Raw genomic sequence first — 223,147 nt, 5'->3', positions numbered from 1 at the left:
CGGGTGGCTGTGGGCTCAGCCGTGGCGGCACCGGGCGACGGGGTACCGGGCGAGGAGGAACCCGCCTCGCAGCCGGACAGGCACAAAACCAGCCCGGCGGCGGCCACCAGCGGGGCGAGGGCCAGGGGCCGGGTCCAGGTCAGGTAGTGCCGCATGCCGCCCAGCCTACTTGCCGGTTCCGGCCAGCACCGCTGCCCCGGCGGATGCGCAGGCCTCATCCAGCGCACCGTCCGGAGCGCCGCCCACGCCGATGCCGGCAACAGAAACCCCGTTGACCTTCAGCGGCACGCCGCCGGCCAGGAAGAGCGTGCCGGGCAGGTCCGCAATGGACGGGCCGGGGCCGTTGATGCGCCGGGCCAGTTCACTGGTGGGGGCACCGAACGCGGCGGCGGTGTAGGCCTTCTGCTTGGCGGCCTCGATGGTGTGCGCCGCGGCGTTATCGCCCCGTAGCACCGCCTGGACGGTCCCGAACCGGTCCACCAGCGCCACCGTCACAAACGGGAGCTTGTCCGCCTGGCACTTGGCCAGGGCAGCGCCCACCGCCGCAGCTGAGACACCGGCCGTGATCCGGTCCTGCTGCACCGCGTTGGCGGGGACCGGCTGGACGTCAGCCGCCGGGAGGGCCGCGGGAACAGTTGCAGCGCCGGCAACGGCCCCGGCTGCAGCGGGCCCCGCGGTGGCACCGGCGTTGGCGGCGGCCGTGGCGCCGGCGGTGGCCAGCAGCAGTGCCGTGGCTGCGACCGCAAACGTTTTTGTGGACTTTTTCATGGTGTTTCCCTTGGTCGGAGGAGGAGGAGCGGGTGCTGGCTTCAATCCTTCCGGCGCATCGGACGCCTGCCATCGGGCGTTGGTCTGTGGTCGGCTGCCACTTATGGCGCCTGGAATCAGCCAAATGGCTGAGAGACCCGGGCGGACCCGGCGCCCTAGCATGGAGGGGACGTCCCGCAACAGCATCGGAAAACCTCATGGCTCCCTTCCCCAGCACCGGCTCCGCCGGCACTCCCGGCACCCGCTGGGGCAGCATCGGCGCGGCCGTGCATCTTGGTTTCGCTGTGCTGCTGGTGGCCTCCGCGGTGCGGTATCTTATGCGGCACAGCGCCACGGACAACGTCCTGGTCCTGGGACTGGCGGCCGCTGCGTGCCTGCTCTACGCGGCCGTCGCCGTCCGGGCCGAACGCGGCCGGCCCGGTATGGCGTGGATGTTCGCACTCGTGGCCGTCTGGTCCGGCCTGGTTATCGCGGCGCCCAGCTTCGCCTGGTGCTCCTTTGCGCTCTTTTTCCTGGCCCGCCGGGCTTTGACCGGCACCGCTGCGTACGTCGCGGCCGGCGCCACGGCGTTTGCCACGGCCGCGGGGCTCTTCCGGCTCAGCGACGGCACGGATCCGGCAATGGTTTTGGGCCCGCTGGCCGTGGGCCTGATGCTCACGCTTGTCCACGACAGGATCGCGCATGATGCCAACGAACAGGTTCGCCTGCACGCGGAAATTTCTCAGGCGCAGGCGGGCCTGGCGGCCAGCGAGCGCCGTGCCGGCACCATCGCCGAACGGGGGCGCGTCTCCCGGGAGATCCACGACACCGTGACGCAGGGCCTGGCCAGCAGCCTGCTGCTGCTTGAAGCCGCGGACCGGGCCTGGCCCGCCCCTGCGGCGAAAGCGGGCCTGCACCAGGCCACCGGCCTGCTGCGAAGCAACCTCTCCGAGACCCGCAGCCTGGTCCATGAACTGGCGTCCCCCGGCCTGGACACTTCGCCCCTGCCCGAGGCCCTGCTGATCGCGGCCCGCCAGTACATGCCCGCGGCCCGGCTACTGGTCACCGGAGACCCGCGGGAGGTCCCGGCAGAGGTCCGCCACGCCCTCCTGCGCGTGGTGCAGAGCGCAGCTGCCAACACCCGCCTGCACGCGGGCGCCACGGCAGCAACCGTGACCCTCGGCTACCTGCCCGGGGCCGTCACCCTGGACATTTACGACGACGGAGCGGGCTTCGATCCGCTGGCGGCAGCACCGCCGTCGGACGCGGGCGGGTACGGCCTGCGCGCCATGCGGCAACGGGTGGAGCAGCTGGGCGGCGTTTTCGCAGTGGAAAGCGGCCCCGGGGAAGGCACAATCGTCGCAGCCCAGCTGCCGGCCGCCCCGCTGACGGAGCAAAACCGGGGCGGTGCCTTGTGACGGCCATCCGGGTGCTGCTGGTGGATGACCACCTTGTGGTGCGCCGCGGACTGCGGGCGTTGCTGGGAACCCAGCCCGGCATCGAGGTGGTGGGTGAAGCGGCGTCCGGGGAGGAAGCCCTGGCCCTGGTGCCGGAACTCCAGCCTGCGGTGGTGGTGATGGACCTGGCAATGGGCGCGGGCATGGACGGCATCGAGGCCATCCGGCAGCTCCGTGCGTTCAACCCCCGGCAGGCCATCCTGGTTTTCACCACATATGACTCGGATGCGGATATTGTCCGGGCGGTGGACGCCGGCGCCATGGGCTACCTGCTCAAGGACGCGGCACCGGGTGAAATTTTTGCAGCCGTCCGCGGCGCCGTCGAGGGTAAAAGCGTGATGAGTCCCCCGGTGGCGTCGCGGCTGTTCCAGCAGCTGCGCAACCCCGGGGAGATCCTGACGCCGCGGGAGGCCGAGCTGCTCAGCCTGCTCACAGAAGGCCTGAGCAACCGGGAGCTGGGCAAGCGGCTTTTTATCTCGGAAGCCACCGTCAAAACGCACCTGGCGCACATCTACGGCAAGCTCGGAGTGGACACCCGGGCCGCTGCGATTGCCACCGCAATCCGCCGCGAAGGCATGCGTTGACGACGCCAAACACGTCAAACCCTTGCACGCAGGCCTTCCGCCCCGTACGTTGGGATGGCGGGGGACGTTCTCCGCACACTTCGGGTTGATACCCGGAGAGAGAATCAGAGTCACATGAAGGAATGCAGCCATGGCAACAGGCACAGTTAAATGGTTCAACGCCGAAAAGGGTTTTGGCTTCATTGCCCCCGATGACGGGTCCGCTGACGTTTTCGCACACTACTCGGCAATCGCCAGCAGCGGTTACCGCTCACTGGACGAAAACCAGAAGGTCGAATTCGATGTGACCCAGGGCCCCAAGGGCCCGCAGGCAGAGAACATCCGCCCGCTCTAAGACTTAGGTACTCCCGGTTCCGGCCGGGGCACGCCCGTCAGGCGGCTCCGTCAACATCATGTTGGCGGGGCCGCTTTTTTGTGCCGGCACGCGGCCCTCCCCGGTTTGCAATAATCGGAACATGACCGGACAGGACCCGGAACGGGACCCGTGGGAGGAATTCGACAGGCTGGGGCCTGCCGTTCCCGACCGTGTGCCCGGCCAGCCCGGCGGCGAACCCCACGGCTTCGGCTTCCGGACGGGCGTCCGCAGCGGCAGGGTGGCCCTGGGCTTCGCGATCTATACCCTGGCGCTGGGCACCGCGCTGGTACTCACGGGCTTCATCGTCTTTGTCGCCATGGGCCAGTGGCTGCCGGCCGGGCTGATGGTCCTGATTGAGGCGTTCTTCGTTTTCTCCTTCACCCGGCTGGCCCGCCAGGCACGGCGCCGGCACCGGCGCTGACCGCCTGGAAGAATTTCCGGGAAAAAGTCCTTGACCTTGACGCTGCGTCAACCCCTACGCTCGGAGCATGGAAGCACTTCGGCGGGACTGGCCCATCCAGGACATCGCAAAACTGGCCGGCACCACCAGCCGCACCCTTCGGCACTATGACGACGTGGGGCTGCTGAAGCCCAGCAGGGTGGGCAGCAACGGCTACCGCTATTACGACGGCGACGCCCTCCTTGCGCTGCAGCGGATCCTCCTGCTGCGCGAACTGGGGCTGGGGTTGCCTGCCATCGCGGAGGTCTTCCGGAACCGGACGGACACGGTGACGGCGTTGGGACGGCACCTGGAGTGGTTGGGCCGGGAGCAGGAACGGCTGGCACGGCAGATGGCGTCCGTCCGGAAAACAATCAGGACAGTATCAACAGGAGGCGACCCAGTGGCGGAAGAAATGTTCGACGGCTTTGACCATACGCAGTACAAGGACGAAGTGGAGGAGCGCTGGGGCAAGGACACCTATGCCCGCAGCGACGCCTGGTGGCGGGGCATGGGCCCGGCCGAACAACAGGCCTGGAAGGCCAGGGTTGCCGGCCTCGGCAGTGACTGGATGGCCGCGGCAACCGGCGGCAGGGACCCGGCCAGCGCCGGTGCGCAGGACCTGGCCCGGCGGCATGTGGCCTGGCTGGCGTCGATCCCGGGAACACCGGCGTCGGACGACGGCGGCGACACCCGCGGCTACGTGCTGGGACTGGCGGACATTTACGTGGCGGATCCGCGCTTTGCTGCGAACTACGGCGGCACTGCAGGCGCCGCCTTCGTCCGGGATGCGCTGCGGATCTACGCCCGGGCGCACCTGCCCGGGGCAGGGTCCGGTCAGGAAAAGGCCGAATAGCCGGTCACGGCCCGGCCCACCAGGAGAGAGTTGATCTCGCGGCGCCCGTCAGCTCTTCGCCCGGGCGCGCCTGACCCGCCGGATGATCAGCAGTGCCAGCGCCACGGCGATGGCGGCGTAGACAGCGTAGTTGAGGAACTTCGAGTATTGCTCAATGAGGTGGTACTGGGTTCCCAACAGGTAGCCCAGTCCGATCAGGGCCCCGTTCCACAGGCCGCTGCCGGCCAGGGTGAACAGGCTGAAGGTGCCCAGCGGCATCGCGGCGGCTCCTGCCGGCAGCGAGATGAGGCTCCGCACGCCGGGGAGGAGCCGGCCAAAAAAGATGGAGGACCGGCCGTGGCGGCGGAACCAGCCGGCGGCGTGTTCGAAGTCTTCGCGGTCCACCAGCGGCAGCCGGGACAGCCCCCGGATTGACCGTTCCAGCCCCAGCTTGGCGCCCAGCCAGTACAGCAGGAGCGCCCCGAGGTAGGCGCCCAGGGTGCTGGTGAGGAAAACCAGCAGCAGGTTCAGCGAACCCTGCTTGGCGAGGAAGCCGGCCAGGGGAAGGATCACTTCGCTGGGGATGGGTGGAACCACCGTCTCGGCGAGGGTGAACGCGCCAACACCCCATTCCCCGAGGCTCTCGATGGCCCGGGCAGCGACGCCCACAATCCCGGTGAGGCCGTCAGTGGCGCTGGATCCTACGGCTGCTGCTGCCCACATTCTAAAAGAGCTCCCCCTGGGTCTGCGGCTGGGGCGCGATGCGCGCCTGCTCCTTTCTACCTCACGTGGCTGGCTGTTTGCTGGCAGGCTTGGCCCGGATGTGGATGCGTTCCCCCTGGGTACCGAAGAGGCTCAGGAATTCCACCGCGCGGCCGTCCGCCCGGCCGAACCAGTGCGGCACCCGGGTGTCGAACTCCACGGCTTCGCCCGGCCCCAGCACCAGGTCGCGTGCACCCAGCACCATCCGGAGCCTGCCGTTGAGGACGTAAAGCCACTCGTAGCCCTCGTGGACCTGCGGGGTGGGCGCCAGCATCGGGCCTGCGGGAAGAATGTGCTTGTAGGCCTGGATGCCGCCGGGCTTCCGGGTCAGCGGAATGATGGTCATGCCGTACGCCTCGATGGGCCGCAGGTGCACGCGCGGGTCGCCCGTCGCCGGGGCGCCCACCAGTTCGTCCAGTGGAACCTGGTGCGCCTTGGCCAGCGGCAGCAACAGCTCAAGGTTGGGCCGGCGCTGGCCGGATTCCAGCCGGGAAAGGGTGCTGACGGAGATCCCCGTAATGTTGGCGAGCGCAGCCAGCGTGACGTCGCGGCTGAGCCGCAGGGCCTTGAGCCGGGGGCCCACCGCGGCCAGGACATCATCGAGGCTCTCTTCCGTGTTCTCTCCCATGGGCCCATTTTGCCATACCAGCAACGAAGCTTGCCATAACGGCCCGGGCGACGGGAGCCTTGGAACATGACGAATCAAGAGAACCCAATGTATGACGTTGTGATTGTGGGCGGGGGCGCCGCCGGCCTGAGCGCCGCGCAGATGCTGGGCCGCACCCGGCGGTCCGTGGCGGTAGTGGACAGCGGGGAGCCGCGCAACGCTCCGGCTGCGGGAGTGCACGGCTTCCTTGCCCGCGACGGCGTCAGCCCCGCGGAGCTGCTGGCCGCCGGACGGGCGGAAGCCGAAAACTATGGCGCCCGGATTGTCCGCGGCGCGGTGGTGTCCGCAGCCGGCGGGCTGGAGCAGGGCTTCGACGTGGAGCTCGACGGCGGCGAGCGGCTCCGCGGCCGCCGGCTCCTGATTGCCACAGGGCTGGTGGACGAACTGCCGGAGCTCCCCGGGCTCCGCGAACGCTGGGGCAAGGATGTGCTGCACTGCCCGTTCTGCCACGGCTGGGAAGTCCGGGACCGGGCCATCGGAGTGCTGGGCGCCGGGCCCTGGTCCGTGCACCAAAGCCTGCTGTTCCGGCAGTGGAGCAGCAACGTCACACTGTTCCTCAACAACACCGTCACCCCTACGGACACGGAGCTGGAGCAGCTGGCCGCCCGGGGCATCAAGCTCGTGGCCGGTCCGGTGGAGTCGCTCCGGGTGGCGGACGATGCGCTCAAGGGGGTTGCCCTGGCCGGCGGGCCGGAAGTAGCGGTGGACGCCCTGGTGGTGGGTGCCAGGGTCCACGCCCGCCTTGACGGGTTTACGGGGCTGGGCCTGGCGGCGGAGCCGCATCCGATGGGGATCGGCGATTACCTCCCGGCCGATGCCGAGGGGGCCACCGCCGTCCCCGGCGTCTGGGCGGCCGGGAACGTCACGAACATCAAGGCGCAGGTGATGGCGTCGGCCGCAGCGGCTGCGTGGACCGCCGTCGTGATCAACAACTCCCTGATGGCCGACGAAATGGACCGCGACCTCCGCGCGTACCGGGAGGCGTTAGCCCTTACCGGTGCCTGAACTCCGGCTGCCGCTTCTCCGTGAATGCCGCCATGCCCTCCTTCTGGTCCTCCGTGGCGAACAGGGAGTGGAAGAGCCGGCGCTCGAACAGGACACCCTGGGCGAGGCCTGTTTCGAAGGCGGCATTCACGGCCTCCTTGGCGGCCATGGCGACGGGTTTGGACTTGGCCGCTATCAGGTCGGCCGTCTTGAGGGCTTCAGCCAGCACGTCGCCGGCCGGGACCACGCGGGACACCAGGCCGCAGCGGTCAGCCTCCGCGGCGTCGATGAACCTTCCAGTCAGGATCAGGTCCATGGCTTTGGCCTTCCCCACGGCCCGGGTGAGCCGCTGGGACCCGCCCATGCCGGGCAGCACGCCCAGGTTGATTTCCGGCTGGCCGAACTTCGCGTTGTCGCCGGCAATGATCAGGTCGCACATCATGGCAAGCTCACAGCCGCCGCCCAGGGCGAAGCCTGACACCGCGGCGATGGTGGGGATCCGCAACCGGGTGAAGTCCTCCCAGCCCCGGAACCAGTCAGCCGCGTACATGTCCATGTAGCCCTGGGACGCCATTTCCTTGATATCGGCGCCGGCGGCGAAGGCCTTGCCGGAGCCGGTGATCACCACGGCACCGGTACCGGGGTCCGCATCCATGGCTGACACCGCCGCCACCAGTTCATCCATGGTGGCCTTGTCCAGGGCGTTCAACGCCTCCGGCCGGTTGAGGGTGACCAAGCCAACCCGGCCCCGCTGTTCCACCAGGATGTTGTTGTATTCGCTCATTCAGGGCTCCCGTCGTGGTGTGCCGGTGCGGCGCCACGCTCCTGCTCCGAGCGGGCACGGATGTCCGTGATGATCGCGGAGAAGTCCCGGGAGGCACCGCCTTCTGCGGCAAACGTATCGTAGATTTCCGCCGCCAGTGGTCCCAGCCGGCCGGCCACCCCGGTGCTGCGGAGCGCGTTGACGGCCAGGTTGAGGTCCTTGGCCATGAGGGATCCGGCGAACCCGGGCAGGTAGTCCCGGTTGGCTGGGCTGCCGGGGACAGGCCCCGGGACGGGACAGTTGGTGGTCAGGGCCCAGCACTGCCCGGAGGCTGCGGATGCCACATCAAACAAGGCCTGGTGGCTCAGGCCCAGCTCCTCCCCCAGCACAAACGCTTCACTGACGGCGATCATGGACACCCCCAGGATGAGGTTGTTGCAGATCTTGGCGGCCTGCCCGGCGCCGTGGTCCCCGCAGTGGACCACACGCTTGCCCATGACCTCCAGCAGCGGCAGGATGTCCGCGAAGCCGGCAGCCGGGGCCCCCACCATGAAGGTCAGGGTTCCGGCTCCGGCACCCACCACGCCCCCGGACACCGGCGCGTCCACAAAGGTGTGGCCCGCCGCGCCGGTCAGCGCTGCAGCTTCCCGGGCCTCCGCGACGTTGATGGTGGAGCAGTCCAGGAAGACCGTGCCCGGCGCTGCGGCGGCCAGCAGCCCCGGCTCCCCGTCAATACCCTGGTAGGCGGCCAGCACGTGCTCTCCGCTGGGGAACATGGTCAGCACCACGTCCGCACCGGCTACGGCTTCGCGGGGGCTGCCGCTGACGGGGATCCCGGCCGCGCGGGCCGCGTCGCGGGCGGCCTGCAGCACATCGAACCCGGCCACCCGGTGGCCGGCTTTAACCAGGTTGGCGGCCATGGGCGTGCCCATGTGGCCCAAGCCCAGGAAGGCGATGCTGCGGTATTCCGGCATGATCAGGTTCCCCTGCGGTCTGACGGGACCGGCTGCAGGTCCAGTTCCGCCCCCGGCAGGGGCGCGAAGAACCGGTCCACCCGGTCCGGGTGGACCTCTGCCAGGGTGGACGGCTTCCATTGCGGGTTCCGGTCCTTGTCCACCACCTGGGCCCGGATGCCCTCGCGGAAGTCAGGTGCCGTCAGGAAACGCAGGCCTACCCGGTATTCCTGGGCCAGGGTTTCCGCCAGGTCCAGGCCGCGGGCCCGCCGCAGGGCGGCCAGGGTGACGGCGACCGCGGTGGGCGACTTGGACTCGATGGCATCCGCCGCGGCAGCCGCGTCCCCGTCCCCGTCCTTGGCGTAAGTGCGCAGGCTGCGGACAATCTCCACCGCATCCGTTCCGGCATAGCAGGTATCGATCCAGCCGCGCTGCCCGGCCAGCACCGAGGGCGGCGCCTCCGCCGTGAAGCGTCCGACGGCGGCTGCCGCGGGTTCGTGTTCCAGCGCCGCCACGAGCCCGGGCAGGCTGGTTGAGGGGACAAAGTGGTCGGCCAGGCCCAGGAACAGGGCGTCGGCCGCGTCCAGGTGGGCGCCGGTCAGGCCTGCGTGGGTTCCTGTTTCGCCGGGGGTACGGGCCAGGAGCAGGGTACCGCCCACGTCCGGGACAAAACCGATGGTGGTTTCCGGCATGCCCATGCGCGTCCGCTCGGTGACCACGCGGACGGACCCGTGGGCGGAGATCCCCACGCCGCCGCCCAGGACCAGCCCGTCCATCAGCGCCACGTAGGGTTTGGGATACGCGGCGATCAGGGCGTTGAGCCGGTACTCCGTTTGCCAGAAGTCCGCTGTCCGGTTGCCGCCGTGCAGCATGTCCTCGTAGATCGCAACGATGTCCCCGCCGGCGCAGAGCCCGCGCTCGCCGGCGCCCTGGATCAGGACCGTGGCTACGGCGTCGTCCGTTGCCCAGTCGGTGAGGGTCGCCAGCAGGTCCGCCACCATGCCCGCGGTGAGGGCGTTTACGGACCGCGGCCGGTTGAGCGTCGCCACCGCGAGCTGGCCCCGGCGTTCAAAGAGTACTTCCGCAACCGCATCAGGCGCCGGCCAGGCTGCCACGACGCCTGGGGGAACTGTGCCGCCGTCCGGCCGGTGTGGGCTGTGCGTCATCTGTTTCCTTCCAACGTGGCGGCGCTGCACCGCCGGACTGGCCCGGCTCCGGTGCCTTCCGGGGCCGGGGAACCATGGCCGCCGCGGCGCAGCAGGTGATCCAGGTCATGCCTGGTTGCGAATATACCCGCCGCCGGCGCCGCGCAACCATCCGCCGCGGCAGGCCGGCGCGGACGGGACGGCGGGTCAATACCGCCCTCCGCACCGCCAAGGTAAGTTAGGGGTGTGAAGATTGCTACCTGGAATGTAAATTCGCTCCGTGCCCGTGCCGACCGTGTTGAAGCCTGGCTCCAGCGCAGCGACTGCGATGTCCTGGCCATCCAGGAGACCAAGTGCAAGGACGAAAACTTTCCCTGGGAGCTGTTTGAGCGGATGGGCTACGAGGTGGCCCACTTCGGGCTCAGCCAATGGAACGGCGTGGCCATTGCTTCCCGGGTGGGCCTGGCCGACGTGGAGCGGACCTTCCTGGACCAGCCCGCGTTCGGCAAAGCCGGCAAGGACCCCGTACAGGAGGCCCGCGCCATCGCCGCCACCTGCGGCGGCGTCAGGATCTGGAGCCTCTACGTCCCCAACGGCCGGTCCCTGGACGACGAGCACATGCCGTACAAACTCAAGTGGCTCGAAAGCCTCAAAACCCACGCCCAGGACCTCGTTGACCAGGATCCGCAGGCCCAGGTGGCGCTGATGGGCGACTGGAACATCGCCCCGTTCGACGACGATGTCTGGGACATCGACCTGTTCGTCAACAACAACTTCACGCATGTCAGCCCCCCGGAGCGGGAAGCCTTCCACGCCTTTGAAACCGCCGGCTTCACGGACGTGGTGCGGCCCTATACCCCGGGCCCTGGCGTGTACACGTACTGGGATTACACCCAGCTCCGCTTCCCCAAGAAGGAAGGCATGCGCATCGACTTTGTCCTCGCCTCCCCCGCCTTGGCCTCCCGCGTCACCGGAGCGGCGATCGACCGCGAGGAGCGCAAGGGCAAGGGCGCTTCGGACCACGCGCCCGTCCTGGTGGACCTGGCGGACTGATGAGCCAGCCCCGGAGCCGCCGCAGGAGGCCACTGTGACCGGAAATCTCTACCGGGGCCAGGCAGGGCTGCCCTTTTCCTCCACCCTGCGGGTCTACGAGCCCCTGTCCGCGTTCCCGCTGGAACAACGCCCGGCCATCCAGTCGGCCGGGGCGCGCACCGCCTCGCGAGCCGCCGTCGAAAACGCCGAACTGCTGGCTTCCCTGGGCCGCATCACGCGGACCGGCGGGGATCCTTTCCCTACGGGCAGGACTGACACCGTCCGGGTGACGACGGCGCCCGCCGCGCCCCGGACCGGTGAACCGTCGGGTGCGGCCGCCGCTCCGGAAGACGCCGCCGGCCCGGCGCTGCTGTACTGCCCCAGCCAGCTGGTCCTGCGGGCGGGCCTTGCGGCCAACGCATTGATGGAAGGCATCCATGGGCCGCTCGCCGAACTGCTGATTCCCGAGCAGCAGCGCGACCGGCACCAGGAGCGCATCGACCAGGTGAAGGCCAGGGACGGGTCCATCCGGGTCCATACCCGGGCGTCCACGTGGGGCATCCCGTTCAGCTGGTTTTCGCTGTTTTCGGAGTCTGACCACAAGGATGTGGTGGAATCTGCCGGGCGGATCCTGACGGTGCGGGTCTGGGCGCCCATTACGGAGGCGCTGGAACGCGCCCGGTACGCGGTGGCCAACCTGACGCTGGCGGCCCCGGACCTGGACATGCTGGATGACCTGGCGCAGCTGACCGAATGGCTGGAGCTGTTCCACGTGGGGTCCATGGTGGAACTGGACTACGGCGCCGTAGCGGACAAGGTGTACCCGGACGATTCGCCCATGGATATCCGGCTTGGCATCGAATGCCTGGCGGAAGGCGACATGACCGGCGCCGCAGCCGCCTACCGGCGGTTGGCATCCCGCTGGATCCCCATCCGCCAGTTGGCCCGGGCTTCCTGAGCTGCTCCCCGGCCGCCGGTACGGCTGGCCGCCTCGACCTTAGGCCCGCGGGGGAGCTGTGGTTGCCCTGAGGATCAGTTCATGGCGTGCGACGGCGGATTTCACGGCACCCACGTGGCCGTCAAGTTCATCGAGAAGCATTTTGGTGGCCAGCTCCGCCTGCTCGTCAGGCCGTTGGGCAACCGTCGTCAAGCCCATGGCTTCAGAGAAGTCGTGGTCATCTATCCCTATCACCGACAGCTCGCCGGGTACGTTCACGCCGGCGCGGGCGGCCTCGAATATCACCCCCATGGCCATCTCATCCGATGCACAAAAGATGGCGGTGGGCTTCCGGCCGGGCAGGTTCCAGATTCTTCGGAACGCGTCCTGGCCGCTCAGCAGGGTGAAGTCGCCCCACTGTTCCCACCCGGGCTGCGGGTCCAGGCCGGCCTTGCGCATCACATCGTGGTAGGCAAGGATCCTGACCCGCGGGACATCGAAGTTCAGGTCCGTCTGGTTGTCACCGTGGACCAGGGCGATATCCCTGTGGCCAAGGTCCACCAGGTGCTGCACGGCAACGGATGCCGCGGCGTAGTCATCGATTCCGATGTAGGAACATTCCTCGACGTGTCCGCCCACCACAATCAGGGGGATCTCGATTTTATGCAGATGTTCCAGTTCCTCGTGGCTCAGAGCCATGCAGAGAACCAAGAGCGCATCGATCTGTTTGTAGACCATCGTCTTGTCGAAGAGCCTTACCCTGTTCCCGCCGTGCCCACCCAGGTTGTAAAGGGACAGGTTGTAATTCCGCGCGTAAAGCTCGCGGTCGGCGCCTTCGATGGCTTTGGAGAAAAACCAGCGGCTCACAAACGGCGCCAGGATGCCAATGGTCCTGGTGCGGCCGGTGGCCAGGCCGGAAGCCGATGACGACGCCACGTAGCCCAGGCTGGCTGCGACCTCAAGGATCTTTTGCCTGGTAACCGGAGAGACTTTGGGAAGTCCACGGACGGCCCTGGACACCGTTGCGGTTGATACCCCGGCTGCGGCGGCCACATCCTCGATGCTGATGCCCGTATGGCCGCCTCGCTGCGACCTCTCAGAACTGCCTGCCACTGTATATCCTCTTCGGTCCCTAACGATTACCAGGCCCCCGCCACCCGCCACGTTATAGCAGGGCCGCCCGGCGGAGGCGCACTGTTACGTGCGCACCCGCCGGATGGCAGCACTACCTTCTTGTCAGCCCTTGAGCCCGCCGGCCATCAGACCGCGGACGAAGTAGCGCTGGAGGCCGAAGAACACGGCCAGCGGCACAATGATGGACACGAATGCGGCGGCCGGGTTCAGGTAGTCCCGGTTTCCGCGGGTACCCGAGATCTCAGCCAACCGCTGGGTGATCGGTGCAACGTCCGCTGTGCCGCCGGAGAACACCAACGCAACCAGCAGGTCGTTCCAGACCCAGAGGAACTGGAAGATGGCCAGTGACGCCAAAGCGGGGACGGACAGCGGCAGGATGATCCGCCAGAAAATGGTGGTGTGTCCGGCGCCATCGACCTTGGCTGCCTCGATGACTTCGCCCGGAATTTCCGAGATGAAGTTATGCAGCAGGAAGATACCGAGCGGCAGCCCAAAGATGGTGTGCGCGATCCACAGCTGGGTGTAGGAGCCCGGCGGAATCTGCAGCACCTGGGTGAACAACTGGAGCAGCGGGATCAACGCCATCTGGAGCGGGATGATCTGGAGCGCGAAGACGAAGATGAATCCTGCTTCCCGGCCCCGGAAGTTGCCCCACGCGAAGATGTAGGCCGCCATGGAGGCCAGCACCAGGACAAACACGGTGACGGGCACAACGATTGCCAGCGAGTTGACGAAGTACTGCGAGAGGTTGGCGGACTGCGAACCAGCTGCAGCAGTGACGTCCACGTAGTTCTTGAAGGTGAAGTCCCAGTCGGAGAAGAAGTTCCACCAGCCGTCTGAGCGTGGACCCACCTGCTTCGCCGCGGGCCGGACCGATGACACCAGCAAACCGAAGGTGGGAATGGTCCAGATAACGGCGATGATCACCGCCGCGGCGGTGGCCCAGCGGGACGTCAGCCTGTTCTTGACCCGCCGCATGATGGGGCCGGTATCTTCCGGATCCACGGGCCGGCCACCACTCTTGGCTTTGGTCGCGGTGCGGGTGTTTTTCGCCGCCTCATCCGGCGCTGGCATGACGGTCATCGGATTTCCTTCTGCTGGCGGAGGACGCGGGCGTTGTAGATCACGATAGGCAGAACCAGGATAAAGAGGATCAGCGCGAGGGCCGCACCCCTGCCAGGTTCACCGGCGCGGAACGCCTGCGTATACATTTCATTGGCAACAACCGAGGTGTCGTAGTTGCCGGCTGTCATGGTCCGCACAATATCGAAGACCTTGAGCGTGGCGATGGTGATGGTGGTTAGGACCACAACAAGGGAGCCACGGATGCCGGGGATGGTGACGTTCCGGAACTGCTGCCACGGGTTGGCACCGTCCAGGCGGGCGGCTTCGACGATTTCAGCGGGGACGCCCTTGATGGCGGCCGAAAGGATCACCATGGCGAACCCGGTTTGGATCCAGACCATAACGATGATGAGGAAGATCGTGTTTCCCGGCGCGTCGAGCAGGAACTGCTTGGGGTCCAGGCCCAACGCAACGCGGAGTGCGTTCAGCACACCGGTCTGTTCAATGCCAGGGCCGCGGTAGTCGTACACCAGTTTCCAGATGATGCCGGCACCGACAAACGAAATGGCCATAGGCATAAAGACCAGGGCCTTCAGGACCTTTTCGCCGCGGGCCTTGTCAATGAAGACGGCGTAGGCAAGGCCAAAAACGGTGGAAAGCAACGGGACCAGGATGGTCCAGATGACGGTATTGCGAAGCGTGGCGAGGGCCTCCGGTTGGGTAAACATCCAGACGAAGTTATCGACGCCGTTCAGCTTTCCCCCGGAATCCGTGAACGCCAGGAATGATGTCTGGGCTGCCGGGTAAACCAGGCCAACCAGCAGCAGGATCGCGGCCGGTGCGAGGAACCCGATCACCGTGACCTTGTCTTTGGCGGACTTGGGGGCCCTGTCCACCAACAACATGAGTAGTCCAATGATCGCGGCAAAAATGGCCAGCGCGATCACGACTTGAAGGAGCTTTCCTCCGATGAATTCCAAGGCTCAACCTCCGGGGTGTGCGTGGATCAGAATGAAGAGTGGGGAGCACTGCGCCCCAGCACCTACCGGTGGCTGGGGCGCAGCGTACAGCTGGGAGGTCAGCTCTTGGGCCAGCTGCCTTCGATGCTGTCGGCAACCTGCTTGGCGGGGGTGCCGTTGATCCACGAAACGATGCCCTTCCAGAAGGAGTTGGATCCTACTGCGCCCGGCATGAGGTCCGAACCGTCGAAGCGGAAGACGGTGTTCTCGTCCTGCAGGAGCTGGATGGAGAGCTTATCCAGCTCGGTCTGCGCGTTGGCCGGGTCCAGGCCCTTGTTCGCGCTGATGACGCCGCCGAGCTTCACGCGGTCGTTGGCGAATTCAGAGCTCGCCAGGTAGGCCTGGAAAGCCTGGACTTCGGGGGCGTCGCTGTAGGCGCCGACCATTTCGCCGCCGCCGGTGATGGCCTGGCCCTTGGACTCGTCGATCGGTGGCGTCATAAACGCCCAGACGTCGCCGTCGGGTGCAACGGAGGTGCCTTCGGGCCAGTTGGAGGCCTGGAAGTTGGCCTGGTGGTGCATTGCGCACTGGCCGTCAAGTACCGGCTGGCCGGCCTGGGCGAATCCGGTGGTCAGGATGGAACGGACGTCGCCGAAGCCGCCGTTGACCATCTTGTCATCGAGCAGGATGTCGCCTGCCTTATCAAAGGCGTCAACGATTTTGGGGTCGTTGAAGGGAATTCCGTGGCTGACCCACTGGTCGTAAACCTCCGGTCCCTGTGCGCGGAGGACAACGTCCTCGATCCAGTCCGTGCCGGGCCAGCCCGTGGCTTCACCTGACTCGAAACCGGCACACCAAGGCTTCATGGCGCCTTCATCGGCGATCTTCTTGGACAGGTCCATCATTTCGTCCCACGTTTTGGGGACGGTCCAGCCTTTATCCTCGAACGTTTTCGGTGCGTACCAGACGTAGCCCTTGACGTTGGCGAGCATGGGAGCGGTGTAGAAGACACCGTCCACGGTGCCGTATTTCTTCCAGTCCGCTGACCAGTTCTTGTCCACGGCGTCCGAGACGGCCTGCGGTGCTTTCTTGAGGTTGCCGGCGCGGGCCTGGTCCGCCATCAGGCCGGGCTGCGGGAAGATGGCAATGTTGGGGGCGTTTCCGGCTTTCGCGCGGACACCGATCTGGGTCTCGAATTCCTTGCTGCCCTCATACTTGATGGTTGCACCCGTGCACTGCTCGAAAGCGGCCCAGGTCTTTTCAAGGTTGGTGGCTTCAAGGTCAACGATCGTGGAATAGACGGAAACGGTCTTTCCGTCATGCTTGCCGTAGCTTTCATACTTTGCACAATCGACGGAAGCGTCTCCGGATCCACTGTCCGAGCTACTGCATCCTGTGAGTGCCAGGGCCACAATTCCGGTGGCTGCAATCGGCAGCAGGTATTTGCGGTTCTTCATTACTGGTGACTCCTCGCTGAGTTACGGACCTTACGCCTGGTGCGATTGACGTGGTGACCATCACAGTAGTGGACTCCCGGCAAGAAATGCAAGCGTTTACACCAGCTGTGTCCAATTGGTGATCAAACGCCGGACCGGCCCCCTCAGCGGACCCGTTCCGCCCGTCCAAACCGGGTTCGGGCGCCTGCGCCGATGTGGATCAGCACGGGTGTTTCGCGGCCCACCACGGCGTCCAGCGCGCCGAGGAGGTCAGAGATTTCGGCAGCCAGCAGGTGCGGGGCAACACCCTGGCGCGGCAGGAGCTTGACCTTCAGGGCGGGCATGCCCTTGACGTTGTAGGTCGCCACCGTGGCTCCCGCCAGGTCCGGCCGCCCTGCGAGGGCCTGCCTAAGGGCCTGCTCCGCCACTCCCCCGCCGATGCGGATATCTCCCGCGACCTCGCCTGGATCGTATTCGGAGGCGAGGAGGTTGGACCTGCCTTTGCCCTGCTGCGCGATCCACGCCACCATCAGGCCGATCAGGACCAGCAATGCCAGGGCCACCAGGAGCCACAGCCAGCTTTCCGCGCGGCCCGGGAAACGCGTGGCGTTGAAGGCGGTGTTGACGGAGCTCCAGGTTCCGTCCGCCCAGGGATGCCACCAGGACGCCACGGCAGGCACTGCGGCCAGGAGCACCAGCAGCAGGCCCAAAGCCAGCATCGCGAGGCCCAGGAGGGTGATGAGGATCCGGTTTAATGTTCCCGGGGTGCTGTTCATGCGCCGATCACTCCGGACGGGGTCAGGTTGATGCGGACCTCAGGGGCCGGTTGCAGGTCCATCTGCTCAAGCTCGTCCGCCACGGCCGCCAGGATGGCGTCCTGTTCCACCGGCACGCCGGAGGTGGGGCGGACGTTGACCAGGACCTGCCGGTGCGAGACCACCACCATCACCTGTCCCGGGGTGACATTGGCGGCCAGCCGGGCGCGCCGGGCCAACGATGAGGCGATGACCTCGTCATCCACCACCACGGCATGGTGGCCCGCATGGCGGCCTGGCAGGGCCAGCGGATGCCGGGCCCGGCGCCCGGGCAGGACACCGTTAAGGAAGAAGATCAGGCCGGCCATGGCGATCACCGCGCCGATGGCGCCCAGGAGCAGCGGAGTGATCCCCGCCGGCAGGTCGACCAGCCGTTCGGCTGCCACCTGGGGCTCGATCAGCCAGGCGGGCTGTCCGATGGCGTGCACGGCTGCTTCAAGCAGGCCGTACGCGGCCAGGCCGGCCACCAGCACGGCAGCAAAGATGGCAATGCCCGCCCGGTTTGAGTGGGTTTCGCGGTGCACAATCCTGCGCAGGACGGGGTCCGGTTCCGCGGCACCGTGCCGTTTGGCTTTGCGGGTCCCCTCAGGACCGGTGTCGACGGTGGTCACTTGACCCGTCCTCCTTCGCTGATCCTGGCTCCGCTGATCCTGATGTCAACCCGGCTCAGCTGGGCACCGCTGAGTTCGGTGACCGTGGCAAGGATCCGGGCTTTCGCCGTGACGGTTCGTTCCCAGATGGAGCCGCCGAAGGCCTGAAGCCTGGCCGGATCAGCCGCGGCCGCGCGCAGCGGCGGGATGCTGATGGGCGCCACGAGCGATAGCGCCAGCAGGCCGCCGTCGTCCGCCCAGTCGGCCCGCACGTCCTGGGCATCGCATCCCAGGGCCTGCGCCGCTGCGGCTTTCGCCAGGCTGGTCAGGGCCTGGGTGCTAATCCGGTTGTGGCCGCTGAGCACCTGCCCGGAAACGGCCGGCGCGCCCGGGTTCATGAGGATGAGCGCCGGCCGGTGATGGCGTCCAGCACACCGCGCAGATCAAGTTTGCCCTCCGCTGCCCGGCCCAGCACGGCGCCAATGGCCATAAACAGGAGCGAGATCAGGAAGCCCCACAGGCCGAACTGCAGGGACATAAACGCCACGAACGCGCCAAGTGCCGTTCCTGCGAGAGTGAGGTTCACAGCAGCGCCTCCCGTTCGGTGGTGCCGGATGCCGTTGGTTTGACGGGCGGCGGAACAAAGACGTCCGTGATTTCCACGTTCACCTCGATGACCTGCAGGCCCACGAGTTCCTCGATGGCCCCGTAAACAGCGGCACGCACCTGGTTGGCAAGCGAATGCAGGGGTGTGCCGTAGGAGGCGACGAGGTTGATGTCCACCGCCACCTGGGTTTCGCCCACCTCGGCATGGACGCCGGTGGCATGGTCCGTGCTGCCCACGGCATCACGGATCGCGCCGAGGGCCCTGGACGGGCCGGACCCCAGCGAATAGACGCCGGGGACGGCGCGGGCGGCAATACCGGCCACTTTCGCCACGGCGGTTTCGGAAATGACAGTCCTGCCCGACCCTGCCCCTGCGGCAGGAACCAACGGGGCAGGGCCCAGGCCGCCCTGGCCGGGCTGCGGGTTCTGGTACTCCATCGAAGAACTCCCCCTTCTGTTGTTCATTACCCTATCCCTAGCCCGCGCCGATGTGCTGGAACGGGCCTGCGTCGGGGACTTGAAGCGCCCCCGATGCAGGCGGCCGGGCTAGCGGGTTCCCTTCGCGCCAGAACCGGCCTTGTCGGCGTCGTGCGTGACATGTTCCGCGCCGGCCTCGTCACCGTGGGCCAGGTGTTCGGTGAATTGCGCCTGGACGGCCTCCGCCACCTGGTCCGATACCTGGTCCGCCAGGTGTTCCTGGTAGTGCTCCTGGACGGAATCGTTCACGGAGTCCTGCACCTTTTCCGTCACGTGGGCGGTCATCTGTTCGCGGGCCAGCTTCCGTTGGGCCCGCATCAGCGCCGCGTGTTCCTGGTGGAATGCCTTGGCCGTGGCCACGCACATCAACAGAATCACCACGCTGAAGGGCACCGCGGTGAGGATGGCGGCCGTTTGGATCGCCTGCAGCCCGTCGGCCAGCAGGAGCGCGATGGCTGCTGCCGCTGCGGCCAGCGCCCAGAAGATGCGGATCCAGTTCTTCGGCTCCACGTTCCCGCCGGTGGAAATCATGCCCATGACCAGCGCGCCGGAGTCTGCCGAGGTGACAAAGAAGATGGCGATCAGGACAATCGCCCCGATGGTGAGGACCATCCCGCCCGGAAGGCTGCCCAGCAGGGAGAACAGCGCCCCCTCGGTGTCCACTGTGCCGTCAGCGCTGACCAGCCCGCCGGCACCGAAGAGTTCGCGGTGGATGGCGGCGCCGCCCAGGACGGAGAACCACAGGAAGCCCATCATGGTGGGGACCAGCAGCACGCCGGCGACGAACTGGCGTACGGTGCGGCCCTTGGAGATGCGGGCGATGAAGATGCCCACAAACGGTGCCCACGAAATCCACCAGCCCCAGTAAAACGTGGTCCAGGCGGCCTGCCAGGCTTCGCCTTCGGCGCCGGAAAATGCCAGCGTGTTAAAGGTCAGCCCCACCACGTTCTGCAGGTAGTTGCCGATCGACTGGACGAACTCGCGGAGCAGGAACAGCGTGGGCCCGGTGAACAGCACCACGATCATCAGCGCCCCGGCGAGCAGCAGGTTCGTGTTGGAGAGCCATTTCATGCCCTTGCCCACGCCGGAGACCACCGAAAGGATCGTCAAGGTGATGATGCAGAGGATCAGGCCGATCTGGGTCATCGTGGTGGCCTGCGCTATGTTGGCGTGTTCCAGGCCCGCCGAAATCTGCAGGACGCCCAGGCCCAGGGAGGTGGCGACGCCGAAGAGGGTGCCCACCAGGGCGATCACGTCGATCAGGTTGCCCCAGCCGCCGGCAACGCGCTTGTGCCCCAGCAGCGGTTCAAGGGTCCAGCGGATGGAGATGGGCCGGTTTTTGCGGTGCACCGCGTAGGCGATGGAGACACCCACCACCACGTAGATGGCCCAGGCGTGCAGCCCCCAGTGCAGGTAGGTCTGGGTCAGCGCCTGTTGCGCCAGCGCCACCGGCGTTCCTTCAACACCGGGCCTCGGCGCGGCGAAGTGGTTCAGGGGTTCGGCCACGCCGAAGAAAACAAGCCCGATGCCCATGCCTGCGGCGAAGAGCAGGGAGAACCAGGACACGACCGAAAATTCGGGCTCATCGTCGTCCTTGCCGAGTTTGATGTCGCCGTAGCGGCTCAGCCCGATCCACAGGGCAAACGCCACAAAAACGGCGATGGCTGCAACGTAGTACCAGCCGAACCATTTGATGACGTTGGTCTGGATGGCCCCGAAGGCCTCGGTGGCTGTGCCGGGGAAGAGCGTCGCGAACAGGACAAAAAGGAAAATGACGGCCGCGGCGGGCCAAAAGACCCAGGTGGCAATTTTCTGGCCACCACCTCCGGGCGGCTGGGAAGCCGCTTTCTCCGCTCCCGGCGGATTGCCCTTTTGTGGTTGGCTGGTGGTCCTTGCGCCTGGTGTGGCGGACATTCAGGTTGCTCCTTATGCGCTGTGCAATGCTCAGACTGCTCTTCGAGGTTCAACGTGCAGCCTGCAAGTTTACTGACCGTGGGCGCAGCGCGGCCGGGAAGGCAGGATCCGTTGGCACACCGATGCGGTATTGATACGTTCTTCAGCCATCTGGCGGCGCGGAACGGCTTGTTAAAGAAGAAAAGCACCAGTTCCGAAGAACTGATGCTTCCCAGTGGTGGCTCCGACCGGCGTCGATCCGGTGACCTTTCGATTTTCAGTCGAACGCTCTACCAACTGAGCTACAGAGCCTAGGTGACTAGTCACCTTGAGAGCCGGAATTTCTTCCAACAATCAGAGCGACCCTGACGGGACTTGAACCCGCGACCTCCGCCGTGACAGGGCGGCGCGCTAACCAACTGCGCTACAGGGCCTTGCGTTTCTTGCTGTTACGGCATCGCTACCGTTTTTTTCAAGGCTTCAAGCTTACCAGACAATTTCTGCCTGCTTGACCAGTTCCTTGCGTACCCCCAACGGGATTCGAACCCGTGCCGCCGCCGTGAAAGGGCGGTGTCCTAGGCCGCTAGACGATGGGGGCCAGAACCCGTTCGGAACAAAAGAAAAGGCTTCGAGCCGAGGCTTTCAGTCTTTATCGTTTGCGTTGTCTCCGAACTGGACTCTAAAACTATAGGGCCTAGTTTCGATTTAACCAAAATCGGCACAAACCCCGCCTCCTGGCGCCTGGTTGGGCCAAGATGGAGTGATGGATGCCGTTGCAGCACTGTCCGAAATTGCCTTCTGGCTGGAACGGAGCCGGGCCGCCACGTTCAAGGTCCAGGCCTTCCGGAAGGCAGCCGCCGCCATCGGGCCGCTGGAGCCGGCCGAACTTGTGGCACGGGCCAGGACAGGCAGGCTCAAATCCATGAAGGGCATCGGCGACCGGACCCACCAGGTCATCCAGGAAGCACTGGCGGGCGAGGTGCCGGAGTATCTTGCGGACCTGCGGGACAAAGGGGCCCAGCCGCTGGTATCCGGCGGCCATGAGCTGCGGCAGGCGCTCCGCGGCGACCTGCACAGCCACAGTGACTGGTCCGACGGCGGATCCCCCATCGACCTGATGGTTGCCGCCGCCGGAATCCTGGGCCGCGAATATCTGGCGTTGACGGACCATTCGCCGAACCTGACCATTGCCAACGGGCTTTCCGCCGAACGCCTTACCGAGCAGCTCGACGTGGTGGCAGCCATCAACATCGCCGCGTCGGACGGTTCCACCGGTGGGAAAGCACCCACCAGGGTCCTTGCCGGCATCGAAGTGGACATCCTTGAAGACGGCAGCCTGGACCAGGCGCCGGAACTGCTGGACCGCCTGGACATCGTAGTGGCCAGCGTCCATTCAAAGCTCCGGGCCGACGGCAAAACCATGACCCGGCGCATGCTGGGCGGCATCCGGGACCCGCACACCAACGTGCTGGGCCACTGCACCGGCCGGCTGGTGGAAGGCTCCCGCGGAACCCGGCCGCCGTCGGACTTCGACGCCAAGGAAGTCTTTGCTGCCTGCGCCGAATACGGTGTCGCCGTGGAAATCAACTCCCGGCCGGAACGGCAGGACCCGCCGGACGCCCTGATCCAGCTCGCATTGGACGCCGGTTGCCTGTTTTCGATCGACAGCGATGCCCACGCCCCCGGCCAGCTCGATTTCCTCCAGTACGGGGCCGAACGGGCCGCCAGCAACGGCGTCCCGGCAGAACGCATCATCACCACCTGGCCGTTGGCGGAACTGCTGGCCTGGGCTGCCCCCGCCGGGTAGCCGCCGTGACGTGACCGTTTTCCGCGAGCCCCTGCCCCGCCGGCACGGCTAGATTTGCTGTATGCCAACCACAGGTCCCGCCAGCACACCCGCACCGCCCACCGCCCAGGCCCCACTCAAAGCGCTGGGCATCGCCGCCATGGTGGTGACGGTGGTGCTGTGGGCGTCGGCGTTTGTGGGGATCCGGGCCATCGGCCCGCACTTTTCACCCGGGCCGCTGACGCTGGGCCGGCTGGCGGTTGCCGCCGTCGTCCTGGGCCTGCTGGTGGTCCCGCAACTCATGAAGAGCAGGCTCCTCCCCCACGGCAGGGAATGGCTGCCCATCCTGGCGTACGGCGTGATGTGGTTCGGCGGCTACAACGTGGCGCTGAACGCGGCGGAACATGTCCTGGATGCCGGAACCAGCGCCCTCCTCATCAACGTCAACCCCATTTTGGTGGCCGTGATGGCCGGTATCTTCCTCAAGGAGGGCTTTCCGCGTTGGCTGCTGATCGGCAGCACTGTCGCGTTCGCCGGCGTGGCAGTGATTGCGCTCGGGTCCGGCCAAGGGTCCGGCGGCGGGAACCGGCCGACGGCGGACATGGCGGGCGTGGCGCTTTGCCTCCTTGCCGCCGTGCTCGCCGCCGTCAGCGTCATCATCCAGAAGCCGGTCCTGCGCAAGTTCCCGGCAGCCCAGGCCACCTGGTTCGGCATCCTGGTGGGGGCCCTGTGCTGCCTGCCGTTCAGCGGCCAGCTGCTCGCCGAACTGCAGGCAGCTCCGCCGGAGGCCACCTGGGGCCTTGCCTACCTCGGGGTTTTCCCTACGGCCATCGCGTTCACCACCTGGGCATACGCCCTGTCGCTCATCGACGCCGGCAAGCTTGCGGCCACCACGTACCTGGTACCCGGGACCACCGTGCTGATCTCGTGGTTCCTGCTCGCCGAAATTCCCACGGTGTGGGGCCTGGTGGGCGGGCTGATCTGCCTGGTGGGGGTGGCATTGACCCGGCGCCGGACCCGGAACATGCACGTTACGGCTGCCGCCGTTCAGCGCTAAGGTCGAAGGATGCACGCCAGCCTCCCGCCCGGCCTTCCCATCATTCCCGACGGCCCGCACGAGCCCTATGGCTTCAGCATGGCCGCCGACGAATTCGAGGCCGCTGTCCAGGACGCCCTGGACAGCATCCCGGCCAAGCTGGCAGAGGCCATGGACAACGTGGCCGTTTTCATCGAGGACGACTACGTGCCGGGTCCCGGGGAGGACCCGGATACGGTCCTGCTGGGACTCTACGAGGGTGTGCCGCTGACCGAACGGGATTCCTGGTGGGATGCCGGTTCGTTGCCGGACCGGATCACCATCTACCGCGGGCCCATCCTGGAGATCTGCTCCTCCCGGGAAGACGTCATCCACGAAGTCGCCGTGACAGTGGTCCACGAGGTGGCCCACCACTTCGGCATCTCCGATGACAGGCTGCACGAGCTCGGCTGGGGATAGCCTTAGGAGCATGGGACACGACCACAGCCACACACATGGCCTGACCGCAACGGGCCGGCACCGGAAACGCCTGGTGGCGGTCCTGGTGATCACCCTGTCCGTGGTGTTGATCCAACTGGTGGGCGCGTTCCTGTCCGGCTCGCTGTCGCTGCTGGCGGACGCCGGGCACATGCTTTCCGACGCCGCCGGGGTAACCATTGCGTTGCTGGCCGCGTGGATCGCCGGCCGCCCGGCCAGTGACCAGCGGACCTACGGCTACCAGCGCGCAGAGGTGCTGGCAGCACTGGCCAACGCCCTGATCCTGATCGTCATTTCCGTCATCATCTTCACCGAGGCCATCCGCCGGATCGGCACCGCCCCGGAAGTGCAGACGGACATCATGCTGTTCGCCGCCATCCTCGGCGCTGCGGCAAACCTGGTCTCGCTGCTGATCCTCCGCGGCGCGCAGGAGCACAGCCTCAACGTGCGCGGCGCCTACCTCGAAGTCCTGGGTGACCTCCTGGGCTCCTTCGCCGTGATCGTCGCGGCAGTGGTCATCATGGTCACCGGGTTCCAGGCCGCGGACACCATCGCCTCGGTGGTCATCGCCCTGATGATCCTGCCCAGGGCCTGGAGCCTGCTGCGGGACGTGGTGGATGTGTTGCTGGAAGCCACCCCCAAGGGCGTGGAGGTCCAGATGATCCGCGAGCACATCCTGTCCGTGCACGGCGTCACGGATGTCCACGACATCCACATCTGGACCATTACGTCCGGTGTTCCGGTCTTTTCAGCCCATGTGGTGGTGGAGGACGGTGTGCTTAATGCGCACGGCGCCGACCAGATCCTGGACCAGCTCACCACCTGCCTGGGCTCCCACTTCGACACCGAACACTGCACCTTCCAGCTCGAACCGGCCAGCCACTCCGAACACGAGGCTAACCAGCACGCCTAGCTGTACGCCCGGACGGCTCAGCTCAGGATGTCCTTGGTGGCGAACCGGCCGTAGGCCAGGGCTCCGAACACCGCCACGTACCCTGCCTGCAGCACCGCGTTCGAGGCGAAGGAATCCCACAGCACCGGCTGCCGCAGGATGTCACCGAACCCCAGCCAGTAGTGGCTGAACAGCCACGGATGCAGCCACTCGAGCTGGGGCAGCTGGCCCAGGATCTGGGACACCACCGAAACCACCACGGTGGCGGCCATGGCGCCCACGGGGACCACGGTCAAGGTGGACAGGAACAACCCGATCGCTGACAGCCCGGCCAGCGATACGGCCAGGTAGGCGGCGATCAGGAGGATCCGCAGGGCAGCCTCCGGCGGCTGGATCAGGTCGCCGGACAACAGCGTGACAGGCCCCACCGGGAACAGGGCGGCCCCGATGGCGGCACCGGCAAGGGCCACGGCCAGCGGGGCCGCAACGCAGAAAGCCAGCGCCCCCGCGTACTTGACCAGGAGCAGCCGGATCCGGCCCGCTGGCGCCACCAGGAGGTAGCGCAGCGTCCCGTGGCTTGCCTCGCCCGCGATCGTGTCGCCGGCCACCACCCCCACCGTGAGCGGCAGGAACAGCGGAACGGAAACCAGCATGGCCGTGAAGGCCACAAACAGGCCGTTCTGCGAGATCCGGTCAAGGAAGGCCGGTCCCCGCCCCGCGGGAACGGTGGAGGAAAGCCTGACGGCCACGGCAATGAGCACCGGAATGGCTGCCAGTGCCAGAAGCAGGGCCCACGTGCGCCGCCGGCCAAAGAGCACCTTGAGCTCGGAGCCCAGGAGGGACCACGCGGAGCCGCGCGGGGGCTTGGCAGTGGCGACTGCGGCCGGGCCGGCGGCATTCCGGCGGTCCGTGCCGGGGCTGCCGGCGCCTTGGTTTCCCGCGTCGGGGCTGCCGGCGCCTTGGTTTCCCGCGTCGGGGCTGCCGGCGCCTTGGTTTCCCGCGTCGGGGCTCTCTGCGGTCCGGTCAGCCGGCAACATTGAACCCCTCCCCGGTAAGCGCCACAAAGCGGTCTTCCAGGCTTTCGCGTTCCACGCCGAACCCCCGGACCCTGACGCCCGCCGCCACGAGGTGCGCCACGATGTCTTCCGGCAGCAGGGCGGGGACTGCGGGGCCAGCTGACGCCGGCAATGCGGCCAGCACCTGAACGCCATCGCCGCCCGGTTCAAGGGTGTCCGCCGCGGGGACCAGCCCCAGGCGGACAAGCTCCCGCCAGCCCAGCGCGGCGTCAGGAGTCTCCAGCCGGATCCGGACAGTGCCTTCACGGCGCAGGTCGGCGAGTGGCCCCTGGGCCACCAGCCTGCCGCTGCTCATCACCGCTGCGTGGGTGCACATCTGCTCCACCTCGGCCAGGAGGTGGCTGGAGACGAAAACGGTGGTGCCGTCGTGGGACAGGGCCCGGATCAGGTTCCGCACCTCACGGGTACCTTGCGGGTCCAGCCCATTGGTGGGCTCGTCCAGGACCAGCAGGTCTCGGGCGGACAGCAACGCGCCGGCGATACCCAGCCGCTGTTTCATCCCCAGGGAATAAGCGTGGACCTTTTTCCCGGCGGAGTGGGCCAGCCCCACCCGTTCCAGGGCCTGGCCCACCCTCAGCTTCCGGGTGGCCGGGACGGTGTGGGGCCCGGCCGCGTCCATCCGGTGCAGGTTGGCGGCGCCGGACAGGAACGGGTAGAACCCTGGGCCTTCCACCAGCGCTCCCACCCGCGGCAACACTTTGTGCAGCTCCCCGGGCATGCTGGCGCCCAACAGCTTCACGGTCCCCGCTGATGCGGCGGCCAGGCCCAGGAGCATGCGGATGGTGGTGGTTTTACCGGAGCCGTTGGGCCCCAGGAACCCGAAGACGGTCCCGGCGGGAACGGCAAGGTCCACGCCGTCCACGGCCGCCTGCCGGCCGAAGTGCTTGGTCAGGCCGGAAGTCTCGATGGCCAGGCCGGAAGCGCCGGCCCGGTATCCCCCAACGCCCGCGCTCACTGCGCGGCGGCCGCTGCAGCCTGGAGCCGCTCCCCCGGGACCAGGCCGGCCAGGAGCCGGCCGTCGGCCATGACCAGGACAGTGAAGAGGGGGGTGGACAGCAGCTTTCCGCCGGGCACGTCCACGGCGGCCTGGGACAGCAGCGGGTCCGCCAGCAGCGCGTTGGCGCCGGCACCGGTACCGCCGGCTGCGGGCGCCGGCACGGCCAGCACGCTGGTCCACCCGCTGCCTGCCACAGCCGGCCGCGGACCGGAAGGCGGCGTCTCCGAATCACCGACGTCGTGGGACAAACCGGGGGCAGGCGGCACAATTTCGCGGACGCTGCTGCCGGCCGGCGGCACAAACGTGAACAGCGAATCGTCCGGCGCGCCCAAGGTCAGGGCGGTGAACCCGGACCGGAAGGCCGGTGTTGCGGCTCCGCTGGCCGTGACCTGCACGGACAGGGCCAACCCTGTTTCGCCGTCCACGGCGATGGCGATCCTGCCCACCAGGGTGTCGGCGGTCCTGGGTTCGAGGAGGAGGTTGTAGGCCGCCCTGCCGGCCACCTCAACGTCGGCCCCGACAGAAATTTCGGTGTCCGGATCCGCTGCGGCCAGGAACCGGCCGGCGATGTCCGCCGGGGTGGCGGTTGACGGGTCGCCGGCGCCGCGGTCCGGAGCCTGCAGAACCAGGTGGGCGGCGGAATTGTCCTTGGAGGCGTAGAACCAGACATCCGTTCCGCGGCGCACCATATTGCGTTCGGCGAAGCTGCCGTCCGCCACCTGGACCCGGAGCTTGGCCGGGCCGTCGGCATACACCCGGGCTGTGTGGTCCGCGGCGAGCAGCCCGGCAATGGACGCCACACTTCCGGCGGGACCGTCCCCGGCCGCCGCAGGACCCGACGAAGGCCCTGCCGCGGGGAGGTCCGGCAGGCCAAACTCCGTCGCCTGTTCCAGGGTGCCGGTGAATGACACGGCCGTGCGGGTGTCCATCAGTTCGATGACCTGCGCGGGTGTCCTGGCCGGCAACGGGTCGGCGGCACCGGCGGGCAGCGTCCCCACCAGCACTCCGGCGGCAATCACGACCGGAACCGCCACCGCGGGCAGCCATCGGGTCCACACGCGGGAAACTCCCGGCGGTTTCCGCCGCGGGTGCAACTGACCGGATCCCGGAAGGGGGCTCATAACTTCAAGGGTACGCCTGTCCCTGACGGCGCGCAGGCGCGGTGGGTGCCACCCTGGTCAGGCGGCGCCGAGGATCGGCCCGAAGCGGGCGCGGTCAGCCAACCGGGGATCCTCGCGGTCCGGCACCACCATCACAGGGCCCTTGGCGTGGTGCAGGACGCCGTCGGACGTTGATCCCAGCAGCATTCCCGTGAAACCGCCGCGGCCGCGGGTGCCCACGACGACCAGTTCGACGTGCCGGCCCTCGGCCACGAGGACCTCCACCGGTGACCCGTCGCGCAGCTGGGACTCGGCGGACAGGCCAGGATAGTGGCTCCGCAGCCAGGCCATCCCCGCGTCCAGGGTCACCTGGATGTCCGCGAACAGCGCCTTCCGGTCCAGCGGAGCGGGAACCCAGGCGAGGGAGCCGCTGTATTGCGGAACGGCGCAAACGACACGAAGGGAAGCACCGAGGCGAAGGGCCTGGTCCGCCGCCTCCAGGACGGCGATCCGTGCCTGCTCCGAGCCGTCCACACCCACCACCACCACGTTTTCCACGGGCTGGTGTCCGGATTTTGCCTGTTCTGCCTTGACGCGCCGGTCCTCGGTGGTTTCCCCCAGCCGGTCGGAGCACACCAGGGGCACCGTGACGGTGGGGCACTTGGCGTGGGCGGGCAGGGCGCTGCTCACGGAGCCGAGCAGGCGGCCCACAAAGCCGCCACGCCCGCGGGTGCCGAACACCAGAAGTTCAGCCGACTCGGAGAGGTCCAGGAGCACCCCGGACGCGTCGCCGTTCTCCACGGAGGAACTGACCTCAATGTCGTAGCCGGCGATCTTGTCCAGGGCCTGGCGCACAATGGCCTCGGCGCCTTCCCGGATCACGGAATCGTCAACGGTGGCGTAGCCTCCGTCCAGGCCGGATGCCGCGAAAATAGGGACGGAATACGCGGTCACAATATGAAGCGGCCGACGGCGGCGCACGGCTTCCCGGGCAGCCCACACCAGCGCGCACTGGCCATGCTCTGAGCCGTCCACGCCCACAACGATCCCCTGCGGAGCGGCTGTTTCGCCGCCGTCCTCACGCTCCGGGTCCGGATGCCACTCTTGTGCGCCCATGGGGCCGCCTCCTCGCGATACCGCTGTGATGTTCCGGCCATTCTGCCAGACAGCGGGGCGTTCCCCCGCCACCGTGCACTGCGGCCGGAGCCGCCGGCGAAATTCCGCCTGCAGTTCCCACTATTCTCTGTCCGGTATTGCATGGCAAGCCTGTTCAGGAGCGGTTTGGCCGGGTTATCCACAGGCGTGGGGCACCCCCTTGGAAAGCGCGTTCAGCCGCTGGAGAATGTTTACGCCACGGTCTATCCAGCGGCCCGTTTGTTCTGTAGTCTTCAGGACATTGTTGGTCCGGGACTATGCCGTACGTAATCCATCAGGCTGCCCGGCCCCGCACGGCGGCCGGACTGAGGGGGAAACGGGGCGCACGTCGGCCAGGAGGCCGGCACCGGCGTTGAAATCCTTCGAAGGAGTGATCTGTAGTGTCTAGCCTGCCCCTGACTGCCAGGACCGAACAGACCACCACCGTTATCATCGGCACCGGACTTTCCGGCCTGGCCGTAGCTGCGGAGCTGCGCCGCCGGGGCGTGGACTCCATCGTGGTGGACGGGCTGGATATCCTCGGCGCCGCTTCGCCGCCCAACACCTCGTCCCTGCAGCGCTGTGACGCCGCTGATTCCGCCAGCCTGCAGGAGCGCAACGAAATCCTCCGGCACCTGCGCAACTATGCCGCAAGCCATCACGTGGATGTCCGCAACACCACCCGGGCCGTGCAGCTGACCATGGTGGATGGCGTGGCTCTGGATGGGATTGCGGCCACCCCTACCCATTGGGAAGTTCATACCCCCACGGGCATCCTGCTTGCCGACCACATCGTCCTCACCCGCTGCGCCCACAGCCAGCTGCGGCGCATGCTCAACGACTTCGGCATCGCGGTGGGCAGGAACCTTGCCGCTGCGATGCGGGCCATCGGGATCTACCTGGTGGGAGTGGGCGAGCTGATTACGCCCTCACCGAAGGAAGTCCTGCGGCAGGCCAAAACCGTGGGGCTGGCCATCTCCGCCAAGGTCAACCCCGATGCCGGAACGCTCCCGGCTACCGGAAGCCTCGCCGTCCTGCCCTGCTAGGAACGTGCGGGTCACCCGCCGAAGCGGGCCGCGGCGCGACCCCGGGAGCCGCCGGGAGCGGGCCTCGGCGCTGCCCGGCGCGGCCGTGAGCTACCGGCCGGGCAACCGCGTCAGCCCTCCGTGTCCTCCCGGTCGTTGCCGGAAAGCCGGCGGCGGGCCAGGACGGCCAGCGCCACCAGCAGGCCCACAGCCACCACGGCGAAAATCACGATGCTCCACTGGAACGGCTCCCCCGAACCGGCCGGCTCGGCGGGTTCTGCGGTGGTACCGGGCTGGGCGCTGCCCATCCCCGGAACGGTGGAGGCCGCCGTCGGGCTTGCCGACGCTGCACCCGACGGGGTGTCTGACGCAGCACCACCGGGCGAAGCGGCAGTTGCCGTGAAACTGAAGGTCCCCTCAATGGGATGCGAATCGGAGCTGACCACGCGCCAGGCCACGACGTATTCCCCGGCGGGGCCGCCTGCCCGCAGCTTCTGGGACACCACGTTGTCCACAATCTCCACGGCCCCGTCCGCCCACTCCGTCCCGGCCGCATCCTTGACCGAAATGGAGGGCCCGATGCCCAACGGGTTGTTGTTGAAGGTCACCGACACCTCAGCAGGCGGTGTGGCAACCGCCGCGCCCTGGGCCGGGCTGGTCGACTCGGCAGCGTCGTGGGCGGCTGCGGGCCCGGCCAGGCCCAGGACGGCGGCGGCGGAGACGAGGACACCGAGCACAAGGCTCAGGAACTGGCGGCGGATGGAACGCATGAGGGGACTGCTCCTTGTGTTGGCTTCCTTACAGACTAGGGGAATTTGAAGGCCGATCCCCCGGTACCACCATAAGATGCTGGTATCCCCACAGACTCCCCCGGAGGACAAATGCTCAAGCAAGGCTCTGCCCTGGACCGGTACTTCAAAGTCACCGAGCGCGGCTCCAACCTTTCCCGCGAAATCCGCGGCGGGTTCGCCACGTTCTTCGCCATGAGCTACATCGTGGTGCTGAACCCCCTGATCCTGTCCGGCCCGGACTCCAGCGGCAATACCCTGGGCTTCACCGCCGTCGCGGCCGTAACGGCCTTTGTGGCAGGCATCCTGACCATCTTGATGGGCGCCTGGGCCCGGCACCCCTTCGCGCTGGCCACCGGGCTGGGCGTCAACGCGTTTGTGGCGGTCACCGTGGCCACCAACCCGGGCCTGACGTGGCCGGACATGATGGGCCTGGTTGTCCTCTCCGGCGTCACCATGCTGATCCTGGTCCTCACCGGCTTCCGGACCGCTGTGTTCAAAGCCGTGCCGGACGGACTGAAAACGGCGATCGTGGTGGGCATCGGACTGTTCATCGCGCTGATCGGCCTGGTCAACGCCGGGTTTGTCCGGCGCATCCCGGACGTGGCAGGCACCACCGTGCCGGTGGGCCTGGGCTTTGACGGCAAGCTGCTGGGCTGGCCCACCGCCGTGTTTGTCTTCGGCTTGATCCTCACCATCGCCCTGGTGGTCCGCAAGGTCAAGGGCGCCATCCTGATCGGCATCATCACCTCCACCGTGATCTCCGTGATCCTGGAAATGACCCTGCACATCGGACCCAGCTTCGACGGCGAAAAGTCCAACCCGCAGGGCTGGTCCCTGGTGGCGCCGGAGTTCTCCGGCTGGGCCGCACCGGACCTGTCGCTGATCGGCAAGGCCAACCCGTTCGGCGCCTTCGAGCACCTGGGCTTTGTGGCCGCCACGCTGCTGGCCTTCGTGATCCTGCTCAGCATCTTCTTCGACGCCATGGGCACCATGGTGGGCCTGGCCAACGAGGCCGGCACCATCGATGAGCACGGCAACATCCCCGACGTGGACCGTGTCCTCCAGGTGGACGCCCTCGGAGCCATCGTGGGCGGCGGCGCGTCCGTCTCCTCGAACCAGATCTACGTGGAGGCCGGCGCCGGCATCGGCGAAGGTGCCCGCACCGGCGTCGCGTCAATCGTCACCGGCCTGCTGTTCCTGGTGGCCATGTTCTTCACCCCGCTGATCAACCTGGTGCCCTTCGAGGCCGTGGCGCCGGCGCTGGTGGTGGTGGGCTTCATGATGGTGTCCCAGGTGGGCAAGATCGACTGGCAGGACTGGGGCATCGCCATCCCGGCGTTCCTGACCTTCACGCTGATGCCGTTCACGTATTCCATTGCCAACGGCCTCGGCGCCGGCTTCATCGCCTTTGTGCTGATCCGCACCGTCCAGGGCCGGATCAAGGAGATCCACCCGCTGATGTGGGCCGTGGCTGCCGCGTTCCTGCTGTTCTTCGCCGTGGGTCCCATCGAGGCCGCCCTGGGCATGTAACTCCCCCTTGCCGGTGGGGTTACACGGGGGTGTTGGGCGCCAGCCCTTCATCCCCGGTCACCGCCCGCGCCTTCCGTTCCCGCAACCGGTCCAACCGGTTCATCAGGGGCGAGGTGGTGGCGCCGTGGATCACGATCGAGAGCGCCACCACCAGCCCCACGAAGGCCCACAGTTCCCGTGCCTGGCCGCCGAACTGGCCTTCGGCAAGGGCGTAGGCCAGGTAGTACAGCGAGCCGATGCCGCGGATCCCGAAGAAGGACAGCGCGATCCGTTCCCGCGGCCCGGTTTTGCCGCCCAGCAGTCCCAGCCAGCCCGCCACGGGACGCACCACCAGCAGGAACGCCAGGGCCACCAGCACCTCGGCAAGCCCGACGCCGGCAAGCAGGCCGCGGGCGATCGCACCGCCCAGCAGCACCAGGATCACCACGGTCAGCAGCCGTTCCAGCTGCTCCACGTAGGAGTGCAGCACCCGGTGGTAACCGTGGCTGTGTTCGGCGGCACGAATGGTGACCGCGCAGACAAAGACCGCGATGAAGCCGTAGCCCTCCGCCAGTTCTGTCAGGCCGTAGGCCAGGAACGTGGCTGCCAGGGCCACAAAACCTTCCGAGTGGTTGGACAGCCGCAGGCTGTCCGCCTTGGCCGAGAAAAAGAGCCGCGCCAGCAGCTTTCCGGTCAGGAACCCCGCCAGCAGGCCAACAGCCAGCCGCCACACCACGTCCACGCCGAACCATTCCGGAAACCACTCCGACGGCTGTGAGCCCACCACGCTGATGATGATCGCCAGATAGACAAAGGGAAATGCCAGCCCGTCGTTGAGGCCGGCCTCGGAGGTAAGCCCGAACCGGACCTCGTCCTCCTTGTCCGCCTCATCGTCGTGGTCCGCAGGCTCGCCCACCTGGACCTCCGAGGCCAGGACCGGGTCCGTGGGCGCCAGGCTGGCCGCCACCAACAGGGCAGCGCCAAGGCCCAAACCGAGGAACCACAACCCCAGCAGGGTCAGCCCCACGATGCACAGCGGCATGGCGATGCCCAGCAGCCGCCAGGTGGTGGCCCACCGCTTCCGCCCCACGGGCCGGTCCAGCGCCAGCCCGGCGCCCATCAGCGACACAATCACGCAGATCTCGGCAAGGTGCAGGACAAATTCGTTGTGGGCGATCGGGTCCGGGCTGGGCAGCGTGGGGATCAGCGCGAAAGCGGCCATCCCGGCGCCGAGGAACACCATGGGCATCGAAAAAGGCATGTTGCGCAGGGCTTTGGGCAGGATAGCGGCCACAAAGACCGCCAGCCCGGCGGCCGCGAAAAGGATGTTGGGACCTTCAAACATGGGGTACTGCTCCGGCCTGGATCGTGGCGCCCGTGGGCGCAGGCAAAGGGTAACGGTCCCCGGGGGAAGGGATTGCTCCACCATAGCCCCCGGGCGGCCCGAAAGTTCTTGGATTCCAGACAGTCCACCGGCGGTGTTGCTGGCATTCGCGGCCTGCATGCGGTGAGCTTGGACCATGGATCTGCTATCCGCCGCCGTCGACGTCCCGCCCCGGCCCTGGACGGGCAGGTTCGACGGCGACGCGGCCGAACACCGCCGCTGGTGGCAGGCGGTGGAAGCAGGCCGGGACGTTGATGAGGATGCCAACGACGGCGGGGACACCGTGGCGGATACCGCACCCTGGGTGCCGCACGGCGGTGCCGCTGCCGGATCCGCGCGGGCCCGTCCCGCAGGCCGGAACGGTAACCCCAGCCCGGCGGTGCTGCTGGGCTTTGCCAGCGACGAGGGGGTGCGCCGGAACAAGGGCCGCACCGGCGCCGCAACGGCACCGGCGGCCATCCGGCGCGCGCTGGGGCCGTTGGCATTCCACCTGGACCGTGAGGTGGCCGACGCCGGCGACGTGGTGGTCTCCGGCGGGGACCTGGAAGCCGGCCAGGCGCGTGCCGGCAAAGCGGTGACGGCCCTGATCGATGCCGGCAACCTGACGGTGCTGCTGGGCGGCGGCCATGAAACCGCCTACGCCAGCTACCTGGGCGTCAGCGCGTCAGCGGCCGTCACGGCAGGCCAGCGGCTGGGCGTGCTGAACCTCGATGCGCACTTCGACCTGCGGGACGAACCACTCCCCAGCTCCGGCACCCCGTTCCTCCAGATGGCCCGCGCCGAAGCGGCCGCGGGCCGCGAACTCCGTTACGCCGTCGTCGGGATTTCCGAAACAAACAACACCCGCGCGCTCTTTGATACTGCCCGGAAGCTGGATGTGGCGTACCTGCTGGACGAGGAATGCGACGCGGACCGGGTGCGGGGCTTTGTGGCCGGGTTCCTGGCCGGCATCGACGTGCTGTACCTGACCATCGATCTGGACGTCCTGCCGGCGGCTGTCGCTCCGGGCGTCAGCGCGCCCGCGGCCTTCGGCGTCCCGTTCCCCATCATCAGCGCCATCTGCCGGCAGGTGGCCTGGAGCGGGAAGCTCCTCCACCTGGACGTGGCGGAACTGAACCCGGCCTACGACCTTGACGGCCGGACCGCGAAGGTGGCGGCCCGGCTGGTGGACACCCTGCTGCGCTGAGCGGTGGCTACCGGCCCTTGAGGACGTAACGGCGTTCCGGCCGGCCCACGCCGTACTTGAGCCGGACGTCGAGGGTCCCTTCGTCGTGCAGGTATTCGAGGTAGCGGCGGGCACTGACGCGGGACGTGCCCAGCTGCTCGGCCAGCTCTGCTGCGGAGAGGTCTGACGAGGTTGCGTGCAGGGCGGTTTCCACCAGTTTCAGGGTCTCCACGCTGCAGCCCTTCGGTAGCGGCCGTTCTGTGCGGTCCAGGCCGAACACCCGGTTCACATCCGACTGGTCGGCGCCGTCCTTGGCCTGTTCGAGCCCCTGGTAAGCGTTGCGGTAGTGCTCCAGCCGCTCCTGCAGGTCCGTCTGCGAGAAGGGCTTGATCAGGTAGTGCACAATTCCGCCGCGGAGGGCCTTGCGGACGGTTTCCACTTCGCGGGCGGCGCTGATCACCAGCACATCCAGTTCCGGGGCGACCGCCCGCAGCCGGTGCATCAGGTCCAGCCCGTTGATGTCCGGCAGGTGGATGTCCAGCAGCACCAGGTCCGGTTGCAGCCGCTCGGTATCCGCTACCGCCTGCGCCCCGGTGTGGGCGGCACCCACCACCGTGAACCCTGCGGTGCGCTGGATAAAACCTGCGTGCACCTTGGCCACCATAAAGTCGTCGTCGACGATCAGGACCTTGATCATTTTCCTGCACCTCTTTGGAATCGTGCCGTGAAGACTGCACCGTTGTCGTTGGCCACCGTCAGGTCGCCGCCGGACCGGCGGCACACCACCCTGGAAAGCGCCAGGCCGAAACCGCGCCCGCCTTCCTGCCGGGGGTCCTTGGTGGTGAACCCCTGCTGGAAGATTTTCGCTGCAGTGCCCGGCGGCACACCCGGACCATTGTCCCGGACCGTGACGGTCACCTGGCCGGCCCGCTCCGCCACCAGCACCAGGACTTCGGCGGCCGGCACCCCTGCCAGCGCGTCGAAGGCGTTGTCCACCAGGTTCCCGGCCACGGTGGCAAGGTCCCGTGACAGCCCATCATCCACGGCCTCCAGCCGGGAATCAGGGGACAGTTTAAGCGCCACACCCCGTTCCGTCGCGAGGCTTGATTTGGCGATCAGCAGGGCGGCGAGCGCCGGATCGTGGATCCTGCCGGTCACTTCATCGTTGAGCCGGGTCCGGTCCACGGTGGCGCCGTTGACGAACTGCACCACCGAGTCGTACTCGCCGATCTGGATCAGGCCCGAGATCACGTGCAGCTGGTTGGCGAACTCGTGCGCCTGGGCGCGGAGCGTATCGGTGGCGGTCCGGGTGGCCCCAAGCTCCCGCTCCAACGACGAAAGCTCCGTCCTGTCACGCAGGGTGGTGACGGAGCCGATGGCCCGGCCCCGGGACCGGATGGGAACCCGGTTCAGCACCACCAGCCGCTCCCCCACCAGGACCAGCTGGTCCGTTTCGGTCTGGTCCCGGGTGAGGACCACTTTCAGGGCCGGATCCACGTGGAGGGAGCCAAGTTTCCGGCCCACGCAGTCCGCCGGCAGGCCCAACAGCTCCCGGGCACTGTCGTTGGCCACGGTGATGCGTTCGTTCGGGTCCAGCGCCACCACGCCTTCCTTGAGGCCGTGCAGCATCGCTTCCCGGTTTTCCACAAGGCCCGTGATCTCGCTGGGTTCCATGCCCAGGGTCTGCCGTTTGACGCGGCGGGACAGCAGCAGCGAACCGGCCACACCCAGGACGCTTGCCACGCCCAGGTAGGTCAGCAGGTTGGGTACGGCGTCGCCCAGGCGTTCCAGCACGGTGGGATAGTTCCTGCTGATGGAGGCGATCCCGATCATCTTGCCCGAGTCGTTGAGCACGGGGACGTGCGCTGACAGGACGGCGGGGCCGGTCCCGGCCACCACCCCGGTCCAGGCCCGGCCTTCCATGACCCGGCTTTCCCCCAGCTCCAACCGCCCGCCCAACAGCCCGGGGTCCGAGGTGGCCACCACCGTGAGGTCGATTTTCGCGAGCGCCACCTGGGCTGATCCGGAGACCGTGCGAACTGACTCGGCCACTGCCGTCAGTGCCGCACCGCCCCTTGGTTCCGCCTCGGGCAGGAGTTCCCGCACGGCCGGGCTGTTGCCCAGCGCCTCGGCCGCAGACAGAGCCCGGCGGCCCTCGATCCGTTCAAAGGTGGCGGCTGACTGTGCCAGGGAGATGGCCACCACGGCGACGAGCACGGCAAGGACAATCAGCAGCTGAAGCACCAGATACTGCCCCGCCAGGGACATTCCTCTTCGACGAGTCACTCTGGTTGGTCCTTATGGTGGGGTGCGGCAGCCGGCCGGTGCCGGGGTACCGGAACTATACCGCAGGGCCGCTGGCCGCCAGGGCCCGCCTTCGGCCGCACGCGCCGCCAACAGGTGGTGATGAGGGGCCGGAAACGTGAACGCAATGAACTTAACTTTCTCTGCGTACATAAGAGTGACCCCGGTCACGGACGCCCCTAGCATCGAAACACCAGTCAGTCCTGCTGAACATATTTCTTGAGAAGAGGAACACCATGCGCCAAATCCGCGCATTGCGTATTGCCGCCGTCGCCGCCGGCATCGCCCTGATGGCTACCGGCTGCGGTGCCACAGGTAAGAGCTCCACCGGTTCGGAAAGCTCCGGCGCCGCTGCCGGCCCCATCACCGGACTGCAGATCATGGTCCCCAACACCCCCGGTGGCGGCTATGACACCACCGCCCGTGCCGCCGCGAAGGTTCTCGATGACGAGAAGATCTCCACCAACACCGAGGTCTTCAACCTCGCCGGCGCCGGCGGCACCGTGGGCCTGGCCCGCGTGGTCAACGAAAAGGGCAACGGCGACCTCACCATGCTCATGGGCCTTGGCGTGGTGGGCGCCAGCTACACCAACAAGTCCGAATCGAAGCTGACGGGCACCACCCCGCTGGCCCGCCTGATCGAAGAGCCTGGCGCCATCATGGTGAGCAAGGATTCGCCGTACAAAACCATCGATGACCTGGTGACGGCATGGAAGGCCGATCCGGGCTCCATCGCCGTGGGCGGCGGCTCCTCACCGGGCGGACCGGACCACCTGCTGCCCATGCAGCTGGCCGGCGCGGTGGGCATCGACGCCACCAAGGTCAACTTCGTCTCCTACGACGGCGGCGGCGACCTGCTCCCCGCGATCCTGGGCAACAAGCTCGGCTTCGCCGCTTCGGGTGCCGGCGAATACCTGCAGCAGATCCAGTCCGGTGAAATCCGGGTTCTCGCCACCAGCGGTGCCGAGCGGCTCGAAGGCGTGGATGCACCCACGCTGAAGGAATCCAAGATCGACCTGGTCTTCACCAACTGGCGCGGCATCGTGGCCCCTCCGGGCATCAACGACGCCGACAAGGCCGCACTGATCGCCGCACTCGAAAAGATGCACGCGAGTGCCAGCTGGAAGGAAGCCCTCAAGACCCACAGCTGGACCGACGCGTTCATCACGGGCGACGAGTTTGCGTCCTTCCTCACCGAACAGGACAAGCGGGTGGCTGACGTCCTGACGAAGCTCGGGTTGGCGTGAGTTCCTTGGCTACCAGCCTCAAAGGCCGCTCCGAGCTGGGGGTAGCCCTCCTGCTCGGGGCGGCCGGCGTTGTGGTTTTCCTCGACGCCAACGGATTGGTCACCCCGTATTCGAAGTCGGATCCGGTGGGTCCCAAGACCGTCCCGTTCATCGTGGCGGCCCTGCTGATCGTCTGCGCCGTGATGCTGGCCATCAACGTCCTCCGTGGCGGCAAGGGCGAGTCCGAAGGCGGCGAGGACGTTGACCTCAGCCACCCCGCCGACTGGAAGACCGTCCTGCCGCTGGCAGGGGCATTTGTCCTGAACATCCTGCTCATCGACTGGGCCGGCTGGGTCATCTCCGGAACTGTCCTGTTCTGGGGCAGCGTGCTGGCCCTGGGCAGCCGCCACTACATCCGTGACGGGATCATCTCGGTGGCACTGTCGCTGCTGACCTTCTACGGCTTCTACCTCGGCCTCGGCATCGCCCTGCCCGCCGGACTCCTGGAAGGAATCCTCTAATGGACGTCTGGTCCTCATTGATGGACGGTTTTGCCACCGCCCTCACCCCGCTGAACTTCATGTACGCCGTGATCGGCGTCATCCTGGGTACCGCCGTCGGCGTCCTCCCGGGCCTGGGCCCGGCCATGACGGTGGCACTGCTGCTTCCCGTCACGTACGCCCTGGAACCCACCAGCGCCTTCATCATGTTCGCCGGCATCTACTACGGCGGCATGTACGGCGGGTCCACCACCTCCATCCTGCTGAACACACCCGGCGAATCGTCGTCGGTGGTGACAGCCATCGAAGGCAACAAGATGGCCAAGGCCGGACGGGCGGCGCAGGCGCTGGCGACGGCGGCCATCGGCTCGTTCGTCGCCGGCACCATCGGCACCGCCCTCCTGGCCGTCTGCGCACCGATTGTGGTCAAGTTCGCCGTCAGCCTGGGCGCGCCCAGCTACTTCGCGATCATGATCCTCGCCCTGCTTGCCGTCACCGCCGTCCTGGGTTCGTCCCGGCTCCGCGGCTTCGCCTCGCTGGGCCTGGGCCTGGCCATCGGCCTGGTGGGCATCGACTCCGTCACCGGCCAGCGCCGCCTGACCTTCGGCCAGCCCCTGCTGGCCGACGGACTGGACATCGTGGTGGTGGCCGTGGCCATCTTCGCGGTGGGCGAGGCGCTCTGGGTCGCTGCGCACCTGCGCCGCACTCCCCTGCACGCCATTCCCGTGGGACAGCCCTGGATGGGCAAATCGGACTGGAAGCGGTCCTGGAAACCGTGGCTGCGGGGCACGGCGTTCGGGTTCCCGTTCGGTGCACTGCCGGCCGGCGGCGCCGAAATTCCCACCTTCCTGTCCTACGTGACTGAGAAGCGCCTCTCGAAGCACCCGGAGGAGTTCGGGAAGGGCGCCATCGAGGGCGTGGCAGGCCCGGAGGCCGCAAACAACGCGGCCGCCGCCGGAACCCTGACCCCCATGCTGGCCCTTGGCCTGCCCACCAACGCCACGGCAGCGGTGATGCTCGCGGCGTTCACCAGCTACGGCATCCAGCCCGGACCCCAGCTGTTCTCCAGCCAGGGGCCCCTGGTGTGGGCACTGATCGCCAGCCTGTTCATTGGCAACTTCCTGCTCCTGATCATCAACCTGCCGCTGGCACCCCTGTGGGCCAAGCTGCTGCAGCTCCCCCGCCCCTACCTGTACGCCGGCATCCTCTTCTTCGCCACACTGGGCGCCTATTCGGTGAACCTGCAGGCCTTCGACCTGATGATCCTGCTGGTCCTGGGCGCCCTGGGCTTTATGATGCGGCGCTTCGGGCTTCCGGTCCTGCCCCTGATCCTTGGCGTCATCCTGGGCCCGCGCATCGAAGGCCAGCTGCGGAAGACCCTGCAGCTGAGCGCAGGCGACCCGGCAGGGCTGTGGAGCGAGCCGATCGCCGTCGTGGTGTACATCATTGTGGCGATCATCCTGGCCTGGCCGTTCGCGCTGAAACTGATCAAGCGCAACCGCCCCGGGAAGAAGCCACTGCTGCCCGCCAATTCCGGAGCAGCCGACTACAGCGACTGAAAAGCCGCAGGCTTCCCAGCCATCCATCAACCGTGTGCAGACCCAAGGAGCAAACATGACGATCGTTGTGGGATACGTCCCCACCCCGGAAGGTGAAGCGGCCCTGACCCAGGCCATCGCCGAAGCCCGGAAAACCGACACCACCCTGCTGGTCATCAACTCGTCAAAAGGTGACGCGCTGGTGGACAACCGGTACGCGCAGGATTCCGAAATCCAGAGCATCGAAGACCGGCTGGCGACCCAGGGCATCAAACACGTGATCAAGCAGCCGGTCCGTGGCCACGATGCTGCAGCTGAAGTCCTGGACGCCGCCGAGGAGCACAACGCGGAGCTGATTGTGATCGGCCTGCGCCGCCGCACCCCGGTGGGCAAGCTGATCATGGGCAGCGTCTCGCAGCGGATCCTGCTCGAGGCCGACTGCCCGGTGCTGGCCGTCAAAGCCGGCTAAAGAAACCCAGGACGCAACGAGCCCCGACCTGCCCTCCCTCGCGGACCGGCGGTCGGGGCTCTTTGTTATGACAGCGCCTGACGCGATTTCATCCAGACCCTTGATTAACCTGGGTGGGAGCGGCTGACAAAACTGTCACACCGTAGGCCGTTCGCACAGTGATCCGCCAAGGGAAGGACTTATGGAATGCGTAAATCCAAGCTGGGAATCGCCGCTGCCGCCGTCGCAGGGGCCGTGGGCATAACGTTGTTTGCGACGCCGTCGATGGCTTTCGCCAGCGGCGGGGCATCGGTGGGTGGATCGTCAGCCCACTGGAATTCGGCCACAAATACGGTCTCAAGCACCGATACCCGGAAGGACGGCATTTCGTCCGTGGCGCAGCTTCAATACACCCTTAACGGGCGCACCTACACGGCGACCCTGACCAACAGCAATGGAACCGGAACCACCTCTGCTGCCCAGAACAGCGGCATCGGCGGAACTGTCTACCTGCGTGCCTGCCTCAACAACCGCAGCGCAAATACGGGAATCTACGGATGCTCCGGCTGGGTGGCCCTGGCAGCCTGATATTTGTGGCAGGAGCCGCGCCGGGGGTGCACCAGCACGCTGCGCCCCCGGCGCGTTTTGTTATATGCCGGCGCGGAACAGTTCCTGGCGTTGGCGTCCCAGGCCTTCCACTTCGACTTCAACCACGTCGCCCGGCTGGAGGTAGGGAAAGCGGCCGCTGAGCGCCACGCCTTCCGGGGTTCCGGTGAGGATGACGTCCCCGGGTTCCAGCCGCATGTACTGGCTGCAGTGGTGCACCAGCGTTGCGGCGTCAAAGATCAGTTCCGCCGTTGACGAGTCCTGGCGGGGTTCCCCGTTCACCCAGCTGCGCAGCTGCAGGGTGCCGCCGTCCGTATCAGCCGCCGGGACCAGCCAGGGGCCCAGGGGTGTGCTGCCGGGAAGCGACTTGCCCTTGGTCCACTGGCCGGCCTCGCCGGGCAGTTGGTACTCACGCTCCGACAGGTCGTTGGCAGTGACGTAGCCGGCGATGCAGGCGGCAGCTTCCGCCGTGCCGGCCAGGTAGCTGGCCTCCCTGCCGATCACAATGCCCAGTTCCACCTCCCAATCGAATTTTCCGGAGCGGGGCGGGACTGGCGTTGGATCGAACGGGCCTGCGACAGTGTTGCTGGGCTTGAGGAAGACCACCGGGATCTCCGGTGGAGCGGACCCGGACTCTGCGGCATGGGCGGCATAGTTCATTCCGATTCCCACCACTGATCCGGGCCGGGCCACGGGGGCGCCGACGCGCAGCGTTTCCGCGCCGTCGAGGACGGGCAGGGTGCCGGCCGCCACGGCTGCCCGGACCTGCTCCATCCCGCCGCCGGCCAGGAAGGCACCGTCCACGTCTGCAGTCAGCGGCAACAGGCTGAAGTACTGTGGCGGGGCGTCCCCATCGGTCACCATCACGGCGGGCTGTTCGCTGCCGATCTTGCCCAGGCGCATGATTTTCATCGGGATTCTCCTTCGGTCCGGTGGCTCAGCGGGATGCTTCCATGGTTGCTTATGGCACCATCCGGCCGCCAACGAAGCAGATTGTGACCAGCCCCTCATCACCGGCTGACCTGCGGCGGCAAGGCTTCCCGGCGGGAAATTCACCTGTCTGGTAGGCAGTCATCTGACATATTTGCTGTCCGGACGGTAGAATGGGAGTTGCCCTGAGGCACGAAACACAGAAAGTTCACTCATGACTGCAGCCACCCTCGAACGACTTCCCGCCACCACCGGCCCCGCCGGAACGGGGCCGGTCACGTCCATCGACCTGGAATTCTCCCGCGCCCTCGACGTCCACGCCGGACTGGAAGAGGCCGTCGCCGGGCTGATCGAAGGGCCAGCCCAGGAGGCCGGCTGCGGCATCCTGGTGACCCGCCTGCACCCGGGCCGCTACACCGTGGCACTGGACGAGTCGGTGCCCTTCGGCGAAACCTACGAGGCCATCGCCGCGTAAGCTGCCAGCGGCCGCTTGACTGCCGTCGCTTCCGCGCCACAAAAAATCCCCGCCCTGCCGATGCAGTGCGGGGATTTCCGGTTCCCGGAAGAACAGGCTGGGGATGGTTGTCAGGTCCGCCGGACCTGGACACCGTCCGATTTCAGGAAGAGTGGCTTCTCAGCCGGGCCCGCCGCGACGAGCCAGAGGACGTTTCCGCTTTGGGAAACCTCTTCCACCTCCCCGGCAGCCACCAGTTGAGCATGTTTGATGATTTCTACGTGATCCCCAACCCGGAGGTTCTTCCAGTTGGAAATTTCGGCGGAATGGGCGCCGCGCCTTGATAGGACTGCCCCGCGTGCTTTCATGTGAACTTCTACCCCTTTGTATACGTTCTGCGCCACAGCTTCGTTGATGTGACTTTCACTACACCTTCAGTTCTACTACACTCAGCGCCGCCACCGCGCCACGACGGGCGGATATTCCGCCTGTCGGACGCTTCGGCCGGGAACACGAAAGATTCTTCGGCGCTACGCCAGCGCGCCGACGGCGGATTCGGCAGCCCGCAGCACTTCGCTACTGGCCACCAGACGGTCCGCCGCTTCCAGTTCCGGCGAGAGGAAACGGTCCGATCCCGGCCCCTCCACAACGGCACGCAGCACGGCCAGCACCGCTGTCCCGGCGGGCCCCGGGGTCAGGACACCGCCGGAGAGCTGGGTACGGATGTCCAGTGCCCGGGCGGAGGTCACCAGTTCGATGGCGAGGACCCGCCGCAGGTTCTCCACCGCTTTGCGGAGCTTGCGGGCCGCGTGCCAGCCCATGGACACGTGGTCTTCCTGCATCGCAGAGCTGGGGATGGAATCCACGGACGCCGGGACGGCCAGCCGCTTGTTCTCGGACACCAGCCCGGCCTGCGTGTACTGGGCAATCATCAGGCCGGAGTCCACGCCGGGATCGGCAGCCAGAAACGCGGGAAGCCCGTGGGACCGGGCCGGATCCAGCATCCTGTCCGTGCGCCGCTCAGCCATGGAGCCCAGGTCCGCGACGGCGATGGCCAGGTAATCCAGGACGTACGCCACCGGAGCGCCGTGGAAGTTTCCGTTGGAGCTGACCTCGCCGTCCGGCAGGACCACGGGGTTGTCGATCGCGGCGGCCAGCTCACGGGACGCCACCAGTTCGGCGTGCGTCACAGTGTCCCGGACGGCCCCTGCCACCTGCGGCGCGCAACGCAGCGAGTAGGCGTCCTGGACCCGGGTGTCCCCCACGCGGTGGGAGGCGACGATCGGCGAACCGGACAGGACCCGCAGCATGTTTCCCGCACTGTCGGCCTGCCCCGGATGCGGACGCAACGCGCCGTGCAGTTCGGGACGGAACACCTGGTCGGTTCCCAGCAGCGCCTCGACGCTGAGCGCGGCGGTGATGTCCGCCGTCGTCAGCAGGTGCCGGATGTCCGCGATGGCCATCAGCAGCATGCCCAGCATTCCCTCGGTGCCGTTGACCAGCGCCAGCCCCTCCTTTTCGGCGAGGACCACCGGCTCGATGCCGTGGGCTGCCAACAGCGCCGCAACCGGTTCCTCGCCGCGCCCGCCGTAACGGACGCCGTCGGGCCCTTCCGCTTCGCCTTCACCCATCAGCACCAGGGCGCAGTGCGACAGCGGGGCGAGGTCGCCCGAGCAGCCCAGCGAGCCGAATTCGCGGACCACCGGCGTGATACCGGCGTTCAGGACCGCCACCATTGCCTGCAGCACCAGGGGCCTGACGCCGGTGCGGCCTGAGGCGAGCGTCTTGGCGCGGAGGAACATGATGCCCCGGACCACTTCGCGCTCGACGGCGGGGCCCATCCCGGCGGCGTGCGAGCGGATGAGGCTTTTCTGCAGCTGCGTGCGCAGTTCGTTCGGGATATGCCGGTTGGCCAGGGCCCCGAAGCCGGTGGAAATGCCGTACGCGGGGACGTCGCTGGCTGCCAGGCTGTCGATGTGGGCGCGGACCCGGGCAACCTCGTCCAGGGCGTCCTGGGCGATGATCACTTTGGCGCCGTGGCGCGCGACGGCGACAACGTCCTCGGGCGTGACGCCGCTGGAGCCGAGGGTAACGGTGCGGGGTGTGTGGGTGGTGACGGTCATGGTTCCTACTTCGGTGGTTCCTCCCAACTGACTCGCAGTTGTTGTCGTTTTGGGGGCTCAAAACGACAACAAGTGCGAGTCAGTTGGGGTGGGGCGGGCGTGGGGAGGGTGGGCTAGCGGGTTTCGTTCATGGGGATGCGGACGCCGCGTTCGCCTGCGACTTCCAATGCCCGGTCGTAACCGGCGTCGGCGTGGCGGATCACTCCCATCCCGGGATCGTTGGTCAGGAGCCGCTCGAGTTTCTGCGCAGCAAGATCCGTGCCGTCCGCGACGGACACCTGGCCGGCATGGATGGACCTGCCGATGCCCACTCCCCCGCCGTGGTGCAGCGAAACCCAGGTGGCGCCGGAGGCGGTGTTGAGCAGGGCGTTGAGCATGGGCCAGTCGGCGATCGCGTCTGAGCCGTCTGCCATGGCTTCGGTCTCGCGGTAGGGGGAAGCCACCGAACCGGAGTCCAGGTGGTCGCGGCCGATCACGATGGGCGCCTTGACCTTTCCATCCCTGACCAACTGGTTGAACAGCAGCCCGGCCTTGGCGCGGTCGCCGTAACCCAGCCAGCAAATACGGGCGGGCAGGCCTTCGAATTCGACGCGCTCCTGCGCGGCATCGAGCCAGCGGTGCAAATGTTTGTTGTCCGGGAAGAGTTCCTTGATGGCCCGGTCCGTGACGGCAATATCCTCCGGATCGCCGGAAAGGGCCACCCAGCGGAACGGGCCGAGGCCCTCGCAGAACAGCGGCCGGATGTAGGCGGGCACAAATCCGGGGAACTCGAAGGCGCGGGCGCAGCCGCCCTTGCGGGCTTCGTCGCGGATGGAGTTTCCGTAGTCGAAGACTTCGGCGCCAGCATCCTGGAAGTCCACCATGGCCTGGACGTGGCGGGCCATGGACGCCTGGGACTTCTTGGTGAACCCGTCCGGATCCGCCTCGGCTTCGCGGTGCCACTCTTCGACGGAAACGCCTTCGGGCAGGTAGCTCAGCGGATCATGGGCGGAGGTCTGGTCGGTGACGATGTCCACTGTCAGTTCGCCGGCGTTGTGGCGGCGCAGGATCTCCGGGAAAACTTCGGCGGCGTTGCCCACGTAGCCCACAGACCAACCGCGGCGCTCCGCTTTCGCTTTCTGCACCTTGGCGATGGCGGCGTCGAGATCCGTTTCCACCTCGTCCAGGTAGCGCTTCCCGGCGCGTCGGCGGAGGCGGGATTCGTCGACGTCGACAATCAGGCAGGCGCCGTCGTTCAGGGTGACGGCGAGCGGCTGGGCGCCGCCCATGCCGCCGCAGCCGCCGGTCAGGGTCAGGGTGCCGGCGAGCGTGCCGTTCTCGTCACCGGTGAGCTTGCGGGCGATCGCCGCGAAGGTTTCGAAGGTGCCCTGCAGGATGCCCTGGGTGCCTATGTAGATCCAGGACCCGGCCGTCATCTGGCCGTACATCATCAGGCCCTCGGCCTCGAGCCGGCGGAACTCGGGCCAGTTGGCCCAGTCGCCCACCAGGTTGGAGTTGGCCAGCAGCACACGTGGTGCCCATTCGTTGGTGCGGAAGACACCTACGGGCTTGCCGGACTGGACCAGGAGGGTTTCATCCGCTTCCATGGTTTCCAGGGTGCGGGTGATCGCGTCGAACGCGGCCCAGGAGCGGACTGCCCGGCCGGTCCCGCCGTAGACCACCAAGTCATCGGGGCGCTCGGCAACCTCGGGGTCCAGGTTGTTCATCAGCATGCGCAGCGGCGCTTCGGTCTGCCAGGATTTGGCAGTGAGCGTGGTGCCCCGGGCGGCTTTGACCGGGCGGGCACCGGTGGTGAAATCGGCGGGTGCCATGGTGGCTCCTTTTTGTCTGCATAGCGGATTGTCCTGTATCCACTAAAGCCCCTGGCTCGGCCCGGCGACAGGACTTTTGCAGGGGTCCTGTCCGGCATTCCAGACAACCCCGCCCCGCCCCCAAACCAGGTAGCAGTTGTTGTCGTTTAGAGCCCCCAAAACGACAACAACTGCGAGTCAGTTGGGAAGGGGGGCACGCAGGCGGCCGCCCACCGCAGGCAGGGCGGGGTCAGGCCGTCGGCCGGCCGTGGATGCGGACCGAGAGGTCGTCCGCGGCCTTCTGCACCCGCGCAGCGAGAACGGGCCAGTCAGCCGACGGCAGCTTGTCCTCGAGGAAAGTGACCGCAACCGCGGCGGTGGGCCAGCCCAGGTGGTCCGTGACGGCGGCGGCGATGGACCCGAACCCAGGCGTTACTTCGCCGTGTTCGGTGGCGTAGCCGCGCTGCCTGACCTGGTCCAGGTGCGAGGACAACGCCGAGTACTTCATGATGGCGCCGGGCACCTCATGCCGGGCAGAGAAGGCAGCAGCATTCGGGTACAGGGCCCTGACCTGGGATTTCGGCAGCGCAGCCAGGATGGCCCGGCCGCTGGCGGTGAGGTGGCTGGGGAGCCTGACACCCACGTCGGTGACAAGCGACGGCCGGTTTTTGGCACGCTCCTCCACGATATACAGCACGTCCCGGCCGTGCAGCACGGCCAGGTGCGCACTCTCGCCCAGCACATCCACCAGCGCGGCTAGCAGGGGCCTGCCCAGCCGGGACAACGGCTCCTGCCGCGAGTACGCGGAGCTCAGTTCGAAGGCGCTGATGCCCAGCCCGTACCGCTGTTCCTCGTGCAGGTGGAGCACAAAGCCGTTCGCCTCCATCACGCCCAGCAGATGGTAGACACTGGAGCGCGGCAACCCCAGCGAGGACGCGATCTGCGATGCCGCCATGGGCCCGCGCCGGGACGCCAGCAGCTTCAGGATCCGCAACGTATTTTCGGCGGCGGGCACTTTGGACGGAACCCTGCCATCCGCCGCGGGGGCAGGGCTGGTGCTGGGTGCTGCAGTCATGGGCGAAATCGATCCTTTGGTTGCGCGTGTCCGGTATCCCGTACCCAAGCATGGCCCCGTACCGGCCGCTGCGGCAGGCCGCCGGGACAAGCCGGTGTCTGGAATACCGGATGAATCGGCGTACGACGGCGGCACGGAAGTACCGCCGTCGGGTCACCCTAACCGTGGACCGGTTCCTCCACCAGGGCGGTGGCGATGCTGGCGGCGTCATCGAGGGCAGCGAGGAACCGCTCGGCATCGAGCGCGGCGGCGCAGCCGGTGCCGGCGGCGGTGATCGCCTGCCGGTACCGGTGGTCCACGGCGTCGCCGCAGGCGAACACGCCGGAAAGGTTGGTGACGGTGGTAGGGGCGTCCACCCGGATGTAGCCGTCTTCATCGAGGTCCACCTGGCCGGCCACAAGCTCGGTGCGCGGCAGGTGACCGATGGCCACAAAAATGCCGGTGGCGGACTGTTCCCTGGTTTCGGCGGTCCGGGTGTCCTGCAGCGTCACGCCGGTGACCTTACCGTCGCCGTGGATGGCGGTGATGGCCGAGTGCCAGGCGAAGCTGATCTTGGGGTTGTCCTTGGCCCGCTGCGCCATGATGCGGGAGGCCCGCAGCTCACCCTTGCGGACCACCACCGTCACGGTCCTGGCGAAGCGGGTCAGGAACGTGGCTTCTTCCATGGCCGAGTCGCCGCCACCCACCACCACGATGTCCTGTTCCCGGAAGAAGAACCCGTCGCAGGTGGCACACCAGGAGACGCCGTGTCCGCTGAGCTTCTTCTCCTCGGGCAGGCCCAGCTCCTTGTATGCGGAGCCGGTGGCCAGGATAACGGCGGTCGCCTGGTGGGTTTCCCCGGCGCCGGTGACCACTGTCTTCAGCCGGCCGGCCAGGCTGACTTCCGTGACGTCGTCGAACACTACCGTGGCGCCGAACTTCTCCGCCTGTTCCTGCAGTCCATCCATCAGTTCCGGGCCCTGGATGCCACCCGGGAAGCCAGGGAAGTTTTCCACCTCAGTGGTGTTCATGAGGGCGCCGCCCGCGGTGACGGAACCGGCCAGCACCAGCGGCGCGAGGCCGGCGCGGGCCGCGTAAATCGCCGCCGTGTAGCCGGCCGGGCCGGAGCCGATGATGATGAGCTGCCGGGGCTGGCGGTCCTGGCTGCTGGGGGTATCCACGCTCATGTTCGGTTCCTTCGGATTGACGGTGGGCGGCGGAGCGCAGGATGCCGTAGGCGGGCTGCGCGCGGGGCAGGCTGCACCGCTTGATGCCTACCAGTGCACCAAGACCGGCCCCAGGGATCAAGTCCCGGACGCCCGGCAACGGAAAATGCCCGGCGCCCCAAGGGGAACCGGGCATCCTCCGCGCTGCGGCAGAAGCGGTCAGTTGCTGGCAGCGGCCGTCCGGAGTGCCTCCGAAAGGGAGGTGGTGGGGCGGCCGATGAGGCGGGCAAGATCGCCGGAGCTGACCAGGAGGTCTCCCCTGGCGATGCCCAGGTCCGAGTCCGCCAGGATGTCGGCGAAGGGGGCGGGGACGCCGACGCCCACCAGGATTCCTGCGTAGTCCTCGGCGGGAAGATCGGTGTAGGTGATCTCCTGGCCGGTGGCTGCGGTGATTTCCGCGGCCAGGTCAGCCATGGAGAAGGCGTGGTCGCCGCCCAGTTCGTAGACCTTGCCTGCCTGGTCGCCGGCCACCAGGACGGCCGCCGCGGCGTGGGCGTAATCCGCCCGCGCGGCTCCGCTGACCTTGCCGTCACCCGCACTGCCGGCCAGGGCGCCCTGGGCCAGGGTGCCGGGAAGCTGTTCGGTGTAGTTTTCCAGGTACCAGCCGTTGCGCAGCAGGACAAACGGGACGCCGGATTCGCGGAGCAGGGTTTCGGTGGCCTGGTGCTCGCCGGCCAGTTTCATGCCGGTGGTGTCCGCGTTGGCAATGCTGGTGTAGGCCAGCAGTTCCACGCCCGCTGCCTTGGCGGCCTCAATGACGGTTCGGTGCTGTTCCACACGCTGGCCCACTTCGCTGCCGGAGATGAGCAGGACACGGCTGGCTCCTTCGAGGGCAGCAGCCACCGAGGCCGCGTCCGCGTAATCCATGGCCCGGACCCGGACGCCCCGGGCGGCGAAATCGGCCAGCTTGCCGGTGTCCCGTCCGGTGGCTACGATCCCTGCAGCGGGGACCCCGCGCTCCAGCAATGCTGCGATGACGTTGCGGCCCAGCTGTCCGGTGGCTCCGGTAACAACAATGCTCATGATGAATCCTTTCGGGAATTATTACGGTGTCGCAGGGCATAACCTGCAGCGGACCGGATTACTTCCGGAAAGAGAGTACGCACTTTGAGGTAAGGTACTGACCTCAAAGTAAGCTGGGGTCATGGAAGCATCAACATTGCCGGCTCCGCTGCCCGCCAGCTTCACCTATGGCGTGTTCCCGGCCGCTTGTCCCAGCCGCACCCTGCTGGACCACGTGACCAGCAAATGGGGTGTCCTGATCCTGGTGTCGCTGTCCGAGGGAGAACAGCGGTGGAGTGAACTGCGCCGGCGGGCGGAGGGGATCAGCGAAAAAATGCTGGCCCAGACGCTCAAAACCCTGGAACGCGACGGACTGGTGCGGCGCACCGCCCAGCCCATCATTCCCCCGCGCGTGGACTACAGCCTCACGGACCGCGGCTATGAACTGAGCGGGCACCTGATCCCGCTGGTTGGCTGGGCGTTCACCAACGCCGAGGAAATCATCAACGGCGGCGCACCGGCGGGGGCGGATGCCGTTGCCAGCGCCGGGGCGCAGTCCAAGTAGTGCCGCCCCCAGCCCGGTCCGGTCCTCAGCGGGCGGACCAGCCGCCGTCCATGGTGTAGCTGGCCCCGGTGACCATGCCAGCGTGGTCGGAGGCCAGCCAGGCCGCCAGGGACGCCACTTCAGCAGGCTCCACCAGCCGCTTCACGGCGGACTCGGTGAGCATCACCTTGGCCAGCACCTCGGATTCGGGGATGCCGTGCAGGTGGGCCTGGTCCGCCAGTTGTTTCTCCACCAGGGGCGTACGCACGTAACCGGGGTTGATGCAGTTGGACGTGACGCCCCGTTCGCCGCCCTCCAGTGCCGTCACCTTGCTCAGGCCTTCCAGCCCGTGCTTCGCGGAGACATAGGCGCTCTTGAACGGCGAGGCCCGCAGTCCGTGCACCGAGGACAGGTTGATGATGCGGCCGAAACCGTTGGCGTACATGTGCGGGAGCGCGGCCCGGATCAGCAGGAACGGCGCCTCCAGCATCAGCGCGAGGATCCGCCGGAACTCCAGCGGGTCAAACTCCTCGATGGGGCTGACCCGCTGGATTCCTGCATTGTTGACCAGGATGTCGCAGTCCAGGCTGAGGGTGGCGAGGGCGTCGACGTCGAGCAGGTCCACGGCCCAGGAGGTGCCGCCCACCTCATCGGCGAGCGCGGCAGCCCCGGCGGCGTCGACGTCGGCCACCACCACCTTGGCGCCCCGGGCGGCGAGTTCCCGCACGCAGGCGGCGCCGATGCCGCTGGCACCGCCGGTGACCAGCGCCTTGCGTCCGTTCAAAGTGCTTTCCATACCCATCCCTGCTCCCAACCTGGCCTTGTCCTTCGGCTGTACCACCGGCTCCTGCACCTCAGCGGGTCCGGGCCGGAATGAGTCCTTCGCGGGCGGCGTCGGCCTTGTCCACGTCCTCCAGGGCGATGCCCTTGGTTTCCTTCAGGCTGAGCACTGCCACGGCGGTAATGGCGCAGGCCACCACCAGGTACAGGGCGGTGGGAAGCCAGGAACCGGTGTCCTTGAGCCACTGGGTTGCCAGCAGCGGGGCCAGCGAACCGGCGAAGATGGACGTGACCTGGGAGCCCAGCGAGACGCCGGAGTACCGCATCCGGGTGGGGAACAGCTCAGCCATGATGGCGGGCTGTCCGGCGTACATAAACGCGTGCAGGACCAGGCCGATGGTTACCGCGGCCACAATCACCACGGCGTTGCGGGTGTCGAACATGGGGAAGGCGAAGAACGGCCAGGTGGCGCCGGCGATGGCACCAAACAGGTAAACGGGCTTGCGGCCTACATTGTCCACCAGGCGGCCCACCTGGGGGATCACCAGGAAGTGGATCACGTGGGCGATCAGCAGGGCGAGCAGCAGCGAGGAGGTGTCGTACTTGTGCACAGTCTTGAGGTAGACGATCGCGAAGCTCACCACCAGGTAGTACATGATGTTTTCCGCGAACCGGAGGCCCATGGCCTGCAGGATGCCCTTCGGGTATTTGCGGACCACCTCGAAGACGCCGTAGCTGACGGCCTGCTCCTTCTCCACAAGCGCCTTGGCTTCGAGGAAGATCGGTGCCTCGGTCACGTGGGTGCGGATGTAATAGCCCACAAACACGATCACGGCGGAGAGCCAGAACGCCACCCGCCAGCCCCAGCCGAGGAAGGCCTCCGGACTGAGGGTGGAGGACATCACAAACAGCACCAGGGTGGCCAGCAGGTTGCCCACGGGGACGGCCGCCTGCGGCCAGCTGGACCAGAAACCGCGCGACTTGTTGGGGCTGTGTTCAGCCACCAGCAGGACGGCGCCGCCCCATTCGCCGCCGAGCGCGAAGCCCTGGATGAAGCGCAGGGCCACCAGCAGGGCGGGTGCCATGTAACCGATCTCGGCGAAGCCCGGCAGGCAGCCCATCAGGAACGTGGCCACGCCAACAATTACAATGGTCAGCTGCAGCGTGGGTTTGCGGCCCAGCTTGTCGCCGATCTGGCCAAACACAATGCCGCCCAGGGGCCGGGCAACGAAGCCCACCGCATAGGTGATGAACGCCTGGATGATCCCGTCCAGCTCGTTGCCGGTGGCGGGGAAGAAGTACTTCCCGAACACCAGGGTGGCGGCGGTGGCGTAGAGGAAAAACTCGTACCACTCCACCACCGTCCCCACCATCGAGGCGGCGACGATCTTCTTAAGTCCGGACCCCTTGCCTGCGGGTCCTGCGGCGTTGTCCGCCGGGCGTTGTCCTACGCTCATGGGTTTCTCCTTGGTGTCCACGGTGACACGTGCTGTGATGGCCAGCACAAATGGCTTCCTTGAGTATTGCTGCACAAACTTGCACGGACAATGCCCAATCCGGCACCTGCTGTGTGCACAATTGCAGATATGAAGGCGAACCCGGATGACCTGCTGGTGCTGCTTGCGGTGTCCCGCTCAGCGAAATTTACGACGGCGGCACAGGCGTTGGGGTTGAACCACACCACAGTCTCGCGCAGGATCGCCGCGCTGGAGAAGTCCCTGGGCGGCCGGGTCCTGGCCCGGGCATCGGGCGGCTGGGAGCTGACCGAGCTGGGCGCGAAGGCGGTCCGCGCGGCCGAGCAGGTGGAGGCTGTACTGGGCACGCTGGGAGCCGACGGCGCGGCACCGGACCCGGTTGCCGGCGTCGTCCGGATGACCGCGACGGATGGCTTCAGCGCCTACATCGCCGCGCCGGCAGTAGCCGGGCTGCGGCGGGATCATCCGGGGCTCAGCGTGGAGGTGGTGACCATGACCCGACGGGCGCTGCAGCAGCGTTCCGGGCTGGACATCGAGGTGGTGGTGGGCGAGCCGCAGGTGCACCGGGCCGAGGCCATCCGGCTGGGCGACTACATGCTGGGGATGTATGCGTCCAGGACGTACCTGGCCGAGCATGGCACCCCGGACAGCATGGCCGGGCTCAGCGGTCACCCGCTGGTGTACTTCGTGGATTCAATGCTGCAGGTGGACAGCCTGGACGCGCCCCGCCGGCTGGTGCCGGACATGCGCGACGGGCTGACGTCCACCAACGTGTTTGTCCACGTTGAAGCGACGCGCGCCGGGGCCGGGATCGGTTTCCTGCCGTGCTTTATGGGCGACCTGCACAATGACCTGGTCCGGCTGCTGCCCGATGAGATCGGCGAGCTGCTCCCCTACTGGATGGTGCTCCGGCCGGACTCCATGCGGCGCCCCGCCGTGACCGCCGTGGTGCAGGCGCTGCGGGGCCGGATGGCGGAGCACCGGGAGAAGCTGCTGGGCCGCTGAAACGGTAACTACGTGGGCCCACGCCCGCCGGGTTCCCTGGCCGAGCTTTCGAGGTCAGGGTGCGGGTGGTGTGGGCCCACGCCCGCCGGGTTCCCTGGCCGGGCTTGCGAGGTCAGGGTGCGGGTGGTGTGGGCCCACGCCCGCCGGGTTCCCTGGCCGAGCTTGCGAGGTCAGGGTGCGGGTGGGGAGGATCGGAGCGGACGGGGGCGCCGGCGGCAAAGGCCCGCACCTGCGCGTCGTCCCACAGGTGTGCCGGCACGGCACCGCCGAGCAGCCGGCGGACCAGCCGCGGATCGTCGGCGAAAGGGATATCGCTGCCGGCCATCACCATGTTGCCGTAGCGGCGGCCCTTGAGCATGGCGGGATCGGCGATGATCGCGGTATAGGCAAAGGTGGCCGCGATGGTGGCCGCGTCCTCCCGGGCGTTCTTCAGATCCGGGGCGTCGCCTGAATTCACTACGTACATACCGCCGGGCGCCAGCACGCGGGCAGCATGCCGGTTGAATTCGGCGGTGGTCAGCGGCCTCGGGGTCAGGGCCCCGGCGAAGACGTCCCTGATGATGAAGTCACGGGTGTCGGCGGTGAGCGTTTCGGTGACCTCGCGGGCCTCCCCAACCCGCAGCCGCAGCAGGGGCGCCTTGGGCAGGTCGAACCAGCCGCGCACGTATTCGGCCAGTTTCCCGTCCAGCTCCACCACCACCTGGCGGGCATCCGGGTAGGCCGCGGCGAAGTACCGCGCCATGGAGCAGGCGCCGCCGCCCAGGTGCAGGCCCCGGATCCGGCCCGGCTGGCCTGCCCCGGAAGAAGCGTCCGACGGCGGCCAGCGGGACTCGATGAGCGCGGCCATCCAGCGCATGTATTCGAAGTCCAGGAACAGCGGGTCGGCCAGGTCGATGTGCGAGCTCATGACCCCGTTGATCTTCAGGAGCCAGCCGGTGGAGTTGTCCTGGTCGGCGATGAGTTCGCAGTCCCCGGTGTCGACGTAGTACACGCCTTCCACCGGACCATCGGGCCGCGTGCCCTTGGGGATCTCCACCACACCTGCTGCCGGCCTGCTGCCCCGGCCGCCCGCCCGTCCGCGTTTCGCCATTACCCGCCCCGCACTTCATTCATGCTTCAACCCTAGTGTGCAGTTCCCGGCCGGAAAGTTGGCGGCCTGCGGGCCGCCGGCAGGTACGGCAAACGCGACGTGCCCGGGACCGCATTCGGCTGCATCTGTTGTCCGGCCCGCCGTCACCGGTTGGTTGCCGCGCCCTCCCCATCCCGGATCCGGTTGACAACGGCAGTGGTGGACCGCTCCGCGACGTAGTCCAGGATGGCCACCCGGCCGCCGTACTCCTCCACGGCGGGTGTTTCCGCCAGCATCTCAGGGGTGTAGTCGCCGCCCTTGGCGTACACCTCAGGCCGCAGGTGCCGGATCAGCGGCGCCGCCGTGGGGGTGTCGAAGACCGTCACGTAATCCACACAGCTCAGGGCGGCCACCACCGCGGCCCTGTCCGCAACGTTGTTGATGGGCCGGCCGGGGCCTTTGAGCCCACGCACGGAATCGTCGCTGTTGAGCGCCACCACCAGCACGTCACCGAGCTGCCTGGCCTGGGACAGGTAACGGGTGTGGCCGCTGTGCAGGACGTCGAAGCAGCCGTTGGTCAGCACAATCCGCTGCCCCTCAGCCCGGTGCAGCTCCATCTGGCGGAGCAGTTCGTCAGCGCCCAGCGCCGTGTCGGCAAACGCCCGCAGGTACCGGCTGAGCTGCCCCGTACTGCAGACGGAGGTGCCCGGCTGATGGACCACCACGTCCGCCGCCGCCTGGGCAAGGTCCAGGCCGGCTGCCAGCGGCAGGCCACCGGCGATCGCCAGCGTCAGCGCCGCCACAAACGTATCCCCCGCCCCTGAAGCCTGCTTTTCGGCGGCGGGCCGTGCCCAGGTCCGGTGAGCCATGCCGCCCGGACCCAGCAGGACAGTCCCGTCGCGGTCCAGCGTGACCACCACGGCCCGGGATCCGGTGGCAGCCAGCAGCGCCGGCGCCGCCGCCACCACCGCGTCCACCCGCTCCGGCCCTTCGGGCAGCCGGCAGCCCAGCAACCGGGCCGCTTCCTGGGCGTTGGGCGTCACCAGGTCCGGCCCAAGCTGCGCCCAGGGCCGGGGATCGTGGGAATCCACCACCACCAGCGGGCGCCCCGGGCCGCCAGCGGCTGGCCCCGGGCCGGTTCCGCCCAGGACAGCCAGCAGCGCAGCCCGCACGGGTTCCGCAAGCACTCCGGTCCCGTAATCACAGACCAGCACGGCGCTGCGGCGGCCGACGGCGTCCCGCACCGAAGCGGCCAGCGCGGCCAGTGCATCGGGCGGCACGGCCGTGGCTGAGTCATCCATCCGCAACAGCACCTGGCCGCCGCTGCTGATCCGGATTTTGGTGGTGGTGACCATGTCCGGGTGCGACTGCAGGTACCGGACGTCGATTCCTGCGGCCACCAGTTTGTCCCGTAGCTCCACCCCCGCGGCGTCCGTGCCGATGATGCCGGCAACGGCCACCCTGGCGCCGAGCGCCGCCAGGTTCATGGCGGTGTTGGCCGCGCCGCCCGGGGCAGCCCCGCGGGAGTTGATGTCCACCACGGGCGCAGGAGCCTCGCGGCACATCCGCTCGATGCTGCCGGTCCACCAGCCGTCCAGCATCACGTCGCCAATCACCAGCACGGCCGGCTGGTCCGCGGCCAGCCGGCCAGGCAGCCAGTCGGCAAGGGCCTGCTGGTTGGCGAGGTCCACCTGCCCCGGCTCCGCATCCTCCGCCGCGGGATTCATACCTTTTCCTCAGCGTTTCCGCTGGGTGCCGGCGGCGCAGCGATGTGGACCACTTTGACCTGGCTGAACTCGTCCAGCAGCTCCGGCCCGTAGCCAAACCCGTGCCCGCTCCCGCCCCGGGGCTGCGCCGCGCCACCGGGTGCCCCGCCAAACACCGCGTTGATCTTCACCGTTCCCACCGGCAGGTCCGCCACGGCCTGCTGGATGTGCGCCACCGAGTTGGTCAGGACTGTGGCTGCGAGGCCAAACCGGCCGCTGCACGCGAGGCGGAGGCCGTCGTCGAACGTGTCCACCACCTGCACCGGCGCTACGGGGCCAAACGTCTCCTCCGCCATCACGGCCATGGCCTCCGTGCAGCCGAGCAGCACCGTGGCCGGGTAAAACGACCCGGGACCGGCGGGCACGGCGCCGCCTTCCGCCGCCCGGGCACCGTGGTCCAGGGCGTCGGCGACCTGGGCATGGACAGCCTCCCGCAACCGCCGGTCCACCAGGGGCGCCACCGAACCGTTGGCGTTCCGCAGGGCAGCCTCCGCTTCGAGCGCGGCGCAGAACCTTTCAGCAATGTCAGCGTGGACGTAGATCCGTTCCACGGCCGTGCAGATCTGGCCGCTGTTGCTGAAAGCGCCGACGGCGGCCTGCCCGGCGGCCCAGGCCGGGTCCACGTCGCGATCCACCAGCAGCGGATCGTTGCCGCCGTTCTCCCGGATCACGTGGGCGCCGGCGCGGGCCCCGATCACGGCGATGCCGGCGCCCGCCGCGCTGGAACCGACGTGGGCCAGCACATCCACCCCGGACCCTGTGAGGAGCCGCCCCACCCCGGCGCCACCGGAAACGGTGGCGAGCACTCCGGCCGGGAAGGCCGGTGCCAGCACTTCACCGAGGGCCTCCCCCAGCCGGGGGCAGCGTTCGCTGGGCTTGTGGATGACGGTGTTGCCGGACATCAGTGCGGCCCCGATCAGTCCACAGGACACAGCCACCGGATCGTTCCACGGCGTGAGCAGGACGGCCACGCCGCGCGGTTCCGCCACTGTGTAGTCGCTGGCGAGCCTGTCACCGCGGAGGCTGTGGCCGCGGTGCACGGGACCCAGCTCGGCGTACTGCTCCAGCGTGGACACCCCGGCGGCGATCCCGGCGAGGGCCTCGTCAATGGGCCTGCCGGTTTCACTGGCATTGAGCCCTGCCAATTCGGCGGCGGCCTCAGCCAGGGCTGCTGCCGCGGCGCGGACAGCTGCCCCGCGTGCTGCCGGGGCTGTTGCTGCCCAGCCCGCGGCAGCACCCCGGGCCACGTGGACGGCGTGGTGCACCGCCTCCGGGGGCTTTTCCGGTACCGTCCACAGGGTTTCCCCGGTGCGCGGGTTGATGATGGTGATCCCGGCGCTGACGGCCGGTTCGTGATGGTCAAGGGTTTCGGTGGCAGCGGTAGGCATGTTTGGCTCCTGTGGGTTCGGTCCCGGCTGATCCCTATAAGGGTCAGGGCCAGGAGCCCTCTTCTTCGTGGCAGACCAGCATTTCGCGGATTTCGCATCCCGGCGGCTGGGTCAGCGCGAACAGGATTGCCTGGGCCACGTTGCCGGGATCGTTGAGGCGCGAATCGTCCTGGGGCTTGTACTGTTCGGTGCGGTCATCAAAAAAATGTGTTTTCATCCCGCCGGGAATCATGGTGGTGACCCCGATTTTCCCGCCGGTTTCCGCTGCCAGGGCGTGACTGAAGCCCACCACCCCGAATTTCGAGGCGCAGTAGGCTGTGGCATCGGCCACGGCCCGCTTGCCCAGGGTGGAGGCCACGGTCACCACCCGGCCGTGCGTTGCGGCCAGGTGCGGCAGTGCGGCCCGCACCACGGAGACGGTGCCCATCAGGTTCACCCCGATCACCTTCTCCCATTCAAGGGCGTCCACGTCCGCCAGCGCACCGCACCGGTCGATGCCTGCGGCCGTCACCACGGCGTCGAGTCCGCCGAGCATTCCGGCAGCCTCGCGCACGGCGGCTTCCACGGCCGGCCGGTCGGCAACATCCACTTCCACGGCTTTGACCCCCGCCACCTTGCTGATGTCGCGGTCCAGTACCACCGGGGTGCCGCCGGCCTCAAGCACGGCACTGACGACGGCGGCCCCCAGTCCCGAGGCACCGCCGGTGACGAGCACCCGGCCTGGTGAGCGGCGTGCAGTCAGGTTTTCTGCGGTCATGATGTTCCCTTCGGTAGGCGAAACAGGTCAGCCGACTTTGGCCAGGGCGTCGGCAAGGCCGGTGGTGGAACGGGCAGGGTGGAACGGGACGGTGAGGCAACGGCCGCCCCAGCTTTCGACCAGGTCCGCTTCCGGCAGGCGCGCGCCCCGGTAGTCGCCGCCCTTGACCCAGATGTCCGGACGGAGCCGTTGCAGGGCAGCTTCAGGGTTGTCCTCATCGAACACCAGCACCGCATCCACGCATTCCATGGCGAGCAGCAGTTCGGCCCGGTCCTGTTGGCTGATGATGGGCCGGCCGGGACCTTTGAGCCGTTGTGTTGAGGCATCGGAATTCAGGCAGACCACCAGGCAGTCCCCCAATTCGCGGGCGGCGGCAAGGGAGCGGACATGTCCGGCGTGCAGGAGGTCGAAGCACCCGCCGGTGGCCACCACCGTGCCGCCGCCGCCGCGGACGGTGCGGGCCAGAAGCAGGGGTTCGGTGCTGCGCCTTCGCGCCGGGGTCCGGGACGGCGGCGCCAGGGCGGGTCCCGCCGGGAAGCCCGCCTGTTGGGATACGGCTGCGGACACTGCGGCGGCGGCCGGTGCGGGACCAGCGGGCAACGCAGGAGTCGCGATGCCCTCACCGGCTCCGGCGAGGGCCGAAACACCGCCGGCTGCGAGGAAGTCAGCGGCGTCCCGGACCGCCAGCGTGGCGGCCTCCTCCAGGCCGAGGCCGGACAGCAGATGCACCGCCAGCCCGGCTGCCAGCCGGTCCCCCGCACCGCAGGGGTCCCCGGTTTCCACCCGTGGCGCCGGAACGCAGCGGGAAGCGGCGTTGCCTTCCTGCAGCAGGACGGCACCATCGGCCCCGGTGGTCACCAGCACGGCGCCGCTGCGCCACCGGGCCAGCAGGACATGGGCCAGGCGGGCGGCTTCCCCCGCAATTGCTGTTTCTCCGGCAACCTCGCCGGAAGCAGTTTCGGCTGAAGCCCGGGCACGGGTTCCGCCTGGATTGTCTCCGTGGCCAGTCCCCGCCGGCTGGCCTGTCGGCGCTGCGGCGGCGGCTTTTCTGGCTTCCGCGAGGTTGGGCGTTACCACTGCAACGCCGGGCACCGGATCCGCCCCGGCGGGGTGCGGGTCCCAGATGACGGGCACCTTCTTTGCCACCTGCTCCAGGACGATGCGCAGCTGCGGATTGGCGGCCAGGCCCCTGCCGTAATCGGCGACAATCACCACCTCCGCGGCTTCCACGGCCCTGAGCATGTCCGGCGTGGCGTGCGGAACCGGCGTGGCGGCGCAGCCCTGGTCGAACCGGACCACCGGGTGCGAGCCGGCCCGGACCCTTGTTTTCACCGGCGACGGGTGGCTCGTGGCGCCTGCCACCAGCTGCACACCGGCGAGTTCAGCTGCCAGCTGGCGGCCGGCGTCGTCAGCTGACAGCACCGTCACCAGGGTCACCGGCCGGCCGTCTGCCGCCAGCATCCGGGCGACGAGGCCGGCGCCGCCTGCCCTGCGCCGGACGCTGGTGACATCGACCACCGGGACAGGCGCGTCCGGGCTGAGCCGCGTGGCCTCCCCGGCAAGGTCCACATCCAGCATCACATCGCCCACCACCACAATGGTCATGGCCGCAGTCCTTCCGGCATGCGGCCGGCGTTGCCCGCCGCGCCGCGCCGTGCCACCTCGAGGTCAAAAGCCCGGCACACCGCGTGCAGCGCGATCAGGTGTGCCTCCTGGGCGTTGGCGTTAAGGGCATTCACAGTGACGGCCTCATCGCACGCAGAGGCCAGTGGATTGGGGGCGACGCCGGTCAGCGCCCAGGTCCGGACGTTCAGCCGGGCTGCCACCTCCGCCGCCCGGAGCAGGTTCGGGCTTTGGCCACTGGTGGACAGCAACATCAGGACGTCACCGGAGCGGCCGTGCGCCCGGACCTGCCGGGCAAACACCTCGTCGTAGCCGTAGTCGTTGGCGATTGCGGTCACGGCCGAGGTCTCCGCGTGCAGGGAGATGGCCGAAAACGGGACGCGCTCGCCGTCGAACCTGCCCACCAATTCGGCGGTGAGGTGCTGGGCTTCCGCCGCTGAGCCGCCGTTCCCGGCTGCCAGCAGGCGGTGGCCGCGCAGCAGGCGCTGGGCCAGCTCCACCCCCCATGCCGCCAGCCGGTCCGACTGGCTCCGCAGCGATTCCAGCGCCGGTAAAACATTGCCAAGATGGACGCGGACGGCGTCCGCGCTGGCCTGGTTCACATACGGTCCGCCCGGACGCGGCCCCTGCCGGGCAGCGGTGCGGGCGAGGGCATCAAAGGCCACATCGCGGACCGAAAATTCTGCCGTCACAGCGCGGCTCCTTCCATGGAAACGGCGCCGGCCGTTGTGCCGGCGATGGCAGCCAGGTACGCCTTTTCGGTTAGGGCGGCCACCCGGTCCCAGGAGTAGAGGGTGCGTGCGCGCTGCTCACCCGCGCTTCCCAGCCGGGTCCGCAGGGCCTTGTCCGCCAGCAGCATGGCGAGCGCAGCGGCGATGGCGGCAGGATCGCGCGGCGGAACGTGCAGGCCGGTGCCGCGATCCACCACCGTGTCCTGCAGTCCGCCCACGGCGGCGGCCACCACAGGGACTCCGCAGGCCATCGCTTCGAGCGGCACAATGCCGAACGGTTCGTACCAGGGAGCACACACCACGGCGTCGGCGCTGCGGAAGATGCCGGGCATAGCATCACGCGGCACCTGCCCGTGCAGGCTTACGTGGTTGGCGACGCCGAGGCGCGTGGCAAGGTCCAGCAGGCGCCGGACCTCAGGGTCCGGGTCAAGCGCAAGTGCGTTCCCGCCACCGCCCACAATGAGCAGTTCGACGTCGTCGAAGCCTGCTGCCTGCAGGTGGGGCAGGGCGCGGATCACCAGGTCCACACCCTTGCGCGGCACCAGCCGGCCCACTGAGAGGACCCGGTGCCGCCGCCGTCGGGCGTCTGCCGGCCCGTCCGGAGCGAAGAAGTCCAGGTCCACCCCGCAGGGTGCGGTGGAGATCTTCGCCGCGTCGATGCCCATGGCGGTGAGTTCCAGGACTTCATCCGGGCAGGTGGCGATGATGCCGTCAGCGGAGCGGCCCACCCCCGGTTCCAGCCAGGTGCGCTCGGGCGGGCTGGTGTCCTCCGCACCCTGGTGCCGGCGCTTGACCGTGCCCAGCGCGTGGAAGGTCTGGAGCACCGGGACGCGGTGACCGGCGTCGGCCCGTCGGGCAGCGTCCAGGGCGGCAAGGCCGGACATCCAGAAATGTCCGTGGACCACGTCCGGCGGCCGCCTGGCCCAATCCGCAGCCACCCCGGCGGCCAACTGGCCCATGTAGGGCAGCAGCTGGTCCTTTGGAACGTGCCGGGCAGGGCCCGCATCCACGTGGACCACCTCAAGGCGCTGCCCCACCCTGACCCGGGCGGGAAGCTCCGTTGCGTCCCTGCGGGTGTAGACGGTGACATGGTGGCCGCGGCGGGCCAGGGCCTCGGAAAGGGCTGCGACGTGGACGTTCTGGCCGCCAGCGTCAACTCCGCCCAAGGCCGCCAGCGGGCTGGCATGCTCGGAGATCATGGCAATTCTCATGGTGCCTTCCTCTCTTGTGCCGGGACGAGGATCTGCTCGCCGGGGCCAGGGGTACTGTCTGCGCTGCTGCCGGTGAGCTCGGCCAGGAGTCCGTCCCAGCGGCCCAGGAACCGGCCCAGCCCGTAGCGTTCCAAGGCCGCTGCACGCCCGGCGGCCCCCCGCCGTCGTGCTTCCTCCGGGTCCGCCAGCAGGATGCGGGCGCAACGGACCAGCTCGTCAAGGTCTGCGGACACGGCGCCGGCCTCGGGCGGGACGGCCCGGGGAGCCTCGGTGCTGGCCAGCGCCACCACGGGCATGCCAAGGTGCATGGCTTCCAGGAGCGAGAGCCCCAGCGACGTCCAGCGCATGGGGTGGATGTAGACGCGGCAACGGGCAAGTTCGCGGTGCAGCTGGGCGGTTTTCAGGTCTCCCCGGGCCCGCAACCGGGATCCGTCAACACCAATGGCCGCGGCCAGGCCGTGCGTTTCCATCCCGAACACCTGGAGCGGGGCCACCGCAGCAAACGCGGGGAGCAGGTCCGTTCCCGTAACCCGACCGCGGCGGACGGGTTCATTGACCACCACCGCCAGTTCGGGCAGCTCGCCCGTGTACAGCAGCCCGGGGTCCGGAATGCCGTGTTCGATCACGGTTGCCCGGGCCCGGCCGTTGTCCCAGGCCAGCTTGTTGAAATGGGTAACGTGCACCAGCGGGATGCGGTCCTGGTCGGCGAGCGGATGCGCAGCGAAGGGGAACCCGGTTTTGGGCGTGTTGTGTTCCAGGTACACGGCGGGGACGTCCACGCCCGGAACCCTGCCCAGGAGCAGGGCTACTGCCGATGCCTCGTCCGGCCGTTGCAGGACCACTGCGTCCACGGCCTCGGCCGGCAGCGTGGCCAGGTCCACCTCGTGGACGGAGGCGGGCCAGTCCCGGCCGGCGCGGCCCAGCCCCCAGGGGCCGCCGCCGGGGAGCACGGGGAGGAGGTACTCGTGCCTGCCGCGGACAAAGGCGTCGGTCCACGAACCGTGGACATGCCAAAGCAGAATCCTCATCGGTTCCACGCCTTTCGACGCGTGCTGGCGTGGGTGCTGAAGGAGCGGACGCCACCGATCAGGCGCTCTACGGCGGCCACCACGTCCTCCGGTGACACGGAGTCCAAACAGGGGTGGCCGGGCACCGGACATACCCGGGCGCGGGTCAGCCGGCACTCGGCGTCCTGGTCCCCCATCAACTCCAGCGGCACGCCGTACGGTGCCCAGCGAATGGCCGGCACCACGGGCGAAAAGAGGCACGCGATGGGTGTTCCCACCGCCGCTGCCAGGTGGGCGGGGCCGGTGTTGCCGGTGATGAGGGCGTCGGCTCCCGCCATCACGCCAGCCAGGGTCCGCAGGTCGGTGCGGCCGCCCAAGTCCAGTGCGGACGGTCCCGCCACCGTCGCAGTCAAGGACGTTTCGGCGGGCCCGCCGGTGACCACCACCCGGCGTCCGGCGCCTTGGAGGAGCTCCACCGTGGCGGCGTGGTGCAGCGGCGGCCAGGCCCGGGCGGGGACGGCCGCACCCGGGTGGACCACCACGTACGGCTCCCCGCCGACCAGCGGGCCGGTGTTGGGAACGGACGAAAGGCGCAGCCGGCCGTCGTCGCCCGCAGGAAGCCGGAAGCCGGCCGACGTTGCGATCCCCAGGGCGCGCTCCGCTTCGGGCTGGTCCTCCGGAAAGTCCTCGCCGGGCTTGAGCCGGATGTCCAGCAGGGACCCGGCATAGTCGGTAGAGGCGCCGGTGATGCGTTCCACGCCGGCAAGCCGCAGCAGCAGCGCCAAGGGCAGCGGTGACTGGTGGAAGGAGGTGAGGATGACAGCCTCGGTGACCCGTGAATTGCGCACATAATCGATCAGCCGGTCTGCGTGCGGCCCGGTCAGGGCAGGCGCCGGGTTCATGATCCAGGGACTGTCCCAGCTGCAGACCTCCGTGACGCCCGGCAGCATTCCGGCGGCAGCCTCGCCGTCCCGGCCGCACAACAGCACCACGTTGTTCGGCCGCCGGCCGTCAGCAAGGCGGCCGTTGGCCACCGCCCGGACGGCCGGGCCGGCCAGCAGCACGTCGCCCATGCTGTCCAGCCGGGCCACCAGGACGCTTCCCACTATGGAGCCGCCGGAAGATAACCGGCTTCATCGAGGAGTACGACGGCGGACGCAAGGCTGGGTGCCACCATCCTGGCCGTTGCTACTTCTTCAGCCCGGGTTACCGGGGTGGGCACCAGGACGCCGGCCGCACCGGCCGCCTCGGCAGCGCCAACATCAGCACCGATATCGCCGATCACTGCCGCCTCAAAGGGCTCGATGCCCAGCTTCCTGCAGGCGCTCAGGATCATGCCCGGAGCCGGCTTCCGGCAGCTGCAGCCATCCCCATCCCCATGCGGGCAGATTTCCCAGACATCGAACGGACCGAGGATTTCCTCCACCCGCCGGTTTACCGCCGCCACCTGGGCCGGGGTGATGAGGCCGCGGGCAATCCCGGACTGGTTGCTCACCACTCCCGTGGCCAGTCCCGAAGCGCGGATGGCGTCAAGGACCGGTTTGGCGCCGGCCACCGGTTCCACCAGGCAGGGGTCCCCGTTGTACGGGACATCGAGGACCAAGGTGCCATCGCGGTCGAACAGGACCGCCCGCAGCTTTGGCCTTTCGGAACTTTCCATACCCACCTTGTTCCCTCCTGATGCCTGCCTAAACAGGCTCCGTCACTTTTCCTGCCGGCCCTCCGCGTGCTGCGGAAAGGCCGGCAGGCAGGGGGCAGCACCCCGCCGGCGGCGGGCTTCCTGCCGTCGCTGCAGTTACCCCACCGGGCCGGGATCTCCCGGCCCGGGAAAGCATTCCCGGCCGGCCCGGTCCGCTGCCGGCAAGGTCCCGCGCCCGGATGCCGCCTCTTCGAGCCGGCCCTGAAGCTCCACCAGGACCCGTGCCAGCCGCCGCGACACCTGCATCTGGGACATCCCCAGCCTCTTCCCCAGTTCCGCCTGCGTTTCCTCGCAGAAGTAGCGGCGGTACAGGAGGTCCCGGTCCGCGTCCGCCAGGCCCTGGATGGCACCGCGCAGGCAGGCCAGCTCCTCAAGCCTTTCGAGCGGTGAATCCTGACACGGCAACACGTCCCCGATGCAGGGCGTGTCTGTGCCCGGATTGACCGCGTCCAGCGAATCAGGATGCAGGCTGCTGCCCGCCGAGATCGCTTCCCGCACCTCAGCCGGATCCACCTCCAGTTCAGCAGCCAGTTCCGCCACACTGGGGGTGCGCCCAAGGTCTTGGGTCAGTTCGGGTTCGACCCGGAACATCCGCGTCCGTAGATCCTGGATGCTCCGGGGTGGCCGCACCACCCAGGTCCTGTCCCGCAGGTACCTTTTCAGTTCCCCGGTGATAGTGGGTGCGGCGTAGGCGGGGAAGCTCCCGCCTTTGGCCGGGTCAAAGCCCCTGGCTGCCTTGACCAGGCCAAGGTAGGCCACCTGGTTGAGGTCTGCACGTTCGCGGCCCCTGGCCTCGAACCGTCTGGCCAGGGCCTCGGCGAGGTCCAGGTAGCTGAGGACCAGCTCATTGTCGAAGGTTTCCTGCAGCCGGCCGGCGGGCTTTGGACGGGATGGTGACGGGTATTCTGCGGGGCACTGGCGGTTAGTAATGGGCTCCAGTGCGGCGGCAGCAACGGATTCGGGCATTGGGATGATTCCCTCGGTCTGGTTTCCGAAAGCCTGGGGCAAGACTTGTAAGCAGGAAATCATAAGGCTGCTTATTAAACAAGCTTTCCGGGGCTAGGCTCGGATGGTAGGGCCCGAACCGTCAAACCGCCAAGGAGTCTTCGCCATGCACATCGCCATCACCGGAGCCAGCGGAAACGCCGGCACGGCATTGCTGCGGAACCTGCAGGGACAGCTGGCCAGGAAGCCCGGCAGCCTGCGGTTGACAGCGATCAGCCGGCGGCTGCCGGACACCGGCCGGCAGCCCTACGCCGGGGTCGACTGGCACTGCCTGGACGTTGGGCTGGCTGCGGACCGTTCCAAACTGGAGCAGGCTCTGGCCGGCGTGGACGCCGTGGTGCACCTGGCCTGGCAGATTCAACCCAACCGCGACCTGGAACAGCTCTACCGGACCAACGTCACCGGCACCCGGAACGTCCTGGCCGCCGCCAAGGCGGCCGGGGTCAAGCAGATTGTCTGCGCCTCCTCGGTGGGGGCATACAGCAAAGCGCCAAAGGACCAGCGCACAGACGAGTCCTGGCCGGCAGGCGGAATGGCCGGCTCGCATTACAGCCGCCACAAGGCCGAGCAGGAAGAAGCACTGGACCGCTTTGCGGCCACCGAGCCCGGGATTGCCGTGGCCCGCCTCCGGCCCGGCCTGATTTTCCAGGGTGATGCCGGCAGCGAAATCGGCCGCTATTTCCTGGGCCCGGTCTTTCCGCGGCTGCTGCCCAAACGGCTCCGAATTCCGCTGCTGACCGTTCCGGAAGGCTTGATTTTCCAGGCGGTGCACGCCGATGACGTGGCGGAGGCGTACTGGCGGGTAGTGGACCAGCGTGCCAGCGGTGCGTTCAACATCGCTGCAGAGCCTGTGGTCACACCCCAGGTGCTGGCCCGCATCCTGGGGGCAAAGCGCATCCTCCCCATCCCGATGGGACTTCTGCGCGGCCTCGCCGGACTGACCTGGCGGCTCAGGATCCAACCCACGGATTCGGGCTGGGTGGAGATGGCTGCCGGCGCGCCCATCATGGACACCGGGAAAGCCCGGCGGGTCCTTGGCTGGGAGCCACGCGTCTCTTCCGCCGACGCAGTCGCGGAAGTGCTGCGGGGCATGGGAACGGGCGACGGCGTTGCGCCCTCGCCCGTCCTCACACCCCGGTAGCGGGGGGCCGGCTAGATCTTCGGTTCCTCGGGATTTCCCGCGCGGCGCCGCCCTGTCCCTTCGGCGTCGGCGTCCCGCGCCACATCAGGACGCTGGCCGCCATCCCGGGCACCGGCGTCGGCGTCCCGCGCCACATCAGGACGCTGGCCGCCATCCCGGGCACCGGCGTCGGCGTCCCGCGCCACATCAGGACGCTGGCCGCCATCCCGGGTATCAGTATCGGGGTCCAATTCATCGGCCCGGCGCGTTTTCTGGCCAATATCCTCGCGCACCGACTGCGCCTCCGTGGAGTGCTTTTCGGCTTCCTGGCGCAGCCTGGCCGCATTCACCTGGGCCTGCTCGGCGTCCGCACGGGCGCGGGCAGCCTTGGCTTCGCGTTCGCGGGCATCAAGCTCCCGGTTCTCCGCCTCTTTGCGGATTTCCGCTGCTTCCTGCCGGTGATGCTGGTCCCGCTTCTCCTGGGCCGCCTTGCGCCGCCTCCCGGACAACAGGAGCAACACCACCAGGACCACCACAACAATAGCAACCACAATCCAAACCCACGGGGCTGATTCCACGCTTTCCACCACTTCCACCTCGATATGACCGGTCAGGCCCTCCGCCGTTCCGACTGACTTTGCCAAGACCGTTTAGAACCAGTTAGCAAGGGTACTTACCAATTGGTAGTAATCGTGCTTATTATTTTACGGCCAGAACAGCAGGTTACTTATCTACGGCCACTTCTCGCCGGTTTGGGCCAACCAAACCGGCCTGTTGGAAAGAGAGAGCAACGATGACAGAGAACCAATGGTCTGATACGCCAGCCCCCGCAGCACCCACCGCCGGCACCGGCGGATTCGGGGCTACCACGGAGTACGTTCCGGGCGCCACCCCCTTGGGCGATGTGACGGGCACCTCACGCAAGGACGCCGCGAAGGACGAGGCAACTGATGTGGCCCGGACCGCGGCGGACTCGGCGCAGAATGTCGCGCAGACGGCCAAGGAGGAAGTCGCCCATGTGGCGTCCGAGGCCAAGTCCAGTGCGAAGGACCTGATGAACCAGGCAAAATCCGGGCTCACCAGCCAGGCCGGGACCCAGCAGCAGAAGGCTGCCGAGGGAATCCGGAACATCTCCACCCAACTGCACAGCATGGCCGAGGCTCCCGGAGAGCAGGGCATTGCCACTGACCTCATCCGTGAAGCGGCGGAACGCACTTCCTCCATCGCCGGCTGGCTCGAGAACCGGGATCCGGGTTCGCTCCTTAGCGAGGTGCAGACCTTCGCCCGGAACAAGCCCGGCACCTTCCTGCTGCTGGCAGCCGGCGCCGGCATCCTTGCCGGCCGCCTCACCCGTGGACTCACCGCCGGGGCTCCGGAAACGTCCGCCAACGGTGGGCAGGCACTTGGCTCGACTCCGTACCCGCCGGTTGCCGATGGCACTACTCCCCCACCGCCGGTCCACCTTCCAGGCCCGGCCGTCGCCACCGCCGGTTTCGACGGCGGCGCACCGGGCAGCAACTACCCGTCCGCAGGGTCCGCGTCCTCGCTGGACAGCCCGCAATTGGTGGAGGAGCCGTGGACCGGGAACAGGTTGGATGACGAGTCCTTCGCCACCGATCCCCTTACCGGCGATCCCGTCACCCGGGACCCGTCGGACGGCCAGTCTGGCAGGTTCTGATGAGCAGCGAAGTTCCCGAAGCACCGGCCAGCGCGGCCCATCGGAAAGCGGATACTACCTCGTTGGGTGAGCTTCTTGGTGATGTCACCAAGGACCTGTCCACCCTGATGCGCCAGGAAGTGGAACTCGCCAAAGCCGAACTGAAGCAGTCAGCCACCCGGGCCGGAAAGGGCTCCGGAATGCTGGCCGGGGCAGGGGTTGCAGGGCATTTCGTCCTGATCTTCCTCTCCCTGGGCCTGATGTTCGCCCTCGGCGCGCTGATGCCGCTGGGCTGGGCCGCCGTGATCGTGGCAGTCCTCTGGGGCATCATCGCCGCCGTCCTGGCCAGCATGGGCCGCAAGGAACTCAAACAGATCAAGGGCCTGCCGCAAACCACCGAAACACTCTCCGAAATTCCCCCAACCCTAAAGCCAGGTGAGGTAAACCGATGAGCGAAAACCCCGACGCTATCCGCGCCGACATAGAAGCCACCCGGGCCCGGCTGGGCACCAACGTGGACGCCGTGGCCGATAAGGTCACCCCGGCCAACATCGTCCACCGCCAAACCGACAAGGTCAAAGACGCCGTCTTCGGAATGAAGGAGAAAGTCATGGGCGCAGCAGACACAGCCACCACCCAGGTCCACAACAAGGCCGGCACCGGCGCAGGACACACCAGCGATGCCCTGCACCAGGCCGGCGACAACGTCGCCCACACCCTCAGCGACGCCGGCGCCGCCATCTCCGACGCCCCGCACCAGGTCAAGTCCAAAACCCGGGGCAACCCGCTCGCCGCGGGCCTGATCGCTTTCGGCGCCGGACTCCTGGTCTCGTCCCTGATCCCGGCCAGCGAGAAGGAACGCGAAGCCGCGGACCAACTCAAAACAGCCGCCGAACCCCTCACCAGCCAACTCACCGACGCCGCCAAGGACATGGCCGAGGACCTCAGGCAGCCCGCCCAGGACGCCATGGAAAGCCTCAAATCCACGGCCACCGACGCCGCCGAACACGTCAAAGCCGAAGGCCAAGGCGCCGTCGCCGACGTCAAGGACCGCAGCACCGAAGCCAAAGACAACGTCCAGAACGCCTGACGCACACCAGCGGCACCACAGGTACCAGCCCTAATGTCAGGCCGGCCCCGCCACCCCGCGGAGCCGGCCTGTCGGCTTTATCCCCCAAAAGAAGAGGACGCCCCATGGCTACTTCCGATTCCCCCGAAACCAGCACCGCGAAAGCGGCCCAGGCGCCTGCTCCGGATGACAGCCGGAAGCCGGACAGTCCCAAGGACGTGGACAAACCGTCGTGGAAGTACATCGCCCGTAAGACGCTGCGTGAGTTCAGCAAGGACCAGTGCCCGGACCTTGCAGCGTCCCTGACCTACTACGCCGTGCTGTCCCTGTTCCCGGCCATGCTTGCGCTCGTCTCGCTGATTGGCCTGTTCGGCGATCCGCAGAAGACCACCGACGCCCTTCTGCAGGTGGTGCAGGGAGTTGCACCCGGCGATACGGTCAAGACGGTCAGCGGACCGGTTGCCGAACTGGCCAGTGCCCCGGCAGCCGGCTTCACCCTGGTGATCGGCCTGGCCACGGCCCTGTGGTCCGCGTCAGGGTACGTGGGCGCCTTTGGGCGGGCCATGAACCGCGTGTACGAGGTGGATGAAGGCCGCCCGTTTGTGAAACTGCGCGGCACCATGCTGGCCGTCACGCTCCTGGCGGTGGTGATCGTGGCCGTGCTGGCCGGAATGCTGGTGCTCAGCGGACCGGTGGCAGAGTCGGTGGGTGGCCTGATCGGGCTCAGCGGGGTCTTCCTGACCGTCTGGAACATCGCCAAATGGCCGGTGATGCTGGGTCTGATGGTGGCCATCATCGCCGTGCTCTACTACGCCACGCCCAACGTCAAGCAGCCCAAGTTCAAATGGATGAGCCTGGGTTCCGGCATCGCCCTGCTGATCTTTATCCTCGCCTCCTTGGGTTTTGCGTTTTATGTGGCCAACTTTGGCAACTACAACAAAACCTATGGCGCCCTGGGCGGCGTGATTGTGATGCTGCTGTGGCTCTGGATCCTGAACATGTCGCTGCTGTTCGGCGCCGAGTTCGACGCTGAAATGGAGCGCGGCCGCCAGCTCCAGGCAGGCATCAAGGCGGAGGAGACCATCCAGTTGCCGCCGCGCGACACCAAAAAGAGCGAGAAGCTCCAGGCCCAGGAGGATGAGGACATCCGGCACGGCCGTGAACTGCGGGAAAAGTTCAGCGCGGAAAACGCTGATGCTGAGCAGGAAGATTCGGGCGACGACGACGGAACCCAGGGTGCGGACGGCACCCGGGTGCCGCACCGCGAGCGCGTCCGGGACAAGGTCCGCAGGGCGGCAGGGCAGGAGGACCCGGACGGGAAGCGGCCCGACGCCGGCCGATAAGCCCGGCCCGGCACCCGGAGGGCGGGCCCCCGCGGCTTCCCGGCGCGGCGGCCCGCCTGAGAACGGGGCAGTACCGCCGCGCAGGGCTATGCAGGACCCGCCGGATGGGGGAAAATTGTCACAGGTCCTATCGGTTTCCCGGGACGGCAACAGTCCGGGGCCAGGCGGGGCCGGCGGTGAGATGGCCTCCTCTGAGACCGAGGCCAGTCCCCCCAGTCGCCGTCGGCCCCCTCAATTCCTGCCCGCCACCCCTGCTGCCGAGGACGGCAGCCCGCAGCCGACTGGACAAGCGCGCCCGGCTGCAATACTTTCGTGATTACTCCTCGCGCCATCACGGTACGCGGGAGCCGCTGAAGCAGACCCGGCGGGACTATTGACGAGCCTCCCGAATGAGCTGACATGCCTGCCACCCACTTTGACTCTTTCCTCGCCGAAGCCGTTGTCCCGGACAAGGAGCCCGGTCTGGGCCTTGGCCGCGATGAGCTTTACGGCCTCTACACCAGCTGGTGCCTTATCAACAAGGAGCAGCTCCAGCCGCCCGAGTCCCTGTGGCAAGCCCTGCAGGAGCATAACATCGACCCGGACAGCAACAATCTGTCCATGACCGGCCCGTCGGCCGCCGACTATATTCTGGCAAGCGCGCCGGACCTCGTCTAAGCGCCGCCTTGCCATAGAGGGACCCGGGCCTGGCAGGCCCGGGTCCCTCTGCCTTCGGCCGGCTTGTGCTGCACTTGGTCACTGGTGGATCTGGTTTCCTGCCGGCCCTGTGTTCACCGACCCGGCGGCGGTTCGAGGGCCAGGGCGAGCAGGTACGCCCCGAAGCCCCTGGGCGCCCGGCCAGCTGTCCGGCCGGATGTCCGCACCCGGATGCTGTCCGTAGCCACAACGTTCGCGCCGGACCGCCGGAGGCCTGAGGCAAGGGCCCTGTCCTCGCCCGAATCAGCGGCCGGGAAACCACCCGCGGCCAGATAGGCGGAGGCCCGGACGCCCAGGTTGGCGCCGTAGACGTGGGGGTGGTTTTCGCGGAACGGGTGGCGGGCCCGCCAGCGCTGGAGCAGTGCCGGGTCCATGCCGTCAGGATCCGGCTCCACGGATCCCAGGACCGCGTCCGCTCCTGCGGCGGCGAGCTCCACCTGGCGCAGCAGCCAGTTACGGGGGACCAGTGAATCGGCGTCGGTATTGGCCAGCCAGGTCCGCCCGGCGGGCGCGTCCCTGAAAGGCGCGGAGGTGGTCGCGGCCTGCGCTGCCATGCTGCCGGAGTTCCACAGCGCATGGATCCCGGCCCTGCGGCTGCGGCCCACGCTTTTGAAGCCCGAAGCCAGGACTGTCACGTCCGCCGCGGCCGCTGACCGTTCTGCGTAACGGCGGGCCACCGATGCCGAGCCGTCACTGCAACTGTCCAGGACCAGCACCAGCCGGGTGCGGACGCCGGGCTGCTTTTCGGCCAGATGGTCGACGGCGGCGCTGACGCCTTCCAGAGCCCTGGCGAGGTGCCGTTCCTCGTTGTGGACGGGAATGACCACCGCCAGATGGCTGATGCTTGATGCGCCCGCTGGCAGGGCAGACTCCGGCGGATGAGACACCAAGTCCGCTGCCGGAATCGGACCCAGGGAGCCGCCGACTGTCCTGCTTTCTGCCACGGATCCCGGTCGTGGACCGCCGCTGATGCCCGGCATCAGCCGGCCCCCCGCTGTCCCGCGCCGGATCCTGCGTCTGCATCCCCGTCTGCAACCGGGCCAGTAACAGCACCGGGCGCGGTCAGGACCTCAAGGACAAAATCCTGCTCGCGGTAGAGCCCCGACTGCTGCCAGCCAAGCCGTTCCCTCGCACGGGTGTGGACGGTCTCGCCGTCGAGCTCCCAGCCGTCAATCGGATGCCGCCAGTGGCAGAGGACCAGGGCGCCGCCCGGGCTGATGGACTCCCTGATGCGGTCCAGCAGGGCAGCCAGTTCGTCCGGCGCCAGGTAGTAGCCAACCTCGGACACCACCACCAGGTCGAAGCTGCCCGCCGGCCAGGACTCCGGCAACACCTGCCGCCGGACGCTGACCCAGGGAAAAGCCGCCAGCCGTTCGGAGGCCCGGTCAGCCGCGGTGCCGCTGGCGTCCACGGCAAGGAGGTTGTCGCACCGCGGGGCAAGGTCCGCCGTGAGCGTACCGATCGAACAGCCCACCTCCAGCGCGGACCGGTACCGCTCCTGCGGCAGCGCTGCCAGGGTCAGGGCCCGCTTGCGCCGCTCATACCAGCTTCCTGCATAGTTCCAGGGGTCCGCGGAGCCGGCGTGGACGGCGTCGAAAATCTGTTCCGCATCGGCACTCCGGTGCGGCCTACCGCCGACGGGTGTGGGCGGCGTCCACGCAAAAACCTCAAACGGGCGGTCGAAATGCGCCAGGAAATCCGCGTCGAGCAGTGTTTCGTCCCCCTCGGCCGGGGACAGCGGCCGGACCTGCGTGGCATGCGCCGCCATGGCCCTGGTCTTGGCTTCCGCCGCCGCCGGAGCCAGCTGAAGCTGGTGCCAGGCCCGCCACGTTGGTTGGGCCGGCGTTGCCCAGTGCCAGTACCAGATGGGGTACTCCAGGAGGCCAAAGCCCTCCGCTGCGGCCACGGCCGCGGCCGCCTCCCCCAGCGCGTCGTGGTCCGCGTGGCCGTCACTGCGGAAAGGCGCCACCAGCACCACGTCTTCCGGCCGCGTGCCGCCGCCGTGCGCAGCGTCCCGGATGGCAGCGGCGATGGTCCCGCTGTACGCGCCCAGCCCCCGGTCCGGCAGGCCAAGGAAACTCCAGCGGCCCGCCAGGCCCAGCTCCGTGAGGGCGGCACCGAACTCGGCAATGCGCAGGGCCGAAAGCTGTTCCGGGCTGTGGGTGGGCGATCCGGGATGGGACCCTTCCCCGGCGGTGCAGAGCAAGACCTCCACTTCCGCGCCCAAGGCGGGCAGGGTCGCCATCAGGCCGCCGGCGCCCAAGGTTTCGTCATCGGGGTGGGCTGCGAGGACCACAAACCGTGTCCCGGCGAGCCTGGCCGGATCGAGGGGCAGCCCGGGGAGCGCAGCCAGGCCCGCATCGGCCCAGGTGGATTCGGCAGTTCCGGTATCCGTGTGCGAAAAGGTCACCACTGGCTGTCCCCCTTGAGGGCCAGCGCACCGAGCTGTGCGTCGTCCCGTTGCCCGTGGTGCTGGCGGACGTAGAGGGCCAGGTCGGCCATCCGTTTGGCATAGGGTTCGTCGAATGCCAGCGGCGCCGGGCCCCTTGCGGATCCCACCAACTGGAGGACGCGTTCGACGGCGGCCGCAACAGTTCCGCGCAACCGTTGCGCTTCGCTCCAGGGACTGGGGTCACCGTCGGATGGCGTGTTTTGGTCGATCCGGTCGGCGGCGCGGGCCAGGCTGTGGAGGCAGGCGGTGACGGTGCGGTCCACCTCGCCGAGGTTTGCGAGGGCCACCTGGTCCGGTTCCTTTCCGGCGTCCCTGGCGGCCTGCAGTCCCTGCCGGAAGTCGCGGGCCACCCCGATGGCACCGCCCAGCCAGCAGGCGGCAACGCCCATGCCGCCCCAGGCGAAACCTGGCCTGCTGAGGTACCAGCCGGCGCCCCCCACCGGGGTTGCGGGGACCTGGCTGAAGTGGACGGTGCCGCTGGGAATCTCGCGGAGTCCCCGCGCGATCCAGGCCGGTTCCTCTGCGGTGACCCCGTGGTGGCGGAGGTCAACGGCGAATGCTGCCCGGCCGCCGTCGTCCGTGTGGGCGGTGATGACTGCCTGGTCCAGCACCCCGGCCAGGGAGCACCACGGTTTGGCACCGTCAAGGCGGAAGGCGTCGCCATCGGCACGCGCCTCAAGGCGCAGGCCCGGACCTTCAGCGGCGAAGACGCCCCAGGCACCGCCGTCAGCGACCGCCGGATGTCCCGCTTGGGACAGGATGGCCAGGGCATCAAGGTGCGGTTCCAGGACCCGGCCGGCCGCTACGTCGGCAGCGCTGACAGTGGCCAGGAGTTCCCAGAGGATGGCTGTGTGCCCTTCGCCGGGGCGGGGCAAGGTGCTGCCGTTTTTCCTGGCCAGGTCAAGGAGGGCAGGGACGTTGCCGGCGGCCCGGGCCATGGATTCCACAGCCGGGAGCCAGAGGGCCAGTTGCCCCGGTGACGACGTGAGGAGGACGGGCTTGATCAGGTTCCCGTCAGCTCCGCCTTCAGGTGGGCGCGCCGCGGGCCGGTCCACGCCGGCCGGACGCAGGGCTGCCATGCTACTTCCGTGCCGGTTCGGTGACCGGCGGGGTGAGGAACAGGCGGACGGCAGCCTGATGGTTGGCACGTACCGGTGAGGCTTTCAACTTGTCCTCCAATGCGTATGCGGCGGGAGTGGCTCCCGCAGTTATCTAAGCATACTTACTAAGGGGTTTCAGATGATCCGCGCCAGGGCGAAGCCGTCCCAGCCTTTGGAGCCCACAGTCTGGATGACGGTGGCGTCAAACCGGGGATGACCACCCAGCATGGTGAGGGCGTCGATGATCCCGGGGGCGTTGACGGGGTCCATTCCGGCGTCGGTGATGGCACCCTCCCAGACCGCATTGTCCAGCACCACTGTGGTCCCGGGCCGGCCCAACCGGAGCGCCCAGTCCAGGTAGTTGCTGTTGTTCTGCTTGTCCGCGTCAATAAAGATGAAGTCGAAGGGCTCCCGGCCTTCCGCTGCCAGCTCCGCAAGGGTCTCCAGGGCCGGGCCAACCCTGATCTCCACTTTTGGCCCCAGCCCGGCGCTGTCGACATTTTCCCGCGCGACCTGCGCATGCGCGGGCAGGAACTCGCAACTGACCAGCGAACCGTCCGCCGGCAGCCCACGGGCCATCCAAATGGTGCTGAAGCCCGCCAAGGTGCCGATTTCCAGGACGTTCCGGGCGCCGGCCATCTGTACCAGGAGCTGCAGGAGCTTTCCGGCATTGGGCGCCACCTCGATGGCCGGCATGCCGGCATCGGCCGCCGTCCGGAGGGCGCGATGCAGGGCGGGGTCCGGGTGCACCACGGAATCGGTCAGGAACACCTCGGCGGCAGTCCACTCGGGCCGGGGCTTGTGCTCGAACATGGGCACAGTCTGGCACGGGGCGCCGCGCGGGTCCATAGGATCTGGAGCGGGTTCCGTGGAGGTCAGGAACCCTCGGAGAGGGCGCCTTCCAGCCGGTCCAGCTTGGCCGTCATTTCGCCCTCGTAGCCTGGCCTGATGTCCGCCTTGATGACCAGGGACACCCGGCTGCCGTAGCGGCCCACGGCCTCGGTGGCGCGTTTGACGACGTCGAAAACCTCGTCCCAGTCACCTTCGATGGTGGTGAACATCGAGTCCGTCCGGTTGGGCAGGCCGGACTCCCTCACAATCCTGACGGCGGCGGCCACAGCGTCGTGGACCGATGCGTCATCGGAGCGGGAACCTTCGATGGGGGCGCCTGACGGGGCGACTGAGAAAGCAAGCAACATGGAGCCAGTCTTACACGCTGAACGGGCGCCTGCAGCCTGTTGCCGCCGTCACATAAGCCCCTACCCTCCAGTAACCGTGATCGGCGCAGGCTCCGTTGCTAACCTTTTCGCATGAGCCTCGCAGTCGCCCGCAAGCCGCTCCGCGCCGACGCAGCGCGGAATGTGGACAAGATCATCACTGCTGCGCGCCAGTGCTTCCGCGAATTCGGCCCGGATGTCCCGCTGCAGACCATCGCTGTTACCGCCGGCGTGGGCCCGGCCACCCTCTTCCGGAACTTCGCCGACAAGGAGGAGCTGGTCCTCGCGGCCCTGAACCGGCAGCTGCGGGTCAGCGTGGATCCGGTGATGGACGGCGCCCTGGCCGACATCGATGCTGCTGCCGGTTTGCTGCGCGTCCTCGAAGCCTTGATGGCTGCCGCCAGCGCCGACGCCAACCTGCTGGGCGCCGTCGCGGGCAGGCGTGAACTCCTGCCCGGAATCACCGGTTCCCTGATGGATTCCATGGGGGTGCTGCTGGTCCGCGGCCAGGGCCAGGGCAGCCTGCGCCGTGATATTTCCATGACGGACATGTTCCGGCTGCTTGCGATGCTTATTGGTGTGGTTGACACCATGGAGCCCGGGTCGGACGCCTGGCGGCGCCCGCTGGCCCTGATGGAGGACGCCATCCGCTCGGTCCGGCCCGACCGCCCGCTGCCGGCCCACATCCCCGTTCCGGGCCAGCCGCAGCGCTCCGCCTAGGACCCGGATACCTGGCGTAGCTGCTTCGGAGAAGCACCATTGAACGCGGCAAAAAGGTGCAATAGAATCCGGGAAAGGTTACGCAGTCAGCCTCCGTTTTGCCGACGATGGAGTTCCCATGCCGCAACCACTGCTGATGGCGCGCCGGGAGGCGCGGCGATGAAAAGCCTCGATCTGGGCCGTTACCTCAACGGCCGGAACGACCCCGAAGACGTCCTTCCCACGCTGGCAGCGGAGGACCTTGCCGCCCTGGCAGACGCCCTGTTCAGCCATCTGGACACCATGGATCCGGAGTTCGGCGCGCAGGCCTGGTACGACTCGGTAGTGGATGAGATCAGCCGCAGGGCCGCCTCGCCGAGCGACGCGACCGGCGTGGCCTGAGCCGCCGGGCAGCGGGCTGGTAAGGCGCAAGCCGGTCAGGAGTTGAGCTGCCGTATCAGGAGTCGACCCGCCAGGTCAGGAGCTGGCCCGCCAGGTCAGGGGTTGCCGGTCTCCCCCGCCCTGGAGGTGCCGGGGTTGTCCCCGTCCTGGTTATGGTCCTGGTCCTGACCGTGATCGGGGTGGTGCCCCTCATCATGGTGCTCGTGCTCGTGATGGTCGTTCGGGACATGGTCCTTCGCTTCGATCAGGTGCTGCTGCAGCTTTTCCTCGGAGTCCCGGCGGCGGCGGGCGGTGTCGCGGAGTTCCCTGGTGGATTCCGAGCCTTTGGGATCCCGGTAAACGGCCCTTGATTTGCCGGACTGGTCCGCGGACGCAGCGGGAGCGGTGCTTTGCCCGTCGTCGCTTGTTGTCCTGTCTGCCTCGTGGACCATTGCGGGTTCCACGGGCTGTGCCTGTTCGCTCATCTGCTTCCTCCTTCATTTTCCGCCATGGAGCATGGCGGCCACTGTTCGGTCCCATACCCGCTGGACCGGTGCGGCGCTGCCGGCACTTGGCCGGACATCACCTTTGGTGGTTCATTCCGCGCCGCCGTATTTCCCTGCTGACCAGCGCCTGCAGCGCGGGAACGGGCGACTCCGGATCCCCGTCGAGGGCCTTCCGCAGAATTCCGGAAAGGTCCTCCAACTCCTCGGCGGGAACGTGGGACAGGCCGGCAAACCGGGTAAAGAAGCGCTTGGCCGGGAGGCCTGCCCGCCGTCGGAAATTCCAGTCGGGGGGCTGTGCAGCCCTGCCCCCTGCCCGGTGCAGTTGATTTTTCATAGTCGCCAATCGTGCGGGATTTTGCGGCCAACTGCTTAGCCGCTCCCATCGTACAACCGGCACGCCCGATCCAGCGTGACCCACATCACGCCCCGGCGCGTGCCTCACCGGACCTTCTGTCCGCACCCGGATAAAGGCGTAGGCGGAACCGCTCAGTTCCAGCCGGCCAGCCGGAGTAGCGCCGCGGCTCCGGCGCCGGCCAGCACCACCACCAGGAAGGGAGCGCGCAGGGCCAAGGCGATGGCAGCGGCCGCGAGCGCCCCCAGCCGGGCATCGGCGGCCAGGGATTGGCCGGTCGCGGCAGCATTGACCACTGTCAGGGAGGCCAGCAGTCCGATGGTCATGGTTCCCGCGATCCGGGACATCCGCGGATTTTCCAGCAACCGTGCGGGCACAAAGTAGCCCATCAGTTTCCAGGCGTACGCGAGCGCACAGGCCAACAGCAGCCAGATCCAGAGGCTCATGAGTCGCCTTCCGCGGCTGCCGCGCGCTTGGCGCCGTGGTGGTCGTGTTCCGCGTAGGGGTCAACGTCCGGTTCAAGGCCTTCGTCGCTGCGGCCGTGGCTGAACCAGCCGATGACCGCAGCCACCACGGCTGCCACCAGGATGGGAACACCTGCGGGTACAAACGGCACGGCAATGACGGTGGCCACGGCGCAGGCCACGGCAATCGCTACCGGTTCGCGCCCCTTGAGCCGCGGCCACAGGAGTGCCAGGAAGGCCGCTACGGCGGCGCCGTCCAGCCCCCATTGCTTGGGATCACCCAGCCCGCTGCCGGCCAGCGCACCAACAGCCGTAAAGAGGTTCCATAGCACATAGATGCCGATTCCGGCAGCCCAGAACCCGCGCCTTTGCTCCGCGGGATCGGACTGGCCGGTGCTGGTCGCGGTGGACTCGTCAATGGTCAGCTGGGCGCTGACGTACCTGCGCCAGCCCGTGGGACGCAGGAGGGCGTTGAGTTGCATGCCGTAAATACCGTTGCGCATGCCCAGCAGGGTGGCCGCGCTCATGGCGGCTATCCCTGAGCCGCCGCCGGCCACAACGCCGATGAACGCAAACTGCGAGCCGCCGCTGAAGAGCAGCAGGCTCAGGGCCATGGTTTGCCAGAAGCTGAGCCCGGAGGTGACGGACAGCGCCCCGAAGGAGACGCCGTAAAGGCCCGTGGCAATGCTGATGGACAGGCCCACCCGCACTGCCGGCGAATCCAGCAGTTTCACTGCCTCGCTGCCCGGCCGGACCGCCGGAGGCTCCACGCCCACATAATCAGCGGCACCTGAAAGGGAAGCCGCACCGTGTGCGCCTTCCGCTGCGCAGCCGTTCCGTCCGGACCGTACGCCCGTTGGAGGGCATCAACGTGCCCGGCAAGGAAGGCCACGTACATGGCGGTCAGCCCGGTAGCCGTCAGCTTCCGGGTCGCCGGCACCAGGATTCCGACGGCGGCGCCCAGTTCCAGCAGGCCGCTCGCCGCGATCCATTCCTCACGGGAAAGCAGGGCAAGTGGACTGGACGGGGGCACGCTGTGGCCTGGACCGCCGTCGTTCGCTTCTGCCTGGTGGCCGGATGCAGCGGCGGGCGACGGGTCCTCGCGGCACAGGTACCCGGGCACAACTTGGCGGTAGAACCGGGGATTCCGGAAGTGGTTGACGGCGCTGGCCAGGAGCAAAGCGCTCATGGCGGCAGCAGACAGGCTCTGGGGGGCCCGGCCGGCCCGCGGAAATGGCATGGCACCACTCAATCACAGGCGCGCGTGGCTGATGAAACCCAACTCCCGGCGACCTGCCTCCAGAGTGGAACTGCCTCCATCGTGGCGGCGCTGCGTCAGGCCCAGGCCATCAACGCGGTGCCGTAAGGCGGCGGCGGGCCCGCGTAGTCCAGCGGCCGGCCGGCCACCTGCAGTGGTGGGCCAACGTAACGGAGCTCGCCGAAGGAACTGGGCATGGTCCGGTAGTCGGGCTCAGGCAGTCCGGCACGGGCGGGCTGGCCAGCGGCAGGCCTGGCGTCCGCGTGCCCGCCAGCGGCGTTGGCCGACACCGCGTCCGCTGTCAGCGCGAACAGTTCTTCGGCGGTCCGGGCCAGCGACAGCCTGGCAGTGCCGCCCAATCCGGTTTCCCGGCGGGTTGCCAGGAGCGTGATCGCTGCGGCCGCAACCCCGTACCCGGTGGCGTGGTCCAAGGCCTGGACTGGCAGCGCGCCCGGGCGCCAGTTGCCGTCCCGGTCGGGCCCGCCGTAAACGTGGGCGATGCCGCAGGCGGCCTGGACAATACTGTCGAATCCCCGCAACCCGCGCCACGGGCCGTCGTTCCCCCAGCTGTTCAGGGCCACCACGGCCAGCCAGGGCCGGGATGCCAGCAAAGCCCGGGGTTTCAGGCCGAACCTGTCCAGTGCTCCGCGCCGGTAGCCGGTGACCACAACGTCGGCTTCGTCCAGAAGCCTTTCGAGGCGTTCCCGGCTGGTTCCGTTGGCGAGGTCGGCTTCGGCGCTGCGTTTGCCGAAACAGGTGTCAACGTACTGGTCCAGGATTTCGGGCATCCCGGGCGGATCTAGCCGCAGGACATCAGCACCCAGGGCCGCCAGGAGCCGGGTGCCCACGGGCCCTGCAATCACCCTGGTCAGGTCGAGCACCCGAACCCCTGCGAGGGGTTTTGCCGGGTGGTTGGCTTCAGGGCCGCTTCCCGCCGGGCCGGCCACAGGTTGGTGCGCACGCTTACTGGTGAGGGGCGCACCGCTGGTTGTGCCGTCGTCGGCGGTCAACTCGAGCCAGTGACCTGCTCCGGCAGCGCGGCCCATGGCGGAGCCGAGCCACTCCGCCCGGGTCCTGACGGCCGCCGCTATTCCGCCGTGCGCCTGGATCACTGCCTCGGCTGCGAGGGACGGGATACCGAGGAGGGCCTGGTCCACGTCCCGGCCGGTGGAAGCGCCAAGTGCTTGCAGGAGCCGGCGCTCGTGGTGCGGGTAATTGGCGTGGATCCGGATCCAGCCGTCAAGGGTCCGCCGGAACCCGGAGAGCGGGACGAACCCCTGGGCCTTCCGGCCGGCAATCCGCAGTAAACCGGAGGAGTCAAAGGCTGCCGCGGTCAGTTCCGGTGTGGTGCTGAACCTGCCGGGCGCGCCGGCGTAATGGTTCGCGGACGCGGCAGCGGCGTTGACGGCACCCAGCGCCAGACCCTCAACATCCAAAGGTCCATCCCACCAGCGCCCGGAGCCCGGTTGGAACATCATGACTGACCTACCTTCCCGGCGAGGAAGCCTCGCTCAACTGGTTCAGGACCCGGGCCGGCATGTTGGTGGTGATCTCCTGGATCCCCAACTCCTGGCACAGGGCCACGTCGTCCTCTGAATCCACCGTCCATACGCGCAGCCGCCGGCCGGCCTGAAGCCAGCGCTGGATGGTGGCCCTGTTTTCGCGGACGTAGTCGATGCCGGGCCCAGCCAGCCCCACCGCGCCGTCCTCGACGATCTGCTCCCCTTCGAGCTGCGTGGCCTTCATCAGGTTGGCCACGGCGCCACCGGTGATCAGGCCCAGCCCCAGCCCGTCCCGGATTTCGTGGATGGTCAGATCGTCCACCAGTTGGCAGACGTATTCCGCCGGCACGGACTGGAGGAGGTGGCGGACGGAGTCGGGGCTGAAGCTCATGAAGGTCACGGCCACGTTGTCCACGGTGGAGCTGGCCGGGTCCCAGCCCTCGCTCCGCAGCACCTCCAGCACCCTGTCCTCGAGCTTCAACTGGTAGGGGCTGGGGTGCTTGAGTTCGATCGCCAGTTTCACCGGACGCCCGGCGCCCCGGAGAAGCTCCAGCAGCTCGGGCAGGGTCAGGAACTGTTCGGACCGCGCGCCGTAGGCCTCGGGGATGCGGGCGCCCTTCCAGGAGGAGAAGTCCAGCTGGCGCAGCTCCCGGAGCGTCCGCTCGGCCACCGGCCCGGTTCCATCCGAGGTGCGGTCCAGGTTGGCGTCGTGCAGGAGGACCAGGTGCTGGTCCCGCGTCAGGTGGAGGTCGCACTCCACGCCGTCGGCGCCGTCGGCCATGGCCTGCAGGTAGGCCGCGCGGGTGTGTTCGGCGAAGGCGGCACTGGCGCCGCGGTGGGCAAAGACCAGGGACCGGTGCGGCCCGGACTCGTCAACTGTCATGGTGACACGGTAGCCGAATGCCGCCTGCCTGCAGGGCTAGGCTTGGCACATGCAGGTGAACTCTGAGCCAACTACCCAGGACTCCCCCACCCGGCCCCCTCGCCCGGCGCCGGAAGGCACTATCCTGGGTTCCGACGTCGGACGCGGAACCTCAAGCCAAAACGCTGCCGGGCTCAGCGCCGGTGACGCCGAAAAGGCGGCTGCCCTGCGCAAGATGAAAATGGTGGCCCTGGGGCTGCTGATCGCCATGGCCGTGGTATTTGTGTTCGCCTTTGCGCTGCAGAAGGAATACCCGTGGCTGCAGTACGTGCGCGCAGCCGCGGAGGGCGGCATGGTGGGCGCGCTGGCGGACTGGTTCGCCGTGACTGCCCTGTTCAAATACCCGATGGGCATCAAGATCCCGCACACGGCGATCATCCCCCGGCGCAAGGACCAGATTGGTGCCTCGCTGGGCGAATTTGTGGAGACCAACTTCCTGTCCGAGCAGGTGGTGCAGGACAAACTGGCCAGCGTCAACATTGCGCGTCGGGCCGGGGAATGGCTGGCGTCGCCTGGCGGTGCCGACCGCGTTGCAAAGGAAGGCGCCGCAATGATCCGGGGCGCCTTCACGGTGTTGAACGACGACGACGTCCAGACAGTCATCGAGGGATTGGTCCGCAAGCACCTCCTCGCACCGCCGTGGGGGCCTCCGGTGGGCAGGCTGGCTGAACGGGTTTTCCAGGACGGGCACCACCACAAACTGGTGGACCTGCTGGTGGACCGGGCCGCCGACTGGGTGGACGACAACCATGAGACAGTATCCAGGATCGTTTCCGGGCGCTCCCCCACCTGGGTTCCGCAGTTTGTGGACGGACTGGTGGGCGACAAGGTCTACGTGGAGATCCTGAAGTTTGTCCGGACCGTCCAGTCCGACCAGGACCACCAGGTCCGGCAGTCCATCGACAAGTACCTCAACGACCTTGCCCAGGACCTGCAGCACGATCCCGCCATGATCGCCCGCGCCGAGGACATCAAGGCACAGGTGCTTGGCGACCCGGAAGTGCGCGAGCTCGCCTCCAGGACCTGGGGGACCGTCAAGAACGCCCTGCTTGGTGCCGTGGATGATCCGGACAGTGAGCTGACCGTCAAATTCAAGGCCGGGGTCCGGGACTTCGGCTCCCGGCTGGTGGGCGATCCCGAGCTTGCCGGGAAGGTCAACACCTGGATTGGCGACGCCGCCGCATACCTGGTCCGCACCTACCGCTCCGACATTGCGGGCGTTATCACCGACACCGTTGCCCGCTGGGATGCCGAGGAAACCTCGCAGAAGATCGAACTCCAGGTGGGCAAGGACCTGCAGTTCATCCGGATCAACGGCACCGTGGTGGGTTCCCTCGCGGGGCTCGCGATCTTCACGGTGGCGCACCTTATCTTCGGCTGACTCCGCGGTGGCTTGGTGGGCAGTCCGGGTCTCCTGGGCCTACTGAATTACGACGGCGCGCTCGGGGTTGGGTGCCGGCGGGCTGTTCCCGGGCCTGCGGCTTGTCTTGCTGCTGAGCCAGATTGTCGTACCCCCTGCATATGCTGGGGTTATGGACGGCGAAGAGGCTCCAGGGACGGACGGCAGGGACGCTGTTTCACCTGCGTGCGGGGCTGTTTCCGGGGCCGGCTTTAGAGGCGGCTTTGGGGGCGATCCATCGGCCGTTCCTGCCCCCGGCCAAATTGTCGTACCCCCTCCCTACGCTGGTTTTATGGACGGCGAAGAGGCTCCAGGGACGGACGGCAGGAACCCGGTTCCGCCTGCTCCCGGGGCTGCCGCGCCGTCCGGGGCCGCTGTTGAGGCCGGTGACAGGCTTGATTCGCTGGCCGTTCCTGCCCCCGGCCAAATTGTCGTACCCCCTCCCTACGCTGGTTTTATGGACGGCAACGAAGCTCCAGAGACTGACAGCAGGAACCCGGTTCCGCCTGCTGTTTCCGGTTCTGGTGGGGTGGGTGCTTCTGACGCGGTGGGCGTGGTGATCGATGCGGCGTTGAGCGCGTTGACGGACTTGAAGGCTTTGGCCGGGGTCGCGGATGTTGCGTTGGAGGATGATTGGTCCGGGGAGGACCTGCTGGAGCGGGCCAAGGAAAACCGGTTACAGCGCCTCGGGGTGGTGCGGCGCGTTGAGGCTGAACTCGCGGCGGTCAAGGCGTTGACTGTTGCTGAGTATGTGGGGATTGAAGAGGCACTGACTCCGCCGGGGATTTCGAACCAGCATCAACGGGCCCGGGAAATCTCCCTGATCGCTGAGGTCGGCGGGATCCTTGGTCTCGGGGCCGGGGCCGCGGCGGACCTGGTCAGCACCAGCTACCAGCTTGCCGCCACCCAGCCGCTGACGCTCGCGGCACTGGCCGCCGGGGAAATCACCTATCAGCACGCCCGGGTCCTCACCGACGAATGCACCGGCCTGCCCCACGCCGGGACCACCGCCCTCGAAACCCACTTCCTCACCCCCACACTCCCGGATCCCACCCTCCCTGATCCTGCACTCCCGGACCCGATCGATGTGGCTGATCCTGCAGGTGCTGACCCGGCAGACCCGCTCCTGACGCCTGCCCCCGATCCGGCCGTCGGCAGTGTCCTGGCCGGGCGGTGTGTGGCGGCAGTCCTGGTCCCGGGACGGTTACGGGCCAAGGTGCGTTCCTGGCGCGAACGCCACCACCCCGAATCCATTGAGGAACGCCACGTCCGGTCGGCCGTGGACCGCAGGGTCGAGTTCACCCCGGCCCGGGACGGAATGGCCTGGCTCAGCGCCTGCCTCCCCGCGCCAAGCGCCGAAGCGATCCATAACCGGCTCACCGCGATCTCCCGCGGCCAGCAAGGCCCCCACGAGACCCGCACCCTGCCCCAACGCCGGGCCGATAACCTCGTCGAAGCCCTCCTCACCGCCGGACTCACCCCCACACAACAGCACCCCACCACCAGCACCGCAGTCACCGGGGAAACCGCCTCTGGAACGGAGGCCGGATCCACGCCTGACGATGCCACCAGCCCTGGGGCGCCGTTTACCTCGGCAAGGGCCTGGGGTGATGTTCCGGTACCCAGGGCGCAGGTCCTGATCACCGTCCCGGTCATGGCCCTCCTCGGAGCCACCGAGGAACCCGCGATCCTTGACGGCTACGGCCCCATCCCACCCTCCATGGCCAGGGACCTCATCGCCAACGGCGCCGAATCCTTCCACCGCGTCCTGATCGACCCCCGCGACGGCGCACCCCTGGAAATCGGCCGCAAAAACTACCGCCTCACCCCCGCCATGCGCCACTGGCTCCGACTCCGCGACGCCAAATGCACCTTCCCCGCCTGCAACAACAACACGCTCGACAACGACGCCGACCACATCCACCCCTGGCACCACGGCGGCACCACAGGCATCAACAACCTCAACCAACTCTGCCCAAAACACCACCACCTCAAACACAACACCACCTGGACCCCCACCACCGCCACCCAAAACCACCCACCCGGCTGGCTCTCACCCACCGGCCGCTACTACCCCGCCGAACAACCCGACCACGAACCACCCACCTGGCCGTCCGAGTGGACCCAACAACACCCCACACCCAACACGCCCCAACACCAGGAACCAGAACACCAGGACCAAAACAAGGACCAGGACCAGGACCAGGACCAGGACCAGGACCAGGAAACCCAACACCAAGAACTCCAGCAACAAGAGCCCGAACACGAGGTCCAACCCCGGCGCCCGGAACACAACCACGAGCACCGGCAACCACAACACGGACAGCGCGATCGCCTCGAACCCGGTCCAGCGCCGGGCGCCAGTACACGACCATGCCGAGACCAGTCAGGCGCCAGTGCACGGAGAAGACTCAAACGGCACAAGCTCCGTAAAAACCAGCACCGCCGAAGTTTCTCCCTCGCGGATTCATTCCTGGAGAAGTACCTTCACGGCTTGACTACCTAGGAAATGCGGACCGGGGACGTCGGGAATGGAGTTCTGGACCCGCCGGGTGAATCCCCGCGCCGATGCCTGACACGGCGCCGGTCAAGATCTACTGCCGTCCGGTTCAGCTCGCAGGCCGCCCGGGCACAGCGGGGCGACGCCGGCCAAAACTTCAGCAGCACAGCTGATGGCATCCGAGCCGGGCTTCAGGGGGACACCCTGATGAGGCGCACGAGTTCATCCGCAAGTTCAGAGACCGGCCGACGGCCGTCGAGTTCTAAGGTAGCGCCACCCCGAAGCAAAGGCTCGACGTCAAGAATGAACTGAAGAATCTCAGCTTGGTCGGCTGTGGATCGTCCATAGGAGTTGTTGGCCCGCAAAGAGACCCGCTCGATGAGGATCTCCGCCGGTGCACTCAGCAGGACAACAGCGGAAAACCGATCGTAGAAGGCGCCTTGGTTCTCAACAGTCCCCGAAACAAACAGCGGCATATGCGTCTCGAGCAATGCGGACATCCGGGTCTCGTCCCACGTCCTGTCGGGAAGGACCCAGCCGTCGTAATCCGTGTCGATGGTTCTGTAGCCCCGCCGGGACAACTCGCGCAGCACAGTTGTCTTTCCCGCCCCGGACATTCCGGTAATCAGAATTCGAGTCATGGCAGCCGGAGCCGATTCGACCGGAACCTGACGGCCTAGGCGAACGCCTCCAGCTCCACGCCGGCAGCCTCAAGGCCGGCCCGCACGCCGGATGCCATTTCGACGGCTCCGGGGGTGTCGCCGTGGATGCACAGCGAGTCGGGCCGGACTTTGACGACCGTCCCGTCCACGGCAACAACTTCACCCTTGGTGGCCAGCCGGACGGCGCGCTCAACGATTGCGTCGACGTCGTGCAGCACCGCGCCTTCCTGCGCCCGCGGAACCAGCGTCCCGTCGCCCCGGTAGGCACGGTCCACAAAGGCCTCGACGTAAACCGGGTGGCCCGCTTCCTTGGCCTGTTTGAGCAGCTCCGAGCCGGGGAGGCCCAGGATGGGAAGGCCGGGATCGTAGGCATTGACTGCAGCCACAACGGCTGACGCCTGCTCCGCATCGTTGACGAGCCGGTTGTACAGGGCGCCGTGCGGCTTGACGTAGTCCACGGAGGCACCAACGGCGTGCGCAACACCGTCGAGCGCGCCAAGCTGGTACAGCACGTCGCCGAACAACTCATCGAAGCTGACGTCCAGTGCGCGCCGGCCAAAGCCTGCGAGGTCCCGGTACCCCACGTGTGCACCGACTGTCACATCCAGTTCATAGGCGGCGCGGCAGCTGTCCAGCATGGTGATGGGATCCCCGGCGTGGAACCCGCAGGCCACATTCGCGCTGGTAACCAGCTGGAACATCGAAGGGTCGTCTCCCATCTTCCAGGAGCCGAATGATTCGCCGAGGTCAGCGTTGAGATCCAAGTGTGTTGCCTTCCAGCGTTTGGTGGTCGGGAGCTGCAGCGTTCAGCGTGAGCTCACCGGGGATGGTGTCCGGCATTGGTCCGAACGCCTCCTTGGCGTTCGAAACCACCGCGCGTCCCATCATGAGGTTACCGGCTCCCCCCACCACCGCGCCGATTCCAAACGGCAGGGCCCGCCCCAACAGCGCCGTTCCCTGGCGCTTCAGGAGATTCTTGAGGAAGGCTTTCTGGATCTTGTTCCGCACGGCGCCAAAGCCGGAGATCGGCATGGCCTTGGAAAAAACGCTGCCCAGTGTCTTGGTGGTGTTGATGCCGGCACCGCCTGCTGCTTGGCTGCTGAGCGTGCTCAGCAGCGACGTGCCCTCCTCGCCCAGCATGATGGCCATCACCATGGTGCTGGCCTTCTCGGGGTTGGTCAGGCGGATGCCGTGCAGTTCGGCCAGCGACGTCGCGTACAGCGCCGTTGCCTCCAGGAAGCCAACGGTTGCCGCGGCGGACAGGCCCAGCGACGCAATGGTTCCCACCCCGGGGACGACGGCAGTTGCGCCCACCACTGCCCCTCCGCCGGTTACCGCCCGGATGTAGTCCCGTTCCAGGATGGCTGCGAGCTGGGCCGCGGTGGCTTTGGGATGCTTTTTCTGCAGCCGTCGGATGTAGGCGAGCACCAGCGGCCGCTGGATCTCCACTGCCTTCAGGAGCATGTTGTGGACGCCCGGCTTGGGCTTGCCGTCGGCATCGAACACGGCGTTGTGGGCCGTCTCCTGTGCGATTCGGACTGCGGGATTGCTGCGCTTGGCCATGGTCACCTCTGTTAGTCTCGCCGCGGCGGATGCGGCCTTCCCCAATACTAAGGCTGCTTGGGGTTGAACCACCCAGCCGCCGCCCCCGTTCAAGCCCACAACCGGGTACTTGGTGCCCACCCCGGAAACCGGATGCCGGACCTAGTATTGGGGATATGCCCACCCCCAAAGCCCTGCGACCGTTTGCCCATCGCGAGTACCGGGTCCTGATCGCAGCCCTGGCCATTTCGATTTTTGGCTCGGGAATGTGGGCCGTGGGCATGGTCTACCAGGTCATCCACCTGGGCGGCGGCCCCCTGGACCTGTCCCTCGTCGCAGCCGCCGGCAGCGTGGGCCTGGTGGCGTTTGTCCTGGCCGGCGGCATCGCCGCCGACCGGTTCCCGCATCGCCGGCTGATCATTGCCGTGGAGGGTGCCAACCTGGCCGTCATCGCCACTATCACCGCTCTGGCGATGACCGGATTGCTCCAGATCTGGCACCTGGCCATCGGTGCGTTTGTGCTCGGTATGGGCGCCGCCTTCTTCTTCCCCGCCTACTCGGCCATCCTCCCGCGCATCCTGCCGGCGGAAGACCTGCTGGCCGCCAACGGCATGGAGGGTTCAATGCGCCCTGTCCTCCAGCAGGCGGCCGGGCCAGCTGTGGCAGGCATCGTGGTGGCGGCGCTGTCGCCGTCGCACGCCGTCGCTGCGGTGGCCGCCTGCCATCTGCTGGCGTTTGCCGTCCTGAATTTCCTCAGCCGCACCGCGCTGGCAACACCGGATCCCGGCCAGGACCACGGCGCCCTCCGGAAAAACACGCTGCTGCAGGACCTCCGCGAAGGCGTGAACTACACGGTCCGGACTCCGTGGCTCCTCTGGACGCTCCTGTGGGCCTGCATCTCGGTGCTGTTCCTGATCGGGCCCATCGAGGTCCTACTGCCCTTCGTGGTCCGCGACCAGCTCGCCGGGGATTCCAGCATGTTCGGCTTCCTCCTCGCCGTGATGGGCGTGGGGGCCGCGCTGGGCTCCCTCCTGACCGCCTCGTTCAGGCTGCCGCGCCGCTACCTGACGGTGATGATGGCCTCGTGGGGCGCGGGCAGCCTGCCGCTGGCCGCCGTCGGATTCATGGACAGCTTCTGGGCGATCGCCGCGGCCCTGTTTGTGTTCGGCGCCACCGGCAGCGTGGGCATGGTCATTTGGGGAACGCTGCTGCAACGGCGCGTCCCCCGTCACCTGCTGGGCCGCATTTCCAGCCTGGACTTCTTTGTGTCATTGGCCCTGATGCCGGTGTCCATGGCCCTGGCCGGTCCCGCCGCCGAGGTCCTGCCCATCTGGCTGATCTTCGCGGTGGCCGGCGGCGTCTGCCCCATCATGGCCGTGGTGGCCATGGTTGTTGCCCGGATGCCGGACGACGAGTTGACGCACCCCCTGGACACCGAACCTGCAATGGAAAGCACGACGCCGGCAGGAGACTGACGCGGCGGCGCGCCCGCCGCGCCAGTCCCCTTCGTCCTGCTGCCGCGGCACTTAGTTGCGGCCGCGCACCAACGGAATGCCCGCCGTCGGAAGTCCCGTGGGGAAGACTGTGGGCTCCGGCTCCGGAATGTCTGCCAGCTCCACCCGGACCGGGTCGCTGCCCACGGTGACCTTACTGCCCCGGACGTCCACGTCCAGCGGGTCGCCGTCACTGACCGTCAGGGTGATGGCGCCCTGGGTCAGTTCAACCCGGAGCAGCCTGCCGCTGATGCGCAGGTGGAAGGACAGCCCTTCCCATTCGGCCGGCAGCCGGGGATCGAAGAACGGCAGCGGCCCCTGATCCCGCAGGCCGGCGAAACCGCAGACCAGTGAGCTCCACACGCCGCCCGTCGAGGCAATATGGACGCCGTCGATCGTGTTGCCGTGCGTGTCGTCCAGGTCGATGAAGGCGGCATCCGTGAAGTGCTTGAGTGATTCCCCGGCATAGCCCACCTCAGCGGCCATGATGCCCTGCACACAGGCGGACAGGGTGGAGTCGCCGGTGGTGATCGGGTCGTAGAAGTCGAAGGCGCGCTGCTTTTCTTCCGCACTGAAGTCCTGCCACTGGAGGAACATCGCCAGGACGGTGTCCGCCTGCTTGAGGACCTGGTGGCGGTAGATGACCAACGGGTGGAAGTGCAGCAGCAGCGGGTACTTGGAGCGTGGCGTGGTCCAGTCCCACGGCTCGAGGGTCATGAAGTCGTTGTCCTGGGAGTGGACCTGCATCCGTTCGTCAAAGGGCAGGTGCATCAGGTTTGCGGCCGCTTGCCACAGCTGCCGTTCCTCCTGGGTGATGCCCGAGTGCTCCAGGGCAGCGGCGGCCCGGAGGTTAAAGCGGGCCATGACGTTGGTGTACAGGTTGTCGTTGACCACTGCCGTGTACTCGTCCGGGCCGGTGACGCCATGGATGTGGAAGAGCCCGTCCTTGGCGAAGAAGCCCAGAGAGATCCACATCCGCGCGGTTTCGATGAGCAGCTCTGCGCCCATGCCTTCACGGAAACTGGTGTCCCCGGTAGCCCAGAGGTACCGGTTGGTTGCGAACGCGATGGCCGCTGCGATATGGAACTGCGCGGTACCGGCGGCGTAATAGGCACTGGCCTCAAGCCCGTTGATGGTGCGCCACGGGAACAGTGCGCCGTCAACGCTCAGTTCCTTGGCGCGGATCTTGGCATCCGGCAGGATCCCGTGCCGGTATTCCAGCACCTGGCGGGCACCGTCCGGGCTGGTGTACGTCAGGTAGGGCAGGATGTAGACCTCCTGGTCCCAGAAGTAATGCCCCTCGTAACCGGACCCGGTCACGCCCTTTGCAGGCACGCCTGCAACATCCGCGCGGGCCGTTGCCTGCGCCAGTTGGAACAGGTTCCAACGGATGGCCTGCTGGAGTTCAGGCTGGCCCGTCACCACGATGTCGGAGGTGGCCCAGTAGTCCTTGTAGTGGGCTTCGCTTTCCTCGAAGATGTCCTGGACGGGCCGCAGTCCGGCTTCGGCCACCTCGGCGGCGTCCACGGCGTCGTCCTGCACCGCGGGGCCGGCGGCGTAGCTGACGCTCTTTTCCAGCCGGAAAGGCTCGTCGGCGCTGGCTGCCAGCACGTACCGGACGCTGCTCTCATCCTGGTCCACCAGGGTGTCGAACGGCTGGTGGCCCGGCGAGGTCCAGTGGTCCACGGCCAGGCCCACACGCTGCTTCGATTCGGCAGCTTCCCAGGACAGCCGGAGCGAACCGTCGCCGCCGTCCAGGCGCAGCGGCAGCAGCACGCGCCCGGCGTGCCGGCCTGCGCGTCGGGGGTCGTGGTTGGAGTGGTCCTCCACCGGTTGGTCCTGCCGGTTGCTCACGGTGGAGGTCACGTCCAGGGAGACTTGCCGGTCCGCGGCAACCTCCAGCGAAATGCCCAGGCTGCCGCGGCTGCGGAAGCCAACGGCCCGGCGCTCGGTGGTGGTGACGGTCGCTCCGGAGCGGCACTGCCACCGGATCCGGCACTCGTAGGCACCCGTGGCGAAGTCGACGGACCGCCGGTACTCCAGCACCTCGGATTCGGCCAGGCTCAGGGCCTCGCCGTCGATCACCACGGTGAAGTTGTTGGCGTCCGGGATGTAGACGATGCGCTGGCCCGTCCGGGCGAAGCCGAAGGCGTTCTCCGCGTGCTTGATGTCCCAGATCTCGTGCAGGCCGTTGATGAAGCTGCCGGGAAGGTCGGCATCGGCTGGAGCCCAGTGCGCGCCGCGGATCCCCAGGTGCCCGTTGCCCAGCGCAAACAGGGTTTCCAGGGTGCCCGCGCTGCCTTGCTCATGGCGCGTTTCCACGAGCTGCCAGGGGGTGTTGGGGAACCGTTCGCGGTCCGCGGTGATGAAAGCCATGCTGTTGGGGTCCTTTGGCGTTTTGCTGGGCAGCCGGTGGGGAGCCGGCCAAGGCGTGCTGATGTTAAGGCGTGGTGCTGGCGTTCGAAGCGCCGGTACTGCAGGCGGATGTGCTGCTGCTGGGGGTTGCAGCGGTACACCGGGCGGGCCGAACAGGCCTAGGGCAAGAGTTCCTTGAGGTCATTGACCACCAGGGTGGCGCCGGCAGCGAGAAGGGTTTGCCGCCCGGCTCCCCTATCCACGCCGATGACGGAGTGGAAGGACCCGGCATGGCCGGCCTGGACGCCGGAAACAGCATCCTCCACCACTACGCAGTCCTCGCTGGGCAACTCCAGCAGCCTGGCGGCGTACTCGTACGTGGCCGGGCTGGGTTTACCGGGCAGGCCCTCCCGGGCTGCCACCACACCATCAACAACAATGGAGAAGTTGCCGCTGAGGCCCGCAGCTGCCAGGACCGAGGGGGCATTCCGGGAGGAGGAGACGACGGCGACCTTGAGTCCGCGCGCCAGCACGGCTTCGAGGAAACGGACAGAGCCCTCGAAGGGTTCAACCCCTGCGCTCACGATGTCGTTAAAGATGCGGTTTTTCTTGTTGCCCAGCCCCTGGACCGTGCTATTGGCGGGGTCATCGTCCAGCGGGCCCTCGGGCAGGGTGATGCCGCGCGAGGACAGGAAGTCGCGGACGCCGTCGAACCTCGGTTTACCGTCAATATGGTCGAAGTAGTCGCTTTCCGTGTACTCCGGCGCCTGCGGGTGCGCGCTGAGGAATGCTTCGAACAACTCCTGCCAGGCTCTTTCGTGGACCTCAGCCGTCGGCGTCAGGACACCGTCCAGGTCGAAGAGGATTGCGGCAGCGCCGGTCCAGTCAGTGGTTCCCGTAGCGGCAGCCCCGGCAGTCGAAACAGGTACGTCAGGTGCAGAGTTGTCAGTCATCAGCAGTGCATTTTCCTTTCAGGCGGCGGGGAGCCGGGAAGACGGTCGCGTGAAACGGGTCACCGCCTGCCCATGCCTGATGTGCAGGGGCGACGGGAAGTTCCGGCGGGCGGCACTGCGGTGGGCCACGGCCTTGCAGATTATTGCGTTTCTTCAATCATGGGCGCGTTGGTGCTGTGGGACAAACCGGAACCCGCGGATGTCGGTTGCATCGATTTGGGTCAGCCACCCGGGTTGGGGTCGCCGTGCGCTTCGGATGGCTTTGGAGCCGCCATCCGTCCTCTTCAGGCCGCGATGACGGCCGGAATTGAGTGTAAGCGCTTACAAATTAGGCTGGCAACTGTTTTTCCGCGCCGGTGGTGCTGTGACGGATTTCTCAGGGTGCGGGTGCGCAGTGATTTCCCTCAGCGCAGCACGTAGTGACGCAGGAACGCGCCGACGTCGGCCATTTCCGTCTTGGACATGGCGTGCCCCATCCCGGGGTAAGTCCTCGCGGTCAACAAGGTGTGCTCGTCCAGCCATTCCCCGGTATAGGCTGTGGCATCCTCGTTGATCACCAGGTCCGCCTTGTCCCGTCCCCAAAAGAACGGCGGCTTGGTCGCGAAGGAGTCCGTCAGCGTCAGGAGTTCGTTGTTCAGGACAAAACCGGAGAGGCCCACCACCGCCGAGTAGGACGCCGGATGCAGGCGCAGCAGTGTGCTGGCCATGGCCATGCCCTGCGAATAGCCCAGCAGGCTCACGCTTGAATGCTGACTCCTGACTGAGTTGATCCAGTCATGGACGGAGTTGGTCACCCGCACCACGTCGGCGAAGTCGTTGGCCAGGAAGTAGTCCAGCAGGAACCAGCCATAGTGGTCACCAATGTCCATGGGAGCCCGGACCGCAGCGAAGGTGAACTCCGGGGGCAGGAATTCGAAGAGCCGCACCATGCGGGACTCATCGGTGCCATAGCCATGCATCATCACCAGCAAGGGGGTGCCGGCGCGCTGATCCTCCGGTTTGGACCACACCACAGTTTCCATCGCACCAGCCTAGCGAGGCCAGGGCAGGGCAGGTGCCACGGCAGGACAGGTCAGGACAGGTGCCGGGCAAGAGACGCCGCCGGCGCCGGGTCGCTACCCGCTCAGCGCCAGGGCGCTACCTTCTCGGGGCTGGACCCGCAGCGCGACGGGCTGCAAACACCATCAGCACCAGGGGTAACTCCTGCACCAGTCAGGCGCCATAGGAAGACGGCTCCCGAATTCATTGAATACCGCCCGATTGCGCGGTAGCGTGGCGCTGGACGGACAGCATGCTTAGTAGTAGCGCATCCGCACCAATCGGCTTCTAAGGAGCAATTATGAGAATTGGCTCGTCAATCTTCCTCATCGCACTCGGCGCCATTCTTGCCTGGGCGATTGCCCCCGGCCTGATCCCCTTTGTGGACCAGGCCATGATTGGGTACATCCTGATCGCCGCAGGTGTTGTGGGCCTGATCGCATCCCTCATCCTCGCCTCGCCGGGGCGCACGCGGCGGGTCAGCGAAACGCGCTCCGTGGTGGACCCCAACACCGGCGAGCGCATCACCCGGAACGAAAGCCGCGACGGCGGCATCTGACAGGCAGCGCGCAAGCAGGCGGGCAGCACCCCCGCAATGAATCCGGAAAAGCCGGGCCCGACCACGTTGGTCAGGCCCGGCTTTTTTATGCTTGACCACGTTGGTCAGGCCCGGCTTTTTTATGCCCGACCACGTTGGTCAGGCCCGGCTTTTATGCCCGCCACCCCCGGCGCGTGGGCGCCGCCTCATCAGCCCGGAGACCCAAATCCGGCCACACACTGCTTCAGCCTTTGTTTCATGTTGGTTTCCATTGACAAACCAACATGATCAAAGATAAAGTCAAGTAACTCAACATCATGTGATGCCAGTCACGCCGGATGCACTGCCCCGGCCGGCACACAGCCAGCAGTGATTTCAGGACTTTACGCAACGGAGGGTACGTGTTCGCCGAGGAGCGCCAGCAGAAGATTGCCGAGCTTGTGACCGGCAACGGTCGGGTCAGCGTGACCCTCCTGGCTGAGCGCTTCCGTATCACCACCGAAACCGTCCGCCGCGATCTCGCCACCTTGGAAACAGCGGGCACACTCCGCCGGGTCCACGGCGGGGCGGTAGCGGCCGACCGTTTCAGCACCACCGAAGAAAGCATCAACGAGCGCGCCATCCAACGCCCGGACCAGAAGCACCGGATCGCCGAAGCCGCGCTCGCACTGATCCCCCGTAACGCGCAGGGCAGCGTCCTGATCGACGGCGGCACCACCACCGAAGTCCTCGCCGAAATGTTGTCGCGCCGCACCGCCGTCGACCGTTTGGATTCCCCTGGCCCCCACGCCGAACTGGTGGCCATCACGCACGCCGTTCCCATCGCCGGGAAGCTGTCCAACACCGCCGGAATTGCGCTGCAGATCCTGGGCGGACGCGTCCGTGGGCTCACCCAGGTTGCCGTGGGGCAGGCAACGGTGGAGGCAGCTTCGCGGATGCGCCCCGACATCGCGTTCCTCGGGACCAACGGCATCCATGCAACCTTCGGCCTCAGCACCCCCGATCCTGAGGAAGCCGCCGTCAAGGCTGCTTTCGTCCACTCGGCACGCCGCATCGTGGTGTTGGCCGACTCCTCCAAACTGGACACAGAGACCCTGGTCCAGTTCGCCGACCTGAAAGATCTGGACACCTTGATTACAGACAGCGAACCCGGCCCCGAACTCGCGGCCGCTTTGGAAGAATCCGGCGTGGACGTGGTGGTCGTATGATCGTCACTTTCACGGCCAACCCCAGCCTGGACCGCACCGTTGCCCTTCCCGGCCCCCTGGAGCGCGGTGAAGTCCAGCGCGCCGTTTCCGTCAGCCAGGAATCGGGTGGCAAGGGCGTCAACGTTTCGCGGGCCCTGGTGGCGTCCGGCCTGGAATCCCTGGCCGTCCTCCCCGGCGCGGACAGCGATCCGGTCCTGGCGGGCCTGCGCGAGCAGTCGGTCCCGTTCGCTTCCCTGCCCATCGGCGAACCGCTGCGGACCAACGTGGCCCTCACGGAACCGGGCGGAGTGACCACCAAAATCAACGAACCCGGCCCGCAGCTGGACGCGGACCAGCAGGAAGCGCTGATCAAGCTCCTGCTGGAAAGCGCCCACAACGCCAGCTGGGTGGTCCTGGCAGGCTCACTGCCCCCTGGCTTTCCCGCCGGCTTCTACGCCACCGTGGCACGGCGCCTTCGTGCGGCCGCCAACGGCACCGCACCCCGGATTGCCGTGGACTCTTCCGGCGCTCCCCTCGCGGCCGTCCTCACCGACGACGGCGATGGCACCACCCCTGGCTCCGGGAAACCGGACCTCCTCAAACCCAATGCCGAGGAACTCGCGGAACTGGCTGCTGCAGCTGGCTTCGCCTCGGCCACCGCTGACCAACTCGAAGCGGATCCGGTGGCTGCCGCGACAGCAGCAGCCGCCGTCGTCCGTGCCGGTGTGGGAGCTGTGCTGGCAACTCTCGGTTCCAAGGGAGCTGTCCTGGTAACGGCCAACGGCGCGTGGCTGGCCACGCATCCACCGGTCACTGCAGTGAGCACGGTGGGTGCGGGCGACTCCGCACTGGCCGGCTACCTGCTTGCCCACGGCCAGGGCGCCGCCCCGGCCGACTGCCTTCGCCAGGCGGTGGCCCACGGTGCCGCCGCCGCCTCCCTGCCGGGGTCCACCGTCCCGGCAGTCTCGCAAACAACCCCGGATGCCGTAACCATCACGGCCCTTCGAAAGGATTGACAGTGACCCAGCTCATCACAACTGAACTGGTCGACCTCGACCAAAACCTGGGCTCGACGCCCGAGGCGGTGATCCGGCACCTGGCAAGCAAAGTTGCTGCTACCGGACGCGCAACGGAGGTTGAGGGTCTTTTCGCAGACGCTTATGCCCGGGAACAGAAGACGGCCACCGGCATTCCGGGCGGCATTGCCATCCCGCACTGCCGGTCCGCTGCCGTAACCGAACCCACCCTGGCCATGGCCCGGCTGGACCCCAAGGTGGACTTCGGCGCCAAGGACGGCCCCGCAGACCTGGTGTTCTTCATCGCCGCCCCGGACGGAGCAGACCAGGCGCACCTGAAGCTGCTGTCCAAGCTGGCCCGGTCCCTGATCAAAAAGGACTTCACGGCGGCCCTCCGCAACGCTTCCTCCAACGAGGAAATCGTTGCCCTCGTGGACGGCGCCCTGGCAGACAAGCCCGCCGCTTCCGCCGCCGACGCGGCACCTGCCGCCGCAGCGGGTGCAGCCACGGCCGGTGCCCCGGGTACTGCGCCCAAGCGCATCGTGGCCGTGACCGCCTGCCCCACCGGCATTGCCCACACCTACATGGCCGCCGACTCCCTGGTGGCCGCCGCCAAGGAGATGGGTGTTGACCTCCAGGTGGAAACGCAGGGATCCTCCGGCGCCAAGCCGCTGGATCCGGCCGTCATCGCCGCCGCCGACGCCGTGATCTTCGCCGTGGACGTGGATGTCCGCGGAAAGGAGCGTTTTGCCGGCAAGCCCGTCATCACAGCCCCGGTGAAGCGTGGCATTGACGAACCCGGAAAGATGGTCCAAGAAGCACTCGCTGCAGCAGCAGACCCCAATTCCCGCCGCGTCGCCGCAGGTTCGGGCGGCTCCACCGAGGACACGTCCACGGCAGGCGGCGAGCACATCGGCCAGAAGCTGAAGAAGGCACTGCTCACCGGCGTCAGCTACATGATTCCGTTCGTTGCCGGTGGCGGGCTGCTGATCGCCTTGGGCTTCCTCCTGGGCGGTTACCTGATCACGGACTTCGCGGACACCATCGTGACCACGAACAACCTCTTCAACCTGCCCACCGAATACCCGGACAACGCCGTCGGCCCGCTGGGTGCTTACCTTGGTGCGGTGCTCTTCAAGATCGGCGCACTCTCGATGGGCTTCCTCGTCCCGGCGCTTGCAGGCTACATTGCCTACGGCATCGCCGACAGGCCAGGTATCGCACCGGGCTTCGTGGCCGGCGCCGTGGCCGGTTTCACGGGCGCAGGGTTCCTGGGCGGCATTGTGGGTGGCCTCCTGGCCGGCTACATTGCCTACGTCATCGGCACCTGGGAAGTTCCCCGCTGGCTGCGCGGCCTGATGCCCGTCGTCATCATTCCGCTGTTGGCCTCGATCGTTGCCTCCGGCCTGCTGTTCCTGGTCCTCGGCGCACCCATCGCTGCAATCACCACCGGCCTGAACAGCTGGCTGTCCGGCATGACCGGCGCCTCAGCCGTTGTCCTGGGCGTCATCCTGGGCCTCATGATGTGCTTCGACCTGGGCGGCCCGGTCAACAAGGTCGCTTACTCATTCGCGGTAGCCGGCCTGGGAACGGCCACCCTCGCCAACCAGGCTCCGTGGCAGATCATGGCAGCCGTTATGGCGGCCGGCATGGTGCCGCCGCTGGCCATGGCACTGGCCACCACGCTGGACAAAAAACGCTTCACCGCCACCGAGCACGAAAACGGTAAAGCAGCCTGGCTGCTGGGCGCCTCTTTCATCTCCGAAGGCGCCATCCCGTTTGCCGCCGCCGATCCGCTCCGCGTCATCCCCGCCAGCATGCTTGGTGGCGCCATCACTGGCGGCATCACCATGGCGGCAGGCGTTGGCTCCAAGGCACCGCACGGCGGCGTGTTCGTCTTTTTCGCGATCGACAACTTCTTCATGTTCCTCCTCGCCATCGCCGTGGGCACCGTTGTCACCGCGTTCTCGGTCCTGGCCCTGAAGCGCTGGGCTACCAAGAAGTCCGTTGATACGGTGGAACAGGTTCCCGTAACCGTCTGAGCAGGCCCCTGATTTCCAGGTCCGCCTTCCCGGCCGACAATGCCTTTTATGATCTCCAAGGAGCAGAAATGACCGAACGTACCGCCACCATAGCCAGCCGCGTTGGCCTGCACGCCCGTCCCGCGGCCATCTTCGCCGAAGCCGCCGGTGAGTTCGACCTGGACATCACCATCGCCCGTGAAGGCGAGCCGGCCGACGAGGCAATGGACGCTGCCAGCATCCTGTCCCTCATGAGCCTTGGCGCTTCCCACGGTGACGTGGTGGTCCTCCGGGCCGAGGGCGACGGCGCAGACGACGCGTTGGCCCGCCTGGTGCAGATCCTCGAAACGGATCACGACGCCGAGTAGAAACTCCGGTGACGGCGGCCGCCGTCGGACTTCCCCTGCGTGGGACACGTCCGGCGGTGGCCGTCCCGTTTAAGCCCCCGCGGCGTGGGGTCAGCCGCGCTCGGCGATTCTCTTTACGTCCGCCACCAGGGAGTCCCACATCCCCTGCGCATGTTCCACGGCAGTGGGATCGGGGTTGTTGTCCTGGGCGAGGGCCAGCCGGGTGGATCCGGCCTCCTCCGCCACCGTCCACGTCAGGGTGTGGTAATTTTCCGGCGTATCAGGGGCGCCGGAGAGGGGGCTGAAATGGGTGTGGACCAGTCTCCGGGGCGGCTCGAAGGCCAGGACCGTGCCCTTGTCCTCATAGGGCTTCCCTTCCCATTCGCCACGCCAGGCAATCGGCCCGCCCACGGTCCAGTCCGTCACCAGGTTGGTGCCGAACATAAACTCCCTGACCGCTCCCGGGTCCGTGATGACCTGCCACACCCTGTCCTGCGGCGCGTGGATCGTGATGCTGGATGTTGCCACTAATCCGTCAGACATGCCCGGCCTTCTTCGCAGTGAGTAGTAGGTACTCCCATTCCATCTGGAACGGGGCATCGCCGTGGGCGTCCCCGAACGATTCCGCCAGGCCAACCAGGGCCTGGTCCAGCGCCGCTGTCTTCTCCGCATCGCCGCCCAGGAATTTGTAGACGGCGATGGTGGGCCCATAGTGCGACTTGAAATAGCGCATGAAGTCGGCGGGCTCCGAGAAGTTCCGGACGGCGAGGAACTGCTTGCGGGCGGTGAGCTCCGAAATTCCACTGGCCAACAACCCGCGGACGTGGTCCTCCTTGCCCCACAGCGGCGCCGGCTGGGCGCCGGGCGGCGGTGGCGGGGCGAACGGTTTCATGGTGGCAAAGAGCTGCCCCACGAAGCCTTCCGGGGTCCAGCTCAGGAGGCCAAGGGTCCCGCCGGGACGGCAGACCCGGAGCAGCTCACTGGCGGCCACCTGGTGGTGCGGAGCGAACATCACGCCGAGGCAGGACATCACCGTGTCAAAGCCGCCGTCCGGGAACGGCAGGGCCTCGGCGTCAGCCTCCACCCACTCAAGGCTGACACCCCGTTCGGCGGCCTGCCGTTTGCCGGCGTCGAACAGTTCAGGCGTGAGGTCGCTCGCCACCACCTTTGCGCCCATCATCGCCGCCGGGATGGCGGCGTTGCCGGCACCGGTTGCCACATCGAGCACCTTTTGGCGTGCCCTGATCCCGCAGGCCTCCACCAGGATGGCGCCCAGCTCCGGCAGCATCTCGCTGGCCAGCGCCGGATAATCGCCGGATGCCCACATGGCCCGGTGCTTCTGCTTCAGCGCCCGGTCTGCCTCAGCAGAGTCCGGCGCGCCGCCCCCACCCGCCGGGTCCGTGTCCGCAGTTTTCATGGCCGCGCCTCCCTGCCGGGTAGGTCCAAGTGTCAGCACGCTGTTGCCACAGCGGAGGCTGCGATGCTGCTCATTGTGGCCCCGCGGCCTCCGGGTGTAAAGGGCGCCAACCTAAGGGAAGTTACTGCGGTTTGCTGGCGGGCCGGCCGCTAGGCGGGCTTGCGGGCCCTGGTGGCAGTGGACTTCGCCGGGGGCTTGGCCGACGTCCGGGCAGCCGCAGGCTTGCTGGCCGCCGTGGCCTTACTGGCCGCAGCTTTGGTGCCGGAAGACGCCGAACCAGCCGATTTCGACGCCGGCGAAGGCTTTGCGGCAGCAGTTTTGGAGCCGCCGGACGCGGCACTGCCGGCCGCCTTGGTAGCAGCCTTCGTGGCCGTTGCGCCCTCCGGCTTCGACGCCGCGGTTTTTGCCGCCGTCGACTTTGCCCGCCCGGCGTTCCTTCCGGCGGCCCGCTTGGCCGGCTTCCCGTCGTCGTCCTCTTCTTCCTCGTCTTCGTCGGTGGCCTGCGCTGTTGCCCCGCGTTTTCGGTCCAGGCTGCGTTTGAGGGCTTCCATCAGGTCGATCACCTCACCCTTGCCACCCTCGCCAGCGTCCACACCGAAGGTCTGCTCGGTGTCCAGGGAATCGCCCTGCTCCAGTTTGGCGTCGATGAGCTGGCGCAGCTGGGTCTGGTAGTCATCGGTGAAATGCGCCGGATCAAAGTCGGCCGCCATGGACTCCACCAGGGCGGCAGACATGTCCCGCTCCTGCGAGGAAATCCTGATGCTGGCGTCCAGGGCAGGGAAGCTGGCCTCACGGACTTCGTCGGGCCACAGGAGGGACTGCAGGACCAGCACGTCGTCCTTGATCCGGAGCGCCCCCAACCGGGTCTTCTCCCGAAGCGCAAACTGGACGATCGCCACCCGGTCGGTGTCCTCCAGCGCCCGGCGGAGCAGGACGTACGCCTTGGGCGATTTGGAATCCGGCTCCAGGTAGTAGCTCTTCTCGAACATCATGGGTTCAAGCTGTTCCGACGGGACGAACTGCACCACCTCGATCTCGTGGCTGTTCTCCGCGGGGATTGACTTGAGTTCCTCCTTGGACAGGACCACGGTCCGGCCGTCGTCCTCGTAGGCCTTTTCGATGTCGGAATAGTCCACTACCTCGCTGCAGATCTCGCACCGGCGCTGGTAGCGGATCCTGCCGCCGTCGGCGTTGTGGACCTGGTGCAGACTGATGTCATGATCTTCTGTGGCGCTGTAGACCTTCACGGGCACGTTGACCAGGCCAAACGCGATGGCACCTTTCCAGATGGCTCTCATCCCTCAAGTGAACAACAGACCGGGCCGGAGGTGAAGCCCCATGGCCGGGTCTAGGGAGCGCGTGCGGGTGGCCGGACGCGAGCTGACGCTGACCAACCTGGATAAAATCATCTATCCGGAGACCGGAACCACCAAGGCAGACGTGCTGGCCTACTACGCGGCCCTGGCGCACGTCCTCATCCCCGCCGCAGCCAACCGGCCCGCCACCCGGAAGCGCTGGGTCCACGGGGTGGGCACCGCTGCCGAACCCGGCGAGGTCTTTTTCCAGAAGAACCTGGACGATTCAGCTCCCGGCTGGTTGCCCCGGGCCGCCATCACCCACAAGGACAGGACCATTTTTTATCCCTTGGTCAACGATCCGGCCACCTTGACCTGGTTCGGCCAGATCAACTCCCTGGAAGTCCACGTGCCGCAGTGGCAGGTTGATTCGCACGGCAACCAGCTTCCGCCTGACCGGCTGGTCCTGGACCTCGATCCCGGCGACGGTGCCGGGCTGGAAGAGTGCCGCGAGGTGGCGCTGCTGGCCCGCGCCATCCTGCAGGATGTGGGCCTGGATCCCGTGCCGGTGACCAGCGGCAGCAAGGGCATCCACCTCTACGCGGCACTGGACGGTACCCAAAGCTCGGACAGCATTTCGGCGTTCGCCAAGGAACTGGCCCGGGCCCTGGAAGCCGACCACCCGGACCTGGCGGTCAGCGACATGAAAAAGACCCTGCGCCGCGGCAAGGTGCTGGTGGACTGGAGCCAGAACAGCGCCGCGAAGACCACCATCGTGCCCTACTCGCTGCGCGGCCGCAGCACCCCCACCGTCGCCGCGCCCCGCACCTGGCGGGAGATCAGCTCACCCAAGCTGACGCATCTGGACTACCAGACGGTGATGCGGCAGGTGAGTGACGGGAAGGACCCGTTTGCCGCCGTCGTTAATGCCTCAGCCGGCCATCACGAAGGCCACAACGACGGCGATCCGCGGCTTGCTGCGTACCGCGGCATGCGCGATCCCCAAGCCACGCCCGAACCGTTCAGCGGCAGCGCGGGCAGCGGCAACAGCTTCGTGATCCAGGAGCACCACGCGAGCAGGCTGCACTACGACTTCCGGCTGGAGCATGAGGGTGTGCTGGTGTCGTGGGCGTTGCCCAAGGGTGTGCCGGAGAGCAGTGGCCGGAACAACCTCGCGGTGCAGACCGAGGACCATCCGCTGGACTATGGCACGTTCGAGGGCACCATTCCGAAAGGGCAATATGGCGCTGGCGAGGTGACCATCTGGGACCACGGAACGTACCAGCTGGAGAAGTGGATCAACGGCAAGGAGGTGATCGCCACGTTGACCGGGGCCGACGGCGGCGGCCTGGGCGGCACCCGCAGGTTCGCGTTGATCCACACCGGCCGCGGACACGGCAAGGAGGCGGAGGGGCAGTGGCTCATCCACCTCATGGACGAGCATTACAGCGGCCGACGGCGGCACGGGGCGCCGGCGGATGGCGACGACGGGGAAGATTCCGGGGCAGCCGTGGCGGGCGCCGGGTCCCGGGGCGGTGATGCTGCACCCGCCCCAACACGCGACGTGGAGGCCGGGGGCGGGGATGCACCCATTCCGAGGGGCGCTTCGGAGACCGGCGCATTGGGGGGCAGCGACTGGGATCCCGGCGATGTCCGCCCCATGATGGCCACTGCCGGAAAGCCGTCCGATCTGGCGGGCAGCGATTGGCAGCTGGAACTCAAGTGGGACGGGGTCCGGGCAGTCATCGTGGCGGACGACGAAACAGTCCGCGTCCTTAGCCGCAACGGCAACGACGTCAGCCTCACCTACCCCGAGTTCACGGACCGAAGCACCTGGCCGGCACAGCCCTTTGTGGCCGATGGGGAAATTGTGGCCATGGGGCCAGCGGGACGCCCCGACTTCGGCCTGTTGCAGGGGCGGATGAAACTCACCCGCGCCGCCGATGTGGCCCACGCCAGGGCCAGCATCCCCGTCCGCCTGGTACTTTTTGACCTGCTCCAGGACGCCGGAACGGATCTGCGCGGACTCCCGCTGCGGCAGCGGCGGCAGCGGCTGGAGCATTTTTTTGTGCCGTCCGACGCGCCCGTTGACCTTTCCGACGTGCTGGCCAACCCGGTGGCCGACCTCCTGGCGAGCGCCCGTGAGCTGGGACTTGAGGGCATCATGGCCAAGCGGACCGACAGCCGCTATGTGAGCGGCCAGCGGACCCGCACCTGGATCAAGCTGAAGCTGGAGCAGACCCAGGAAGTGGTGGTGGGCGGCTGGCGGCCCGGCAAAGGCGGCCGGCAGGAAAGCGTCGGTTCCCTGCTGGTGGGCATCCCGGACGGCGACAAACTGGCGTATGTGGGCCGGGTGGGCAGCGGCTTCAGCACCCGCGAACTCACCGAACTGCGGCAAACAGTGGAACGACTGGGCAGGAAGACCTCGCCATTCCACGAGGTTCCCCGAATGGATGCGGCGGATGCCCACTGGGTGGCGCCGGAGCTGGTGGGCGAGGTGACGTTCAGCGAGTGGACCGGTCCGGGCCGGCTCCGGCATCCGGTGTGGCGCGGCTGGCGGCTGGACAAAGACCCGGCGGAGGTTGTCCGGGAGCACTAGTTTCGGGCGATACGGGTGCTCCGGCTGTGCGGGTGCTCCGGGCTGTGCGGGTGTTCCGGGGACCAGGTGTTTCCGGAACCAGGCGCAGGAACGGCCCGGAACTCCCAGATCCGGGGGCCGGGCCGTTCCTGCGCCGTAAAGTCCGCTTCTGCCAGGTCCAGTGCTGCGAAGCAGTTCGGGCTAGGAGGAGTGCGGCATCTGCGGCCGGCTGGTCCGGTGGACCGCGGTAACGGCCGCTTCGTGGCCCATCCGGCCGTGGCCTGAGCCGCGGTCCTTCGGGTGCCGCTTCTTGCCGTTGCCGTCCGGCCAGGCATTCTGGCCGGGCATCTCTGCCGTGCCCGTGGCGGCCGGACCCGGCGCCGCCGGGGCGTCCATGGCGGCCGTGAGGTGGTCGGCCACCTCCGGGGCAAGATGCTGGGTGCGATTTTCGTCAGCCATTGTTTCTTCCTTTCCGCAGTGAAATGAAGGATTCAGCCCGAAGGCCAAGGGGGCCGCCGGGAATGCCAGCGGAAATCGAGGTCGCAGCGGTTCGCCGCCTGCTGCGATGGCTTGTTCTGCGGTGGCGCAGGCCGGTCCCGGCCAATCTTTGCGCGTCCGCCGACTGTCTCTACAAAATTCCCATGGGTCCACCTTAGGCAAGCATCCAGTGCCTGTGAACCCCCGATTTCAGCAACCCCCGCACGCCGCCCCTATCGGACCACCTGGGCCCGCCCCACAGCGCCGGATACCCTGGTGACGGCTCTCACTTTTTGGGTCCGAAGGCACCCAAAAATCGGCCCGCAAGGACCGTTGTTCAAAAAGATTCGGCAATGGCGGCGGCAGCGGCGGCCGATCCCAGTGGATATATGGGAAAAACCGGGAAAAGAAGTTCCGTAATACGCCCCAAAACCAGGCGCAAAACCATAGACCCTACGGCACAAACGCCGCCAATGCCAGAGAATTCCAGTAAAATTTAAGGTCTGCCCGGAGTGGGGCAGCTACAAGTCGCAAGCAAATGACCTCCACGGGAGCTACCCAAATGCCCAAAGACCGAAGCATGACCGACTCTTCAGCAGGCGCCCAAAACGCCCGCGGAACCGACCCGACAGCCGCCAAGGCTCTCAAGAAGCCCAAGCTGCTGCCACGCCGCAGGCTGAAGGAATCCGACGTCAACGTCGTCAACCAGCCCATGCTGAAAAAAGCCATGGGCGGCACCATCGTGGGTAACACCATGGAGTGGTATGACGTAGGCGTGTTCGGCTACCTCATCACCACCATGGGACCCACGTTCCTGCCGGAATCCGACCCGGCCACCCAGAACCTTTTCCTCCTGGGCACCTTCGCCGCCACCTTCATCGCACGCCCCCTCGGCGGCGTGATCTTCGGCTGGCTGGGCGATAAGGTGGGCCGCCAGAAGACCCTGGCCACCACGCTGATGATCATGGCAGCCAGCACCTTCGCCGTGGGCCTGCTTCCCGGCTACGCACAGGTGGGCCTGTGGGCTGCCGTGCTGCTGGTCATCCTCAAGGTGGTGCAGGGCTTTTCCACCGGTGGCGAATACGCCGGCGCAACCACCTTCGTCAGCGAATACGCAGCAGACAAGCGCCGCGGCTTCTTTGCCAGCTTCCTGGATTTGGGCAGCTACCTGGGCTTCGCCATGGGTGCCGCCCTGGTCTCGGTCCTGCAGCTCACCCTGGGCCAGGACGCCATGGAGGACTGGGGATGGCGGATTCCGTTCCTGGCCGCCGGGCCGCTGGGCCTGATCGCCATCTACTTCCGCAGCAAGATCGAGGAATCCCCGCAATTCCAGGCCACGCTGGATGCCCGGGAAGAAGCCGCCAAGGATGCCACCAACAACGATCCCGTCGCCGCCAACGGCCCGCTGGCCACGGTCAAGGCCAACTGGCGCCCCATCCTGGTAGCCATGGTTGTGGTGGCCGCCGCCAATACCGCCGGCTACGCCCTCACGTCCTACATGCCCACCTACCTCTCCTCGGAGAAGGGCTACGACGAGATGCACGGCACCGCGCTGACCATCCCGGTCCTTGTGATCATGGCCCTGTGCATCCCGCTGACAGGCCGCCTGTCGGATAAAGTGGGCCGCCGCCCAATCCTCTGGGTGGGCGCTGTAAGCACCATCGTCCTGGCCGTCCCGGCGTTCATGATGATCGGAATCGGTGAGGTGTGGTCAACCCTGGTGGGCCTGGCCCTGATTGCCTTCCCGGTCACCTTCTATGTTGCCAACCTGGCGTCCTCGCTGCCCGCGCAGTTTCCCACCTCGAGCCGCTACAGCTCGATGGGAATCGCCTATAACTTTGCGGTGGCAATCTTCGGCGGCACCACCCCGTTCATCGTGGCTGCCCTCATCAAGGCCACGGGCAACGACATGATGCCGGCGTATTACCTGATGCTGACGTCCGCAGCCGGTGCGATCGGCATCTACTTCCTCAAGGAGTCGGCCAACAAGCCCCTCCCCGGATCCATGCCCAGCGTGGACACTCAGGAAGAGGCCGCCGAACTGGTGGCAACCCAGGACGAGAACCCCAACTTCGTGGTGGCTGACCTGCCGTTCGACGACGTTGCTCCCCTGGACAGCAGCTCTGCCGGTAAGGCGTCAACCTCGTAGGCACCACCGCGCGGCAGCCGTTTCCCGGCTGCCGCGCAGGGCACTTGCAGCAGCCCACGCTCACAGGGCCCGTCCCGCGCTCTTCCCAGGAAGCCGCGGGGCGGGCCCTTGCCGTGCCACCCGCCGGACTTCCTGCCACAAGGCCCGGCCGGGCGAGCCTTCCATGACGGTGCAGGGCCCGCCGGAAATGACTCCGGGCCGGGGCCGGTGATAGTTTCCGAAGGGCCAAGAGGCCAGCGGCTGACAGGAATGGTTGGGCATGAACCGAGTAGTGGAGCAGGTGCGCGCGCTGCACCGCCTGGAACCCGCTGACAACGACAGCGCCGCCGCTGTCCGCGTTGCCGTCAGCGTCGCACTGCCGTCCCTGCTCCTGCTGGCCGCGGGCCGGACGGACCTCATCATCTACGCGGTGTTCGGTGGCCTCACCGCTATGTACGGCAGGTCCGCACCCCATCTCCTGCGCCTCTGGCACCAGGGCCGGGCTGCCGGCATGCTCCTGGGCGGGGTGGCTGTGGGCATTGTCCTGTCCGCCAACCACCTGCAATCCTGGTGGCTCGTGGGGGTGGAAGCCACACTGGCTGGCGCGGGATCGGTCTACGCCGACCGGATGCGGCTCAAACCGGCGGGACCCTTCTTTGGAATCCTGGCCCTCGGGGCCTGCGCCTCGGTCCCCGCGGCGGTCCCCTGGTTCGTGGCGCTGCTGATCGCTTCGGGATCGGCGGCCCTTTCCCTTGCCGTGGGCCAGGCCGGCCGGCTGGCCCCGGCAGGCCGCCGTCGGACGTCTCCCGAACCTTCCGCGGCGGGCCGGACCGGACGCCGCGAACTCCTGATCCACGCCGCCCGCTACGTGCTGGCGGTGGGCGCCGCAGGTTCCGTGGGGGTCATCAGCGGCAGTGGCCATCCGCACTGGGCCATGGCGGCTGCCGCCGTGCCGCTGGCCGGCGCCGACCTGCCCAGCAGCGTCCGCCGCGGCATCCACCGGATCGTGGGAACCTTTGTGGGCCTTGCCGTCACCGCAGCCGTGATCCTTCCCGGCCCGTGGTCGGTTGCAGCGCTGGTTCCGGGCAACGAGGCGGTGCTGCTGGCCCTGCTGGTGATCGTGTTCCAGTTTGCGACCGAGCTGTTCATGACCCGCCACTACGGGCTGGCGATGGTCTGGTTCACCCCGGTGATCCTGTTGATGACGCAGCTCGCCGCCCCCGCGGATCCCACCGTGCTGATCGCGGAACGGGCGGTGGAAACCCTGGTGGGGGCTCTGGTGGGGATCGCGGTTGTGGTGGCGGTCCGGCGGCCGGGGACCCGCTCCCCCGCCGCGCTACTGGGCCTTGCGCGCCGGGCCCGCCATTAGCCTGGCCGGCGCCAATCTGGCCAGCACGGCCACCGCTTTGTACCGCTTTGACGGGACGCATACGGCCCGGCCCCGATGGTTGGCCGCCAGCCCTTCCCGGACCACCCTTTCCGCGTCCAGCCACGCCCAGGCCGGAGCCATCGGCTGGTCCATTCCCAGCCGCTGGTGGAATTCGGTGTGGGTCAGGCCGGGGCACACCGCCGTAACTTTGATGCCCCGGGCACGGTAAGCGAAGTTGGCCCACCGGCTGAAGCTGAGCAGCCACGCCTTGGCCGCCGAGTAGGTGCCGCGCGGCAGGAACGCGGCGATGCTGGCCACGTTGATGATCCGGCCGCCGCCACGGGCCAGCATGCCCTGCACAGCGGCGTGGGTCAGCACCATCGACGTTTCAGCGTGGAGTTTCAAATTCCGCTGCTCCTCGCCGATGGCGTTGTCCTCGAAGTCACGCAGCAGCCCGGTCCCGGCGTTGTTCACCAGGATGCCCACTGGCCGGTCCGGGAGCGACAGGCGTTCGACGACGGCGGCCACCCCGGCGTCGTCCGCCAGGTCTGCGGGGAGTACTTCAGTGGTGGTCCCGTACTGCTGGGCCAGGGCGCCCGCGACCTCTTCCAGCCGGGCACGGTTCCGCGCCACGAGCACCAGGTTGCAGCCCTGCGCTGCGAGCTGACGGGCGAACTCCGCGCCCAGGCCCGAACTGGCGCCGGTGATAAGGGCAGTGGTTCCGCGTGCTGGTTGGCTCATCCGGCCAGCCTAGTCCGGCGGATTCTGCACGATCATTCCCGCGGGCCCCGTGGCCGGCCCCGGAAAGACGGGCCAGCAGGCGGGCCGAGCCGGTTGATGGTGCAGAATCCGACGGCGGGCTGCGGCAGGGGCGGCTAGGCGAACCGGGCCAGCGGGTTGGCCAGGCGGCCCGCCATCTGCAGCCCGCCGGAGGGATCCGTCAGGTCCAGCATCTGCTGGTTGTTCCGCAGCTGGAGCCGGTTCAGGCAGGACAGCTCGAAGTCAACGGCGAACAGGTCATGCCGGGCAAACTGGTCCGCCAGTTCCGGGTGCTCCGCCTGGTAGCCGGCGATCGCCCGGGCCGCGATGGCCCAGAAGTCCTCCTGGCGCAGCATCCCGTCTTCGTCCAGGAGCGCCGAAAGGAACCGGAAGATGCAGTCGAAGATGTCCGTGAAGATGGCCAGCACCTTCTCACTGTCCGGGATGGCGACCTGGATCCGGGAAACCTCCGCAGGCAGCTCGAGCCGGGTCCCCATCACCACAATCTCCTCGGCGATGTCCTTCATCACGGCCCGCACCGGGACCCCGTCCTGCAGCACCAGGATCACGTTCTCCCCATGCGGCATAAACGCCAGCTCGTACCGGTAGAGGCAGTGGACCAGCGGCACCAGGTATGCCTCGAAGTAGCGGCTCACCCACTCGGCAGCGGCCAGCCCGGACCGTTCGATCAGGGCGGAAACCATGGGCCTGCCATCGGCGTCGACGTGCAGGAGCGAGGCCATGGTGGCCAACTGCTGCCCGTCCGCCAGCAGCGGCAGCGGACTTTCCCGCCACAGCGCGGAGAGCATCTTCCGGTATGCCGAGCCGGGGTTGGAGCCGGCCTCGTAGTAGCCGTTGTGGTAACCGATGGCTGCGACCTCGCCGATCATCGTGAAGCCGCGCTGCTGCAGGGCACCGTCCGCTTCAATCAGTCCACGCAGCCAGTCGTTGATGGCCGGGGTGGCCTTCATGTACTGGGGGGAGAGACCGCGCATAAAGCCCATGTTCAGGACGGACATGGCCGTCTTGACGTAGGACTTCGCGGGCTGGTCGGTGTTGAAGAACGTCCGGATGGACTGCTGCGCCTGGTACTTCTCGGTGCCGGTGCCCAGGTAGACGATCCGTTGCCTGGCGATTTCCGCCGCAAACGTGACGGTCAGCTTGTTCTCCCACTGCCAGGGGTGCACCGGCAGGAAGAAGTATAGGTCGGGGTCCAGGCCCTGGAGCCGGAGTTCCGCGTTGAAGTCCCCCACCAGGCCGCCCAGTTCAGCATCCAGGTGGGCTCGGTAGTCCAGGCCCTGGCTGGCCGTGAAGACAGCGTGGCTGCGCGCGGCCGCGACCCACACCAGCTGGACCGGGGCGCCGGTTTCCGGTGCGAACGCCAGGTAGTCCCCGATCCCGAAGCCCAGCCGGCCGTTGTTCGCCACAAAACAGGGGTGCCCCTCGGTCATGCTGCGTTCAATGGCCTGGAAGTCCGCGGCAGCATCCAGCCCGCCGGTCACACCTGCTGCGAGTTCGGCGGCGGCCGGTTGCCCGGCCCACTGCTTGTACGCGTGGCTGGCCAGCGTGCTGCTGACTTCCTCGAGGTACACGGGCAGCATGGCGGTGTTGATCCCCAGCGTGCCGTGGAACGCGGTGATGAAGTCCAGGACGTCCAGCGGCGCTTCCATGCCGTCCCGGAAGCCGCGGATGGAGCCCGGATCGATGGACCAGTGGTCCAGTTCCAGCAGCCGGGCGGTGAAGCGGTATTCGGAGCTGCCGTCGTCGCTCACCACCCGGTAGCCCCCGTCGAGGGGTTCCGGCGAGAGGATGCGTTCGTGGGAGAACTCGGCGAGCGCCTTCCGGAGCAGGTGCCGGTTGGCGATGTCCCAGCGGTCGCCGGCCAGGTGCGGGGCTTCGGCGGCCCGGTATCCGGCGGTGGGTGCAGGATCGAGGTGGATGGTCACAGTGCGGCTCCCTGGGGGATGGGGGTGGGAAGGTTCAGTGCGGCGCGGGCGGTGAGGTAGTCGGCGCGGATGCAGAAGCTGAGCAGCGCTTCCTTGTCCGGCAGGGTGACGAGGCCGGCGGGTTGGAACCCGAGCCGTTCGTTGAGGGCGTGGATCCGGGTGTTGCGCGCGTCAGGTTCAACCACCACGCGTTCCACGTCCGGGCGGGCGAAGATCCGGTCCAGGACGGCGTCCATCACGGCAGTGGTGTACCCGGCTTCCGGGCCGGACGACGGCGGCGCCACCAGCAGGTGCATCCCCACGTCGCCGGGCTCCTCGGCATAGACCGCGGCCAGGGGTGAGGAGCCGGGAAGATATTCCTCCATCAGGAAGGCGGGGACGCCGCCGTCGAGCCCCAGCAGCGCGTGGTGGTGGCCGCTGGCCTGGATGGTCCGGTATTCCTGCACCACGTCCTCGACGCTGGCGGAAAGCATGCCCCAGAAGGAGGCGTAAGGTTTGGTCACCCAGCTGTGGAGGAGCGGTGCGTCGGCGGTGGCGTCGAGGCAGCGGAAGGTGAACCTCATGCGGGCACCTCCGCCGCGACGCCTGCCGGGGCACCGAACTGCTGGAAAGCGATGCTGCGTTCCACCGGGTAGACCTCGCGGCCGGTGATCGCGCGCAGGATGCAGGAGTTGCGGTAGGCGCCCATGCCCAGATCCGGGGTAACGAATCCGTGGGTGTGGAGTTCGGCATTCTGGACAAATATCTCGCCGGGTTCGACGCCGGTGCTGTAGTTCCGGTCCACGGCGAACCTCCCGGCGCTGTCCCGGGCGATCCGGTCCTGCACACCGGCCAGGAATTCCGGTTCGTGGTATCCGTACCCGGTGGCCAGGACCACGGCTTCGCTGTCCAGCGTGTAGGAGCTGCCCTGCTCGCCATGCTCGAGGTGCAGCGTGTGGGTGCCCGCAGCCGGGTCCCACTCGGCGGCGGTGAGCGTGGAGTGGGTCAGCAGCTGCGTGTCCACCAGCCCGGAGATGCTGCGGGTGTAGAGGAGGTCATAGATGGCGTCGATCAGGTCCGAGTTGATGCCCTTGTAGAGGTTCTTCTGCGCCTTGTTCAGGTGGTCCCGCTGCTCCTGCGGAAGTGCGTGGAAGTAGTCCACGTATTCGGGGGAGGTCATTTCGAGGGTCAGCTTGGTGTATTCCAGCGGGAAGAACCGGCCGGACCGGGTGACCCAGTTCAGCTGGTAGCCGTGGGTTCCGGATTCCTGCAGGAGCTCGTAGTAGATCTCCGCGGCGCTTTGGCCGCTGCCCAGGATGGTGATGCTGCGCTGCTGCTGCAGTTCGTCCTTCCGGGCCAGGTAGTCGGCGTTGTGGATGGCCAGTCCCCCGGTTCCCGCTCCGGAGCGGGCCAGGATGTCGCGGCCGGACGCGGGGACGTACGGCGAGGTTCCGGTGCCCAGCACCAGCCGCCGGGCCAGCAGTACCTCCGGCCCGGCCGGGCCGGACACGGTGAGCCGGTACACCCCGCCGTCGTGCGTGATGTCCCGGACCGTGGTGCCAAAGCGGACGGACGGCAGCTGGCCGGCCACCCATTGGCAGTACTGGTTGTACTCTGCGCGCAGGGGGTAGAAGTTTTCCCGGATGTAGAAGCGGTACAGCCTGCCCGTCTGCTTCAGGAAGTTCAGGAAGGAGTACGGGGAGGTGGGGTCTGCCAGGGTGACGAGGTCGGCCATAAACGGGACCTGGAGGTGGGCCGGTTCCAGCATCATGCCGGGGTGCCAGTCGAAGGATTCGCGCTGCTCCAGGAAAACCCCGGCCAGCCCTTCGATCGGTTCGGCCAGGGCGGCGAGGCCCAGGTTGAAGGGCCCCACGCCGATGGCTGCGAAGTCGTGGATGCGGCTCATGCTGCCACCGCGTCCTGCAGCAGGTCCACGCCGGTCCGGCGCAGCAGGTCCACGATCCCGGCGATATCCTCCAGGGTTGCCTCAGCGTTGAGGAGGGTGAACTTCAGGTAGTGGCGCCCGGCAACCTTGGTGCCGGCCACCACGGCCTGGCCGGAGGCGAAGACGGCGGCGCGGATGGCTGGGTTCAGCGCGTCAGCGGCGTCCTCGGAAAGCCGGCTGCCGTCAGCGAGCAGGGGCCGGTACCGGAATACCAGGGTGCTCAACTGGGGCTGGGCGGCGAGCTCAAACCCGTCATCAGCATCAAGGAGCGCCCCCACCCGGGAGGTCAGGTCGATCGCCTCGTCAAACAGCGCGCCGATGGCGTCCGCGCCCATGATGCGCAGGGTGAGCCAGAGCTTGAGGGCATCGAAGCGCCGGGTGGTCTGGATGCTTTTGTCCACCTGGTTGGGGATGTCGGCCAGGGCGGCGCTTTCCGGGTTGAGGTAGTCGGCGTAGTAGGTGATGTGGCGCAGCATGGCGCGCTCGCGGACCAGCAGGGCGCTGGAGCTGACCGGCTGGAAGAAGGTTTTGTGGAAGTCCACGGTGACGGAATCCGCCAGCCGGGTGCCGTCAAGGAGGTGCCGGTAGCGGCCGGAGACCATCAGGCCGCCGCCGTAGGCAGCGTCAACGTGGAGCCAGGCGCCGTAGGCGCGGGCCAGTGCGGCGAGCTCGGCCAGCGGGTCCACGGAGCCGAAGTCGGTGGTGCCTGCGGTGGCGATCACAGCCATGGGGGTGAGCCCGGCGTCGGTGGCGTCAGCCATTGCGGCGGCCAGCGCGGCCGGGTCCATCCGATGGTCGGGGGTGCACGGCACGGTGATCACGGCGTCGAACCCCAGGCCCAGCATGGACGCTGACTTCTGGATGCTGAAATGGCTGTCCTCCGAAGTGAAGATGCGCAGGGTGTCCAGCAGCGCCGGCAGCCGGAGGCCGCTGCGGGCCGGGTCCTGCCGGAGGCCGGCTACGGCGTGGTTGCGGGCGATCAGGAGGGCCTGCAGGTTGGACTGGCTGCCGCCGGAGGTGAAGATGCCATCAGCGTCGGCGCCGAGGTGCAGCCGGTCCGCGGCCCAGTCGATGAGGCGCCGCTCGATCATGGTGGCACCGGCGCTCTGGTCCCACGTGTCCAGGGAGGAGTTCACGGCGGACAGGATGGCTTCGCCCACCAGCGCCGGGATGACCACGGGGCAGTTCAGGTGCGCGGCGTATTTGGTGTCGTGGAAGTAGACGGCGTCCCGGAGGTATACCCCTTCGAGTTCCGCCAGCGCCGCCGCGGTATCCGGCAGCGGCGTTTCCAGGTCCACGGCGGCCACCCGGGCCTGCAGCTCCGCAGGTCCGACGCCGGTGAACGGCTGGGTGCTCCGCTCCAGTTTGGTGGCAACTGCGGTCACGCCCTGCAGCACCTGCGCCACGTAGCGGGGGGAATTCCTGGCGTTCAGCAGATGGTTGGAGGCGCCAAGTGCCAGCTCCACGCGGGAGCCGAAATCCTGGCCCGGCAGCTCCTGAAGCGGTCGCGGTTGGTCCACGGGTAACTCGTCAAGGCGGGGCATCAGCGGCACTGGTATTCCTTCGGTCAGGGTTGTACGTCGAATTGCATAGGCAAGCCTTACTTAGGCAACCCTTTTAATCAAACTTCTGTGATGTATTTATCCCGGGCGCCCGGAATTGAACGATTCAACGGCCTGCGGGGCGTCATTGACTGGCAGTCCGTGGAACCGTCCGGCAGAATATGCGGCCCGCCAGGTGCCAACGATGGCGCCGGGATGATTCGGGGCAGTGCCGGGACGATTCCGGAATGGTGCCGCAACGACGCCCTTGACGCCAACGGCCCTGCGCGGCCTAGGGTGGATGGACCGGGCGCCCGAACGGAGCCTGGGAACCAGGGGGAACAATGGAACAGCCAATGGGCGCGGTGACCTTCCGCGAAGTGGACCAGCACGGAAACCGGATTCCGGATGGGGGCGCCGGTGAACCGCCGGAGCCGGCCGAAAAATCGCCCGGCTTCAGCGTGAACCCGTTCATTGTTGTGCTCTGGCTGCTGGCCGCAGCCCTGGTGGTGGGCGGCCTGGCTGTCCTGTTCGGCGGAGCCGGCGCAACCGTCATGTCCTTCGGATCCACCAACGGCCCGCCCCTGGCCTACCTGTTGATGTCTTTCAGTCCGCAGCTCATCGTCTCGGGGCTGGCGACGGCCATGGTGCTGTTGTTCTGGCATGCCTTCCAATGGCAGCGGCGCCGGGGCTGAACCCGGCGCAACGGCAACGACCCTCTTTCCCGCGCCCCGCATCGGGCGAAGAAGGACCTAGTGGCGGCCGCAATTTGGCCGCAGGTACTAAGCATGCTTGGCTTGTTGGAAGCGCAAAGCTCCGCAAGCAGTTCGCGGCGGGCCCTGCCAACGCCGGCAGGCCCGTGAAGAAGCCCAAGGAAAAATACCATGCCCAGCACCGCAGAGCCCCTTCTGGCGGCACCACTCCCCGACCCTCCGGGCAGTCCGGAGGTACCGGCCGGACCGGTGGACGTGGAGCTGATGGCCACACTCAGCACCCGGATGCATTGCAGGACACCCATGCAGCGGGTGGACCCGGGCTCCTCCCCCATCCGCGAACCAGTGCACGTTGATATTGCCGCTCCGATGCAGGTCGGGGACGGGCCGGCTCAACGTGGGATGCCGGCGGACCGTTTGGCATTGCAGGAGCAGGGCGGCCCCGCTGACAGCGCCGCCATGGCAGAAAGGGCGGTCACGTACCGTTGCGCCTGCGGGTTCACCATCGACGGTCCGGCCGACGAACTGCCCTGACCCGCCGTCGGGTCAGCTTTCCGGCCAGTCCACAAACTGGCCGTAGCCCTCGTGCTTGCGCAGGTAACCGGCAATAAACGGGCAATGCGGAATGATCCGCTTTCCGGTGGCCACAACATCGTCCAGCGCAAAATGCGCCAGGACCTTGCCCAGGCCCTGGCCTTCGAACCCTGCCGAGGTTTCGGTGCGGATGAAGTCAACGTGTCCGGGCTGGTCCTCGAAGAACGACTGGACGGCGAGGGTTCCGCCCACATGCAGTTCGTAGCGGTGGTCCGCGTCATTGCGGGCCAGCGCTACGTCCGGCGCAAAGGTGTCTTCCGTGGACATGGTGTTCTCGGTCATGGTTCGACAGTGGCACTACTTGGCCCCGCTGGCAATGCTCACCGGCGCGGCGGAACGGCGGGCAACGCTAGGACGTGACGGCAATCAGGCCAAGCACGACGGCGATCAGCGGGGTGATCCCCTGCGTCACCGCAGGCCGGAGGTTCTTTTTGCCGCTCAGTGCCAGGACCAGGGCGGCGAGCAGCATGGAGCCGCAGCAAGCGAAGACCAGGGTCCAGCCGGCCACGTCCTGCGCCGAGCCGTCGCCACCGAAGGCCACCAGGGCAAGCCCGATGAAGGCGCCGATCGCCAGGAACAGGTTGTAGAAACCCTGGTTGTAGGCGAGCGACTTGGTGGTTTCGGCGTCCTGCTGGGAGGCGATGTTGAAGCGCTTCCACGTGGCGGGTTTGGTCCAGTTCACCGACTCCAGCGTGAAGATAAAAACGTGCAGGGCTGCTGCCAGGAAAACGAAGACAAGGGAGGCCAGGATCATGGCTTGATCCTAGCCTCCCTGCACCAACGGTGGTGTCCCTACCTGCTCAGTGTCTCCAGCGTGCCGGCGGCGAAATCTGACGCCGTCCGGTCCCAGCGGCCCAGCAGGGCCTGCAGGTTTTCGCCGTCGGCCCGGTGAGCGGGCAGCTGCTCCTGCAGGGTGGCCAGCACTCCAGTGCGGAGCTCGGTGTTGAAGTTCACCTTCCCCACGTTCATGGCGGCGGCTTTCACCAGTTCCGAAGCGGGAATGCCGGAGGCCCCATGGAGCACCAGGGGAATGTGGGTCCGTACGGCGATGTCCTGCAGCACGTCCCACCGCAGCCGGGGTTCGCCCTTGTATTTGCCGTGCACGTTGCCCACGGCCACAGCCAGCAATCCGGCGCCGGTGCGGGACACAAATTCCTCAACCTGGGCCGAGTCGGTCAGGCCTGCGATATCCACTCCGGCAGCGTCATCGCCGAATGCGCGGTCCTCGTCTCCGGCCAGGCCACCCAACTCCGCCTCCAGGACCACATCCGGGCCCAGGAGGGCCCGGGCTGCCAGCACCAAAGCGATGTTTTCCTCAAAGGGCAGGGAGGAGCCGTCAGCGAGGACGGAATCCGCCCCCGCAGCCACGGCGCCGGCCATCACGGCAAGGTCCGTTGCGTGGTCAAGCTGCACGGCAACCGGGACGGTGGCGGCATCCGCCAGGCCACGGAGTGCTGCGATGAGGCGCAGCCCGTTGCGGGTGGCGGCGGTCCTGGGCGCCACCAGCAGGATGACGCCGCGGCCTGATTCCTCCGCGGCACCCACTACGGCAAGGGCTGTGGTGAAGTCGTAGCAGGTGAAGGCCGGCACTGCCGAGCCTTGCTGCAGGGCAGAGGTGACCAGGTGGTCGAGTTGGGTACGCATCAGACGCCCAGGCCTCCCACCAGGATCCAGGCAACAAAGGTCAGCGCGAAGCCGGCAAGGCCCAGGACGGTGGTGAGGACGGTCCAGGTGCGGAGCCCGTCGGAGACGGTGAGGCCGTAGTACCGGACCACTGTCCAGAAACCGGCGTCCGTGACGTGGGACAGGCCAAGTGAGCCGAAGCCAATGGCGATAACGATGACGGCGATCTGCGCAGGCGTGTAGCCGCCCTCCATCACCGCGGAGGTGAGCAGCCCGGTGGTGGTGACAATCGCGACGGTCGCGGAGCCTTGGGCTGCGCGCAGGGCAAGGGAGATGACAAAGCCGAGGGCGATGACGGGCAGGCCCAGGTGGTCCAGGGTCTGGGAGAGCGCCGCGCCGATGCCGGAGGTCCTGAGTACCTCCCCGAACACGCCACCGGCAGCAACCACCATGAGGATGGAAGCGATGGGCGGCAGGGCACCTTCGAAGATTTCACCGGTTTCCTTGAGCGACCAGTTGCGGCGCACGGCGAGCAGGAAGAACGACAGCGCCACGGCCACCAGCAGGGCGAAAAACGGGTTGCCGACGAACGCGGCCAGGCCATACCAGGAATTGTCTTTGGGGATGGTGAGGGTGCCAACGGTGCCGAGCAGGATCTGCACGATGGGGGCGGCAATAAGGAAGATGATCAGACCGGGCCGGGGCGGGGCCTGCGTGGCGGCGCCGGGGCCGTCATGGCCCACCTTCACCAGGGCATCCGAACCGAATTCCTCAACCTGCGCCTTGACCGAGGGCAGGAGTTCGTAGTCCTTGCGGTTCATGATGCTGGCCACCCAGTAGGACAGGAAGCCCAGCGGAATGCAGATAATCAAGGAGATGAGGGTGATAAGCCCAATGTCCGCGCCAAACACGCCGGCACCGGCAACAATGCCCGGATGCGGCGGGACCGCCACGTGGATGGACAGCATGATCCCGGCCATGGGCAGGCCGAACTTGACCGGGTGCACCTTGGCGATTTTGGCGAAGGCATACACGATGGGGACCAGGACGATGACGCCCACTTCGAAGAACACCGGGATGGCGACCAGGAAGCCAACAGCGGTGAGGGCCACAGCCACGCGCTTTGCGCCCAGCTTGTTGGTGAAGTGCGTCGCGAGCGATTGGACGCCGCCGGACACCTCGATCATGCGGCCCAGCACGGCGCCCAGGGCGATAAGCAGCGCCACCTTGCCCATGGTGCTGCCCACACCGTTGGCCACCACGGTGAAGACGTCCTTGAGCGGGATCTGGGCGGCGACGGCCACCATGATGCTGACAGTCAGCAGGGCCACAAACGCCTGGATCTTGAAGCGGATGATCATTACCAGCAGGACGGCGATGCCGAGCGCGGCGATGGTCAGCAGCAGCGGGGTGCCGAGCTCAACGGCGGGTTTGATGGCGGGCGCATCAGCCGCCCGCACCAGCAGCGGCAGTATCGGATGGTTCATGAGGGGTGTCTCCTTTGACGTGCCAGTCTTCCAGAAGACGGGCGATCAGGCGCTTGGGAATTTCTGGTGGGGGTACGACGACGGCGGAGGGGGACCGCCGTCGTCGTACGTTGTGGGGGTTGCGCTTTAGTTGTTGCGCTTGGTGGGCGCGACGACCTTGATGACGGCGGAATCGTCGGCGGCGGCGAGGCCCTGGGCCTGGCCCAGCAGGTAAAGCTGTTCCGCGGCGGCAGCCACCGGCGCTGCGAGGCCGGCGGCCCGGGTGGCTTTGCCCACGATGCCCATGTCCTTGACGAAGATGTCCAGGCGGGACAGGACCTCGGCGCCGTCCTCGGTGTAGGCCTCCAGGATGCGCGGGCCGCGGTTGGAGAGCATAAAGGAGCCGGCTGCACCCGCTTCGAGGGCGGCGAGGGTCTTGGCCTGGTCCAGGCCCAGGGCGTCCGCGAGGGCCATGGCCTCGGCCGCGGCGGCGATGTGGACGCCGCAGAGGAGCTGGTTGACGGTCTTCAGGGCCTGGCCGTCGCCGGGCTTGTCGCCCACCACGGTCAGGGTGGAGGCCAGCAGTTCCAGGGCCGGGGCTGCCTTGGTGCGGGCTTCGGGGGACGCGCCAACAACGATCAGCAGGTCGCCTTCGCCGGCGCGCTTGGGCCCGCCGGAAAGGGGTGCGTCCACCAGGTCCACGCCGTATTCGGCCAGTTTGGCCACGGTGGCCGGGATGGCTTCGGTGCCCACGGTGCTGCCGAGGATGACGACGGCGCCCGGTTCCAGGACCGAGGCCACGCCGTTTTCGCCGAAGAGGACGTCGTTGAGCTGTTCGCCGTTGCGGACGGCCAGGAGGACGGCGTCCGCCCCCTTGGCGGCTTCGCGGGCGGTGCTGAAGGTGGCGATGCCGGCTTCAGCGGCCAGCTCCAGGCGGGGTTCGGCGATGTCGAAGCCGTGGACCGTGAGCTTGGACGCGAGGCGGGTGGCCATGGGCAGGCCCATGGCGCCAAGGCCCAGGACGGTGACGGTGTAATTGCTGGTCATGGTGTTCTCCGGTGAATTTTGCGGGACGGGGTTAGGAGCCTGTGGGTATTAGAAGGTGGTGCTGAGTTTGCGGGTGACCTGGGCGAGGGACTCGTCGTCGCCCACGTTGCCGGCGAAGACGATGTACGGGATGCCCTTGGCAGGGCCGTCCACCGGTTCCCAGAGGGAGACGATGCCCGGCAGCATGGGGCCGCGGACGATCGCGTGGCGGATCTCTAGGCCGTGGGCTGCGACGTCCGAGGAGGTGATGCCGCCCTTGGCGATCACAAAGCGGGGCGGGAACGTCTTCAGGGTGCGGTTGACCACGGCAACGACGGCGGCGGAAACGGTGCGGGCGATCCGCAGGCTTTCGGCGGGGTCATCCGTCCTGATCAGCAGGCGGCTGGTGTGGACAATGACGTCGCCGGTGTGGAGGGCTTCGACGACAGTCTCCACCGTGCTGTCGAGGTGTGCGGCGGCGTCCCCGCCCAGGAGCTTCTCGACGTCGATTTCCACGATGCGGGCAGAACTGTGCTGCTCCGTGAGGGCTTTGAGCTGCCGGGTGGTGACGCCCACGTGCGAGCCCACCACGATCAGGCCGCCGGCCCCGGAAGGGTTTTGGCCGGCAAAGGCTTCCCCGCCGCTGAGTTCCGCGCGGATCTCCTGGCCGATCCGGGCCCTGCCGAACGGCGGGCCCACCCGGTACAGGAGTTTTTTGCCGCGGCGTTCGGCTGCGTCGAGGCCAAGGGCCAGGGCACGGAGGTCGTTCTCGGTGACGATGTCCGCCACGATGGGGGTGGAATCATTGGCGGCGTCGAGTGCGTCGGCGATGGCCGCTGCTGAGACTGCGGGGTCGTTGGCTGCTGCGCCGGCGCGGATGGTGTGCAGGTCCAGGACAATGACCGAGCCGGCGGGGAACCGGCCCTGCGACTTCTCCGCCACGTAGTCCTTCAGCACCGACGTGCTGAAGCCAAAGCTGGCATCCCTGGCGAACTCGGTATCGGAGACGGGAATGAGCGTACCTGCGGCCTCGCCCGTGCCGCGCATGTAGTGGACGCCGCCAATGGTGATGCGGCCGGCGTCGGGAAAGGCGGGAACCAGGACCACGCCGTCCGTCGATTCCCCGCTGACGTTGGCCACGGTGGCGGCGATGACGTCAGGCTCCAGCGGGTAATGCCCTCGGAGGGTGGAGTCGCTGCGGCTGACGAACCCAAGCTGCAGGGCCGGCCCGGACTGCGGATCGGAGGCACCCGCGGCGGTGAGGGCGTTGCGGACCACTTCCTCGTTGCGTGCAGCGGCCTCGGCCGGGTCAAGGCTGCGGGTGTTGGTGAGGACGTAGACGGCCGGTTTGGCCTGCCCGAAAGCCCAGGCGAAGTCCGACACTTCCCAGCGGGTGAGCACGGGCAAATCTGCCACGGACTGCGTTCCGGTGGGATCGTCGTCGAGCACTACAAGCATCCGGGGCGCCCCGGCATTCGACTCGGCCACGGTCTTGGCCACCAGCGCGGCGGGGATCTCGAGTTCCGGCGGGTAGGCAGCCAGAACGTCAACTTCAAGCGTCACAATGCACTCCGTTGTGTAGTGATCCGGCACGGCGGATCCCGTTTTATCGACCTGTAAGATGTCTGACATCTAACATTTGAATGTTAGTGTGGCACAGGACATAAAAACGCGCAAGTAGACTTGTCTGACATACCGCGGGGCGTACGCCCACGGCAGCGATCGGGGGCAGCATGGCCAGGAAGTCACTGGTTGGCGTAGTGGCGGACGAGTTGCTGGACCGTATCATCGGCGGCGAATTCCCACCGGGATCCACCGTCCCCGGCGAGCTGGAGCTCAGCGCCCGGCACGATGTCAGCCGGATGACCGTCCGCGAAGCCATGAAGACCCTTGAGGCGCAGCGCATCCTCAGCGTGGAGCGCGGCCGGGGGACGTTTGTTAATCCGCTGAACCGGTGGGCGTCGCTGGAAGCGGTGCTGCGGGCCGCCTCCGAGGGCAGGGACGAGGCCGAGTCCTCCATCCAGCTCATTGAACTGCGGCGGATGCTGGAAACGGGCGCCTGCGAATTGGCGGCGGGCCGGATCGCCGAGGCCGAGGTGGACTCGCTGTTCGCCTACATCACCGCCATGCGGGCCGCCCACCACGTCAACGATGTGGCCGCTTTTGTGGAGGCGGACCTGGCGTTCCACGACATCATCCTGCACGCCTCTGGCAACGTGTTTGTTTCGGTGCTGTTCGAGCCGCTGCACCGGGTACTGGAAAAGCGCCGGACGGAGACATCAGCAGTGCCGGCCATCCAGGAGCATGCCATCGGGCACCACCAGAACATCGCCGAGGCCCTGCAGGCCCGGGATGCGCAGCGGGCCCGGGAGGCCATGGACGCCCACATGCAGCAGACCCTGGATGACCTGCGGAACCTGGTCCTCGGGTCCGGCTAGGGGCGGATCGGCCACGCGGGAGTCAGGCGCCGATCCCGTCGCCGGCCTGGTCCTGACCCGGCTGCGGGAGCTGGAGGTGGTCCGCTGGGACCGGCCTTTGATAGCTGGCCGGGTCGGCAGGTTAACGGGACGGCGGGGCCGTGGTTCCGCGAACCACCAGTTCGGTGGCTACCTCCAGGGCAGTGGGGGCCGCCGATACCGTGCCTTCGCGCTGCTCAGTCAGGATGCCCACCGCCATGGCTGCCATCTGCGCCAGCGGCTGCCGGACGGTAGTGAGCGGCGGGGAGGTCAGGGCGGCCTGGGCGATGTCGTCGAAACCAACAATGCTGAGGTCCCGGGGAACCAGCAGCGAGCGCTGGCCAGCGGCGTTCATCACGCCCAGCGCCTGCAGGTCGCTGCCGGTAAAGATGGCGGTGGGCGGCTCCGGCAGATCCAGCAGCTCGGCGCCCAGCCGCATGCCGGACTCGGTGCTGAAGTCGCCGTCGCGGACCAGTTCCGGCGCCACGGGCAGGCCGGCCTCGTGCAGCGCGGCCGCGTAGGCCGCGTACCGGGCGCGGCCGTGCCCCGGGCTGTGGTTCCGGCCGGTGATAATGCCCACCCGTCGGTGTCCCAGGGCCAGGAGGTGCCCAACGGCGGCCAGCGCGCCGGAGAACGACGCCGGGCTGACGCTGGGGATTGCCAGGCCTTCGGATCCCTCGGGGTCGATGGCCACGGCCGGGATCCGCAGGCTTCGCAGTGCCGTCACCAGGGGTGAACCCCGCCGCGGCGCGAGCAGCATCACGCCGTCCAACCGGTTCACGGAGGGCTCGCGCAGCTTCCGCCACCGCTCGGCGGTGGCGTGTTCGGCACGCGAATACGCCACCGCATAGCCCAGCCGGTCCGCGGCGGACTCCACCCCGGCCATGGTTTCCAGGACCCAGGGGGAATCGAAGTTGTTGACCACCAGCTGCAGCATGCCCGGCTGGGCTGCAGGGGTGTTGCGTTTGGAGTAGTCAAGGTCCGCCAGGGCCTGCTGGACCTTGGCCCGGGTGGCATCGGAGACGTGGGAGCGGCCGTTAAGGACCTTGGAGACCGTAGGTACAGAAACTCCTGCGGCTGCCGCGACGTCTGCGATCTTGGGACGCGGGGTGGCGGTCAACGGGGCAGTCCTTGGGTTCATATGGTGGCGGCAACGGCAAGCTGCGGGGCGGAGGCCCGGCGCACGGGCGCAGTATCCACCCGCACGGGTCCCACGATAACACTGCCGCCTTCGGCCGAACCCAGGGGTGAGGTGGCGAAGATGCCCAGCTCGGCACCGATCCACTTGCCCTGCATCACGCTGAAGTTCCAGCCCTGGACTTCCCAGGGGTCTCCCGGGGCTGCCCGCCACGCGAAGGTGGACCGTGGCGAGCCGTCAGTCCTGATCTGCAGCTCAATCCGGGGACCTGCGAGCTGCACGGCCCGGCCCAGGGATTCTTCCTGCGGCCCCTCCCCGCCGGTTCCCGCCCCCAACACAAAACCGTCTGCTGTCCGCACGATTCCCAGCCAGGCGTACTTCTGGCCCAGGACCACCACACCCGCCCGGGTTCCAACAGGAACGTCCCGCAGTTCCAGCGATGTGGTGAACGTGGAAGGTGTGCCGGGAAGGATCTGGCCCAGGACGTTGGGCAGTTCACGCAGGTTGACCGGATCGTTGGCCTGCGGGCGGAGTACCAGCTGCCCGCCGCCGGGCGTCGCGGACCACGCCTCCCGCGGGTTGGCCTGCCAGTGCCACTGCTGGCCCAGCCACGGGGAAGCAAAGTCGTCGCTGCCCTCCGGCGCCACGTCCCGCGGTGAAGTACCCGCCGGGTACGGGTGGGTTGCTACCGGGGTTCCCGGTCCGCCGTCGGCCGCCTGCTCCCCCATCCACGGCCAGCCGTCCCCGTCCCAGCCCATGGGCTGGAGGTGGACCACCCGCCCATAGGGGCCGCGGTCCTGGAAATGCACAAACCAGTCCTCGCCCAGCGGCGTGGTGACCCAAGCGCCCTGGTGCGGGCCGTTGACCGCGGAAGCGCCCTGCTCCAGGACCCGGCGCTCCTCGTAGGGGCCAAACGGGGACCTGGACCGGAACACGGACTGCCAGCCGGTGGCCACTCCGCCGGCCGGGGCGAAGATCCAGTACCAGCCGTCCCGCTTGTAGAACTTGGGCCCTTCCAGCGTGGTGAATCCCGGCAGGTCAGCCCCGTTGATGACGTGGGTGCCGTGGTCCAGGAGGCGGCTGGCGTCCGGGCTCATACGGTGCACGGTGAGCCTGTTTTTGACGCCGATCCGGCTGTGGGCCCAGCCATGGACCAGGTAGGCCTGGCCGTCGTCGTCCCACAGCGGGCACGGGTCGATCAGGCCCCGGCCGGGGTACAGGAGGTGCGGGGCGGTCCAGGGACCCTCTGCCTTTTCGGCGCTGAGGACAAAGATGCCGTGATCGGGGTCCGGGTAGAAGATCCAGAACCGGCCCGCGTGGTGGCGGATGGCTGGGGCCCAGACGCCGCTGCCATGCCGGACCAGGGAATAGTGGCTGGCCTGCGGCAGCTGCGTCAGGGCGTGGCCGGCGGGTTCCCAGTCCACGAGGTTCCGCGAGCGGAGCACCGGCAGCCCCGGGACCCGGTTGAAGCTTGAGGCAATGAGGTAGTACACGCCCCTGACCTGCACCACATCGGGGTCGGGCCAGTCAGCGTTGAGGATGGGGTTGCTGTACACGGGGACGGCGTTCCGGGAAGTCATGATGTCCTGTCGGGCTGGCGTTCGGGATGGAGTCCGGGGTGGTGCCGGAGGAGTTCAAGGGCCTGGCTTGCCGTGTGGAGGGTGCCGTCGTGGATGACGGCGTGCAGGTCCTGGACCAGCGGGGTGTCGGCGTCCGCGGCGGCTTTGGCTGACCAGGCCACGGCCGGGCCGGCGCCGATGTAGCCCTCAGTCCTGATGAACCAGGGCCGGATCACGGCGGATTGCGCCAGCACCACGCTGACCGGTGCGCCGGCCACGGTGAGGCTGATTGCCAGCCACGGCGAGAGCGAACCATGCGCAGCTTCGGTTCCGGCCCCGTTGTCCGAGAGGACGGTGGGTGGTGTGCTGCTGGCGGAAAAGCGCCAGAAAATGCCGCCGTAGCCGGCACCGTTTCGTCCCTTGACGGCCGACGACGACACCTCCAGCCGCGGCACGGAACCTGCGGGGGTGAGGGCCGAGTCCACGGACAGGCACCACGTTCCGGGACTGGGGTGCGGGTACTGGTTGATCCTGCGGCGTTCCACGGCGAGTTCGTTCCCGTGCTCCGAAAGCCAAGTCAGCGCGCCCTCGAAGCCTGCAGCGTGGGGTGTATCCGGGTTGCCTGTCGCGCTGGTCCATCCTGGCGGGCTGGTTGCCGTCCAGCCGTCCGCACGCTGTGTCCCGTGGTTGGGCAGGATTTGGGGCCCGTTCGCGGCTGTGAAGGTTGAGCCGCCCCAAAAGTTGGTGCCGTTCAGGTCCGAGACGGCGATCGACAGTCCCAAGTGGTGGGCGTGGTCCGCCGGGGAAGCGTCGGTCAGTACGGTTCCGGCAAGCGACCGGATGGGGTGGAGGTAGGGCCGGGGCGAGCTGAGCGGCGGCAGCGCGCTGCCGCCGTTATGGGTTGCCAGGCCGGCAAGGCTTTCGCCGGGCAGGTCCATCGGGCCTCCTTTGGTTTGTGCATCCCGGATGTTTGAAACAGCCTAAAGACTCAGAAAGAAAACGGCAATAGCCCTAGAAACTTTCCGATATATGATTTCGGCTAGTTTGTTATGAAGTGTTGACAGTCACAGTCTTTCCTTGCTAGAAATCGTTTACCGAGAGTTTTGCACTCCGTACACGTGGGTCTGAATCTCACTATGCAGCTCAATGCATCAGAAACTTTCTGCTTTATATAAAATCCGCCTACAAGCAGGGGCAACCAACGAGAGGCGTCATTCAATGAAGAAGGCAACCACCGCGGGCATGCCCCGCCGGCTGTTCATCGGTGCGGCACTGACCGCTGCAGGGCTTGCACTCAGCGGCTGCGGGGGCGGCTCATCCCCCTCGGCAGGCGGCAACGTGGAACTGAACTTCGTTTACTGGGGTGATTCCAACCGCGCCAAGATGACAGATGCCGCGCTGCGGATCTTCGAAGAGAAGAACCCCGGCATCACCGTCAAGAGCGAATACCAGGACAGCGGACCCTACGCGGACAAGCTGGCCACCCGTTTTGCCGGCGGTAATCCCCCGGACGTGCTGAACATGGCCAACCGGAGCCTGCTGGAATACGCGCAGCGGGGCACCCTGGCGGATGTTAAGTCCCTGGACGGCGTGAACCTGGACAAGGTGCCGCAGACCATCCTGGGCCGCGGCGAGGTGGACGGCAAGCTCTATGGGGTTGCTACGGGCGTGACCACGATCGGCATGGTGGTGAACAAGGCGATCACGGATGAGGCCGGCGTCGCCATTCCGGATGACAAGACCTGGAGCTGGGAGGACTACGCAAAGTTCGCCACCGAGATAACGCAGAAAACCGGCGGCAAAGTCTACGGTGCCGGCTACGACGTTGCCACGGAAACCGGACCCATCCTCCTTGCCCGGCAGCGTGGCGAGGACTTTTACACCGAGGACAACAAACTCGGCGTAAGTGCTGAAACCATCGAGAAGTGGTTCCAGTACAGCGTGGACCTGCGGACCGCCGGCGGCTATCCGCCTGCCGGATTCTTTGAGCAGATCGGTGGATCCCCGGCGCAGTCCTATCTGGCCAAGGGCACCGTCGCCTCACAGATCATTCCCATCAACAACTTCAAGGCCTACAACGAAGCCGCCGGCGGCAAGGTGGTGCTATTACGTATGCCCGGTGAAACCACTGAGGAGCGCCGCGGATATTCTGCTGATCCAAGCATGCTGTGGTCCGTCGCAGCCAAGTCCAAGCACCCCGAGGAAGCAGCCAAGCTCCTGGACTTCCTCATCAACGATGCCGAAGGCGCTGCGCAGACCCTGACCCAGCGCGGCGTGCCCATCAACCCGGACGTCGCCGACTCCATCAAGTCACAGCTTGGTCCGGATGACACCGCGTTTGTGGACCTCGTCGCAGCCATCCAGGAAGACGAGCTGCCCGCAGCATATGTCTACCCGAAGGGCGCCAGTGTTGTGGCGGACACCCTCAAGCAGCTCGCCACGGAGGTTGAATTCGGCCGCGTCACTCCGGCCGACGCTGCCAAAACCTTCATCGAGAAGAGCAATGCAGCGATCAACAAGTAATTCCGGTCCCTCTTCCGCCACGCAGACAGGAGCCTGACGCATGTCCGTGCTGACAAAAGCCGCCCCGGGCGCCGCCGCTGAACTTGCCACGGGCCATCCCGGCAAGCGGCGGCGAAGCACCCCCCGCCGCCGGAACCAGCGGTCAGGTTACCTGTTCCTGCTGCCGTGGTTCCTCGGAATGCTGTTCACCATCATTCCGTTCTTCGCGTCGCTGTACCTGGCGTTCACCGACTACAACCTCTTTACGGAACCGAACTTTGTGGGCCTGGCCAACTTCCAGGCCATGTTCGAGGACCCCCGGCTGCTGCAGTCGCTGAAGGTCACCTTCATCTACACCTTTGTCTCAGTCCCGATCTCCCTGGCCGTGGCGCTGGGGGTGGCCCTGGTCCTGAACCGCGGCCTGCAGGGGCTGGCCATCTACCGCTCCGTCTACTACCTGCCGTCCCTGCTGGGCGGCAGCGTGGCCATAGTGATGCTGTGGCGCTACATCTTCGGCAACGACGGAATCGTCAACGGGTTCCTTGGCATCTTCGGCATCCAGGGTCCGGCCTGGGTCACGGACCCGGAATTCGCCCTCAGCACGCTGGTTGTCCTCAACGTCTGGACCTTCGGTTCACCCATGGTGATCTTCCTGGCCGGCCTGCGGCAGGTCCCCACTATGTACTACGAGGCGGCCTCGATCGACGGCGCGTCCCAGTGGCGGAAATTCCGCAGCATCACCATCCCGCTGATCAGCCCCATCATTTTCTTCAACCTGATCATGCAGCTGATCGGCTCGTTCCAGACCTTTACGCAGGGTTATGTGATGAGCGGCGGCACCGGCGGACCGGCGGACTCAACCCTGTTCTACAACCTGTACCTGTACCAGAAGGGCTTCACTGAATTCGAGATGGGCTATGCCTCCGCCATGGCCTGGCTCCTGCTGATGATCATCGCGATTTTCACCGCCATCAACTTCATCGCATCCAAGTTCTGGGTCTTCTACGACAATTAAGGCAACCCCATGGCACTCCTCGAACTACCCCCAAAGCGCAAACAAGAAAAGGCAGCAAAGCAGGCCGACCCGGAAGACGCACTGTCCGGCACCAAAGCAACCCGGTTCTCCCGCCACCTGATCCTTTGCCTGGTGGGCCTGGTCATGCTGTACCCGCTGATGTGGCTCATCTCCAGCTCGTTCAAGCCCAGCAACGACATCTTCAGGCAGCTGGGCCTCTGGCCCGAAAACTGGGACTTCAGCAACTATGAGCAGGGCTGGACCGCGCTGAACCAGCCGTTCCACGTGTACCTCATCAACTCCATGATCGTGGTGGTGCTCTCGATCGTGGGCAACATCTTCTCCTGCGCGCTGGCCGCGTACGCGTTCGCCAGAATGGAGTTCACCGGCCGGAAACTGTTCTTCACGCTGATGCTGGGAACGCTGATGCTGCCGGGCCACGTGCTCCTGGTCCCGCAGTACATCATTTTCTCCCAGCTGGGCTGGCTGGACACCTACCTGCCGCTGATCGTGCCGAACTTCATGGCCACCAACGCGTTTTTCATCTTCCTGATGGTCCAGTTCATGAAGGCCCTGCCCAAGGAACTCGACGACGCCGCCCAGATCGATGGCTGTGGTCCGTTCCGGACGTTCCTGCGGGTCATCATGCCGCTTTGCGTCCCGGCCATGGCCACCACGGCAATTTTCACCTTCATCTCCACCTGGAACGAGTTCTTCGGTCCCCTGCTCTACATCCAGAACCAGGACCTCTACACCGTTCCGCTGGCACTGCGGGCCTTTATGGACTCCGAAGGCCAAAGCATGTGGGGGCCCATGTTCGCCATGTCAGTGGTGTCCATCGCCCCGATCATCGGCTTCTTCATCGCCGGCCAGAAGTACCTCATCAACGGCATTGCCACCACGGGACTGAAATAACCCCACCGCTTCTCCGCACGCATCACTGACTGAACACCCCTTATTTGGACAGGTCCCGGCTGGAGGCTGCCGGGACCTCGACGAAGGAGTTTTGCATGATTTTGCGACGACTACTCGGCGCTGCAACCGCCGTCGTGATGCTGGGAAGCCTCCCGGCACTGCCTGCCACCGCGGCCCCCGCCGACCATACGGCGGGGGCACTGGCCCCCGCCGTGACCGCCCAACCACCGGAGGCATCCTGGAAGCAGACGCCGGATGGCTTTGCGTCCCTGCCCGGCTACGGGCTGTCGGGAACAACCGGTGGCCAGGCAGGAAGAATCGTCACCGCCGCTACCCTGGCGCAGCTCCAGGAGTATGCAGCCGCCGTCGAGCCATTGGTTATTTTCGTCAAAGGCTCCATCCGTGCTGAGCAATACGTCAAGATCCCCGTGGCTGCCAACAAAAGCTTCATCGGGGTGGGCGCCGGGGCCGAAGTGGTCAATGCCGGCTTTAAGCTCATCAACGTCAGCAATGTCATTTTCCGGAACTTCACTGTCCGTGATTCCTACATCCCCGGCGACTGGGACGGCAAACGCCCGGACAACGACAGGGACGGCATCCAACTCGACACCACCCACCACGTGTGGGTGGACCACATGAAGTTCGAACGGATGGGCGACGGCCTGATCGACACCCGCAAGGACTCCGATTTCCTGACGTACTCCTGGAACGTCTTCGCCGACAACAACAAGGCGCTGGGCGTGGGGTGGACGGACAACGCCGTGACCAGGATGACCATCCACCACAACTGGATCCGGAACACCACACAGCGCAACTTCAGCCTGGACAACACCGCCGCGGCCCACGTGTACAACAACTACCTGCAGGACGTCGGCCAGTACGGCATGATGGGCCGCAACAACGCCAAAGTGGTCCTGGAGGCCAACTACTTCACCGCCGTCCAGGACCCCATCGTGGCCAAGGACCCCGGCACCGAGGTGGTCAACCGGGACAACATCTTCGAATCAGTCCGCGGCCGCAAAGACAACGTGGGCGCCGCCTTTGACCCCGCCGCGTCCTACGCCTACCAGGCGGATGACGCAGCCCGCGTCCCGGACACCGTCAGCGCCGGGGCGGGACCGCGGGAGAACAACGCACCCAACACCGCAGACACCATCACGGTGGCCCTGGATGGAACCGGCGATTTCGGCAGCCTGCAGGCGGCGATCGGCTCCATCCCGCACGGCAGCACCAAGCCCCGCACCATTACCGTCAAGCCCGGCGTCTACCGCGAAGTGGTCAACGTCTGGGCCGACCGCCCCAACCTGACCATCCAGGGCGCAACAGCCAACCCGTCCGACGTCGTTATCACCTACGATCTCCCGGCCAGCGGCGCGAAATTCTTCGGCGGCACGTGGGGCGCCGTGGGCAGCGCCACCCTGACCGTCGCAGCCACCGGGACCACAGTGAAGAACCTGACGGTGGAAAACGCCTACGACGAAGCCGCCAACGGCGGGAGCCAGGCGCTGGCGGTGCGGAGCGTTGCCGACAAGGTCACGTTCGAGGGCACCCGCTTCCTGGGCAACCAGGACACGTACCTGGCGGACACCACCGGCCGCGATGCCACCGCCCGGACCTACCTGAAGGACTGCTACATCGAAGGCGACGTGGACTTCCTCTACGGCCGGGGCACCGCGGTGTTTGACGGCTGCACCATCCATTCCGTGGACCGTGGCAGCAACACCAACAACGGCTACATCGTGGCGCCCAGCACCAAAAACTCAAACCCCTATGGCTTCCTGATCATCAACAGCACCCTGACCTCAGACGCCGCTGCCGGCACCGTCAGCCTGGGCCGGCCGTGGTTCGCCAGCAGTGATCCGGACGCCCACCCCATGGCCGTCATCCGCGATTCCGTCCTCGGTGCGCACATCGCCGAACAGGGCTGGGCCGACATGGGCGGCCATGCCTGGAACGAGGGGCGGTTTGCCGAGTACAACAACACCGGTCCTGGCGCGTTCGTCAACGAATTCCACCCGCAGCTCAGCCCCGACGAGGCCACCAGGTTCACCACGGAAGCCTTCCTCGGTGACTGGACCCCGGCGGGGCGTGGTTGAGATGACTGACATGGCAACAGCGGGCGTTCCCCGCCGCACCGTCCTGACCGCAGCGGGCCTCGCAGCTGGTGCCCTCGCTTCCGGGCTGGCCGGGGGAACCGCAGCCCACGCGGCTCCCCCGGCCCCTTCCGCAGGCAGTTCCAGCGGGTTTTCCGACGCCGGGCTACCGGCCGGAAGCGCCGCCGGGCCGGCCTGGCCGGACGTGCCGGTGGGCTTTGCCGGCATCAATGGGAATGGCGTTGCCACCACCACCGGCGGCGCCGGCGGCAGGGTGGTCCATGCCGCCACTCCGGACCAGCTGCGGGAGTTCGCCGCCAGCCCGGAACCGCTGGTGGTGATCCTGCACGGGGTGCTGGCGTTTGCCGCGTATGAGAAGCTTCCCGTCGCTTCGAACAAATCATTCCTGGGGGCAGGCGCCGGGGCCACAGTGGTGAACGCCGGGTTCCGGCTGATTAACGTGGCCAACGTGATCTTCCGCAATTTCACCGTGCGGGATTCCTACATCCCGGGTGACTTCATCGGCAAACGCCCGGACAACGACCGGGACGGCATCCAGATGGACACCTCCCACCACATCTGGGTGGACCACATGTACTTCGCCCGGCTTGGTGATGGCCTGGTGGACGTCCGGAAGGACTGCGACAACGTCACGCTCTCCTGGAATGTTTTCGCGGACCATAACAAGGCCCTGGGTGAAGGCTGGACCCAGAACGTGGTCACCCGGATCACCCTGCACCACAACTGGTTCCGGAACACCCACCAGCGCAACGCCAGCCTGGACAACACCGCTGCGTCGCACGTTTTCAACAACTACCTCGAGGACATCTCCAGTTACGGCATGCTGGGCCGGAACGGTGCCTTGATCGTGGCGGAGAACAATTATTTCCGGGACGTCCTGAACCCGCTGCACCATCAGGGACCGGGTGGGGGCCTGGTGGCACGGGGCAACATCTTCAAGGACTGCACGGGGAATTCCGGTCAGGAGCGCGGAAACGCTTTTGTGCCGGAGTACTCCTACGGGCTTTGGCCTGCGGCCGCCGTTCCGGCGCTGGTGAAAAGCCAGGCGGGACCGCTGGGCGGAACGGTCAGCCGGCCGGCAGATGTGGTCACGGTTGCTTTGGACGGCACCGGCGATTACGCCAGCATCCGTGCAGCGGTGGGGGCCATCCCCTCCGCACAGCCCCGTCCCGTGACGGTGCTGGTCAGCCCCGGGACCTACCACGAGCCGTCGGTTCTGTGGGCGGACCGGCCGAACATCACGCTTGCCGGCGCCACGGGCCTTGCCGCGGACGTGGTCCTGACCACGAGCGAAGGCGCCACCCTGACGGTGGCAGCGGACGGCGCTACGGTCAGGGACCTCACCGTCACGTCGGACGTCCAGCAGTCCGGGCCGGTGCTGGTGACCGCAGGCCGCCGGGTCCGCTACAGCAACGTGGTGGTGCTCAACGGAACGTCGGGCTAAGGTCTGGCCAACCCTGCCGGCGCGGCACTAGTCTTCAGGAACGGCCCGCAACCGGGAACAACGATGATCACGAGGAGCGAAGTTGTCCAACCACACGTACAGCATTTCTGAAATTGTCGGCACGTCGGACCAGGGTGTGGATGACGCTGTCCGCAACGGGATCGCGCAGGCTTCCAAAACGCTGCGCAACCTCGACTGGTTCGAGGTGAAGGAGATCCGCGGCCATCTTGAAGAAGGAAAAATCGCGGACTGGCAGGTGACCATCAAGCTCGGTTTCCGGCTGGAAGAGCACTGACGCCCACGTCCGGCGGAAGCTGAAAGGCCGTGGAACCTTTGGTTCCACGGCCTTTTGCATGTTTGAGGGGGTATGTGCCCGGGTCAGCCCAGGCTGCCGGCAGTCCGCCGCCGCCACACCGTGGGGACGCCTTGGAACGCCGGGAAGACGTGTCCTTCAAAGAACGAAAGGACCGTGTGCGGGTCGCGGTCCGGGCTCCACAGGCCGGAGGCCGGGCAGTGGGAACCGGTGGTGGTGGACGAACCGGCCGGGGCTGCGGCGCGTTCCTTCAAAAGGGCGATGCGTTTCATCGTTGAGACCATCCTTGGCGGCGAAATTTTGTGCGTCCCTCCAGCTTATTAAGAGCCGCCCGGCGCCCCAATGGACTGCAGGCCAGAAAAGTGCCGCACCGCTGTCCAATCGCACAGCCGGCGCAACTGACGGTCCGCGGTTACCGATCGGGTGCAGGCGGCGGGGAATCCGCCGCGGGTCCCCCGCGAGATGGCACTTCGCGGCAGTCGCGCTGCCCGGGATTGCGGTCAACTGCCATCTCGCGCCCAGGTGCGGCAGGTTCCGCGCCGAGGCTCCCCAACAACAACAACGCATCCGACGACGGCGACTCCGGTCGTGCCGAGTACACCCTGAGCGTCTGGTCCGGATCGTCCGGCAGGACCAGGTTTTCGAAGTTCAGTTCCAGCTGTCCCACAGCAGGGTGGTGCAGCCTGACGCTGCCGGCCGAGGGAGTGGCCACATGGTGCCCGGCCCACCACTGCCGGAAGTGCTCGCTGTTCACGGCCAGCTCGCCCACCAGCTGGTTGGCCTGTGGATCGTTGGGGTGCCGGCCCACATCCAGCCGGAGCGCGCCGGCCGCCTCCGCGGCCACGGTCTCCCAGTCCCGGAACAGCGTCCGTGCCGCCGGATCGAGGATCAGCCAGCGCGTCAGGTTCCGTTGGGCTGCCGGCATGGCCGGAAAGTCAGCAAACAGGCTGTTCGCCAAGGGGTTTCCCGCCAGGACATCGCCGCGGCGGCCCAGCACCAAGGCCGGCACCTCCCCCACGGCCCCAAGCAGCTGGCGCAGTGCCGGCCGCACGCCCTGGACCCCTGTGCCGCCGGCAGCGGCACTGCCGGCACAGTTCTCCAGTAAATCCAGCATGTGGGCATGCTCGGTGGAATCCAGGCGAAGCGCGCGGGAGACGGCCGCCAGGACGGTACGGGACGGATGGATATTCCTGCCTTGTTCCAGGCGGACGTAGTAGTCGGTGCTGACCCCTGCCAGCCGTGCAACTTCCTCCCGGCGCAGGCCAGGGACACGGCGCGCGCCCGCAGTGGGAGCTGCCGCCGCGTCATCCGGGCTCAACCGGGACCGCATGGCTTTGAGGAACAATCCGAATTCGGCGCTTTGACCCATGCCATCCATTCTGCCCCGGCCCGCAAGGGTGTGGACCGCCCGTGGGTAGGACTGGCAGTCCTAGGAAAAACAGAATCACGCTGCTTTGCTGACTTGGCGGCCAAAAGTGCATAGGCTCAGGAGTGAGCCAGCGGAAACCGCTTTCTCGGCGTCAAGCCAACGGCAGCCATTCACCCGGCAGCACGCCCCAGCACCAGCACCAGCACCAGCCAAGGAGTACCCATGTCAGAGCTGACACTGAACAACGGCGTCACCATCCCCCAGCTTGGCCTCGGAGTTTTCCAGGTTCCGCCGGAAGACACGCAGCGGATCGTCGAAGACGCCTTTGAAGCCGGATACCGCCACATCGACACCGCCGCCGGCTACCGGAACGAGGCCGGGGTGGGCGCGGCGATCGCCGCCACCGGCATTGACCGCGGGGACATTTTCGTGACCACCAAGCTGCGCAACGGGGAACAGGGCCGGGCCCAGGAGGCCTTCCAGAACAGCCGTAAGGCGCTGGGCCTGGACTTCGTGGACCTTTACCTGATCCACTGGCCGGTCCCGTCACAGGGCCTGTACGTCCAGGCCTGGAAGGAACTGGAGCGGCTGTACGAAAACAAGCAGATCCGCGCCATCGGCGTCTCCAATTTCCTCGCAGAGCACCTGGACACCCTGCTGGAGACCGCAGAGATCGTCCCGGCAGTGAACCAGATCGAGCTGCACCCCAGCTACCAGCAGGCCGCCCTCGCCGCGAAGTGCCGGGACCTTGGCATCGCAGTTGAGGCCTACAGCCCGCTGGGCCAGGGCGGGGACCTGAACGGCAACGCGGTCACGGCAATCGCCGCAGCGCACAACGCCACCACCGCGCAGGTGGTCATCGCCTGGCACCTCGCCGCCGGCACCATCGCCATTCCCAAGTCGGTGGACCCGGGCCGGATCCGGGAAAACTTCGCCGCGACGTCCCTGCAGCTGTCCTCCGACGAGCTGGCAGCCCTCACGGCGCTGGAATCCGGTGCCCGCATCGGTTCCGATCCCGCCGTCGCATCCTTCACGCAGCTCTAACAGCTCCCAACCAAAGGATTCCCGCCATGCAGTACACCCATCTGGGCCGCTCCGGCCTGAAAGTCTCCCGCCTCTGCCTGGGGACAATGAACTTCGGCCCGCAGACCGAAGAAGCCGACGCACACGCCATCATGGACTCTGCGAAGTCGCAGGGCATCAACTTCTTCGACACCGCCAACGTCTACGGCGGCGAAGGCCACCGCGGCTGGACCGAGGAAATCATTGGCCGCTGGTTCGCCAAGGGAGAGGGCCGCCGCGAGCAGACAGTCCTGGCCACCAAGCTCTACGGCACCATGACGGACCGGCCCAACGAGTCCAAACTTTCCGCACTGAACATCCGCCGGGCCCTCGATGCCAGCCTCAAGCGCCTGCAGACGGACTACATCGACGTCTACCAGTTCCACCATATCGACCGGAACACCCCTTGGGACGAGATCTGGCAGGCCATCGAGGTGGCCGTCCAACAGGGCAAGATCCTCTATTCGGGCAGCAGCAACTTCGCCGGCTGGCACCTCGCGCAGGCGCAGGAAGCCGCCCGGCGCAGGAACTACACCGGACTGGTGAGCGAGCAGTCCATCTACAACCTGTTCCGCCGCGAGGTGGAGCTCGAGGTCATTCCAGCAGCCCAGCAGTACGGGCTGGGTCTGATCCCCTGGTCGCCCCTGCAGGGTGGCCTGCTGGGCGGGGTTCTGAAAAAGCAGGAGCAGGGCGTCCGCCGGGCAGAAGGCCGGGCCTTGGAAACCCTGAAGAAGCACCAGGACCAGATCCGGCAGTACGAGGATTTCGCCGATGAGCTGGGCCACGAACCCGGCGACGTTGCCCTGGCCTGGCTGCTCCACCAGCCCGCGGTCACGGCACCCATCGTGGGACCCCGGACCCAGGACCAGCTCGACGCCGGCATCCGGGCCTTGGACGTCACGCTCGACGCCGATGCCCTCAAGCGCCTCGACGACATTTTCCCGGGGCACAAGACGGCGCCGGAGGACTACGCATGGTGAGTCCACTCGCGCCGGAAGCAGCCACCGTTGCGCCCCGGAGCATCCTCCTTGTGGGCGGCACCGGGGTTATCAGCGCGGCGGCCACCGAGCGCGCGGCGGCGCTGGGTCACCGGGTCACCGTCCTCAACCGCGGACAGTCCGCAGCGCGGCCGGTGCCGGACGGCGTTGAGGTACTGCACGCGGACATCCGCAACCGGGCTTCGGTCCGGGAAGCGCTGGGCACCCGCAGGTTCGACGCCGTCGCGGACTTCATCTCGTACACCCCGGACCAGGCGGCCGCGGCCGTGGACCTGTTCGCCGGCAGGACCGGCCAGTATGTGTTCATCAGCTCGGCCTCGGCCTACCAGAAGCCGCCTACCCGGCTGCCCATCCTGGAGTCCACCCCGCTGAAGAACCCGTTCTGGCAGTACTCCCGGGACAAGATCGCCTGTGAGGAAGTACTTTTCGCTGCGTACCGCGAGCGCGACTTCCCGGTGACAGTGGTGCGGCCCTCGCACACCTACGACCGCACCAAGATCGCCATGGTGGGCGGCTGGACGGATATCCACCGGATGCGCGCCGGACTCCCCGTCATGGTCCACGGCGACGGCACCTCCCTGTGGACGCTCACGCACAGCAAGGATTTTGCCAAGGCCTTTGTGGGCCTGCTGGGCCGGCCACAGGCAGTGGGTGAGAGCTACACCATCACCTCGGACGAATACCTGCCGTGGAACCAGATCTACCGGTTGTTCGCGCGCGCTGCCGGGGTGGCCGAGCCGGAGCTGGTCCATGTGGCTTCGGAAACCATCGCCGCCGCCAGCCCGGAGCTGGGACCCAACCTGCTGGGCGACAGGTCCCATTCGGTGGTATTCGACAACACCAAGATCAAGGCACTGGTGCCGGACTACACGGCCACCATCCCGTTCGCCGACGGCGCCCGGGAAATCGTGGCGTGGTTCGACGCCAACCCGGCCTCGCAGGTCCTGAACCAGGACTATATGGACCTCACCGACCGGCTGACAACCTGGGCCCGCAGCGGGCAGCGACCAGCCGGGGGTTAATGCCCATGCCCGGTGTGCAACGGAAGCACTTCATGGGCGCCCGACGGCGGCAGGCAGCTGCCGCCGTCGGGCGTTCCGGAGGCCGGCGAAACCCCAGCCTGGTTGACCTACCGGAGCGGGCCGGTGCCACCGGCGTCGGGTCCGAATTCCGCCAGTGCCGGCAGCGCCTTGCCGGCGTAGTCGAAGACAGCCTGGTTTTCCCACGCGTTGCCGGAAGTGGGATCGGCGGGATCCCAGCCGCTGCCCGGGACGGATGTCCAGGCCGGTTCCCAGTACACGGCGCCCAGCCCACGGCCACCCGGCGCTGAGGCCACCACATCCTGCACGGCCCGGAAATTGGCGGCCTGGCCGGCAGGTGTGGCCGGGTATCCCTTGACCAGCTGCGACGCCTTGGCCACCACGTTTTCCCACGGAGCGTTCGGGTTGTCCTCAAGCGTGAACGGGTACGAGGTTTCCACCACCAGGACGTCCTTGTTGTACCGCCCGGACAGGGTGCTGACTGCTTCCTGCAGATCGGCAAGGGTGCCGTGCCAGAACCCGTAGTAGGACAGACCCACAATATCGAAGGCCACCCCGCGAGCGGTCACTTCGTCGAACCACCAGGTCAGGCCACCAATGCCGTTATTGATATTGGTCAGGTGCAGCACAGTTTTGGTACTGGGGCTGACCTCGGTGACGGCGCGGGTACCGGCCTTGAGGAACATCGCCAGGTTGTCCCACTGCGCGCCCGTCACGTTATCGCTGGCGTCCACATCCCAGGTTTGACCGTGCGGCCACAGCATCCCTGGGTTGATCTCGTTGCCGATCTGCGCGGCGTACGGTGTGACCCCGGCTGCCCTGATGGCTTCCATCACGTCTTTTGTATGCGCGTACAGCGGAGCCGCCATGTCCGTGGCGGGCAAGTCCGTCCACGCCGCGGGCGTGCCTTGCGCCCCCGGGTCGGTCCATCGGTCCGAGTAGTGGAAATCCACCAGGACCCGCATGCCCTGCGCCTGGGCCCGTTTGGCCATGGCCGCCACCTGCTGCTTGCGGTTGTATCCGTCGGCAGGGTCAACCCAGACCTTGAGCCGGACCAGGTTGGTGCCTGCATCGGCGAAGGCCCGCACCGGGTCCACTCGCTGGCCGGCGGCCGTGAAATAGGCCGCCCCGTGGTCCTCGTTCTTGGGCACCCCGGACAGATCGGCCCCGCGGATGGTCCGCTCCACCTTGCCCTCAGTGAAGCTCACATTGTCGATGCTGGCCCAGGCGCCCGCCCCTGTGGTGCTGACGGAAACAGTGCACTTGCCGGCCACGTTGGCGCTGACCGCAATGCTCAGCCACTGGTCATCCGTCTCCGTAGAAGGCAGCACGGTGGCGCCGCCGGTCCCGCAGCCCGTAAGGACCAGGCTGGACGAGTTCACGGGCCCACCGGACTTAATGGCTGCACGGAACGTCCACCAGCCCTTCTTGAGCCCGGTAATGGTCTGGGATGTAGTGACCGTTTCCGCCGACTCCAGCCACTGCGTCAGCCTGTTGGCTGAATCCGCGCCGCCCGCTTCCACCTTGGCGGCGCCCGCGGCTCCTGCCGTGGTCCAGCCCGACAGGCCGGATTCAAAACCAGGGTTGGCCACGGCGGCCGGGCCGCGGCCGGTGCTGCTGCCTGGGTTGTTGCCGTGGCCCGGGTTGTTGCCTTGGTTGGCGCCTGGGTTGTTGCCGTGGTTGGTGCCCGGATTGTTGCCTTGGTTGGTGCCTGGGTTGTTGCCGCGGCCCGGGTTGTTGCCTTGGTTGCTGCCTGGGCCCGGGCTCCCGCCGGGGCCGGCAATTGCCGGCGCTGCCCCCAGCAGCACGCCGGCCAGTGCCAGGGCCGTGATGGCGGCCAACGTCCGGCCGGGTGGCCGTTTACGGGTACTGCCGATGCTGCGGGGGTGTTTCACGGGGCGTCCTCCTTGACGTGGAAACCGGCCGGGACCTGCTGGTCCCGGCCGGTGGTCTGTGGTGCTAGCTGGTTCCTTCGGGGGTCCGGATCACGCGGACGGTGCCGGCAGGCACGTGGGCCGTACCGCTGACCTGCTCCCCGGAGAACATGTCCAGACCGGCTGCCGGATAGTCGGCGTCGTTCTCCGCATGGTTGATCAGGAACGTGAAGCGGTCCTCCCCGTTGCTGCGGGCCATCACCTCAAGCCCTGCCGGGTGCGTGGGCGCGGCAGGTACGCCGGCCCCGGTCACCGCGGCCATCACGACGGCGGCCAGGTCGCCGCCGTCGAGGTTGGTGGAGACGTACCAGGCGGCGCCGGCACCGAAGCTGTTGCGGGTGATGGCCGGGCCGGTGGCGGCAGGACCGTCCTGGTACCGTGCCACCACGCTGGCCGTGGTGGGGTGGATTTCCTCGGACCAGATGGTGCCCGCGCCCATGCCGTTGCTCAGCTCAACGGCCTGGTGTTCGCGCAGCGGCAGGAATTCGTGGATTTCCAGGCCCAGGAGGTCGCGGAGGGGCCCGGGGGAGGCGCCGGGCGGGACCGTGTCGGTGGCGTCCACGATGCCGGAGAAGTAGGACACCATGAGGTGCCCGCCGCCGGAAACGTAGCGGCCCAGGTTGGCCGCAGCGGCATCGCCCACCAGGTACAGGGCCGGCGCCAGGACCAGGTCGTAGCCGGAAAGGTCGGCTTCCGGGTGCGCGAAGTCCACGGCCACGCCCCGGTTCCAGAGCACCGAATAATAGGCCTCGATCCGTTCCCGGTGGTCCAGTTCGCTGCTGGGCCGCCATTCGAGGTCCTGGGCCCAGAAGGATTCCACATCCCACAGGATGGCCACCCGGGCGTTGACGGTGGAGCCCTTGACGGGGCTGAGCTTGCGCAGGTCATCCCCGAGGTCCAGGACTTCGCGCCAGATCCGGGAACCGGTGCCGGCGTGCGGCAGCATGGCGGAGTGGAACTTTTCGGCCCCGTAGCGGGAGGCCCGGAACTGGAAGAACATAACGGCGTCCGCGCCGCGGGCCACGTGGGAAAGGCTGTTGCGGGCCAGTTCTCCAGGGCGCTTGGCGATGTTGCGGCCCTGCCAGTTCACGGCGCTGGTGGAGTGTTCCATCAGCATCCACGGCTTATTGCCCGCCAGTGACCGGGTGAGGTCGGCGTCCATGGCCAGCAGGATGTGGTTGTCGGTGCGCTGTGCCACCAGGTAATGGTCGTTGGCAACAATGTCCACTTCCTTGCTCCAGGCCCAGTAGTCCGGGGAGAGGCAGTTGGTGGCCATGAAGTTGGTGGTGACAGGGGTGTTGGGGGCGTGACGGCGGATGATGTCGCGCTCGGCGGTGAAGCACTCCAGCATGGCGTTCGAGGTGAACCGGGCGAAGTCCAGCCGCTGGCCCTGGTTGCTGACGCTGGCGGAGAGCCTGGGGGCGTCGATTTCGTCCCAGGCACCGTACTTCTGGCCCCAGAACAGGGTGCCCCAGGCGCTGTTCAGCGCGTCGAGGGTGCCGTAACGGGCCTCCAGCCAGGTGCGGAAGGCGGCCACGGAGGCGTCGTCGTACGAATCGCTGACGGGGGCGCCGTATTCGTTGTGCACGTGCCACAGGACCACGCCCGGGTGGGACCCGTAGCGCCGGGCCAGCTGTTCGGTGATGTTGGCGGCGGCCCGGCGGTAGTCCGGGGAGCTGGGGCTGGCCATCCCGCGGGAGCCGTTGCCCAGGGTGATTCCGTCGCGGGTGACGGGATGGGCCTGCGGGTACTTTTTCCAGAACCAGGCCGGCGGAGCGGCCGTGGGGGTGCCCAGGTCGATGCTGATGCCGGCATCGGTCAGCAGGTCCACCAGGTGGTCCAGCCACTCAAAATCGTATTCGCCTTCACGCGGTTCCAGCAATACCCAGGAGAAGATCCCCACGCTGACCAGGTTGATCCCGGCTTCCTGCATCAGGGCGATGTCCTCGACCCACACCTCGCGGGGCCATTGCTCGGGGTTGTAGTCCCCGCCATAGCAAAGGCCTGCGGGGCGCTGGACCCACGGCGCCGGTGCGGGGGCGGGGGCCTGCAGGACGTCTGTCATCGAGTGATCTCCTTAGAACTGTGTGCGCTCCCAGTAGTATCACAAGATATTTGACTGTGCCTAGAGGACGGTTCTTATTGACATTGGTCACATTGATGTGGATTACTGGAACCGCTCACAGTCATACGGCTTCGGTTGGATGAGCGGTGAAAATCAGCCAGAGACACATTCAGCTTTTCGACAAGGAGGACGGAATGCGCAGGTCATTTCGTGCAGGCGCCGTGGCAATGATTGCCGCCGCAGCACTGCTCACTGCAGGTTGTTCCACAGGATCAGGCACCGGCTCGGCGGAGCAGAACACCGACCCCAACCAGAAGGTCGAACTGACCTACTGGGCCTGGGCCCCCAACCTGGACAAGGTGGTGGACCTCTGGAACGAGAAAAACCCCAACATCCACGTCACCGTCAACAAGCAGGACGGCGGTGACCCGGCCATCACCAAGCTGCTGACCGCCGTCAACGCCGGCTCCGGCGCGCCGGACCTGATCCAGGCCGAATACCAGAAGATCCCCACCCTGGTGGCCGCCGATGCGCTGGTTGACCTCGCTGACACCGAGGCCAAAGAGACCAAGGACAACTTCCCCGAAGGCGTGTGGAACTCAGTGACCCTGGGCGGCGAGGCCCTCTACGCCGTCCCCCAGGACACCGGCCCCATGGCGTTCTACTACCGCGCCGACATCTTTGAAGGCCTCGGCCTGGCCGTACCCACCACCTGGGATGAATACGCCGCGGCAGCCAAAACCATCCACGACGCAGATCCCGAAGCCTACCTGGGGACGTTCTCCTCCAACGACGCCGGCTGGTTCACCGGCATGGCCCAGCAGGCCGGCGCATCCTGGTGGGGCATCGACGGTGACGCCTGGAGCGTCAAGATCGCCGAAGAGCCCACCGAAAAAGTCGCCGGCTACTGGGGCGGCCTCGTGGAGCAGGGCACCATCGACAACAAGCCCATGTACACCCCCGAGTGGAACGCCGCACTGAACAGCGGCAAGCAGGTGGGCTGGCTGAGCGCGGCTTGGGCCCCGGGCGTACTCGCCGGCAACGCCGGCGCCACGGCCGGCAAGTGGAAAGTGGCCCCCATGCCGCAGTGGGATGCCGCGAAGCCGGCCACCGGCAATTGGGGCGGCTCTTCCACCGCCGTCACCACCCAATCCAAGAACGTGGCCGCAGCCGCGAAGTTCGCCACGTGGCTGAACACCTCCCCCGAAGCCGTTGACGCCCTGGTCAAGGTGTCCAACATCTACCCGGCGGACACCGAAGGGGCCAAGACGGCGCTGACCGCTGCTCCGGAGTTCTTCAGCAACCAGCCTGACTTCTACGACGTGATCGGCAAGGCCGCCCAGAACGTGGGCTCCTTCAACTACGGCCCCAATGTGAATGTCGCTTTCAACGCCTACAACGACCAGTTCGCCAAGGCCGCGCAGGCCAAATCCCGGAGCGCCTTCCTCGAGGCCGTGGACAGCATGCAGCAGGTCACCGTCGAGGACCTGAAGAAGACCGGCTTCACGGTCAAGTAACCCCACCGGCCGGGAGGACGCAGCAGCGTCCTCCCGGCTTACTGGCCCCAACAACCCAAGGAAGTGCACCATGGCGGCAACAGCGACCATGCCAGGCAGTGCGGAAAAAACCGCGGCCCCCGGGCGGCCCCGGAAGGCGAAGAACTTCAAACAGCGGGTCCTGACCCCCTACGCGATGCTGGCACCGGGCATTGTCCTGTTCCTGCTGTTCATGGCAGCACCCATCATCTACACGCTGGTCCTGAGCTTCCAGCAGAAAAAGGTCAGCGGCCTGGGCCTCGGCAAGGGCGCGCAGAGCACCGTGTTTGCCGGGTTCGACAACTACGTCCGGTCCCTGACGGACCCCGAGTTCGGGGCCAGCGTGCTGCGCGTGCTGACCTACGGGGCCATCCTGATCCCGCTGATGCTCGGCTTCGCCCTGCTTTTCGCGCTGCTCCTGGATTCCCGGCGGACCCGGGCCGGCAGCTTCTCGCGGACCGCCATCTTCCTGCCGTACGCCGTCCCGGCCGTGATCAGCTCGCTCCTGTGGGGCTTCCTGTACCTGCCCGGCGTCAGCCCCTTCCACTTCGTGGCAGACAAACTGGGCATCGCGCTGCCGTCACTGCTGAACCCGGACCTGATCATCTTCGCCATCGCCAACATTGCCCTGTGGGGCGGCGTGGGCTTCAACATGATCGTTATGTACACGTCCCTGAAGGCAGTGCCGCAGGAGATCTACGAGGCCGCCAAGCTGGACGGTGCGTCGGAGATCCAGACCGCGCTGCGCATCAAGATCCCCATCATTGCTCCGTCCGTGGTGATGACGGCGCTGTTCTCCATGATTGCCACGCTGCAGGTCTTCGCCGAACCCACCACGCTCCGGCCGCTGGCCAACAGCCTCTCCACCAGCTGGTCCCCGCTGATGCTGGTGTACCGCGACGCCTTCACCCGCAATGACGTGTACTCCGCCGCCGCCACCAGCATCGTCATAGCCCTTGCCACCTTTGCCATATCCTTCCTCTTCCTGCGTGTAGTGCAGAAGCGGGCCTTCGGACAGGAGAACTGACCGTGTCCACCCCCACGGAAATCCGCGAGAAGCCGAGTTACCTTTCCACCGGCATCCTGATCATCGGCGCGCTCTACTGCCTCTTCCCCGTGATCTGGGTGGTGGCCGCCGCCACCAAGGGCAGCGACGAACTGTTCTCCACCTTCACGTTCACCCCCAGCGTGCACCTCTGGAGCAACATCGTGGAGCTGACCGCCTACCGCGACGGCGTATTCTGGCGCTGGATGCTCAACACGGCCCTCTACGCCGGTGTGGGCGCCCTCCTCTCCACCTGGGTTTCGGCGCTGTCCGGCTACGTTCTGGCCAAATACGATTTCCCCGGAAAGAACGGTGTTTTCAAGGTCCTGCTGATGGGCGTCCTGGTGCCCGGCGTGATCCTCGCGATCCCGCAGTACCTCATGCTGGCCCAGCTGGGACTGACCAACACCTACTGGTCCGTCCTGCTGCCGCAGATCATCAGCCCCTACGGCATCTACCTGGCTCGGATCTACGCCGCCGCCTCGGTGCCCGGTGACGTGATCGAGGCAGCCAGGACCGAAGGCGCCAAGGAGATGTACATCTTCAACCGGATCGCCCTGCCCATGATGCTGCCCGGCCTGGTGACCATCTTCCTCTTCCAGTTCGTGGCCATCTGGAACAACTTCATGCTGCCGTACATCATGCTGGGCGACGACACCCTGTTCCCGCTGACGGTGGGCCTGAACGGGCTGCTGAACCAGGGCGCCACTGCCCCGGCGCTCTACACCCTGGTGCTGGCCGGTGCATTGCTGTCCATCATTCCGCTGGTGATCATGTTCCTGTTCCTGCAGCGCTACTGGCGCGTTGACCTCGCTGCTGGCGCCGTGAAGGCCTAGGGCTGGATAGGCTCTGACAATGAACCAACCGCAGGGCCGGCCCAGGCCCAAGATCGACGACGTCGCCAGGGAAGCCGGAGTGTCCCGCGGGACGGTCTCGCGGGTACTCAACGGCGGGCACTGGGTCAGCCCGCCGGCCCTGGCCGCCGTCAACGCCGCCATCAAAAAAACCGGGTACCGGGTTAACCCGCATGCCCGGAACCTGGCCACCAACAAGGCCAACTCGGTGGCGTTCCTGCTGACCGAAACGCATGACAGGCTGTTCGAGGATCCCAATTTTGCCGTCCTGATGCGCGGCGCCGCGGATGCCCTGGCCGAACATGACATCCCGCTGGTCCTGATCATGGCCGGCACGGACGACGAACAGCGCCGGGCCACCGACTTCCTTACCGCGGGCCATGTGGATGGGGTCCTGCTGGTGTCCTCACACGGCAGCAGGAAAGGCATCATCGCGGATATCATCGCCGCCGGCGTCCCCGCCATTGCCTGCGGCGTTCCCCTGGGGTTCGAAAAGAAGATGGGCTACGTGGCGGCCGACGACTACGAAGGAGCGCTTGACCTCCTCCGGTACCTGCGCGACGGCGGCCGGCAGCGGATTGCCACCATCACCGGGCCGCAGGACACCTCCGGCGGCATCCGGCGCCTGGAGGCCTACCGCGCCCACCAGGGGGAACACTTTGATGCCGCCCTGGTGGCGAACGGCGACTACAGCCGCGAAAGCGGCTCCAGGGCAATGCGGGAACTCCTGGCACGGGTGCCGGACGTGGACGCCGTTTTTGCCGCAAACGACCTGATGGCGCTGGGCGCCCTGGACGTACTGCACGACGCCGGCCGGCGCACGCCCGAGGACGTGGCAGTGGTGGGGTTTGACGACATCGCCGCCGCGGCGGGCGCCACTCCCCCACTCACCACGGTCCGTCAGCCCTTCGAACGGATCAGCGGGGAAATGGTCCGGCTGCTCCTGGACGTGATTGCCGGCAAAAACCACGCCGCCATCACCATTCCCACCGAAATGGTGGTCCGGGAGTCCGCCTAGGTTCGAGGTCTCCGCAACACCTGGTACCAACCGCCGGGAGATCCTCAGCTTTTTCCAGTGCGTCCTGACGCCTTCGCTGCGCACCAAAAAGGAGTTGCCACAATGACTGATATTGCCTGGACCGAGGGGACCTGGACAACCAAACCGGCCCGCGTGGAGTTTGCCGGGGACGGCATGCGGGTGACCGCCGCCGAGAAAAGTGATGCGTGGCGCATCACTTCCTATGGATTCATCCACAACACCGAACACGCCCTCCTTGCGCCTTTTGAGCAGGAGACGGCCGTGGAGGTCTCCTTTTATCTCGATTTTTCCGCCCAGTTTGACCAGGCCGGGATCTTTGTCCGTGTCAATGAGGCAACGTGGATCAAGGCCGGTATCGAGTGGAGCGATGGTGAGGAGAGCCTCGGCGCGGTTGTGACGCGGGGAGCATCGGACTGGTCGCTGTCTCCGGTGCCTGGCTGGGAAGGCCGGCATGTCACTGTCCGGGCCAGCAGGTCCGGCGATGCTCTGACTGTCAGGGCCCGGGTGGACGACGAGCCGTGGCGCCTGGTGCGGGTGGCACCGCTTGAGACGGATGCTGTCGTCACCGCGGGCCCGTTCTGCTGTGCCCCTTCGCGCGATGACCTCACCGTGCATTTCACGTCCTGGCGAACGGCTGCCGTGGACGTCAGCCTGCACCCCGAAGCGGGAGCGCAGTAGGAAACCCTCCGACGTTATGTGTCGCCTGGGACCCCGGGCTTCTACAACGTTTTACATACCTCATCGGAGGACCTGCGGCAAGGGTTGCATTGTGCCCGCAGGCCCCTTAGGTTACTGGGGAAGCGTTTTCCCATTTCCGGATTGAAAGGATTCACTGATGAATCCGATAAGGACACCCGCGCGCCTCCTCTCCGTCGGCGCACTCGGCGCCGCACTGACCCTTGGCTGCCTGGCAGCCCCGGCGTCCGCCGTCGGGCCCTCCACCGCAACGGGAAATCCCGGCATCCAACTGGATCAGCTGGACCGCGGCCTGGTGGCCGCGGGCACCTCCGAAGGTGTGTTCCTGAGCTGGCGGCTCCTGGGCCCCGAAGCCACGGGCTCGTCAGAAACCGGCCTGACCGGCGCCAACTTCAACGTCTACCGGGACGGCACCAGGCTCGGCACTGTCACTGACAGCACCAACTACCTCGACCCCAGCGGAACCTCCGGTGCGGCCTATACGGTGCGGGCCGTCGTCGGCGGCGTGGAAGTGGACGCCAGCGCCCCCGCCACCGCTTGGAACAGCAATTTCGTCGACATTCCCCTGAAAAAGCCGGCCGACGGCGTCACCCCCGCGGGGCAGGCCTACACCTACTCGGCAAATGACGCCTCGGTGGGCGACGTGGACGGCGACGGGCAGTACGAATTCATCGTCAAATGGGACCCGAACAACTCAAAGGACGTCTCCCAGATGGGCTACACCGGGAACACCTACGTGGACACCTACAAGGCGGACGGCACCCTCCTGCACCGGATCGACCTGGGCGTGAACATCCGCTCCGGCGCCCATTACACCCAGCTGCTGGTCAACGACTTCGACGGCGACGGCCGCGCCGAACTCATGATGAAAACAGCTCCCGGCACCAAAAGCACCAACTTCAACGCGGACGGCAGCGTGGCCGCGGAATCCTTCATCTCCCTGCTGGCCGGGGACCTGGCGGCCGGCCACACCAACGCTGACGACTACCGCATGAGCGCGGCCGACTACTACCGGCACATGGTGGCCACGTTCCAGGGCTGGACCGCTCATCCCGAGGTCAAGTCCGGCCGCTGGCCCGCCACCCTGGAGGAAGCCTTCGGGATCCCGGCGCGGTACCAGTACCCGCTCTCGGAAGCCGACGCCGCGTCGCTGACCAACTACTTCATGGACGTCTACGCGCCGGCCCGCAGCGCCCGGAACAACCTCCGCGCCTTCGAGGGCTTCATCGTTTCGGGCCCCGAGTACCTCACGGTGTTCGAAGGTGCCACGGGCAAGGAACTCAAAACGGTTGCCTACGAGCCGGGACGGCACGACGACGGCCTGATGTGGGGCGATTACGCCATGGCCCGCATTGAGCCGGGCAACCGCGTGGACAGGTTCCTGGCCGGCGTCGCCTACCTGGACGGCAAAAAGCCAGCTGCCGTGTTTGCCCGCGGCTACTACACGCGCACCACTGTTGCCGCGTATACGTGGGACGGCCGGAACCTGGCCCCCGTCTGGGACGTCGACTCGGGCTGGACACCCATGACCAACCCGTTCAACGATTCCCCGCACGGCCGCGACGGCACCGACCCTGTGTACGGCAAACTCACCACACAGGGGTTCCACTCACTCAGCGCCGCTGATGTGGACGGCGACGGCCGGCAGGAGATTGTCTACGGTTCCGCCACGCTCGACGACGACGGGTCGCTGCTGTACAGCTCGTCCGGCATCCTGCCGCCCGGCAGCGCCGCCCCCGGCCAGGAGGCCCGGCTGGGGCACGGCGACGCCATGCACGTGGCCGACATCGATCCTGCCCGGCCCGGCAAGGAGATCTTCACCGTCCACGAAGGCGCCACCTACGCCCCCTTCGGCTACGCCATGCGCGACGCCGCCACGGGGCAGGTCCTGTTCGGGGATTACTCGGGCAAGGACACCGGCCGCGGCATGATCGGCGACGTGGACCCGTCGGTTCCGGGCATCGAAAACTGGGCCATCGGAATGCAGTCGGCCGCCGGCGAAAAAATCTCCGCCACCACGCCGGGGACCAACATGAGCATCCGCTGGGCCGCGGACATGACCACCCAGCTGATCAACGGCTCGGGTGACCAGACCCCCACGATTGATGACTGGAAGCGGGGCCGGCTGCTCACCGCCACGGACACGCGCACCAACAACGGCACCAAGGGCACCCCCAGCCTGGTGGCGGACGTGGTGGGCGACTGGCGCGAGGAAATGCTGGTCCGGACCGCAGACAGCTCCGCCCTGCGGATGTACATGAGCACCGAGGTCACCAACCACAAGCTGTACACCCTGATGCACGACCCGCAGTACCGCGCAGAGGTAGCGCGGCAAAACACCACTTACAACCAGCCGTTCTACACGGACTTCTACCTGGCCTCGGACATGGACTTTGCCGGCGTTCCCCTGCGGGCCGCCTGGCTGCCCGGCAGCGTGAAGGCCCTGCAGCATGTCCTGGAAGACCTGGTGGAATCGGGCGACGTCGGCGGGCCGGTAGCCAGCCAGCTTACCGCCACCGTCCAGCAGGCCGGCCGCTCCGTTGCCGACGGCGACCCCGCCAAGGCCGCCAAGACGCTGCAGCGGTTCGTTAAGTTCCTGGCCCAGCAGAAGGGGCCGGACCAGGTGTCCCCTGCCGCCCGGGTGGCGCTGCAGTACAACGCCGACAACATCCTCCGGGCCTTCCGGGACTGACGGGATCCGGGAGAGACTGTTGCCATGACACTTGCACCGCTGATTCCCTTGAACGACGGACACGCCATCCCGCAACTGGGGCTGGGTACCTGGCCGCTGGATGACCAGCAGGCGGCCGTTGCCGTGGCCAAGGCCCTGGACGCCGGATACCGGCACATCGACACGGCAGTGAAATACGGCAACGAGCGGGGCGTGGGTCAAGGCATCCGCGCGGCGGGGCTGGACCGTGGCGACCTTTTCATCACCACCAAGCTGGACGGCGAATTCCAGGGGGACGGCAAGGCCGCCGCAGGACTGGCAGGCTCCCTGGAACGCCTTGGACTGGACTACGTCGATCTGCTCCTGATCCACTGGCCGCTCCCGGGCCGGAACGAGTTTGTGTCCACCTGGAAGACCTTCCAGGAACTCCAGGCAGCCGGGAAGGTCCGCTCCATCGGGGTATCCAACTTCAAGCCCGCCCACCTGGAACGGCTGCTGGCTGAGACGGATGTGGTGCCGGCCGTCAACCAGATCCAGCTGAGCCCTGCCATCACGCGTACCGCCGAGCAGGAATTCCACCACCGGCACGGCATCATCACAGAGTCCTACAGCCCGCTGGGCGGCTCCAGCGGAAGCCTGCGGGGCGCTCCCATCCTGGCGCAGCTGGGCGAAAAATACGGGAAGACGCCCAGCCAGCTGGTGCTTCGCTGGCATGTCCAGCGCGGGCTGGTTGCCGTGCCCAAAACCGGCGATCCGGACCGGATGCAGGAGAACCTGGACGTGTTCGATTTCGCGTTGGACCCGCAGGATCTGGCAGACTTGTCCACTCTTGATGAAGGCCCGGCTGCGGGCAACGATTCAGACACCACGGGGCACTGAGCGCACCCCGTCCCGGCCACCTGTTTTCTTTCCGGGGTTGGCAAAATGATAGTAAGCATGATTACTATTGAGGGAGAAGGACGAAGTGCTTCCGGAATCCGGAAGCCTCCTTTACTTAGGAAGAGGAACAAAAAATGGGTTTCATTGGCTTTTTGATTCTTGGACTTATCGCCGGCGCCATCGCCAAGGCGATCCTCCCGGGCAAGCAGGGCGGCGGCTGGCTGATCACACTTCTGCTGGGCGTTGTTGGCGCACTGCTGGGCGGCTGGATCGGCGGCATGATCTTCGGTACGGGCCTGCAGGAGTTCTTCTCGCTGCAGACCTGGCTGCTGGCTATCGCCGGTTCGCTGATCGTCCTGCTGGTTTACGGCATGGTCACCAAGCGCGGCGTGCGCAGCTAACACGGCGCACACGCCAGGAAACCGGTCTGGGGAAATCCTTCCCCAGGCCGGTTTCGGCTATCCGGCCCTCCCGGCCGATCAAAACGAAAACCTTCTCACGGAGCAGGAGTTCACCATGAAAAACAAACTTCTTTTGGGCGTAGGCATCGCCGCCGGGTACGTACTCGGCTCACGGTCAGGACGCGCAGCCTATGACAAGCTCAAGGCACGCGCTGCAGCCGTCTGGGACAGCAAACCCGTTCAGGACAAAGTCGCCGTGGCCGCGGAGGCAGTCAAGGACAAGGCACCCGGGATGGTGGACCAGCTCGGAGAAGCTGCCCGCCGGGCCGGCACCGTCATAGGCTCCGCCATGCATAAGGACGGTGCTGCGGGTTCCGGGACCCCGGCCGCCACAGCAGGTACTGCCAGCGGCAGCATCCCCGCCCACAGCACGCACCCGGAAACGGTCAACCTGGGCACCCCGGACGTCGACTCCGACCCCGCGCTGAACGACAGCACCGGGCAGGACTGGTCGGATGAAGGCGGCGCAACCCCGGCGGGAGCGGCCACCAACGTTGACCCGAGGCGCGACTGAGCGCACTGTCCTGCTGAACGTTTTACCAGCAGGGTTTTGGGTTACAAATGAACATTCTTGCTGGCCGGCGCGATCCTTGGGGGACGCGCCGGCCAGCTGCATTTAATGCAGCCGAACCTGGCCGTGGCGTTCCATGCAGAGCAACCTTCCGCGGCCATCCCAGGACTCCACAGCCCGGAAGCCGCGCGATGCGTAGAGTTTGATGGCCGCCTCACGCCAGTCCCAGACGGATAACCGGACCACACCGGGGCCCGCTGCCACGACGGAATCCAGCAGCGCCCCGCCCACGCCCCGGCCGCGGGCAGCGGGATCAGCCCAGAGCCGCTTGATCTCCAGGAACGGGCCAACGCGGTTGAGGATGGCGACGCCCACGGGTTCGCCGTCGATTTCCGCGAGGTACACCGCTGCGCCGGCGTAGGCTGCGGCGGGATCCCGGAGTTCCGGCCCATACGCCGCCGGCAGTCCGTGCGCGGGATGGGCAATTCCGCCCAGATGCCGGGCTTTCTCCCGTTCCGTCTGGCCCAGGTAATCCCCTACCAACCGCCTCACCGCAGCCGCGTCCGGGCCATCCAGGCGGGCCCTGCGAACAGTGGGGGGCTGGAGTCCTGCGGGCATCCAGTTATTTTCGCACGCGGGGCCGGGCGATGCTGGACAAGGCATTCCGTTAGGGACAGGGTTTCCATAACAGAGGAGGCATGCCATGAAGGCTGTGCTGCAGGATACCTATGGAACATCCGCCGTCCTTCGGGTGGACGACGTCTGCAAGCCCTCACCCGGTCCCGGGGACGTGCTGATCGAGGTCGAGGCGGCGTCCATCCACATCGGTGACTGGCACGTGATGACCGGCCTTCCGCTGCTGGCCCGGCTGGCCCTCGGATTCCGGGTCCCCCGGGACAGGGTGCGCGGAATGGACGTTGCCGGGCGGATCGTCGGGACGGGTTCCGCCGTCACCGGGCACGTGGTGGGGGATGCGGTGTTTGGCGTCGCCAAGGGGGCTTTCGCCGAGTTCGCGGTGGCACCTGCGGGATCGGTTGTCCGGACCCCGTCCAATGCCACAGCCAACCAGGCGGCGGCCATCCCCACGTCGGCGGCCACGGCACTGCACGCCGTCCGTGACGCCGGTGGCCTGCAGCCCGGCCAGCGGGTCCTGGTCCTGGGCGCGGCCGGCGGGGTGGGGATCTTCGCCGTGCAGATCGCCAAAGCGCTGGGCGGCCACGTCACCGGCGTGTGCAGCGGGCCAAAACTGGACCTGGTCCGGTCCCTCGGGGCGGACAGCGTCCTGGACTACCAGCGCGAGGACTTCACCACGATGGACCAGCGCTACGACCTGATCATCGACATGGGCGGCCGCCGGCCGATGAAACAGCTGCGACGCGCGCTGAGGCCAACAGGAACCATCGTGATTGTCGGCGGGGAAGGTGGCGGCAGAATCCTGGGCGGGTTTGAGCGTTCACTGCTGGCCCCGCTCGCAGGCCTGTTCTCGCGGCAGAAAATCCGGGGCCTGATCTCCGTGACCAAGGAGGCGGACCTGCTCCAGTTGCGGACCATGGTGGAGATGGGCACGCTCCGGCCGGTCATCGACTCGACGTACCCGCTGGCCCGCACCGCGGAGGGAATGCGCCGCGTGGAGGAACACCTGGCGATTGGCAAGGTGGTGATTACCGTCCCGGCCTGAACCAGGTTCGGGAACGGCCATCGCCAGCAGGATTACGACGGCGGCACTACCAGGAGTAGGGAACGATGCAGTTGTCCTGCGCCGCACTTTGTCCTTCGACGTTTTCGGGCGCGGACGGGAGGCCGGTTGAGCCGTCCGACGGTGACGCCGGGTCCTCCGGGACCACGGACGCACCCGCCGTGCCGCCGTCGTCGTTATCCCCTCCATCCGTTCCTGCCTGGACGCCCCGGCCCGCGTTGTCCCCGCCAAGGACCAGCTGTTCGCTGGAAGTCACCACCTCCATCAGCGCCTGCGCGGCCACGGTGTCAGGCAGGAGCCGGTTGCCGGCGGGGATGTACGGGTAGGTCACCAGGTTCAGGTCCTGGAGCGGGATGTCACGGAAGGCGCCAGCCAGGGAGACCAAAGCGGGCAGGTCCGCCAGGCTGCTGGAGAGCGTGGTGTTCCGCGTGGCCGCCTCGGCGATGGCATAGAGGCGCGGGATGTTGGTGAGGGTGGACTCGTCCTGCAGTTTGCGCATCAGCGAGGAAGCGAATGCCTGCTGCGATGAGATCCGGGCCAGGTCGCTGCCATCGCCCACGCCGTGCCGGGAACGGAGGACGGCAAGTGCCTGCCCGCCCTGCAGGTCGTAGGTTCCTGCCGCCGGGATGGCCAGCCCGGAATCGGGGTCGTCAATGGGTCCCGCAAAGCACATGGGCACACCGCCCACGGCGTTGGAAAGGTCAATCATGCCCTGGAAGGACAAACTTGCCGCGTACTGGATGTCCAGGTCCGTGAGCGACTCGGCCACCGCCACGGTGCAGGGCAGCCCGCCCCGGCCCAGCGCCTCGTTGAAGGGCACCCCGGCCCCGCCGGCCGTCACGGCGCCAGTGTGGGGGTTCCGGCAGTCCGGGAAGTCAACCAGCAGGTCCCGGGGAATCGACAGGACAGTGGCTTCGGTATGGGCCTCATTGACGTGCAGGACCATGGTGACGTCGTTACGGGCTCCCTCGATGTCTCCTTCGCCGAAGGACTCCCCTTGGCCGTCCCTGCCGTCCGATCCCACCACCAGCACGTTGAAGCTGCCTGCGTGTTCAGCGGCGGCACCTGGACCGGCGGCCAGGTCCACTGTGTCGATATTGGCCGCCAGCCGGACAGCACCGACCCCAACAACGGCAATGACCATCAGCGCGACCGCCAACGCCGAGAGGGCCACGAGCCTGCGCATCCGCCTGCCGGGCCGTCCGCCGCGCGGCAACCGGTCCGGGTAGGGGGGAACGTGGGGCGGGGAGCCGTCCATAACGGGCCTCCAATTCTGGGTGCAGGCGAAAGGTCGCTCCACATGGTTCCCCGGCTATGTCACAGGACCGTCACACCATCGCGGCGTCTACTGTCCAGGAAGCGGGTGCCGCGGGCAGCGCAAGGACAAAGGTGGCGCCCGTTTCCGTGCCTGCCAGGGCCAGCGTCCCGCCAAGGAGCCTGGCGTTTTCCCTGGCGATGGCGAGCCCCAGCCCGCTGCTGTCCGGCCTGCGGCGGGCCGGGTCAAGCACCGTGAAACGCTCAAAGATGTGCTCGCGCCGGTCTGCGGGGATACCTGGCCCGTGGTCCTGGACCGTGATGATGATGCCGCCGCCGCGTTCCGCTGCGCTGACCCGGATGGGGGCGGCACCATAGCGGAGGGCGTTGGTGAGCAGGTTGCTGACCACCGTCCGCACCCGGGCAAAGTCGGTGACCAGGACCAGGCTGCGGGGGCAGGAAAGTTCCACAGAGCCACTGCGCTCCGGATCAGCGTCGAGCACTGCTTCCTGCAGGGCAGCCAGGAGCCGGCCGCGGGAGACGCTGATCCGCGCGGCGCCGGCTTCCATCCGGGACAGCTCCAGGACCTCCGCCACCAGCACGGACAGTCGCCGGGTTCCGTCGGTGGTGATCCGGACGGCTGCGGCCTGCTCCTCCGGAGTGGCCTGCCGGAAGTCGGCCAGGATTTCGCTGACGGCGGCCATGGACGCCAGCGGTGTCCGGAGTTCATGCGCCACGTCCCCCACCAGCCGGCGGGCTTCCTGCTCACGGCGGGCAAGCTGGGCCATGCTCACGGACAGGCTGCGCGAAGACTCGGCCAGGGTCCCGGCCACCTTGTCGATGTCGGGAAACGCTGACCTTGCCGGCTCGGGGACGGCGCCGTCGCCCACCTGCTGGGCCATCCGGGCCAGCCGCCGCAGCGGCCGGGTCAGCGCGGTACCCAGGAACAGGCCCAGGACGATGGCCAGGGCAACCGCGATGCCGCCGATCGCAACGCCCGCGCCCACCAGCTGGAGGAGCTGCCTGCGTTCCGGTTCCAGGGAATAGGCGGTGACAACGGCAAGCCTGGGCTGCTGATCCTCGCCTCGGGCGGGCAGCACTCCGCCCACAAAAAACACCTCGTCACCGTTCAGGGTGCCGCGGCGGAACTGCAAGTCAGTGGTCTCCGGGCCCAACGCGCCCAGGAACGGAGCCGGGATGTCTGCCCGGCCCAGGTCCCCGGCGCTCCGGGTGCCCTGCAGGTCAAAGATGACGGTGCGGCCGGGCAGCACCTCACCGTACAGGTCCCACTCGGCATCGGGCGCGGCCAGGGTGACCGCCCGGCTGAAAGGCGCGGTACTTTCGCGGAAGTCGGCCAGCAGCGCCTCCTGCCGGGACGCATACGTGGCGTCCCGGGTGATGCCCACCAGGACCACTGTCACCAGGACACTGACCAGGACGGCGGTGGTGGTCAGGGCAAGCACCAGCGCCCACCGCAGGCTCAGCCGCCTCACCGGAGCCGGTATCCGATGCCCCGGAGAGTTTCGAGCGCGGGTTCCGTCACTTCCGCTTCGGTGAGTTTGGCACGCAGGCGTTGGATGGTGGTGTCCACCACCCGCGGCGATTCGGGCGGCGAATCGGCCCACACGGAGTCAATCAGCTGGCTCCGGCTCAGGGCATGGCCTGGCCTGCCGGCCAGTTCCAGGAGCAGCCGGAATTCCGTGGCGGACAGGGACAGGACCGAATCCCCCGCGAGCACTTCCTTGGCGGAATCGTCAATGCGCAGCTGGCCCAGTTGGACCGGACCTGCAGGGCCGGTGTCCTGCATCCGGCGCCCGCGCCGCAGCACGGCCCGCAACCGGGCTTCCAGAACGTCCGGCGCCACCGGCTTCACCACATAGTCGTCGGCTCCGGCTTCGAGGCCGCCCACCACGTCCGCATCATCATCGCGGGCCGTGAGAAGGACGGTGGGGAACCCCCACTCGGCCGCGATGCGCCGGCACAGGCCAAACCCGTCGCCGTCGGGCAGCATCACGTCGATGACCCCGATGTCCGGCTGGCCCGTCCGCGCGCAGTCGAGGGCCGCTGCGACCGTTCCTGCGGCCAGGACTTCATGGCCGCGCCGCCCGAGGGCAGTGCTGAAGCCGAGCAGGATCCCGGCGTCGTCATCCACCAGCAGGATTCGCACACGTGCCTTTCGCTCCGGAGGTGTCTGCGCGGCCAGACGGCGGCCGCCCTGTTTATGCTAGCGGTGCCGTGCCCGCAACAGCCGTCCCGTCCACGTCGGCGGACCGGACCGTGCGGACCGCCAGCCCTGCCGCGGCCAGGATCGATGCCGTCCCGGCCGCCTGGCGTCCACTGGTTTCCATGATCAGCCGGCCGCCCGGTTCCAGCCAGTCCAGCGCTCCCGCGGCAACCCGCCGGTGCACGTCCAGGCCGTCGGCGCCGCCATCCAGGCAGGCCAGGGTTTCGTGCAGGCGCGCCTCCGGGGGCATGGTCGCGATGGCCGCGCTGGGAACATAGGGGGCGTTGACCGCGAGGACCCGGACCCTGCCCCGCAGCTCCGGCGGCAACGCTTCAAAGAGGTCACCCTGGTGAACCTGCCCGCCCAGCGGTCCGATATTGCGGCGGGCGCAGTCCACCGCAACCTGGTCGATGTCCGCGGCGTGCAGCTCGATGCCCCGTACCTTCGCGGCGATGCCCGCACCTACCGCCCCGGAGCCGCAGCACAGGTCAACCACCACCGCCCCGGCGGCACCCCTGGCGGCCAGGAATTCCGCTGCCTCCTGCACCAGGAGCCCGGTCCGGCGGCGCGGCACAAAAACACCGGGGACGACGGCGATGCGCCGGCCCGCAAAGTCGGCCCACCCCACGATGTACTCCAGCGGGATCCCGGCAAGCCGTTGCCGGACGTAGTCCGCCAACTCGGCCGGCCCGGACGCCTCAGCGAGGAGCAGCCGGGCCTCGTCCTCGGCAAAAACGCAGCCGGCCCCGCGGAGCATGGACGCGATGCCCTCACCTGATAAAACTTCCGGGGTGGGAATGGCGCCCCCTTCCTCCATCGGCGCGGGCTGGGAATTCCATGCTATCGGACACCGCGCGGGTGACCCCGGAACCCGCATTGTCTTGGCAGGATGGGTTCATGGCGTACACCTCAAGCGATTCCAGCACCATTCTCTGGACCGGCACCTACACCCCTGACGGCGGCGGCCGGGCGGAGGGCATCGGTGCGCTCAAGGCAAACAGGGACGGAACACTCGAATGGCTGGGAACGGCGGTACCGGCAGAGTCGCCGTCGTTTGTGGCTGCCCATCCCACGCTCCCGGTGGTGTATGCCGTGGCCGAGCAGCGTCGTATGGTCCAGGCATATGCGCGCACCGGCAGCTTTGGCCTGGCCCCGGCCGGTGGACCAGTGGAGGCCGGCGATGCCACCTGCCACGTGGCGGTGGACCCGCAGGGCAGGTTCCTCACCGCCACCTGTTGGGGCGACGGCCAGGTCATCCTCTACGAACTCGATCCGGCGGGGGCTATCACCGGCCGGTTCCCCGCTGGTGCCGGCACCGACCCGTATGCCGGGCAGGCCGTGGACGCGCCGCGGCAGAGCCGCGCCCACGCCAGCCTGATGCTGGCGGACGGCCGGATCATGACCACTGACCTGGGCCACGACATCCTGCGGATCTGGAAGTATGTGCCCGGCACCGGGCTGGTTTTGGACGGGGAGGTGGTGCTGCCGTTCGGGAGCGGACCGCGCCACCTGGTCCAGCACATCAGCGGCAGCGTCTTTGTGGTGTCCGAATACTCCATTGAGGTTTTTGTGGTCCGGCCCGTTGCGGGCACCTTTTCCCTGGCGTTCCAGGGGCCGGCCACTGCCGGCGGCAGTGGGCCCGGCGATTCGGCCGCGGAGATCTGCCTTGGCCCCGGCGACCGCCATGCCTACGCCGGTGTCCGCGGGTCCAACCTCATCAGTGTCCTGGAGGTGGTGGATGGCGGCGCCGGCCTGGTTCCCGTCAAGGACGTGGACTGCGGCGGCGACTGGCCGCGCCACCACGTTGTCCTGGGCCCCTGGCTGCATGTGGCCCACGAACGTTCAGACACTGTGGCCACCTTCGCCCTGGATCCCGCCACGGGACTGCCGGGACCGTTGGTCCGGACAGTCCGCGTGGCGTCACCCACTGCGCTGGTCCCCGCTTCGGCCTAGGGGTTCCGCAACGCGCGCTCCACCGAGTCGAGCAGCGACGTAAAGCGGCTGTTGCTGGGCAGATCGTCCAGGAACACCGGTTTGCCGTCCGGACCGCCGAGCGGCACCTGCCAATTCGGGTAGAGCGCTTCGGTGGTTCCGGGCTGGTTCTGGACCCGCCGCTCCCCCACCGCATCCACCAGCGCCACCCCCAGCAGGACCGACGGCGCCTCCGTCAGCAGCAGGTGCAGCGCCTCGATGGTTTTGGCCTCGGAATCCCCACGGCCGGCGGTTCCGCCGGGACCGTCGCCGGAAAGGTATCCCCGTTCGCGGAGCAGCGCAAACATCTTCTCCAGCGAGGCGTTGTGCTCTTCCCGTTCCTCGGCCTCGGACCGTTCCAGCAGGCCCAGCCGGCTGCGGAGCGCCACGTGGTCCCCCGCGAGGTAGCCGGCGGTAGGTGGAAGGTCGTGGGTGTTGACGCTGGCGAGCGCCTGCACGCGGTACTTTTCCGGCGGAAGGGGCGAATCGCCGTCGTACTCGAACCACAGGATGGATGTTCCCAGGATGCCGCGCGCGGCCAGGTAGTCCCGGACCCACGGCTCGAAGGTGCCCAGGTCCTCACCAATCACCACGGCGCCGGCGCGGTGCGCCTCCAGCGCCAGGATGCCGATCAGCGCCTCATGGTCATAGCGGACGTAGGCGCCATCCCCCGGCGCGTTGCCGGCCGGAACCCACCAGAGCCGGAACAGGCCCAGCACGTGGTCCACCCGGATACCGCCCGCATGCCGGAGCACGGTGGCCAGCATGTTCCGGAACGGCGCGTAGCCGGCCTCGGCCAACCGGGAGGGGTGCCACGGCGGCTGGCCCCAGTCCTGGCCCTGCTGGTTATACATGTCCGGCGGCGCACCCACGCTGGTCTCCGGCGCCAGGACGCCGCGCAGCGTCCAGGCATCGGCGCTGTTCAGGTCCACGCCCACGGCCAGGTCGTGGACCACGCCCAGCCGCATGCCCGCACGGCGCGCCGACTGCTGCGCCGATTCAAGCTGTTCGTCGCAGATCCACTGCAGCCAGCGGTGGAACCCGATCCGGTCCGCGAGCTTCTCCTGCAGGGCCGCAGCGCCGGAGGTGCCCACCGCGAAGCCGGGGTCCGTCCACAACGGATCATCGGGTGCCGCGTCCTCACGGATCGCAGACCACAGCGCAAAATGGTCCAGGCCCGTACCGGAGATCCGGCAGAATTCGTCGAAGGCTGCCTGCCGGGCGGGCGCGCGGCGCGCGTGGTAGAGGAGCTCGAGCGCCTGCAGCTTGGCCGCGTAAACGGCGTCCCGGTCCAGGCGGTCAGCGTTGTGGTTCAGGCCCGCCACTTCTTCGCGGAGCCGCTCCACCGTGGCCCGCTTGCGGGGTTTCAGGTAGGCCAGCTCGGGGATGTCCTCCACCCGGATGTAGAGCGGGTTGAAGAAACGGCGGGTGGACGGTGAGTACGGCGAGGGCTGGACCGGCGGCACCGGCTCGGCCGCGTGCAGCGGGTTCACCAGCACGTAGTCGGCGCCGCGCTGCCCGCTGATGGCGGCGAGGTCTGCCAGGTCCGCAAAGTCGCCAATCCCCCAGGACCGTTTGGACCGCACGGAGTACAGCTGCGTGGCCAGCCCCCAGCCACGTCGCTCCTCCAGGTGCCGGGCTGTTTCCAGCCGTTCGGGGACCACCACCAGTGTTGCGGTGGCGGTGGCGTCCCCTGACGTGGCGTGCAGGGTGTGCCAGCCCAGCGGCAGGTCCGCCGGCAGGGCGAAGGTGGCGCGGCCCGTCAGGACGCCGTCCACCTCGCGCGGCTGGACCCAGGCATCCTGTTGGGTGGCTTCCCGGATGTCGGCACCGTCCTCCAGGGTGATGGCCAGGCTTACCGCAGCGCCGTCCGGCACGTGGACCGGAACGTCCGCCGGCTTGCCCTGCCTGACAACGACGGCGGGCGGCAGCATCCGCTGCCAGGGCGCCAGTTCCGCGGCGGCGAGCGCCGCCTGGATCTGCTGGTTGGTGTGCGCCTGGACGCCCAGGGAATGCAGCACCTTGATCAGCGTCGCGGCCGCCACAGTATGGGGCAGGCCGTCCCAGCCCTGGAAAGTGGTGCCAACGCCGTGCGCATCGGCCAACTGCTGGAGGAGGGCAGGATCCACGGCGTCGGCCAGGGGGGATCCGCTGCCGGCAGCCGCTCCGGGAGGGGCCGCCGGGCCGCCCGCTGGGTGGGACTGCTGCTGCTCTGTTGCCGTCATGGATGTCCGCCTCGCCTGGTGTGATGGGACCGAACTTACAAAAGCTGGCGTGTCGCACCGGGCGCCTGCACCCCCGCGCACAACCGTCGCTCCAGATTATGGCAGGAGGCGCCGGGGACGAAACCTGACCGCATGGGCACGGCCCTCCCTGCCCAACGGAACCGGGGTCAGCACGGCGAAGCCGGCCCCTGCTGCTGGTTCCGCCGGCACCTGCCCGGTGTCCCGCCGTCGGACGTTCCACCGCATACCCTGCCCGGGCCGCCACATTTCGTCATGCCCGGCCCGTCCCGTTACCTTGTGCGACGAAAAGAGAAGGACTAAGGCGGAATTCTGCGGCCCCCCGGCCAATCTGTGTAGCGTCGTGACGATCGAGGACATAAACGGCACGGATTGTGGAGGAAACCCGGGATGAGCCTGAGCGAACTGCGGGTGTTTGGGCGGTCGGGCACGCCCATCAGCCCACTCACCCTGGGCACCATGAACTTCGGCGAAGGCACCGGCGGGCAGCAGGGCGCCCCCACGGGCGCCGATGAAAGCATCCGCATCATCAACGCCGCACTCGATGCCGGAATCACCGCCGTGGACACCGCGGACGTCTACTCCCAGGGCGAGTCGGAGCAGGTGGTGGGCCGGGCGCTGCGCGGCCGCCGCGACGACGTTTTCCTGGCCACCAAGTTCCACGGCCAGATGAGCGCCAACCCGGCGCACTCCGGAAACTCCCGGCGCTGGATCACGCAGGCGGTGGAAGGCAGCCTCCGCCGGCTGCAAACCGACCGGATCGACCTGTACCAGGCGCACCGGCCGGACTACAACACCGACGTCCTGGAGACCATTACCACCCTCAACGACCTCATCCGGCAGGGCAAGATCCTCTACTACGGCACGTCCGTATTCACCCCGGCGCAGCTGGTGGAGGCGCAGTGGCTGGCCAACACCAACCACCTCATTCCGCCGCTGGGCAACCAGGTGCCGTACTCCATGCTGGTGCGCGGCAACGAACGCGACGTGCTGCCCATTGCGCAGCAGTACGGCCTGGGTGTCCTGGCGTACGGCCCACTGGCGGGCGGCTGGCTGTCCGGAAGTTTTGTGCTGAAGGAGGGCACAGCGTCCAAGGTGCACTCACTGCCCGGCCGGTACGACATCTCCGGCCCCACCAGTGAACGCAAGCTGCACGCCGCCGACGCCCTGGCGCGGCTCGCCGACAAGCTCGAGCTGTCCCTCGTGGACCTCGCCGTGGGGTTCACCCTGGCCCACCCGGCCATCAGCAGCGTCATCATCGGGCCGCGCAGCGGGGAACACCTCGCCGCGTACCTGGCCGCGGCGGACGTCCGGCTCAGCGAGGCCGTCCTGGACGCCATCGATGAGCTGGTGCCGCCGGGTACCAACTTTGTGGAGCGCGACGCCGGTGCGATCGTGCCGTCCATCGAATTCGCTGAGCTGCGCCGGCACTGAGCCCCTGCCGGACCTGGTTTGTTATGCCCGGGCTATGCGCTGCCGGCCCACGCGGAAGCCGGCCCAGAACGCCAGGGCCAGCAGTCCGGCGCCCACCAGGGCCACGCCGGACAGGGACGTGCCGTCCACCACCACCAGCTCAGGGCCTGACGAGGCGAAGGATGTATTGCTCAGGGGCGCGTAGGCAACCCAACCGATTTCCCGTGGTGCATTGAGGATAACCAGCCCCGCCACCGTGGCCGCCACTGCCAGCAAGGGCACCAGCCACCGTTGGAGCGTTTTGGCGGTGCGTCCTGGATTGCTGCTTTCCCCCGAAGTCATGCGCCCAGCCTACCGGCGCAGGCCCGTCGCCGGGATGGGGGCCTGTTTCTCCGCCGTCCTGCCCGGCCCCAGGATAAAGAGGCTCCCCAGGACCACTGCGGCCCCGAGCCAGCCCGCGGCCGGCAACCGTTCCCCCACCACCAGCACGGCAAGGACGGCCGCCACCACCGTCTCCAGCAGCGAGATTCCGGTAGCTGTGCTGGCCCCGACCCGCCCCAGGCCCCAGCCGAACAGCAGGTAGCCCGCAAACATCGGGATCAGGGCCATGTAGGCGCCAACCGCCGCAGCCGTCCACGACTCCAGCAGGGCACCTCCGGTGACGGCCAGCACCGGCATCAGCAGCAGGCCGCCCAACCCGAAAACTGCGCCCATTGCCGCCTTGGACGGGATGCCGGCGCCGATGATGCGGTGCGCGGCCCAGGAATACAGGGCATAGGTGGCGCCGGCGAGCAGGCCCAGCAGGATTCCCGCCGTCGACAGCCACGGCGACCCGTCTCCGCCTGCTGCGGCCCCTCCACCGTGGCCCGCAAACGACAGCACTGCGGCTCCGGAGATGCCCAGCAGCGCGCCGACGATCCACCGGCGGCGAAGCCGCTGTCCATCCACAAGCCGCTCGATCAGCGCGGCCGCAATGGGGGCGGAACCGATGGAAACCACCGTTCCAACGGCCACGCCGGACAGGTGCATGGCGGAATAGAACGCCAGCGGATAGACGGCCACCGCTGCGGCGCCCATCAGCAGCAGCGGCCAGCGGGCCAACAGCCCGGTGCGGTGGCGCCGGATCGATGACAGCGCAAAAAGGGCCTGCAGCAGCCCACCCACCCCCATGGCCACGGCGCCGATGGCCAGCGGACCGGCGCCGGGGGCGAAGGTGGCGGCTGTCCCGGTGGTGCCCCACAGGACGGAGGCAGCCACCACGGCAAGGGCTCCGCGGCTGTGTCCGCCGGTTGGCCGGGCTGTGGCCGCCGGAGCCTGAACCCGGGCGGCCGTCACAGGGCTTCCAGGAGTCCGGCGGCAAGCAGCCGGGCTTCAAGGAGCGGGCCGTCGTCGCCCTGCAGCCCGGCGCGGGCCATGGCGCCCTCCAGGAGGAACGCCAGGTGCCGCGCCAGTTGCGCTGCCCGGCCCGGCTCCCCCGGCAGCAACGTTTGCAGTGGCCCGCGGAGGAGGTCCTCCACGTCTTCCTTGTGTTGCCGGACGGCCTGGCGGCCGGGATCACCGGCCGGGAGTTCGGCTGCGGCGTTCAGGAGCCCGCAGCCGCGGAACCCGTCCTGGTAGGCGAAGTTGGCGTGGTCGCGGTACGCGTCAAACACCGCCAGCACCTGCTCCCCGGGGTCCGCTGCGGCGTCCAGGCGGGCACGGTACAGGTCCAGCCATTCCTCGTGGCGTGCCTCCAGGTAGGCAGCCACCAGGTCCGCCTTGGAACGGAAGTTGTTGTACAGGCTCTTTTTGGCCACGCCCGCACCGGCGGTGATGGCATCGATCCCTGTGGCCGTGATTCCGTGGGCGTAAAAGAGCGGGGCGGCGGCTTCAAGGAGCAGCGTGCGCGCGGGGCGCCGCGTGGAACCGGCGGGAATTGTTGCAGGCATGTGGGGCTCCGGAATCGTAGGTAGTTAGACCAGTCTACGTACCCTGCACCGCAATCGCGTAGAGTAGCGGGAATATCTGCAGACCGTGACCCGTTGTGGCTCTGTCCGGAACAATCCGCGCGTGAAAGCCGACAGGAGAAAGCACCAATGTCAGTTGACTACGACGCCCCCCGGGTGACCCCCGGCGACGAGCCGAACACCGCCCTGGACGAGCTGAAGAACGACAAGTCCAACCGCCGCGAAGCGGTGGTGGACGTGGACGAAACAGACCTTGCCGAAGGCTTCGAACTGCCCGGCGCTGACCTCTCCAACGAGGAGCTGCAGGTCCAGGTGGTCCCCGTACAGCTGGACGAGTTCACGTGCATGTCCTGCTTCCTGGTCCACCACCGCAGCCAACTGGCCCGGGAAAAGGACGGCAAGAAGTACTGCCGGGAGTGCGAGTCCTAAGGACCCCGCACGGCGTGACCCACTTCGGCTTCCAACCATTGGAATCCAGCCTCGTAGCAGGACCGGCGGCCAGCCATGCTGTAGGTCACGCTCCGGCACTGGCCGGCCGACTGGAAAGAAGGAACCCATGTCCCTCAGCGTTGAGGAAATGAACAGGCAGCTCCCGGTTGCCAACGCCCTGCCCGGCGAGGCCCTGCCGTATTACATGGCATCAGGCGAAGGCGCGCGCTACGAGCTCAACGGCCAGCTGGTCACCGTGATCGCGCGGGCAGCCGATACCGGCGGGATCTTCAGTGCGGCCTACATCTCCGGCGGCATGGGCGCGGAGTCGCCCTTCGTCACGCACCAGGTTGAGCACAAGACCCTCTACGTCTTCGACGGGATCCTGCACGTCTGGCTCCCAGGCGAAAGCCGCATCCTGACCCCGGGCGACTCCGTGGTCATCCCGCCGGGAACCCCGCACGCCTACCGCATGGCCAGCCACTACACCCGCTTCCTGAACTGGATGACGCCCGGTGGCGCCGAGGCCTACTACGAACGCGTGGGCACCCCCATCGACTCGCACGTGCCCCCGGTCCGCGCCGGCCGCACCGCGGGGCTGCAGGAGCAGGCGGAAATCGGTGCCGAATTCGGCATCACCTTCCCGGACGTGGAACGGGTGGCGCCCGCCTTCAAGCACGACGCCGGCCTGCCGCCGTCGGAAAGCCCGTACTTCCTCAGCGCCGGCGAAGGTGAGCGGCTGGTCAGCTACCAGACCATGTTCACCTACCTGTCCCGGCCCGCCAACACCGGGTCCAACTACTTCGCCGTGCACACCAAGGGTGCAAAATCACCGTACATTCCGCTGCACTTCCACTCCGAACACACCGAGAACTTCCTGTGCACCGAGGGCCGGATGTGGCTGTACGCCAACGGCCGCGAAATGCTGCTGACCAAGGGGGACTTTGTGCATGCCCCCGCCGGCACCATCCATTCCTTCGCGTTCGATGCGCACAACACCCAGATGGTGGGCTTCCTGACTCCCTCGGTGTTCAACGGGTTCTTCGAATACTTCAACAAGCCCACCGAGGACTACATGTACACCGAAGGCGGCCAGCCCTACATGGACATGGAAGGCTTCGGCCGGGCCCAGGCGGAGATGGACCTCACCGTGGTGGGACCCCCGCCGCAGCGCCGCGCCGCCCTGGAGCTCTAACCGCCCCGCGGTGCCCCCACCCAACTGACTCGCAGTTGTTGTCGTTTTGAGCCCCCAAAACGACAACAACTGCGAGTCAGTTGGGTTTAAGGGGTCAGGGCCTGCTTGACCAGCCCGCGGCCGTAGTCGTTTCCGTTGGGGGTCCGGACCACCGTGTGCATGTGGAATGGCGCCGGCTCGTCATTGTCCAGGAACACCCCGGTGTGATGGTCAAGCTCCAGGATTACCACCGGACTCTGCACGCGCAGGTAAAACGCCTCCGCACCCTCCCAGCCGCCGATCCAGCTGAAGAAGGTCTCACTGTAATGACTGCGGATCTCCCGGAGCCGGGCGGCACGCGGCCCGGCCGGCAGGTACACCAGGAAATCCGCCACCAAGGCATCCAGCACTTCGAGGGCTTCGGTGGGCATGGCGGAGACCTTGATCCCCTCGTACGGGATCACCCGGTTGTCCTGGAAGCAGCCGCCAAGGTGCCGCTCGTCGCCGGAGTGGAGCCGGCCCTCAGGCATGGCAGGGTCAACCATGGCCGCATAGACCGTGGCCGCGTCGCGTAGCTCAGCGGGCAAGGCTTCCATCAGCTGCCGGGCCAGCCCGATCCGCTCCTTGAACACCTGGACGCCGCGGTGCGGGCCGGCGTCGATCAGGTCCGGTTCGGCGCCGAGGAACACCGGCGAGATGACCAGCTGGGTGCCTGCCACCAAAGCGTTCACGGCCGCGTGGTGGCCAAAAAGCTGCCACCCCCACGGCTCCGTCCCGGACGGTTCGCCGAAGAGGGAGAAGTTGTAGCTGAACTCGTTCATCAGCAGGGGCAGCTCCACCAGGTCGCCCAGGAAGCCGTTGATCCGCATCAGCCCGCGCACCAACTCGAAGCCTTCCGGGCTGAGCGTGGCTTCCACCAGGGCCAGTGCGGCATCCCGGACGGGGGCGTCCAGTTCGTCCAGCCGGAGCCCGGTATCGTGCTGCATAAACTCGGGGTTGGCCCAGCTCTGCCACTCCACCGCGTCCACGGCGTAGCGGAGCTTCCCGGCCTGCTGATCACTCACCACGGCCAGGAGTTTCCCGGCCGCTGCCACCATCTGCGCGGTGGGCGCCTCTTCGCCGGGCCGGGCGGGGGCCAACGGAAACAGGCCTTCTTGCATCACGCCGTCACTGGTGATCCCGCGGAACGGCCGGGGGTAGAGCTTTTTCCAGCCCTCGATCATGGGCCCGGCGAAGGAATCCCGCGTGGCCGCCTCGGCGTACCCGCGGGCGTCCAGCCCCCTGATGGCCGCCACCCGTGGGTGGTCCGGGGCGTACAGGAAATCACGGAAGGACGGCGTCGACACGGGCACTCCTGGAGTCGTTGGGGGATGTTGCAGCGGCGTCGGCGGTCCAACCGGCCGCGACGGACAGGGCGGCCGCGGCGGCTTCTGCGGCGTTCCCGCGCCAGGCCACGTGCTGGTCGGGCCGGACCAGCACCGCGCCCGCGCCCCAAAGTTCGGCCATGGCGGTCCCGTCGTCGGACGGGCCGACGGCGGCAACGGTCACCGGAATGCCCTGCCGGGCGGCCGCTGCCAGGACCGGGGCGAAAACGTCGGTTTCCGGCACCCCGGCCAAGGTGCCGGCGTCGGCCAGCAAGGTGAAGCCGATGCCCAGGCTGCTGTACACCGAGGTGGCATCGGCCAGCCAGGTGTGCGGCAGCAGCGCGCCGGGACTGGCGGACGGGACATAGCTGATGGGGTCATCCGGCGGGATGGGCAGGCCATCCGGGACCACCACCGGCGAGCCCGCGTACGAGTAGCCCAGCACCAGGCCCAGGGAATCAAACTCGCTCTGCTTCACGGCGAGGGCCTGGTGGGCTGCGGCACGGGCGGCATCCCCGGCCGGGCCCGCCGCCGCCAGAGCCGGATCAGCGAAGTGGTACGCCAGGGCCTGGCCGTTGGCGGCGGCATCGCTGATGGTCCGGGCAGCAACCGGGCGGCGTTCAGCGCCGTAGCTGGGCAGGAGGCCGGGCCCGGCCCAGCCGTTGATCGAGGCGGCCAGTTTCCAGGCGAGGTTGGCGGCGTCGCCGATGCAGGTGTTGAAGCCGTGGCCGCCCCAGGGCGGGTTCAGGTGGGCGGCGTCGCCCACCAGGAAGATGTTGCCGAGGCTGTAGTCCGGTGCCAGGAGCATCCGGGCCGTCCAGGGGTCGGTGGCCAGGACTTCCACATCCACTTCGGCGCCGACCAGGGAATGGACCAGTTTTTCCGCGGCGGCGTCGTCCACCGAAACGTCGGGATCCACGCCCTGGACGATGGCCCACCACGTGTTGGCCAGGTCCATGGGACCCACCATGCCCGAGGCGTCCTGACCCACCACCCAGTAATGGACTGCCGGTTCCAGCGCCACGGCGCCGGCCAGCTGCCTGGAGCGGAACAGGACGCTGATGTTGGACAGCGCCGCGGACCCGCCCGCCAGGCGGATCCCCAGGCTGCGGCGTACTGCGGAGGTGCCGCCGTCGGCCCCGATGACGTAGTTGGCCACGACGGTTCGTTGCTCACCTGCAGGGGTCGCGACCAGCACGGAGTGCGGCGCGTGCGCCCCCTCGACATGCTGCACAGTGAGGCCGTAGGCCAAGGTGATCAGCGGATGCCGGCCGGCTGCGGCGCGCAGGACTTCCTCAAGTGCAGGCTGCGGGATCTGCTGGCCCGCCTCAGGCTGCGGGCCGTACCGCCCGGGGACCAGCTGGAAGGCGTTGCGGAACCGGCGCAGCTCATAGGCGGCGGGCCCGGTGAGGCCGGTGCAGAACGCGACATCCTGGGAGTACCCAACGGGAAGGGGCGCGGCGGCGCGGACGGCGTCCGCCAGGCCCAGGCGGCGTAAGTGCGTCATGGTGCGGGCATTGGTGGTTTTGGCCCGGGGCCGGGTGTGGTCCACGGCGTCCCGGGGCTCGATCACCAGGCTGGGGATGCCGCGGCCGGCAAGGTCCAGGGCCAGGAAGAGTCCGCTGGGGCCGCCGCCGGAAATGAGGACCTGCACCTCCCCCGGCAGCCCGGCCATGGCGGCCCGGCCGGCCGGGGTGGCAATGGGCGTGTCAGCCATCAGGCACGGCTCCGCAGGGACACGTCGCCCACGGGGGTGGTGAGGGTGCCGAGCTTGTCGATTTCCACTTCAACGGTGTCGCCGGGCTGGAGCAGCCACTGCGGTGTGCGGGCATAGCCCACACCCTCCGGCGTTCCGGTGGCTATGACATCGCCCGGATGCAGGGTGAACGTTTGGCTGATCAGGGCGATGATGGCCGGCACGGAGAAGATCATGTCCCGGGTGTTGCCGTTCTGGGCCTCCACACCGTTGACGCGGGTGCGGACCTGGAGGCCGTCCCGCAGGTCGCCCACCTCATCGCGGCTCACCAGCGGGCCCAGCGGGCCGCTGAAGTCGCCGTTTTTGCCAAGGGTCCACTGCGAGGTGAGCTTCTGGGCGGTTCGGGAGGTGATGTCGTTGAAGGTGGAGTAGCCGAAAACGGCGCCGGCAGCTGTTTCCTCGTCCACGGACTCCACCCGCTGGCCGATGTACGCCGCGACCTCACCCTCCCAGTCCAGGCCTGCTTCGCCGGTGGGGACCGGGACAGGGACGTTGCCCACGGACAGGGAAGCCGTCCAGCGCCCGAACAGAGTGGGATACGGCGGCAGGTCCTGGTCCTTGTAGCTGCCCTCGGCGACATGGGCTTTGTAATTCAGGCCCACGCAGATGACCCTGGCAGAGGCCGGGACCAGAGGCACTTCGGTGACGACTGCGCGCTCAAGGAAAGTGCCGCCGTCGGCCGCTTCCGTGTCCGTCACCAGGGAGGCGGCCTTGTCCTGCCAACCCGTAGGGTCGGCCCAGAAGTCGGCCACCGGGGCAAGGGGAAGGACGCGGGCGCCGGCCAGGGCCGCGGCCCAGGGCGTGCCGAGGTGGGTGATGCCGATGAAATGCATGGGGGGCCTTTCAGGTGTGGCCGGGCGGGTCGCCGGCCGTGCTGGTTCAGTGGTGGGTCGCCTGGCGGCGGAAAAAGTCAACGGTGGCGGCGGTGGCCTGGGCGGCTGCGGCGGTGGATCCGTCCGGGCCGCCCCACATGTGGTCGGCCCCGTCGATCAGGAGGAGTTCGACGGCGGCGCCCGCGGCTTCCAGCGCTTCGGCGAGGCTGGCGGACTGGGCGGCCGGAACGAACCTGTCGGCGGTTCCGTGGGCCAGGAAAAACGGCGGGGCGTCGCGATGGACGTAGCTGAGCGGGCTGGCTGCAGCGGCTTTCTCCGGCGCGTCGGCGGGTTGGGCGCCGAGCAGGAGCGCCTCGCGGGAGCCTGGATCGTCGGCACTGGCCACGGCGTCAGGCAGGGCCTGGCTGCCCATCTTCACCAAATCGGTGGGTGGGTACCACGCGGCGACGGCAGCGACCCGCGCTTCGTCCGCAGTGTTGCCGCCGGGAGTGAGCCCCACGAGGCTCGCCAGGTGCCCGCCGGCGGAGTCACCCCAGGCGTAGATCCGGTCCGGGTCCACACCATAGGCGGCGGCGTTGGTCCGCAGCCAGCGGACGGCGGCTTTGGCGTCCTGCAGCTGGGCGGGGAAGACGGCGGTCCCGCTGAGGCGGTAGTCCGCGGAGGCCACCACAAAACCGGCCGCCACCAGGGCGCCGATCGGGTTGATGCCGGTGCCGTCCACTGACGGGCCCAGGGAGGACCGTTCGCCGGTCCGCCAGCCGCCACCGTGGAAGTGGACGATGGCAGGGCTGCTGCCGCCGATCTGCGCCTCCGCCGGAAGGTGAAGGTCCAGCAGCAGCGGCGCCGCCCCCTCGGGACGGGCAAACTCGAGGCCCTTTATGACCCGGCCTGCCGTCGTCGTCGACTCCATGTGTGTACCGCGCCGTCCTGTCCTGCGGGCCCTGTGTTGCGGGCCACGTCCTGACTCAACTTTGCGGCATCAGCGCCTTGCCGGCGCCCGTTGGTTTCACTCAATGAAAGAGGTTGTCCGGACCGGGCCTTTACGGTTGGGTAAAGGCCCTGCCCCCGGCCCCGGCCATCGGGTGGCGGCCAAACATTTTCTCCTGTCACCTAAAAAGGGTGCGAGCCTCTAATCACTCTGGTTCCGCCCCCGATGTGGCTTTTAGCAGTAAATGGCGGCGTTTTCACCGCGCTGTTTGGCGCATCGGGCAGCCCGCGAGGGGATCCTTTACCGGGCGCTCAAGGATTCACGGTGATTCCAAGAAACGGGGGTGCCCCCAACCGGAGGTATGCGCAGTTCGGGGTCCTCTGTTTTGATGAGACACATCATTCGGTGTCCGAATAGGGCGGCGTAGGTCGCCTGTTTGGCGAAAATGTCTAGGAGGAGATGGGCGCTTACCGGATCTTGATCCGCGAAGGTTTCATACCCGTCAAGCACCAGAACCAGTCCGGTGTCGGCTGCGTCCCATCCGTACGATTGCACAGCAACATCACTGAGGCAGTCGTTGAGCGCATCGAGATTCGAGCCGTAGTATTCGGGGAAATCAAGAACCTGGCCGATGTCTCGGTGGAGATCTGCCTGTGACCGCCACGCAGCAGAGTCAACCCGAACCACTTTGTAGCTATGGTTGCGTAGCCACGAAATCGTCTCGCTGAGGACCTCCTGTCGATGAAACAGTGTGATGAATCCGTTCTGGATTAGGAGGAAGTCCAGCGGGTCGTTCAGCTCGTCGGCCGTGTCCCAGATTGCCATGAATGGAACTCTATTCGTTGTGGCATCCGGATTCCGGTGGCCGGGGGCCCGGCTTCTTGCCACGCGCCCGAAGACCATCCTTCACTGGGCGCGACAGCACTATGATGCAGTCATCCAGGAAGCAAGGCTAGGAGAAATCATGTTCCCCAAAAAAGGCCAGACATGGACTTACCGCGATCGCGGAAGAACGCACAGCTTGGTTAGCCTATTTGTCTTAATCGCCATCATTGCCACAGGAATCTTCCTTCTGATAAGTCAAGGTAACTGGACAGTGTTGATCATTGGATTGATCATGATCCCCGCACTTGGACTGTTCTATTTCAGCAACGAGAAGGAACACCGGGACAACCCCTAATAGCGGGCGGAGGGTGCCCAGCATGCGTGATTGGTTCAAATGCGGCACCAAGGTCCGGCTGTGCGGCGTAGGCTCGGGCCCATGCGTACTGTGCGAGCAGATCCGGATGATTCCGTCGGAGGCAGCGATTCATCTCCGGTCTTTAGAGTGCGTCTCTGGTTTCCACCGCCGGCCGTGAATTTCTCATGGCTCGTGGATGAATGGGACGTCGCGGACGCCGGAGAGGTCACTGACGTTATCGAGTGGGCAACAAGTAAGGCCGGAGGAAATCCCTTCGAGGTTTTCCTTCGCTGGGAGGATCACCATACGTCCAAAGAGGATCAACTAGAGCCATAGTCCCGGTATGCACTTGATCTACGGGAAGCCTGCAGTCGAAGACGCGACCACTGAGACCATCATCCTTGAGTCTAAGTAGCCCCGGTCTGGGACGCTGCCGCGTCCGGTGAAGGATCCTCAACCGGGCAGCTCACGGTGGCCCTGAAAAGGTTGGCTTACGAAGTAACGCTCATAATCAAGAATGGTTCTGCCGAGGCAGAGCATTCCTCTGCTACCTGTGACGACTGGGTGTGTCCGCCCCCGAAAGAGACGGAATCTCCGACTGCAATTTGTTCCCCTGTCGGAAGCTTCACGCCTTCCTTGGTCGGGGTGGACTCCGTCGGAAAGATCAGTACGGTCTGGGTGCCGTCATCCATTTTTCCAACTAGGCACCCCTTGGAATCACGATCTAGCTTTCCCTGAAGTAGGGCTTGCTGTTCCGACTCTTGTTCCGGCCCCTCGTAGATGGCTGCTTTACGTCCCGGATCAGCGGAATCGATGGTCACTGGCGTGTCCGGCGTCGTGCTTGGTAGCGCTACGCAGGCGCTCAAGCATGAGATGGAAACTAACGAAACGATAAGAACTTTGTCTCTTGCCTTCACGATCTGTCCCCCAAATTTCGACGTACTCCAATCTATCCGTTGAGGTGATGACAGCGTGGCTGCTCATTCCCGATTGAAGACAACCGCAAGTACATATGCTGCGTAGTTGGACGCCCGGCAAGGGATCCTTCACCGGACGCCGGCACCGTTGTAGGCGTGAGGCTAAAGATTTCGGACGAAGCGGGTTGCGGGAGATATCAACAGGTAGGCAAGTCATTGACTTAAGGAAGGTATCTTCCTATTCTTTCAGCATGCCGCGACGAAAAGCAGGGATGCTACTTCCTTTGGAACTTCGCGTCCTGGAAATCGCTAAGAAAGCCGAGTTAGACCGCAAACCCATGTACGGATTTGCGCTTGCGAGTGCTCTGTCTGGAGATGGTGGAAAGTCACTGACGGGCCATGGCACCCTCTACAAGGCACTGGCGCGCATGGCCGACGCCGGCCTACTGGAAACCGAGTGGGAAGATCCTGAGATTGCAGAGACTGAACGTCGGCCGCGCCGACGCCACTACCGCATTTCATCCAAGGGAGTCGCCGCTCTCCACGCTTCCCACCCCGCTCCGGCCACGGCACCGCGCCCGATAACTACCCTGCGCCCGGTTCAGCCATGACCGCTCTATACGACATCCCGACTTCGAGAACCATGTCGGCAGTCCTCCGGTGGGTCGACTTCTACACAAGCTTCGTTCCGGCGAACGTGGCGCATGAAAGACGTCAAGAACTTCTCTCTGATATCTACGAGCAGCTAGCGGACGGACAGCAGCGGGCACTCTCACCAGGAGCAATTAACCGGGCAATAGCTAGTCGTGCGCTCCGGGGCCTGCCCGCGGACCTCATCTGGAGCAGGAAGCACCAACGAAAGGGCAAGAAGATGAACGCATCACCGGCTACACCCCAACCCTCCAACGCGCCCGTGACTATTCGTCTCAGCAGCCTTGTCTGGGTAGCCTTGGCACTTCTGGCGCTGTTCGGCGTCGCTACCTCAATCACTGAGTTTGTTGAATATGGCGGTAACCGCTTTGGCTACGTCCCCTGGCCAGGGGCCGGGAACATCAACACCACCGTCGTCCAGCTGGTTTGCAGTGCAGGACTTCTAATCCCCGCCACAGTCATCACAGTCAAGAGGCTGGTCCACCACAACGCCTGCCAAGCCTGAAAAGCTGGTCCACCACAACGCCCGCCGAGCCTAAAAGGCTTCTATCCGCCCCCATAGCGCTGATGTCAGCTGGGATGTCGCTGCCGCGCGCCCTGTGAGGGATCCTTCAGCGGGCGCTCAAATCCCGTACGCAGTAAGCCGCGTCCCCGCAGCCATCATCATTGTCCTGCCAACGGCTGATCCGTCAGACGCGTTCTACGGGAGCAACAATGTCACAGACAAAACTCAACCTCTGAGTCCCCGCAGGTTGGCGGTCATGGCCCGTCGTATCGCAGCCCTGGTCTGGGGGTCTCTGAGCTGTTGCTGTCTCGTCAGCGCCGTTCCCGGGCTGACATCTCTTATCCACTCATGGAACTTTGCTTCAGCGTTGGACCCACGTTCGGCGCACCACTCTGCCGCTAGATCAGCCTCTTCGAACTCGCCGGTTGTTTGTATGTTGTACGTCATTGTTGGGACGACAACGCGGCTGTTGTGGTGCACCCACCGTTGAAGTAGCAGATTTACCCCCAGCTGGGAGAGCACGGCCGCCCGCCTGTTTATATCCAAGTCTGCCCGTTTAGCTAACAGTAGTTCAGTGAAACTCGCGGCAAACGGCCTGTTGTCCGCAAAAAGATTGGGTAGAGGCATTTGGCGCACCGGTGCCTTCGCCCAGTCGGTGCGGATGCCCTGAACCTGGGAGACGCGCGCACAGAGAATGGGATCGACCAGATCAACCCCGCCAACTCTGAGGGCACATGGATGCTGCAGCACGATGAAGGCATCTGTCTCCGCGGCCTCGTCACCTCCTGGGCTCCAATGCGGAGCAAACACGTCCCCAGTGAATACGGGGCGGTTAACATCAACGTCATCGCCTTGAGCGTAGTAGAGGGCGTCGACGCTACTGGGGGTTTCAAGCTGGGGAGAACTCACCGGCTGATTATCTCCTCAACTCATATGTCGTGGGCGGATGGACAGCTCTCCATCTTCCGCCACAAATGTCTCAAAATTGTCATCCACGTGCGTTTGTCGCCAATCGGCGTCGAACTTATCTAGGACAACAGTTGAATCAACCTCGTGGTGACTGGCCCAATCCAGAAGCAATTCAACGCTGCCAGCGACATATAGATCAATCGGAGTGACGGCTACACCGTCCACGATGGGCATCTCAAACCAGGAAGCAGGGTCCGATATAAGGTATTCGTCAGTAACCATCTGAAGGACAGCCAGCAGTTGAGTGAGCCGTGCCCGGTTATCCCCCGTAATACGCTCGCCGCGACGCCATTTCTGGATCGCGGGAACGCTGACCCCGACCATGCGAGCAATGTCTCGCCAGGCGAATCCCAGTTCCGACAGATGTGCTAGGAGATCCGCCGGCGATTTCCGGCCCCAGTCATTCCGTGAAAGTGAAAGTGCATAGTCCCGGGTTCTATGGTGGAGGCTCGTCGAGGTTGAATGGAGATCCCCCGCCTGGGCACGAATCACGGCGGCATCGCCATTCAGTTCGCGAACGCTCTTGCTCGTACTGGACGTTTCATCGATGGATGGGAGGAATGATTTTCCGCCTGTCGATGACAACGCCGGAACAACGCTAGCCGTCATTGCGAAGCACCTCATTTCTTAGTTTTTCTGAGATCAATGATTCAAAAACGTCCTTGATCGGGCTGTGTAGCCGGTCGCACACCCGCAGAATGTCTTCGACATCAAATTCGGGGATTACGCCGGTCGGTGGAGTCCACGCACCATCAATGTCTATGAGGAAGAATGCTCCCCCGAACACTCCGGGCCGTACAAGGTTCGGGGAACTACCTACAGCTTGGCCTACTAATGGACCATAGCGCAGCGTCAGAGAGTCGCCCGGCGTCCCGGACTCGAATACGGTGACTCCCTGCTGCTGCACTATTGAAAGTCCCGGCAGAGACGCAGGAACTCCTGGCCCGAGGAGCTTGGGTGATACCCAGTCTTCCCAGGAAATGCTGCCATCTTCGGGTGCGCGTATCTCGTCGACGTATCGAAGACCTACCCTCTCGATGGCATCCAGAGAATCCACGCCATGCCGAGCCGTTGCTGCAGTCTCTAGCAGGGAGCGAAAGCTCTCATAACTCTTGTACTTTGTCGTTTCGACAACCACCGCATCCGGACGAAAAGTGACAGCCGTCTGCTGATCCCGCGAGACAAATTTAGGGACAGATGCGACTTCCTGAGTTCCAGTTTGTATATTCAAGGTCACCGAGTCTTCCCGGCGCTGGATCGGCGTAACGGAAGATAGCGCCTTTTTGATGGCGCTCAGGGCTGGCACTGTCAGCGGTTCGGAGGCTGGATGCCTCAGCTCCACCAAGGCGAGAGCAAGCGGTGAACGTGGGTAGACCTCATTGGAAGACACTTTCCAACCATACTGGAATCGAAACTGAAAATACAACCAGTTTAGAAGTATGGAGTAGACCGGATTGAGACCGGCGACGGCTGGCTGTGTACGCCCGTTAGTCGGTCCTCCACCGGCCGCCGCGAAGCCCCAAATACCGCTCATCAAAATCCGCGCCATTCTTACGGAAACAGGATTCCCATAAGACCCGCCCGCAAAACTGCCCGGTGAGGGTACCTTAAACGCTACACACAACAACATGCTCATCGGCTGGGCCCGCGCCTCTACCAGCACCCAGTACCTGTCACCCCTACCCCGTCCGTCCCGCAGCGTCGGCACCGCCGGCGCAGGCCGCCGTCGTCCGTTGTTTGGTCAGGCCTGCGGGTCCGGCAGCGGACGCCGCGCCAGCCAGGCAGCCACAACAGCGCCGGAAACGTTGTGCCACAGCGAGAAGACGGCGGATGGCAGGGCGGCCAGGGCCCCGAAATGGGCGGTGGCAAGCGTGGCGGCGAGGCCGGAGTTCTGCATTCCCACCTCGAACGCCAGGGCGCGGCGGGCCCGCGCATCGAGCCTGCCCACCTTGCCGGCGAGGTAGCCCAGCCCCAGTCCGAAGCCGTTATGCAGCACCACAGCAAGGAACACGATCCCGCCCGCGGCCACGATCTTGTCCGCGCTGCCCGCCACCACAATGGCAACAATCAGTGAAATTACGACGGCGGACGCCCAGGGCAGTGCGGGGAGGACCTTCGCCACGGCTTTCCTGAGCAGCAACCGGGCCAGCAGCCCGGCGACCACCGGCAGCAGCACCGTCTTCAGGATATCCAGGACCATGCTGCCGGCATCGATCTGGAGGTAGGAGCCGGCCAGGAACAAGACCAGCAGCGGGGTGACGATCGGGGCGATGAGGGTGGACACCGACGCCACGGCCACCGAAAGCGCCACATCGCCCTTGGCGAGGAAAGCCATCACATTCGAGGCGGTGCCGGACGGTGCGCAGCCCACCAGGATCAGGCCCACCGCCAGTTCGGGGCTCAGGTTCAGGGCCGTGGCAATCAGCCAGCCGGCACCCGGCATGATCACGTAGTGGGCCACGATCCCCAGCGCCACGGCCCAGGGGCGGCGGATCACCGCAGCGAAGTCCGGCGGCGTCAGGGTGAGGCCCATGCAGAACATGATGATGCCCAGCAGGTACGGGACACTGGGCGCCATGGGCTTGAAGGCCCCCGGGGCAAAAAAACCGGCCAGGCCGGCGGCCACCACCAGGAGCGGGAACACGGTGACCGCGATCCTGGCGATTTTGGCTTCGGCCGCCAACGCGGGGTTCAGGGGTCCCTCTTCGGGTCGGGACGGGGATTTAGTTGCCTCAAGCATCAAATTATGGTGCCACTGCCGGGCACCGGCCGCCAGTTCGTGACAGCATCCGGTCACGAAGCACGCCACCGGCTGCCTGCAGGCAGGCAGCCGGCACCCCGCCGGCTGCAGGCCAGTGGATCAGGTTCCGGGCGCAGCAGCCGCGGACAGATACTCGAACCGGTCAAGAACCGCCGGCCCGCCCAGCGCGGACACACCAATGACCCTGCCCGTGAAGCCGCCGGCCACCTCGGTGGAAAGATAGCGGCCATCCAGCCTGGCCAGCTCGGTGAGGTGTCCTGCCTGCCGGAAGCCGAGGACCACTTCGTCGGGTCCGACGTTTTGGCCGGGCTGCCCGGCCCGGGCGGGCGGCGCGGAGCTTATCTCCAACTGCAGGGCTTCACCCGGGTGGGGGACCGCCGTCGCGAGTTCCTGCGTGAGGGGCCCGATCCGGGCGACGGCCTGCACCAGGCCCTGCCCCAGCCGGACCGCGTACCAGTGCCTGCTGTCGATCCGCAGCACCAGTTCGGCGCCGGCATCAACGGCACGGAACGCGGCGCGGCAGGTCCAGTCCGCATCCCGGAGGCGGGTTGCCAGCAGTCGCGGGCTGTCCGGCCCGCCGGCAGCCAACTCCAGGCCGCCGTCCGCCGCCGGGCGGGATGTGAACGCTGCCGGTTCGTCGCCCGGTGATACCCAGCGCGGGTGCAGTTCCGGTGCGGCGAAGTCCTCCACAAACGAATGGTCCGACGCCGGAACCTGGTAGCCGGCCTGGTCGAAACCGGGCCAACCGTCCTGCCAGGTGACGCCGGAAAGGAACGTTTCCCGGCCCAGGACGTGGTATCCCGGGCTGGCCCCGCCGGTCCGGACGCCCAGGTAGACCGCAGCCCAGGTCCCGTCCGGCTTTTGCACAAGGTCCGCATGCCCGGTGTTCTGCACCGGGGTGTCAAGGCTGCGGTGGCTCAGGATGGGGTTGCCGGGACAGGCTTCGAACGGCCCGGCAGGTGAGGTGCTGCGGCTGATGGACACCGCGTGGCCCCGCTCGGTGCCGCCTTCGGCCAGCATCAGGTACCACCAGTCCCCCACCTGGTAGAGGTGCGGACCTTCGGGGAACGCCAGTCCGGTGCCCTGCCAGACCTTCCGGGGAGCTTCGAGCAGGTGCCCGCCGGCAGTGTCGAGACGGGCCTGGACGATGCCCGACGCTTCGGGACCCGGGCCAAAACCCACCCAGGTGAGGTAGCAGTTTCCGGCCTGGTCCCAGGCGATGTCCGGGTCGATCCCCAGCGTCCCGGCGATCTGGACAGGCTCGCTCCAGGGCCCTGCCGGGTCTGTGGCACGGAACAGCAGGTGGCCGCCGCCGAAGTCACTCATGTTTGTGGTGATGAACCAGAACTGCCCGTTGTGGTGGCGGAGCGTTGAACCGAAGATCCCGCCGGACCCACTGCGGTCACCCGCGGCGAACTGGGTGCGGCGGGTCAGGATGTTGCCCACCTGCTCCCACGCCACGAGGTCGCGGCTGTGGAAGACAGGCGCCCCGGGAAAGTATTCGAAGCTTGAGGAGGCCAGGTAGTAGTCCCCGCCCACCCGGCAGACGGTGGGGTCGGGAAAGAACCCCGGGATCACAGGGGTTCTGGCGGCGGACGGGCTCACGCTGCGCCCGCCAGGGCCAGTTCCGCAGCCAGGAAATCCAGCGCCGGTCTGCCTTCGGGGAGACCTGCCGCATGGTTGAGGTGGCCATGGACGGCGCCGCGGGCCAGGAAATAGGACACCGGAACGCCTGCCTGTTCCAAGGCGGCGGCAAACACCTCGGCGGAACCGCGGGCATCGTCAAACTCGCAGGCCAGCAGCGCAGTGGGTGGAAGTCCCGTGGGGTCCGCGTAGCCGGGCATCGCGTAGGACGGTGCCATGCTCACCGGTCCGCCCACGTAGTTCTCGGCGGTCCGGATGCAGTCCTCCAGGGTGAACCGCAGTTGGCGCGGCAGCCCGGCCATCACGTCCGCGGCCAGCCCGCCGGCCGGGGCGGGCAGGTCCGGATGCAGGAACGGGTACGCGAGCAGGAGCTTGGCGGGCAGCGGTTTGCCTGCATCCACCAGGTACAGCGCAGCCCCAACCGCCAGGTTGCCACCGGCGCCGGCACCGCCCAGGCACAGAAGCTCCGGGGCCAGGCCCAGGCTTTCGGCGTTCCGGCGCGCCCAGAACCAGCCGGCCAGCGCGTCATCATGCGGGACGGGGAAGCACACACCATCGCGTGCCAGCCGGTAATCCACTGACAGCACCGGGGTGCCGGCCGCCGCTAAAACCCGGGCGAGGTAGTCGGATTCCGGCATGTCCACGGTGCCGCTGACGAACCCGCCGCCGTGCAGCCACACCAGCCCGGCGGCGCCGGAGCCGGCAGGATGGCCGTAGATCCGGATGTTGACGGGGCCGTGCCTGCCTTCGGCGGTGACTGTGCGGATGGGGACGTCCGGCCCGGCCGGCCGCAGCGCGCCGGAGTCCAGGACCAGGGGCCCGGCCGGCGAGGCCAGGTATTGGGCGAAGCCTGCATCGGGCGCCGGGCCGGTGTCAGTCTCCGGTTGGCGCGACGGCTCAGGCACCGTCACTGCCGGCCGAGCTTCCGGGAGAAGTAGGACACCGCGTTGGCCAGGATGGCGTCCAACTGGTCCTCGGCGCCGAAGAAGCAGTGGTCACCACCCTGGACCGTGACCACCTCGTGCTCCACCCCGGCGCCGGCGAGCGCAGCCGCCAGGAGGTCCGTCTGGGAATGCGGCACCAGGCCGTCACTGTCGCCGTGGACCAACAGGAACGGCGCTGCATCCGCGGTCACGTAGCTGACCGGGCTGGCAGCGGCCAGCAGTGCCGGGTCGGCGGAGCCGCCCACCAGCATCTGTTCGGGCTGCAGGGACATGCCCGGCGGCACGGCAGCGGTCAGGGCCGCCGGGAACATTCCGGCCGGCATGTTCATGGGCGGGATGTCCACCAGCGAGGAGACGCCGTAAAAATCGACGACGGCGTGCACGGCGCTTGAGTGCCCCTGCGCACCAAGGCCGCCGTGCAGGTCCTCCCGGTCGCCGGTGAGGCCCAGCAGCGCCACCAGGTGCCCACCGGCGGATTCGCCCCAGGCGCCGAACCGGCCGGGATCCACCCCCAGGTCCCCGGCGAAGGCGCGGAGGTACCGGACGGCGGCTTTGAGGTCGTGGAGCTGGGCAGGGAACGGTGCTTCGAGGCTGTGCCGGTAGTCCACCGTGGCGCAGGCAAGGCCTGCCTCGTTGAGCAGCCGGAACACCGAGTCCGGGGCGAACGTGGGCGGCAGTTCCCGCCGGTCCCCCAGTTGGAAGGCGCCGCCGTGCACCCACAGCACCAGCGGTACAGGGCCGGTGGCGTGCCGGGGCAGCCAGATGTCCATTTTCAGGGACCGGAAGCCGAGGATGCGGGCGTAGGTCACTTCGCTGTGCACCGCGGAAACGTCCGACACCTCCACCGGGATTCCGGGGGCGTCAAAGACGGGGAACGGCGGGACCGGGGCCCCGCCGGGGCGGGCCGGGTCATTCAGGGCCGGGTCATTCAAGGACGGGTCATTCAAGGACGGCTGGACAGCCGTGTCGCTGTGCGTCATGGGGTGCTCCTTGCGGGTGCTGTGGTCCGGTTGCCGCCGGCGGCGGCAACGAAAGGCTGGGTGCCGGGTCTAAAACCAGGGCGAGGCGCCGGGGCGGGCGCGGCACGGTGCTTCGTGCAACGCCACGCAGCGCGGGCGGGCGGGTCATGCGATGGTCCCCGTCCCAGTGGGCGGGTCATGCGATGGCCCCGTCCCAGTGGGCGGCCAGAGGTCCGGCCAGGGCGCCGGCGGCCTGACCGGCGTCGGAGGCCGGGGCCAGCTGGAACAGGGTCGGTTCCAGCACCCAGCCCGTTTCCTCGTCCCAGTACTCGAAACTCCGGACGGGCAGGAGCACCTCAAGGTCGGCCGATTCCCCGGCGGCGAGCTGAACGGTCCCGAAACCGGCCAGCCAGAACGCCGGCCGGTCAACCTCGGAGCCGGGCGCCGAGGCGTAAACCTGCGCCACGTATTTGCCGGCCCTGGTGCCGGTGTTCTTAACGGTGAGGACAGCGGAAACACCGGCGCCCGCGTGCCGCAGCGAAAAGGCGGACACGGCGAACGTGGTGTAGGACAGCCCATGGCCGAACCAGTACGCGGGGGCTGGCTCCTGCCGGGCCCAGCCGCGATGGCCCAGGTGCACTCCTTCCGTATAAGCCAGTTCGCCGTCCCGGGGGGCGGTAGTGGTGACGGGCGCGTCCGCCAGCAGCGCGGGCCAGGTGGTGGGCAGGTGCCCGCCGGGCTCCACTGCGCCCAGCAGAACATCCGCCAGGGCGTTGCCCATTTCCATGCCCGGGAACCAGACCAGCAGCACCGCCGCCGCGTCATGGCGCCAGGGCATTTCCACCGGGGCGCCCGCATTTACCACCACCACGGTGCGCGGATTGGCTGCGATCACCGCGGCCACCAATTCATCCTGGGCGCCGGGAAGCCGGAGGGAGGTCCTGTCGAAGCCCTCACTTTCCACGGCGCCGGAAGTCCCCACCATCACCACGGCCACCTCAGCCTCCCGGGCGGCCTGCACGGCGGCGGCAATTTCCGCGTCCTGCGAGAGGCGGGGCTCGGCCACACCCAGCCCCACGCGGAACAGCATAAAGTCGCCGGCCCAGGTGAAGCGGAGGGCCACGTGGATGGCCGTGCCCGCCGTCAGTTCAACGGGGCCGCTGACGTCAGGGGCGCCAATGAGCACCTCCTCGAGGTTGCCGGCACGGTCCCTGGAATCGGCGGTGGCTACGGGAACGCCGTCCACCGTCACCTCGCCCAGGCCGATCCCCTTGTAGCCGAGTTGCCAGCTCCCGGACAGGTGCGGGGTGAACAGGGTGGAAAGTTCGACGGCGGCCGCCCCGGCGGGGACGCCGGTCCGGCCCCGCGTCAGCGTGGTCAGCCGGCCTGCCTGCGTTTCCAGGACGGCACCGGCAGCGTCCAGCCAGCGCAGCTGCACGGGTGCGCCATCAAAGGTGCACTCACCGGGCCGGGGTTCGCGGAGGCCATCGGCGAGCCAGGCACCCTGCGTGGTGGTGACCCGGACGCCTTCGCCCAGCGCGTTCCGGAGCCCTGCCGCGGGTGGAACCGTGTAGTCGGGATACACCGAGGCGCTGCCGCCGCCCTGCGTGCGGGGGTCCAGTGCTGCCGGCCCGATCAGTGCGATCGAGGTGGGCCCTGCCGGCCGCAAGGGCAGCATGCCGTCCCGGTTCTCCAGCAGGACCGTCCCTGCAGCGGCGGTCGCCCGGGCCAGCGGACCGGCGTCGGACGGGTTAATCGCTTGGTTCCGGCCGGCGGTGACCCTGCGGCCCAGCGTCAGCAGGCGGCGGATTTTCCGGTCGATCTCCGCCTCCGCGACCTGCCCGCCCCGGACGGCCTCAACCAGCGCCGCACCCCACAGCTTCTCCGGTCCGGGCATGGCCAGGTCCGTGGCCGCAAGCGCCGATCCGGTGGTGGAATACACGGCGTGCCAGTCGGAGACCACGGCACCGTCGAAGCCCCACTCCCCCTTCAGCGGCTCCGCCACCAGCGCGTTCTCGGTCATGGGCGCACCGTTGACGCCGTTGTACGCGGCCATGACCATCCACGGCCGCGCGTTCCGGACCACATTTTCGAACGGCGCCAGGTAGGCCTCGCGAAGGGTTCGGGCCGCGAGCACGTTGTTCACTTTCGTCCGGTCAGTTTCGGCCTCGTTGGCTACAAAATGCTTCGGGCAGGCACCGATCCCCAGGGACTGGATGCCGGTCACGTACGCGGCGGCCAGGTCGCCGGTCAGCAGCGGATCCTCCGAATAGCACTCGAAGTTGCGGCCGGCCAGGGGTGAACGGTGCAGGTTGATGGTGGGGCCCAGGACCACATCCACCTCCGCGCGGCGGGCTTCGGCGGCGAGCTGGCGTCCGATGCGCTCCAGGAGGTTCCGGTCCCACGACGCCGCCAGCCCGGTTCCGGACGGGAAGTTGGCCGAGCCGTGCTGTTCGTTCTCCCTGTGCCCGCGCACGCCCACGGGACCGTCCGACACGATCACCCGCGGCAGTCCCAGCCGGGCGTCCGCGCGGGTGGACCAGAGCCCGTCGCCGCTGATCAGCGCAACCTTGTCTTCAAGCGGCAGCGTGGAAAGGGCGTGTTCGACGTCGGCGTCGAGACTGGTGGCGGTCATGCGGCAGGCTCCTGGGCGTGGGGTGCTGGGAGTTCCAGCTTCCGTTCCCGCAGCATCTTCACCACAGGGAGCTTTCATTGGTTGGAATAGTATTGTGGGACAGCTCACGTATCCCCCAGCATCGAAGGCGGCCATGGCAGTCCCTCCGGATTCAGACGCTCCTCCCGCCCGCGGCAAGCGGCCCAAGCAGGGCGAACCGGTGGTGGACCGCGCCCTGAGCCTGCTCGCTGTCTTTTCGGACCGGCGCCGGGCGCTGACACTGTCGGAGCTGGCGCGCCACGCGGACATGCCGGCCCCCACAGCGCTGCGGCTGATCGCCCGCCTGGTGGCGTGGGGCGCGCTGGAGAGGCTCGACGACGGCCGGTACGTTGTGGGGGTCAGGCTTTGGGAAGTGGCATCCCTGTCGCCGCGGGGGCACGGGGTACGCGAAATCGCTTTGCCTTACCTGGAGGACCTTTTTGAGGTCACCCGGCACCACGTGCTGCTGGCAGTGCGGGACAACGAACAGGCGGTGCTGATCGAGCGGCTGTCCGGAAAGGATGCTACCGAGGTGGCCTACCGGGTTGGCGGGCGGGCCCCGCTGCGGACCACGGCCATCGGGCTGGTGCTGCTGGCCGGCGCTGACCAGCAGTTCCAGGAAACCATGCTGCGCAAACCACCTGAACTCGAACCCGGCGTGGCGGTTATGCCGGAGGGGCAGGTTCGCCGGACATTGTCCGACGTGCGCCGGACGGGCATTGCCATGATCCGCCGGACCTTGCCGTCCACCACGGTGTCGGTGGCCTCGCCGGTCTTCGACGCCCAAGGCACCGTGGTGGCGGCGCTGTCCATTGTGGTGCCGGACGGTGCCACACCCCCGAACGTCCTGGCCCCGGCGGTGCGCGCGGCAGCCAGGGCCGTCTCCAGGAACCTGGGTTACAAGGCGGAAGCCAGCGCAGACGTGCGGACCCATTCGGAAGGCTGAAGCCCGGCACTAGGCTAGGGGCATGACGTGGGGGGACGTGCCGGGGCCGGCGAAAGAGCAGGTGGTCCTGCAGGCGCCTGCCTTCATCAAGGGCTGGCTGATCACCACCACTCTGTGGGTGGGCCTGTTGGCCACCATCATCGCCATATCCCACGTGGTCACAGCCTTCCGCTCCGGGACCGACGCGTGGACAGGCTGGGGAGTCGTGCCGCTGGCGCTCTTTTACGGTTATGGGACCGCCCTTTTGGCGGGCGCTCCGCTCGCGTGGGTATTGGCCTTCCTGCTCCGTCCCGTGCGGCGCCAGTGGATCCATGTCGGTGCATTTTTTGCCGCGCCCACCCTGGTCTTTTGGGGGCTGGGCGGGTTGCTGGGACTGGGCTGGCACCCGGGGTTGCTGGGTTTGTGGGCAACCGTGGGGGCTGCCGCTGCCGTGGGCCGGTGGGCGATCCGGGGGAATATATCCACGAGCAGCGCGTGGGCCGCGCGGGAGCAGTACCCGGAGATCCCCGCGCGCTGAGAGCACGCCCCGGAACCGTTGCGTTGCCTATAGGTGCGCCCGGGAAATATGGCGGGACTCGACCCTGCTCACCGTGCGCGGAGGGACAAAAGCGGAGGTTCGCCTTTTCTCCTCCGATCCGTCAGCGGAGGGCAGCTTCCGCGGCCAGGGCTGATAGTTGCCGACGGCTGCCCGGCTGCTACGGTTGCAAGTTGCAAAGTGCGGCTGGGTCTTGACGCCATACTTGCAAAATGCAAGTATGGCGTCATGAGCCTTTTCATCACCTGCCCGGTTGAGAACGTCGAGCGCTCCACAGCCTTTTATACCGCCCTTGGCTGGAACCTCAACACCGAGATGTCAGACCACAATGTGTCCTGCTTCGCGATCGCGCCCGAGCAGTACGTCATGCTCGGCAGCCGCGAGATGTACGCGAGCGTCGGTGGCGCTGAAGAGCTGGTCGGCGGGCCGGACACCCCCTCGAAGGTCACCGTCTCCTTCGACCTCGGCAGCCGGGAGGCAGTGGACGGGCTCATCGAACGCGCCCGCGCCGCCGGCGGGCGGATCGGCGACACCGACGACTACCCCTTCATGTACCAGCGCCAGTTCGACGACCCCGACGGCTACCACTATTCGCCGTTTTGGATGAAGCCGGACGTCGATCCGACCGCGTGAGCGACCTCGCCGCGGCCCTCGACGTCGTCGGAGCGCGGTGGGCCCTGCTTATCGTGGAGCGGCTGCTCGACGGGCCGCAGCGCTACGGCGATCTGCAGCGCGACCTGGGAGTGCCAACCAACATGCTTGCGACCCGCCTGCGTGAGCTCGAGGCCGCCGGCCTATTATCCCGCCTACCCCTTCGGCACAACACGCGGGCCTACGCGTTGACCGATAAGGGCCTCACCCTGCGCGAGGCGATCAACGCACTGGAACGCTGGGGCGGCGAGCAGCGGGCTCGGAGCGCCCCGAAAACCTGAGGCCTTCAGGCAACGGGTACATCGCTTTGTGACTGGGCGGCAAGTCGGATAAGCCCATCGGCCTACAGGTGCGCGCCTGATCGCCGCCACGTGAACAGTCACGGCTAACGGGGGCGGGTGGATTCGCCTCGGCCTTAAGGCGGGGCCAAGTCGTCCTGCACGCATGGGCATTTGCTGTTCCCGGCCCGAAGGCTTCGCGTGACGTGCCGGAGCGCCGCCCACTGCCAGGAGCCACCCCCTTGACGTAGTGGCCCACTTCACATTAGATTGTTCAACAACCTCAGATTGTTCAACAACCTGACCAGCACTGCCCGGCAGTCGTACTCCGCCGGGAACGCCCCACCGCTGCCCCTCGGCACTCCCCGGCCCGCGGCGCAGGCACCCTTCCCGCCCCGGCGGTCCGCAGCAACGCATCCACCCTGGAGGACACCCATGGCCACCAACCCAGCCCCGGCGCCTGAGACCACAGCCCCCGTGGTGCGCCGCAAGGATATGTACAAAGCCTTCGCCGCCAGCCTTACGGGCACCGCGCTTGAATTCTACGATTTCGCCGTCTACTCGGCAGCGGCCGCCATCGTTTTCCCGCTCATCTTCTTTCCCGCCGCAGATCCCCTTACGGGCACCCTCCTCGCTTTCTCCACCTACGCCGTGGGCTACATTTCCCGGCCCGTCGGCGGCATCATCTTCGGCCGCCTGGGTGACGAGATCGGCCGGAAAAAGGTCCTGGTCATCACACTGATGCTGATCGGCGTGGTCACGTTCCTGATCGGCCTGCTGCCCGCCTACGGCACCATCGGCATCGCCGCACCGATCGCACTGGTGCTGCTCCGCTTCGCCCAGGGAGTCGGCGTGGGCGGCGAATGGGGCAGCGCCGTGCTGCTGTCCAGCGAATTCGGTGATCCCCGTCGTCGTGGTTTCTGGGCCTCCGCCGCCCAGATCGGCCCGCCCGCCGGCAACCTGATGGCCAACGGCGCCCTGGCGGTACTGACGTTGATGCTGTCCGAGGAAGCTTTCGTGGATTACGGCTGGCGGATTGCGTTCCTGGTCTCCGCAGTTTTGGTGGCCTTCGGACTCTGGATCCGGCTGCGGCTGGAAGACACCCCCGTTTTCAAGGCCCTCGAAGCCCGCGGCGAAAAGCCCAACGCCCCCATAAAGGAAGTCCTCCGCACCCAGCGCCGGCCCCTCGCCGCAGCCATCCTCAGCCGCATCGGCCCGGACGTGCTCTACGCCCTGTGCACCGTTTTCACACTCACCTACGGCATCCAGAAGCTCGGCTTCGACCGCGGCCAGGTTTTGGTGGCCGTCCTGATCGGATCGGCCGTCCAGCTCTTCACCATGCCCCTGGCCGGCGCGGTCTCAGACCGGATCAACCGTCGCCTCGTCTACGGCATCGCCGCGGTGGGCGCCTCCGTCTGGGCCTTCGTCTTTTTCATAGCCCTTGAGGGAAAGTCCGCTACGGTCCTGATCATCGGCACCGTGCTGGGCCTGGTGTTCCACTCCTTTATGTACGGCCCGCAGGCCGCGTTCGTGGTGGAACAGTTCAGCCCGCGCCTCCGCTCCACCGGCAGCTCGCTGGCGTACACCTTTGCCGGAATCATCGGCGGCGCCGTGGCGCCATTTATGTTCACCCTCCTGATGGGCGCCTACAACAGCTGGCTGCCCGTGGCCATCTACCTGACGGTGGCCTGTGTCCTCACCATGGTGGGCCTGGCCCTGGGCCGGAACTCAAACGTCGCCGAAGATGAGGAATACCTTCAGGAATCAGCGCACGCCTAAGCCCAGGCGGCACGTCAACACGAAGTCCGGCGGCCGGAACATTGCGTTCCGGCCGCCGGCGCGTCCTCCTAGTTCATCGCACCGGGCGGCCGGGCGGAAGCGACCGGGCGCCCCAATCGCAGGACGTCACTGCGGGCCGCTTCGAGGGCTGCGTGCACGGCCCCGGTGGCCACGGACGTGGCGCCGAGCGCGGACAGCAGCAGCTCCGGGGCTGGCAGGTTGATTTCCCCGGGGAGCAAGTCCTGCGCCACGGCCAGCACCTCATCCAGACCCTCCACCACCGCCCCGGCCACAATCACCCGCTCCGGGTCGTACAGGCTGCCAAAAACGCCGGTTACCCGGGCGAGGAGCGCTCCCGCGCGCTCCACCAGGGCCCGCGTCCAGGCATCCCCGGATCGGGCAAGGTCCAGGACCATCCGGCCCGTAAGGTCCGCGGCCGCCACCGGCGCCAGGGGATGTCCGGGCGGAAGATCGCCGGCCGCCTTGGCTTCGCGGACCCAGTCGGCCAGCTGCAGGCCGATCCCCACCACCGACTCAACCCCAAAAACGTAGTCGAAGGCCATCATCTCGCCCACACCGCCGTGCTTGCCCTTCAGCAGGCGGCCATCCACCACTACTCCCGCGCCCAGCCGGTCCCCGGCGAGCAACACCACAAAATGCCGCAGCCCTACGGCCGCCCCCACGCTGCCCTCGGCGATGGCGGCCAGCGATGCGTCGTTCTCGATCCGGACAATGGGCACCCACTCCTCCAGCAGCTGCTGCAGGCCGGGATTCATCCGCTGCCAGAAGCCGCCCTCCTGGCGCGGCGATGCGCCAACGGCATCCACCGGCGCCGGGACGCCGACGCCGGCCGCAAGGACCTCGTTGCGTTCCCGGCCGGCCTCGAGCAGGGCCGCATCGATGGCGGACACCACGGCTACCCGCCGTTCCGCGGCGCCGCTGTCAACGTCAAGCCGGACGGTCTGCCGTGCCAGGGGGTTTCCCGAAAGGTCGGCGATGGTGGTGGTGAGGTGGGTCCGGCCCGCGTCCAGGCCCACCACCACGGCAGCCCCGGGGCGGAAGGCGAACCGCCGCGACGGCCTGCCCTTGCTGTATTCACCGGTGGCGCGGGCATTGGGAAGCTCCTCAAGGAGGCCAAGGCTGATTAGCCCGTCCAACGCCTCGATGGCTGTGGAACGCGTCAGTCCCGTGGCCGCCATCGCGTCCGTACTCACGAAGGCTTCCGCCGCCCACACAAAATTCAGCATTGCCTGCAGGCTGGCGCGCGGGGCGGCAATTCCTGTGTCCGTCATCACTGCCAATCCTTGACCGCGTCGGTTCTGTACTGCATCATTGTCGCAGGACAGTTGATTCGCAAGCTAAATCTAATAGCCGAAACAACACCTGAGCCGACACCGGCCCCCGAAAGGATCCTCCCCGTGCCCCGACGCCGTAGCGCAAAAATCCTCGCCCCACTCCTGGGCGTCCTGATGCTCGGAACAGGCCTCTCCGCCTGCAGCAGCGCGGACGCCCCGGAAACCGTGAGGTTCCACCTCTCCAAACCCGAGGCAATCCCGTACTTCCGCGAACTCATCAAGGAGTACAACGCCGCCAACGACGACGTCGAGATCGTCCTCGATTCGTCCTCCAACCTGCAGGCAGGCTTCCTCCGGGGAAACCCGCCGGATCTGGGCCTGCTGAACTACAACATGGAAATGGCCCGCTTTATGGAGCGGGGCGCCCTCAGCGACCTCAGCGACATGCCCGAAGCAGGCCGGATCCTCCCCGAAGTCCAGGACCTGGTGACCCAGTACGCCTCCTACCCCGGCCGGACCAGCGTGCTGCCGTACTCCGTGATGGCGGCATCGGTGATCTACAACAAGCAGATCTTCAAGGAACAGGGCATCGAAGTCCCCACCACGTACGCGGAGCTTACGGCTGCCTGCGAGAAGCTCAAGGCCGCCGGCATCACCCCCTTCTATGGAACGTTCAAGGACCCCTGGACCGCGGCGCAGGGCTGGTTCGACTACACCGTAGGCGGCGAAGTGGACGTGGCGGACTTCTACAAGGCCATGAACGAACTGGGCACGGAGGTTGGGCCGGACAGCCCTGCCTCCTTCCAGAAGGACTTCAAGGAGCCGGTCGGCCGCATGAAGCAACTGATCGACAACTACACAAACGCCGACGCCGCCAGCAAGGGGTACGGCGACGGCAACCTGGCGTTCGCCAAGGGTGAGTCGGCCATGTACCTGCAGGGCCCGTGGGCTTTCGGTGAGATCGCCAAGACCGCCCCGTCCCTGGAGCTGGGCACGTTCCCGCTGCCCATGACGGAAAACCCGGAGGACCTGGAGGTGCGGGTCAACATCGACCTCGCCGCCTGGATCCCCGAGGCATCCAGGCACAAGGATGCAGCCCGGAAATTCCTCAGCTACCTGTTCCGGCAGGACGTGATGGACAAATACAACGCTGCCCAACTGGGCTACGGCACCACCACCGACGCTGCACCGGCCACGGACCCCCGCATAACCGGAATGAGGGACTATTTCGAGGCCGGGGACTTCTACCAGGGACCCTCCAAGGCCATCCCGCTCACCATTCCCACCGAGAACTACATCCAGGGAATCGCCCTTGGCGGCGATGCCACCCAAGCCCTGAGCACCCTGGACGCGGACTGGGCGCGCCTGGCGCTCCGCCGCTGACGGACAGAAAGAACAGGCGATGACAGCAACAACACTTACCCCCCGCCCCAAACGCAAAGTGGAGAAGATCTACTACGCGTTCCTCGTCCCGAGCCTGGTGCTCTTCACCCTCTCCATCACATTGCCGGCCATCATCGGCATCTTCTTCAGCTTCACCAACTCCATCGGGTTCGGCGACTGGGACTTTGTAGGCCTGATCAACTACGTTGCCCTGTTCTCCGACCCCGCCGTCCTGGCCAGCTACCTGTTCACCTTCGGTTTCGCGGCCGTGACGGTGGTCCTGGTGAACGTCCTGGCCTTCCTCCTGGCGGTGGGGCTCACCGCCAAGATCAGGCTGAAGACCAGCCTGCGCGCGGTCTTCGTGATCCCCATGGTCATCTCCGGCATCATCATCGCCTACGTCTTCAACTTCCTGTTCTCCAACTCGCTGCCGGAAGTGGGGCAGGCGGCCGGCGTGGGCTGGCTGAGTGAAAGCATCCTGGCCAATCCTGAGCTGGCCTGGATCGGCGTCGTCCTGGTCACCACCTGGCAGGCCATTCCCGGAACGCTGCTGATCTACATCGCCGGCCTCCTGGCAATCCCCGGCGACGTTTATGAGGCCGCCGACCTGGACGGCGCCGGCAAGTTCGCGCAGCTGGTCCGGATCACGCTGCCCCTCGTGGCCGGCTACATCGTGATCAACGTCCTGCTGGGCTTCAAGAACTTCCTTAACGCCTATGACGTGATTGTGGGTCTCACCAACGGCGGCCCCGGCACCGCCACCCGGAGCATCCCCATGACCATCGTCACCGGGTTCACCGGCGGCGACTACGCCTACCAAATGGCCAACGCCGCCATGTTCTTCATCATCGTGGTGGCCATTTCCCTGCTCCAGCTCCGGATCACCCGCGGAAGGAACGCGCTCTGATGACCATCCTCAACACCCCCGCCATCGAGGGCGCCGAAACCGCGACGGCCGCCGGCACCAAGGCACCCCGCCGCGCCGCAGCGTCACCCCGGAGCCGGGGCGACAAGGCCAACTGGCCACTGACCACCATCCTGGTGCTATGCGCGCTGACCGTTGTGGTGCCGCTGTACGTGACCATCTCCATGGCGTTCAAAACCCAGGCGCAGGCAGTGGACGGCAACGCTTTCTCCCTGCCCGCACCGTTCAGCCTCGAAGGCTTCACCACCGCCTGGAACCTGACCAACTTCCCTGCAGCCTTCGCCGTCACCGTCCTCATCACGGCCGGCACCGTCGCCGGTACCGTCATCCTGGGCGCCCTCGCCTCGTTCGCCATTTCCCGGAACTGGGACCGCAAACTGTTCCGGTATTCGTTTTTCTACCTTCTGGCTGCGATGTTCATCCCGTTCCCCGTGGTGGCGCTCCCCCAGATCCAGCTGACCGGCCTGGTGGGCCTGGACAACCCCGCCGGCGTGGTCCTGCTGCACATCATGTTCCAGCTCAGCTTCAGCATCCTGCTGTTCACGGCGTTCCTCCGTTCCATCCCGGCGGAACTGGAGGAGAGCGCCAGGATCGACGGCGCCAGCACCTGGCAGACGTTCTGGCAGCTCATTTTCCCGCTGCTGGCGCCCATGAGCGCCACCGTGGGGATCTTCGCCTTCCTGGCCTCCTGGAACGACTTCATGATGCCGTCGCTGATCACCTCGGACCCCGCCCTGCAGACCCTCCCAGTGGTGCAGAGCATCTTCCAGACGCAGTTCAGCAACAACTACAACGTGTCCTTCGCGTCGTACCTGATGGCCATGGCGCCGGCCATCATCGTCTACCTGTTCTGTCAGCGCTGGGTCATGGAAGGTGTCACGCAGGGCGCCGTCAAGGGCTAAAACACGTGGCTGCCGCCCTGGACGGTGAACCGTTCCCGGTCCGGCAGGTCGACGTCGGCGCTCACGCCGGCCGGGACGGTGGCCTCCACGGCCAGCCGGCCGTCCACCATCCGCCAATCAACCCGGACCTGTCCCGCGGGCGTCGCGAGGCTGGTCCGGGCCCAGTCGATGCCGGCGCCGGGCTGCGGGGCAATGAGGATCCTGGCGTAGCCCGGCTCCAGCGGCCTGATGCCGCCCACCACCTTGTGCATCCAATCCGCCACGGCCCCCAGGGCGTAGTGGTTGAAGCTGGTCATCTCGCCGGGGTTGATGGATCCGTCCGGAAGCATCGAATCCCAGCGTTCCCACACCGTGGTGGCACCCATGGTCACGGGGTACAGCCAGGACGGGCACTGCTCCTCCAGGAGGAGCCGGTACGCGTCTTCCAGGTGGCCGGTGTCCGTGAGCGCGTGGGTGATGAACGGCGTCCCGGCGAATCCGGTGGACACGCGGTAGCCGTTCTTCCGGACCAGCTGGGCCAGGCGGTTGCCGGCGAAGTCGCGCAGTTCCGGGGTTTCCAGCACGTCGAACGCGATGGCCAGCGCGTACACGGTGCTGCAGTCGCTGTGGATGGTGCCGTCAGCGGCCACGTAGTACTTGGCGAACGACCTCTGCACGCGAGCCGCGAGCGCTTCGAAGTACTCCGATTCCTCCGGTTTGCCCAGCAGCCGGGCCGTTTCCGCAGTGATCCGGGCCGTCCGGTACAGGCAGGCGGTGGCCACCACACCGGTGTCGGCCTTGGCAGCCCACGGCTGGTCCGGCGCGGCGTCCGGGTCCAGCCAGTCGCCGAACTGGAAGCCCTGGTCCCACAGCCCTTCGGGGGACAGCAGCGTTTCCACCCGGCGGGTGTGTGAGGCCATCGAGGCGTACTGGTTCCGCAGCACGCCGAGGTCGCCGTAGGCTTCCCACAGCGCCCACGGCACCCAGACTGACGCTTCGCTCCACAGGGCGGAGGACTCGGGTTTGGGGAATTCGGGCGGCTGGGGGCAGTACTTCAGCGCGTCAGGTACGGTGATGGGGACCAGCCCGTCCGCGGCTTCCTGCTCCGCGGCGAGGTCCAGCAGCCAGTCCTGCAGGAAGCCCCGCACGTCGTAGAGGAACGCGGCGGTGGGGGCGAACACGCCGATGTCGCCGGTCCACCCAAGCCGTTCGTCCCGCTGCGGGCAGTCGGTGGGCAGGTCGAGGAAGTTCCCGCGCAGCCCCCACACGATGTTGCTGTGCAGCTGGTTCACCAACGGGTTGGAGCATTCGAACTCACCGATCCGCTCCAGCTCCGAGTGCACCACCACGGCTTCGAGCGAATCCGTGGTGAGGGTGCCGGGCCAGCCCGTGACCTCGGTGTAGCGGAACCCGTGGAATGTTTTGGTGGGCTCGAAGAAGTCGCTGCCACCGGAGAGGATCAACGTGTCCGCCGCCTTGGCTGAGCGGAGCGGCCGGACCCCCAGTTCACCGTCTTCAAGGACCTCTGCGTGCCGCAGGGTGATCGCGGCGCCGGCCTCGCCCTGGACGGTGAACCTCAGCCAGCCCACCAGGTTCTGGCCGAAGTCCACCAACGTTTTGCCGGTCGGTGAGGTAAGGATTTCCACGGGACGGACGACGCCGGTACGCACCACGGGCGGGCCAACCGGCGTTGCCAGCCGGCCGGCGTCGAACGCCAGGGTCCGCACGCCGGCCCACCCGCCGTCGGACGCTGCCGCGAAACCGGGAGCCGACCAGCCTGGCTGGACCCGGCGGGCGTCCACAACCTGCCCGTCATAAAGGTCGTTGAACGTGGTGGCGGACGGGCCTGCCTGCCAGGTGTCATCGGAGGCGACGGTCTGGACGTGGCCGTCCGCGAAGGTGATGTCCAGCTGGCCGAAAAACCCCAGCTCACTGCCGTACAGGTTGGACTCGCCATGCCAGGCCAGCCGGCCGCGGTACCAGCCGTTCCCCAGTTCCACGCCGAGGACGCTCTCCTGTCCCAGCAGGGCAGTGACGTCGTAGCTGCGGTAGCGGAGCCGCCATTCGTAGGAGCTCCAGCCCGGGCTCAGGACGTCATCCCCCACCGGGCTGCCGTTGATGAAAGCCTCGTAGACGCCGAAGGCGGTGGCCCGGAGGGTGGCTGAGGCCACGGCGCCGTGGCCCGTGTCCAGGGCGAACTCCTTCCGGAGCCGCGGGGCGCCGTCGAACTCCTGGGTGGGCGTGATCATGGCAGCCTGCCACGGGGTCGAAGTCATGGGGATCCGTTCTGAAAGATTTGTGGGAAAGAGGAGGTCACGCATAGTGGCATGCTACGTCCGCGCCGCCCACCCGGCGCAGGGCCGGGCGCTCGTCGCGGCAAAGATCCGTGGCGAGGGGGCAGCGCAGCCGGAACGGGCATCCGCCGGGCCCGGGAGTGGCTGCCGCGCCGGTGCGGATGCCCAGTGATTCGCGAGCCTCGCGGCGGGCGGCCTGTTCGGCGGGGCGGGGTACGGGCGAGGCCGCCACGAGCGCCTGCGTGAAGGGGTGCCGCGGGTTGCCGGTGACCTCATCGGCGGGGCCGTTTTCCATCACCTGGCCGCGGTAGAGGACCACCACCCGTTCGGCGAGGAACCGGACCACGGCGATGTCGTGGGCGATAAAGAGGTAGCTCAGGCCCCGCTCGTCCCGGAGGTCGGCGAGGAGGTTCAGCACCTGGGCCTGGGTGGAAAGGTCCAGCGCGCTGACGGCCTCATCGCAGACCACCAGCTTGGGATCGCAGATCAGGGCCCGGGCCACGGAGATCCGCTGGCGCTGGCCGCCGGAAAACTGGCTGGGGTACCGGTCCACGGCGTCCCGCGGCAGGCCAACGCGTTCCAGCATGTCTTCCGCCTTGCTCCGGGCTTCCGCCGCTGCGGTGCCGCGGAGCTTGAGTGGTTCCATCAGGGAAGCGCCCACGGTGTTGCGCGGGTTCAGGGAAGAGTTGGGGTCCTGGAAGACGGCCCGGAGTTCCCCGCCAAGCGCGCGGCGCTGGCCGGGCCCGGCGGCGGTGATGTCCGTGCCCTGGTAGGCGATGGATCCGCCGGAGACCTTCTGCAGGCCCAGGATGGCTTTGCCGATGGTGGATTTGCCGGAGCCGGATTCCCCCACCAGGCCCACGGTTTCGCCGGGCGCGATGTCGAAGCTGACGCCATCGACGGCTGCCGGCGAAGCCGCGGCTTTCCGGCCGCGGCCGTAGCGGACCACAAGGTCCTTGACCGCCAGCATGGGCGCCGTGGTGGTGCCGGTCCGGGCCGGTGTTTCGATGCTCATGCCAGGTCCTTTTCGGTGACGTTCAGCTGTTTCGGGGACAGGTCCAGCAGCCGGTGGGGTGCCACGTCGGTGGCCACCCAGTCCAGGCCTTCGACGGCAAGTTCGTCCGCCTTGACGCACCGGACCAGGCCGGAGCCGGTTCCGGAGGACAGCAGCGGAACCGGAGCCAGGCACGCCGAGCCGGCAAACTGGCAGCGGGCCGCGAAGCGGCAGCCGGAGGGCCAGTCCTTGGGCTGCGGGACCTGGCCTTGAATCGTGGCGAGGCGCTCGGGCATGTCCGTGTGGTTGGCGTGCGGGTCGGCGGCGAGCAGCGCGAGGGTGTACGGGTGCCGCGGATCATCGAGGATGTCGGCCGTCCGGCCGTTTTCCACCACCTGGCCGGCGTACATCACTGCCACCTGGTCGCAGATGTCCGCCACCACACCAAGGTCGTGCGTCACCATCACCACGGACATCCCCGTTTCCTTGACCAGGCCCCGGAGCAGGGAGAGAATCTCGGCCTGGACGGTGACGTCCAGGGCGGTGGTGGGCTCGTCTGCCACCAGCAGCCGGGGTTTCCCGGCCAGGGCCAGGGCGATTGCAACGCGCTGGGCCATGCCGCCGCTGATCTGGTGCGGGTAGGTTTTCAGGATCCCGGCGGCGTCCACGATGCCCACCTTCTCCAGCAGGCTGAGGGCTTCGGCGCGGGAAGCGTTCCGGCCCATGCCGCGGAGCCGCCGGATGGTGGCGGTGAGCTGGTAGCCCACGGTGAACATGGGGTCCAGCGCCCGCATGGGTTCCTGCGAGATCAGGGCGATGTCCCGGCCGCGGATGCCTTCCATTTCCTTGTCCGTGGCGGCGGCAAGGTTCATGCCGTTCCAAAGGATCTGGCCGCCGGCTGCAGATACGCCGGAGGGCAGCAGGCCCAGGAGCGCCAGCGCGGTCATGGTCTTGCCGCAACCGGATTCGCCCACCAGGCCCAGGACGGTGCCCTGCTCGACGTCGAAGGAGACGTCCGTGACCAGGCGGACACCGTTGTCCACACCTACGGAGAGGTTGCGGACGCTGAGGAGGCCCTTCGCCAGGCCGTCCGGCGCGTCGGCGGCGCCCGCGGCGGACACTGCCTTGGCCCGTTGGCGGCGCGCTGCGGCGGAGGGCAGGTGGGAGGCGGCCGCGTTGGGCGCCTTGCCCAGGGCGTTGCCGATCGCGTTGGCGGCCAGCACTGTCAGTGCCAGCACCACGCCGGTGGGGACCATCATCCATGGCGCGTCATAGACGTGCTGGGAAGCGCCCTGGATCATGCCGCCCCAGCTGGGCTCGGGGATGGGCGGGCCAAAGCCGATGAACGCCAGGCCTGCCTGGATGAGCATGCCGACGGCGAAGATCAGCGCGGCCTGGACCACAATGGTGTTGACCAGGCCCGGGAACACGTGGCGGAGGCTGATGCCCAGGGCACCCATGCCGTCCACCTTGGCGGCATCCACGTAGAGCTGGGACTGCAGGGACTTCGCCTGGCCCAGCATCACCCGGTAGATGCCGGCGGAGATCAGGACACCCAGGATGGCCATGATGAGGGGGATGTTGGTGCCCACGGCGCCGATCACTGCCAGGATGATGACGGTTCCCGGCAGGGACATCATGACTTCCGTGACGCGGCTGATGACCGCCTCGGCGCGGTCGCCCGCCCCGGCCGCAGCCATCGCAAGGATGGTCCCGAGGCCGACGCCCACCAGCACCGTGATCATTGAGGTCCCCAGGGTGCCGGCGGCGGCAGCGAAAATGCGGCTGAGGATGTCGCGGCCCAGTTCGTCGGTGCCCAGCCAGTGCGCGGCGGTGGGGCCGGACAGGACGGCGGTGAAATCCTGGTCCTCGGTCCGGAACGGCAGCCAGAGCGGCGCCGTCAGGGAGGCGGCCACTATGGCGGCCAGCCAGATGAGCCCGGCCACGGCGCCCGGCGAGGCGAAAAGCCGGTGCCGGGAGAACCTGGTGAGGGCTGCCTTTCCGGGGGTGCCCGCCGGGGCAAGGGCCGGCGTCGCGGTGGAATCTGCTGGGGCGGGGGCAACGTTGGGGATCATGAGGCACGCAACTTCGGGTCGAGGAACTTGGTGGCGAGTTCCAGCACCAGGTTGACGGCGACCACCACCACGGTGGCGATCACCACCACGCCCTGGACGGCGGGGGCGTCGTGGGTGCTGACGGAGGTCTGGACGGCCTGGCCAAGGCCCGGCATGGCGAACAGCTGCTCGGCGATGACCGAGCCGCCGAACAGGCCGATGAACTGCAGCGCGATCCCGGCCACGATGGGCAGGGAGGCGTAGCGCAGGGCGTGGACATAGAGGATTTTCCAGGTGGGTGTGGCCGTGGCGCGGAGCGTCCGGATGTGTTCCTGCTGCAGGGCCTCGAGCATGGAGGCCCGGGTCTGCCGGGCGATGAACGCCGCCCCGCCCACGGCCAGGGTGATGACCGGCAGGGCCAGGGACAGCGCCCAGTCCTGCGGGGAAACCTCGAACGGGACGTAGCCGGTGGCGGGGAAGACGGAGGACTGGACGGCGAAGAGGTACACAAAGATGATGCCGATCCAGAACGCCGGCAGGGCCACGAGGAGCCCTACAAACCCGCCGATCAGCTGGTCCAGCAGGCCGCCGCGGACGGCGGCTGTGACGCCCAAAGCGATGCCCAGGACGGCGCTGAGCAGTGTGGCGCCGGCGGCGAGGGAAGCGGTGACCGGCAGGCGGGACGCCAGGTCCGCACTGACGGACCGGCCGTCAATCAGCGAGGTGCCCAGGTTGCCCTGGGCCGCGTCGCCCAGCCAGCGGAAGAACTGGCTGAACAATGGATCGGACCAGCCGAGGCGCTGGTTCACCTCATCGATGGCTTCCTGTGAGGCGCCGGCGCCCAGCGAAACCGCTCCGGGACTGCCGGGCATCGCGTGCACCAGCAGGAATGCCAGTACCGCAACCACCAGCACGGTGGCCAGCGCCATCAACAGGCGCTTGGCGACGAACAATGCCATGGTGACCTCCGTTGGTCAGGCCGGGCGCGGCTTCAGCAGAAGCCGCGCCCGGCGGGGTTGTGTCAGTTGGTGGGCTTGAAGGACGAGAGCAGCGGGTAGGAGTTGGAGCCTGCGAACTCCACTTCCGAGACCTTCTTGGTGTTGTAGCCCCAGTTGGAGAGGGACTCGAACAGCGGGATCATCCAGCCGGACTCCACCAGGCGGGTGTTGAGCTTGGTCAGTGCCGTCTTCCGGGCAGCGTCGTCCTTGGCAGCGGCAACCTCTCCGGTGGCGGCGGACAGCTGGTCATCGGTGGCCTTCTGGACGTTGGTGAAGCCGTTCAGGATGGCCCCGTACATCAGGCCCAGCGGGTTGTCCCAGGTCAGCGGTGCGTAGCCCAGCGGGGTGGTGGCGACGGCGGCGAATGCCTCGTCCGTGGAGGCGGCCATCTTCACGTTCATGGTGATGCCCACGGCAGCGAGGTCCTTCTGGATGGCCTGCAGGTCGGTCTGGGTCTGGGCGCCGGCGATGATGGTGAACTCGAAGCCGTTGGCGTAGCCGGCTTCCGCGAGCAGGCTCTTGGCCTTTTCCGGGGAGTAGGCAAACCGGGTATCCAGCTCCGTGGTGAAGCCGGCGGAATCCTTGGGCAAAGCGTTCCAGGCCGGGACGTCACCCTTGTGGAGCGCGTCCACCAGGGCTTTGCGGTTGATGGCGTACTGAATGGCCTGCCGGACTTTCTCCTCCGCGAAGGCGGGAGCAGTCTTGCCGGTCTTGTCGAAGGAAATCATGGTCTGGACGGTGCCGCCGATCTGCGACACCCCCACGCCCTTGGACTTGGCGAAGTCCACCGTGGGAGAGGTCAGCTGGGCCACGTCGGCCTGGCCGGAGACCAGTGCGTTGGCGCGGGCCTGCGGGTCCAGGATGACGCTGAAGACGATCTTGTTGTAGGCGTAATCGGCGGCGTCGGCATTTTTGTCGTTTTTGACCAGCACGTACTTGTTGCCCTTAACTGTGCTGGCATCAAGGGTGTAGGGGCCGGAGCCGTCCGGCTTGGTGGCCAGGCTGGCGGAGTCGGCCACGCCCGTCTTGCCAACGATCATGCCCATGGTGGAGGTCAGGTTCTTCTCGAAGCCCGGCTGGGCCTTGGCGAAGGTGATGGCCACCTGGGTGGGGCTGACGACGTCGACACTGCTGATTTCCTGCGCCCCGCCCTTGGCGATGGCTGAGTAGGTGCTCAACGCGGCGTCCGTGCGGCGGTCCAGGTTTGCCTTGACCAGGGCGGCGTCCAGGGTGGAGCCGTCGGTGAAGGTGACACCTTCCTTGAGGGTCAGCGTCAGTACAGTGCTGTCCGCGTTGTATTCGAAGGCGGACGCCAGGCCGGGGCCGGCGGAGCCGTCCGGCTGCAGGTCCAGGAGAGTGTCGTAGAGTCCTTCCATAAACTGGCGCTGGGCGTCAGCCACCCGGATGGGGTCGTAGCCGAACGACGCGGAGTCGCTCTCCACGCCGATGGTCAGGGTGGTTTTGTCAACGGCCGTGTTGGCAGTCTGGGTGCCGCCGCCACAGGCAGCCAGGGAACCCATCAGCAGGGCGCCGGCCAGGACGGCGGCGCTCCCCCGGCTCTTGGTGGTCTGAAGTCTCATTGGTGCGCCTTCGCATTCGTGTTGGACAACGGAGAAAGTAAACGTGTGGTGTGCCGGCAGCTGCCTGGCTCCCCTCAAGGATCAGCCGCAGCGAATTCCCGCGGACATGACAATGTCATTGATTGAAAATGTATTGTGGCGCCGGTCACGCCGGGCCGGAGGATGGATAAAAGGGCAGCGACGCCCGGCGCCCGTCAGCGGGCGCCCCTTACGAAAGGATCAACATGGCCACCCAATCCCAGTTCCCGCAGGACTTCCTCTGGGGCGTAGCCACCGCCGGCCACCAGGTGGACGGCGGCAACGTCAACAGCGACGCCTGGTTCCTGGAACACCTGCCGGGAACGTCCTTCGCGGAGCCGTCCGGCGATGCGATCGACCACTACCACCGCTACCGTGAGGACATCGCCCTGATCGCCGGGCTGGGCTTCACCAGCTACCGCTTCTCACTGGAATGGGCCCGGATTGAACCCGCCGAAGGGCTCTTTTCCGTCGCGGAACTGGAGCACTACCGGCGGGTCCTGCTGGCCTGCCACGAGCACGGCCTCACACCGGTGGTCACGTTCCACCACTTCACCTCCCCCCGGTGGCTGCTGCAGGCCGGTGGCTGGGAGGACTCCCGCACCCCTGAACTCTTTGCCCGTTACTGCGACCGGGTCATGGCCCACCTGGGTGATTTGATCGGCGTGGCCTGCACCCTGAACGAACCCAACCTCGGCCCCCTCCTGGCGAACTTCGGCCTTCCGGTGGCAGCCCCCGGGCAGCGCGGCTCCCTGCCCATGTGGGTCTCTGCCGGCGAAAAGCTGGGCATCCCTGCGGAGCAGGTCTCCTACTTCCAGTTCGCAGCCTCTGAGGCGGCCTTCGAGGTGGGCGTCGCCGCGCACCGGGCCGGAACGGCCGCCATCAAGGCCCACCGGCCGGACCTGCTGGTGGGCTGGACCCTTGCCAACTCGGACATCCAGTCCGTGGACGGCGGCGCCGAACGGGCCGACCAGGTGCGCCGGGACGTCAACGAACGCTTCCTGCTGGCCTCGCGGGGCGACGACTTTGTGGGGATCCAGACCTACGGGCGGACGGTATTCAGCGCCGGGGGCCTGGCGCCGGCTCCGGCCGGCGCCCCGACCAACCAAAGCGGTGAGGAAATTTATCCGCAGGCTCTCGAAGCCACCATCCGGGAGGCTGCCCGGGTGGCAGGGGTTCCCGTGATCGTCACGGAGAACGGGCTCTCCACCGATGACGACGCCCAGAGGGTGGCATACCTTGAAACCGCGGTGGCCGGGGTAGCGTCCTGCCTCGCGGACGGGATCGATGTCCGAGGGTATATCGCCTGGTCAGCGTTTGATAACTACGAATGGATTTTCGGGTACGGGCCCAAGTTCGGCCTCATTGCCGTGGACCGGACCACCCAGCAACGCACCCCCAAGGAGAGCGCGCGCTGGCTGGGCCGGATGGCCCGGGACCAGGTGTCGCAGCCGGTCTGAAAAAAGTTTGGAAGTCCACCCATCCATCGGCCCGTCCGCTCCGAATGCCTTGCGATCTACACTTTCCAAGACTGAGGACGGGACCATGGATGAGGCGGACCAGCAGGTACTGACCGGCGGTGTCATCACCGAACACGGCCTGGATCCGACGCACCTTTGGCTGGAATACATCGCTTTGGGTGGCGATGCCCCGGAACAGGACCTCCGGTCCTACCTGGCGGGTAACCTGAAGCTGCCCGCCAAGGACAGGGACGCCCTGGCGCAGGCCATCAACGAGCACTGCGCAGCCAACAGCCTGCTGGGCAGGGTGCCGCTCAGCGATTTCCCATTGGCCGGCCGGCCCACGGATTTCCAGGATCCCTACTCGTCGAAGTAGGTAATGACCCGGCCTTCACCGGCCACTGAGGTGATGACCGCTCCCGCAACGTCCCGGAGTTTCAGGTTGCGGCTGTTGGAGGCGTTCAGCAGCACCCGGAACGCCGAATCCTGGTCGCACTTGTTTTGGGCCATGATGGCGCCGGTGGCAAGGTCAATCACGGTGCGGGACTGCATGGCGGCGCTCATGCCGTCACGGGTCTCGCGCAGTTTGGTCATCCGCAGCGCCAGGGTGAGACCCTTGGATGCCTGGGCCACAAAACCTTCGGCCCGCTCAAAGCCGCCGTCGGCGAACCCATCCCGGCGCCTGCTGTAGATGCTGACCAAGCCGGTGGCGTCGTCGTCGAGCTGCAGTGGCAGGCAGAGGACAGAAGCGATCCCCTGCCGGCGGGCCGCGCCGGCATAATCGGGCCACCGCTCTTCCAGGGACAGGTCCGGGCTCAGGACGCCGGCGCCTGAACGGTCCGCGTCCACCCCCGGCCCGTCGCCGTTCCTGCCTTCCAGGAGCATCAGGAGCCGGGCACGCGGATCGCTTCCCACCACCACCAGGGGCTTTTTGGGGCGGGCCAGGCTGATCCCGCACCAGAGGCCGCACTCCGGGGTCCCCAGCGCGGTGGCCGCATGACCGGCGATAGCTGCGAGGAGGCCCTCGGCATCGGTGTCGGCAAGGACCAGGTCCTGCACATGCGCCGCCACAGCAGCAAACAGCCCGCTGTCCGGGCATTCGGCGTCAGCCAAGAATTTTCCCCTCCGTCTTTAAGGAAAGCCACATCACTATGGCCGCTCACTGCCAAACGGTGACTCCACCCTACCCGCGGCCACCCCGTAACGTGGCACCCATGAAGCTTGCCCACACGCAGCAGGGAACTGTCCAAGGCACCACGGCCACTGTGGACGGCACCCTGGTCCACCGGTTCCTCGGGATTCCTTACGCCGGGCCCACCGGCGGGCAGCGTTTCCGTCCGCCGGTTCCCGCGCCTGCCTGGCCGGGCATCAGGGACGCCGCCGGCCCCGGCCCCGCCGCGCCACAGAACCCCGACCTGCAGGCACCGCCGGGCTCCACGCCCAGGCGTTGGAGCGAGGACTGCCTCAACGTCAACGTGTGGACGCCGGAATCCGGGGCCGGGTCTGACCGACCAGTGCTGGTGTGGGTCCACGGCGGCGCTTACCTCAGCGGCGCCAACAGCGATGCCATGTACGACGGCGGCGCCCTGGCTGCCGCCGCGGGTGCCGTTGTGGTGGCCGTCAACTACCGGCTGGGTGCGCTGGGTTTCCTGCATCTGCCGGAGCTGTTGGGCCCTGAGTACGCCGATTCGTCCCACGTTGGCCTGCTGGACATCCTGGCAGCGCTGCGCTGGGTGCGCCGGAACATTGCCGGTTTCGGCGGCGACCCGCAGAACGTGACCGTCTTTGGCGAGTCCGCAGGCGCCGCAGCCATCGGCACCGTGCTGGGCATGCCGGCGTCGGACGGTCTTTTCCGGCGGGCCGTGATGCAGAGCGGCACGGCCGAGCGGTACCGCACCCCGGCGGATTCCGCGCGGCTCACCACGGAATTCCTGGCCTTGTGCGGCCTGGACGGCGGGTCCGCTGCCGGACTGCTGGATTTGCCGGTGGCGGAGCTCCTTGCGGCGCAGGAAAAGCTGGTGCAGCGCACGGCAGCGTCGTCATATGCCGTGCCGCTGCCGTTCCAGCCCACGGTGGGCACGCCGGCCCTGCCACGGCCGCCGCTGGAGGCGGTCCGGGCCGGGCTGAACGGCGGGGTTGACCTGCTGATCGGGACCAACCTGAATGAAGGCTCCTTCAGTGTGCAACTGCGGCCCGACAACCCGTCCGGACCCGCGTTCACTGATCGGGTGGCATCCGTTCTGGCCGGCGCGGGAATCCCGCGTGCCCACGCCGCGGGCTACGCCGAAGCGCTGGGCCGGGTCCATGCTGCGGCCCCCGGCGCTGCACCCGCACCCGACGGGAAGGTGCTGCTGGAGGCCGCTATCGCGGACTCGGTGTACCGCCAGCCCAGCAACCGCCTGCTGGCCGCCCGGGAGGAGTGGGCCGGCAGTGCTGCGGCCGGCACTGTCCCTGGCCGGAACCATGCGTACCTGTTCACCTGGCCCAGCCCTGCCATGGGCGGCCGGCTGGGCTCCTGCCATGCGTTGGAGATCGCCTTTGTGTTCCGGCACCTCAACTCACCGGAGTCGGCATTCCTCACCAGGGGCACGGCACCGCAGGCCCTTGGCGACACGATGAGCTCCGCGTGGGCAGCCTTCGCCGCGACGGGGATCCCGGTGCTGCCCGGAGCGGAGTGGCCGGAATACGGGGCCCAGCGCGCCACCGTGGTCCTCGATACCGACGTCAGCGTGGCGTTCGACCCGCGCCGGGAGATCCGCGAATTTTTCGAGGCGGCGACCGCCGGGCAACTGGAAGGTTAAGCGGCCCGGCTCAGCGGGACTCAGGCACCGGCCAGGGAGTTGAGTTTGTCCCGGATTCCGTCCAGCGCCGGGTCCCGGAGCGACATAAATGCCGGTTTCAGGAGTGGCTGGATGATTTTGGCCGGGCCGTTGATGCTGAACTCGGCCTTGTAGTCCACCACGGACCCGGTGCCGGCGGGCCGGACCTCGATGGTGTCCAGCGCCGTGACGGTCTTGTTGTGGCCGCGGAGCTTGATATGGCCCTCGGAAAGTTCAATCACAACATACTCGAGTGACTGCCGCTTTCCCCGGAACTCGGCCTCTGCGTGGTACTTGTGGCCCACTGCCACCGGGCCGGGTGTCAGCTTGTCCATGACCGGCGTGCTGGGGTCCCACTGGCTGGTGTTCTCGAACTCGCTCAGGAAGGCAAAGGCCTTATCCGCGGACAGTTTGGTTTCAACGCTTCCGGCAACAGTGATCATGGCTCCAGTCTAGGAAGCCCGTCGCAGGAAACACAGACCCCCCGCCGTGGGGCCGGACACCGGAAAACGTTGCCGTCCCGGGAATCCTTCACGGTTCCGGACCGTTAACTGAGAGTCTGGTACGCCATTGAATGGACAAGGAAGTACATGAACGCCAAATTTGAATCAGTGGAAGACGACGCCGGCAAGATCACCCGGTACGCCCGGCATGCCAACGGCGGCGGGCTTGTTGCGCCCGGCGCGATGGTGGCCGAAAGCGCGCACATCGGCGCCATGGCCTATGTGGAGCAGGGCGCCCGCGTGGGATCGGGCGCCAGGATCGGCGCCGGCAGCTGGATCGGCCGCGACGCTGAGATCGGCGACCGGGCCGTGGTGGGCGCCGGCGTCCGCGTGGGCCAGGGGTCGATCGTCGGGAACCGGGCACAAGTGGGCAGCCACTCCCGGATCGGCGCCGGAGTGCTGATCGGGCACGGCGTGCACCTGGTGGCGGATGCGACAGTGCCGGACGGCGGCCGGGTCACGTTGCGCCGGTCGGCACCCCGGCAGGCAGCGGCCACCCTGCAGCACCGCTCCCAGGTCAAGGACGGGATGGCCGCCTGAGCCATGCGGCCGGGGAGTTTCCGGAGCGGCCCAGCAACGCCGCCGCAGCCCACACGGCCAGCAGCAGGGCCACCAGGAGCAGGCCCGCTTCGCCCAGGTCGATCGACCCCAGCCATCCGGTCAGCGGATCGTCCAGGGCAAACGCGGCGTCGAAGAAGCCGCCCAGCGTGATCACGGCGATGAACAGGGCCGAGACGGCTGAAATGCCGGTCACCGCGGCGTTGAAACCCAGTTTGCGCTGCGGGTCATCAAGCGCGGACCGGTACATCCGCATCATCGCCACTCCGTTGAGGGAGTCGCAGAGGGTCATCGCGGCCGTGAAAGCGAGCGGCAGGGCCAGCAGGGCGATGGGTGGTACCCCGGCCAGGGACGCGGCAGTGGTCATCATCAGCAACCCGATGGTCGTGGCGGTGTCGAACCCCAGCCCGAACAGGAATCCGATCACGTAGATGTTCCGTGGCCGCCGCACCCTGGCCAGCGGCCGGGCCAGGAGCTTCGCCACGAGGCCCGCGGGCTCCAGGTCGCGCGCCTCAATGGCGCCCCCGGCCCGGGCCCTGCGGTAGGCGCGCGCGGAGCGGGTGAACGCTGATCCGTTGAACAGGCCCATGGCCAGCAGGAACAGGCCCGAGACGCCGCTCCCGATCAACCCGAGCACCAGGTTGCCGGTTGTCCCCTCCTGCATGGATTCGCCCACCGCGGCGGCGCCCGCGATTACCAGGATCCCCGCAAGGGTAACCACCGAGCTGTGTCCCAGGCTGAACGCGAAGCCGACACTGACCGGGTCCTGGCGCTGCGCCACGAACTTGCGGGTGGAGTTGTCGATCGCAGCCAGGTGGTCCCAGTCGTAGCTGTGCTTGACGCCGGCCAGGTAGGCGGTGAGCAGCAGGCCCAAGGTGAGGACCTGCCCGCCGGGCGCGCCGCCGCCGCCCACCAGCAACAGCACAACGGCGGCAACATGAAGCAGGGCCACGGCGCCGAAGGTAAACATCAGCCGGGTCCGGATGGGCAGGGCTTCCCGCTCGCGGTAGAAGGTGGCGAGGTGGGTCATGGCGGTCATCAGTGCTTCCTCAGGTTCAGGGGTTCCTGTCCGTGCCAGCGCGCACGGAGCAGGTTGGTGCAGGCAGCGAGCAGCCGGTTGAGCTCACCGGTACTGTCAGACAAGGCCCGCAGCACCAGGCCCGTGGTTCCCGCCACGGTCCGGGTGAGTGAGACACCGGCCAAGGCGTCGAACCCGGCGGTGAGCAGGTGCAGCTCGTCGGCGAGCGCCTGGTCAACCCGGGCGTCCACCACCACAAGGGAGCCCAGATGGCTGAAGCCTTCCATAAAGCCCAGGCCCGTGACGTCGCGTGCCGGCGGCTGGATCAACAGGTTATCGAGCAGCAGAAGTTCCAAGCCGCCGTCGTCAGCCAGGACCCGCACCTCGTTCCGGAGCCGGACTTCCTCGTAGCCGAACGCGGCGCCGTCCGGCGACCAGCCAGGGGTCACCACCTCGGCCATCACCAGGGCCGACGACGGCCGAACCGTAAACGCGGAATGTTGCCGGTAGCTGGCCTCGCGGTAGGCGATCAGCTGGTCCGGCATCAGCTCCAGCCTGGCGCCCTCCCCCAGCCGCACAGCCATCCGCTGCTCGGCAAACGACCCGGGAGTCCGGTAAACCTTGGTAGCCGACTGAGTGGTCAGCAAAAGATCAGCCCCGGCCCGGACCTCAACATCCAGCAAAAATAGGTCAGCCCCAAGGTAAGCCCCACCAGGATTCACAACGACGTAGCAAACCTGCCCGGAGCCATCAAGGTAATGCGGCCGCAACACGCGAAGAGCACCTCGATGGTACTGACTGGACGCGATCGACCTTCCTCCGCGCATCTCGATGCCCAGCTCCAGTTGACCCCTCGCCGGGCGCTTAGCGGCCGCGGATGAAGGGGGCCGCGGCGTGGCGGGCACCGCGGAGCGGGCACGGCGCCCTTCATCCGCGGGCGCCGCCCAAGGTGAGTCAACGACGGAACTGCCGGTGCTCATGTCGCGAGGTCGAGCATCAGGACGTCGCGCCGCACCCATTCGATGACGGCGTCCAGGCCTTCGTCGGTTTTGAGGTTGGTGAAGCAGAAGGGTTTGGCGCCGCGGAACTCGCGGGAGTCCCGCTCCATGACGTTGAGGTCCGCGCCGACGTGGGGGGCCAGGTCGGTTTTGTTGATGATGAAGAGGTCGGACTTGATCATGCCCTGGCCGGCTTTGCGGGGGATCTTTTCGCCCTGGGCCACGTCGATGATGTAGATCGAGAAGTCCACCAGTTCGGGGCTGAAGGTGGCGGAGAGGTTGTCACCGCCGGATTCAACGAAGATGACCTGCAGGTCGGGGTGGCGGGCCTTGAGCTCCTCGATGGCCGCGGTGTTCATGGAGGTGTCTTCGCGGATGGCGGTGTGGGGGCAGCCGCCGGTTTCCACGCCGATGATGCGGTCCACGGGGAGGATGCCGTTGGCGGCCAGGATTTTGGCGTCCTCGATGGTGTAGATGTCGTTGGTGATGGCGGCCATGGAAATGTCGCCGCTCATGTGCCGGGTGAGGCGCTCCACCAGCTGGGTTTTGCCGGCGCCCACCGGTCCGCCGATGCCGATTTTGATGGGTTCACTCATGGGTTTCCTCCTGCTAGCTCATGAACATCCGGGCACGTTGACGCTCGTGCCGCATTTGAAAAATTTCCAGGCCGGGACTGACGGCGCCGAAGTCGTCAGGTGTGAGGTGCTTGACGCGTTCGACGGCGGCAGCAACGCCGTCGGCCGCCTCCCGCAGGAGCCGCTGCCCGGCGTTCTGGCCCAGCGGGATGGCGCGGACGGCATTTTGCGTCAGCGACGTCACCGTGGCGAAAAGGTAGGCGGCCAGCGCCTCCGCCAGCGGCACGTCCAGGGAGCGGGCGACGACGGCGAACGCCAGCGGCTGGTGCCCCACCGCGCGGCCGCCGCCCACCAGGTCCCGGTACAGCGCCAGTTCAGCGGAAGGAAAGATTTCGCCGCCGATTTCCAGAAGCCGGCCGCCCATCTTGGCGCTGGCCTCCCGGACCTGCCGCGGCAGCAGCGAAGCGGACAACAGCGAATCCAACTCCGCAACATTCCACCCCTCATACAAAAACCGGATGGCCAACCCATCGGAATAAGTCAGCGACTGTGAAATAAACGCCCCAAGCCAGGCCCCAAAGGAAGCCTCATCCCAAACAAGCTCCCGGTCCAAATAAGCCTCAAACCCCAAAGAGTGGGCAAAAGCCCCGGTAGGAAGGGCAGAGTCAGTGAGCTGCTGAAGGGCCAGCTGATAATCGCTCACTGAACCACCGCCAAAGGTGAGGAACGTAAGCGACGCGAGGGAAATGGGGCCGCGGCGTGGCGGGCACCGCGGGGGGCCCACTGCCGCGAGGGCCCCGACCCGAGCTTGCGAGGGTTGGGAGCGGCTGGGGACGGGCACGGCCCCATATCCCTCGCGGCGTCCCAAGCCGCCGGAAAGCGGAAAGACCTAGTGACTGTGCTCAGCATGGCGGAATGGCACGGGCAGAACGCGTTCCTGCCGGGAGTATGGCACGCCGACGTGGAGCAGGTAGTCCTCGACGGTGTGGTCGTAGGCGCACACCATGACCTCGGCCGCGTAGTCGGAGGTCGAGTCGAAGAACTGGGCCTGGAGGTGGCGGTTGCCCAGGGAATGGGCCACCACGCCCATCTCGTGGAGGGTGCGGGGTGCGATGACCAGCACGTCGGTGGGCAGGACGGAGACAACAATCAGGTTGTTGCCGGAGACGTGCAGGATGTCGCCGTCGCGCAGGTCCCCGGATCCGGAGGGCAGCCGGATGCCGAGTTCCTTGCCGTGGTCGGTGGTGGCGCGCTGGATGCGTTTGACCAGCTGCGCGCTGGGCAGCACCACTTTTTCGTGGTGCAGGCCGGCGTAGGTGTGTGGGTCGGGGAGTTCGTGCAGGTTGCCGAGGACTTTTTCGATGATCATGCGGGGGCTCCCGGGGTTAGAAGAGGAAGTATCGCTGCGCCATGGGCAGCACGTCGGAGGGCTCGCAGGTGACGTCCTCGCCGTCGACCGTCACCTGGTACGTTTCCGGGTCCACCTGGATGTCGGGGGTGGCGTCGTTGTACTTGAGGTCGGCTTTGGTGAGGGTGCGGATGCCGGAGACCGGCCGGATGACCTTTTCCAGGCCCAGCTCCGCGGGGACGCCGGCGTCGATGGCGGCCTGGGACAGGAAGGTGATGGAGGACTGCTGCAGGGCTTTCCCGAAGGTGGCAAACATGGGCCGCATGGTGCGCGGCTGAGGGGTGGGGATGGAGGCGTTGGCGTCACCCATCAGGGCATAGGCAATCTGCCCGCCTTTGAGGACCAGTTCAGGTTTGACGCCGAAAAATGCTGGATCCCACAGGACCAGGTCAGCGAATTTGCCTTCCTCCACGGAACCCACGGAGTCGGCGATGCCCTGGGCGATGGCGGGGTTGATGGTGTATTTCGCCACGTAACGCTTGAGCCGGAAGTTGTCGCTTTCCGCGCCCAGGCCCGCAGCGGCGCCGTGGGCTCCGCCGGCGGGGTCCTTGAGCACGCCGCGCTGCTTTTTCATCTTGTCCGCCACCTGCCAGGTGCGGGTGATCACCTCGCCCACCCGGCCCATGGCCTGCGAGTCGGAGGAGGTGATGGCGAAGACGCCCAGGTCCTGCAGCACGTCCTCGGCGGCAATGGTTTCGGCGCGGATGCGGGAATCGGCGAAGGCCACGTCCTCCGGGATGTCCGGGTTCAGGTGGTGGCACACCATCAGCATGTCCAGGTGCTCTTCGATGGTGTTGCGGGTGTACGGCAGGGTGGGGTTGGTGGAGGCGGGCAGGACGTTGGGCATGCCGGCGATTTTAATGATGTCGGGGGCGTGGCCGCCGCCGGCGCCTTCGGTGTGGAAGGTGTGGATGACCCGGCCGCCGATGGCCCGGATGGTGTCCTCCACAAACCCGCATTCGTTCAGGGTGTCGGTGTGGATGGCCACCTGGACGTCGTACTGGTCCGCCACGGTCAGGGACATGTCGATCGAGGACGTGGTGGAGCCCCAGTCCTCGTGGACTTTCAGCCCGATCGCGCCGGCCCGGATCTGCTCGGCGAGGGGTTCGACGGCGGACGCGTGGCCTTTGCCGAACAGCCCGATATTGATGGGCAGTCCCTCCGCCGCCTGCAGCATCCGCTGGATGTGCCATTTACCGGGGGTCACGGTGGTGGCTTTGGTGCCTTCGGCCGGGCCGGTGCCGCCGCCGATCATGGTGGTCACGCCGCTGGTGAGGGCGGTGGGGACCTGGTCCGGGGAGATGAAGTGGATGTGGGTGTCCACGCCGCCGGCGGTGAGGATTTTCCGTTCCCCGGCGATGATCTCGGTGCTGGCGCCGATCACAATGTCCACGCCGTCCGTGATCTGCGGGTTGCCGGCCTTGCCGATTTTGAGGATGTGGCCGTCCTTGAGAGCAATATCCGCTTTGTAGATTCCGGTGCTGTCCAGGATCACGGCGTTGGTGATCACGGTGTCCGGGACGTCCTCATCGCGGGTGGCCTGGCCGTTCTGGCCCATGCCGTCGCGGATCACTTTCCCGCCGCCAAACACCACCTCCTCGCCGTAAACGGTGCGGTCCTGCTCGATTTCGAGGAACAGTTCGGTGTCCGCCAGGCGGATCCGGTCGCCGGTGGTGGGCCCGTACAGGTCGGCGTATTGCCGGCGGGGAATCTCGAAGCTCATGCGGGTTCCTTCACGGTTCCGGGCCGGCCGCCGTCGAGCGGGCCGTTGACGGCGTTGCTGAGCCCGAACACCTCGCGTGCGCCGGCCAGGGCGATCAGCCGGACGGTCCGTGAGTCCCCGGGTTCGAACCGTGCGGCGGTGCCGGCGGGGATGTCCAGGCGGCGGCCGTATGCTGCCGTGCGGTCGAAGGTGAGGGCGGCGTTGGCTTCGGCGAAGTGGAAGTGCGAGCCAACCTGGACCGGCCGGTCGCCGGTGTTGACCACCTGCGCCTCCACCGCATCCCGGCCGGCGTTTGCTGTGACCGGCTCAGGCCGGAGGATGTACTCTCCTGGAATCATGGCGGTGCCCTTCAGCGGATGGGGTCGTGGACGGTGACCAGTTTGGTGCCGTCCGGGAAGGTGGCCTCGATCTGCACGTCATGGATCATCTCCGGGACACCTTCCATCACGTCCTCCCGGCGCAGCAGTGTGGTGCCGTAGCTCATCAGGTCGGCCACCGTGCGGCCGTCCCGGGCCCCTTCGATCAGCTCGTAGCTGATGATGGCCACGGCTTCGGGATGGTTGAGCTTGAGTCCGCGGCCCTGGCGCCGCCGGGCCAGGTCGGCGGCCACCACGATCAGGAGCTTCTCCTGCTCACGCGGCATCAGATGCATGGACTTCCCTTCAACGGCCTGTGGGTGGCACCACACTAAGTGTCAAAGGTTTCGGGGACGTTTCAGGCGTGTAATGGGCCGCTCTCCAGGGCCCGGCTAGGGCGCAGATTCCCGGATCTTCAGCTCGAACGCAGCCTCGACGTGGACTCCGGACGCCGCCGTTTCGGTCCCGCTGATCCGGTCCAGCAGCAGGCTGATGGACCGCTCGGCGATCTCGTCCATGCCGGGCGAGACGGTGGTCAGGGAGGGTGAGGCGAAGCGGGCCTCGTCGATGTCGTCGAACCCTGCCACCGCAACATCCTGCGGCACCCGCACGCCCCGGATCAGCAGTTCGTGCATGGCGCCGAGGGCCAGTGCATCGTTCAGCCCGAACACGGCGTCGAACTCCACCCCGGCATCCAGCAGGCCTGCCACGGCGGCTGCCCCGGCGTCGCGGCGCCAGTCGCCCTTGGTGACAAGCGCGGGGTCGAAGGGGACACCCGCCTCGGCGAGGGCTTCCCGGTAGCCGGTCAGCCGCAGCCCGCCACCGCCGGCAGTCTCGTCCGCGTGTGCCCCGAGGACGGCGATCCGGCGGCGGCCGCCCGCCAGCAGGTGCCGGGTGAGGGCGGCGGCGGCTTCCTGGTTCTTCATGGTCACGAGGTCAAAGCGCGGATCCACCACGTGCTCGCCCAGCATCACCAGGGGCTTGGTGCCCACCCGGGCGGAGATGTCGTCCGCGTCCATCGCCAGCGGCGTGAACAACAGGCCGTCCGTCAGTTGCCGGAAGGGGCCCTGCAGGGCCTTGCGTTCCGCGGCCTGCCCGGCGCCCGACTGCTCCACAAGGACGCGGTAGCCGCGCCGGGAGGCTGCCGTCATCAGCCGGGAGGCCAGCTCCGCGTAGTACGGCGCGGAAAGGTCGGACAGGACCAGGCCCAGCATGGAGGTCTTACCGGAGCGCAGGCTCCGGGCGGTGAGGTTGGCTTCGTAGCCCAGCTCGGCAATGGCATCCTCGACCCGCTGCTTCGTGGCGGGCCTGATGAACTCGTAGTCGTTCAACACGTTGGAGACAGTTTTCAGCGAAACACCGGCCGCCCGTGCAACGTCATTCATGGTGACCGCCATCAAGGGCTCCTTCGTGTGATCCTGCCGCGTTCCGGATACATCGTTGCAGAACCGGCGGGCCCGCACCGAATCCGCCGCAACAGTGGCAGCCCGGCACCCATCCCGGGCACTGTCCTCAGGCTTTGGCGGCCTTCGCTGCGGCCTTGGCGGCCTGCTTGCTGGCCCTGACTTTGACCAGGGATTCCGGATCCACAATGTCAGCCACGGAAAGGTAGGAACCTGCCTCACCGTAATGGCCCGCAGCCTCCTGCCACCCGGCCGCCGAAAGCCCGCACTGTTTACCCAGCAGCGCCAGGAAGATCCGCGCTTTCTGCTCACCGAATCCGGGCAGCGCCTTGAGCCGTCGGAGCACCTCTGCGCCGTCGGGACCGTCCTGGGTCCAGATATTGGTGGCGTCCCCGCCCCACTCGCCCTGCACGGCTTCCGCCAACGCCTGGACGCGGCCGGCCATGGAGCCGGGGAACCGGTGCACAGCCGGGCGTTCCTTGAAGAGCTCCACAAAAGCCTCAGGGTTGTGGGCGGCGATGGCCGCCGGTTCCACCGAGCCCAGGCGGGTCCGGATCTTTTCCGGCCCGGCAAACGCGGATTCCATGGTGACCTGCTGGTCCAGCAGCATTCCGGTCAGCAACGCAAAAGCGTCCTCACTCAACAACTTGTCCGCGGCGGGATCCCCCGTGATGTACAGCTCCATGCCGTCCATCCTCCCACCTGCGGCCGCCGTCGTCATGAGGACGCCTGCGCCGGGCCGTGCAGTGCCGGGTCAGGAACCCACGGACAGCCTGATCATGGACCAGGACACGGCGGGCAGCTCTGCCGTGAGCCGGCCGCCGTCGGCCTTGACCGTGACGTTTTCCGCGGGCAGCACCGAGGTGGAATCGTCAGCGGTGGCCTGCCAGTACGGGTCCTTGTTGGTGTAGGTCAGCGCCTCCACCACGCTCACGTTCCCCAGCGCGGACACAACGGCGTCCAGGCTGAGCGCGTCAGTGGCGGAGCGGTTGACGGCGAACACCACCGCCTCGCCCTTGTCCGCGTCGTAGGTGGCAACGGCTGAGACGGCGGCAAAGTCGGCCGTTTTTCCGCCGCTGACCAGCGGGGATTCGACGGCGAGCTGCAGCACGGTGCCGGCTGCGTGCCGGGAGGTCAGCGCAAACGGGTGGAACGTGGTCTGCTTCCAGGCGCGGCCGCCCGGCTCGGTCATGATGGGGGCGATGACGTTGACCAACTGGGCCAGGCTGGCCGAGTGGACGCGGTCCGTGTTGCGGAGCAGGGTGATCAGCAGGTCGCCCACCACCACGGCGTCGGCCACGGTGTAGGTGTCCTCCAGGAGGACGGGGGCGACGGGCCAGTCCTTGCCGGTGGGGACCTTGGATTCGTCGCGGCTCATGTGCCAGACGTTCCACTCGTCGAAGGAGATGTTGACCTGACGGCTGGACTTCCGGACCGACTTCACGTGGTCGATGTGGCTGACGATGTCGCGGATGAAGGTTTCCATCCGGTGCCCGGAGGCCAGGTGTTCCTGCAGGTCGCCGAAGTCCTCGAAGTACATGTGGGCGGAGATCAGGTCCACCACGTCGTAGGTTTCAGTGAGCACCACCCGCTCCCATTCGCCGAACGTGTCCATGGTGGGGCCTGAGCTGCCGCAGGCAACCAGTTCAAGGTCCGGGTCGATCATGCGCATGCCGCGGGCCGTGTCGGCCGCCAGCCGGCCGTATTCCTGCGCGTTTTTGTGTCCGATCTGCCAGGGACCGTCCATTTCGTTGCCCAGGCACCACATTTTGATGCCGTAACCCTCCGGGGCGCCGTTGCTCCGGCGCTGTTCGGAGAAGTCCGTTCCGCCGTCGATGTTGCAGTATTCGAGCAGGTCCAGGGCTTCCTGGGTGCCCCTGGTACCCAGGTTGACGGCCATCATGGGTTCAACGCCGGCCTTGGCGGACCACTTGGCGAACTCGTCCACACCCACCAGGTTGGGGTCGGTGGAGTGCCAGGCCAGGTCCAGCCGCACGGGACGCTGGCCGGCCGGGCCCACGCCGTCTTCCCAGCGGTAGCCGGAGACAAAGTTTCCGCCGGGGTAGCGGATGGTGGAGACGCCCAGCTCGCGGGTCAGGTCCAGGACATCGCCGCGGAAGCCGTCCTCGTCCGCGGTGGGGTGCTCCGGTTCGAAGATGCCGGTGTAGACGCACCGGCCCAGGTGTTCGACGAAGGATCCGAAGGTGCGCCGCCGGACGGGTCCCACCGCGAACGCGGGATCCATGGTGATCTTCGCTGCGGACTGGTCTGCTGTGGTCACGAAAAAACTTCCTTGTCTGTGTTTTACAACGTTATAGAAATATTGTTGACGGTCCCCGGCACGGAGTCAAGCACTGCCCGGCGGAACACGCACCAAGTAGTCCCCCGCAGCAAAGTCGAGTACCGCTTACCCATTCACCGGCGCCGGATACCGCATTAGGTTCTATCTCAGGGCAGGGATGTTTCCCCAGCCTGAGTACCTGGCTCACGAGGGGGTGTGGGGGTCCATTCAGACTCACTACGTACGCGCAGATTTCCCGGACCATCTGGCCCGGGTGCTGAACGGGGCCGGCGACGAGGAAGCCTTTGAGACCGAGGCTTCTCCCCCAGCCGTCGCCGGCCCTCTTTTTCGTCCGGCCCCAACCGTCACGGACGCCCAGCGCATGGAAGCGCTCCTGGACCCGGTGGCGGATGCCGATGATCTAACCGGCTCCATCGAGCTGCTGGTGGCGGCTGCTGCCCGCGCCGTGATCCTGGAAATTGGTGGTGGATCTTCCGCTCATCCCGCGTCCGTGACGGCGCTCGACTGCGGACTGGTGGTAAGCGGGTCCGGCCGTCCGGTTGCCCGCCACGGCACGTCAGCCAGGGCCGCGGCGCTGCTGGACCGGGGCGTTCCCGCCACCGCCGCCGGAACGGGAACGGGCGAGGGGCCGGTGGCGGAGGTCCTGGCCGGCGGGCCGCCGGTGGTGGTCCTGCAGGGTGCCGCCGACATCCGCTGGCCCGGCTACTCCACCCGCCTGGCCGGGGCGGGGTTCGGCAGCATGCTGGCGGTCCGGCTCAGGCTCCGGCCGGGCGCTTCGGCCGCCTTGGTTTTCTTTGTGCCGGATCCCGCCGCGTTTCCCCTGCCGGCGATAGCGGCGGCGCGCGCGTTTGCGGTCCTTGCCGGCAGGAGCCTGCAGCTGGCCCTCGACCTGCACAACGCCGGAGCCATGGTGGCCGCGGAGATCCTGGCCGACTGGCCGGACACCCGGACGCTCTCACACCGGTGAGGTGCTAGGCGTCCGGGCCGAAACCGGACCCTAAAGCCCGCCGGCGAGCTTGTAGTACGCGGCGTTCCAGTTCAGGTCCTTCTTGAACTGGCGGATGGTGGTGTCCTCATCGATGGTCAACAGCTCGGTCTTGGCGATTTCGGCGAAGTCCTCAAACACGTCCATCCCTACCTGCGTGGACAGCACCGTGTGGTGCGCGGCGCCGGCCGTGAGCCAGGCCGCGGCGGAGGTGGCGAAGTCCGGCTGGGGCTTCCAGAGGGCACGGGCGACGGGCAGGTTGGGCAGGGGCTGGTCCAGCGGCACCACGTCCACGGCGTTGGCCACCAGGCGGAACCGGTCGCGCATGTCGGACAGGGCGACGACGACGCCAGCGGAGGCATCGGCGTCGAACACCAGGCGGACGGGATCTTCCTTGCCGCCGATGCCCAGCGGGTGGATTTCCAGGCGGGGCTTGGTGGCGGTCAGCGACGGGCAGACCTCCAGCATGTGTGCGCCGAGGATCTTCTCCGAGCCCGGCTCCAGGTGGTAGGTGTAGTCCTCCATCAGGGAGGCTCCGCCGGGGAGTTCCCCGCCCATCACCTTGGCGGCGCGGACCAGGATGGCTGTCTTCCAGTCACCCTCGGCGCCGAAGCCGTAGCCGGCGGCCATCAGCCGCTGGACGGCCAGGCCGGGCAGTTGGCGGAGGGCGCCCAGGTCCTCAAAGGACGTGGTGAACGCCGCGGACCCGTTGGCTTCCAGGAAGCTGCGCAGCCCAAGTTCGATCCTCGCACCGTAGCGGAGCGAGTCGTGCCGGGCCGCGCCTGCGCGGAGTTCCGGGACCACATCGTAAAGCTCCTCGTATTCCGTCACCAGGGAGTCGACGTCGGCCTCCGCTGCCCCGTGGACGGCGTCGGCGAGTTCGTTGACGGACCAGGTGTTGACCGAGACGCCGAAGCGCAGCTCGGCCTCGGTCTTGTCGCCTTCGGTGACGGCGACGTTGCGCATGTTGTCGCCGAATCGGGTGAGCTTGAGGGTGCGGACGGCGGCCCAGCCGGCGGCGGCGCGCTGCCAGGACCCCACCTGCCGGGACACCTCGGGGTTGGAGACGTGCCCCACCACGGTCTTGCGGGCGATGCCCAGGCGGGACTGGATGTAGCCGAACTCGCGGTCGCCGTGGGCGGCCTGGTTGAGGTTCATGAAGTCGAAGTCAATGTCCGCCCAGGGCAGGTCCCGGTTGGCCTGCGTGTGGAGGTGCAGCAGCGGCTTGCGGAGCAGGTCCAGGCCCTGGATCCACATCTTGGCGGGGCTGAACGTGTGCATCCAGGCGGTGACGCCGATGACCGAATCGTTCGAATTGGCCTCCAGCGCGGTCCGGCGGATGGCGTCGGAATCGGTCAGGACCGGCTTCCAGACGATCCGCACCGGCACCGAAGAGCTGGCGTTGAGCTGGTTGGCGATCTCCTGGGACTGGGCCGCCACCTGCTTGAGGACATCCTCGCCGTAGAGGTGCTGGCTGCCGGTGAGGAACCAGACCTCAAAGCCGTTGAGGGAGGTGCTTGCTGCGTTGGACATGGATTCTCCTGGAAGTTGGTGCCGGGCCACTACTGGCCGTAAACGTTCTGGTAGCGGGCGTAAAGGGAGTCGATGTGGCCCTGGTCGATGGACACCGGCTCGCCGAGCTGCCGCGAGATGTGCACGGTGCGTGCCACTTCCTCGCACATCACGGCTGCCTTCACGGCCGAGGTGGCGTCCTTGCCGATGGTGAACGGGCCATGGTTCTGCATCAGCACGGCCGGGGAGCTGGAGCCGCGGAGGGTCTCCACGATGCCTTGCCCGATCGAGTCGTCGCCGATCAGCGCGAACGGGCCCACCGGGATGGACCCGCCGAACTCGTCACCCATCATGGTGAGTACGCACGGGATCGCCTCGCCGCGGGCGGCCCAGGCGGTGGCGTAGGTGGAGTGGGTGTGGACCACGCCGCCCACCTCCGGCATGTGCCGGTAGACGTAGGCATGCGCTGCCGTGTCCGACGACGGCGACAGCGCCGGGTTGCCCCATTCCGCCCCGGCGTTGCCAGCCACGGGCACCCCGTAAAGGTCGGTGACCACCATCAGCTCGGGGGCCAGCCCGTCGTAGGAGACTCCGGAAGGCTTAATGACCATCAGGTCCTCGCCGGGGACCCGCGAAGAGACGTTCCCCGCCGTCCAGACCACCAGCTGGTACCGGGTCAGCTCGGCGTGCAGGGTGCAGACGTCGGCGCGGACTTTGGCAATGGTGTCCAGGATTCCTACGGCGCTCATGCGTTCACCCCGGCAACTGCCTCAGTGTCCGCCCCGGCTGCCGGGAGCGAGCCGGCGGCCCGCCGCTGGATGGCCTTGAGGCGGTGCATCACGTTGTTGGTGCCGCGGCCGAAGTAATCGTGCAGGGTCCGGTATTCCTGGAACAGCTCATCGTAGGCAGCCACGTTTTCCGGGATCGGGGTGTACACCTCGCCGGGTTCGGCGCCCATGGCGGCGGCGGCCACGCGGATGTCCGGGTACTTCCCGGCAGCCACGGCGGCGTGGATGGCTGAGCCGAGGGCCGGGCCCTGGGTGGAGCCGATGGTGGAGAGCTGCAGGCCGGTGACGTCGGAGTAGATCTGCATCAGGAGCCTGTTCTTCAGCAGGCCGCCGGCCACGATGAACTCCTTGACGGGTACTCCGGAGTCCCGGAAGGCGTCCACGATGGTGCGGGTGCCGAAGGCCGTGGCTTCAAGAAGTGCCCGGTAGGTGTCCTCGGGCCTGGTGGCGAGGGTCTGGCCCACCACGATGCCGGAGAGTTCGTGGTCCACCAGGACCGAGCGGTTGCCGGAGTGCCAGTCGAGGGCGATCAGCCCGTGCCCGCCGATGGCCTGTGCGGCGGCCAGTTCGGTGAGGTATTCGTGGATGCCCAGGCCGGCCTTCGCGGCGGCCTGGTGGTAGGCCGGCGGGACGCCGTGCTTGGTGAACCAGCCGAAGATGTCGCCAACGCCGGACTGGCCCGCCTCGTAGCCCCAGAGCCCGTCCACGATGCCACCGTCCACCACCCCGCACATGCCGGGTACTTCGCGGAGTTCGGTGCCGTTCATCACGTGGCAGGTGGAGGTACCCATGATGGCCACCAGCTGGCCCGGGTCAACGGCCCTGGCTGCGGGCGCGGTGACGTGGGCGTCAACGTTGCCCACGGCCACGGCGATGCCTTCCGGCAGTCCGGTCCAGGCCGCAGCTTCGGCGGTGAGGTAGCCGGCGGCGTCACCCAGCCGGCCAATGGTGTGTTCGAGTTTGGTGCTGACGAAGTCCTCGAACCCGGGGTTGAGGGCGGCCAGGAAGTCCCCGGACGGGTAGCGGCCGTCCTGGTAGATCCCCTTGTAGCCTGCGGTGCAGGCGTTGCGGACGTACTGGCCGCAGAGCTGCCAGACGATCCAGTCGGCGGCTTCCACCCAGTGGTCCATCGCCGCGTAGGCCCCGGGGTCCTCTTCCAGCAGCTGCAGGCCCTTGGCGAATTCCCATTCCGAGGAAATCAGGCCGCCGTAACGCGCCAGCCAGGCCTCGCCGCGTTCCGCGGCAAGCTCGTTGATCCGGTCCGCCTGGGGCTGGGCCGCGTGGTGCCGCCAGAGCTTCACGTAGGCGTGTGGCCGGTTGGCGAAACCGGCCACCTCGTTCAGGGGCGTGCCATCGGCCTTGGTGGGCACCATGGTGCAGGCGGTGAAGTCAGTGGCGATTCCGACGACGGCGGCCGGATCGATCCCGGCGTCGGCCACGGCTGCCGGGACGGCGTTGCGCAGGACATCGCGGTAGTCGTTGGGGACCTGGAGGGCCCACTCGCCGGGAAGCCTGGCGGATCCGCCGGTGCTTGCGGGCAGGGCGTCGGTGACCACGGCGTGCGGGTAGTCGAATACACCGCTGCCCAGTTCCTTGCCGTCCCGCACGCGGACCACCACGGCGCGGCCCGAAAGGGTCCCATAATCCACGCCGACGACGTAAGCGTCCCGGCCTTCCACAGCGTCCATAAGAAGATTCCTTCAGTTGCTGCCGCCACTTCGCGGCCTGAAACTATTGTGAGCGCTAACAAGATGTGAGTCAAGGGCATCGGGCGCCCGGTGGCGCTGAATCTGCCCACCTTTGCCGCCTGGCACCCCGGTGACGACGGCGGGTCGCCGGGACACGCCGTCGGCCGCCTCAAAGGTGGGGATATCAGCGGCAGGGCTGCCGGAACGGGTCAGGCGGGAGGTGCCGTGCTGGCCCGCAGCACCAGCTCGGGGGTCACCACGATGGAGCTGACGCCGGCGCCGGCTTCGATCTCCTTCAGCATGGCGTCGATGCAGCGCCGGCCCAACTCCTCGAAGTCCTGCCGGACGGTGGACAGCGGCGGCGTGAAGTACCCCGCTTCGGGCTGGTCGTCGAAGCCCACCACGGAGACGTCGTCGGGCACTTTCACCCCGGCCTCCGCGAAGGCACGCAGCAGGCCCAGCGCCATCTGGTCGTTCCCCACAAAAAGGGCCGTCGCCGTGAGCCCGGCAGCGAGGGTCCGGCCGATCCCGTAACCGCTGCCGGCACTCCAGTCCCCCTCCAGCAGGAGATTGTCCGGCAGGCCGGCGTCGCGCAGGGCATCCCGCCAGCCTTCCGCGCGTTCGGACCCATCTGTCCAGTCCTGCGGCCCCGACACGTGGCCGATCCGCCGGTGCCCCTGCGCAATAAGATGCTCGACGGCGATCCTGGCGCCCCGGCGCTGGTCCACCATGGCGCCGCTCACCGCGCCGCTGCCCGCGGATCCCACGGCCACCACCGGGACGGGCAGGTTCAGTTCCTCCAGCGTCAGCAGGGTATCCGCGTGCGGCACCAGGACCACAATGCCATCCACTGCCTGGTCCATAAAGTGGTTCACGGCGTCGGAAATAGCCTCCCGGCCCACCTCCCGCAGCGCGGCGATGCTGACAAAATATCCGGCGTCCCTGGCGGCCTGCTCCACCCCCAGCAACGTGTTGGCCGGACCGTACTGGGACAGCTCGCTGGCCAGCACCCCGATGGTCTGCGAGCGCCGGGTGACCAGGCTCCGGGCGGCCGTGTTCCGCCGGTAGCCCAGCTGGGCTATTGCCGCTTCCACCTTTTCCCGCGTGGCGCTGCTGACGTTGGGGTGGTTGTTGACCACCCGCGAGACGGTCTGGTGCGAAACCCCGGCGATGTCAGCCACGTCCTCGAGACGCGGCATCCTGCCCTTGCTGCTGTTTGCCATGTGCCTATTCTGCCGGTGCCGGCGGGGCGTGGTGCTCCCCGCGCCCCGCCGGACCGTGCTGGAATGGCTGGATGAGCGAAAACGTCAAGGGCCCGCGGTCCTACTTCCCTTCCATTGAAGCCAAGTACGGCCAGCCTGCTGAGCATTGGCTGGCGGCGCTGGATGCCGTGGCCGGGCTCAAGCACGCGGAACAGGTGACCTGGCTGAAGTCCGTGCACGGCATGGGCCACGGCCACGCCAATGCGCTGGTCCACGTGTACCGCGCCGGGCAGGGG

The 223,147-nt window shown here is 67.3% G+C and carries 216 protein-coding genes and 3 tRNA genes (2 of these 219 only partly in view); 85 read left to right on the top strand and 134 right to left on the bottom strand.

Annotated features, from left to right (window positions below; genetic code table 11):
• Together ACRB8A_RS02725 and ACRB8A_RS02720 are read right to left on the bottom strand one after the other, a co-directional pair.
• A protein-coding gene (locus ACRB8A_RS02725; protein ID WP_050684920.1) for an ankyrin repeat domain-containing protein crosses the window boundary here: on the bottom strand, positions 1-155 show its 5' portion. Its footprint begins 586 nt before the window's first position; the window shows 155 of its 741 coding nt (coding positions 1-155); it begins with the start codon at positions 153-155; its stop codon lies off the left edge, out of view.
• A 10-nt stretch (positions 156-165) separates the two neighbouring features.
• Positions 166-768, bottom strand: coding sequence for a GlcG/HbpS family heme-binding protein (locus ACRB8A_RS02720; RefSeq protein ID WP_056600021.1), 603 nt, complete (start codon positions 766-768; stop codon positions 166-168).
• Between the two features lie 197 nt (positions 769-965).
• On the opposite strand from ACRB8A_RS02720, the gene ACRB8A_RS02715 reads away from it, so the two are divergent.
• The 5 genes from ACRB8A_RS02715 (at position 966) to ACRB8A_RS02695 (ending at position 4,438) form a co-directional block, all read left to right on the top strand.
• Complete coding sequence (locus tag ACRB8A_RS02715; protein ID WP_432245530.1) at positions 966-2,165, top strand: sensor histidine kinase; 1,200 nt, start codon at positions 966-968, stop codon at positions 2,163-2,165.
• Complete coding sequence (locus ACRB8A_RS02710; RefSeq protein WP_056600012.1) at positions 2,162-2,788, top strand: response regulator; 627 nt, start codon at positions 2,162-2,164, stop codon at positions 2,786-2,788. The genes ACRB8A_RS02715 and ACRB8A_RS02710 overlap by 4 nt, the downstream gene beginning before the upstream one ends.
• A 130-nt stretch (positions 2,789-2,918) precedes the next feature.
• A complete protein-coding gene (locus ACRB8A_RS02705; protein ID WP_013599688.1) occupies positions 2,919-3,122 on the top strand; it encodes a cold-shock protein in 204 nt (67 codons plus the stop codon).
• Between the two features lie 121 nt (positions 3,123-3,243).
• A complete protein-coding gene (locus tag ACRB8A_RS02700) occupies positions 3,244-3,564 on the top strand; it encodes a hypothetical protein (protein WP_432245529.1) in 321 nt (106 codons plus the stop codon).
• Positions 3,565-3,631: 67 nt separating this feature from the next.
• Positions 3,632-4,438, top strand: coding sequence for a MerR family transcriptional regulator (locus tag ACRB8A_RS02695; protein ID WP_432245528.1), 807 nt, complete (start codon positions 3,632-3,634; stop codon positions 4,436-4,438).
• A 48-nt stretch (positions 4,439-4,486) separates the two neighbouring features.
• Here the strand turns inward: ACRB8A_RS02695 and ACRB8A_RS02690 are convergent, their stop codons facing one another.
• Entirely contained in the window at positions 4,487-5,140 is a 654-nt protein-coding gene (locus ACRB8A_RS02690; protein ID WP_050684926.1) for a DedA family protein, read from the bottom strand.
• Positions 5,141-5,201: 61 nt separating this feature from the next.
• Positions 5,202-5,807, bottom strand: a complete 606-nt coding sequence (locus tag ACRB8A_RS02685) for a helix-turn-helix domain-containing protein (protein WP_432245527.1) — start codon at positions 5,805-5,807, stop codon at positions 5,202-5,204.
• A 66-nt stretch (positions 5,808-5,873) separates the two neighbouring features.
• Between ACRB8A_RS02685 and ACRB8A_RS02680 the strand changes: the two genes are divergently transcribed.
• Positions 5,874-6,851 (top strand): NAD(P)/FAD-dependent oxidoreductase, encoded by a 978-nt coding sequence (locus tag ACRB8A_RS02680; protein WP_432245526.1) that lies wholly within the window; start codon positions 5,874-5,876, stop codon positions 6,849-6,851.
• On the opposite strand, the gene ACRB8A_RS02675 is transcribed toward ACRB8A_RS02680, so the two are convergent.
• The 3 genes from ACRB8A_RS02675 to ACRB8A_RS02665 are packed head-to-tail and all read right to left on the bottom strand — an operon-like array spanning position 6,838 to position 9,712.
• Positions 6,838-7,614, bottom strand: a complete 777-nt coding sequence (locus ACRB8A_RS02675; protein WP_056600002.1) for an enoyl-CoA hydratase — start codon at positions 7,612-7,614, stop codon at positions 6,838-6,840. The genes ACRB8A_RS02680 and ACRB8A_RS02675 overlap by 14 nt on opposite strands.
• Positions 7,611-8,567, bottom strand: a complete 957-nt coding sequence (gene mmsB / locus ACRB8A_RS02670) for a 3-hydroxyisobutyrate dehydrogenase (RefSeq protein WP_432245525.1) — start codon at positions 8,565-8,567, stop codon at positions 7,611-7,613. Before mmsB ends, ACRB8A_RS02675 begins: the two co-directional genes overlap by 4 nt.
• Before the next feature lie 2 nt (positions 8,568-8,569).
• Positions 8,570-9,712, bottom strand: coding sequence for an enoyl-CoA hydratase/isomerase family protein (locus tag ACRB8A_RS02665; RefSeq protein WP_432245524.1), 1,143 nt, complete (start codon positions 9,710-9,712; stop codon positions 8,570-8,572).
• Positions 9,713-9,937: 225 nt separating this feature from the next.
• Between ACRB8A_RS02665 and ACRB8A_RS02660 the strand changes: the two genes are divergently transcribed.
• Both ACRB8A_RS02660 and ACRB8A_RS02655 read left to right on the top strand, forming a co-directional pair.
• The gene (locus ACRB8A_RS02660) at positions 9,938-10,744 is read left to right on the top strand and encodes an exodeoxyribonuclease III (protein ID WP_050684931.1); all 807 of its coding nucleotides are present in this window, start codon (positions 9,938-9,940) and stop codon (positions 10,742-10,744) included.
• 34 nt (positions 10,745-10,778) lie between these two features.
• On the top strand, positions 10,779-11,681 hold the full coding sequence (locus ACRB8A_RS02655) for a hypothetical protein (RefSeq protein WP_432245523.1): 903 nt from the start codon (positions 10,779-10,781) through the stop codon (positions 11,679-11,681).
• A 39-nt stretch (positions 11,682-11,720) separates the two neighbouring features.
• On the opposite strand, the gene ACRB8A_RS02650 is transcribed toward ACRB8A_RS02655, so the two are convergent.
• The 13 genes from ACRB8A_RS02650 to ACRB8A_RS02590 all read right to left on the bottom strand — a co-directional run bounded on the left by ACRB8A_RS02650 (position 11,721) and on the right by ACRB8A_RS02590 (position 21,233).
• Complete coding sequence (locus ACRB8A_RS02650; RefSeq protein ID WP_050684933.1) at positions 11,721-12,773, bottom strand: LacI family DNA-binding transcriptional regulator; 1,053 nt, start codon at positions 12,771-12,773, stop codon at positions 11,721-11,723.
• Between the two features lie 123 nt (positions 12,774-12,896).
• On the bottom strand, positions 12,897-13,877 hold the full coding sequence (locus ACRB8A_RS02645) for a carbohydrate ABC transporter permease (RefSeq protein WP_056599996.1): 981 nt from the start codon (positions 13,875-13,877) through the stop codon (positions 12,897-12,899).
• Positions 13,874-14,839, bottom strand: a complete 966-nt coding sequence (locus tag ACRB8A_RS02640; protein WP_050684935.1) for a carbohydrate ABC transporter permease — start codon at positions 14,837-14,839, stop codon at positions 13,874-13,876. The genes ACRB8A_RS02645 and ACRB8A_RS02640 overlap by 4 nt, the downstream gene beginning before the upstream one ends.
• A 98-nt stretch (positions 14,840-14,937) precedes the next feature.
• Positions 14,938-16,275 (bottom strand): ABC transporter substrate-binding protein, encoded by a 1,338-nt coding sequence (locus tag ACRB8A_RS02635; RefSeq protein ID WP_050684936.1) that lies wholly within the window; start codon positions 16,273-16,275, stop codon positions 14,938-14,940.
• A gap of 143 nt (positions 16,276-16,418) precedes the next feature.
• Positions 16,419-17,030, bottom strand: a complete 612-nt coding sequence (locus ACRB8A_RS02630) for a hypothetical protein (protein WP_056599993.1) — start codon at positions 17,028-17,030, stop codon at positions 16,419-16,421.
• Complete coding sequence (locus ACRB8A_RS02625; protein ID WP_050684938.1) at positions 17,027-17,680, bottom strand: hypothetical protein; 654 nt, start codon at positions 17,678-17,680, stop codon at positions 17,027-17,029. The genes ACRB8A_RS02630 and ACRB8A_RS02625 overlap by 4 nt, the downstream gene beginning before the upstream one ends.
• Complete coding sequence (locus ACRB8A_RS02620) at positions 17,677-18,057, bottom strand: hypothetical protein (RefSeq protein ID WP_050684939.1); 381 nt, start codon at positions 18,055-18,057, stop codon at positions 17,677-17,679. Before ACRB8A_RS02620 ends, ACRB8A_RS02625 begins: the two co-directional genes overlap by 4 nt.
• Positions 18,054-18,245 (bottom strand): hypothetical protein, encoded by a 192-nt coding sequence (locus tag ACRB8A_RS02615; protein WP_050684940.1) that lies wholly within the window; start codon positions 18,243-18,245, stop codon positions 18,054-18,056. The genes ACRB8A_RS02620 and ACRB8A_RS02615 overlap by 4 nt, the downstream gene beginning before the upstream one ends.
• Entirely contained in the window at positions 18,242-18,703 is a 462-nt protein-coding gene (locus ACRB8A_RS02610; protein ID WP_050684941.1) for an Asp23/Gls24 family envelope stress response protein, read from the bottom strand. Before ACRB8A_RS02610 ends, ACRB8A_RS02615 begins: the two co-directional genes overlap by 4 nt.
• A gap of 108 nt (positions 18,704-18,811) precedes the next feature.
• Positions 18,812-20,656, bottom strand: coding sequence for a BCCT family transporter (locus ACRB8A_RS02605; RefSeq protein WP_082178233.1), 1,845 nt, complete (start codon positions 20,654-20,656; stop codon positions 18,812-18,814).
• 215 nt (positions 20,657-20,871) lie between these two features.
• A tRNA-Phe gene (locus tag ACRB8A_RS02600) sits at positions 20,872-20,947 on the bottom strand.
• A 48-nt stretch (positions 20,948-20,995) separates the two neighbouring features.
• Positions 20,996-21,069, bottom strand: a tRNA-Asp gene (locus ACRB8A_RS02595).
• 91 nt (positions 21,070-21,160) lie between these two features.
• Positions 21,161-21,233 (bottom strand) — tRNA-Glu (locus tag ACRB8A_RS02590).
• A gap of 165 nt (positions 21,234-21,398) precedes the next feature.
• Here ACRB8A_RS02590 and ACRB8A_RS02585 point away from each other — a divergent pair.
• The 4 genes from ACRB8A_RS02585 to ACRB8A_RS02570 all read left to right on the top strand — a co-directional run bounded on the left by ACRB8A_RS02585 (position 21,399) and on the right by ACRB8A_RS02570 (position 24,847).
• Positions 21,399-22,442 (top strand): PHP domain-containing protein, encoded by a 1,044-nt coding sequence (locus ACRB8A_RS02585; protein WP_432245522.1) that lies wholly within the window; start codon positions 21,399-21,401, stop codon positions 22,440-22,442.
• 61 nt (positions 22,443-22,503) lie between these two features.
• On the top strand, positions 22,504-23,478 hold the full coding sequence (locus ACRB8A_RS02580) for a DMT family transporter (protein ID WP_432245521.1): 975 nt from the start codon (positions 22,504-22,506) through the stop codon (positions 23,476-23,478).
• A 9-nt stretch (positions 23,479-23,487) separates the two neighbouring features.
• Complete coding sequence (locus ACRB8A_RS02575; protein WP_056599984.1) at positions 23,488-23,916, top strand: metallopeptidase family protein; 429 nt, start codon at positions 23,488-23,490, stop codon at positions 23,914-23,916.
• A gap of 10 nt (positions 23,917-23,926) precedes the next feature.
• Positions 23,927-24,847: a cation diffusion facilitator family transporter gene (locus ACRB8A_RS02570; RefSeq protein WP_050684945.1), complete on the top strand. Its 921-nt coding sequence runs from the start codon at positions 23,927-23,929 to the stop codon at positions 24,845-24,847.
• 17 nt (positions 24,848-24,864) lie between these two features.
• Here ACRB8A_RS02570 and ACRB8A_RS02565 read toward each other — a convergent pair whose 3' ends face one another.
• The 4 genes from ACRB8A_RS02565 to ACRB8A_RS02550 form a co-directional block, all read right to left on the bottom strand.
• Positions 24,865-25,863 carry an ABC transporter permease gene (locus tag ACRB8A_RS02565; protein WP_432245520.1) on the bottom strand — a complete coding sequence of 333 codons (999 nt, stop codon included), beginning with the start codon at positions 25,861-25,863 and terminating at the stop codon, positions 24,865-24,867.
• Positions 25,850-26,857 carry an ABC transporter ATP-binding protein gene (locus tag ACRB8A_RS02560; protein WP_432245519.1) on the bottom strand — a complete coding sequence of 336 codons (1,008 nt, stop codon included), beginning with the start codon at positions 26,855-26,857 and terminating at the stop codon, positions 25,850-25,852. The genes ACRB8A_RS02565 and ACRB8A_RS02560 overlap by 14 nt, the downstream gene beginning before the upstream one ends.
• Complete coding sequence (locus ACRB8A_RS02555; RefSeq protein ID WP_432245518.1) at positions 26,854-27,957, bottom strand: LolA family protein; 1,104 nt, start codon at positions 27,955-27,957, stop codon at positions 26,854-26,856. Before ACRB8A_RS02555 ends, ACRB8A_RS02560 begins: the two co-directional genes overlap by 4 nt.
• Positions 27,958-28,077: 120 nt before the next feature.
• The gene (locus ACRB8A_RS02550; protein WP_432245517.1) at positions 28,078-29,115 is read right to left on the bottom strand and encodes a universal stress protein; all 1,038 of its coding nucleotides are present in this window, start codon (positions 29,113-29,115) and stop codon (positions 28,078-28,080) included.
• 428 nt (positions 29,116-29,543) lie between these two features.
• Between ACRB8A_RS02550 and ACRB8A_RS02545 the strand changes: the two genes are divergently transcribed.
• Complete coding sequence (locus tag ACRB8A_RS02545; RefSeq protein WP_082178236.1) at positions 29,544-30,179, top strand: NAD(P)-binding protein; 636 nt, start codon at positions 29,544-29,546, stop codon at positions 30,177-30,179.
• A gap of 110 nt (positions 30,180-30,289) precedes the next feature.
• On the opposite strand, the gene ACRB8A_RS02540 is transcribed toward ACRB8A_RS02545, so the two are convergent.
• A complete protein-coding gene (locus tag ACRB8A_RS02540) occupies positions 30,290-30,928 on the bottom strand; it encodes a copper resistance CopC family protein (RefSeq protein ID WP_432245516.1) in 639 nt (212 codons plus the stop codon).
• Positions 30,929-31,039: 111 nt separating this feature from the next.
• Here ACRB8A_RS02540 and ACRB8A_RS02535 point away from each other — a divergent pair, with 111 nt between their 5' ends.
• Entirely contained in the window at positions 31,040-32,479 is a 1,440-nt protein-coding gene (locus ACRB8A_RS02535) for an NCS2 family permease (protein ID WP_050684952.1), read from the top strand.
• 19 nt (positions 32,480-32,498) lie between these two features.
• Here the strand turns inward: ACRB8A_RS02535 and ACRB8A_RS02530 are convergent, their stop codons facing one another.
• Positions 32,499-33,803, bottom strand: a complete 1,305-nt coding sequence (locus ACRB8A_RS02530; protein ID WP_056599967.1) for a cation:proton antiporter — start codon at positions 33,801-33,803, stop codon at positions 32,499-32,501.
• A 175-nt stretch (positions 33,804-33,978) separates the two neighbouring features.
• Here ACRB8A_RS02530 and hutG point away from each other — a divergent pair, with 175 nt between their 5' ends.
• Positions 33,979-35,028, top strand: coding sequence for a formimidoylglutamase (gene hutG / locus ACRB8A_RS02525; RefSeq protein WP_432245515.1), 1,050 nt, complete (start codon positions 33,979-33,981; stop codon positions 35,026-35,028).
• A gap of 7 nt (positions 35,029-35,035) precedes the next feature.
• Here hutG and ACRB8A_RS02520 read toward each other — a convergent pair whose 3' ends face one another.
• The gene (locus ACRB8A_RS02520; RefSeq protein WP_050684955.1) at positions 35,036-35,704 is read right to left on the bottom strand and encodes a response regulator; all 669 of its coding nucleotides are present in this window, start codon (positions 35,702-35,704) and stop codon (positions 35,036-35,038) included.
• Positions 35,701-37,275 (bottom strand): sensor histidine kinase, encoded by a 1,575-nt coding sequence (locus ACRB8A_RS02515; RefSeq protein ID WP_056599961.1) that lies wholly within the window; start codon positions 37,273-37,275, stop codon positions 35,701-35,703. Before ACRB8A_RS02515 ends, ACRB8A_RS02520 begins: the two co-directional genes overlap by 4 nt.
• Positions 37,276-37,547: 272 nt before the next feature.
• Here ACRB8A_RS02515 and ACRB8A_RS02510 point away from each other — a divergent pair, with 272 nt between their 5' ends.
• The 5 genes from ACRB8A_RS02510 (at position 37,548) to ACRB8A_RS02490 (ending at position 41,611) form a co-directional block, all read left to right on the top strand.
• The gene (locus ACRB8A_RS02510; protein ID WP_050684957.1) at positions 37,548-38,558 is read left to right on the top strand and encodes a Bug family tripartite tricarboxylate transporter substrate binding protein; all 1,011 of its coding nucleotides are present in this window, start codon (positions 37,548-37,550) and stop codon (positions 38,556-38,558) included.
• On the top strand, positions 38,555-39,058 hold the full coding sequence (locus ACRB8A_RS02505; protein WP_432245514.1) for a tripartite tricarboxylate transporter TctB family protein: 504 nt from the start codon (positions 38,555-38,557) through the stop codon (positions 39,056-39,058). Before ACRB8A_RS02510 ends, ACRB8A_RS02505 begins: the two co-directional genes overlap by 4 nt.
• A complete protein-coding gene (locus tag ACRB8A_RS02500; protein WP_050684959.1) occupies positions 39,058-40,596 on the top strand; it encodes a tripartite tricarboxylate transporter permease in 1,539 nt (512 codons plus the stop codon). The genes ACRB8A_RS02505 and ACRB8A_RS02500 overlap by 1 nt, the downstream gene beginning before the upstream one ends.
• 55 nt (positions 40,597-40,651) lie before the next feature.
• A complete protein-coding gene (locus tag ACRB8A_RS02495; protein ID WP_050684960.1) occupies positions 40,652-41,044 on the top strand; it encodes a universal stress protein in 393 nt (130 codons plus the stop codon).
• Between the two features lie 186 nt (positions 41,045-41,230).
• Entirely contained in the window at positions 41,231-41,611 is a 381-nt protein-coding gene (locus tag ACRB8A_RS02490) for a hypothetical protein (protein WP_432245513.1), read from the top strand.
• Positions 41,612-41,671: 60 nt separating this feature from the next.
• Here ACRB8A_RS02490 and ACRB8A_RS02485 read toward each other — a convergent pair whose 3' ends face one another.
• On the bottom strand, positions 41,672-42,541 hold the full coding sequence (locus tag ACRB8A_RS02485) for a fumarylacetoacetate hydrolase family protein (RefSeq protein ID WP_432245512.1): 870 nt from the start codon (positions 42,539-42,541) through the stop codon (positions 41,672-41,674).
• A 232-nt stretch (positions 42,542-42,773) separates the two neighbouring features.
• Here ACRB8A_RS02485 and ACRB8A_RS02480 point away from each other — a divergent pair, with 232 nt between their 5' ends.
• Positions 42,774-43,034, top strand: coding sequence for a hypothetical protein (locus tag ACRB8A_RS02480; RefSeq protein ID WP_197273542.1), 261 nt, complete (start codon positions 42,774-42,776; stop codon positions 43,032-43,034).
• A gap of 110 nt (positions 43,035-43,144) precedes the next feature.
• Here ACRB8A_RS02480 and ACRB8A_RS02475 read toward each other — a convergent pair whose 3' ends face one another.
• The 6 genes from ACRB8A_RS02475 to ACRB8A_RS02450 all read right to left on the bottom strand — a co-directional run bounded on the left by ACRB8A_RS02475 (position 43,145) and on the right by ACRB8A_RS02450 (position 50,229).
• The gene (locus ACRB8A_RS02475; protein WP_056599954.1) at positions 43,145-43,381 is read right to left on the bottom strand and encodes a hypothetical protein; all 237 of its coding nucleotides are present in this window, start codon (positions 43,379-43,381) and stop codon (positions 43,145-43,147) included.
• Positions 43,382-43,543: 162 nt separating this feature from the next.
• Positions 43,544-45,136 carry a histidine ammonia-lyase gene (hutH, locus tag ACRB8A_RS02470; protein ID WP_432245511.1) on the bottom strand — a complete coding sequence of 531 codons (1,593 nt, stop codon included), beginning with the start codon at positions 45,134-45,136 and terminating at the stop codon, positions 43,544-43,546.
• Positions 45,137-45,249: 113 nt separating this feature from the next.
• A complete protein-coding gene (gene hutU / locus ACRB8A_RS02465; protein ID WP_432245510.1) occupies positions 45,250-46,947 on the bottom strand; it encodes a urocanate hydratase in 1,698 nt (565 codons plus the stop codon).
• A 229-nt stretch (positions 46,948-47,176) separates the two neighbouring features.
• Positions 47,177-48,001: an IclR family transcriptional regulator gene (locus tag ACRB8A_RS02460; RefSeq protein ID WP_432245509.1), complete on the bottom strand. Its 825-nt coding sequence runs from the start codon at positions 47,999-48,001 to the stop codon at positions 47,177-47,179.
• A 158-nt stretch (positions 48,002-48,159) separates the two neighbouring features.
• Complete coding sequence (gene trxB, locus ACRB8A_RS02455; RefSeq protein ID WP_432245508.1) at positions 48,160-49,167, bottom strand: thioredoxin-disulfide reductase; 1,008 nt, start codon at positions 49,165-49,167, stop codon at positions 48,160-48,162.
• 198 nt (positions 49,168-49,365) lie between these two features.
• The gene (locus tag ACRB8A_RS02450) at positions 49,366-50,229 is read right to left on the bottom strand and encodes an SDR family oxidoreductase (RefSeq protein WP_432245507.1); all 864 of its coding nucleotides are present in this window, start codon (positions 50,227-50,229) and stop codon (positions 49,366-49,368) included.
• A 121-nt stretch (positions 50,230-50,350) separates the two neighbouring features.
• On the opposite strand from ACRB8A_RS02450, the gene ACRB8A_RS02445 reads away from it, so the two are divergent.
• The gene (locus tag ACRB8A_RS02445) at positions 50,351-50,773 is read left to right on the top strand and encodes a winged helix-turn-helix transcriptional regulator (RefSeq protein ID WP_050684976.1); all 423 of its coding nucleotides are present in this window, start codon (positions 50,351-50,353) and stop codon (positions 50,771-50,773) included.
• 25 nt (positions 50,774-50,798) lie between these two features.
• On the opposite strand, the gene ACRB8A_RS02440 is transcribed toward ACRB8A_RS02445, so the two are convergent.
• Positions 50,799-51,548 carry a 3-hydroxybutyrate dehydrogenase gene (locus tag ACRB8A_RS02440; RefSeq protein WP_050684997.1) on the bottom strand — a complete coding sequence of 250 codons (750 nt, stop codon included), beginning with the start codon at positions 51,546-51,548 and terminating at the stop codon, positions 50,799-50,801.
• A gap of 58 nt (positions 51,549-51,606) precedes the next feature.
• Positions 51,607-52,989 carry an MFS transporter gene (locus ACRB8A_RS02435; protein WP_432245506.1) on the bottom strand — a complete coding sequence of 461 codons (1,383 nt, stop codon included), beginning with the start codon at positions 52,987-52,989 and terminating at the stop codon, positions 51,607-51,609.
• Between the two features lie 129 nt (positions 52,990-53,118).
• On the opposite strand from ACRB8A_RS02435, the gene ACRB8A_RS02430 reads away from it, so the two are divergent.
• Entirely contained in the window at positions 53,119-54,012 is an 894-nt protein-coding gene (locus tag ACRB8A_RS02430; RefSeq protein WP_432245505.1) for a LysR family transcriptional regulator, read from the top strand.
• A 112-nt stretch (positions 54,013-54,124) separates the two neighbouring features.
• Here ACRB8A_RS02430 and ACRB8A_RS02425 read toward each other — a convergent pair whose 3' ends face one another.
• The 11 genes from ACRB8A_RS02425 to ACRB8A_RS02375 form a co-directional block, all read right to left on the bottom strand.
• Complete coding sequence (locus ACRB8A_RS02425; RefSeq protein ID WP_432245504.1) at positions 54,125-55,102, bottom strand: spermidine synthase; 978 nt, start codon at positions 55,100-55,102, stop codon at positions 54,125-54,127.
• 143 nt (positions 55,103-55,245) lie between these two features.
• The gene (gene rfaE2 / locus ACRB8A_RS02420; protein WP_432245503.1) at positions 55,246-56,808 is read right to left on the bottom strand and encodes a D-glycero-beta-D-manno-heptose 1-phosphate adenylyltransferase; all 1,563 of its coding nucleotides are present in this window, start codon (positions 56,806-56,808) and stop codon (positions 55,246-55,248) included.
• The gene (locus tag ACRB8A_RS02415; RefSeq protein ID WP_432245502.1) at positions 56,805-58,235 is read right to left on the bottom strand and encodes an aldehyde dehydrogenase family protein; all 1,431 of its coding nucleotides are present in this window, start codon (positions 58,233-58,235) and stop codon (positions 56,805-56,807) included. Before ACRB8A_RS02415 ends, rfaE2 begins: the two co-directional genes overlap by 4 nt.
• 43 nt (positions 58,236-58,278) lie before the next feature.
• On the bottom strand, positions 58,279-58,992 hold the full coding sequence (locus ACRB8A_RS02410; protein WP_050684984.1) for an SDR family oxidoreductase: 714 nt from the start codon (positions 58,990-58,992) through the stop codon (positions 58,279-58,281).
• A 27-nt stretch (positions 58,993-59,019) separates the two neighbouring features.
• Positions 59,020-60,597 carry a PfkB family carbohydrate kinase gene (locus tag ACRB8A_RS02405; protein WP_432245501.1) on the bottom strand — a complete coding sequence of 526 codons (1,578 nt, stop codon included), beginning with the start codon at positions 60,595-60,597 and terminating at the stop codon, positions 59,020-59,022.
• Complete coding sequence (locus ACRB8A_RS02400; RefSeq protein WP_285241955.1) at positions 60,594-61,217, bottom strand: D-sedoheptulose-7-phosphate isomerase; 624 nt, start codon at positions 61,215-61,217, stop codon at positions 60,594-60,596. Before ACRB8A_RS02400 ends, ACRB8A_RS02405 begins: the two co-directional genes overlap by 4 nt.
• A gap of 86 nt (positions 61,218-61,303) precedes the next feature.
• Positions 61,304-62,557, bottom strand: coding sequence for a glycosyltransferase (locus ACRB8A_RS02395; RefSeq protein ID WP_432245500.1), 1,254 nt, complete (start codon positions 62,555-62,557; stop codon positions 61,304-61,306).
• Positions 62,554-63,585 (bottom strand): glycosyltransferase, encoded by a 1,032-nt coding sequence (locus ACRB8A_RS02390; protein WP_050684989.1) that lies wholly within the window; start codon positions 63,583-63,585, stop codon positions 62,554-62,556. Before ACRB8A_RS02390 ends, ACRB8A_RS02395 begins: the two co-directional genes overlap by 4 nt.
• Positions 63,582-64,670 (bottom strand): glycosyltransferase family 9 protein, encoded by a 1,089-nt coding sequence (locus ACRB8A_RS02385; protein WP_050684990.1) that lies wholly within the window; start codon positions 64,668-64,670, stop codon positions 63,582-63,584. Before ACRB8A_RS02385 ends, ACRB8A_RS02390 begins: the two co-directional genes overlap by 4 nt.
• On the bottom strand, positions 64,670-65,224 hold the full coding sequence (locus ACRB8A_RS02380; RefSeq protein ID WP_432245499.1) for a D-glycero-alpha-D-manno-heptose-1,7-bisphosphate 7-phosphatase: 555 nt from the start codon (positions 65,222-65,224) through the stop codon (positions 64,670-64,672). Before ACRB8A_RS02380 ends, ACRB8A_RS02385 begins: the two co-directional genes overlap by 1 nt.
• Before the next feature lie 135 nt (positions 65,225-65,359).
• Positions 65,360-66,229 (bottom strand): sigma-70 family RNA polymerase sigma factor, encoded by an 870-nt coding sequence (locus tag ACRB8A_RS02375; RefSeq protein ID WP_432245498.1) that lies wholly within the window; start codon positions 66,227-66,229, stop codon positions 65,360-65,362.
• 145 nt (positions 66,230-66,374) lie between these two features.
• Here ACRB8A_RS02375 and ACRB8A_RS02370 point away from each other — a divergent pair, with 145 nt between their 5' ends.
• Positions 66,375-67,409 carry an NAD-dependent epimerase/dehydratase family protein gene (locus tag ACRB8A_RS02370; protein ID WP_056599912.1) on the top strand — a complete coding sequence of 345 codons (1,035 nt, stop codon included), beginning with the start codon at positions 66,375-66,377 and terminating at the stop codon, positions 67,407-67,409.
• A gap of 11 nt (positions 67,410-67,420) precedes the next feature.
• On the opposite strand, the gene ACRB8A_RS02365 is transcribed toward ACRB8A_RS02370, so the two are convergent.
• Complete coding sequence (locus ACRB8A_RS02365; RefSeq protein ID WP_432245497.1) at positions 67,421-68,032, bottom strand: hypothetical protein; 612 nt, start codon at positions 68,030-68,032, stop codon at positions 67,421-67,423.
• 149 nt (positions 68,033-68,181) lie between these two features.
• Here ACRB8A_RS02365 and ACRB8A_RS02360 point away from each other — a divergent pair, with 149 nt between their 5' ends.
• The 5 genes from ACRB8A_RS02360 (at position 68,182) to ACRB8A_RS02340 (ending at position 72,114) form a co-directional block, all read left to right on the top strand.
• The gene (locus ACRB8A_RS02360) at positions 68,182-69,066 is read left to right on the top strand and encodes a hypothetical protein (protein ID WP_432245496.1); all 885 of its coding nucleotides are present in this window, start codon (positions 68,182-68,184) and stop codon (positions 69,064-69,066) included.
• On the top strand, positions 69,066-69,497 hold the full coding sequence (locus tag ACRB8A_RS02355) for a phage holin family protein (RefSeq protein ID WP_432245495.1): 432 nt from the start codon (positions 69,066-69,068) through the stop codon (positions 69,495-69,497). The genes ACRB8A_RS02360 and ACRB8A_RS02355 overlap by 1 nt, the downstream gene beginning before the upstream one ends.
• Complete coding sequence (locus ACRB8A_RS02350; RefSeq protein ID WP_432245494.1) at positions 69,494-70,135, top strand: DUF3618 domain-containing protein; 642 nt, start codon at positions 69,494-69,496, stop codon at positions 70,133-70,135. The genes ACRB8A_RS02355 and ACRB8A_RS02350 overlap by 4 nt, the downstream gene beginning before the upstream one ends.
• 104 nt (positions 70,136-70,239) lie before the next feature.
• Positions 70,240-71,457: a YihY/virulence factor BrkB family protein gene (locus ACRB8A_RS02345; protein WP_285241968.1), complete on the top strand. Its 1,218-nt coding sequence runs from the start codon at positions 70,240-70,242 to the stop codon at positions 71,455-71,457.
• A gap of 399 nt (positions 71,458-71,856) precedes the next feature.
• Positions 71,857-72,114: a hypothetical protein gene (locus ACRB8A_RS02340; RefSeq protein ID WP_050687753.1), complete on the top strand. Its 258-nt coding sequence runs from the start codon at positions 71,857-71,859 to the stop codon at positions 72,112-72,114.
• Between the two features lie 113 nt (positions 72,115-72,227).
• Here the strand turns inward: ACRB8A_RS02340 and ACRB8A_RS02335 are convergent, their stop codons facing one another.
• The 5 genes from ACRB8A_RS02335 to ACRB8A_RS02315 form a co-directional block, all read right to left on the bottom strand.
• Positions 72,228-72,980 (bottom strand): glycosyltransferase, encoded by a 753-nt coding sequence (locus ACRB8A_RS02335; RefSeq protein ID WP_432245493.1) that lies wholly within the window; start codon positions 72,978-72,980, stop codon positions 72,228-72,230.
• Between the two features lie 152 nt (positions 72,981-73,132).
• Positions 73,133-74,566, bottom strand: coding sequence for a bifunctional PIG-L family deacetylase/class I SAM-dependent methyltransferase (locus ACRB8A_RS02330; protein WP_285241969.1), 1,434 nt, complete (start codon positions 74,564-74,566; stop codon positions 73,133-73,135).
• Entirely contained in the window at positions 74,560-75,684 is a 1,125-nt protein-coding gene (locus ACRB8A_RS02325; protein WP_432245492.1) for a hypothetical protein, read from the bottom strand. Before ACRB8A_RS02325 ends, ACRB8A_RS02330 begins: the two co-directional genes overlap by 7 nt.
• 156 nt (positions 75,685-75,840) lie before the next feature.
• Positions 75,841-76,518 (bottom strand): O-methyltransferase, encoded by a 678-nt coding sequence (locus tag ACRB8A_RS02320; protein ID WP_056598885.1) that lies wholly within the window; start codon positions 76,516-76,518, stop codon positions 75,841-75,843.
• 62 nt (positions 76,519-76,580) lie between these two features.
• Positions 76,581-76,904, bottom strand: a complete 324-nt coding sequence (locus tag ACRB8A_RS02315; RefSeq protein WP_056598882.1) for a thiamine-binding protein — start codon at positions 76,902-76,904, stop codon at positions 76,581-76,583.
• A 111-nt stretch (positions 76,905-77,015) separates the two neighbouring features.
• Here ACRB8A_RS02315 and ACRB8A_RS02310 point away from each other — a divergent pair, with 111 nt between their 5' ends.
• Together ACRB8A_RS02310 and ACRB8A_RS02305 are read left to right on the top strand one after the other, a co-directional pair.
• The gene (locus tag ACRB8A_RS02310) at positions 77,016-77,642 is read left to right on the top strand and encodes a TetR/AcrR family transcriptional regulator (protein WP_050687761.1); all 627 of its coding nucleotides are present in this window, start codon (positions 77,016-77,018) and stop codon (positions 77,640-77,642) included.
• A gap of 159 nt (positions 77,643-77,801) precedes the next feature.
• A complete protein-coding gene (locus ACRB8A_RS02305) occupies positions 77,802-78,023 on the top strand; it encodes a hypothetical protein (protein WP_050687763.1) in 222 nt (73 codons plus the stop codon).
• Between the two features lie 95 nt (positions 78,024-78,118).
• Here ACRB8A_RS02305 and ACRB8A_RS02300 read toward each other — a convergent pair whose 3' ends face one another.
• The 6 genes from ACRB8A_RS02300 to ACRB8A_RS02275 form a co-directional block, all read right to left on the bottom strand.
• Entirely contained in the window at positions 78,119-78,487 is a 369-nt protein-coding gene (locus tag ACRB8A_RS02300; protein ID WP_197273615.1) for a hypothetical protein, read from the bottom strand.
• A 507-nt stretch (positions 78,488-78,994) separates the two neighbouring features.
• Positions 78,995-79,306, bottom strand: a complete 312-nt coding sequence (locus ACRB8A_RS02295; protein WP_050687767.1) for an AzlD domain-containing protein — start codon at positions 79,304-79,306, stop codon at positions 78,995-78,997.
• Positions 79,303-80,058, bottom strand: a complete 756-nt coding sequence (locus tag ACRB8A_RS02290; protein WP_285241975.1) for an AzlC family ABC transporter permease — start codon at positions 80,056-80,058, stop codon at positions 79,303-79,305. The genes ACRB8A_RS02295 and ACRB8A_RS02290 overlap by 4 nt, the downstream gene beginning before the upstream one ends.
• Positions 80,055-80,564, bottom strand: a complete 510-nt coding sequence (locus ACRB8A_RS02285) for a DoxX family protein (protein WP_050687771.1) — start codon at positions 80,562-80,564, stop codon at positions 80,055-80,057. Before ACRB8A_RS02285 ends, ACRB8A_RS02290 begins: the two co-directional genes overlap by 4 nt.
• Before the next feature lie 95 nt (positions 80,565-80,659).
• On the bottom strand, positions 80,660-82,060 hold the full coding sequence (locus ACRB8A_RS02280; RefSeq protein ID WP_285241970.1) for a CoA transferase: 1,401 nt from the start codon (positions 82,058-82,060) through the stop codon (positions 80,660-80,662).
• 7 nt (positions 82,061-82,067) lie between these two features.
• The gene (locus tag ACRB8A_RS02275; RefSeq protein ID WP_285241971.1) at positions 82,068-82,967 is read right to left on the bottom strand and encodes a glycerophosphodiester phosphodiesterase; all 900 of its coding nucleotides are present in this window, start codon (positions 82,965-82,967) and stop codon (positions 82,068-82,070) included.
• A 49-nt stretch (positions 82,968-83,016) separates the two neighbouring features.
• On the opposite strand from ACRB8A_RS02275, the gene ACRB8A_RS02270 reads away from it, so the two are divergent.
• The gene (locus tag ACRB8A_RS02270; protein ID WP_285241972.1) at positions 83,017-84,387 is read left to right on the top strand and encodes a DUF445 domain-containing protein; all 1,371 of its coding nucleotides are present in this window, start codon (positions 83,017-83,019) and stop codon (positions 84,385-84,387) included.
• Between the two features lie 310 nt (positions 84,388-84,697).
• Positions 84,698-86,911 (top strand): DUF222 domain-containing protein, encoded by a 2,214-nt coding sequence (locus ACRB8A_RS02265; RefSeq protein ID WP_432245491.1) that lies wholly within the window; start codon positions 84,698-84,700, stop codon positions 86,909-86,911.
• Between the two features lie 185 nt (positions 86,912-87,096).
• Here ACRB8A_RS02265 and ACRB8A_RS02260 read toward each other — a convergent pair whose 3' ends face one another.
• Genes ACRB8A_RS02260 through ACRB8A_RS02250 form a run of 3 tightly spaced genes read right to left on the bottom strand, consistent with a single transcriptional unit; the run spans position 87,097 to position 89,130 of the window.
• Positions 87,097-87,546 carry an AAA family ATPase gene (locus tag ACRB8A_RS02260; protein ID WP_285241049.1) on the bottom strand — a complete coding sequence of 150 codons (450 nt, stop codon included), beginning with the start codon at positions 87,544-87,546 and terminating at the stop codon, positions 87,097-87,099.
• Between the two features lie 35 nt (positions 87,547-87,581).
• A complete protein-coding gene (locus ACRB8A_RS02255) occupies positions 87,582-88,331 on the bottom strand; it encodes a LamB/YcsF family protein (protein WP_432245490.1) in 750 nt (249 codons plus the stop codon).
• Positions 88,315-89,130: a hypothetical protein gene (locus tag ACRB8A_RS02250; protein WP_285241051.1), complete on the bottom strand. Its 816-nt coding sequence runs from the start codon at positions 89,128-89,130 to the stop codon at positions 88,315-88,317. The genes ACRB8A_RS02255 and ACRB8A_RS02250 overlap by 17 nt, the downstream gene beginning before the upstream one ends.
• Positions 89,131-89,285: 155 nt before the next feature.
• Between ACRB8A_RS02250 and ACRB8A_RS02245 the strand changes: the two genes are divergently transcribed.
• Positions 89,286-90,584, top strand: coding sequence for an MFS transporter (locus ACRB8A_RS02245; RefSeq protein WP_432245489.1), 1,299 nt, complete (start codon positions 89,286-89,288; stop codon positions 90,582-90,584).
• A 51-nt stretch (positions 90,585-90,635) separates the two neighbouring features.
• On the opposite strand, the gene ACRB8A_RS02240 is transcribed toward ACRB8A_RS02245, so the two are convergent.
• The 3 genes from ACRB8A_RS02240 to ACRB8A_RS02230 all read right to left on the bottom strand — a co-directional run bounded on the left by ACRB8A_RS02240 (position 90,636) and on the right by ACRB8A_RS02230 (position 94,932).
• Positions 90,636-92,978: a glycoside hydrolase family 65 protein gene (locus ACRB8A_RS02240; RefSeq protein ID WP_432245488.1), complete on the bottom strand. Its 2,343-nt coding sequence runs from the start codon at positions 92,976-92,978 to the stop codon at positions 90,636-90,638.
• 158 nt (positions 92,979-93,136) lie between these two features.
• Positions 93,137-93,910 carry an HAD family hydrolase gene (locus ACRB8A_RS02235; protein ID WP_432245487.1) on the bottom strand — a complete coding sequence of 258 codons (774 nt, stop codon included), beginning with the start codon at positions 93,908-93,910 and terminating at the stop codon, positions 93,137-93,139.
• A gap of 404 nt (positions 93,911-94,314) precedes the next feature.
• Positions 94,315-94,932, bottom strand: coding sequence for an alpha/beta hydrolase (locus tag ACRB8A_RS02230; protein WP_432245486.1), 618 nt, complete (start codon positions 94,930-94,932; stop codon positions 94,315-94,317).
• A gap of 317 nt (positions 94,933-95,249) precedes the next feature.
• On the opposite strand from ACRB8A_RS02230, the gene ACRB8A_RS02225 reads away from it, so the two are divergent.
• The 5 genes from ACRB8A_RS02225 to ACRB8A_RS02205 all read left to right on the top strand — a co-directional run bounded on the left by ACRB8A_RS02225 (position 95,250) and on the right by ACRB8A_RS02205 (position 100,078).
• Positions 95,250-95,507, top strand: coding sequence for a DUF6458 family protein (locus tag ACRB8A_RS02225; RefSeq protein ID WP_050685564.1), 258 nt, complete (start codon positions 95,250-95,252; stop codon positions 95,505-95,507).
• Between the two features lie 380 nt (positions 95,508-95,887).
• The gene (locus tag ACRB8A_RS02220) at positions 95,888-96,694 is read left to right on the top strand and encodes a DeoR/GlpR family DNA-binding transcription regulator (protein ID WP_050685563.1); all 807 of its coding nucleotides are present in this window, start codon (positions 95,888-95,890) and stop codon (positions 96,692-96,694) included.
• Positions 96,691-97,689 carry a 1-phosphofructokinase family hexose kinase gene (locus ACRB8A_RS02215; protein ID WP_432245485.1) on the top strand — a complete coding sequence of 333 codons (999 nt, stop codon included), beginning with the start codon at positions 96,691-96,693 and terminating at the stop codon, positions 97,687-97,689. Before ACRB8A_RS02220 ends, ACRB8A_RS02215 begins: the two co-directional genes overlap by 4 nt.
• Before the next feature lie 2 nt (positions 97,690-97,691).
• Complete coding sequence (locus ACRB8A_RS02210; protein ID WP_050685561.1) at positions 97,692-99,731, top strand: PTS fructose transporter subunit IIABC; 2,040 nt, start codon at positions 97,692-97,694, stop codon at positions 99,729-99,731.
• A 68-nt stretch (positions 99,732-99,799) separates the two neighbouring features.
• Positions 99,800-100,078, top strand: a complete 279-nt coding sequence (locus ACRB8A_RS02205) for an HPr family phosphocarrier protein (protein ID WP_050685560.1) — start codon at positions 99,800-99,802, stop codon at positions 100,076-100,078.
• 90 nt (positions 100,079-100,168) lie between these two features.
• Here ACRB8A_RS02205 and ACRB8A_RS02200 read toward each other — a convergent pair whose 3' ends face one another.
• The 3 genes from ACRB8A_RS02200 to ACRB8A_RS02190 all read right to left on the bottom strand — a co-directional run bounded on the left by ACRB8A_RS02200 (position 100,169) and on the right by ACRB8A_RS02190 (position 102,772).
• Positions 100,169-100,600: an SRPBCC domain-containing protein gene (locus tag ACRB8A_RS02200; RefSeq protein ID WP_432245484.1), complete on the bottom strand. Its 432-nt coding sequence runs from the start codon at positions 100,598-100,600 to the stop codon at positions 100,169-100,171.
• Positions 100,593-101,474 carry a class I SAM-dependent methyltransferase gene (locus ACRB8A_RS02195; RefSeq protein WP_432245483.1) on the bottom strand — a complete coding sequence of 294 codons (882 nt, stop codon included), beginning with the start codon at positions 101,472-101,474 and terminating at the stop codon, positions 100,593-100,595. Before ACRB8A_RS02195 ends, ACRB8A_RS02200 begins: the two co-directional genes overlap by 8 nt.
• Positions 101,475-101,623: 149 nt before the next feature.
• Positions 101,624-102,772 carry a Ku protein gene (locus tag ACRB8A_RS02190; protein WP_432245482.1) on the bottom strand — a complete coding sequence of 383 codons (1,149 nt, stop codon included), beginning with the start codon at positions 102,770-102,772 and terminating at the stop codon, positions 101,624-101,626.
• 40 nt (positions 102,773-102,812) lie between these two features.
• On the opposite strand from ACRB8A_RS02190, the gene ACRB8A_RS02185 reads away from it, so the two are divergent.
• Entirely contained in the window at positions 102,813-105,368 is a 2,556-nt protein-coding gene (locus tag ACRB8A_RS02185) for an ATP-dependent DNA ligase (RefSeq protein ID WP_432245481.1), read from the top strand.
• A gap of 180 nt (positions 105,369-105,548) precedes the next feature.
• Here ACRB8A_RS02185 and ACRB8A_RS02180 read toward each other — a convergent pair whose 3' ends face one another.
• Positions 105,549-105,806, bottom strand: a complete 258-nt coding sequence (locus ACRB8A_RS02180) for a hypothetical protein (protein ID WP_050685555.1) — start codon at positions 105,804-105,806, stop codon at positions 105,549-105,551.
• 580 nt (positions 105,807-106,386) lie between these two features.
• On the opposite strand from ACRB8A_RS02180, the gene ACRB8A_RS02175 reads away from it, so the two are divergent.
• Together ACRB8A_RS02175 and ACRB8A_RS02170 are read left to right on the top strand one after the other, a co-directional pair.
• Positions 106,387-107,973, top strand: a complete 1,587-nt coding sequence (locus ACRB8A_RS02175) for an MFS transporter (protein ID WP_056601391.1) — start codon at positions 106,387-106,389, stop codon at positions 107,971-107,973.
• A 259-nt stretch (positions 107,974-108,232) separates the two neighbouring features.
• The gene (locus ACRB8A_RS02170; protein ID WP_432245480.1) at positions 108,233-109,321 is read left to right on the top strand and encodes an FUSC family protein; all 1,089 of its coding nucleotides are present in this window, start codon (positions 108,233-108,235) and stop codon (positions 109,319-109,321) included.
• Here ACRB8A_RS02170 and ACRB8A_RS02165 read toward each other — a convergent pair.
• The 5 genes from ACRB8A_RS02165 to ACRB8A_RS02145 all read right to left on the bottom strand — a co-directional run bounded on the left by ACRB8A_RS02165 (position 109,289) and on the right by ACRB8A_RS02145 (position 115,494).
• Positions 109,289-110,062, bottom strand: coding sequence for an SDR family NAD(P)-dependent oxidoreductase (locus ACRB8A_RS02165; protein WP_432245479.1), 774 nt, complete (start codon positions 110,060-110,062; stop codon positions 109,289-109,291). The two genes, ACRB8A_RS02170 and ACRB8A_RS02165, sit on opposite strands and share 33 nt — an antisense overlap.
• A gap of 134 nt (positions 110,063-110,196) precedes the next feature.
• A complete protein-coding gene (locus ACRB8A_RS02160) occupies positions 110,197-112,026 on the bottom strand; it encodes an IucA/IucC family protein (protein WP_432245478.1) in 1,830 nt (609 codons plus the stop codon).
• Positions 112,023-112,589, bottom strand: coding sequence for a GNAT family N-acetyltransferase (locus ACRB8A_RS02155; RefSeq protein ID WP_056601399.1), 567 nt, complete (start codon positions 112,587-112,589; stop codon positions 112,023-112,025). The genes ACRB8A_RS02160 and ACRB8A_RS02155 overlap by 4 nt, the downstream gene beginning before the upstream one ends.
• Positions 112,586-113,911 (bottom strand): lysine N(6)-hydroxylase/L-ornithine N(5)-oxygenase family protein, encoded by a 1,326-nt coding sequence (locus tag ACRB8A_RS02150; protein WP_050685550.1) that lies wholly within the window; start codon positions 113,909-113,911, stop codon positions 112,586-112,588. The genes ACRB8A_RS02155 and ACRB8A_RS02150 overlap by 4 nt, the downstream gene beginning before the upstream one ends.
• Complete coding sequence (locus ACRB8A_RS02145; RefSeq protein WP_432246006.1) at positions 113,908-115,494, bottom strand: pyridoxal phosphate-dependent decarboxylase family protein; 1,587 nt, start codon at positions 115,492-115,494, stop codon at positions 113,908-113,910. Before ACRB8A_RS02145 ends, ACRB8A_RS02150 begins: the two co-directional genes overlap by 4 nt.
• A gap of 353 nt (positions 115,495-115,847) precedes the next feature.
• Between ACRB8A_RS02145 and ACRB8A_RS02140 the strand changes: the two genes are divergently transcribed.
• A complete protein-coding gene (locus tag ACRB8A_RS02140) occupies positions 115,848-116,186 on the top strand; it encodes a hypothetical protein (RefSeq protein ID WP_432245477.1) in 339 nt (112 codons plus the stop codon).
• Between the two features lie 189 nt (positions 116,187-116,375).
• Positions 116,376-116,738 carry a hypothetical protein gene (locus ACRB8A_RS02135; RefSeq protein WP_285241065.1) on the top strand — a complete coding sequence of 121 codons (363 nt, stop codon included), beginning with the start codon at positions 116,376-116,378 and terminating at the stop codon, positions 116,736-116,738.
• 12 nt (positions 116,739-116,750) lie between these two features.
• Here the strand turns inward: ACRB8A_RS02135 and ACRB8A_RS02130 are convergent, their stop codons facing one another.
• From ACRB8A_RS02130 to ACRB8A_RS02105, 6 genes are all read right to left on the bottom strand, one after another.
• Positions 116,751-117,080, bottom strand: coding sequence for a GNAT family N-acetyltransferase (locus tag ACRB8A_RS02130; protein ID WP_050685547.1), 330 nt, complete (start codon positions 117,078-117,080; stop codon positions 116,751-116,753).
• A gap of 67 nt (positions 117,081-117,147) precedes the next feature.
• The gene (locus ACRB8A_RS02125) at positions 117,148-117,552 is read right to left on the bottom strand and encodes a DUF1304 domain-containing protein (protein ID WP_050685546.1); all 405 of its coding nucleotides are present in this window, start codon (positions 117,550-117,552) and stop codon (positions 117,148-117,150) included.
• Between the two features lie 38 nt (positions 117,553-117,590).
• The gene (locus tag ACRB8A_RS02120) at positions 117,591-118,442 is read right to left on the bottom strand and encodes a class II fructose-bisphosphate aldolase (RefSeq protein WP_432245476.1); all 852 of its coding nucleotides are present in this window, start codon (positions 118,440-118,442) and stop codon (positions 117,591-117,593) included.
• Positions 118,442-119,908 carry a GntP family transporter gene (locus ACRB8A_RS02115; RefSeq protein WP_056601417.1) on the bottom strand — a complete coding sequence of 489 codons (1,467 nt, stop codon included), beginning with the start codon at positions 119,906-119,908 and terminating at the stop codon, positions 118,442-118,444. Before ACRB8A_RS02115 ends, ACRB8A_RS02120 begins: the two co-directional genes overlap by 1 nt.
• 126 nt (positions 119,909-120,034) lie before the next feature.
• Positions 120,035-120,934, bottom strand: coding sequence for an NAD(P)-dependent oxidoreductase (locus ACRB8A_RS02110; RefSeq protein ID WP_432245475.1), 900 nt, complete (start codon positions 120,932-120,934; stop codon positions 120,035-120,037).
• Between the two features lie 48 nt (positions 120,935-120,982).
• Positions 120,983-122,476: a four-carbon acid sugar kinase family protein gene (locus ACRB8A_RS02105; RefSeq protein WP_432245474.1), complete on the bottom strand. Its 1,494-nt coding sequence runs from the start codon at positions 122,474-122,476 to the stop codon at positions 120,983-120,985.
• A 170-nt stretch (positions 122,477-122,646) separates the two neighbouring features.
• Between ACRB8A_RS02105 and ACRB8A_RS02100 the strand changes: the two genes are divergently transcribed.
• Positions 122,647-123,351, top strand: a complete 705-nt coding sequence (locus ACRB8A_RS02100) for a FadR/GntR family transcriptional regulator (protein WP_050685541.1) — start codon at positions 122,647-122,649, stop codon at positions 123,349-123,351.
• 121 nt (positions 123,352-123,472) lie between these two features.
• Here the strand turns inward: ACRB8A_RS02100 and ACRB8A_RS02095 are convergent, their stop codons facing one another.
• Genes ACRB8A_RS02095 through ACRB8A_RS02085 form a run of 3 tightly spaced genes read right to left on the bottom strand, consistent with a single transcriptional unit; the run spans position 123,473 to position 127,004 of the window.
• Positions 123,473-124,489 (bottom strand): LacI family DNA-binding transcriptional regulator, encoded by a 1,017-nt coding sequence (locus ACRB8A_RS02095; protein ID WP_285241068.1) that lies wholly within the window; start codon positions 124,487-124,489, stop codon positions 123,473-123,475.
• Positions 124,490-124,506: 17 nt separating this feature from the next.
• A complete protein-coding gene (locus ACRB8A_RS02090; protein WP_285241069.1) occupies positions 124,507-126,087 on the bottom strand; it encodes a glycoside hydrolase family 43 protein in 1,581 nt (526 codons plus the stop codon).
• Positions 126,084-127,004, bottom strand: a complete 921-nt coding sequence (locus ACRB8A_RS02085; RefSeq protein ID WP_285241070.1) for a DUF6807 family protein — start codon at positions 127,002-127,004, stop codon at positions 126,084-126,086. Before ACRB8A_RS02085 ends, ACRB8A_RS02090 begins: the two co-directional genes overlap by 4 nt.
• A 280-nt stretch (positions 127,005-127,284) precedes the next feature.
• On the opposite strand from ACRB8A_RS02085, the gene ACRB8A_RS02080 reads away from it, so the two are divergent.
• The 6 genes from ACRB8A_RS02080 to ACRB8A_RS02055 all read left to right on the top strand — a co-directional run bounded on the left by ACRB8A_RS02080 (position 127,285) and on the right by ACRB8A_RS02055 (position 134,351).
• Positions 127,285-128,589: an ABC transporter substrate-binding protein gene (locus ACRB8A_RS02080; protein ID WP_050685537.1), complete on the top strand. Its 1,305-nt coding sequence runs from the start codon at positions 127,285-127,287 to the stop codon at positions 128,587-128,589.
• 40 nt (positions 128,590-128,629) lie between these two features.
• On the top strand, positions 128,630-129,583 hold the full coding sequence (locus tag ACRB8A_RS02075; RefSeq protein ID WP_050685536.1) for a carbohydrate ABC transporter permease: 954 nt from the start codon (positions 128,630-128,632) through the stop codon (positions 129,581-129,583).
• A gap of 9 nt (positions 129,584-129,592) precedes the next feature.
• Positions 129,593-130,498 carry a carbohydrate ABC transporter permease gene (locus tag ACRB8A_RS02070; RefSeq protein ID WP_285241071.1) on the top strand — a complete coding sequence of 302 codons (906 nt, stop codon included), beginning with the start codon at positions 129,593-129,595 and terminating at the stop codon, positions 130,496-130,498.
• Positions 130,499-130,593: 95 nt separating this feature from the next.
• Positions 130,594-132,594: a pectinesterase family protein gene (locus ACRB8A_RS02065; protein ID WP_285241072.1), complete on the top strand. Its 2,001-nt coding sequence runs from the start codon at positions 130,594-130,596 to the stop codon at positions 132,592-132,594.
• A gap of 1 nt (position 132,595) precedes the next feature.
• On the top strand, positions 132,596-134,056 hold the full coding sequence (locus ACRB8A_RS02060; protein WP_285241073.1) for a pectinesterase family protein: 1,461 nt from the start codon (positions 132,596-132,598) through the stop codon (positions 134,054-134,056).
• Positions 134,057-134,138: 82 nt separating this feature from the next.
• The gene (locus tag ACRB8A_RS02055; RefSeq protein WP_050684271.1) at positions 134,139-134,351 is read left to right on the top strand and encodes a dodecin; all 213 of its coding nucleotides are present in this window, start codon (positions 134,139-134,141) and stop codon (positions 134,349-134,351) included.
• Positions 134,352-134,434: 83 nt separating this feature from the next.
• Here ACRB8A_RS02055 and ACRB8A_RS02050 read toward each other — a convergent pair whose 3' ends face one another.
• Complete coding sequence (locus ACRB8A_RS02050) at positions 134,435-134,641, bottom strand: hypothetical protein (RefSeq protein ID WP_050684270.1); 207 nt, start codon at positions 134,639-134,641, stop codon at positions 134,435-134,437.
• A gap of 140 nt (positions 134,642-134,781) precedes the next feature.
• A complete protein-coding gene (locus tag ACRB8A_RS02045) occupies positions 134,782-135,738 on the bottom strand; it encodes a helix-turn-helix transcriptional regulator (protein ID WP_056601449.1) in 957 nt (318 codons plus the stop codon).
• Between the two features lie 222 nt (positions 135,739-135,960).
• On the opposite strand from ACRB8A_RS02045, the gene ACRB8A_RS02040 reads away from it, so the two are divergent.
• From ACRB8A_RS02040 to ACRB8A_RS02030, 3 genes are read left to right on the top strand one after another with little or no spacing between them, the layout of a single operon-like run.
• Positions 135,961-136,782, top strand: coding sequence for an aldo/keto reductase (locus tag ACRB8A_RS02040; RefSeq protein WP_050684268.1), 822 nt, complete (start codon positions 135,961-135,963; stop codon positions 136,780-136,782).
• Between the two features lie 26 nt (positions 136,783-136,808).
• Positions 136,809-137,780, top strand: coding sequence for an aldo/keto reductase (locus ACRB8A_RS02035; protein ID WP_056601452.1), 972 nt, complete (start codon positions 136,809-136,811; stop codon positions 137,778-137,780).
• Positions 137,774-138,820, top strand: a complete 1,047-nt coding sequence (locus tag ACRB8A_RS02030) for an SDR family oxidoreductase (protein ID WP_285241074.1) — start codon at positions 137,774-137,776, stop codon at positions 138,818-138,820. The genes ACRB8A_RS02035 and ACRB8A_RS02030 overlap by 7 nt, the downstream gene beginning before the upstream one ends.
• Positions 138,821-138,927: 107 nt before the next feature.
• On the opposite strand, the gene ACRB8A_RS02025 is transcribed toward ACRB8A_RS02030, so the two are convergent.
• Complete coding sequence (locus tag ACRB8A_RS02025; protein ID WP_432245473.1) at positions 138,928-140,733, bottom strand: glycoside hydrolase family 53 protein; 1,806 nt, start codon at positions 140,731-140,733, stop codon at positions 138,928-138,930.
• A 64-nt stretch (positions 140,734-140,797) separates the two neighbouring features.
• On the bottom strand, positions 140,798-142,837 hold the full coding sequence (locus ACRB8A_RS02020) for a beta-galactosidase (RefSeq protein WP_432245472.1): 2,040 nt from the start codon (positions 142,835-142,837) through the stop codon (positions 140,798-140,800).
• 194 nt (positions 142,838-143,031) lie between these two features.
• Between ACRB8A_RS02020 and ACRB8A_RS02015 the strand changes: the two genes are divergently transcribed.
• From ACRB8A_RS02015 to ACRB8A_RS01975, 9 genes are all read left to right on the top strand, one after another.
• A complete protein-coding gene (locus ACRB8A_RS02015) occupies positions 143,032-144,354 on the top strand; it encodes an ABC transporter substrate-binding protein (protein ID WP_050684264.1) in 1,323 nt (440 codons plus the stop codon).
• 70 nt (positions 144,355-144,424) lie between these two features.
• Positions 144,425-145,399 (top strand): carbohydrate ABC transporter permease, encoded by a 975-nt coding sequence (locus tag ACRB8A_RS02010; protein ID WP_231685994.1) that lies wholly within the window; start codon positions 144,425-144,427, stop codon positions 145,397-145,399.
• 2 nt (positions 145,400-145,401) lie between these two features.
• Positions 145,402-146,253: a carbohydrate ABC transporter permease gene (locus ACRB8A_RS02005; protein ID WP_432245471.1), complete on the top strand. Its 852-nt coding sequence runs from the start codon at positions 145,402-145,404 to the stop codon at positions 146,251-146,253.
• A 19-nt stretch (positions 146,254-146,272) separates the two neighbouring features.
• A complete protein-coding gene (locus ACRB8A_RS02000; protein ID WP_082178178.1) occupies positions 146,273-147,289 on the top strand; it encodes a LacI family DNA-binding transcriptional regulator in 1,017 nt (338 codons plus the stop codon).
• A gap of 102 nt (positions 147,290-147,391) precedes the next feature.
• Positions 147,392-147,988, top strand: a complete 597-nt coding sequence (locus ACRB8A_RS01995; RefSeq protein ID WP_050684261.1) for a DUF1349 domain-containing protein — start codon at positions 147,392-147,394, stop codon at positions 147,986-147,988.
• A 157-nt stretch (positions 147,989-148,145) separates the two neighbouring features.
• Positions 148,146-150,698 (top strand): rhamnogalacturonan lyase, encoded by a 2,553-nt coding sequence (locus ACRB8A_RS01990; protein WP_432245470.1) that lies wholly within the window; start codon positions 148,146-148,148, stop codon positions 150,696-150,698.
• A gap of 24 nt (positions 150,699-150,722) precedes the next feature.
• The gene (locus ACRB8A_RS01985; protein ID WP_050684259.1) at positions 150,723-151,556 is read left to right on the top strand and encodes an aldo/keto reductase; all 834 of its coding nucleotides are present in this window, start codon (positions 150,723-150,725) and stop codon (positions 151,554-151,556) included.
• Positions 151,557-151,690: 134 nt separating this feature from the next.
• Complete coding sequence (locus ACRB8A_RS01980) at positions 151,691-151,957, top strand: GlsB/YeaQ/YmgE family stress response membrane protein (protein ID WP_056601470.1); 267 nt, start codon at positions 151,691-151,693, stop codon at positions 151,955-151,957.
• A 115-nt stretch (positions 151,958-152,072) separates the two neighbouring features.
• Positions 152,073-152,531 carry a hypothetical protein gene (locus ACRB8A_RS01975; RefSeq protein ID WP_432245469.1) on the top strand — a complete coding sequence of 153 codons (459 nt, stop codon included), beginning with the start codon at positions 152,073-152,075 and terminating at the stop codon, positions 152,529-152,531.
• A 102-nt stretch (positions 152,532-152,633) separates the two neighbouring features.
• Here ACRB8A_RS01975 and ACRB8A_RS01970 read toward each other — a convergent pair whose 3' ends face one another.
• A complete protein-coding gene (locus ACRB8A_RS01970) occupies positions 152,634-153,146 on the bottom strand; it encodes a GNAT family N-acetyltransferase (RefSeq protein ID WP_432245468.1) in 513 nt (170 codons plus the stop codon).
• Between the two features lie 85 nt (positions 153,147-153,231).
• On the opposite strand from ACRB8A_RS01970, the gene ACRB8A_RS01965 reads away from it, so the two are divergent.
• Positions 153,232-154,206, top strand: a complete 975-nt coding sequence (locus ACRB8A_RS01965; RefSeq protein WP_432245467.1) for an NAD(P)-dependent alcohol dehydrogenase — start codon at positions 153,232-153,234, stop codon at positions 154,204-154,206.
• A gap of 46 nt (positions 154,207-154,252) precedes the next feature.
• Here the strand turns inward: ACRB8A_RS01965 and ACRB8A_RS01960 are convergent, their stop codons facing one another.
• The 4 genes from ACRB8A_RS01960 to ACRB8A_RS01945 form a co-directional block, all read right to left on the bottom strand.
• Complete coding sequence (locus ACRB8A_RS01960) at positions 154,253-155,482, bottom strand: LCP family protein (RefSeq protein ID WP_050684254.1); 1,230 nt, start codon at positions 155,480-155,482, stop codon at positions 154,253-154,255.
• A gap of 70 nt (positions 155,483-155,552) precedes the next feature.
• On the bottom strand, positions 155,553-156,971 hold the full coding sequence (locus ACRB8A_RS01955) for a HAMP domain-containing sensor histidine kinase (protein WP_056601481.1): 1,419 nt from the start codon (positions 156,969-156,971) through the stop codon (positions 155,553-155,555).
• Complete coding sequence (locus ACRB8A_RS01950; RefSeq protein ID WP_050684252.1) at positions 156,968-157,645, bottom strand: response regulator transcription factor; 678 nt, start codon at positions 157,643-157,645, stop codon at positions 156,968-156,970. The genes ACRB8A_RS01955 and ACRB8A_RS01950 overlap by 4 nt, the downstream gene beginning before the upstream one ends.
• A gap of 52 nt (positions 157,646-157,697) precedes the next feature.
• Positions 157,698-158,519, bottom strand: coding sequence for a putative protein N(5)-glutamine methyltransferase (locus ACRB8A_RS01945; protein ID WP_432245466.1), 822 nt, complete (start codon positions 158,517-158,519; stop codon positions 157,698-157,700).
• Between the two features lie 80 nt (positions 158,520-158,599).
• Here ACRB8A_RS01945 and ACRB8A_RS01940 point away from each other — a divergent pair, with 80 nt between their 5' ends.
• Complete coding sequence (locus ACRB8A_RS01940) at positions 158,600-159,655, top strand: lactonase family protein (RefSeq protein WP_432245465.1); 1,056 nt, start codon at positions 158,600-158,602, stop codon at positions 159,653-159,655.
• Here ACRB8A_RS01940 and malQ read toward each other — a convergent pair.
• Positions 159,652-161,898, bottom strand: coding sequence for a 4-alpha-glucanotransferase (malQ, locus tag ACRB8A_RS01935; RefSeq protein WP_432245464.1), 2,247 nt, complete (start codon positions 161,896-161,898; stop codon positions 159,652-159,654). The two genes, ACRB8A_RS01940 and malQ, sit on opposite strands and share 4 nt — an antisense overlap.
• A gap of 408 nt (positions 161,899-162,306) precedes the next feature.
• Here malQ and ACRB8A_RS01930 point away from each other — a divergent pair, with 408 nt between their 5' ends.
• A complete protein-coding gene (locus ACRB8A_RS01930) occupies positions 162,307-163,350 on the top strand; it encodes an aldo/keto reductase (RefSeq protein ID WP_050684249.1) in 1,044 nt (347 codons plus the stop codon).
• Positions 163,351-163,371: 21 nt separating this feature from the next.
• On the opposite strand, the gene ACRB8A_RS01925 is transcribed toward ACRB8A_RS01930, so the two are convergent.
• The 3 genes from ACRB8A_RS01925 to ACRB8A_RS01915 are packed head-to-tail and all read right to left on the bottom strand — an operon-like array spanning position 163,372 to position 165,257.
• A complete protein-coding gene (locus ACRB8A_RS01925) occupies positions 163,372-163,671 on the bottom strand; it encodes a hypothetical protein (RefSeq protein ID WP_050684248.1) in 300 nt (99 codons plus the stop codon).
• A gap of 9 nt (positions 163,672-163,680) precedes the next feature.
• Positions 163,681-164,664, bottom strand: coding sequence for a DMT family transporter (locus ACRB8A_RS01920; RefSeq protein WP_432245463.1), 984 nt, complete (start codon positions 164,662-164,664; stop codon positions 163,681-163,683).
• Positions 164,661-165,257 carry a TetR/AcrR family transcriptional regulator gene (locus ACRB8A_RS01915; protein WP_432245462.1) on the bottom strand — a complete coding sequence of 199 codons (597 nt, stop codon included), beginning with the start codon at positions 165,255-165,257 and terminating at the stop codon, positions 164,661-164,663. The genes ACRB8A_RS01920 and ACRB8A_RS01915 overlap by 4 nt, the downstream gene beginning before the upstream one ends.
• A 147-nt stretch (positions 165,258-165,404) precedes the next feature.
• On the opposite strand from ACRB8A_RS01915, the gene ACRB8A_RS01910 reads away from it, so the two are divergent.
• Together ACRB8A_RS01910 and ACRB8A_RS01905 are read left to right on the top strand one after the other, a co-directional pair.
• On the top strand, positions 165,405-165,704 hold the full coding sequence (locus ACRB8A_RS01910; protein ID WP_050684246.1) for a DUF4193 domain-containing protein: 300 nt from the start codon (positions 165,405-165,407) through the stop codon (positions 165,702-165,704).
• A 127-nt stretch (positions 165,705-165,831) separates the two neighbouring features.
• Positions 165,832-166,899, top strand: a complete 1,068-nt coding sequence (locus ACRB8A_RS01905) for a quercetin 2,3-dioxygenase (protein ID WP_050684245.1) — start codon at positions 165,832-165,834, stop codon at positions 166,897-166,899.
• 86 nt (positions 166,900-166,985) lie between these two features.
• Here the strand turns inward: ACRB8A_RS01905 and ACRB8A_RS01900 are convergent, their stop codons facing one another.
• The 5 genes from ACRB8A_RS01900 to ACRB8A_RS01880 all read right to left on the bottom strand — a co-directional run bounded on the left by ACRB8A_RS01900 (position 166,986) and on the right by ACRB8A_RS01880 (position 172,584).
• Positions 166,986-168,224: a DUF3500 domain-containing protein gene (locus ACRB8A_RS01900; protein WP_050684244.1), complete on the bottom strand. Its 1,239-nt coding sequence runs from the start codon at positions 168,222-168,224 to the stop codon at positions 166,986-166,988.
• Positions 168,202-169,959 carry an FAD-dependent monooxygenase gene (locus ACRB8A_RS01895; RefSeq protein ID WP_432245461.1) on the bottom strand — a complete coding sequence of 586 codons (1,758 nt, stop codon included), beginning with the start codon at positions 169,957-169,959 and terminating at the stop codon, positions 168,202-168,204. The genes ACRB8A_RS01900 and ACRB8A_RS01895 overlap by 23 nt, the downstream gene beginning before the upstream one ends.
• Positions 169,959-170,831 carry a fumarylacetoacetate hydrolase family protein gene (locus tag ACRB8A_RS01890; protein WP_432245460.1) on the bottom strand — a complete coding sequence of 291 codons (873 nt, stop codon included), beginning with the start codon at positions 170,829-170,831 and terminating at the stop codon, positions 169,959-169,961. Before ACRB8A_RS01890 ends, ACRB8A_RS01895 begins: the two co-directional genes overlap by 1 nt.
• Before the next feature lie 46 nt (positions 170,832-170,877).
• A complete protein-coding gene (locus ACRB8A_RS01885; protein WP_432245459.1) occupies positions 170,878-171,741 on the bottom strand; it encodes an alpha/beta hydrolase fold domain-containing protein in 864 nt (287 codons plus the stop codon).
• A gap of 318 nt (positions 171,742-172,059) precedes the next feature.
• Complete coding sequence (locus ACRB8A_RS01880; RefSeq protein ID WP_432245458.1) at positions 172,060-172,584, bottom strand: barstar family protein; 525 nt, start codon at positions 172,582-172,584, stop codon at positions 172,060-172,062.
• A 19-nt stretch (positions 172,585-172,603) separates the two neighbouring features.
• Between ACRB8A_RS01880 and ACRB8A_RS01875 the strand changes: the two genes are divergently transcribed.
• Positions 172,604-172,939, top strand: coding sequence for a hypothetical protein (locus ACRB8A_RS01875; RefSeq protein WP_432245457.1), 336 nt, complete (start codon positions 172,604-172,606; stop codon positions 172,937-172,939).
• A 491-nt stretch (positions 172,940-173,430) separates the two neighbouring features.
• Here the strand turns inward: ACRB8A_RS01875 and ACRB8A_RS01870 are convergent, their stop codons facing one another.
• Positions 173,431-173,760, bottom strand: a complete 330-nt coding sequence (locus tag ACRB8A_RS01870) for a hypothetical protein (protein WP_432245456.1) — start codon at positions 173,758-173,760, stop codon at positions 173,431-173,433.
• 191 nt (positions 173,761-173,951) lie between these two features.
• On the opposite strand from ACRB8A_RS01870, the gene ACRB8A_RS01865 reads away from it, so the two are divergent.
• Positions 173,952-174,467, top strand: coding sequence for a PadR family transcriptional regulator (locus ACRB8A_RS01865; RefSeq protein WP_432245455.1), 516 nt, complete (start codon positions 173,952-173,954; stop codon positions 174,465-174,467).
• Positions 174,464-175,012 carry a hypothetical protein gene (locus ACRB8A_RS01860; protein WP_432245454.1) on the top strand — a complete coding sequence of 183 codons (549 nt, stop codon included), beginning with the start codon at positions 174,464-174,466 and terminating at the stop codon, positions 175,010-175,012. Before ACRB8A_RS01865 ends, ACRB8A_RS01860 begins: the two co-directional genes overlap by 4 nt.
• A 225-nt stretch (positions 175,013-175,237) precedes the next feature.
• Here the strand turns inward: ACRB8A_RS01860 and ACRB8A_RS01855 are convergent, their stop codons facing one another.
• The 8 genes from ACRB8A_RS01855 to ACRB8A_RS01820 form a co-directional block, all read right to left on the bottom strand.
• Positions 175,238-175,921 (bottom strand): hypothetical protein, encoded by a 684-nt coding sequence (locus tag ACRB8A_RS01855; protein ID WP_432245453.1) that lies wholly within the window; start codon positions 175,919-175,921, stop codon positions 175,238-175,240.
• A gap of 15 nt (positions 175,922-175,936) precedes the next feature.
• Positions 175,937-176,590 carry a hypothetical protein gene (locus tag ACRB8A_RS01850; protein WP_432245452.1) on the bottom strand — a complete coding sequence of 218 codons (654 nt, stop codon included), beginning with the start codon at positions 176,588-176,590 and terminating at the stop codon, positions 175,937-175,939.
• Positions 176,580-177,371 (bottom strand): TIGR04255 family protein, encoded by a 792-nt coding sequence (locus tag ACRB8A_RS01845; protein WP_432245451.1) that lies wholly within the window; start codon positions 177,369-177,371, stop codon positions 176,580-176,582. Before ACRB8A_RS01845 ends, ACRB8A_RS01850 begins: the two co-directional genes overlap by 11 nt.
• Before the next feature lie 351 nt (positions 177,372-177,722).
• Entirely contained in the window at positions 177,723-178,721 is a 999-nt protein-coding gene (locus ACRB8A_RS01840; protein WP_432245450.1) for a bile acid:sodium symporter family protein, read from the bottom strand.
• Positions 178,722-178,841: 120 nt separating this feature from the next.
• Complete coding sequence (locus ACRB8A_RS01835; RefSeq protein WP_432245449.1) at positions 178,842-180,347, bottom strand: family 43 glycosylhydrolase; 1,506 nt, start codon at positions 180,345-180,347, stop codon at positions 178,842-178,844.
• Complete coding sequence (locus ACRB8A_RS01830; protein WP_432245448.1) at positions 180,344-181,297, bottom strand: alpha/beta hydrolase fold domain-containing protein; 954 nt, start codon at positions 181,295-181,297, stop codon at positions 180,344-180,346. Before ACRB8A_RS01830 ends, ACRB8A_RS01835 begins: the two co-directional genes overlap by 4 nt.
• Complete coding sequence (locus ACRB8A_RS01825) at positions 181,294-182,310, bottom strand: alpha/beta hydrolase fold domain-containing protein (RefSeq protein WP_432245447.1); 1,017 nt, start codon at positions 182,308-182,310, stop codon at positions 181,294-181,296. Before ACRB8A_RS01825 ends, ACRB8A_RS01830 begins: the two co-directional genes overlap by 4 nt.
• A 175-nt stretch (positions 182,311-182,485) precedes the next feature.
• Positions 182,486-184,924, bottom strand: coding sequence for a beta-glucosidase family protein (locus ACRB8A_RS01820; RefSeq protein ID WP_082484586.1), 2,439 nt, complete (start codon positions 184,922-184,924; stop codon positions 182,486-182,488).
• Between the two features lie 133 nt (positions 184,925-185,057).
• Here ACRB8A_RS01820 and ACRB8A_RS01815 point away from each other — a divergent pair, with 133 nt between their 5' ends.
• The 5 genes from ACRB8A_RS01815 (at position 185,058) to ACRB8A_RS01795 (ending at position 189,131) form a co-directional block, all read left to right on the top strand.
• Positions 185,058-185,888 carry an IclR family transcriptional regulator gene (locus ACRB8A_RS01815; protein WP_082178172.1) on the top strand — a complete coding sequence of 277 codons (831 nt, stop codon included), beginning with the start codon at positions 185,058-185,060 and terminating at the stop codon, positions 185,886-185,888.
• Between the two features lie 22 nt (positions 185,889-185,910).
• Positions 185,911-186,405 carry a hypothetical protein gene (locus ACRB8A_RS01810; protein WP_432245446.1) on the top strand — a complete coding sequence of 165 codons (495 nt, stop codon included), beginning with the start codon at positions 185,911-185,913 and terminating at the stop codon, positions 186,403-186,405.
• A 246-nt stretch (positions 186,406-186,651) separates the two neighbouring features.
• The gene (locus ACRB8A_RS01805; protein ID WP_285241100.1) at positions 186,652-187,056 is read left to right on the top strand and encodes a VOC family protein; all 405 of its coding nucleotides are present in this window, start codon (positions 186,652-186,654) and stop codon (positions 187,054-187,056) included.
• The gene (locus tag ACRB8A_RS01800) at positions 187,053-187,355 is read left to right on the top strand and encodes a winged helix-turn-helix transcriptional regulator (protein WP_056601540.1); all 303 of its coding nucleotides are present in this window, start codon (positions 187,053-187,055) and stop codon (positions 187,353-187,355) included. Before ACRB8A_RS01805 ends, ACRB8A_RS01800 begins: the two co-directional genes overlap by 4 nt.
• 432 nt (positions 187,356-187,787) lie before the next feature.
• Positions 187,788-189,131, top strand: coding sequence for an MFS transporter (locus ACRB8A_RS01795; protein WP_432245445.1), 1,344 nt, complete (start codon positions 187,788-187,790; stop codon positions 189,129-189,131).
• A gap of 68 nt (positions 189,132-189,199) precedes the next feature.
• On the opposite strand, the gene ACRB8A_RS01790 is transcribed toward ACRB8A_RS01795, so the two are convergent.
• A complete protein-coding gene (locus ACRB8A_RS01790; protein WP_056601547.1) occupies positions 189,200-190,423 on the bottom strand; it encodes an ROK family protein in 1,224 nt (407 codons plus the stop codon).
• Between the two features lie 177 nt (positions 190,424-190,600).
• On the opposite strand from ACRB8A_RS01790, the gene ACRB8A_RS01785 reads away from it, so the two are divergent.
• From ACRB8A_RS01785 to ACRB8A_RS01775, 3 genes are read left to right on the top strand one after another with little or no spacing between them, the layout of a single operon-like run.
• The gene (locus ACRB8A_RS01785) at positions 190,601-191,809 is read left to right on the top strand and encodes an ABC transporter substrate-binding protein (protein ID WP_432246005.1); all 1,209 of its coding nucleotides are present in this window, start codon (positions 190,601-190,603) and stop codon (positions 191,807-191,809) included.
• Between the two features lie 19 nt (positions 191,810-191,828).
• The gene (locus ACRB8A_RS01780) at positions 191,829-192,716 is read left to right on the top strand and encodes a carbohydrate ABC transporter permease (protein ID WP_432245444.1); all 888 of its coding nucleotides are present in this window, start codon (positions 191,829-191,831) and stop codon (positions 192,714-192,716) included.
• On the top strand, positions 192,716-193,636 hold the full coding sequence (locus ACRB8A_RS01775; RefSeq protein ID WP_056601552.1) for a carbohydrate ABC transporter permease: 921 nt from the start codon (positions 192,716-192,718) through the stop codon (positions 193,634-193,636). Before ACRB8A_RS01780 ends, ACRB8A_RS01775 begins: the two co-directional genes overlap by 1 nt.
• On the opposite strand, the gene ACRB8A_RS01770 is transcribed toward ACRB8A_RS01775, so the two are convergent.
• The 5 genes from ACRB8A_RS01770 to ACRB8A_RS01750 form a co-directional block, all read right to left on the bottom strand.
• Positions 193,633-195,891: a glycoside hydrolase family 78 protein gene (locus ACRB8A_RS01770; protein WP_432245443.1), complete on the bottom strand. Its 2,259-nt coding sequence runs from the start codon at positions 195,889-195,891 to the stop codon at positions 193,633-193,635. The two genes, ACRB8A_RS01775 and ACRB8A_RS01770, sit on opposite strands and share 4 nt — an antisense overlap.
• Before the next feature lie 37 nt (positions 195,892-195,928).
• Positions 195,929-196,924 carry an oligopeptide/dipeptide ABC transporter ATP-binding protein gene (locus ACRB8A_RS01765; RefSeq protein WP_050684223.1) on the bottom strand — a complete coding sequence of 332 codons (996 nt, stop codon included), beginning with the start codon at positions 196,922-196,924 and terminating at the stop codon, positions 195,929-195,931.
• Positions 196,921-198,978 carry a dipeptide/oligopeptide/nickel ABC transporter permease/ATP-binding protein gene (locus tag ACRB8A_RS01760; protein WP_050684222.1) on the bottom strand — a complete coding sequence of 686 codons (2,058 nt, stop codon included), beginning with the start codon at positions 198,976-198,978 and terminating at the stop codon, positions 196,921-196,923. The genes ACRB8A_RS01765 and ACRB8A_RS01760 overlap by 4 nt, the downstream gene beginning before the upstream one ends.
• Positions 198,975-199,916, bottom strand: a complete 942-nt coding sequence (locus tag ACRB8A_RS01755) for an ABC transporter permease (protein WP_432245442.1) — start codon at positions 199,914-199,916, stop codon at positions 198,975-198,977. The genes ACRB8A_RS01760 and ACRB8A_RS01755 overlap by 4 nt, the downstream gene beginning before the upstream one ends.
• A gap of 62 nt (positions 199,917-199,978) precedes the next feature.
• Entirely contained in the window at positions 199,979-201,535 is a 1,557-nt protein-coding gene (locus tag ACRB8A_RS01750; RefSeq protein ID WP_285241106.1) for an ABC transporter substrate-binding protein, read from the bottom strand.
• 224 nt (positions 201,536-201,759) lie between these two features.
• Between ACRB8A_RS01750 and ACRB8A_RS01745 the strand changes: the two genes are divergently transcribed.
• Both ACRB8A_RS01745 and ACRB8A_RS01740 read left to right on the top strand, forming a co-directional pair.
• The gene (locus tag ACRB8A_RS01745) at positions 201,760-203,013 is read left to right on the top strand and encodes a glycoside hydrolase family 1 protein (RefSeq protein WP_432245441.1); all 1,254 of its coding nucleotides are present in this window, start codon (positions 201,760-201,762) and stop codon (positions 203,011-203,013) included.
• Between the two features lie 85 nt (positions 203,014-203,098).
• Complete coding sequence (locus ACRB8A_RS01740) at positions 203,099-203,389, top strand: hypothetical protein (RefSeq protein WP_056601572.1); 291 nt, start codon at positions 203,099-203,101, stop codon at positions 203,387-203,389.
• Here ACRB8A_RS01740 and ACRB8A_RS01735 read toward each other — a convergent pair.
• Complete coding sequence (locus ACRB8A_RS01735; RefSeq protein ID WP_432245440.1) at positions 203,374-204,126, bottom strand: GAF and ANTAR domain-containing protein; 753 nt, start codon at positions 204,124-204,126, stop codon at positions 203,374-203,376. The genes ACRB8A_RS01740 and ACRB8A_RS01735 overlap by 16 nt on opposite strands.
• A 101-nt stretch (positions 204,127-204,227) precedes the next feature.
• Here ACRB8A_RS01735 and ACRB8A_RS01730 point away from each other — a divergent pair, with 101 nt between their 5' ends.
• A complete protein-coding gene (locus tag ACRB8A_RS01730; protein ID WP_432245439.1) occupies positions 204,228-205,814 on the top strand; it encodes a carboxylesterase/lipase family protein in 1,587 nt (528 codons plus the stop codon).
• A gap of 20 nt (positions 205,815-205,834) precedes the next feature.
• On the opposite strand, the gene ACRB8A_RS01725 is transcribed toward ACRB8A_RS01730, so the two are convergent.
• Positions 205,835-206,275 carry an SRPBCC family protein gene (locus tag ACRB8A_RS01725; protein ID WP_050684216.1) on the bottom strand — a complete coding sequence of 147 codons (441 nt, stop codon included), beginning with the start codon at positions 206,273-206,275 and terminating at the stop codon, positions 205,835-205,837.
• 147 nt (positions 206,276-206,422) lie between these two features.
• On the opposite strand from ACRB8A_RS01725, the gene ACRB8A_RS01720 reads away from it, so the two are divergent.
• Positions 206,423-206,875, top strand: a complete 453-nt coding sequence (locus ACRB8A_RS01720) for a DapH/DapD/GlmU-related protein (RefSeq protein WP_285241108.1) — start codon at positions 206,423-206,425, stop codon at positions 206,873-206,875.
• Here ACRB8A_RS01720 and ACRB8A_RS01715 read toward each other — a convergent pair.
• From ACRB8A_RS01715 to ACRB8A_RS01665, 11 genes are all read right to left on the bottom strand, one after another.
• Positions 206,853-207,932 carry a HoxN/HupN/NixA family nickel/cobalt transporter gene (locus ACRB8A_RS01715; protein ID WP_285241109.1) on the bottom strand — a complete coding sequence of 360 codons (1,080 nt, stop codon included), beginning with the start codon at positions 207,930-207,932 and terminating at the stop codon, positions 206,853-206,855. The two genes, ACRB8A_RS01720 and ACRB8A_RS01715, sit on opposite strands and share 23 nt — an antisense overlap.
• Positions 207,932-208,891, bottom strand: coding sequence for an urease accessory protein UreD (locus ACRB8A_RS01710; RefSeq protein WP_432245438.1), 960 nt, complete (start codon positions 208,889-208,891; stop codon positions 207,932-207,934). The genes ACRB8A_RS01715 and ACRB8A_RS01710 overlap by 1 nt, the downstream gene beginning before the upstream one ends.
• Entirely contained in the window at positions 208,888-209,505 is a 618-nt protein-coding gene (gene ureG, locus ACRB8A_RS01705; protein ID WP_050684213.1) for an urease accessory protein UreG, read from the bottom strand. The genes ACRB8A_RS01710 and ureG overlap by 4 nt, the downstream gene beginning before the upstream one ends.
• A gap of 13 nt (positions 209,506-209,518) precedes the next feature.
• On the bottom strand, positions 209,519-210,187 hold the full coding sequence (locus ACRB8A_RS01700) for an urease accessory protein UreF (protein ID WP_285241110.1): 669 nt from the start codon (positions 210,185-210,187) through the stop codon (positions 209,519-209,521).
• Between the two features lie 186 nt (positions 210,188-210,373).
• Positions 210,374-210,853 carry an urease accessory protein UreE gene (gene ureE / locus ACRB8A_RS01695; RefSeq protein WP_050684211.1) on the bottom strand — a complete coding sequence of 160 codons (480 nt, stop codon included), beginning with the start codon at positions 210,851-210,853 and terminating at the stop codon, positions 210,374-210,376.
• Positions 210,854-210,869: 16 nt separating this feature from the next.
• Entirely contained in the window at positions 210,870-212,615 is a 1,746-nt protein-coding gene (gene ureC, locus ACRB8A_RS01690; protein WP_050684210.1) for an urease subunit alpha, read from the bottom strand.
• A complete protein-coding gene (locus ACRB8A_RS01685; RefSeq protein WP_050684209.1) occupies positions 212,612-212,953 on the bottom strand; it encodes an urease subunit beta in 342 nt (113 codons plus the stop codon). The genes ureC and ACRB8A_RS01685 overlap by 4 nt, the downstream gene beginning before the upstream one ends.
• Positions 212,954-212,964: 11 nt before the next feature.
• Positions 212,965-213,267, bottom strand: a complete 303-nt coding sequence (locus ACRB8A_RS01680; RefSeq protein WP_050684208.1) for an urease subunit gamma — start codon at positions 213,265-213,267, stop codon at positions 212,965-212,967.
• A 96-nt stretch (positions 213,268-213,363) separates the two neighbouring features.
• Entirely contained in the window at positions 213,364-214,368 is a 1,005-nt protein-coding gene (locus ACRB8A_RS01675; protein WP_050684207.1) for a LacI family DNA-binding transcriptional regulator, read from the bottom strand.
• A gap of 115 nt (positions 214,369-214,483) precedes the next feature.
• A complete protein-coding gene (locus ACRB8A_RS01670) occupies positions 214,484-215,068 on the bottom strand; it encodes an HhH-GPD-type base excision DNA repair protein (protein WP_285241111.1) in 585 nt (194 codons plus the stop codon).
• A 60-nt stretch (positions 215,069-215,128) separates the two neighbouring features.
• The gene (locus tag ACRB8A_RS01665; RefSeq protein ID WP_056601767.1) at positions 215,129-216,619 is read right to left on the bottom strand and encodes an alpha-N-arabinofuranosidase; all 1,491 of its coding nucleotides are present in this window, start codon (positions 216,617-216,619) and stop codon (positions 215,129-215,131) included.
• A 214-nt stretch (positions 216,620-216,833) separates the two neighbouring features.
• Here ACRB8A_RS01665 and ACRB8A_RS01660 point away from each other — a divergent pair, with 214 nt between their 5' ends.
• On the top strand, positions 216,834-217,643 hold the full coding sequence (locus tag ACRB8A_RS01660; RefSeq protein WP_432245437.1) for an antitermination regulator: 810 nt from the start codon (positions 216,834-216,836) through the stop codon (positions 217,641-217,643).
• A 30-nt stretch (positions 217,644-217,673) separates the two neighbouring features.
• On the opposite strand, the gene araA is transcribed toward ACRB8A_RS01660, so the two are convergent.
• From araA to ACRB8A_RS01640, 4 genes are all read right to left on the bottom strand, one after another.
• Positions 217,674-219,194: an L-arabinose isomerase gene (araA, locus tag ACRB8A_RS01655; protein WP_050684204.1), complete on the bottom strand. Its 1,521-nt coding sequence runs from the start codon at positions 219,192-219,194 to the stop codon at positions 217,674-217,676.
• Positions 219,195-219,223: 29 nt separating this feature from the next.
• On the bottom strand, positions 219,224-219,922 hold the full coding sequence (locus tag ACRB8A_RS01650; RefSeq protein WP_285241219.1) for an L-ribulose-5-phosphate 4-epimerase: 699 nt from the start codon (positions 219,920-219,922) through the stop codon (positions 219,224-219,226).
• On the bottom strand, positions 219,919-221,649 hold the full coding sequence (araB, locus tag ACRB8A_RS01645; protein WP_432245436.1) for a ribulokinase: 1,731 nt from the start codon (positions 221,647-221,649) through the stop codon (positions 219,919-219,921). The genes ACRB8A_RS01650 and araB overlap by 4 nt, the downstream gene beginning before the upstream one ends.
• A gap of 209 nt (positions 221,650-221,858) precedes the next feature.
• Positions 221,859-222,872, bottom strand: coding sequence for a LacI family DNA-binding transcriptional regulator (locus ACRB8A_RS01640; RefSeq protein WP_285241113.1), 1,014 nt, complete (start codon positions 222,870-222,872; stop codon positions 221,859-221,861).
• A 71-nt stretch (positions 222,873-222,943) separates the two neighbouring features.
• Between ACRB8A_RS01640 and ACRB8A_RS01635 the strand changes: the two genes are divergently transcribed.
• Positions 222,944-223,147, top strand: the 5' portion of a protein-coding gene (locus tag ACRB8A_RS01635; RefSeq protein WP_050684200.1) for a DUF4287 domain-containing protein. It continues 6 nt past the right edge of the window; 204 of the gene's 210 nt are visible here — the first part of the coding sequence; it begins with the start codon at positions 222,944-222,946; its stop codon lies beyond the right edge, outside the window.

Origin of the sequence: Arthrobacter sp. G.S.26 (genome assembly GCF_050847375.1) — a bacterium.
GTDB lineage: Bacteria > Actinomycetota > Actinomycetes > Actinomycetales > Micrococcaceae > Arthrobacter.
Note: the sequence above shows the minus strand (reverse complement) of the source record. Positions and strands in the feature narration are given on the sequence as shown.

Coding starts and splice junctions, on each gene's coding strand:
- ACRB8A_RS02155 (WP_056601399.1), bottom strand. CDS start 112,589: ATGAGGTTCACCTTCCGCTGCCTCGACGCCACCGCCGACGCACCGCTC.
- ACRB8A_RS02280 (WP_285241970.1), bottom strand. CDS start 82,060: ATGATGTTCCAACCGGGCTCCGGGCGCTGGTGGGATGGACCTTTGGAT.
- malQ (WP_432245464.1), bottom strand. CDS start 161,898: ATGACGGCAACAGAGCAGCAGCAGTCCCACCCAGCGGGCGGCCCGGCG.
- ACRB8A_RS02010 (WP_231685994.1), top strand. CDS start 144,425: ATGGCGGCAACAGCGACCATGCCAGGCAGTGCGGAAAAAACCGCGGCC.
- ACRB8A_RS02295 (WP_050687767.1), bottom strand. CDS start 79,306: ATGAGCCTCTGGATCTGGCTGCTGTTGGCCTGTGCGCTCGCGTACGCC.
- ACRB8A_RS02245 (WP_432245489.1), top strand. CDS start 89,286: ATGCCCACCCCCAAAGCCCTGCGACCGTTTGCCCATCGCGAGTACCGG.
- ACRB8A_RS01810 (WP_432245446.1), top strand. CDS start 185,911: ATGACGTGGGGGGACGTGCCGGGGCCGGCGAAAGAGCAGGTGGTCCTG.
- ACRB8A_RS02355 (WP_432245495.1), top strand. CDS start 69,066: ATGAGCAGCGAAGTTCCCGAAGCACCGGCCAGCGCGGCCCATCGGAAA.
- ACRB8A_RS02415 (WP_432245502.1), bottom strand. CDS start 58,235: ATGCCTACCGCTGCCACCGAAACCCTTGACCATCACGAACCGGCCGTC.
- ACRB8A_RS02265 (WP_432245491.1), top strand. CDS start 84,698: ATGGACGGCGAAGAGGCTCCAGGGACGGACGGCAGGAACCCGGTTCCG.
- ACRB8A_RS02460 (WP_432245509.1), bottom strand. CDS start 48,001: ATGACTGCAGCACCCAGCACCAGCCCTGCCCCCGCGGCGGATGGCAGG.
- ACRB8A_RS01865 (WP_432245455.1), top strand. CDS start 173,952: ATGCTGCGTAGTTGGACGCCCGGCAAGGGATCCTTCACCGGACGCCGG.
- ACRB8A_RS02345 (WP_285241968.1), top strand. CDS start 70,240: ATGGCTACTTCCGATTCCCCCGAAACCAGCACCGCGAAAGCGGCCCAG.
- ACRB8A_RS02180 (WP_050685555.1), bottom strand. CDS start 105,806: ATGGCTGACGAAAATCGCACCCAGCATCTTGCCCCGGAGGTGGCCGAC.
- ACRB8A_RS01880 (WP_432245458.1), bottom strand. CDS start 172,584: ATGGCAATCTGGGACACGGCCGACGAGCTGAACGACCCGCTGGACTTC.
- ACRB8A_RS02395 (WP_432245500.1), bottom strand. CDS start 62,557: ATGAGAATTGCCATGATCTCCGAGCATGCCAGCCCGCTGGCGGCCTTG.
- ureC (WP_050684210.1), bottom strand. CDS start 212,615: ATGAGCTTCGAGATTCCCCGCCGGCAATACGCCGACCTGTACGGGCCC.
- ACRB8A_RS02610 (WP_050684941.1), bottom strand. CDS start 18,703: ATGGAGTACCAGAACCCGCAGCCCGGCCAGGGCGGCCTGGGCCCTGCC.
- ACRB8A_RS01895 (WP_432245461.1), bottom strand. CDS start 169,959: ATGGCTGACACGCCCATTGCCACCCCGGCCGGCCGGGCCGCCATGGCC.
- ACRB8A_RS01755 (WP_432245442.1), bottom strand. CDS start 199,916: ATGGCATTGTTCGTCGCCAAGCGCCTGTTGATGGCGCTGGCCACCGTG.
- ACRB8A_RS02510 (WP_050684957.1), top strand. CDS start 37,548: ATGCGCCAAATCCGCGCATTGCGTATTGCCGCCGTCGCCGCCGGCATC.
- ACRB8A_RS01970 (WP_432245468.1), bottom strand. CDS start 153,146: ATGCCCGCAGGACTCCAGCCCCCCACTGTTCGCAGGGCCCGCCTGGAT.
- ACRB8A_RS01750 (WP_285241106.1), bottom strand. CDS start 201,535: ATGAGACTTCAGACCACCAAGAGCCGGGGGAGCGCCGCCGTCCTGGCC.
- ACRB8A_RS02645 (WP_056599996.1), bottom strand. CDS start 13,877: ATGACCGTCATGCCAGCGCCGGATGAGGCGGCGAAAAACACCCGCACC.
- ACRB8A_RS02120 (WP_432245476.1), bottom strand. CDS start 118,442: ATGCGTACCCAACTCGACCACCTGGTCACCTCTGCCCTGCAGCAAGGC.
- ACRB8A_RS01680 (WP_050684208.1), bottom strand. CDS start 213,267: ATGCATCTGATGCCGCGTGAGCAGGAGAAGCTCCTGATCGTGGTGGCC.
- ACRB8A_RS02185 (WP_432245481.1), top strand. CDS start 102,813: ATGGCCGGGTCTAGGGAGCGCGTGCGGGTGGCCGGACGCGAGCTGACG.
- ACRB8A_RS01660 (WP_432245437.1), top strand. CDS start 216,834: ATGTTTCCCCAGCCTGAGTACCTGGCTCACGAGGGGGTGTGGGGGTCC.
- ACRB8A_RS02065 (WP_285241072.1), top strand. CDS start 130,594: ATGATTTTGCGACGACTACTCGGCGCTGCAACCGCCGTCGTGATGCTG.
- ACRB8A_RS02070 (WP_285241071.1), top strand. CDS start 129,593: ATGGCACTCCTCGAACTACCCCCAAAGCGCAAACAAGAAAAGGCAGCA.
- ACRB8A_RS02495 (WP_050684960.1), top strand. CDS start 40,652: ATGACGATCGTTGTGGGATACGTCCCCACCCCGGAAGGTGAAGCGGCC.
- ACRB8A_RS02190 (WP_432245482.1), bottom strand. CDS start 102,772: ATGAGAGCCATCTGGAAAGGTGCCATCGCGTTTGGCCTGGTCAACGTG.
- ACRB8A_RS01785 (WP_432246005.1), top strand. CDS start 190,601: ATGCTCGGAACAGGCCTCTCCGCCTGCAGCAGCGCGGACGCCCCGGAA.
- araB (WP_432245436.1), bottom strand. CDS start 221,649: ATGGACGCTGTGGAAGGCCGGGACGCTTACGTCGTCGGCGTGGATTAT.
- ACRB8A_RS02475 (WP_056599954.1), bottom strand. CDS start 43,381: ATGAAAGCACGCGGGGCAGTCCTATCAAGGCGCGGCGCCCATTCCGCC.
- ACRB8A_RS02215 (WP_432245485.1), top strand. CDS start 96,691: ATGATCGTCACTTTCACGGCCAACCCCAGCCTGGACCGCACCGTTGCC.
- ACRB8A_RS01905 (WP_050684245.1), top strand. CDS start 165,832: ATGTCCCTCAGCGTTGAGGAAATGAACAGGCAGCTCCCGGTTGCCAAC.
- ACRB8A_RS01965 (WP_432245467.1), top strand. CDS start 153,232: ATGAAGGCTGTGCTGCAGGATACCTATGGAACATCCGCCGTCCTTCGG.
- ACRB8A_RS01910 (WP_050684246.1), top strand. CDS start 165,405: ATGTCAGTTGACTACGACGCCCCCCGGGTGACCCCCGGCGACGAGCCG.
- ACRB8A_RS01890 (WP_432245460.1), bottom strand. CDS start 170,831: ATGCATTTCATCGGCATCACCCACCTCGGCACGCCCTGGGCCGCGGCC.
- ACRB8A_RS02430 (WP_432245505.1), top strand. CDS start 53,119: ATGAAGGCGAACCCGGATGACCTGCTGGTGCTGCTTGCGGTGTCCCGC.
- ACRB8A_RS02300 (WP_197273615.1), bottom strand. CDS start 78,487: ATGAGCGAACAGGCACAGCCCGTGGAACCCGCAATGGTCCACGAGGCA.
- ACRB8A_RS01885 (WP_432245459.1), bottom strand. CDS start 171,741: ATGGAGTCGACGACGACGGCAGGCCGGGTCATAAAGGGCCTCGAGTTT.
- ACRB8A_RS02620 (WP_050684939.1), bottom strand. CDS start 18,057: ATGAACCCGGGCGCGCCGGCCGTTTCCGGGCAGGTGCTCAGCGGCCAC.
- ACRB8A_RS01720 (WP_285241108.1), top strand. CDS start 206,423: ATGAACGCCAAATTTGAATCAGTGGAAGACGACGCCGGCAAGATCACC.
- ACRB8A_RS02675 (WP_056600002.1), bottom strand. CDS start 7,614: ATGAGCGAATACAACAACATCCTGGTGGAACAGCGGGGCCGGGTTGGC.
- ACRB8A_RS01925 (WP_050684248.1), bottom strand. CDS start 163,671: ATGACTTCGGGGGAAAGCAGCAATCCAGGACGCACCGCCAAAACGCTC.
- ACRB8A_RS02315 (WP_056598882.1), bottom strand. CDS start 76,904: ATGTTGCTTGCTTTCTCAGTCGCCCCGTCAGGCGCCCCCATCGAAGGT.
- hutH (WP_432245511.1), bottom strand. CDS start 45,136: ATGACCGTCACCACCCACACACCCCGCACCGTTACCCTCGGCTCCAGC.
- ACRB8A_RS02690 (WP_050684926.1), bottom strand. CDS start 5,140: ATGTGGGCAGCAGCAGCCGTAGGATCCAGCGCCACTGACGGCCTCACC.
- ACRB8A_RS02240 (WP_432245488.1), bottom strand. CDS start 92,978: ATGGCTTTCATCACCGCGGACCGCGAACGGTTCCCCAACACCCCCTGG.
- ACRB8A_RS02075 (WP_050685536.1), top strand. CDS start 128,630: ATGTCCGTGCTGACAAAAGCCGCCCCGGGCGCCGCCGCTGAACTTGCC.
- ACRB8A_RS02540 (WP_432245516.1), bottom strand. CDS start 30,928: ATGCGTTCCATCCGCCGCCAGTTCCTGAGCCTTGTGCTCGGTGTCCTC.
- ACRB8A_RS02090 (WP_285241069.1), bottom strand. CDS start 126,087: ATGACTTCCCGGAACGCCGTCCCCGTGTACAGCAACCCCATCCTCAAC.
- ACRB8A_RS02320 (WP_056598885.1), bottom strand. CDS start 76,518: ATGTTCGAGCACAAGCCCCGGCCCGAGTGGACTGCCGCCGAGGTGTTC.
- ACRB8A_RS02695 (WP_432245528.1), top strand. CDS start 3,632: ATGGAAGCACTTCGGCGGGACTGGCCCATCCAGGACATCGCAAAACTG.
- ACRB8A_RS01710 (WP_432245438.1), bottom strand. CDS start 208,891: ATGAGCACCGGCAGTTCCGTCGTTGACTCACCTTGGGCGGCGCCCGCG.
- ACRB8A_RS02490 (WP_432245513.1), top strand. CDS start 41,231: ATGCGTAAATCCAAGCTGGGAATCGCCGCTGCCGCCGTCGCAGGGGCC.
- ACRB8A_RS02580 (WP_432245521.1), top strand. CDS start 22,504: ATGCCAACCACAGGTCCCGCCAGCACACCCGCACCGCCCACCGCCCAG.
- ACRB8A_RS02305 (WP_050687763.1), top strand. CDS start 77,802: ATGAAAAGCCTCGATCTGGGCCGTTACCTCAACGGCCGGAACGACCCC.
- ACRB8A_RS02685 (WP_432245527.1), bottom strand. CDS start 5,807: ATGGGAGAGAACACGGAAGAGAGCCTCGATGATGTCCTGGCCGCGGTG.
- ACRB8A_RS01960 (WP_050684254.1), bottom strand. CDS start 155,482: ATGGACGGCTCCCCGCCCCACGTTCCCCCCTACCCGGACCGGTTGCCG.
- ACRB8A_RS01740 (WP_056601572.1), top strand. CDS start 203,099: ATGGATGAGGCGGACCAGCAGGTACTGACCGGCGGTGTCATCACCGAA.
- ACRB8A_RS01860 (WP_432245454.1), top strand. CDS start 174,464: ATGACCGCTCTATACGACATCCCGACTTCGAGAACCATGTCGGCAGTC.
- ACRB8A_RS02605 (WP_082178233.1), bottom strand. CDS start 20,656: ATGTCCGCCACACCAGGCGCAAGGACCACCAGCCAACCACAAAAGGGC.
- ACRB8A_RS02195 (WP_432245483.1), bottom strand. CDS start 101,474: ATGAAAACTGCGGACACGGACCCGGCGGGTGGGGGCGGCGCGCCGGAC.
- ACRB8A_RS01685 (WP_050684209.1), bottom strand. CDS start 212,953: ATGATTCCAGGAGAGTACATCCTCCGGCCTGAGCCGGTCACAGCAAAC.
- ACRB8A_RS01940 (WP_432245465.1), top strand. CDS start 158,600: ATGGCGTACACCTCAAGCGATTCCAGCACCATTCTCTGGACCGGCACC.
- ACRB8A_RS02500 (WP_050684959.1), top strand. CDS start 39,058: ATGGACGTCTGGTCCTCATTGATGGACGGTTTTGCCACCGCCCTCACC.
- ACRB8A_RS02115 (WP_056601417.1), bottom strand. CDS start 119,908: ATGAACCATCCGATACTGCCGCTGCTGGTGCGGGCGGCTGATGCGCCC.
- ACRB8A_RS01975 (WP_432245469.1), top strand. CDS start 152,073: ATGAAAAACAAACTTCTTTTGGGCGTAGGCATCGCCGCCGGGTACGTA.
- ACRB8A_RS01805 (WP_285241100.1), top strand. CDS start 186,652: ATGAGCCTTTTCATCACCTGCCCGGTTGAGAACGTCGAGCGCTCCACA.
- ACRB8A_RS02485 (WP_432245512.1), bottom strand. CDS start 42,541: ATGAAAATCATGCGCCTGGGCAAGATCGGCAGCGAACAGCCCGCCGTG.
- ACRB8A_RS01915 (WP_432245462.1), bottom strand. CDS start 165,257: ATGCCTGCAACAATTCCCGCCGGTTCCACGCGGCGCCCCGCGCGCACG.
- ACRB8A_RS01990 (WP_432245470.1), top strand. CDS start 148,146: ATGAATCCGATAAGGACACCCGCGCGCCTCCTCTCCGTCGGCGCACTC.
- ACRB8A_RS02225 (WP_050685564.1), top strand. CDS start 95,250: ATGAGAATTGGCTCGTCAATCTTCCTCATCGCACTCGGCGCCATTCTT.
- ACRB8A_RS02445 (WP_050684976.1), top strand. CDS start 50,351: ATGGAAGCATCAACATTGCCGGCTCCGCTGCCCGCCAGCTTCACCTAT.
- ACRB8A_RS02040 (WP_050684268.1), top strand. CDS start 135,961: ATGTCAGAGCTGACACTGAACAACGGCGTCACCATCCCCCAGCTTGGC.
- ACRB8A_RS01715 (WP_285241109.1), bottom strand. CDS start 207,932: ATGACCGCCATGACCCACCTCGCCACCTTCTACCGCGAGCGGGAAGCC.
- ACRB8A_RS02275 (WP_285241971.1), bottom strand. CDS start 82,967: ATGACAGTTGACGAGTCCGGGCCGCACCGGTCCCTGGTCTTTGCCCAC.
- ACRB8A_RS02050 (WP_050684270.1), bottom strand. CDS start 134,641: ATGAAACGCATCGCCCTTTTGAAGGAACGCGCCGCAGCCCCGGCCGGT.
- ACRB8A_RS01795 (WP_432245445.1), top strand. CDS start 187,788: ATGGCCACCAACCCAGCCCCGGCGCCTGAGACCACAGCCCCCGTGGTG.
- ACRB8A_RS02700 (WP_432245529.1), top strand. CDS start 3,244: ATGACCGGACAGGACCCGGAACGGGACCCGTGGGAGGAATTCGACAGG.
- ACRB8A_RS02450 (WP_432245507.1), bottom strand. CDS start 50,229: ATGAGCATTGTTGTTACCGGAGCCACCGGACAGCTGGGCCGCAACGTC.
- trxB (WP_432245508.1), bottom strand. CDS start 49,167: ATGAGCGTGGATACCCCCAGCAGCCAGGACCGCCAGCCCCGGCAGCTC.
- ACRB8A_RS01945 (WP_432245466.1), bottom strand. CDS start 158,519: ATGGAGGAAGGGGGCGCCATTCCCACCCCGGAAGTTTTATCAGGTGAG.
- ACRB8A_RS02250 (WP_285241051.1), bottom strand. CDS start 89,130: ATGGCCAAGCGCAGCAATCCCGCAGTCCGAATCGCACAGGAGACGGCC.
- ACRB8A_RS02000 (WP_082178178.1), top strand. CDS start 146,273: ATGAACCAACCGCAGGGCCGGCCCAGGCCCAAGATCGACGACGTCGCC.
- ACRB8A_RS01930 (WP_050684249.1), top strand. CDS start 162,307: ATGAGCCTGAGCGAACTGCGGGTGTTTGGGCGGTCGGGCACGCCCATC.
- ACRB8A_RS02140 (WP_432245477.1), top strand. CDS start 115,848: ATGGGCGCGGTGACCTTCCGCGAAGTGGACCAGCACGGAAACCGGATT.
- ACRB8A_RS02205 (WP_050685560.1), top strand. CDS start 99,800: ATGACCGAACGTACCGCCACCATAGCCAGCCGCGTTGGCCTGCACGCC.
- ACRB8A_RS01665 (WP_056601767.1), bottom strand. CDS start 216,619: ATGGATCCCGCGTTCGCGGTGGGACCCGTCCGGCGGCGCACCTTCGGA.
- ACRB8A_RS02570 (WP_050684945.1), top strand. CDS start 23,927: ATGGGACACGACCACAGCCACACACATGGCCTGACCGCAACGGGCCGG.
- ACRB8A_RS02410 (WP_050684984.1), bottom strand. CDS start 58,992: ATGACCGCAGAAAACCTGACTGCACGCCGCTCACCAGGCCGGGTGCTC.
- ACRB8A_RS02405 (WP_432245501.1), bottom strand. CDS start 60,597: ATGACCATTGTGGTGGTGGGCGATGTGATGCTGGATGTGGACCTTGCC.
- hutU (WP_432245510.1), bottom strand. CDS start 46,947: ATGGCACCCGCCGATTTCACCACCGGTGCCCGCCCGGTCAAAGCCGCC.
- ACRB8A_RS02130 (WP_050685547.1), bottom strand. CDS start 117,080: ATGACCGAGAACACCATGTCCACGGAAGACACCTTTGCGCCGGACGTA.
- ACRB8A_RS01640 (WP_285241113.1), bottom strand. CDS start 222,872: ATGGCAAACAGCAGCAAGGGCAGGATGCCGCGTCTCGAGGACGTGGCT.
- ACRB8A_RS02520 (WP_050684955.1), bottom strand. CDS start 35,704: ATGATCAAGGTCCTGATCGTCGACGACGACTTTATGGTGGCCAAGGTG.
- ACRB8A_RS02575 (WP_056599984.1), top strand. CDS start 23,488: ATGCACGCCAGCCTCCCGCCCGGCCTTCCCATCATTCCCGACGGCCCG.
- ACRB8A_RS02630 (WP_056599993.1), bottom strand. CDS start 17,030: ATGAACAGCACCCCGGGAACATTAAACCGGATCCTCATCACCCTCCTG.
- ACRB8A_RS02715 (WP_432245530.1), top strand. CDS start 966: ATGGCTCCCTTCCCCAGCACCGGCTCCGCCGGCACTCCCGGCACCCGC.
- ACRB8A_RS02125 (WP_050685546.1), bottom strand. CDS start 117,552: ATGATCCTGGCCTCCCTTGTCTTCGTTTTCCTGGCAGCAGCCCTGCAC.
- ACRB8A_RS02165 (WP_432245479.1), bottom strand. CDS start 110,062: ATGAGCCAACCAGCACGCGGAACCACTGCCCTTATCACCGGCGCCAGT.
- ACRB8A_RS02175 (WP_056601391.1), top strand. CDS start 106,387: ATGCCCAAAGACCGAAGCATGACCGACTCTTCAGCAGGCGCCCAAAAC.
- ACRB8A_RS01670 (WP_285241111.1), bottom strand. CDS start 215,068: ATGGACGGCATGGAGCTGTACATCACGGGGGATCCCGCCGCGGACAAG.
- ACRB8A_RS02060 (WP_285241073.1), top strand. CDS start 132,596: ATGACTGACATGGCAACAGCGGGCGTTCCCCGCCGCACCGTCCTGACC.
- ACRB8A_RS02015 (WP_050684264.1), top strand. CDS start 143,032: ATGCGCAGGTCATTTCGTGCAGGCGCCGTGGCAATGATTGCCGCCGCA.
- ACRB8A_RS02375 (WP_432245498.1), bottom strand. CDS start 66,229: ATGCCCGAATCCGTTGCTGCCGCCGCACTGGAGCCCATTACTAACCGC.
- ACRB8A_RS02110 (WP_432245475.1), bottom strand. CDS start 120,934: ATGACCAGCAATTACACCGTCACCGTCCTGGGCCTTGGCGCCATGGGC.
- ACRB8A_RS02380 (WP_432245499.1), bottom strand. CDS start 65,224: ATGGAAAGTTCCGAAAGGCCAAAGCTGCGGGCGGTCCTGTTCGACCGC.
- ACRB8A_RS02325 (WP_432245492.1), bottom strand. CDS start 75,684: ATGGCAGCCCTGCGTCCGGCCGGCGTGGACCGGCCCGCGGCGCGCCCA.
- ACRB8A_RS02200 (WP_432245484.1), bottom strand. CDS start 100,600: ATGTCTGACGGATTAGTGGCAACATCCAGCATCACGATCCACGCGCCG.
- ACRB8A_RS01745 (WP_432245441.1), top strand. CDS start 201,760: ATGGCCACCCAATCCCAGTTCCCGCAGGACTTCCTCTGGGGCGTAGCC.
- ureG (WP_050684213.1), bottom strand. CDS start 209,505: ATGAGTGAACCCATCAAAATCGGCATCGGCGGACCGGTGGGCGCCGGC.
- ACRB8A_RS02680 (WP_432245526.1), top strand. CDS start 5,874: ATGACGAATCAAGAGAACCCAATGTATGACGTTGTGATTGTGGGCGGG.
- ACRB8A_RS01820 (WP_082484586.1), bottom strand. CDS start 184,924: ATGACCGCCACCAGTCTCGACGCCGACGTCGAACACGCCCTTTCCACG.
- ACRB8A_RS02285 (WP_050687771.1), bottom strand. CDS start 80,564: ATGCCATTTCCGCGGGCCGGCCGGGCCCCCCAGAGCCTGTCTGCTGCC.
- ACRB8A_RS01980 (WP_056601470.1), top strand. CDS start 151,691: ATGGGTTTCATTGGCTTTTTGATTCTTGGACTTATCGCCGGCGCCATC.
- ACRB8A_RS02585 (WP_432245522.1), top strand. CDS start 21,399: ATGGATGCCGTTGCAGCACTGTCCGAAATTGCCTTCTGGCTGGAACGG.
- ACRB8A_RS01825 (WP_432245447.1), bottom strand. CDS start 182,310: ATGACGCACAGCGACACGGCTGTCCAGCCGTCCTTGAATGACCCGTCC.
- ureE (WP_050684211.1), bottom strand. CDS start 210,853: ATGATCATCGAAAAAGTCCTCGGCAACCTGCACGAACTCCCCGACCCA.
- ACRB8A_RS02565 (WP_432245520.1), bottom strand. CDS start 25,863: ATGTTGCCGGCTGACCGGACCGCAGAGAGCCCCGACGCGGGAAACCAA.
- ACRB8A_RS02170 (WP_432245480.1), top strand. CDS start 108,233: ATGAACCGAGTAGTGGAGCAGGTGCGCGCGCTGCACCGCCTGGAACCC.
- ACRB8A_RS01780 (WP_432245444.1), top strand. CDS start 191,829: ATGACAGCAACAACACTTACCCCCCGCCCCAAACGCAAAGTGGAGAAG.
- ACRB8A_RS01850 (WP_432245452.1), bottom strand. CDS start 176,590: ATGACGGCTAGCGTTGTTCCGGCGTTGTCATCGACAGGCGGAAAATCA.
- ACRB8A_RS01650 (WP_285241219.1), bottom strand. CDS start 219,922: ATGAGCGCCGTAGGAATCCTGGACACCATTGCCAAAGTCCGCGCCGAC.
- rfaE2 (WP_432245503.1), bottom strand. CDS start 56,808: ATGAATCCCGCGGCGGAGGATGCGGAGCCGGGGCAGGTGGACCTCGCC.
- ACRB8A_RS01760 (WP_050684222.1), bottom strand. CDS start 198,978: ATGATCCCCAACGTTGCCCCCGCCCCAGCAGATTCCACCGCGACGCCG.
- ACRB8A_RS02020 (WP_432245472.1), bottom strand. CDS start 142,837: ATGACAGACGTCCTGCAGGCCCCCGCCCCCGCACCGGCGCCGTGGGTC.
- ACRB8A_RS02080 (WP_050685537.1), top strand. CDS start 127,285: ATGAAGAAGGCAACCACCGCGGGCATGCCCCGCCGGCTGTTCATCGGT.
- ACRB8A_RS01790 (WP_056601547.1), bottom strand. CDS start 190,423: ATGACGGACACAGGAATTGCCGCCCCGCGCGCCAGCCTGCAGGCAATG.
- ACRB8A_RS02310 (WP_050687761.1), top strand. CDS start 77,016: ATGAGCCTCGCAGTCGCCCGCAAGCCGCTCCGCGCCGACGCAGCGCGG.
- ACRB8A_RS01725 (WP_050684216.1), bottom strand. CDS start 206,275: ATGATCACTGTTGCCGGAAGCGTTGAAACCAAACTGTCCGCGGATAAG.
- ACRB8A_RS02030 (WP_285241074.1), top strand. CDS start 137,774: ATGGTGAGTCCACTCGCGCCGGAAGCAGCCACCGTTGCGCCCCGGAGC.
- ACRB8A_RS02635 (WP_050684936.1), bottom strand. CDS start 16,275: ATGAAGAACCGCAAATACCTGCTGCCGATTGCAGCCACCGGAATTGTG.
- ACRB8A_RS02100 (WP_050685541.1), top strand. CDS start 122,647: ATGGCCAGGAAGTCACTGGTTGGCGTAGTGGCGGACGAGTTGCTGGAC.
- ACRB8A_RS02535 (WP_050684952.1), top strand. CDS start 31,040: ATGCTCAAGCAAGGCTCTGCCCTGGACCGGTACTTCAAAGTCACCGAG.
- ACRB8A_RS02530 (WP_056599967.1), bottom strand. CDS start 33,803: ATGTTTGAAGGTCCCAACATCCTTTTCGCGGCCGCCGGGCTGGCGGTC.
- mmsB (WP_432245525.1), bottom strand. CDS start 8,567: ATGCCGGAATACCGCAGCATCGCCTTCCTGGGCTTGGGCCACATGGGC.
- ACRB8A_RS01675 (WP_050684207.1), bottom strand. CDS start 214,368: ATGGCGGTCACCATGAATGACGTTGCACGGGCGGCCGGTGTTTCGCTG.
- ACRB8A_RS02720 (WP_056600021.1), bottom strand. CDS start 768: ATGAAAAAGTCCACAAAAACGTTTGCGGTCGCAGCCACGGCACTGCTG.
- ACRB8A_RS01765 (WP_050684223.1), bottom strand. CDS start 196,924: ATGAGCATCGAAACACCGGCCCGGACCGGCACCACCACGGCGCCCATG.
- ACRB8A_RS02550 (WP_432245517.1), bottom strand. CDS start 29,115: ATGGGCGCACAAGAGTGGCATCCGGACCCGGAGCGTGAGGACGGCGGC.
- ACRB8A_RS02085 (WP_285241070.1), bottom strand. CDS start 127,004: ATGGACCTGCCCGGCGAAAGCCTTGCCGGCCTGGCAACCCATAACGGC.
- ACRB8A_RS02515 (WP_056599961.1), bottom strand. CDS start 37,275: ATGTCCCTGGCGGGGCAGTATCTGGTGCTTCAGCTGCTGATTGTCCTT.
- ACRB8A_RS01985 (WP_050684259.1), top strand. CDS start 150,723: ATGACACTTGCACCGCTGATTCCCTTGAACGACGGACACGCCATCCCG.
- ACRB8A_RS02135 (WP_285241065.1), top strand. CDS start 116,376: ATGCCCAGCACCGCAGAGCCCCTTCTGGCGGCACCACTCCCCGACCCT.
- ACRB8A_RS02230 (WP_432245486.1), bottom strand. CDS start 94,932: ATGGAAACTGTGGTGTGGTCCAAACCGGAGGATCAGCGCGCCGGCACC.
- ACRB8A_RS02435 (WP_432245506.1), bottom strand. CDS start 52,989: ATGAGCGTAGGACAACGCCCGGCGGACAACGCCGCAGGACCCGCAGGC.
- ACRB8A_RS02150 (WP_050685550.1), bottom strand. CDS start 113,911: ATGAGCCGCATCCACGACTTCGCAGCCATCGGCGTGGGGCCCTTCAAC.
- ACRB8A_RS02480 (WP_197273542.1), top strand. CDS start 42,774: ATGACTGCAGCCACCCTCGAACGACTTCCCGCCACCACCGGCCCCGCC.
- ACRB8A_RS02350 (WP_432245494.1), top strand. CDS start 69,494: ATGAGCGAAAACCCCGACGCTATCCGCGCCGACATAGAAGCCACCCGG.
- ACRB8A_RS02045 (WP_056601449.1), bottom strand. CDS start 135,738: ATGGGTCAAAGCGCCGAATTCGGATTGTTCCTCAAAGCCATGCGGTCC.
- ACRB8A_RS02360 (WP_432245496.1), top strand. CDS start 68,182: ATGACAGAGAACCAATGGTCTGATACGCCAGCCCCCGCAGCACCCACC.
- ACRB8A_RS02425 (WP_432245504.1), bottom strand. CDS start 55,102: ATGGCGAAACGCGGACGGGCGGGCGGCCGGGGCAGCAGGCCGGCAGCA.
- ACRB8A_RS02665 (WP_432245524.1), bottom strand. CDS start 9,712: ATGACGCACAGCCCACACCGGCCGGACGGCGGCACAGTTCCCCCAGGC.
- ACRB8A_RS02035 (WP_056601452.1), top strand. CDS start 136,809: ATGCAGTACACCCATCTGGGCCGCTCCGGCCTGAAAGTCTCCCGCCTC.
- ACRB8A_RS02370 (WP_056599912.1), top strand. CDS start 66,375: ATGCACATCGCCATCACCGGAGCCAGCGGAAACGCCGGCACGGCATTG.
- hutG (WP_432245515.1), top strand. CDS start 33,979: ATGGATCTGCTATCCGCCGCCGTCGACGTCCCGCCCCGGCCCTGGACG.
- ACRB8A_RS01995 (WP_050684261.1), top strand. CDS start 147,392: ATGACTGATATTGCCTGGACCGAGGGGACCTGGACAACCAAACCGGCC.
- ACRB8A_RS02145 (WP_432246006.1), bottom strand. CDS start 115,494: ATGCCCCGCCTTGACGAGTTACCCGTGGACCAACCGCGACCGCTTCAG.
- ACRB8A_RS01775 (WP_056601552.1), top strand. CDS start 192,716: ATGACCATCCTCAACACCCCCGCCATCGAGGGCGCCGAAACCGCGACG.
- ACRB8A_RS02235 (WP_432245487.1), bottom strand. CDS start 93,910: ATGACTGACAACTCTGCACCTGACGTACCTGTTTCGACTGCCGGGGCT.
- ACRB8A_RS01815 (WP_082178172.1), top strand. CDS start 185,058: ATGGCAGTCCCTCCGGATTCAGACGCTCCTCCCGCCCGCGGCAAGCGG.
- ACRB8A_RS02340 (WP_050687753.1), top strand. CDS start 71,857: ATGCCTGCCACCCACTTTGACTCTTTCCTCGCCGAAGCCGTTGTCCCG.
- araA (WP_050684204.1), bottom strand. CDS start 219,194: ATGTCCAACGCAGCAAGCACCTCCCTCAACGGCTTTGAGGTCTGGTTC.
- ACRB8A_RS02270 (WP_285241972.1), top strand. CDS start 83,017: ATGCAGGTGAACTCTGAGCCAACTACCCAGGACTCCCCCACCCGGCCC.
- ACRB8A_RS02260 (WP_285241049.1), bottom strand. CDS start 87,546: ATGACTCGAATTCTGATTACCGGAATGTCCGGGGCGGGAAAGACAACT.
- ACRB8A_RS02705 (WP_013599688.1), top strand. CDS start 2,919: ATGGCAACAGGCACAGTTAAATGGTTCAACGCCGAAAAGGGTTTTGGC.
- ACRB8A_RS01770 (WP_432245443.1), bottom strand. CDS start 195,891: ATGACTTCGACCCCGTGGCAGGCTGCCATGATCACGCCCACCCAGGAG.
- ACRB8A_RS02390 (WP_050684989.1), bottom strand. CDS start 63,585: ATGAGGATTCTGCTTTGGCATGTCCACGGTTCGTGGACCGACGCCTTT.
- ACRB8A_RS01730 (WP_432245439.1), top strand. CDS start 204,228: ATGAAGCTTGCCCACACGCAGCAGGGAACTGTCCAAGGCACCACGGCC.
- ACRB8A_RS02440 (WP_050684997.1), bottom strand. CDS start 51,548: ATGGAAAGCACTTTGAACGGACGCAAGGCGCTGGTCACCGGCGGTGCC.
- ACRB8A_RS01840 (WP_432245450.1), bottom strand. CDS start 178,721: ATGCTTGAGGCAACTAAATCCCCGTCCCGACCCGAAGAGGGACCCCTG.